The sequence below is a fragment of the Gordonia aichiensis genome (assembly GCF_039946255.1).
GTDB classification, from domain to species: Bacteria; Actinomycetota; Actinomycetes; order Mycobacteriales; family Mycobacteriaceae; genus Gordonia; species Gordonia aichiensis_A.
Map to the genome: position 1 here is coordinate 1 of NZ_JBCDWL010000005.1, position 227,501 is coordinate 227,501.

Genomic DNA, 227,501 nt, shown 5'->3' on the forward strand with positions numbered 1-227,501 from the left:
GGGCCGGCAAGCACTCTGTCCAAAATCTCCCACGCCACAAAACAAAAATAATGTGGCACAAGAAAATCCAAAACACACTATCGAGTTCTCAAAGAACACACACCCACCAGCACCAACCCAGCAACAAACAGGCCGAACTCCAGCAGACATCTGAAATTTTGTTGACCACCCCGTCTCCGAGGCGACCTTCCCAACCTACCAGGCCGGAACTTCCTCCGCAACTCGCAGCATCTCGAACCCTCCAAGAAGTTTTCAAGACCGCCACCAAGCGCAGGACCGCTACTCTACCCCGACCCGATCCGCAGGAGCAAACCCGCTGACCGGAAGGAATTTCGCTTGCCGGGGCTGCTCGCTCCGGCCCGAATTAAGTTACGCAGTCGGGCCCGTAAGAGCAAATCGGCAGGTCAGAGGCCCAGCAGCCGTCGAAACCTGTCCGTTCGGACAGTCGAGAGGTCCGGAAGGGCAGTTCCGGGCGGGCGAATCTGTTCATAGCGTCGATGCATGACCACCGTCGCCGAACTCCCCGCATCCGCCGTGCCGGTTCAGGCACTGGATCATCCGCCGGCCGGCTACACCGACCTCGGTCCCCTCACCGCGCTCACCGATTCCAGTTTCTGCGTTCGACTCGTTACCGACGCTGCGCTGGACGGAAGCTTCACCCGGACCGGAAGGCTTCGGTGGCGCAGAGCCGGCACCCGGCTGGAGTTGGTGAATCCGTTCACGACGGCGGACCTGAGCGACGAATCGCTGGTGACGCAGTTGTCCGCTCTCGTCGACGTCGGAGCGATCAGCGGCCGAGAGGAGTTCGAGGCGTGCTTCGTCGCGCTGGTCACCGGCACCGGTACGGACCGCGGCCAGGCGTGGCACGCCTTCTACGCGAACTCCGTGCGCGAGCTCCGCGCGGGCACCGCCGAGTTCAGCCCGGTGCACCAGCGGGCGCGGAGCCTGCTGACCGGCACTTCGGTGCTTGAAGTGGGCTGCTGTTTCGGGCTCTTCGCTCTTCAATGCGCCCAGGAGGGGTTCGCGGTGACCGCGACCGACATCTGTCCCGGCGCACTCGATCACCTCGACGACGCCTCCCGCAACCTCGGGCTTCCCGTCCGAACGGCACTCGGCGACGCCCGCACCCTTCCGTTCACCGATAACAGTTTCGACACAGTGACGCTCCTTCATCTGCTCGAGCACCTGGAGAGCGCCGACGTCGAACGCGCGATCTCCGAGGCGTGCCGCGTAGCGTCGGCCCGGGTGGTGATCGCGGTCCCCTACGAGCCCGAACCCAGTCCGCATTTCGGTCACCTCGAGTTGCTGCGTGAAGAGGACCTGGTCCGCTGGTCGCGTCTGACCGCCGGACATCGGACGACGATCTTCGCCGACCACGGCGGTTGGCTGGTCATCGACCTCGAGCAGGACTGACCGGCCTCGTCGTGATCATTCGGCACGCCGTGGCGACCCACTCCGGTCGCCCCCACTCATGCCGGTGATCGGGTCCGACCGTCGGCACAAGTGCCTTCCGGTCAGATCAGCCCGCGTTTGCTCGCGACATAGACCGCGTCGGTGCGCTTGCTGACTCCCAGCTTCCGAATGACGTTGCGGATGTGGAACTTGACGGTCGACTCCGAGATGAACAGGGCCTGTCCGATCTGAGCGTTCGATCGGCCGTCGGCCAGCAGCTTGAGCACATCGCGTTCGCGGTCGGTGAGGTCGGCGGCCGCATCGTGCTCGCCCGACACGGTCCGGAGCACGATCGTCGCACTGCGGGGGTCGAAGGCGCTGCCGCCGGTCGAGACGGTACGGATCGCACCGATGAGCTCGGTCGTGTCGACGTCTTTGACGACGTACCCTCGAGCGCCGGACCGCACCGCCCGCACCACCAGGTCATCGTCGAGAAAGGTGGTGAGGACCAGTGCGGCGACCTTGGGGTGGCGGCGGGTCATCTCCTTGATCAGGCGCAGACCCTCGTACTCGGTGCCCGCGGTCAGCTTCAGGTCGACGACGACGACGTCGGGCGCGGTGAGGGCGACCTCGGCGAGGGCTGCGTCGAAGGAGCCGGCCTCGCCGACCACCACGACCTCGTCATCGCGGTCGAGCAGCGAGCGCAAGCCTTCCCGCAGGAGCGCGTGGTCGTCGACCAGGAGCGTCCGGATCGGTCGCGCGGTCGACGCCGCCGGTGTGGATCCACGCTGAGTCATGAGTTCCCTCTCCCCGTCTCGGGCGACCCGCTGTCCGGATGCCCGCTCCCCCGCTGTCCGGTCTCCCGCTGTCCGGTTCCCTGCTGTCCGGTTCCCTGCTGTCCTGTTCCCTGCTGTCCTGTTCTGGGGCCGGTCGTCGGCAGCGTCGCGGCGATGCGCACCCCGCCCAGGCGCGAGCGCCGGATCCGGAAGGTCCCACCGAGTTCGGCGGCGCGCGACGCCATGTTCTGCAGGCCGCGGTGCCTGCCCGCGGTCGGATCGCCCGCCGCCGCCTCGCGCAACGTGGTCCGCAGGTGATCGGGATCGCCGGATCCGTCGTCGTCGACCCAGATGCGGACGCCGTCGTCGGCGTAGGCGAAGGTGACGACCACCTGCCCGGCATCGGCGTGCACGGCGGCGTTGAACAGGGATTCGCCCGCGATCCGGAGAACCGCGTGCTGGACCTCGCCGGGCAGCTCCCGGGGGCGGCCGCGGACGGTCACCGACGTGCGGGTGTGCGCGGGCATGTGAAGCGCGCACAGTTCGTCGAGCGTCTCGGCGATGCTCGGCGACGGCGTCCGCGCGTCGGCCAGCGTGTAGATGGCGTTGCGCAGCTGCGCCATGGCATCGCGAGAGAGGCGGACCGCCTTGTCGAGGTGATCGGCGCCGGCTTCACTGATGTGTCCGCGGCACAGCTCCATCTGCAGGCCGGCCGACAGCACCGATTGTCCGACCGAGTCGTGGAGCTCCCGCGCGATCCGGGCGCGCTCGCCGCCGAGCAGGGCGCTGCGCTGGGCCGCGGACAGCTCACGCTGCATCCGCACCAGCTCGACATTGCGCTCGGCGAGCTCCTCGGCACGACGGTTCGCCTCGGCGAACAGGGCGGCGTTGACCATCGCGACGGTCGCCTGACCGGCGAGGATGCGCAGCACCATGAGATCGGCCGGATCCACGTCCCGATCCGGCGGCGTCCACGCCGACAGCCCGCCGACCACCCTCCCGTCCAGTTCCACTGGGACGTGCAGGTGGTGTTCGGCGACGATCGGTCCGTGCAGCACGTCGCCCTCACCGCGCAGGACGTCGTTGAGCCGGTTGAGCACCGGATCGGGCAGGTCGGTGGGTTCGGTGGCCACGCCGACCCCTTCGAAGGCCATGATCCGACCGTCGCCGGAGGCGATGAGATGGCGCGGGGTCGTCTGGCCGAGTTGGCCGTCGGCGAGCGCGAACAGCACCCAGTCGGCCCCCAGGTGGTCGCGCACGGTCTCGACGACCGCGACCACCAGCGCCTCCGGGCCCGACGCGGTCTGCACCAGCGCCTTCGAGATCCCTTCGAGCGCCGTCATCACCCGACCGAGGCGGGCGGCGGTACCGAGGAACTGCGCGTAGTGGCTGCCCTTGACGGTGCGCAGCCCGACGAGGCTGGCCAGATCCGGTGCGGGTTCGGCCACGGCTACATCGCCTGCCGGTACAGGTCGCGGATGCCGGACTCCTCCGGCCGACGCGGGTTGGTGATCATGCACGAGTCGGCGAGCGCATGCGCGGTGAGCAGTTCCAGGTCGTCTGCGCGCACCCCCAGCGGCGAGAGCGTCTCGGGCATTCCGACGCGCGCGGCCAGCGACGCGATCGCATCGGCCAGCCGATCGGCGACGGTCCGCGGATCGCCCGAGGTGTCGAGACCGACCGCGCCGGCAAGCTGGACGAAGTCGTCGGCGCAGACGAAGGCGTTGTAGCGGATCACGTGGGGCAGCAGCACCGAGTTGATGGTCCCGTGCGGCGCGTCGCAGTAGCCGCCGACCGGGTGACTCATCGCGTGCGCGGCGCCGAGGATCGCATTGGTGAAGGCCATCCCGGCGCGCAGCGAGGCCATGGCCATCTCCTCCCCCGCCACCGCATCGCGCGGATCGTCGACGAGACGTTCGAGGTTGTTCCACACCCCGCTGAGCGATTCGAGCGCCAGCGAGTCTGTCAGTCGGCCGTGGGCCAGGGAGACGTAGGCCTCCACGCAGTGGGTGAGCGTGTCCATCCCGGCCTGCGCCGTGACCTCCGGGGGCGCCGTCGTCAGCAGCGTCGGGTCGATGACGGTCACGTTCGGCACGAGGGTGCGGCCCATGATGGTGATCTTGGTCCGTCGGTCGGGATCGTTGATGATGCAGAACTGCGAGACGTCCGCCCCGCTGCCCGCCGTCGTCGGGATGGCCACCAGCGGTGGCAGCGGCCGTTCGGCTCGATCGATGCCCTCGTACTCGAGGATCAGTCCGCCGTTGGCGGCGAGCACCGCCACCCCCTTGGCGGTGTCGATGACCGACCCGCCGCCCAGTGCGACGAGGCCGTCGGCCCCGTGCGCGCGGTAGGCGGCGAAGCCGGCCGACACCTCGCCCGCCCGCGGATTCGGCGTCACGTCGAGGTAGGTGGCGGGCGCCAATCCCTTCGCACGCAGGTCGCGCAGCAGTTGCGGATACCACGGTGTGTTCTCCAGGCGGCGATCGGAGACGACGAGGGGGCGCCGCACGCCGAGCCCCGAGACCATCACGGCCGCCTCGGGAAACGAGCCGGGGCCGAGGACGATCTCGGGGGTGTGGAACTTGACGACGTGTGCGGCCGTGGGACGCGCCGCGCCCCGGGCGATCATCGATCGATCACTCACCGATCGACCACCTCCTTCACTCGCCCGCGACGCTACCGGGATCACCTCAGCGCCGCACCGAGTTCGTCGCACCTGGCAAGCATCTCCGCCCCGTCCCTGGCGCTGACCACGCCGTCGCAGTACTCGGCGTAATCGCCTAGGGCACAACCTGTTTGGTCCCAGTAGCGGGACGGTTCGGGCGTCAGCCAGGCGACGCGGTGCGCCCGCCGAGCCACCTCTGCGAACAGGTCGACGCGGGGATCGAAGGCGTTGCTGCGGGCATCGCCCACCACCAGCACGTTGGTGCGCTTGGTGATCAGGTCGCCGAACCGGTCGAGCGTCGAGGCCCACATCTGGCCGTAGTCGCTGGTCGCGGCGAGGTCGAGTCCCTCGGTGGCCAGCACCGAGGCTAGCGCACCGTCGGCGTGCGAGGTGCGCAGCGCCGCGGTCACCAGGACCGGCTGGTCGACGAAGGCGATGACCTCGCAGCGGTCGCCGAAGCGATGCAGGGTCTGCGCGAGCCGGAGGATGAAGCCGGCGACCGGCCGCACCGAGATCGACACGTCGACCATCACCAGGGTCCGCGTCGGTCCGGGCACCGCGCGGCGACGCCACAGCTGCACCGGGACGCCGTCGGTGGCGACCGCCGCCCGCATGGTGCTGCGGATGTCGAGACGACCGGTGTCGGTGCGGCGCGGCACCCGGCGCGGGGCACCCCGCATCCGCTGCACCATCCGGTGGCAGGCGCGGTCGATGTCGGCCTGATCGCGGTGCACGGTGGCCGATCGGTCGGTGACCGCGTCGGGCTCGCCCGCGGGCGCGGCCTCGGCCAGCCGCTCCGACAGCGCGTCGACGAACCGGGCGAGTGCGCGCTCGAGGTCGGCACGCTGACTCTCGTCGAGGTCTTCGGCACCGTCGGCGCCGTAGGCGGAGCGACCGTCGGAGGCGTTCAACGCCGCCAGCAGCGCGGCGGCATCGGCCAGATGCAGCGAGGTGCCCTGCACCCGGGCGGTCGCCCCCACCAGCTCACCGACCTGCGCGGTGTCGGCGTGGTCGACCTCGACGGTGTACGTGACGCCGCCGGTGACCTTCGAGTCGTCGGTCCCGACCTCCAGTTGCTCGGCGCCCGAGGACACCGAGAAGTCGTCGTTCTCCCGATGGGCGCTCTGCGCGTGCCGCTCGCGCGCATCGGGATCGTCGACCATCAGGTCGCCGATCTCGAAGGAGTGCTCGTCGGCGCCGATCATGCGGCCGGCGCCGGTGAACTCGTCCTCCCAGTCGACGTCCAGGGGCAGTTCGCCGTAGAGCCCGCGCTTGGCCGGCGCGCCGACCTCGTCGGGCGTCTGGTCCGCACCCTCGAAGAAGACGGCGAAGGCCGCGTCGAATGCCTGCTGCTCATGGGTGTACTTGACGCTCACGCTGCGCAGGGCGGTCTTCAACAGGCCGAGATCCTCGGCCCCGACCAGCGCGAGGGTACGACGGATCTCGATCACCTCGGCGGGCGAGGCCGCGAGCCCGAAGGCCCGCAGCGCGCCGCCGAACTGGACGGCGAGGACGTCCAGCACCGGGTGCCTGCCACCGGCCCCGGGCGCGGTGAGTTCGGCTGTGCTCATCATGGCTGCAACCGTCAGTTCCGCGCGGCGCTCCGGGCCCGACCGGCACCGAACGCGCTCGCGGTCGGCGACCCGGTCGGCAGCGTGCCGTCGATCGAGACGCGGTCGCCCGCGGGCGCCGGCTCGGCCAGTGCTCGACGCACGTGGTCGAGGTCGGTGCCGAACTTGACCAGCATCGACAGCAGCGCCGAATCCGGTCCCAGGGTCGTGGCAGCCGAGTCGGCTCCGCCGAGGATCGACGCGGCGCGCGCGGCGTCGATCACCTCGGCGATCGACGGGCTCTTGCGCAGCGGCAGGTCCCGCAGGCGGCGTGCCAGTGCGACGACGTCGGCGATCACCGACTCCTCCACCTCCGGCGCGCGCACGGCGACGATCTTCTGTTCGCGTGCGGCGTCGGGGTAGGTCACCTGGAAGTGCAGGCAGCGACGCTTGAGCGCCGGTGACAGTTCGCGGGTGTCGTTGGAGGTCAGGATCACCCACGGCGCCGACCGGGCGGTGAAGGTGCCCAGTTCGGGCACCGTCACCTGCCGCTCGGCGAGGACTTCGAGCATCACCGCCTCCATCGCCTCATCGGTGCGGTCGATCTCGTCGACGAGCAGCACCGTCGGCGTCGGCGACAGGATCGCCGCCAGCAACGGACGCGACACCAGGAAGTCCTCGGTGTAGACGCCGACGTCGGTGCGCGCCAGCGCCGCCGAAGCCGCCGACAGGCTGTCGTGTGAGGACAGCTCGTCGCTGATCCGGTCCCGGAGCATCTGCACGTGCAGCAGCTGCCGTGCATAGTCCCATTCGTACAGTGCACGAGAGTCGTCGAGCCCCTCGTAGCACTGGAGCCTGATCAGCTCCCGCCCGGAAGCCGCGGCCAGCGCCTTGGCCAGCTCGGTCTTCCCGACGCCGGCCGGCCCCTCGAGGAGCAGGGGCCGGTCGAGCAGGGTCGCCAGATGGACGACGACGGCGAGATCCGGGTCGATGAGGTATCCCTGGCCGGACAGTGCGGCGGCGAGATCCTCAGCGGTATCGAACCCCGGCGGGGTGTCGATGTCGGATGCGGGCGGAAGGCTGTTCGGGTCACTCATGGTTCGTCCTGGGTCCGATGATCGAAGGATGCGGATTCGGGCGGCGCCGAGGCGGCGGCGCGCGGTCTGTTGCCGGTCGGCGAGTCAGTCGCCGGTCAGTACGAGCCGGTGAGGGCGTGCCGGACCATCGGCAGCATCGACTCGACCGTGCACTCGCGCGGGTTGCCCGGCGTGCACCAGTCACCCATCATGTGCTCGGCGATGGCGACGGCGGTCGCCTCCGAGGTGTCGACGCCGGCGCCGCGGTCGGCGTACTTGCCGGTGCCCATGCGGTTCTTCTCGTAGCTGGTGGTGGTCAGCGAGCCGAAGTTGTCGGGGATGCCGAGGTCCTTCGAGAGGCGGATGGCCTCTTCGACGGCGGCGTCGGCGGCCTGCACGGTGGTCATGCGGCTGGTGTCGACGCCCATGAGGCGGGCGATCTCGGCGAACCGCTCGTAGCGGGCGGGCAGGTTGTACTCCCACACGCGCGGCAGGGCGATCGCGTTGTTGAGGCCGTGGTGGCTGTCGTAGAAGGCGCTGAAGGCGTGCGAGAACGAGTGGATGAGACCGAGGCCGCCCGAGTTGAACGCCTGCGCCGCGATGTACTGGGCGTGCATCATGCCGGTGCGCGCCTCGAGGTTGTGCGGATCGTAGACTGCGGTCCGCAGGTGCTGCGCGGTGAGCTCGATCGAGTACTTCGCGTTGCCGAGCGACGGCGCGAAGTCCAGGCGCGAGACGTACGGCTCACTGGCGTGGGCCAGCACGTCGAAGCCGCAGTACGCGGTGAAGTGCTCGGGGCACGAGTAGTAGAGCAGCGGGTCGTCCATGGCGAGGTCGACCAGGCAGGTGTCGTCGAAGGCGACCCACTTGTGCGGGTTCTCCATGTCAGAGGTGTCGGTGATGACGTACGCCCACGAGGTCTCCGAGCCGGTGCCCGCGGTGGTCGAGACGGCGATGTGCTTCGGGTTCTCCTTGTTGGTGGCCTTGGAGAAGCCCTCGAACTCGTTGATGTTGCGGCCGTCGTGCGCGATCACCATGCGGGCACCCTTGGCGGCGTCGTGGCTGGAACCGCCGCCGACGGAGATGATGCCGTCGCACTTCTCGGACTGGTAGCGGGCCGCGGCGTCCATCGCGTTGTAGTCCTTGGGGTTCGACTCGACCTCGTCGAACAGGACCACGTCGACACCCTGGTACTTGATCTTGCCGATCAGCTCGTCGATGATGCCCGAGCCGCGCAGGCCGGTGGTCATCAGCAGGACGCGGGTCATGCCGAGTTCCTTGGCCTCGACACCGAGCATGTCGTGGGCACCGACGCCGAGCTTGGCCTTCGGGAACGGGTGGAACTCCTTGATGGGGAAATCCCAGATCTGGTTCATCTCGATTGCCATGGGGCTGCACTCCTTCGATGAGGGATTCGGCGGGCAGTGCCGAAACTGTCCCACTCAGCGTGTTCTCGATCACAGCCCGGCGACAAGGGGCCCTGACCCTGTGCGAGCGGGATGGGTCCGAGCGGCCGGTACCCCACCTGTCCGTTCGGACAGGTGGCACACCGAATTCCCCAGCGAAGACCGCTGATTCGGCTCCGCGCGCGAGGTTCGACCGATAACGTCAGTCCTCACCCGCGGGCCCCCGCGGGATCTCCCGTTCTGAGGAGTTCGAATGCCGACGCAGACCAGCACGCCATCGCAGTTCACCGCTTGGGCCACCGCCCCGTTGGACATCGCCGCCGCCGTGACGACCGGGTGGACCGGGTATCTCCGATCGGCCATGCGACGCGGTGCGGGGCCGGCGACGGTGCTCGCCGACACCGCCGCGTGGATGCAGGCCGTCGGCGGTCGGACCGCACCCGACTGGAGCACGCCGCATCGAGTCGCCCGCACCTGGCCGCAGGCCCGACTGCTCGACTTCTCCGTCGGCACCGACGCGGTGCCGACGTTGGTGCTGCCGCCGCAGGCCGGACACGCGTCATCGATCGTCGACTACTCCCCCGAGCAGTCGCAGATCCTGACCGCGCGCAGCGCCGGGCTGGACAGCCTGTACGCACTCGACTGGCTGCCCGCGACGGAGGCGACCGCCGACTCGACGATCGAGGACTACCTCGCGGTCCTCGACGACGCCGTCGCGCTGCTGGGCGGCCGGGTCAACCTGATCGGCGACTGCCAGGGCGGGTGGCTGGCCGCCATCTACGCGGCCCTGCGCCCCGACACGGTGCACTCGCTGTCGGTGGGCGGGGCGCCGATCGACTTCCACGCGGGCCGCTCGGCGATCCGCGAGTGGATGACCGTCACCGGCGCCGGCGACCCGATGCTGCCGTATCGGACCATGGTCTCCCTGGGCGGCGGACGCTACCGCGGCGCCAACCAGGTCCTCGGCTTCAAGATGCTCGAACCGGCCGGCGAGCTGACGCGGCTGACCGAGCTGTGGGCCAACATCGCCGATCCGGAGTACGTGGCCCGCTTCAACGAGTTCACCGACTGGTTCGAGTGGACCCAGGACATCGCCGGTCCGTTCTATCTGTGGATCATCGAGAACCTGTTCGTCGAGAACCGGCTGATCGCAGGCACGCTGACCGTGGGCGGCGAGCGGGTCGACCTGGGTCGGATCACCGCGCCGCTGCTGATCCTGGCGGGCACCCGCGACCACATCACTCCGCCCGAGCAGGCGTGGGCCCTGGATCACTACACGTCGACGCCGCCCGAGCAGGTGCGCCGAGAACTCGTCGATGCCGGCCACCTGGGATTGTTCATGGGTCACACCGCACTCGGCAAGCACTGGCTGCCGGGCCTGCGCGACGTCGCGCAGCTGCCTCGCTGAGCAACGGGGTGGGCGGCCTCACTGGGCCGTCCACCCCTGATCCATCGGCAGCGCCGCGCCGGTGAAGGCGCGGCCCGCCGGGGTCAGCAGGAACTCGACGGCCGCGGCGACCTCGGCCGGCTCGATCAACCGCTTCACGGCCTGCCGTTCCAGCATCACCTTCGCCACCACCTCGTCCGCCGACATGCCGTGCGTGCGGGCCTGATCGTCGATCTGCTTCTCCACCAGTGGTGTGCGGACGTAGGCCGGACAGAGGGCGGTCGCACAGATGCCGACGTCGGCCCCTTCCAGCGCGATGGTGCGGACCAGCCCCACCACACCGTGCTTGGCCGAGACGTATCCGGACTTGAACGGGCTCGCCGTCAGCGAGTGCGCGGACGCGATCACCACCAACCGGCCTCCGCCCGGCGCGGCCTCCAACGCCTCCCACGCGTACTTGGCGAGCAGGAACGGGCTGGTCAACAGGATCCCCAGGAGTCCGTCCCACGCATCCGGATCGAAGTCACGGATCGACTCCACATGTTGGAACCCAGCTCCGGCGACCACCGCGTCGATGCGGCCGAACCGTTCGAGTGCGGTGTCGACGGCCGCCCTGTTGCCCGCGCGGGTGGTCAGGTCGGCCGCGAGCGTCTCCCCGCCGGCCGCCTCGGGATGCAGGTCGACCGCCAGCACCCGATCGCCGCGCCGCCGCAGCCGCTCGGTGACCGCCAGGCCGATCCCGCTGCCCGCCCCGGTGACGATGACGCACCGGCCCTCGTCGGCCCGCTCTGACGACTCGACCCCGCCCGACGCCTCGGCCCCGCCCGTCATCTCGGTACTGCCCGTCATCTCGGTACTGCCCGTCATCTCGTTGGCACCTCCCACGTGTGATCCCGACCTCGTCCACCGTAGCGACGAGAACGCCGCCGACGACGAGGTTCGACAATCGCGGACCGGGCCGACAACGGCGGGATACGCTCGGGATGTGCACCGCGGCTCAGGCCCCGCGGCCTGTGCCTACCGGGTACAGGAGTGCGTCGAGCCACGCCTCGACACACCGCTGCACCCGGCAGACCCGCGGTGGACGACAAGGTCGATCATCAGGAGGGGTTCGTCATGAGCGTGTTGGATTCTGATACTGGGACGGCCGCCGTCATCGGCGACAAGTTGCGCGGGCGCGTGGCCTTCGTCACCGGCGGCACTCGAGGCATCGGCGCAGCGATCTGCACGAGTCTGGCCTCCCAGGGCGCGACGGTCGCGGCCGGGTACGGCGGCAACACCGAGCGCGCGAAGCAGTTCGCCGCCGACTTCGCCGAGCAGTTCGGTTCCGAGCCCAGTCTTCACCGCGGCAACGTCGCCTCGGCCGAGGACTGCAGGCGCACGCTCGCCGAGGTGGTCGGCACCCACGGCCGCGTCGACATCCTGGTGAACAACGCCGGCATCACCAGCGACCGAACGGTGGCGAAGATGACCGATGAGGACTGGTATCGCGTCCTCGCCGTCAACCTGTCGGGAGCCTTCTTCATGTCGCAGTCGGCGCTCGCCCACATGGTCGAGCAGGGCAACGGCCGCATCATCAACGTCTCGTCGGTGATCGGCGAGACGGGGAACATCGGCCAGGCGAACTACGCGGCGTCGAAGTCGGGACTGTTCGGGCTCACCAAGACCCTGGCCAAGGAAGCGGCGTACATGCTGGCCAAGGCCGGCCGGAACACCCCCGACGGCACCGGTCTCACCGTCAACACCGTGACACCGGGGTTCATCGCCACCGAGATGGTCGAATCGATCCCGGAGCGGGTGCTCGACTCGATCACCGCCCAGATCCCGCTGGGCCGACTGGGCGAGCCGTCGGAGATCGCCCGGGTGGTGCACTTCCTGGCCGCCGACGCGTCCGGCTACATCACCGGCCAGGTCTGGGGCGTCAACGGCGGCCTCGACATGTAGTCCGCCGTCGCGACAGACCCGGGTCGGGAACCGGCGCAGGACACTAGCCCGAGACACGCTCGATCTTGCCGCCGAGGGCGGTGAGCTGCTCCTCGAAACTGGGGTAACCGCGGTCGATGTGCTCCACATCGTGCACCTCGGTGACTCCGTCGGCGACCAGACCGGCGAGTACCAGGCCGACGCCAGCGCGGATGTCCGACGACCAGACCGGCGCGCTCGAGAGACGGTCCACCCCGCGGATCACCGCGTGGTGGCCGTCCGTGCGTGCGTCGGCGCCCAGGCGGACCATCTCCTCGACGAACCGGAAGCGCGCCTCGAAGACGTTCTCGGTGATCATCGACATGCCTTCGGACACCGTCGCCAAGCCGATCGCCATCGGCTGCATGTCGGTCGGGTACCCCGGGTACGGGAGGGTCGCGGTGTTCACCGCCACCGGCCGTCCCTCCTGGATCACCCGGAAACCGTCGTCGTACCGTTCCACCTGCGCCCCGGCGTCCTCCAGCTTCTTCAGCACCAGACGCAGGTGATCCGGCTCGACGCCCCGCACGCGGATGTCGCCGCGGGTCATCGCCGCCGCCACTCCCCAGGTGCCGGCCACGATGCGGTCACCGATCACGTGGTGCCGTGTCGGGGTCAGCGCTTCGACGCCGGTGACCGTCAGGGTCGGCGACCCGGCGCCCTCGATCAGGGCGCCCATCTGCGTCAGCATGTCGCACAGGTCGACGATCTCCGGCTCCCGAGCCGCGTTGTCGATGGTGGTGACGCCGTCCGCGAGGACCGCCGCCATGAGGATGTTCTCGGTGGCGCCGACCGAGGGGAACTCCAGCGCGACCGCGGCCCCGGTGAGCGCGTCGGCTTCGGCGACGACGCAGCCGTGCTCGATCGCGCTGCGCGCCCCGAGCGCCCGCAGACCGGCCTGGTGCATGTCGAGCGGACGCGAGCCGATCGCGTCGCCGCCGGGCAGCGCGACCACCGCCCGGTGCCTGCGCGCCATCAGCGGCCCGAGGACGCACACCGAGGCCCGGAACTGCTTCACCGCGTCGAAGTCGGCGCGGTACTCGGGTTCGGCCGGGACGTCGATCGTCACGACGTCGCCGACGATCTCCACCTCGGCTCCCAGTCCCCGCAGGACATCGGCCATCAGCGGCACGTCGGCGATTTCGGGCGCATTGGTCAAGACGGTGCGGCCCTGTGCCAGCAGGGCGGCGGCCATCAGCTTCAAGACGCTGTTCTTGGCGCCTCCGACGGTCACCTCTCCGACGAGACGAGCCCCACCGGTCACCAGATAGCGATCACTCACGCTCACAGCTTATCGTCGGACACCGACGTTGACCGACATGGCAAGGTTGGTAGGCATGGCAGTCCATCTCACCCGCATCTACACCCGAACCGGCGACGACGGCACCACCGGTCTGTCGGACTTCTCCCGCGTGCCCAAAACCGATGCCCGGGTCGTCGCGTACGCCGACTGTGACGAGGCCAATGCCGCGGTCGGCGCGGCGTTGACCCTCGGCGGCGACGTCCCCGACGACATCGCGCAGGTGCTGCGCACCGTCCAGAACGACCTGTTCGACGCCGGCGCCGACTTGTCGACGCCGGTGGTGGCCGACCCGAAGTACCCGCCGCTGCGCATCGAGCCGGAGTACATCGACGCCCTCGAGGCCTGGTGCGACGGATTCGGCGAGGAGCTCACTCCGCTCGACTCGTTCATCCTGCCCGGCGGGACCGCGCTGGCCGCACTGCTGCATCAGGCGCGCACGGTGGTCCGGCGGGCCGAGCGCGCCGCCTGGGCGGCGATCGACGCCGAACCCGACACCACGCACGTGCTGCCCGCGAAGTATCTGAACCGGTTGTCGGATCTGCTGTTCATCCTGGCGCGCGTGGCCAACGTCCGCGCCGGTCTCACCGACGTGAAATGGGTTCCCGGCGCCGGCCGTCCGCGCCCGCCGCAGCGTCACGACGCTCAGCGCCGCCCGTCCGCGACCGACTGAGCCGGCCGCGCCCGGCTCAGACTCCTGACCTCAGGCCGCCGGCCGACGTCGTGCGCGGCGCGGCCGGCGCGCCTCGATCCACGACTGGAAGGCCGTCGAGACCTCCGGGTTCATCGCCAGCTCGTAGTGCGCCCCGCTGCCGGATCGGCCCAGCGCCAATTCGACGATCCCGAAATCGGGATCCATGATCTCCAGTTCGGTCCCCAGCGGCGACCGCCGCCCGACGATCTCGATCCGCCGGCGCGACATCTTCACGGTCGGTCCCGGCCGCAGCGAACTCAGTCGGTAGTAGGCCAGGGCGTCGTCGCCGTAGTGCACCGATCCGTGCCGCCAGCCGTGATCGGCTTCCGCGGGCAGACGGCGCAGCAGCACCGGGGTGCCTGCGCGTCGTACTTCGACGACCCTGTACACCACGCCCGCGAGCACGAACAGGCCCGCGACGACGCAACCGATGATGATCCACAACCACAACGGCAACCCGATCAACCTCCTCTCAAGCAGGTATACACCACCGAAGGTGAGTCGATCCTGAGACCTGTGCCGAGTGATCGGCAACCGTACCGACGACGACAGCCGCCCTGCATCGCAGGACGGCTGTCGTCGTCGATATCCAGGGAAGCCCCGTCAGGGCCCCTATCGGAGGTCTCGGCACACCTCGGTCAGCTCACGGCCTCCACCGCACGGACCCGCGACTTGGCGCGCCAGTACTCCGCGGTGCCGGCCTCGGCCGACTCCAGCGTCGCACGCTCGGCGTTGACGTCGATCTCGTTCACGAACTGAGCGTGCTCGGCGAGCACCGTGATCGATTCGCCGGTGACCGACAGGAAACCGCCCTGAACCGCGAAGGCGGTGCGGTCGCCGCCGGCCTCGGTCACCACGACGCAGCCGCCGGGTGCGAGTTCGGCGAGCATCGGTGCGTGGCTGGCCAGGATGCCCAGCTCGCCGACCGTTGTCTGCGCCACGAGGAAGGTGGCCTCCCCCGAGTACAGCTCGGAATCGGGCGAGACGACCTCGAGTCGGAAAGTCTTGTCAGCCATGTGCAGCGACTACTTTCCGGCGATCTTCTTGGCTGCGGCCTCGACGTCGTCGAGTCCACCGCAGCTGTTGAAGGCCTGCTCGGGCAGGTGATCGAACTCGCCCTTGCAGACGCGATCGAAGGCCTCGATGGTGTCGGACAGCGGAACGACCGAACCCTTCTGGCCGGTGAACTTCTCGGCGACCAGGAAGTTCTGGCCGAGGAACTTCTGCAGGCGACGGGCGCGGTTGACCGTGACCTTGTCCTCTTCCGAGAGCTCGTCCATACCGAGGATCGCGATGATGTCCTGCAGTTCCTTGTACTTCTGCAGGATGCGCTTGACCTCGTTGGCGACGCGGAAGTGCTCGTCGCCCACGATCGACGCCTCGAGGATGCGCGAGGTCGAGGTCAGCGGATCCACGGCCGGGTAGATGCCCAGCTGCGAGATCGGGCGCGAGAGCTCGGTGGTGGCGTCCAGGTGGGCGAACGTGGTCGCCGGCGCCGGGTCGGTGTAGTCGTCGGCGGGGACGTAGATCGCCTGCAGCGAGGTGATCGAACGGCCCTTGGTCGAGGTGATGCGCTCCTGCAGCTCGCCCATCTCGTCCGCCAGCGTCGGCTGGTAACCCACGGCCGAAGGCATACGACCCAGCAGGGTCGAGACCTCGGAACCGGCCTGGGTGAAGCGGAAGATGTTGTCGATGAACAGCAGCACGTCCTGATGCTGAACGTCGCGGAAGTACTCGGCCATGGTGAGGGCCGAGAGAGCGACGCGCATACGCGTGCCCGGCGGCTCATCCATCTGACCGAACACCAACGCGGTGTCCTGGAGAACGCCCATCTCCTCCATCTCGAGGTGGAGGTCGGTGCCCTCACGGGTACGCTCACCGACGCCCGCGAACACCGAGGTGCCCGAGAACTCGCGAGCGATACGGGTGATCATCTCCTGGATGAGGACGGTCTTGCCGACACCGGCACCACCGAACAGACCGATCTTGCCGCCCTTGACGTACGGGGTCAGCAGGTCGATGACCTTGATGCCGGTCTCGAGGATCTCGGTCTTGCCCTCGAGCTGATCGAAGGCCGGCGGCTTGCGGTGGATGCCCCACTGCTCGCCGTCGCGACCGGTGCCCGGCGCGTCCAGGCAGTCGCCCAGAGCGTTGAAGACGTGACCCTTGACGACGTCGCCGACCGGCACCGAGATCGGCTTGCCGGTGTCGACGACGGCCGCGCCGCGGACCAGGCCGTCGGTGGGCTGCATCGAGACGGTGCGGACGACGTTGTCGCCGAGGTGCTGAGCGACCTCGAGCGTCAGGGTCTTCGCGACCGACGGGAGGGTGATCTCCGCGTGCAGGGCGTTGAACAGGGCGGGGATCGCGCCGCGCGGGAACTCGACGTCGACGACGGGGCCGATCACCCGGGCGACACGACCGGCGGTCGCCGAGGCGCCCCCCGCTGTCGTATCAGTGACTGCTGCAGTCATTGGTTACTTCACTTTCCTTCAGGTGTGTCTTGTGTCGCGATCAGTGCGCCAGCGCTTCGACGCCGCCGACGATCTCGCTGATTTCCTGGGTGATCTGCGCCTGTCGAGCCGCATTGGCCTGACGGGACAGGTTCTTCTCGAGCTCGGTCGCGTTGTCGGTGGCCGCCTTCATGGCGGTACGACGAGACGCGTGCTCCGACGCCGACGACTCCAGCAGGGCCGCGAAGATGCGCGACGCGACGTACTTGGGCAGCAGCGCGTCGAGCAGCTCCTTGGCCTCCGGCTCGAACTCCACCTCGGCCGAGACCACGGCGTTGTCGGAGTCCTCGAGGATGTCGTCCCCCATCTGCAGCTGCTCGACCTCGAACTCGACGTCGATCGGCGCCATCCGGCGGACCACCGGCTTCTGCGTGAGCATCGACACGAAGCGCGTGTAGACCACGTGCAGCTCGTCGACGCCCTCCACGTCGCCCGCGTGCCCGGTCGACGATCCGGCCGGCAGTTGCACGCGCTGACCCGAACCGGCGAGGAACGACTCCACCAGGTGGTGGACAGCGTCCGCGCTGTCGGAGAACTTCGGCTGCTGCGAGAAGCCCGACCAGCCCGAGGCGATGGGACGGTCACGGAAGGTGTAGTACCCGATGCCCTTGCGGCCCATCACGTACACCACCGGCTCTTTGCCCTCGCTGCGCAGGAGCGAGAGCAGTTCCTCGGTCTCCTTGAGCACGTTCGAGTTGTAGCCGCCGCACTGGCCGCTGTCGCTGGTCACCACCAGGACGGCGGCGCGGCGCGGGTTCTCCCGCTCGACCAGCAGCGGGCTGTCCAGCGACGTCGACGCGTTCGCCAGGGTCGTGACGACCCGGGTGATCTCCTGGGCGTAGGGGCGGGCGGCAGCCACCCGGCCCTGTGCCTTGGTGATCCGCGAGGTCGCGATCAGCTCCTGCGCCTTCGTGATCTTCTTAGTCGATTGGATCGACTTGATCCGTGAGCGCAGCTCCCGAATGGTCGCCATGCTACTTCTGCTTCTTCGTCACTCGGAGGGTCTCCGGCTCGACGTCCTCGGCGGCCAGCGGATCGGCGTCGACCTCGACCACGCGGCTGCCGTCGGCGGCGATGAAGCCGGCCTTGAAGTTGTTGGTCGCCTTGGCCAGCGCCGCCTTGTCGTCGTCGGTCAGCTTCTTGCCGCCGGCGATGTTGCTGTACACGCCCGAGGCGGTGTGGTGCAGATCGGCGAGCAGCTCGGCCTCGAAGCGACGGATGTCGGCGACGGGCACCGAGTCCATGAAGCCTTCACCGCACAGGTACAGGGAGACGATCTGGTCCTCGACCGCGGCCGGGCTGTACTGGTCCTGCTTGAGCAGCTCGACCCAGCGGGCACCGCGCTCGAGCTGTGCCTTCGATGCGGCGTCCAGATCGGAGGCGAAGGCCGAGAAGGCCTCCAGCTCGCGGAACTGCGCCAGCTCCAGACGCAGCGAACCCGAGACGTCCTTGAGGCCCTTGGTCTGCGCGGCGCCACCGACGCGCGAGACCGAGATGCCGACGTTGATCGCGGGGCGGACGCCCTTGTTGAACAGGTCGGACTCGAGGAAGACCTGGCCGTCGGTGATCGAGATGACGTTGGTCGGGATGAACGCCGAGACGTCGTTGGCCTTGGTCTCGATGATCGGCAGACCGGTCATCGAGCCGCCGCCCAGCTCGTCGGACAGCTTGGCGCAACGCTCCAGCAGACGCGAGTGCAGGTAGAAGACGTCACCCGGGTAGGCTTCGCGGCCCGGCGGGCGACGCAGCAGCAGCGAGATGGCGCGGTAGGCCTCAGCCTGCTTCGACAGGTCGTCGAACACGATGAGGACGTGCTTGCCCTGGTACATCCAGTGCTGGCCGAGGGCCGAGCCGGTGTAGGGGGCGAGCCACTTGAAGCCGGCCGAGTCGGACGCGGGAGCGGCGACGATGGTGGTGTACTCCATCGCGCCGGCCTCTTCGAGAGCCGCCTTGACGCCGGCGATCGTCGAGCCCTTCTGGCCGACGGCGACGTAGATGCAGCGGACCTGCTTCTCCGGGTCGCCGGTGGCCCAGTTGGCCTTCTGGTTGAGGATGGCGTCGATGCACAGGGCGGTCTTGCCGGTCTTGCGGTCACCGATGACCAGCTGACGCTGGCCGCGGCCGATCGCGGTCATGGCGTCGACGGCCTTGATGCCGGTGGCGAGCGACTCCTCGACCGGCTGGCGCTCGAGGACGGAGGCTGCCTGCAGTTCGAGGACGCGGTCGCCCTCGGACTCGATGGCGCCCAGTCCGTCGATCGGGGCACCGAGCGGGTCGATGACGCGGCCGAGGAACTTGTCGCCGACCGGGACCGACAGCACGTTGCCGGTGCGCTTGACTTCCTGGCCCTCTTCGATGTTCTCCGAGTCACCGAGGATGACGGCGCCGACCTCGTCCAGGTCGAGGTTCAGGGCCACGCCACGGATGCCGCCCGGGAACTCGAGCAGCTCGTTGGCCATTGCGCCCGGGAGGCCGCTGACGTGAGCGATGCCGTCGCCGGTGTCGGTGACAGTGCCGATCTCTTCGCGCGAGGCCTGGTTGCCCACGTCTTGGGTGTAACTTGCGATCGCGCTCCGAATTTCATCGGAGGAGATGGTCAACTCCGCCATGTTCCTGCTCTTCCTGGCTTTCTGGGTTCGGTCTAGGGAATCGTGTGTGATGCGGTGAGGCCGGCTTATCGGAGACCGCGACGCAGAGTCGCGATCTTGCCCGAGATGCTGCCGTCGATGCGCTCGTCGCCGACACGGACCACAACGCCGCCGAGAAGCTCGGGGTCGATGTCGACGTGCAGGGTGACGGGTGCCGCGTAGAGGTCGGTGAGCTGTGCGGCGAGACGGTTGCGCTGCTCGCTGGACAGTTCGCCGGCGCTGGTGACGTAGGCGACCTTGCGGCCGTTGCTGGCGGCGGCGAGCTGCGACAGCTCGTCGATCGCGTCACCGGGAAGCTCCTGCGAGGTCGCGACCGCGTTGACGGCCAGACTCTGCGTGATCGGCTCCACCTTGCCGTCGATCAGCTTGCGCAGGAGCGCGGTGCGATCGGCGGCGGTGCGGGTGCGGTCGGAGAGGGCCTGCTCCAGTGCGTTATCGCCCTTGATGACGCGGGCGAGCCGGAACAGCTCGTCCTCGACTGCGTCGGACTTGCCTTCGTCCTTGGCGGCCGTCAGCAGTGCCTCGCGGCCGAGCTGACGAATGCCTTCGACAAGATCGGCGTCGCTCGACCAGCTGCGAGCCGCCGTCGATGCGACGACGGTGCGAGTGGCGTCAGCGACCTTGCCTGCGAGGACCTTGTCGGCCACCGCAGCGCGGTTGGCGGAAGCGGTGCTCGAGTCGGCCAGAGCGATGCGCAGCGAACGATCGGCGCTGACGGCGTCAGCCACCGACAGCAGTTCCGTGCCGACGCTTGCGGCGTCGGTGTTCGACGCGGCGACTCCGCGAAGGATGGTTTCCAGCTCAACGCGGGCCCCGTCGAGGGCTTCACGGCTTGACGCTGCGTACATCTAGCTACATTCCTTGTCTAGGCGAGATCAGCTTGGGCGCGATCGCCTGGGTGTCGGCTTACCTCGGATGTGCCGGAGCGAGGGACGAAAGCTGCTTCCGCCCGCTCGCCGCCGAGCGCCATCCTCGCGTCCATCGGATTACTTGGCGGTCTCGTTCGACACGCCGTCCAGCTCGGCGAGGAACCGATCGACGGTTCCGGCCTGCTTGACGTCGTCCGACAGGGACGCACCGACCAGCTTCTCGGCCAGGTCGACCGACAGCTTGCCGAGGTCACCGCGCAGCTCGGAGACGACCTGCTGACGCTGCGCGTCGAGCTGGGCGTTGCCGTTGGCGATGATTCGGTCGCTCTCGGTGGTGGCCTGGGCCTTCATGTCCGAGACGATCTGCGCACCCTGGGTGCGCGCCTCGTCGCGGATCGCCGCAGCCTCTTCGCGAGCACCTGCCAGCTGCTCGCGGTAGGCCGCGAGCTGCTGTGCCGCCTCGGCCTGCGCGGCCTCGGCGCGGGCGATACCGCCCTCGATCGTGTCGTGACGCTCGTCGAGCACCTTGCGGTACTGCGGAATGACGAACTTCCAGAAGACGAAGAGGACGACAGCGAAGGCGACCAGCGACCAGGTGATGTCATACCACGCGGGAATGAGCGGGTTCTGCTTCTCTGCCGCGAGAAGAGTACTGGTGTTGATCATGTCGTGGTCTCTTATCAGAAGATGAAGCCGGCGACGATACCGATCAGCGCCAGAGCCTCAGAGAGTGCGATACCGAGGAACATGGTGGTCCGGATCTGACCGGCCAGCTCGGGCTGACGGGCGATGCCCTCGATGGCCTTGCCGGCCACGATGCCGACGCCGATGCCGGGGCCGATGGCTGCGAGGCCGTAGCCGATGGCGCCGAAGCCCGCACCCGTGATGGTCGAGTCTGCAGCGAGAGTCTGGGCGATGCTCATCTTGCGATTCCCTTTCGTGGTGGCTCCCCGCCCGGTCGGACGAGTGAGTCAGTCTGTGTCGGCCGGGCAGTGGACCCGACCGGAGTCTGGTTGATGATCAGTGCGAGTCGGCGTGGATCGACTGGTCGATGTAGACCGCGGTCAACAGCGCGAAGATGTAGGCCTGCAGGGCGATGACCAGCATCTCGAAGAAGGTGAAGCCGATGCCGGCGAGGATGCCGCCGATGCCGGCGAGGGTCCAGATGCCGCTCTGGTCGATGATGAAGTACTGCGTGGCGGCGAAGAACAGCGCCAGCATGATGTGACCGGACAGCATGTTGGCCATGAGTCGGACGGTCAGCGTGAACGGCCGCAGGATGAAGGTCGAGACGAACTCGATCGGCACCAGCAGGAAGTGGACCGGCAGCGGCACACCCGGGAGCACGATCGAGGACCTGATGAATCCGAAGAAGCCGTACTTCGCGATGCCCACCCAGCAGTAGGTGATGTAGGCGACGCCCGCCATCACCATCGGCATGCCGACGCGCGCATTCGAGGAGATGTTGAGGAACGGAACGATCGAGGTGAGGTTCAAGAAGATCGTCACGAAGAAGATCGAGGCGATGATCGGCAGGAACCGGCGACCGTTGTCCTTGCCGAGGATCTCTTCGGCGATGTTGATCCGAACCCAGTCGAGGAAGTTCTCGGCGATGTTCTGTGCGCCGGTCGGCACGATCTTGGGGCTGCGAAGCGCGATCGCGAAGCCGGCGGCGACGAGAACGGCGACGACGACGCGGATCAGCATCAGCCGGTCCATCCCCCACCAGGCGGGATCGTCGTTCGTCCCACCGAAGATCATCGGGGGGAAGAAGTCGTCCAAGCTCGGTTTGTGGAACTCGTCGGCAATGAGGGTGGCGGCGCTCAGCGTTCTCTCCCGTTCTCGGGCCCGCGCGAACTTTCGACCGGCGGGTTCCATCGTTCAGTCTGCGAGGTGCCGCACTGCATTGAACTGCACATGCTTCATCGACCCGCGGTGAGCAGACTAGCAAGTCAGAGGCGGCAGCGACCAATCAGGGGCGACATTTTCTTACGGTCGTCCCAGCCCGAACCGGTCTACTATCGACGGTAGTAGCTGGTCAGGGCAGCCTTGGTGAGACTGGTCACAGTTTCGGTTCGTCGGAGGACGCGGGGTCCACATAGGTCTGACGCGTGGTCAGCACGCCCCACAGCTCACTGCCCAGGACGGCCACGATGGCACCGATGAGCATGCTGACCAGCGCGCCCTTGTTGTAGAAGGTCATGTCCTTCAGCAGCGCCGTCACCGCGATCACGATGACCACTTTGATCAGGTAACCGCCCATCAATGCGCCCATGACCACCGTCGGCGGAGCCTTCGCGGTGAGCAGGATCGTGATGACCGTGATGAGGATGAAGCCGCCGCCGATCGCGGCGCCCACGAGGACTCCCCACAGGCCCGGCAGGCCCTTCCACGGCCACCAGATGAGCAGCCCGGCCACCAGCAGGAGCCCCAGTCCGGTGACCCCGTACTTCAGGCCCGCGCGCAGCGGCGCCGTCGGGTCGGTCGCCTCGTCGAGCGCGGCACGGTCGACGCCGTGGTCGGCTGGTTCGGGAAGTTGGTTCTCGTCATTGGTCGACACGAGAGAAGGTTAGCGAGCCGCCGCACTATCGGGCGAACCGACGGCGCAGTCGCGGCGCGAAGGTCGCCGCCAGCGCGATCAGCAGACCGCCGATGAACAGCGGCATCATCACCTGCGCGGGCAGCAGTGTGCCACCGGCCACCGAGAACGCCAGGACACCGACCCACAGGTAGATCAACAGCGCGACGCGCCGTTGCGAATGCCCGAGTTCGAGCAGCCGGTGATGCAGGTGCATCTTGTCGGGGGTGTAGAAGCCGACGCCGGCGCGCGTTCGCCGGATCACCGCCATGATCATGTCGAGCATCGGGATGAACATCACCGCGGCGACCAGGATCAGCGGGGACAGCAGGGTGAACATGTCGGCGGCACCGTAGGCGCTGCGGGCCACTCGGCCGGAGGCGCTGGTCGACGCCGCGGCCAGCATCAAACCGATGAGCATGGCGCCCGAGTCGCCCATGAAGATCCGCGCGGGCGAGAAGTTGTGCGGCAGGAAGCCCAGGCAGGCACCGGCGAGCGCGGCGGTGATCAGGGCGGGCGGGTAATAGCTGACGTCGCCGCCCTGGTCGTGCAGGAGGCCGAGCGAGAACAGGCAGATCGCCGAGGCGGCGATGAGCCCGAGACCGGCGGCCAGGCCGTCGAGGCCGTCGACGAAGTTGATCGCGTTGATCGTGGTCACGGTGATCGCGACCGTCAGGAGTCCCGCCTGCAGGGGGTCGAGCACCACCGTCCCGATGTCGGCGAACGGGACGTACAGCAGGTACCAGCTGACGCCCATGATGACCAGCACCCCGGCGGCGGTCAGCTGGCCGACGAACTTGGTGAGGGCGTCGAGCCCCCACCGGTCGTCGATGATCCCCACCAGCACGATCACCAGCCCGGCGGTGATCACCGCGATCATGTCGTGGGTGTACGAGAAGCCGCGGTTGAGCGCGGGCAGCTGGGCGGCCAGCCCGATCGCACAGACGATCCCGATGTACATGCCGACGCCGCCCAGTCGCGGGGTCGGGATGACGTGGACGTCGCGCTGCCGGGGCACGGCGACGGCCCCGAAGCGCACGGCCAGGATCCGGATGATCGAGGTCAGGAAGAAGGTGATGCCCGCTGCCGTGAGACCGACCAGGGCGAGCTCCCGCAACGGGACGCCCGCTCCCCCGCCGGAGGATTCCAGGGCCTGCACGGTGAATCGCCCCAGGGTCCCGGCCGTCGACGCCGGCATCGCTACCGCCCTTCCGGCGCGTGGCGCCGACGAACCGTCTGTTCGAGTTCGGCGACGGCGGCGGCGAGCTCGGCGTGACGGGTGGCGTCGTCGGTGCGCAGCGCGTCGAGCATCAGGTCGGCGACGGCGCCCATGTCGGTCGGGCGCAGACCGTCGTCGGCGAGCACCGCGGTGCCGAGCCGGATCGCCGACCCCTCCACGACGGGCCGCTCGTCGAACGGGGTGACGGCTTTGTCGACGATGATGTGGCAGGCGGCCAGTCGCTGTGCGGCTTCCCGTCCGGAGAGCCCGAGCGCACTGACCTCCACGACCGCGATGTGCGTGTCGGTGCCGCCGGAGACGATGCGCAGGCCGCGATCGGCGAGCGCGCTCGCGAGCGTCGCCGCGTTGTCGGCGACGGCCCGCGCGTACTCGCGGTACTCGGGGCGACCGCATTCGTCGAAGGCGACGGCCTTGGCGGCGATCGAGTGCATCGCGGGCGCGCCCTGCATGAACGGATAGACGGCGCGGGCCAGGGAGTCGGCGTGTTCGCCGCGCGCCAGGAGCAGTCCGCCCCGTGGCCCGCGCATCACCTTGTTGGTGGCGACGGTGACCACGTCGGCGAAGGGCACGGGCGACTCGAGCACCCCGCCCACCGCCAGCCCGGCCAGGTGGGCCGCGTCGACCCACAGGATGCAGTCGGCCTCGTCGGCGATCGTGCGGAGCGCCGCGAAGTCCCACGCCCGCGAGTAGGACGTGCCGCCGGCCACCAGGATCCGCGGCCGGTGCAGCAGGGCGAGGTCGCGGAGCCGGTCGTAGTCGATCTGTTCGGTGTCGCGGCGGACCTCGTAGTTCACCACCGAGAACCAGCGGCCGGACAGGTTGGCGCGCGAACCGTGGGACTGGTGTCCGCCGTGTTTGAGGCTCAGCGACAGGACTTGGTCGCCGGGCTGCGAGAACGCCGCGTAGACGGCGAAGTTGGCCAGCGCCCACGACAGCGGCTGCACGTTGACGTAGTCGGCGCCGAACAGGGTCCGGGCGCGGCTGACGGCGAGCTCCTCGATCTCGTCGACGACCTCCACGCCGCCGTGATAGCGGTGGCCCGGATACCCCTCGGCGTACTTGTCGGCCAGGATCGAGCCGACGGCGGCGCGCACCGCCGCAGACGAGCTCGACTCCGCGGCCAGCATCTGCAGGCTGCCCCGACGTCGTTCGGCTTCGCGCGCCAACAGGCTCGCGATCGCCGGATCTCCCGCGAGCGGATCGGCGCCGGAGCGAGTCGCCCCGGTCACCGGCGGCCCCGCAGCTCGTCGGGATCCATGTCGAGGACCTCGGCGAGGTCTTCGGCCGTGATCGCGCCCTCGCGCAGGATCTTCGGGGTGACGCCGGTCAGATCCACGATCGTCGAGGCGACCGCATGATCGGCGGGTCCCCCGTCGAGGTAGACCGCGACCTTGTCGTCGAGTTGGGCGAGCGCGTCGTGGGCCGTCGTGGCGGGCGGGTGCCCGGAGATGTTGGCGCTGGAGACCGCCATCGGCCCCACTTCGCGGAGCAGTTCGATCGCCACCGGATGCAGCGGCATCCGGATCATCACGCTGCCGGAGGTGTCGCCGAGATCCCAGGCGAGCGACGGGGCCTGTTCGACCACCAGGCTCAGCCCGCCCGGCCAGAAGGCCTGCACGAGTTCGCGTGCCTGCGGCGACATCGACCGGACCAGACCGTCGACGGTGTGCCACGAGCCGACCAGGACCGGCACCGGCATGTCGCGTCCGCGACCTTTGGCGGCGAGCAGTGAGGCGACCGCTTCGCTGTCGAAGGCGTCGCAGCCCAGACCATAGACGGTGTCGGTGGGGACGACGACCAGGCGGCCGGCGCGCGCGGCACCCACCGCAGCCCGGATTCCGGCTGCTCGCTCGTCGGGGTCACTGCAATCGAACACTGCGCTCACGCTGTCCATCCTTCCACGCCGTCATCGGGTTCCGGCGCCCGACGCTCGTCGCCTCGTCCGCCGGGGCGCACCGCGCTGACGAATCGGGGCCGACCTGCCAGGTCGTGGTGCGCCTGCACCTGCTCGAGGCCTCCGGCCCGCCGGAGTGCGTCGACCACCTGGTCGGAGGTGGTGTCGTCGTGCTCGATCGCGACGGCGCAGCCGGGCGGGGTGGCGGCGGCGAGGATCGGCGCCATCGCGGCGATCACGTCCATGCCGCTCGCCCCGGAGAAGACCGCCTCGGGCGGATCGTGCGCCACCTCGGGCGACACCGGCGACGCTGCGGGCACGTAGGGCGGGTTGCTCACCACGATCGACGCCGTCTGCAGCAGCGGGGCCATCGCGGCGCCGTCGGTCGCGTCGGCCAGGGCGATCCGGACCCGGCCGGTCAGATGCTGGGCCTCGACGTTGCGGCGGAGGTAGTCCGCGGCGACGGTCGAGCGTTCGACGGCCGTGACCGTCGCCGTCGGCGCGGCCGCGGCGATCGCGAGCGCGAGCGCGCCGCTGCCCGAGCACAGATCGACGACGTGCACCGGTCGCGGCGACCCCGGTGCGGCGATGCGGGCCAGGGCCCATTCGACCAGCAGCTCGGTCTCCGGCCGCGGGACGAAGACGCCGGGGCCGACGATGAGTTCCAGTCCGGCGAAGTGCGCGCGGGCGGTGATGTGCTGCAACGGGATCCGCTCAGCGCGCAGCGCGACGGCGTGCTCGATCCGGCGTCGCTGCGCGTCGGTGACCTCGTCGATCAGCAGCAGCCGCCCCGGCTCGACCCCGAGCTCGTGCACCACCAGTTCGGCGGCTTCGGCGGCGGCGGAGTCGATTCCGGCCGCCGACAGGGCGGCCGCCGCCTGCCGTCGGACCGTGTCGGCGCTGGGGTGTCGCGGTTCGCTCACTGCTGCAGGCGGGCCTGCTTGTCGGCCTCCACCAGCGCATCGAGGAGGGCGTCCATCTCGCCGCCGAGGACCATGTCGAGGTTGTTCGCCTTGTACCCGATCCGATGGTCGGTGATCCGGTTCTCCGGGAAGTTGTAGGTCCGAATCCGCTCGGACCGGTCGACGGTGCGGATCTGCGCATGGCGACCGGCGGCGGCCTCCGCCTCGGCGGCCTCGTCGGCGGCGGCCTTCAACCGTGCCGCGAGGACCTGCATGGCGCGCGCCTTGTTCTGCAGCTGCGACCGCTCGTTCTGGCAGGTGACGACGATGTTGGTCGGCAGGTGGGTGATACGGACGGCCGAGTCGGTGGTGTTGACGCCCTGCCCACCCTTGCCGGAGCTGCGGTAGACGTCGATGCGCAGGTCGGACTCGTCGATGTGAATCTCCTCCACCTCGTCCGGTTCCGGGTACACGAGCACGCCGGCGGCCGAGGTGTGGATGCGCCCCTGCGACTCGGTGACCGGCACGCGCTGGACGCGGTGCACGCCGCCCTCGAACTTGAACCGGGACCACACGCCGTCGCGGGTGCTCTCCCGGGACTTGATCGAGAGGGTCGCCTCCTTGTAGCCGCCGAGATCGGATTCGGTGACGCCGAGCACGGTCGCCTTCCAGCCGTGCCGCTCGCAGTACTTGAGGTACATCCGGACCAGGTCGGCGGCGAACAGCGCCGACTCCTCGCCGCCGGCCCCCGAACGCACCTCGAGGACCACGTCGTCGGAGTCGTGCGGATCGCGGGGCGCCAACAGGTCGGTGAGGGCCGCGTCGAGTTCGGCCACGGTCGCCTCCATGCCCGGGATCTCGTCGGCGAACGCCGCGTCGGCCTCGGCGAGTTCACGGGCGGCTGCCAGGTCGTCGCGGGCCGCGGTGAGCTTGGTGTAGGTGGTCATCACCGGCGCCAGTTCGGCGAACCGCTTGCCGACGCGGCGGGCGTTGGCTGGGTCGTCGTGCAGTGCCGGATCGGACAACTGCGCTTGGAGTCCGGCGTGCTCGGCGAGGATGTCGTCGATCGCGGACGGTTCCTGCGTACTCACCTGTGATGTCTCCTTTGCGGCCGCGGGGCGCGCAGCCGGTGGCGGGGTCGGGTTATCGCGAGTCTGGGTAAACGACAGGCGCCCGACCCGGGATCTGCGAGAGATCCCCGATCGGGCGCCCGAAGCACACTACTTGACGCGCTTGCCGTACCGCTTCTCGAAGCGGGCGACGCGGCCGCCGGTGTCGAGGATCTTCTGCTTGCCGGTGTAGAACGGGTGGCAGTTGGAGCAGACTTCCACGGTGATGTGCCCGCCCTTGGCGGTGCTGTGGGTGGTGAACTCGTTACCGCAACCGCAGTTGACGGTGGTCACCTGGTAGTCGGGATGGATTCCCTGCTTCATGTGATGTCCCTTCATCATGGTCGCCGGGTCACCGCTGAATTTTTCAGTGGTGTGAACCGGAACCGGACTGACCGGAGAATTATTCCACAGCAGCGCCCGCCGCGCCCAATCCCGGTGCTCCGACCGCCGGCGGCGCCGAGTGAATCCAGTCTCTTTTCGCGCGAGGGGTCTCCTGAACTGGCGGTTCGGCGGACTAACCTGTATGCGGGCGTGCGCGGACCCGCGGGCACCCGACAACGTCCGCCGGGACCCGATGCCCCCGGACTCAAAGACGACCGGTTCGACGACGACCGACTCGGATCGACCGACTCGAAGCCCCGAACTTGAAACAACAGTCTCGTAACAACAGTCTCGAAGCAACAGTGGGGAGCCACCCGAAGCCATGACGACCGCGAATCCGACACGTGAACGCTCTTCTGATCGCGCTTCCAAGCGGCCTCGCTGGTCCCGCCGAAACCCCTACCCCGCCACAGTGCTGCGCAACGACCTGCTGACCGCCCCCGAGAGCGAGAAGGAGGTGCGGCATCTGGTCCTCGACATCGAGGGCTCGGGCTTGGAGTATCAGCCGGGCGACGCCGTCAACGTCACGCCCGCGAACGAACCGGCCCTGGTCGCGGCCATCGTCGACCGGCTGGGCGTGCCCGGCGACACGGTGATCGCCGATCGCAAGGGCGAGCGCACGCTCACCAACGCCCTGACCCACGGTTTCGAGATCACGTCGATCTCGCCGTATCTGCTCGATCATCTCGCGACGGCTCGCGGGATCTCCGCGGTGGCCGAGCTGCTGGCCGGCGACCGCGCCGCACTCGATGCGTGGGGACGCGGCCGCGACGTCTTGGACCTGCTGAATCTGGATCCCACGTGGTTCCCGACCCCGGAGGCCTTCCTCGCCGAGCTGCGTCCGCTGGCGGCCCGCACGTACTCGATCTCGTCGGCGCCGTCGGTGCACGGCGGCACCCTGCATCTGACGCCTGCGACGGTCCGGCATCCGGCGACCGAGGTGTGGGGCGACGGCCGCGATCGCGGGGGCGCCGCGTCGACCTACCTCGCCGACCGCGTCGTCCCCGGCGACACCGTCGGCATCTTCATCACGCCCAACAAGTCGTTCCGTCTGCCCGAGCCCGACACCGACATCATCATGGTCGGCCCCGGCACCGGCATCGCGCCCTTCCGCTCGTTCGTCCACGAGCGCAGCCACGACGACGGCCACGGCCGCAACTGGCTCTTCCACGGGGCACGCCGGCGCGACCAGGACTTCCTGTATCGGGACGAGATGTGGGCCATGGAGGCCGACGGGAACCTGCGCCTGGACGTCGCGTTCTCACGCGAGCAGGACGAAAAGGTCTACGTCTCACACCTGATGGGCGGCCGCGGACAGGAACTGTACAGCTGGATCCGCGACGGCGCCGTCGTCTACGTCTGCGGCGACGCCACTCGGATGGCCCACGACGTGGAGGAGGCGCTGACCGCGATCATCCGCGATTACGGCGACTTCGACGAGGTGGGCGCCCGCGCGGAGGTCGAGCGGTTGCGCACCAGCGGTCAGTACCGCCGCGACGTCTACTGACCAGCGGGCTCGCCCCTGGCGCGCCCTGACTCGCTGACTTCCTGACATGCGGCGACGCCGCCGATCCGGACCCGGAGCGGGTCGGGATCGGCGGCGTCGCAGTCTGTCGGCCGGCAGTCTGTCGACCGGCCCGACCAGTCAGTCGTCGGCCATGACGCCGGGAGCGTTCTTGCTCACCTGCATCAGGAACTCCACGTTGCTGCGGGTCTTCTTCAACTGCGCCACCAGCAGGTCGATGGCGGCCTGCGAGTCGAGACCGGCGAGCAGCCTGCGCAGCTTGTGAACGATCGCGAACTCATCGGGCGAGAGCAGCAGCTCGTCCTTGCGGGTGCTCGACAGGTTGACGTCGACCGCAGGGAAGACGCGCCGCTCGGAGATCTTGCGGTCGAGCTTGAGCTCGGCGTTGCCGGTGCCCTTGAACTCCTCGAAGATCACCGTGTCGCCGGTGGATCCGGTCTCGACCAGCGCCGAGGCGATGATCGTCAGGGAGCCGCCGTTCTCGATGTTGCGAGCCGCGCCCAGGAACCGCTTCGGCGGGTACAGGGCCTGCGAGTCGACACCGCCGGACAGGATGCGCCCGGACGCCGGCGAGGCGTTGTTGTAGGCGCGACCGAGTCGGGTGATGGAGTCGAGGAGCACGACCACGTCCATCCCGCCCTCGACGAGACGCTTGGCGCGTTCGATGGCGAGTTCGGCGACGCTGGTGTGATCTGACGGCGGCCGGTCGAAGGTCGAGGCGATGACCTCGCCCTTCACCGAACGCTGCATGTCGGTGACCTCTTCGGGACGCTCGTCCACCAGGACCACCATCAGGTGGCATTCGGGGTTGTTGGTGCTGATCGCGTTGGCGATGTGCTGCAGGATCGTCGTCTTGCCCGCCTTCGGCGGCGAGACGATGAGCGCTCGCTGCCCCTTGCCGATCGGCATGATGAGATCGATCACGCGGGTCGACAATCGCTCCGGAGTGGTCTCCAGGCGCAGCCGCTGGTTCGGGTACAGCGGCGTCAGCTTGGCGAACTCGGGCCGGTTGCGAGCCGCTTCGACGTCGCCGCCGTTGACGGTGTCGAGGCGGACCAGCGGATTGAACTTCTGGCGCTGGTTGCCCTGGTTCTCGCCTTCGCGCGGGACCTTGACGGCGCCGGTGATCGCGTCGCCGCGGCGCAGTCCGTTGCGGCGGACCATGTTCATCGAGACGTAGACGTCGTTGGGACCGGCGAGGTAGCCGGAGGTGCGGACGAACGCGTAGTTGTCCAGCACGTCCAGGATGCCGGCGACCGGCGCCAGGACATCGCCCTCGTTGACCTGCGTGTCGCCTGCGTTGCCGCCGCCGTCGCGGTCACGTCCGCGCCGACGCTCGCGGAACCGGCGACCGCGGCGCCTGCCGCCCTCACCGTCGTCGTCGCCGTGCTGGTTGTCCCGGTTCTGGCCGCCCTGGTTGTCCCGGTTCTGCTGGCCCTGGTTGTCCCGGCCCTGGTTGTCCCGGCCCTGGTTGTCCCGGCCCTGGTTGTCCCGGTTCTGGTTGTCCCGGTTCTGCTGGCCCTGGTTGTCCCGGTTCTGGCCCCGATTACCGTCCCCGCGATTGCCGTCGCCCCGGTTGCGGTTGCGGTTGCGGTTGTTACGGCCGCCCTCGCCGTCGCTCGCCTGGTCACCGCGCGACTGGTCTGACTTGTCGTCTCGACCCTGGTCTGCCTGCTTGTTCTCGGTCTGCCTGCCTGCCGCGGAGGTGCTCTCGGCCTGCTTCGCGGCTGCCTGCTTCGGCTCGGTCTGCTTCGACTCTGCCTGCTTGGGCTCGGCCTGCTTGGGCTCGGCCTGCTTCGCTTCGGCGGGCGCGCCGGCCCGCTCGGTCTGGGCGGCCGGCGCCTGCTTCACCGGGGCGGCCTTGGCCGCCTGCGCCTTCTCGGCACCCGACGCCTTCGCCGCGCCCGCGGCCTTCGCCGGGGCCTGCCCGCCCTGCTGATGAGCACGGATCACGTCGATCAGGTCGCCCTTGCGCATACCCGACGTACCCTTGATACCGAGTTCGCCCGCCAGTGCACGCAATTCCGGCAGCAACATCGCCGACAGCCCGGTACGGGCCCGCTTCGGTGCCTGTACATCCGTTTCGGTCACGGAAATCCTTTCGTTCCCCGACTTCAGATGCCGGGGCCCCCTCCCAGAGAAATGGGCCGGGAGGACAAAAATTTGTTGGTTCGCCGGACGATCAAGTGGAGATCAGACACGCCCTGAATCCCGACGGAGCACATCAAGCGTACCACCGGGTAGCCGGGTCGCTAGGAAACGACCTCGACCCCGTCTGCCACGTCGACCGGAATCATGGTGAATCCCAGCTCCGCGGCGAGGTCGGCCTCGGGCGCACCGAGCGACTGCACACCGAGCACCAGGACGGACGGTCCAGCACCCGACACGGTAGCGGCGTGTCCCCGATCGCGCAATGCGGCGACCAGCCGTGTCGTCTCCGGCAGCGCCTCGGCCCGGTAATCCTGGTGCAGGCGATCCTGGGTGGCGTCCATCAGGCAATCCGGACTGGTGGTCAGGGCGACGACGCCGAGCGCCGCGCGACTCACGTTGAACACCGCATCGGCGCGCGGCACCGCATCGGGAAGCAAACCGCGAGTGGCCTCCGTGGACGACTCGATCTGCGGCACGAACACCGTCGCGACCACCGACCGGTGCAGCTCCAGCTTGCGTGCGAAGAACCGTCCCCGCTCCCCCGACCAGGTGACGACGGCCGAACCGAGCACCGATGCCGCCGCGTTGTCCGGATGGCCCTCGAACTCGCTGGAGAGCTGCACCAGCTCCTCGTCGGTCAGTCCGGGACGACGTCCGTCGGCCGCGACCAGCGCCGAGGCGGCCGCCAGTCCCCCGACGACGGCGGCCGCCGACGACCCCAGCCCACGCGAATGCGGAATCACGTTCCGGCACTCGAGGTGGAAACCGGGCACCGCGACGCCCGCGTGCTCCAGCCCGCGGGCCACCGCGCGCGCCACCAGGTGTCGCTCGTCGAGCGGCACCCGGCCCGCGGCCTCGCCGGTCACCGCGACGCTGACACCGGTACCGGTGATCGTGACCGCGAGCTCGTCGAAGATCGACAGCGCCAGACCGAGGCAGTCGAACCCCGGACCCAGGTTCGCGCTCGAACCCGGAACCCGCACCCGTACCGAAAGTCCTTCGGCGAGCACGTGTTCGGCTTTAGCGGAGCCGATCATCGCGCGTGTGGTCATCGCCGCTTCCACGTCTTCAGTTCACACCCAGTGCGGTCGCGACCGCCACCGGATCGACGGCGATCGCATCGACCTGCGGCATGCCGAGCAGTGCGGTGTCGGGATCCTTCAGGCCGTTGCCGGTGACCGTGCACACGACGGTCTCGCCGGCCTTCACCCATCCCTCTTCGCGGGCCGCGAGCAGACCGGCGACGCTCGCGGCGGACGCCGGCTCGACGAAGACGCCCTCGCGGCCCGCGACCAGCTTGTACGCCTCGAGGATCTTCTCGTCGGTCGCGGCGCGGAACATGCCGCCCGACTCGTCCTTGGCGGCCACCGCCTGATTCCAGCTGGCCGGCGAGCCGATCCGGATCGCGGTCGCGATCGTCTCGGGGTCGCTGACGGGTGCGCCGTTGACCAGCGGGGCCGCACCGGCCGCCTGCACGCCCAGCATGCGCGGCAGCGCGTCGATGATGCCGTCCGCGTGGTACTCGCGGTAGCCCTTCCAGTACGCGGTGATGTTGCCCGCGTTGCCGACCGGCAGCGCGTGCACGTCGGGCGCGCGACCCAGCACGTCGACGATCTCGAACGACGCGGTCTTCTGACCCTCGATCCGCGCGGGGTTCACCGAGTTGACGAGCTCGATCTCGGGATAGTCGGAGGTCACCTTGCGCGCCAGTTCCAGGCAGTCGTCGAAGTTGCCCTGCACCTGGATCACCTTGGCGCCGTGCATGACCGCCTGGGCGAGCTTGCCCATCGCGATCTTGCCCTCGGGGATCAGCACCGCGCAGGTGATCCCGGCCCGGGTCGCGTACGCGGCCGCCGACGCCGACGTGTTGCCGGTCGAGGCGCACAGCACGGCCTTCTTGCCGTGGTTGACGGCGTTGGTGACGGCCATCGTCATGCCGCGGTCCTTGAACGAGCCGGTCGGGTTCAGGCCCTCGACCTTGAGGTACACCTCGCAGCCGGTGAGCTCGGACAGGACCGGAGCCGACACGAGAGGCGTCGCGCCCTCCAGCAGGGTGACGATCTTCCAGTCGTCGCGAACCGGCATGCGGTCGCGGTAGGCCTCGATCAGGCCGGGCCATCCGCGGTGAACGGGCTGATACGGGGTCTTAGTCATCGGTTCCCTCCAGACGGAGCACGCTGGACACCTTGAGTACGGAGTCCATCTTTTCAAGTGCAGCAACAGTTTCCGACTGTGCGCGGTCGGAAGCGCGATGGGTGACGACGATCAGGCGCGCATTGTCGCCCGCACCCTCCTGACGGACGGCGGCGATGCTGACGTCGCGCTTGGAGAACTCACCGGCCACCTGCTGCAGCACTCCGGCACGGTCGGCGACCTTCATCGACACGTAGTAGCGAGTCGGCACCTCGTCGATCGACGCCACCGGCAGGGACGCGTACGTCGACTCCAGCGGCCCGCGCCCGTGGTAGACGCGGTTGCGGGCGGCCATCACCAGGTCGCCCATCACGGCCGAGGCGGTCGGCGCGCCGCCGGCGCCCTGCCCGTAGAACATCAGGCGGCCGGCGTTCTCGGCCTCCACCGCGACCGCGTTGAAGGCGCCGCTCACCGTCGCCAGCGGATGCTCCAGCGGCACCAGCGCAGGGTAGACGCGGGCGGAGATCTTCTCCCCCCCGTCGGTCTGGATCCGTTCGCAGATGGCCAGCAGCTTGACCGTGCAGTCGAACTTCTTGGCCGCCTCGATGTCCTTGGCGGTGATCTTGGTGATGCCCTCGCGGTACACGTCCGCGGCGGTGACACGCGAGTGGAAGGCGATCGACGCGAGGATCGCCGCCTTCGATGCGGCGTCGTAGCCTTCCACGTCGGCGGTCGGATCGGCCTCGGCGTAGCCCAGGCGGCCCGCCTCGGCCAGGACCTTGGCGTAACCCGCACCGGTCTCGGCCATCTCCGACAGGATGAAGTTGGTGGTGCCGTTGACGATTCCGGCGACGCGGTTCACCGAGTCACCGGCCAGCGACTGGGTCAGCGGCCGGATCACCGGGATCGCGCCCGCGACGGCCGCCTCGAAGTAGAGGTCAACGCGGCTGGCCTCGGCGGCGCTCGCCAGTTCACCCGAGTGCTCGGCGATCAGCGCCTTGTTCGCCGTGACCACCGACTTACCCGATTCGAGCGCCGACTTGATCAGCGCCCGAGCCGGATCGATGCCGCCGATCAGCTCGACGACCATGTCGACGTCGTCGCGCGCCACCAGCGCCTGCGGATCGTCGGTCAGCAGCGACGGATCGACGCCGTCGCGCACCCGCGCGGTGTCGCGGACGGCGACCCCGCGCAGGACCAGCGGTGCGCCGACACGCGCCTGCAGGTCCGCCGCCTTCTCGAGGAGAATCCGAACCACTTCGGTGCCGACGTTGCCCATGCCAAGCACGGCGACGCCGATCGGACGGGACGATTCGCTCATTCGGGATCCACCTCCAGGTTCAAAAAGTCTGCCACCGTCTCCCGCCTCAGCATGAGTCGAGAACGGCCGTCGTCGACTGTCGCGACCGCCGCGCGCGGCACCATGTTGTACCGGCTCGACATCGAGTAGCAATAGGCTCCGGTGGCGCCGACCATGAGCAGATCGCCCGGGGCCAGGTCCGCCGGCAGCCAGCAGTCGCGGATAACGATATCGCCGCTCTCACAGTGCTTGCCCACCACCCGGCAAACCACAGCCTCGGCGGTCGACACGCGCGAGGCCAGACGCACGTCGTACTCGGCGTCGTACAGGACGGTCCGGATGTTGTCGCTCATGCCGCCGTCGACCGAGACGTAGCGGCGCACGGTGCTGCCGTCGAGCGCCACGTCCTTCACGGTGCCGACCCGGTACAGGGTCACCCCGGCGGGTCCGGCGATGCCGCGGCCGGGTTCGACGGCGATCGTCGGCATCGGCAGATCGAGCGCCGCCGACTCCCGTCGAACGATCTCGGCGAGGGCCTCGGCGAGGACGCTCACCGGCGGCGGGTCGTCGCTCTCCAGGTACGAGATCCCCAGGCCGCCACCGAGATCGAGCACCTCGATCTGCTTGGTCTTGTCGACGCCGAACTCGGCGACGATGTCGGCGAGCAGGCCGATCACCCGTCGGGCGGCGAGCTCGAAGCCGTCGATCTCGAAGATCTGCGATCCGATGTGGCTGTGCAGACCCACCAGCCGCAGGTGCTCGGTCGCGAAGACCGCGCGCACCGCGTCGAGGGCGACGCCGCCGGCGAGGGCGAAGCCGAACTTCTGGTCCTCGTGCGCGGTGGAGATGAACTCGTGGGTGTGCGCCTCCACTCCGGGCGTGACCCGGACCAGGACGTCGGCGACCACGCCGCGCTCCCCGGCCAGCCGGTCCAGACGCTCGATCTCGATCATCGAGTCGAGCACGATGTCGCCGACACCCGCGTCCAGCGCGGCCGCCAGCTCCGCCTCGGACTTGTTGTTGCCGTGCAGCGCGATGCGCTCGGCCGGGAATCCCGCGTGCAGGGCGATCGCCAGTTCACCGCCCGAACAGACGTCGAGCGAGAGCCCCTCGGACTCGATCCACTTGGCGACCTGCGACGACAGGAAGGCCTTCGACGCATAGTGCACGCGCCCGTACGGCCCGAATGCGTTCCGCATGTCCGCACACCGAGACCGGAAATCACCCTCGTCGTACACGAACAGCGGGGTGTCGTAACGGTCAGCCAACTCGTCGACGGGCACGCCGCCGATCGTCACCACGCCGGCGTCGTTCCGGGTGGTGCCGCGGGGATAGACGTTCGCCGGAATCCGCGAGAGCTCCTCGGGCCGGTTGGGCCGCTCCGCCAGATGCGGGGCGGCGAGGATCTCGGCGTGCCGAGGACCTGCGGGATGGGCCATCACATACGCTCCTGTGTCACGTCTTCTTCAGTCACTTCCGGTCGAGTGGTTCCTGGTCGGGCCATGTGCGTTCGAGTCTGCCGGTCCCCGGTCAAATCTTCTTGCGGTCACATCTTCTCGGGTGCGCTCACACCGACCAGGTCCAGTCCGTTCGCGAGCACCTGGCGGGTCGCCTCGCACAGCGCCAGCCGCGCGGTGTGCACGTCGCCGGCCTCCTCGTCGCCCTGCGGCAGGACGCGGCAGCGCGCGTAGAAGCGGTGGTACGCCCCGGCCAGCGACTCGAGGTAGCGGGACACCCGGTGCGGCTCGCGCAGGGTCGCCGCGGTCGCCACCACCTCGGAGAAGTCGCCGATGGTGCGGATCAGGTCGCCCTCGGCCGGGTCGTCGAGCAGGTCCAGGTGCTCGGTCGAGAGCACCAGTCCGAGTTCCTTCGCGTGACGGGCCAGCGCCGACAGCCGCGCGTGCGCGTACTGGACGTAGTAGACCGGGTTGTCGGACGACTGCTTGCGCAGCAGATCGAGATCGATGTCGATGTTGACGTCGATCGACGAACGGATCAGCGCGTAGCGCGCGGCGTCGACGCCCACCGCCTCGACGAGGTCGTCGAGGGTGATGACGGTGCCCGCCCGCTTGGACATCCGCACCGGCTTGCCGTCCTTGACCAGATTCACCATCTGCCCGATGAGCACCTCCACCGCGCTCGGGTCGTAGCCGAGCGCCGCGGCGGCGGCCTTCAGGCGCACGACGTATCCGTGATGGTCGGCGCCGAGCATGTAGATCAGATGGTTCGCCCCGCGCTGATGCTTGTCGCGCAGATAGGCGATGTCGCCGGCGATGTACGCGTGGTTGCCGTCGCTCTTGATGACGACGCGGTCCTTGTCGTCGCCGTAGTTCGTCGACCGCAGCCACCACGCGCCGTCGGACTCGTAGAGGTTGCCGCTCCCCTTCAACTCCGCGATCGCCTCGTCGACCAGACCGCGGTCGAACATCGAGTTCTCGTGGGTGTAGACGTCGAAGTCGGTGCCGAACTCGTGCAGCGTCCGCTTGATGTGCGCGAACATCAACTCGACGCCCTCGGCGCGGAAGACCTCGCGCGCCTGGTCGACCGGCAGGTCCAGCACGCCGGGCGACTGCGCGACGACGGTGTCGGCGATCTCGACGATGTAGTCGCCCGCGTAACCGTTCTCGGGCGTCGGCTCCTTCTTGGCGGCCGCCATCAACGAGTCGGCGAACCGGTTGATCTGCTCGCCGTGGTCGTTGAAGTAGTACTCGCGCGTCACCTGCGCACCGCGGGCGGCCAGCACCCGACCCAGCGCGTCGCCGACCGCAGCCCAGCGGGTTCCGCCGAGGTGGATCGGGCCCGTCGGATTCGCCGACACGAACTCCAGGTTCACGTGCAGCGCCGACAGCTCGTCGCCGCGGCCGTACGCGGCGCGTTCGGCCAGGACGGTCGCGACCGTCTGGTTCTGGGCGGCCGCCGCCAGTCGCAGGTTCACGAACCCGGGGCCGGCGATCTCCGCCGAATCGATGCCCGCGTCGGCGGCGAACTCGGCCGCCAACCAGGTGGCCAGCTCCCGCGGATTCACCCCGGCGCGCTTGCCCAGCTGGAGGGCGATGTTCGTGGCGTAATCACCGTGCTCGGGGCTGCGCGGACGCTCCACGACCACCGAGTCGGGAATCAACGAGACGTCGAGGTCGTGGGCTTGAAAGACCTTCAGCGTCGCAGCGCGAAGCAGGGCAGCGAGTTCGGTGGGAGTCACAGGTACCCATTCTATTGTCCCGAGCGCCCGCATAAACAATCGGCCCGAGCCCGGTCCGGGGACGCCTTCGACCCCCGAACGAACTCTTGTCGAGTCAGTGGTCTCCACGCCCCGGAACTCGACACGACTTCGGGTGAGTGGCAGCGGGCTTCGCCCCTCAGGGCAGATTCAGCTGCCAGGAGACGCCGAAGCGGTCATTGACCCAGGCGAAGGCCTGCGAGAAGCCGTAATCGGCCAGGGGCATCAGCACCCCGCCGCCCTCGGCCAGGATCTGCACCAGCCGCTCCAACTCCGCGCGGTCGTCGACGTCGACGAACAACGAGCTCGACGGCGTGAAGTCGAAGGCGTGCGCCACCGAACTGTCGCTGACCAGGACGGCCTGTCCCGCCAGGTCCAATTCGGCCAGCATGATGCCGTGGGCGGCCTCCGGGTGCGGCTGCGACGAGACGAGGCGCCCCTGCGGGAACGCGGTCAGGTAAAGCTCGATCGCGTCGGCCGCGACAGCACCCTGGAACATCAGGAAAGGACGGATCTGTGTCATGGAACGAGCGTAACGACCCGATCGGGTCGGGGCGCTGCGGTCACGGGCATCTCCCGGTCACGGGCATCCGCGCCGTCGGCGGTACGCCTGGTGCCACCCGACGAGCCGGCGTTCAGCACCCGAGCAGGTCGGCCAACTCGTCGATGCCGCGCACGTGGAAGGAGTCGAGCGGGTTGCGCTCGGCCGCTTTCGGCTCCGGTCCCCATTCGCGGGGCCGCTCGACGTACGCCGTCCGCAGCCCGTGCGACCGTGCCGCCGCCAGATCCGTCGCGTGCGTGGCGACCATCAGGACCTCGTCGGGCCGCACGCCCGTCAGTTCAGCGACCCCCAGATACACCTGCGCGGCCGGCTTGTAGTGGCGCCACCGGTCCGCACCGCCGACGAAGTCCCACGGAAAGCCCGCGTGCGCGGCCATCTCGGTCAGCAGCGCGACGTCGCCGTTGCTCAGGGCGCCGATCGTGAAACCCGTCCGAAGCCGCGTCAAACCGGGCACCGAATCCGGCCATCCCGGAAGGATGTGCCAGGAATGCACGGCGGCCGTGAGCTGCTCCGCGGTCGCGACGACGCCGTGGTGCTCGCTCAGCACGTCTACGAGCGATTCTCGGTGCAGGTCGTCGAGCAGCGTCCACGGACGCCGGCCCGCCTCCACGTCGGCCAGCGCGGGCGCGTACCGCCGACGCCACTCGCGCGCCACCGCCGACCCGTCGAGGTCGGGAAAGAGCTCCGCCAGGGTCTGCGACACCCCCGAGTGCCAGTCCGCCACGGTGCCGAACGTGTCGAACGCGATGACCCGGATCCCGGCCCCGGCACTCATGATCGCGAGTACTCCGAGGCCGCGCGCACCAGCTCCGCCGACGGCGTCACCCCGGTGTAGAGGGCGAACTGCGCCGCCGCCTGACCGGCGATCACCGCATCGCCGCTGATCACCGGCTTGCCCGCGGCTCGCAGGCGACGAACGAATGCCGTGTCCGGCGGCATGGCGACCACATCGCACCCGGCGACCGCCGCGTCGACCGTCGCGGCCGGGAAGGGCATCTGCGCCGAGTCGCCCATCCCCACGGGCGTGGCGTTCACCAGCACGTCGAAGCGGTCGTCCGCGGACACCGACTCGACGTGCGCGAAGCCGTATCGGGCGGCCAGCGCCGGCCCGGTCCGACGATTCCGGCCGACGACGGTCACATCGGAGAAGCCGGCGTCGCGCAGGGCCGCGACCACCGCCTTGGCCATCCCGCCGCTGCCCGCGACCGCCACCGTCCCGGCACGGTCGAAGCCGGACTCGACCAGCAGGTCGAAGACGGCCTGGTAGTCGGTGTTGTACGCCCGCAGAACGCCGTCGTCGTTGACGATCGTGTTCACCGAGTCGATGGCCGCCGCCGAGTCCTCCATCACGTCGACCAGGTCGATCACCGCCTCCTTGTACGGCATCGACACCGCGGCGCCGCGAATCGGCAGACCACGGATCCCGGCGACGGCCGCGGCGATGTCGGCGGGCGCGAAGGCCTTGTAGACGAAGTTCAGGCCGAGCGCGTTGTACAGGTAGTTGTGAAAGCGGGTGCCGATGTTCGACGGTCGTGCCGCCAACGACACGCACAGCACGGTGTCGCGATCGAGGGTCCGAGCGTGCGGAGCAGTCATGCCCGCCAGGGTAGACGGCCCGACCGCCGCCGGGGCGCCCACATCAGCGGCCGCGGACCGCCGACACCGCCGCCACCGCACCGGTCACCGCGCCCGCCGACGCCATCGCCCAGGTGAAGCCCTCGGCGCCGCCCAGGCGGGCGACCGCGTCGAACACCGCGATGCCGACGGCGCTGCCGAATGCGAAGCCCACCTCCTGCAGGGCTCCGGCGTGTGAGAGCCGATCCTCGGGCGTCAGGTCGAACAGCGTCGAGACGGCGACCGACCCGACCACGCCGAAGCCGATGCCGATCAGCACCAGGCCCGGAGCCGACGCGCTCCCCAGCGCGACCCACAGCAGGCCGGCCGCCTCCAGCGCGAGCGCGGATGCGACCGCGACACGACGGGACACCAGTCGCACCGTCAGCGGCGCGACGATGCCGCCCGCGATCGTCGCGAGCGCCTGCGGCAGCAACGTCAAGCCCGCGTCGATCGGTGTGCCGCCGGACTCCTGAACGTGAATGCTGACCAGATAGATGGCCGCGCCCATCGCCGCGGCCGCCGTCAGGACCTGCCAGAACGCCAATGCGAACCCGGCCCGACCGAACAGCCCGACGTCGATCAGCGGATCGGCCGAACGGCGCTGTTTCGCGGCGAAGAGACCGAGCAGGAGGACGCCCAGCAGCGCCAACCCCAACCCCGCGACCGGCGCCGCGACAGCGTGCGAGATGCCGTACACGGTGACCGCCAGTCCGGCCGCGGACAGGCCGACGCTCGCCAGATCCCAGCGCGGCGGGGTCACCGCCCTGGTGTTCGGGACCAGCCACAGGGTCAACACGCTGCCCGCCAGGGCGATCGGCGCACACATCAGGAAGATCGACTCCCAGCCGAAGGCCTGGGTCAGCGCGCCGCCGACCACCGGTCCGACCGCCGTCGCAGCGCCGAACGTGGCCACCCACAGGCCGTTCGCAACCGTCCGTTCGTGTCCGCTGTAGACCTCGGCGATCGTCGAGACGACGTTCGCGATGACGAGTGCGCCCACCATGCCCGACAGGGCGCGTCCGCCGATGACCACCGCGGGCGAACTCGCCGCCGCGATGAGCACGTTGATCACCCCGAAGCCGGCCATGCCGGCCACGAGCATCGTGCGCCTGCCGAACCGGTCGCCGAGTCGTGCGGCGACGACGATCGATGCCGCCAGCGCCAGCGGATAGGCGTCGACCACCCAGGCGCGCGCGGCGCCCGCCAGACCCAGATCGGCGGCGATCGTCGGCAGCGCGGTGTTGACCATGCTGACGGCCAGCGAACCGGCGAGGATCCCGACCAGCAGCGGCAGCATCACCACCCATCGGCCCAGGCCGGCGGGTCGATCGACGATCTCGTCGGTGCGGCATTGCGTCATGCCCGCGATGATCCTCGCCGACGACGATTCGGCGCAAACCGAACACGGTCGCCGTCGCCGGCCCGAGATGAATCGTGTTCCGCGCGAAACCCAGATCATATCATGAATTGAATCTGACAACGCGCGAGTTTGACATCGCGCCGGAATCTCTTCATCGTGAATGGGTATCGCCGATTATCCGCGTGCACAATTCGCTGGATCTTGAGTCGGCGATCGATTGCATTTGCGACGCACCCCGAAGGGGAATTTCTCGGTTTTGAAAGGTTGAATATTGAGCAGCTCAGCACGAATCGCAGTCATCGGCGCGGGTCCGAGCGGCATGGCCGCCCTGCGCGCTTTCGACTCCGCCGAGCGCGGAGGTGCCGACATCCCGGAGATCGTCTGCTTCGAGAAGCAGGACGACTGGGGCGGCCAGTGGAACTACACCTGGCGCACGGGAACTGATGGCTACGGCGAGCCGGTGCATTCGAGCATGTACCGGAATCTGTGGTCCAACGGACCGAAGGAAGCACTCGAGTTCGCGGAGTACACATTCGACGAACATTTCGGTCGGCCCATTTCCTCCTACCCTCCGCGTGAAGTCCTGTGGGATTACATCAACGGCCGCGCAGAGAAGTCCGATGTCAAGAAGAAGGTCCATTTCGCGCACGTCGTTCGTCGAGTCGAATTCGACGAACAAAGTGAGCAGTTCACGCTGACCGTCGACGACCTGCGCAACAAGAAGACCCTGGTTCAGACATTCGACGAAGTGATCGTGTCGACCGGCCACTTCTCGTTCCCGAATGTGCCGGACGTCGAGGGAATCGACACGTTCCCGGGTGAGGTGATTCACGCCCACGAGTTCCGCGGTGCCGAACGATTCGCCGGCCAGCGACTGCTCATCATCGGCGGCTCGTACTCGGCCGAGGACATCGGCATCCAGTCCCACAAGATGGGCGCCCGGCAGGTCACCATGAGCTACCGCTCGCAGCCGCAGGGCTTCGCGTGGCCGCAGGGTGTCGAGGAGAAGCCCCAGGTCAGTCGCATCGACGGCACCATCGCGACGTTCGTCGACGGCACCGCGCGCGAGTTCGACGCGGTGATCCTGTGCACCGGGTACCTGCATCACTACCCGTTCCTGCCGCAGGAGATGCGCCTCGATTCGCCGAACAACCTGTACCCGCAGGGCCTGTACCGCGGCGTCACCTGGCAGGGCAATCCGAAGCTCCACTACCTCGGTGCGCAGGACCAGTGGTTCACGTTCAACATGTTCGACGCCCAGGCGTGGTTCGTGCGCGATGTGATCCTGGGCCGCATCAGTCTGCCGGACGAGGCCGAGCGCGCCGCCGACATCGCCGAGTGGTCGGACCGTTACGCGAAGGTCGACGACGACGCGGCCGCCGTCCAGTTCCAGGCCGACTACATTCGGGACCTGATCGAGCAGACCGACTACCCGATGTTCGACCTGGACGAGGTCGTCGCGATCTTCCTCGCCTGGAAGAAGGACAAGAAGCACAACATCCTCACCTACCGGGACCAGGTCTATCGGTCGGTGATGACGGGCACCCAGTCGCTGGTGCACCACACCCCGTGGATCGCCGAGCTCGACGATTCACGCGAGCGCTACCTCCAGGGGCAGCCGCGTGCGGAGCAGGCACGGAACGGTTCGCGCCGCGAGCGACTCGTCTAGCTTCGACCCACCGACAGAGCTGCGTCGGGTCGGCACCGCTGCGGTGCCGGCCCGACGCAGCTCTGTTCCGATCCGACGGCGCGGTGCGACACGGATAATCGACCCATGACCGACATGCCCACCGACGGACGGGCCGACAGCGATCGATTCGAGCTCTTCACCGACCGGGAGCGACTCGACTACGACGCGATCATCGACTTCCTGGCGAACCAGGCGTATTGGGGTCGATGGCGCAGCACCACCGACATCCGCGATGCGATCGCCGGATCGTGGCGGGTCGTCGGCGGCGTCGACCGCACCACCGGTGCATTCGTCGCCTTCGCCCGCGCCATCTCCGACGGCGTCACCGTCGCCTACCTGTCCGACGTCTTCGTCGTTCCCGCCGCCCGCGGCCACGGTCTCGGGAAGCGGCTGGTCGAGGAGATGATCGAGAACGGCCCCGGCGCCCACTTCCGGTGGCTCCTGCACACCGACGACGCGCACGGACTGTACAAGCAGTTCGGTTTCGTCGAACCCGACGAGACCGTGTTGGAGCGACGACGTATCCGGCCGATCCCGCCGCGCCCCTGAAGCGCCCTGGACGGCGGCTCGCACGCCCTCGGGACTCAGCACGGCGGCTCGGACGCCCTCATGCCCCTGGACGGCGGCTCGGCCATCTTCAGGCCCCTGGACGGCCGCTCGGACATCTTCAGGCCCCTGGACGGCCGCTCGACCGCCGCCCCAGGCTCATCGAGTAGCCCGCGAACGAAGTGAGCGAGCGTATCGAGATGCCCACCGACCCCAGGTCTCGATACGCCCTCGGCCAGCGCCTCGGCCTACTCGACCACCCTAAAAAGCGGCACCACGAACACCGCCGCAGGCCCCTGGACGGCCGCTCGACCGCCGCCTCAGGCTCATCGAGTAGCCCGCGAACGAAGAGAGCGAGCGTATCGAGATGCCCACCGACCCCCAGGCCTCGATACGCCCTCGGCTAGCGCCTCGGCCTACTCGACCACCCTAAAAAGCGACACCACGAACACCCCAACCACCCTGCAAGACGAGGCACTCCACACCCCGCAGCAGCCTCCCCCTCAGGCTCATCGAGTAGCCCGCGAACGAAGAGAGCGAGCGCATCGAGATACCCACCGCCCCCAGGCCTCGATACACGCTCGGCTAGCGCCTCGGCCTACTCGACCACCCTAAAAAGCGACACCACGGATACCGCCCCAGGCTCATCGAGTAGCCCGCGAACGAAGTGAGCGAGCGTATCGAGATGCCACCGCGAAACGACGGAACCCGCGCACAAGGCGCGGGTTCCGTCGTTCAAGCTGGTGCCCCCCGCAGGATTCGAACCTGCGACCTTCTGCTCCGGAGGCAGACGCTCTATCCCCTGAGCTAGGGGGGCTCATCGGGCGAGAGCAACATTAGCGCACCCCGCCGTCAGATCCCAACACGGGGGTCGACTTATGCCCTCAGACGCCGATCAACTTGGCAACGGCCACTTCTCGATACCGGTCGGGTGTGCAGGTCAGGACGATGATCTGGGCGTCGCCGCCGGAGGTTCCGAGAACCTGAGCCATGGCCGACAGCCGCGTCGGGTCGGTGTAGCCGAGCGCATCGTCCAGGATCAACGGCACCCCGTCGGCGGTGTCCACGAGAGTGGCGCACGCCAGCCGCGCCAGCAGCCCCAGTTGCTCTTTCGCTCCGCCGGAGAGCGCGTCCACGTCGACGGTCACGCCGTCGAGCGTGCGGGTGGTGATCACGAAGTCGTCGTCGATGTGGAAGGTGACGCCGTCGCCGAAGACCGGCGCCGCGAGTTCCTCGAGGCGCCGCGTGAACGGATCGACGTAGCGAGCTCGGCTCTCGTTCCGTTGGCGCTGCAGCGTCTCGTACAGCGCCCGGGCGCCCGCCGCCCGCCGCGAGACCCGCTTCAGTTGAGCCTGGGCCGCTTCGTCGTCGGCCTCGGCTTCCGACAGTTCGTCGAGGCGACCGTCGCTGCGGCAGATGTCCAGCATCGTCGACAGCTCGGCCTGCAGCCTCCTAGCGTCCGACAACTGCTTCCGCAGCCGCCCCTGGGCCGCGTCGACGTCGGCGACCCTGGTGCGCAGACCCGCCAGATCGAGCTCGTGGAGGCGTCGGCGCACCGCCGTCAGTGCGGCCGTGGCCGCCTCCAGTTCGCCGGCCGCCGCGGCTGACCGGTCGGCGAGGGCGTCATCGGAGGCCTCCGCGACGGCTCGCGCCAGTTCGGCGTCGACGGCGGAGGTCTCCTCGGCGAGCCTGGCGCCGGACTCCGTGAGCGTCTGTGCGCGAACACGAGCGCGGCCGGCGTCGGCCGCCAGAGCGTCGCGGCGGCGCTCGGCGGCGCTCACCGCCTCGGCGAGGGTCCGCTCGTCGGCACGCAGTTGCACCGGGTCACCGGTCTCGGCGGCCGATTCGGTCTCGGGAAGTCGCGCGAGGATGTCGAGTCGCTGCCGATCGAGATCCTCCGGGCGCGAGCCGGCCAGCTCCCGAGCGATCCCCCGTTCGAGTTCTGCGGTACGCCGCTGTGCCTCGGCTCGGCGCCCGGCGACCGCCGCCACGTCGGTGACGGCCGCGACTCCGCAGCGGCGCAAGAGCTCGGCCTCGCGGGCCCGCAACGAGTCCAGTTCGGCCGCCATCGCGGCCGAGTCGGCGCCAGGCCTGATCTCCACGCGCACCGTTCCCGGCACGTCGATCACAGTGTTCGTGGCGGTCGTCAACTCGATCCCGTCGGCCAACTCCTCGCCGTCCACGAGCACAGCCGTATCGCCCAGTCGCGTCACCGCGACGGTGCCGGCCACCGCCTCGAGGCGGGCGGTCGCGGCCGTGATGTCGCGGTCGAGCCGGGCGGCGAGGGCGACGTCGTCGGGCGTGACGGTGATCGCCTCGACTTCCTTCCGCACCGCGTCGAGTTCGGCGCCCAGGCGGGCGACCTCGTCGAGCGCGCTCTCGAGCCTGACGAGCCGAGCGCGGTCGGCCGCGACGACGGCCGCAGTCTCCGCGACGCTGAGCTGCCGGCGCACCGCGGCAAGGCTTGCGGCCGCGGCCGCCACCTCGTCGGCGACCTCGGCGGCCTGGGCGTCGGCGGCGTCGGCCAGCGCAGTGGCCTGCTCGGCGGCGGCCGTGTTCTCGTCGACGGTCGCGCGCAGTTTCGCGAGCCGCTCCCGGAGTGCGACCCGACTGTCGCACGCCTCGGCCGCCACCTGATGCGCCAGCTGCTTGGCCTGGGCCGTCGCGCAGGCCGCGGCCTCCTGCTCCCCCACCGCTTCGGCCTCGGCGAGTGCCGCCGCCGCCTGAGCGAATTCGACATTCCCGGTCTGCTCGTCGGCGACCAGCTGCCGAACCCGCTCGACGACGCGAGGCAACCGGTCGGCGGCATCCTGGGCCGTGGCGAGGAAGGCCTGTCGCTGCGCGACCTTCGCGGCGGCGTCGTCGGCCGTCGCGACCGCCTGAGCCAGTTCCCCGGTCGGGCGACCCTGCGCGAGCGTGAAGTACTTCTTGTACTCGGCGGTCACCGCGGCCACCAGTGCGAGCGTCTGCGGCGACTCCCCGCCACCGGCCTCGGCCTGCCCCGCCGCGCGATCGAGCGCCTGCGACAGCGCCGAACTGTTCGCCAGATCACCCAGAGCCGGGTCGGCGGACTGCAGCAGCCGCAGGGCTTCGAACAGGGAGCGATCCAGAGACTCGGCGAGGATCTGATCGACCCGCTCGTGCGCCTCTCGCCCGGCGAACTGCTCGCGGAGCGGTTCGACGATCGTCAGCGTGGTCTCCGGCTGCCTGTTGAAGCGCTTGAAGTATTCGAATCGCCAAGGGCCGCAAGAGATGTCGGCCCACACCTCGGTGCCGACATCGCGCCCGGCGGGCTGCACCGCCCGCACACTCCTCGCCTTGCTGCTGGACTGGGCGGTCAGGAGGAGGTCGAAGGCCTCCATCATCGACGACTTCCCTGCTTCGTTGTCGCCCTCGATGACGGTGACGCCCGCCTCGGCGAACTCGATCTCGCGGGAGGCGACCCCGCGGAAGTTCTCGACCCGGAGTCGGTGCAGTCTCATCGGTGTCCTCCCGCCAGTCGGTACAGCAGTCCCAGCGCCGCGCGGGCGGCCTCGGCATCGTCTCCTTCGCCACCGGCCCGTTCGGCCAGCTCGGCCGCCGCAATCGCCGCATACCCCTGCAGGTCGAGGCCGCTGACATCGGACGGGTCGGAGACGACGGCCAGATCGTGGTGTCGTTCCCAGATCCTCAGCGCGGCGAAGCGGTCGCCGAACTGATCGAGGAGGTCGCTCAAAGTCACCTCGTCGGCGACGCTGACGGTCCCGGTCAGCGCCAGCTTCACCACCGTTCGGGCCTTGTCGTTGATCGCCGAGAGGCGCGTGCGGAGCCGGGCGATGTCGTCGGCTCCGTTCATGTCCTCGCGCACCGTGTGGAAGGCCCACTGCCCGATGCGATGCGGCACGACGTCGACGGTCGGCGCGGCCCCGCGAGCGAGGGTGACTTCGAGGACGTGGCCGGGGGCCGACTCGACGTGGTCGAAGTCCGTGACCTCCGGCGCTCCCGAGTACCAGATGCGCCCGGTGTCGCCCACCGAAGTCAGCGAATGGCGATCACCGAGTGCAACGTAGTCGACCAATCCCGCCGCGACGGCGACATCGAGGGTGGCGCCGCCGATCATGGCGGGGTCGTCGTTGGGGCTCAGCGAGTCGACACCCCCGTGCCCGACCACGATCCGGATGTCCTCGGACGCGGCCAGGCCGGCGACCTGCTCGTTGACGAGGTCGGCGAGCGGCCGCTTGGTGGTCCACGGCGCCGCGACCAGGCTGACGCCGTCACGAACGCGGACCACCCCCGCCGTGTCCAGGACCACGACATTGTCGGGGCACGCCGCCGTGAAGTCACGCGATCGGTACACGCTCGTCGCATCGAGCGGGTCGTGATTGCCGGGCAGCAGGTAGACCGGCACCGGGTAGTCGCCCAGGGCGTCGAGGGTGCGCCGGATGATCCTCGTCGAGACCCGCGGATCGTCAAAGACGTCGCCGCAGACGACGACGAACTCGGCGCCGGTCTCACGCGCCAGCGTGCCGATGCGGGCCACCGCGTCCTCGCGCGCCGCGTTGTAGGTGTGCTGAGCTTCGCCGGCGAGGAAGTGACGCGTCATCCCCAACTGCCAGTCGGCCGTGTGCAGGAAGGTGACACGACGTGCCGCGGCGGCATCGCTCCTGAAGTCGACGCCGTCATCGCCCGCGGCCGGAGCGGCGGCGAACAGTGCGAGCGGTTCCAGTTCGAAGAGCGGTTCGGTCACACATGCATTGCTGTCGAGCGCCGAATCGTCGTAGGCCGGTCGCGTCACGCCGCCTCCTCCTGTCGTCTCCGGTCGTTGGCACGGGCGGAAGCACTCCTCCACCCGTTCGGAGACGATGGTACGAGGGGCCTACGACATTTCCGGCGTCCGCCGTCCCGCGCGTGCCACCGGATCGGTCCGCGACCCGCCGGTTCGCACCAGAAGCAGCGTCGCCCCCGCGCCCACCAGCAACATCGCCGCGCCGAGATAGATCGAGTCGCCCATCGCCCGGGCGAATCCCTCCCGCAGCGGTGCCGGCAGCTGCGTCACCGTGCCGGTATGACTCTGCGTGTCGACACCGGGCAGTTCTGCGGCCAGGCGAGACATCATCAGCGCACCGATCCCCGCGGCGCCGATCACCGACCCGATGACCCGGGTCGTGTTGTAGACGCCGGCGCCCGCGCCGGCCTGATGCCAGGGCAGATCACGGGTGGCGGTCGCCGCCAGCGGCGCCCACACCGCGGCGCTGGCGACGCCCATCAGCAGTGTCGGAGCGAGCAGTTGCCAGACGGGAGTCTCCGGCCGGAAGATCGCACCCGCCCAGAACGAGGCGACCGCGTAGCCGAACAGACCGAGCGAGACCACATTGCGCGGGTGCACTCGATCGAGGATCCGCCCCACGATGGGTGCGAGGACTCCGGTGAGCACCGCCATCGGCACCATCACCAGTGCCGACCGCAACGGCGACATCCCTCCGACGAGCTGCAGGAAGAACATGATCGGGATCATCGAACCGGAGACGGCGAAACCCATGGTCGCGATGCCGACGTTGGACACGCTGAAGTTGCGGTCGCGGAACAGGCTGAGCGGGACCAGCGGCTCCACCCGGCCCTTGCCCTCCCAGACGATGAACGCGATCATCACGGCGGCGCCCGCGCCGATCAGCGCCCAGATCCAGCCGGCCCAGTCGTACGACTGCCCCTCTTGAATCCCGAAGACCAGGGCGAACAGGCCGACGGCCGACAGCGCGACGCCCACCCAGTCGAACTTGTGGTCGTGTGTCTCGACGTCCGGGACGAACATCGCCGCCAGGGCGAGTCCGGCCAGGCCCACCGGCAGGTTGACGAAGAAGATCCACTCCCAGCCGAACGAGTCGGTCAGGACGCCGCCGAGGAGCGGGCCGACCAGCGTCGCGACGCCGGCGACGGTCCCCCACACGCCCATCGCGGCACCGCGCCGCTCCGGCGGGAAGATCCTGGTGATCAGCGCCATAGTCTGCGGGGTGATCATCGCCGCACCCAGGCCCTGGACGGCGCGTGCGGCGATGAGCTCGCCGATGCTGCCGGAGAGGCCGCACCAGACGCTCGCCGCGGTGAAGACCAGCAGCCCGGCCTGATAGACGGTCTTGGGTCCGATCTTGTCGCCCAGCCGGCCGGCGATCAGGAGCGGAACGGCGTAGGTGAGCAGGTACGCGCTGGTGACCCAGACGATCCCGTTCACGTCCGCGTTCAGCGCCGACATGATCTGCGGCTGTGCCACGGCGACGATCGACATGTCGACGAGGATCATGAAGAAGCCGACGCACAGGGCCATCAGGGCCGCCCAGGGGCGGTCGGTGACCGATCGAAAGGTACCGCTCTGCGGAGTCGAGGTCACCCGAGTCCCCTTTCCTGATTCTTGAATGCCAGCGACAGTAACACCGGCCGCCGCGGCCGCGGCGACCGGTTTTCGCTGACGCGAGGCCCGGACACGGTCGCTGCGGTGGGTGTTGCTGTGTTGGGTGATACAGCAACCGGCGGTCGCGGAATAATCCCGCTGCCCGAGAAACTTGTACGAAGGCGGTCCGCGTGCGCGGACACCGGACCACCGACGCCCACCGTCGGCGCGGCGCCATGTCGGTGCCCGCACCTAAGGTGGAAGCATCGCCCGACACCGCACCTCGCGTCGCGACGGCGACGCGACAGGAGGGAGAACCGCCATGCGCAGATCGAAGGCCGCGCCGCGACCGGAGGCCCCATTCCCGTCTGCCCCAGTCCCGTCTGCTGCAGTCCCGTCTGCTGCAGTCCCGTCTGCCTCGAGTCCCGATGCCACCGCGGACGCCGGCGCGGGGCGCGGAACGCTGCTCGTCCTCAGCACGCTCATCGACCGGGCCCAACGTCTTCAGCAGCCCGCCGTCGCCAAGTACGTGCGACGCCTGCGCGGCAAGTACCCGGATGAGGGCCCGGAACAGATCATCCGGCGACTGGAGAAGCAGTACCTGACGACGGTGACCGCGTCCGGCGGCGCGGTCGGTGCCGCCGCGGCGATCCCCGGTGTCGGCACCGTGACCGCGCTCAGCGCGCTCACCGCCGAGACCGTCGCCTTCGTCGAGGCCTCGGCGCTGCTCGCACTGGCGATCGCCGAGGTCCACGGGATCGCGCCGACCGACCAGGAACGCCGCAAGACGCTGGTCCTGGCGGTCGCGCTCGGCGAGGAGGGGACGGCGCTGGTCGGCAAGGCCGTCGGCGCCAAGGGCACCGATGCCATCGCCAGGCTCGGTGTCCCCGGACTTCCCGGCGTCAACCTCGCCACCGTCAACCGGACGCTCGGCAACAGGTTCGTCCGGAAGTTCGCCCTCGGCAAGGCGCCGGTGGTGATGGGCAAACTGGTGCCGGGCGGTATCGGCGCGGTGATCGGCGGAGTCGGCAACCGGGCTCTGGGCACTCGGGTGATCCGCAACGCCCGCGGCGCCTTCGGCCCGCCCCCGCACTTCTGGGACATCGACGGCGAGGTCGTCCGGGCTCCCCGCGTCATCGAGGCGGGTTGACCGAGCGGGCCGACGTCGTCGACCACCCCGACAGCGCAGGCACCGGATGGATCCGCAGGCTCGTCGGCGAATGCCTGCGTCGGCGGCGCCTGGCGATCGCGATGATCGCGGTCACCCTCGGTGCCGTCGCCGTCGATCTGGTGGCCCCGCTGGTGACGAAGGCCGCCATCGACTCCGCAACCGGTCAGGCGGCCGTCGCCTTCGGGTTGCCGGTCCTGATCGGCGCCCTGCTGGTCGGCGCCGTCCTCCGGTACGGCTGCCAGTTCGGCCGCCGGATGACCGCCGGTCGGATGTCGATCACCGTCCAGGACGATTTGCGGCGCAAACTGCTGGACACCCTTCATCACGTCGACGGCCCCTCCCGCGACTCCATTCGCACCGGGCAGGTGGTGTCGAGGTCGATCTCCGATCTCCAGGTCGTCCAATCGCTGCTGGCGATGGCCCCACTCTCGCTCGGCGGCGCGGTGCAGGTGGTGCTGTCGCTGGGAGTGATGGCCTGGCTCTCGCCACTGCTGACCCTGGTCGCGGTCGCGGTGGTCCCACTGGTCGCCGCCATCGTGTACCGCAGTCGCAAGCGTCTCTTCGCGGCGACGTGGGCGGCGCAGCAGGCCGCCGCCGACGTCGCCGGCCATGTCGAGGAGACGGTCACGGGCGTCCGCGTCGTGAAGGGCTTCGGCCAGGAGCACCGGGCCACCGACGAACTGGCCGACCTGGGTGAGCGGCTGTACCGGTTCAAGCTCCGCGCCGCGCACCTCAGCGCGCGCTTCACGCCGACCATGTCGGCGATCCCGCAACTGGGCATGGTCGCGGTCATCGGTCTCGGCGGGTATCTGGTGTACCTCGGCGACATCACCGCGGGAACCTTCCTCGCCTTCTCCACGTATCTGGCCACCATGACCGGGCTCGCGCGGGTGCTGACGAATCTGATCGTCAACGCCCAGCTGGCCGCCTCCGCGGTGACCCGCGTCTACGACGTCATCGACCATCCGCACGACGCGGCGTTCGCCCGGACCGAGACCGCCCCGAGCGGTCCCCTGGGGCTGCGCTTCACCGACGTCGCGGTCGCCTTCGACGACCGTCCGGTGCTGCGCGACCTCGACCTGGAGGTCCGGCCCGGCGAGTGCGTCGCCGTGGTCGGCGGACCGGGTTCGGGCAAGTCGACGCTGGCCGAACTGCTCACCGGCGCGTACCGTCCCGACGCCGGGCACGTCGCGCTGGTGGGAGCCGACGGCGTCGCCGTCGACGTCACCGACCTCGCCCCCGACGAGCTGTACCGATCCGTCGCGATCGCCTTCGACGAGCCCTTCCTCTACTCGGCGACCATCGCCGACAACATCGCCCTCGCCGCCGCCGACTCACCGCACCCGGACCCGGCGATGGTGGCGGCCGCCCGGGCCGCGGCGGCCGACTTCGCCGAGGACCTGCCCGACGGCTATGACACCGAGGTCGGCGAACGAGGACTGACCCTCTCGGGCGGGCAACGGCAGCGAGTCGCGCTCGCGCGCGCCCTGTATCAGCGCACCCCGGTCCTGGTCCTCGACGACGCCACCTCCGCCGTCGACGCCGCGACCGAGGCGCGGATCTTCGCTCATCTGCGCTCCCTGGGGACGACCATGCTCGTCCTGGCGCACCGGCAGTCCACGCTCTCGATCGCCGACCGGGTCGCCGTTCTGGAGGGCGGAGCCGTCACCGACACCGGCACGGTCGCCGAACTGTCGGCGCGCTCGGATCGCTTCCGGCGGCTGATGTCGCCGACCGACACCGCCGAGCAGCGGGCCGCGGCGCGATCGGCGGTCGCGCAGCAGCAGCGGATCGACGTCGCCGACCTCTGGCCGGGCGGCGCCGCGGCACCCGCACCGAAGGTCGCCGGACCGAGGGTCGCCGCCTCCGTTCCGGTCGGCCCGGGCGGCCGGGGCCGCGGCAGCGCACTCGGGGCGATGCCCGCCACCGACGAGATCCGCGCTGCGGTCGACGCCCTGCCCCCGGCGACCGAGGGACCGCAGACCGACGTGCGGGCCGCACGCGCCGAACGCACCACGTTCAGCCTTCGGCAGATCCTGTGGCCGGTGCGCTGGCTGCTGGCGGTCGTGGTGGCCACGATCGCCGCCGACACGCTCATCGGGCTGGCGTTCCCGACGCTGGCCCGGACGGTGCTCGACGCGGGCGCCCACGCCGATGCGGCGGTGATCGCGCTGGCGACGGCCGCCGGCGTCGGCCTGGTGGGCGCGGCCTGGGCGGCCGGTGCGGTGAACGTGGTCGCCGCGGCGCGCGCGGGTGAGCGCGTCCTGTACGCCCTGCGCATCCGCAGCTACGCGCATCTGCAGCGGCTGGGCCTGGACTATTACGAACGGGAGTTGTCGGGCCGGATCATGACCCGGATGACCACCGATGTCGACGCCCTGTCGGGCTTCGTGCAGAACGGGCTGTCGTCGGCGGCCATCGCGGTGCTCACCCTGTTCGGGGTGTCGGCGGCGCTGCTGGCGACCGATTGGGAGCTGGGTCTGGTCATCGCCCCGGTGTTCCCGATCCTCCTCGGCGCGACGATCGTCTTCCGGCGATTCTCGTCGCGGGCGTACACCCGCACCCGCGAACTGGTCTCGGCGGTCAACGCCGACTTCCAGGAGAACATCGCCGGCCTCGCGACCACTCGCGTGTACCGGCACATCCCGACCGCGCAGGCCGAGTTCGGTCGGCGCAGCGACGCGTGGGTGGCGGCGCGAATGGACTCCCAGCGGGCCGTCTCGATCTACTTCCCGTTCATCACGTTCTGCTCCGAGGCGGCCACCGCGGTGGTCCTCGGGGTCGGCGCACAGCAGGTGATCGCCGGCACGCTCTCCCCCGGAACGTTGATCGCCTTCGTCCTGTACCTGGCGATGCTGTTCGGGCCGGTGCAACAGCTGACCTCGGTGTTCGACGCCTACCAGCAGGCGGCCGTCGGCCTGCGACGGATCCGTGACCTGCTGGCGACCCCGAGCTCGCTGGTCGACGCGCCGCAGGCCGACGCGGTCGGTGGATCGGCCGACGACCGGTCGGCGCGGTTCGAGGGCGATGTGCGACTGGACGGCGTCGACTTCCGCTACGCAGGCGCCGATCGTGACGCTCTCACCGCCGTCGATCTGCACCTGGCCCCGGGCACCTCGCTCGCCCTGGTCGGCACCACCGGGGCGGGCAAGTCGACGATCGTCAAGCTCCTCGCACGCTTCTACGATCCGACGGCCGGCGCGGTCCGCATGGACGGCACCGATCTGCGCCGGCTCGACCTTCATCGGTATCGCAGTCGGCTGGGCGTGGTGCCGCAGGAGGCGCACCTGTTCGCGGGCACTGTCGCGGACAACATCGCCTACGGTCGCCCCGACGCGTCCCGCGCGCAGATCGCCGCCGCCGCGCGCCGGGTCGGTGCGGCGGCGATGATCGCCGCCCTCCCCGGCGGCATGGAGTTCCCGATCGCCGAACGGGGGCGCGGGCTCTCGTCCGGACAGCGTCAGCTGATCGCCCTGGCCCGCGCCGAGCTGGTGGAGCCCGATCTGATCCTGCTCGACGAGGCCACCGCCACCCTCGACCAGGAGACCGAGGCACAGGTGCTGGTGGCGGGCGAGGCCCTGGCGCAACGCCGGACCACCGTGATCGTCGCCCACCGGCTCGCGACCGCGGCCCGTGCCGACCGGATCGCGGTGATCGACGCCGGGCGCGTCGTGGAGGTCGGCTCGCACTCGGCCCTGCTCGCCGGCGACGGCGCCTACCGCCGACTGTGGGCGGCCGGGGTGTCGCCCGACGAGCGTTCGGCCGACGAGCCACGAAGCGCGAGCGATCTCGATCGCGTGCCGACCGCGCCGAGCTACTGATCAGTCACTTCAGAACGGCCACGCAAGTCCGTCATTTCGGGCACGGTCGGACCCACTGATCGCGTGAGATTGACCACTAATCGCACGCCTGGCAGGTCGGTGTGGCACACCTGGCCCGACCCGCGAGCCGTCCGCGTACCATCGATTGATGGCAGGCCGGCCCGGTCCACAAGACCAGACTGCCCGCCCGCCACGCGATCGAAGTACACCTGGGTGAATTGAGGCGAGACAGCGCTGTGAGCAGTTCGATTTCCGAATCAGACTTCGGACAGAACGAATGGCTGGTGGAGGAGATGTACCAGCGATTCCAGACCAACCCCGAATCAGTCGATCCGAGCTGGCACGAGCTTCTCAAGAACTACCGTCCCGGTTCGACTGCCCCCACTGCCGACCGCAACGGATCGGCCCCGACCACGCCGGCAGCCGCACCCGCGCCCGCCGCACCCGCAGCGCCCGCCGCCCGGGTGGCGCCGAAGCAGCCGGTGACGCTCGACACCGAGCCGACGAAGGCCGCTCCCGCGCCGACGCGCGCCCCCGCTCCGGCGCGTGAGGCCGCAGCGACGAAGGCCGCCTCGGGCACCAGCATGACCGCCTCGGCCGCCAAGCCGGCCGCCGACGCAGGCACCGACACCAACCAGCTCCTGCGTGGACCGTCGGCGGCGATCGTCCGCAACATGTCGGCCTCCCTCGAGGTGCCGACCGCGACCAGCGTCCGCGCGGTCCCCGCCAAGCTGATGATCGACAACCGCATCGTCATCAACAACCACCTGGCACGCACCCGCGGTGGCAAGACCAGCTTCACCCACATCCTCGGGTACGCGATCGTTCAGGCGATCAAGTCGTTCCCGAACATGAACCGCCACTTCGCCGAGATCGACGGCAAGCCGAACGTGGTGACGCCCGCGCACACCAACCTCGGCCTGGCCATCGACCTGCCGGGCAAGAACGGCAGTCGCACGCTCGTCGTCGCCGCGATCAAGGGCTGCGAGACGATGAACTTCTCCGAGTTCGTCGCCGCATACGAGGACATCGTCCGCCGCGCCCGCGAGGGCAAGCTCGGCGCCGAGGACTTCGCCGGCGTGACGATCTCGCTGACCAACCCGGGCACCATCGGCACCGTCCACTCGGTGCCGCGACTGATGAAGTCGCAGGGCGCGATCATCGGTGCGGGAGCCATGGAGTACCCGGCCGAGTTCCAGGGCGCCAGCGACGAGCAGATCGCCGAGATGGGCGTCGGCAAGCTCATGACGCTGACCTCCACCTACGACCACCGGATCATTCAGGGCGCCGAGTCGGGCGACTTCCTGCGCAAGGTGCATCACCTGCTGCTCGACGACGACTTCTGGGACGAGTTGTTCACCTCGCTGCAGATCCCGTACGAGCCGGTCCGCTGGCGTCGCGACATCCCGGCCGGCCTGGTCGACAAGAACACCCGCGTCCTGGAGATCATCGCCGCCTACCGCAGCCGCGGCCACCTGATGGCCGACACCGATCCGCTGATGATGGACTCGGCCGCCCGCGTCTCGCATCCCGATCTGGATGTGCTGACCTACGGCCTCACCCTGTGGGACCTGGATCGCTCGTTCAAGGTCGGCGGCTTCCACGGCCAGCGCGACATGAAGCTGCGCGACGTGCTGTCGATCCTGCGGGACGCCTACTGCCGCCACATCGGCGTCGAGTACACGCACATCCTCGACCCCGAGCAGCAGCGCTGGCTGCAGGATCGCGTCGAGATCAAGCACGCGAAGCCGCCGGTGGCCGAGCAGAAGTACATCCTGAGCAAGCTCAACGCCGCCGAGGCCTTCGAGACCTTCCTGCAGACCAAGTACGTCGGCCAGAAGCGGTTCTCGCTCGAGGGCGCCGAGTCGGTCATCCCGATGATGGACGCGGTCCTGGATCAGAGCGCCGAGCACGGCCTGGACGAGGTCGTCATCGGCATGCCGCACCGCGGTCGGCTCAACGTGCTCGCCAACATCGTCGGCAAGCCGTACTCGAAGATCTTCACCGAGTTCGAGGGCAACCTCGGCCCGGCCGAGGCGCACGGCTCCGGCGACGTCAAGTACCACCTGGGCGCCGAAGGCAAGTACTACCAGATGTTCGGCGACAACGAGATCACCGTCTCGCTGACCGCCAACCCCAGCCACCTCGAGGCCGTCGACCCGGTTCTGGAGGGCATCGTCCGCGCCAAGCAGGACAACATGAGCGAGGAGCACCCGTTCGCGGTGCTGCCGCTGATGCTGCACGGCGACGCCGCCTTCGCCGGCCAGGGCGTGGTGGCCGAGGTGCTCAACATGTCGATGCTCAACGGTTACCGCACCGGCGGCACCGTGCACATCGTCGTCAACAACCAGGTCGGCTTCACCACGGCGCCGGAGTACTCGCGCTCGACGCAGTACTGCACCGACATCGCCAAGATGATCGGCGCACCGATCTTCCACGTGAACGGCGACGACCCGGAGGCCTGCGTGTGGGCCGCCAAGCTCGCCGTCGACTACCGCGAGGCGTTCAACCGCGACGTGGTCATCGACCTGGTCTGCTACCGCCGCCGCGGTCACAACGAGGGCGACGACCCGTCGATGACCCAGCCGGCGATGTACGACGTGATCGACAACCTGCGCAGCGTCCGCAAGAGCTACACCGAAGCCCTGATCGGCCGCGGCGACATCTCGACCAAGGAGGCCGAGGACGCCCTGCGCGACTACCAGGGTCAGCTGGAGCGGGTGTTCGTCGAGGTCAAGGAGCTCGAGCGCTACACCCCCGAGGCATCCCCGTCGGTGGAGGGCGATCAGACCCTGCGCACCAAGCTGGTGACCGCCGTCGCGCAGGAGAAGCTCGCTCAGATCGGCGACGCCTTCGGTCTGCTGCCGGAGGGCTTCACCCCGCACCCGCGCGTCAAGCCGGTGATCAAGCGTCGCCACGAGATGCCGATCAAGGGCGACGTGGACTGGGCCTTCGCGGAACTGCTGGCCTTCGGCACCCTGGTGCAGGAGGGCCGCACGGTCCGGCTGTCGGGCCAGGACTCGCGCCGCGGCACGTTCACGCAGCGCCACTCGGTACTCATCGACCGGGAGAACGGCTCGGAGTACACGCCGCTGAACCACCTGCCCGACGCACCGGGCCGCTTCCTGGTGTACGACTCGCCGCTGAGCGAGTACGGCGTGCTGGGCTTCGAGTACGGCTACGCCGTCGCGAACCCCCACGCGCTGGTGATGTGGGAGGCCCAGTTCGGCGACTTCGTCAACGGCGCCCAGTCGATCATCGACGAGTTCATCAGCTCGGGCGAGGCCAAGTGGGGCCAGCGCAGCGACGTCGTGCTGCTGCTGCCGCACGGCCACGAGGGCCAGGGCCCCGACCACACCTCGGGCCGCATCGAGCGGTTCCTGCAGCTGTGCGCCGAGGGCTCGATGACCGTCGCGCTGCCGTCGACGCCGGCGAGCTACTTCCATCTGCTGCGCCGTCACGTCCACGACGGCATCAGCCGCCCGCTGGTGGTCTTCACCCCGAAGTCGATGCTGCGCAACAAGGCCGCGGTCTCGCCGGTCGAGGAGTTCACCGAGGGCAAGTTCCTGTCGGTGATCGACGACCCGCAGTTCGCCGCGGGCGCCGATCGCAGCAAGGTGCAGCGGGTGCTCCTGGTCAGCGGCAAGCTCTACTACGAGCTCGCCGCGCGCAAGGAGAAGGACGGCCGCGACGACATCGCGCTCGTCCGCGTCGAGCAGCTGTACCCGGTCCCCTACCGCCGACTGGCCCGCACCCTGGAGCAGTACCCGAACGCGAAGGACTTCGTGTGGGTGCAGGAGGAGCCCGCCAACCAGGGACCGTGGCCCTTCCTCGGCCTGTGGCTGCCGGAGATGCTGCCCGCGCTGCTCAGCGGCCTGCGTCGCATCTCGCGTCGCGCCATGTCGGCGCCGTCGTCGGGCTCGAGCAAGGTCCACGCCGTCGAACAGCAGGAGATCATCGACGAGGCGTTCAGCTGATCGTCGCCTGAGCTCGACCTGATCCGAGCATCGCGGAGGCCGCCCCACCGTTCACCGGTGGGGCGGCCTTCGTCGTTCCGCGATCGCTCTGGCAACGGCAGTCGAGACGTTCGGCGATACCGGACCTGCGCGCATCTTCCGCCGATACTTGATCAGCCCGTCGAACTCGCCGACGAATCTGTCGTCGACGCCGAAATCGCAGAAGGCCCGCCGCCCCGACGCGAGCAGGTAGGGCGCGAGATCCACGCGGTCGTCCCCGTACCGGTCTTTCGGCCACATGCGCCCAGTACACGCGACGCTCGGCGCGAGCGCATCTGCGCTGTCCACAGCCGAGTGGCTCAGGACCATCTGAGATGCTCGAGGGCACTCGAGATGCTCCGGAGCGTCTCAAGCGTCGCTGGGCGTCTCGACCATCGCGGCGAGGGCGCGTCGGACCGACGGGTCAGCCGGCGACCACCGTGCCGACGACCCCGGCGAGCAGCGGCAGGGCGGCGACGACGATCTGCACGAGCTGCTCGCGGGTGACGACCGGATCGTCGAGCCAGCGCACCAACGACTCCTCGACGAAGGCGATCCACCCCGCGACCGCCAGCTCGATCGCCGGGGAGCGTTCGATGCCGATCGCCGGCGCGTGCTGCAGGATGCGCTCGGTCATCACCGCGCGGGTCCGATCCGCGACGCCGCGAATCGCCTCGTCGGCGCTCGCCGAGCCGCGGATCACACCGACGAAGCCGCGACCGTTGTCGGCCACGTAGTCGACGTAGGCGGTGACCGAGGCCTGCAGCATCGCGATGGGGTCGGCGATCGTCTCCTGCGGCTCGGTGCGCACCAGCATCTCCTGCGCCTGTTCGGAGATCACGCACAGGTGGAAGTCGGCTTTGGACTCGAAGTAGTGGAAGATCAGCCCCTTCGACACCCCCGCCGCCTCCGCGACCGCTTCCATCGTGACCAGTTCCAGCGGCCGATCGCGGGCCATTTCGACACCCAGCTCGATGAGCTGTCGACGGCGCGCTTCGGGGCTCATGCGGGTGCGAGGGGAGGTCATAGGGCAACCCTAAGCCCTTATTGACTTGGATTCAATTACCTATTGACTCACAGTCAACACGGCTTTATCGTAGTGACCATGACAACGCATGATGTAGAGATCGCGATCATCGGAGCGGGCTTCTCCGGGCTCGGCGCAGCTATCAAGCTCACCCAGGAAGGAGTGGACGACTTCGTCCTCCTCGACCGCGGCGCCGACTTCGGCGGCACCTGGCGCGACAACGTGTATCCGGGCGCCGCATGCGATGTGCCCTCGCACCTGTACTCGTACTCGTTCGCCCTGAACCCCGAGTGGACGCGGTCGTACTCGCATCAGCCGGAGATCCACCGCTACATCAACGACGTCGCCGACGAGCATCGCATCGGCGACAAGACCCTGTTCGGATCCAACGTGACCCACGCCCAGTGGGACGAGGACCTCGGCCGCTGGAAGATCGACTACGAGCGCGACGGGCAGCAGCACTCGCTCACCGCGCGCAGCCTCGTCGGCGGCGTCGGACCGCTGTGCGAGCCCAACCTGCCCGACATCGCCGGCATCGGCGACTTCGAGGGCAAGATCGTCCATTCGGCGCGCTGGGACAACGACTACGACTTCGCGGGCAAGCGGGTCGCCGTGATCGGCACCGGTGCCTCCGCCATCCAGATCGTTCCGCAGCTCGGCAAGATCGTCGGACACATGGACGTCTACCAGCGCACCGCACCGTGGATCATCCCCCGCAACGAACGGCCCTACCTCGGCGCCGAGAACTGGGCCTTCAAGCACGTGCCCGGTCTGCAGGCGGCCATCCGCGGCGGCATCTACTCGTTCAACGAGGTCGTCGCGGCAGGCATGACCTACGCGCCGAAGGCGCTCAAGCCGGTCGAGTTGATCTCACGGGCCAACATCTACCGCGGCATCCGCGATCGGAAGCTCCGCGCGGCCGTCACCCCGAAGTTCGCCGTCGGCTGCAAGCGCATCCTCAAGTCCAACGAGTGGTACCCGACCCTCGACCAGGGCAACGTCGAGCTGGTGACCGACGGCATCGATCACATCACCTCGACGGGCATCGTCACCGCCGACGGCACCGCGCGCGACGTCGACGTGATCGTGGTCGCCACCGGCTTCCACGTCACCGACTCCCCGGTCTTCGAGACCATCGTCGGCGCCGCCGGTGAGAGCCTGGCGCAGGTCTGGGGGCGCGAGGGCATGTCGGCTTACAAGGGCTCGTTCGTCCACGGGTTCCCGAACCTGATGCTGTTGATCGGCCCGGCCACCGGCCTCGGCCACACCTCGATGGTCTACATGATCGAGTCGCAGCTCAACTACCTGGTCGACTACGTCCGCAAGACCCGTGCCGCCGGCATCGTCCGCGTCGACGTCCGCAAGGACGCGCAGGACCGCTTCAACAAGGGCATCCAGCACAGCCTGCGCAACAGCGTGTGGGTGACCGGCGGCTGCGCGTCCTGGTACAAGGACGAGAACGGCGACATCACCGTCCTGTGGCCGGGGTTCACCTTCAACTTCCGCAAGGCCACCCGCACGTTCGACCTGGACGCCTATCAGACCCTGACGGCGAGCCGGCAGGCCGCTGCGCAGCCAGAGCACACCGACATCACCGAGACCGCGCCGACCGCCGTCGACGCCTGACCCGAACCACCAGGAGACAATCATGAAGGACTTCACCAACAAGGTCATCGTCATCACCGGCGCAGGCTCGGGCATGGGCCGCGACCTCGCGGTCAAACTCGGCAAGCGCGGCGCCCGGATCGCCATCTCCGACGTGAACCCCGACGGGCTGGCCGAGACCGAACGCCTGGTCGCCGCCACCGGCGCGCAGGTCCACAGCCAGTTGCTCAACGTCGCCGAGCGCGAAGCGGTCCTGGCCTACGCCGACACCGTCGCCGAGCACTTCGGCACCGTGAACGCCGTCTTCAACAACGCAGGCATCGCCCACCACGGCGAAGTCGAGACGATGGAGTTCAAGGACATCGAGCGGGTCATGGACATCGACTACTGGGGCGTGGTCAACGGAACCAAGGCCTTCCTGCCGTATCTGATCGCCTCCGGCGACGGCCACGTAGTGAACACCTCGTCGCTGTTCGGTCTGCTCGCCGAGCCGGGCCAGGCGGCCTACAACTCGGCGAAGTTCGCCGTGCGCGGCTTCACCGAGGCGCTCAACCAGGAGATGATCATCGCCGGCTACCCGGTGAAGGTGACCTGTGTGCATCCGGGCGGCATCAAGACCGCGATCGCCCGCAACGCGACCACCTCCGGTGACCACGACCAGGCCAAGACCGCCGAGCTGTTCGACAAGTACCTGGCCAACACCAGCTCGGAGAAGGCCGCCGACATCATCATCCGCGCCGTCGAACGCGACCGCGCGCGCGTCCTCGTCGGCGCCGACGCCAAGGTCCTCGACCTGTGCGTCCGCCTGGTCGCCTCCGGCTACCAGGGCATCGGCGCACGGATCACCGGCTGGGCGCTCAAGCGCACCAAGTAGCCCCGGCCAGGGAATCATCAGACCCGGGAAATCAGACCGGGGAGGCCGCCGCGACACCGGGTCGCGGCGGCCTCCTCGCGTCGATCACGCCCCGTGAGTTCCGAGCCACCCGCCGGCGACCGTCGCCGGATCAGCGCCGCCGTCGACCCGGGCCGCGAGCTCGGCGAGGTCGGCGGTCGTCAACTCGCCGGCCACCCGGCTCAGCGCCTTCATCTGCGGCTTGCCGACCACCGCGCTCCGATAGACCGGCACCAGTTCCTGGGCGATCGGGCCCGACGCCGCCGACCGCAGCGACAACAGGTCGTCGTGCCCGGTCAGCGCGGTCGCGGACTCCAACCCGGTCAGCGCCCCGACCGCCCGTCCGTCGCGGACCGCGTCGATCACCTGGGCGGGAGTCCGGTCGGCGAGGATCGGCCCGATACGACAGCGATCGAAGGCCTGCCGGTCCGAGCTGCTGAGCTCCCCGGTCGTGACCAGCGGCAGGCCCGGCGGCAGCTTCGCGCAGTCGGCCAGGTCGGTCACCCCCGCCGATGCGGCGAGCGACTGAGCGAGCACCAACTGCCTGCGGTCGCTGACCGCTGCGGGGTCGCCGATCGTCACCCCCTGCGGGAGGGCGCGGCTGACTGCGGCCGCGACCTCCTCGCCGCCGACCTCCTCGCGTTCGGGGGTGAGCTCGGTGAGCAGGTCTCCGGTGAAGGCCGGAAACAGATCCAGTTCACCCTGCGCGGCATCGTCGAGCAGTCGCTTCTCCCCCGCCTTGCGCGCGACGACGTCGATCGGCAATCCGGTGCGCGCCAGCGCCTGACCGTAGATCTGTGCGGCGACCCGCATCGCCGAGGTGTCGTCGCTGCCGACCCGGAGCGGGACCGGAGCGTCGGAGCCGCAGGCGCTCAGCAGCGCCAGAACCGTGACCGCCACCGCTGCGGCGGCGGATCTGCGGACGAATCGTCGAGTAGCCATTGCAGCCCGATGGTAGTCGAGCACGACCTCGGCGATCGGGTCAGGCGGTGGCCGCGAAGCCGATCACCGAGGTCGCGATCAGCTGGACGGCGATCGCCGCGAGGAGCAGACCGGCGATCTTGGCCAGCAGCGTGATGCCGCCGACCTTCAGCACGCGGATCAGCGCCGACGAATAGAACAGCGCCAACGCGACGACGATGTGCGCGGTGGCGATCGCGGCCGCGATGGCCACGTAGGCGTCGACGTCGCCGTGCCCCTGGCTCACCGCCACGATCACCGCGGCGATCGCACCCGGCCCGGCCAGCAGCGGGGTGCCGAGCGGGACGAGCGCGACGTTGACGTCGTCGTCGGCGGGTTTCGCCGCGCCCGCGCCGGTACCGGTCAGCAACTGGAGCGCGACCAGCAGGAGCAGGAGTCCGCCCGCCCCCTGCAGCGCGGGGATGCCGATGTGCAGGTAGGCCAGGATCGCCCGGCCGCCGATCGCGAACGAGCTGATCACCAGCAACGACACCAGCGTCGCCTGCAGAGCCGCCTTCCGGCGGTACTCGGGTGGCCGGCGACCCACCAGGGACAGGAATACCGGGACCTGCCCGGGCGGGTCCATGATCACGATCAGGGTGATCGCCGTCGCGGTGTACACGGAGACGTCGAATGGCACGGACCGAGTGTAGAGCGCTTCGGCTGGCTAGAGTCGAGGTGTGCCGTCCATGCCGAGAATGCTGCAGCCCGGCAACCACGGGCAGCCCAGGATCCCGTCGGTCCCCACGCCGCCGGTGCCGGTCGCGCGAGCGATCGTCGACTGCGCCGTCTACGTGGACGGGGTGCGGCAGGCGACGCCCACCGACTTCCGCGCGGCGCTGGCCGTCGTCCGCGACTCCGGTCGCGGCTTCGTCTGGCTCGGGCTGCACCAGCCCGACGAGCGTCAGATGAACGACGTCGCCGAGGCCTTCGGCCTGCACCCGTTGATCGTCGAGGACGCCGTGCACGCGCATCAGCGACCCAAGCTGGAGCAGTACGACGACACCCTGTTCCTGGTGCTGCGCACCGTCAAGTACATCGACCACGACGACGACGAGGTCGCCAACGACGTCGTCGAGACCGGCGAGATCATGGTGCTCGCCGCCGATGATTTCGTCATCACCGTTCGGCACGGCGACCACACCCATCTGGCCGGGGTGCGCAGACGCCTGGAGGCCCGACCCGAGCAGCTGCGGATGGGGCCGTCCGCGGTGGTGCACGCGGTCGCCGACCACGTCGTCGACTCATATGTCGACGTGGTGACGGCCATGGAGTCCGACGTCGACGACCTCGAGGAACGGATCTTCGCGGCGTCGTCGCGCGATCTGGACATCGACGTGGTCTACCTGTTCAAACGCGAGGTGCTGGAGCTGCGCCGGGCCGTGCACCCGCTGGCGATGCCGCTCTCGCTCCTGTCCGGAACCCGGTCGGGGACGATCGATCCGGGACCGCTCGCCGCTCAGACCAAGGAGATCAGGCGGCACTTCCGCGATGTCGCCGACCATTTGACGACCGTCAACGAGATGGTCGGCGAGTACGACGAGCGGCTGACCGCGCTGCTCAACGCCGCCGCGACCAAGGTCGGCATCCAGATGAACACCGACATGCGCAAGATCTCCGCGTGGGCGGCGATCGCCGCCGTGCCCACCGCAGCGGCCGGAATCTACGGCATGAACTTCGACTTCATGCCCGAACTGCACCTGCGGTACAGCTACCCGATCCTGCTCGCGGCCCTGTTGACGGTCTGCTTCACGCTGTGGCGCGTGTTCCACCGGCACCGCTGGCTCTGACCGACCCCGCGGCCGGCCGGGTCAGTGCGGCGCGACCGCCGCGCGCACGGGGTCGGTGACATCGGTGCCGGCCTCGTCCCACGCCTCCCGGAGTGCGGCGGCGCCCTTGAGCCGGACCCAGGCCGCCTCGTTCGCCGTGATCGGCACCGCCCGCAGGAAGGTGACCGGGTCAGCCGGCTCAGGCAGCGGCAGTTCGGGGACGACCGCGTCGGCGGTCAGCAGGAAGGCCGAGCAGATCGCCCCGGCCCACAGCGGCTCCTGCAGGTCCACGAGCGAATCCGCACCGAGGATCAGGCCCTCGACCGCCGGTGCGGCGGCCAGCATGGCCAGCGACTTGTGCAGTCCCGCCAGCGGCGCCTTGGCCCGCATCCGGACGATCGCCTCGGCCCGCGGGCCGCGCATCGGATCGGGCGCGAGGTCGGCCGGATCGTGCATCGGGTGGCGCGAACAGCCGACGGTCGCGAAGGTCACCTCGTCGCCGTCGACGAACCGCAGCACGTCGATCGGTTCGACGCCCAGGAAGGTCACCGAGGCGCGCTGCGGCTCGCCGCCGAGCACCGCGGTGACATGCGCGGCGACCTTGTCGCTGACAGAACTCACCCGACCAGTCAAGCACAGTCGACGACCGCCGTTCGACCCCGACCCGGCCGGTCCGGCTAGCGCAGGGTCACGCCCGTCGCGGTGTCGAAGACGTGCAGGTGACTCGGATCCAAGCCGAGACGCACCTGACCGCCGCGCACCGCTCGCGAGGCCGGCGAGAGCCGAGCGACCTTCTGGCCGCCCTGTGTCGTCGACCCGAGATCCTCGGCGAGCGCATTGAGCACGCCCTGCGACTGACCCGGCGTGTCGAGCCGGAAGTAGGCGAACTTGTCCGACCCCATCGACTCGACGACGTCGAGGGTGACGTCGAACGCGGTGCCGCCGCCCGGATGGCCCGGGGGCAGCAGTGCCACGTCCTCCAGATGCTCCGGACGGATCCCCAGCAGCACCTCGCCGTTGCTCCCGGCCTGCCGCGCCCGCTCGACGACCTGCGGCTGGTCGGGCAGGGCGATCGGACCCACGACGGAGTCGACGCCGTTCGGCGTCAGTCGGCCCGGGATGAAGTTCATCGCCGGCGACCCGATGAAGCCGGCCACGAACAGGTTGGCCGGGTGATCGTAGAGCTCCTGCGGGGCCCCGACCTGCTGGACGTAGCCCGCCCGCATCACGACGACGCGGTCGCCGAGGGTCATCGCCTCGGTCTGATCGTGCGTCACGTACACGGTGGTCGTGCCGAGCCGCTTCTGCAGGGACGCGATCTCGGTGCGCATCTGGACGCGCAGCTTGGCGTCGAGGTTCGACAGCGGCTCGTCCATCAGGAAGGCGTTCGGCGTCCGGACGATGGCCCGCCCCATCGCCACGCGCTGACGCTGACCGCCCGACAGGTTCGCGGGCTTGCGGTCCAGGTGCTCGGTCAGGTCGAGCATCGCCGCGGCCTCGTTCACCCGGCGATCGATCTCGGCCTTGTCGACCTTCGCCAGCGACAGCGGGAAGGCGATGTTCTGCCGGACCGACATGTGCGGGTACAGCGCGTAGCTCTGGAACACCATCGCGATGTCCCGGTCCTTGGGCGCCACCTCGTTCATCCGCTGTCCGCCGATGCGCAGTTCGCCCTCGGTGATGTCCTCCAGGCCCGCGATCATGTTCAGCGTGGTCGACTTGCCGCAGCCGGAGGGGCCGACCAGGATGATGAACTCGCCCTCGGCGATCTTCAGGTTCACTCCGTGCACGGCCGTCGAGCCGTCCGGGTACTGCTTGGTGACGTTGTCCAGAACGATGTCGGCCATGGGTTATCCCTTCACCGCGCCGGACGTCAGCCCGGCCACGATACGACGTTGGAAGAAGAGCACGAAGATGATGATCGGAATCGTGATGACGACGGCCGCCGCGGCGATCGCGCCCGTCGGCTCCTCGAACTGACTGCTGCCGGTGAACTGCGAGATCGCCACCGGGGCGGTGATCGCGTTCTCCGTCGACGTCAACGACAGCGCCAGCAGCAGGTCGTTCCACGCGAAGATGAACACCAGGATCGCGGCGGTCACCACCCCGGGCGCGGCCAGCGGCACGATCACGCGGCGGAAGGCCTGGGCCGGCGTCGCCCCGTCCATCTGGGCGGCCTTCTCCAGATCCCACGGGATCTCGCGGAAGAACGCCGACAGGGTGTAGATCGCCAGCGGCAGCGCGAAGGCGATGTACGGCAGGATCAGGCCCAGCCAGGTGTCGAACAGGCCGAGCCTGCGCTCGATGTTGAACAGCGGGGTGACGAGCGAGATCTGCGGGAACATCGCGATCAGCAGGGCGGCGCCGATCAACAGCTTCTTCCCGCGGAACTCCAACCGTGCGATCGCGTATGCGGCCATCGTGCCAAGCACCACCGCGATCAGGGTGGTGATGAGGCCGACGCCGATCGAGTTGATCAGCGCGGAGGTGAACTCGCTGGTGCGGAAGATGCCCTTGTAGTTGTCGAACGTCCACTGCTTCGGAATGAAGCTGCCGTCGGTGACGCTGCCCGTCGGCTTGAACGACAGGCTGATGATCCACCAGAGCGGAATGATCGCGTAGAGCACCACCAGGACATTGGCGACGGTCCAGCCGACCTTGCGGCGAAGGTGCGCATCCATCAGTGGTTACCTCCCCTCGTCGTCGGAACCGGGGGCGGCGGTGCCGAACCCCTTGATGAACACGAAGGCGATGATCGCGACGCACAGGAAGATCAGAATGCTGATCGCCGAACCGACGCCCAAGTTGAAGGCCTTGAACAGATTGTCGTAGCCGAGCATCGACACCGAACCGGTGCCGTTGGAGCCGGCCGTGAGCACGTAGATGTTGTCGAAGATCCGGAAGGCGTCGAGCGTACGGAACAGCAGCGCCACCAGGATCGCCGGCTTCATCAGCGGCACGATGATCCGGAACAGTCGCGTCCACGGCCCGGCGCCGTCGAGCTGCGCGGCCTTGAGCAGCTCATCCGGCACCAGGGCGAGCCCCGCCAGCAGCAGCAGGGCCATGAACGGCGTGGTCTTCCAGACCTCGGCCAGGATGATGATGAACAGCGACGGCCACTGCTGGGTCAGCGGCGCCGAGCCGTCCGGCAGCAGGTTCGCCAGATAGCCGGTGCCCGGCGTCCACGCGTAGTACCAGGAGAACGCCGCCGCGACGGTGACGATGCCGTACGGGATCAGCACCACCGTGCGGACGGTCCCGCGGCCGAACAGCGTCCGGTGCATCACCAGCGCGATGGCCATGCCGAGCACCAGCTCGATCAGCACCGAGACGACGGTGATGAACACCGTCACTCCGAGCGCCGACCACCAGTACCCGTCGCCGAGCACCGTCGTGTAGTTCGAGAGGCCGACGAACTCCTGCTCGTCGGGCGCGGTCAGCGTCGCCTTGTTCAGGGACAGCCAGAACGCGTAGACGATCGGATAGCCGGTGACGAGGGCCATCACCAGTGCGGCCGGGGCCACCAGCCAGTAGGCGAGCCGACGCTCCGACGATCGACGCGCCGTCGCCTTCCGCACCGGCGGTTTCGCAGGCACCGGGGCCGGACCGGTGTCCAAGATCTCCGACATGGAACCTCCATTCATTCCGGGTCCGGTCGCCCCCGCCGAGACCGCTGCCGAGGTCGCCGCCGCGCCGACGGGCGCCGGGACGGGCGGCCGAGACACGGGCTGTTGGGTCGCGGGTTGTTGGGACATCGGGGGTTGGGTCACGGCCGGCTGGGTCACGGGCGGCTGGGACACCGGTTGCTGGGACACCGGCGGCCCGGCGGGGGGCGGCCCGGTCGGGGCGCCCGGCGGGGCCACCCACACGTCGGAGTGGACTGCGGGGATCCCGTCCGCGGACGGGTTCGGGCCGGTCGACGTCACCGGATCGCCGTCGGCGTCGCCGGGATGAGCGTGCCTGCCCTGCGTCCCGGGCGCGGGCTCGTCGTGCGGCGGTTCGCCGCGCTGATCGTCGGTCACGGGATGATCCCCTCACCGTCGATCGCCCGCTGCACCTGATCGGCGAGCTTGTCGACCATCGCCTCCGGATCCCAGCTGCCCACCGGGGCGAGCGTCGCGGTCACCAGCGTCGAGATCGCCTGGTACTGCGGCGACGCCGGCCGCGGCGCCGCGGCCCCCGCCTTCAGCTGCGCCCGGATGTCGTCGCCCATCGGGTACGCCAGCTTGAAGTCCTTGTCGTCGTAGAGGGAGGCGATGGTCGGCGGCGTGCCGCCGGAGATCGCGTAGACCTTCTGCGCCTGCTCACTGGTCATGCACTTGGCGGCCTCGAAGGCGAGGTCGGGCTGGCGCGACGTCGAGGCGACGGCCACATTCAATCCGCCGAGCGTCGAGCGGGCGGGTCGGTCCGGGTAGACGCCCGGATAGCGGGCGAAGTCGAAGTGGCTGCGCATCTTCTTGTTGATCGGCGCCAACTGCGCGTCGGTCGGCGGATTGGCCTCGTCGGTCAGCATCGACGCATACGGCGCCAGGGTGTCCTTGAGGAAGGCGACGTCGCCGGTGGCGCCGTTGGTGCGAGCCGACGCCCACACGAAGGGCCAGTTGATCTCGAACGCGGCCTTGCCGGTCTCCATGCCCAGGCGCGCGGTGCCCTCGTCGGACTGCGTGACCGACGGATCGTGGCCGGGTGCGGTCGCCACCGCCTTCATCACCTGCAGCGCCTTGACGGTGGCCGCGCGATGCTCGGGGGTGTCGTTCAAGGTCACCTTGGAGGCGTCGTCGGGGTCGAGCACCGAGCCGCCGGCGCTGGCGAGCAGCGAGTTGAACCAGACCATCAGGCCCTCGTACTGCTTGGCCTGCACCATGATCCAGCTCGGGCCGCCGGCCGCGGAGATCGCGGCGGTGTCCGAGAGCATCTCGTCCCAGGTGGTCGGGGCCTTGCGGCTGCCGAGCGACTGCTTCATCAGATCCGGACGGAACCACAGCAACTGGGTGTTGGTCCAGATCGGGAGGGCGTACATGCGCTTGCGCGCATCGTCGGGGCGCTGCCACATCGCGGTGGCGACCGGTCCGCCGAGGTTGGTCGCCTCCACTTCGGCGGCCATCGCGTCCGGCACCGGCACCAGCCAGCCGGCGTTGGCGAACTCCGCAGTCCAGACCACGTCCATGCCCATCAGGTCGAGGGTGTGATCGTTGCCCGCCAGTCGTCGAGCCAACTGGAGCCGCTGGTCATCGGCCGACTTCGGTAGGACGTTGGCCTGCAGCCGGTAGCGGCCGCCCGACTCCTCGGTGCAGGTCTTGGCGAACTGCTTGATGTAGTCGAAACCGTCGGTGGGCGCGTAGATGTTCAGCACGCCCTGCTCGTACCCGGTCGAACAGGCGGCGAGCATCGGTGCCGCGACCGCCGCCGCCATCGCCACCCCGGCGAGCCTTCTGGTCAGCGATCGTCTTGCACGACCGGGCGATACGACCGCGTCTGCCCGCGGCGTGGAGTTACCCTTGCTCATCTCGCTGCCAGCCTCCTGGTTGTCGGCCCTGCCCTGAAAATCAGCTGTGAAAACTGATGCGGGACTTAGGCTATCCCACAGCTGGTGACTCAGCGCACACCTGTGCCGAAAACGTGTTGCGAAGTCTGCGGCGAACCGTGCGGGACCGATCGACACCGGCCTGCCCGGCCGGAGGGCTGCGGCGCAGCGTTGGGGACGCCGCTGCGGGATGTTAGAGCGCGAGGCGGGCCAGCATGTCGCGCGCCTGCTCGGCGGTGCGCGGATCGCACAGCACGTCGTAGCGGCCGGCCACCAACTGCATGGTCGAGGTGAAGTCACGCTGACCGCGCGTGGCGGCGTACGGGATCGCCGCGCTGATCAGACCGAACACCATGCCCGCCACGACGCCGAACAGGATCGGGGTCCACGACGTGCCGACCACCAGCGACACCAGGGCGCCGAAGAACAGGCCGAGCCAGGCGCCCGAGCCGATGCCGCCCGCGATGACCTTGCCCCAGGTGAGCCGGCCGAGGACCTTCTCCACCTGCATCAGGTCGACGCCGACGATGGTCAGATTGTCGACCTGGAACTCGTTGTCGGACAGATAGTCCACGGCGCGCTGCGCCTGGGCGTAGGTGTCGTAGGACCCCACCGGCCACCCCTTGGGCGGCGTCGGCAATCCCCGCATCGGTCGCATTGGGTTCGTCACTTCTGCTCCTGGGCTCTGCTCACTTTAGGCTTGACGCATGACGCCCGCCCTCAAGGTCTTTGTGGCCAGACTAGTCGGCCTCGTCGTTCTCGGCCCCGACGGAGAGTCGATCGGCCGAGTCCGCGACGTCGTCATCTCCATGCACATGCCCGGCAAGCAGCCGCGCGCCCTCGGCCTGGCCGTGGAGTTGACCACCCGGCGACGCATCTTCGTCCCGATGCTGCGGGTCACCCGCATCGAACCCGACGCCGTCACGCTGACCACCGGCCACGTCAACCTGCGGCGCCTGCGGGTGCGTCCCAACGAGGCGCTGGCCGTCGGTCAGGTCCTCGACACCCGGGTCCGGACCGACGACCCCGACTACCCGGAACTGCACGGCGTCGACCTCATCGTCGTCGACCTGGCGATCGAACAGAACCGGACCCGCGACTGGATGATCAGCCGGGTCGCCCTGCGCACGACCCGCAAGGGACTGCGCCGCCGCGGCGAGACCATCGTCGTGCAGTGGCGGCACGTGCTCGGCTTGTCGCTGCTCGAGCTGTCGCGGCCCGGCCAGGGCGTGGAGACCGCGCTGGCGCAGTTCGAGGACATGCGCGCTCCCGACGTCGCGAACGCCCTGCGCGAACTGCCGGAGAAGCGGCGCGACGAGATCGCCGCGGCGCTGCACAACGAGCGGCTGGCCGACGTCCTGCAGGAGATGCCGACCGACGACCAGACCGCGATCCTGGGCGGGCTCGATCCCGAGCGCGCCGCCGACGTCCTCGAGGAGATGGATCCCGACGACGTCGCCGACCTGATGGGAGAGCTCCCGCAGGCCGAGGCCGAGGCCTTCCTGTCCCGAATGGATCCGGAGGATTCCGAGTCGGTGCGCCGCCTGCTGCTGCACTCCCCCGACACCGCGGGCGGCGTGATGACGCCCGAGCCGCTGATCGTCACCGCGAACGCGACCGTCTCCGAGGCCCTCGCACGCGTGCGCGACCCCGACATCAACTCGGCGTCGGCGAGCATGGTCTTCGTGGTCCGACCGCCGACCAACACGCCGACCGGCAAATTCCTCGGCGCCGTGCACACGCAGGCCCTGCTGCGCGAACCGCCGGCCAACCTGGTGGGCGGAATCCTCGACGCGGAGATGCCACGCCTGCGGCCCGACGACTCCCTGGAGAAGATGACCCGCTTCTTCGCCACCTACAATCTCGTCTGCGCGCCGGTGATCGACGAGACCGACCATCTCCTCGGCGCCGTGGTGGTCGACGACCTGCTCGATGCACTTCTCCCCCGCGACTGGCGTGAGAACGACCCGGAAGGCACCGTGTGATGAGCCCTGCCGGACGCCACCTCGACACCCCGAGCCCCCGCCGCACCCGGTTCGCCTTCAACCTCGACTCCGACCTCGTCGGCCTGTACAGCGAACGGATCGCCCGATTCCTGGGAACCGGCCGCTATCTGATGATCCAGACGGTGATCGTCGTGGTCTGGATCCTGCTCAACATCGGGCTGTTCGCCTTCGAGTGGGACCCGTACCCGTTCATCCTGCTCAACCTCGCGTTCTCGACCCAGGCCGCCTACGCGGCCCCGCTGATCCTGTTGGCGCAGAACCGGCAGGAGAACCGAGACCGCGTCTCCCTGGAGGAGGACCGCGCCCGCGCCGCACAGACGAAGGACGACACCGAGTTCCTGGCACGCGAGCTGGCCGCCGTCCGGCTGGCCGTCGGCGACACCGTCACCCGCGACTATCTGCGGCGCGAACTGGAGGACCTGGTCGACGAACTCGCCGCACGCCTGGCCGCACCGGCAGCCGACCGTGATGATGAGCAGCCTCCGGCATGAGCAGCGGCCTCTCGGCATGTATGCTGGCTCACAGTCACCGGGGGGATGATCTCAGATTCCCCGCGATTTCGATGTGAACGACACGCGAGTGAAGTAGAGAAGGATGATGGGGATCTCTTTCTGGCGGAACCACCCGAACCGGGTTCACGTGCCTCGTCGCAGTCTTGCCGTCGGGACCACCGCCTTCGCTCTCGGCGCGCTCGTCCTGAGCGGCACCGTGTCGAGCGCGACCGCCGATCCCCGCCCGCGCGGCACCGCGCACACCGCCGTCGACCTCGCCGGAGACCAGCTCTCGGGCGATCAGGCGGCGGCCCTCGTGCGGTCCATCGCCGGCACCGTGCCCTCCGCCCCGACCCGCCTGGTCGGCTTCGCGCCGCCGGCCGCACCCGCGATCGACGGCGACGGCGCCGCCCAGTTCCGCCTCGCCGCGAACCTGCCGCCGGGACCGCTCGGCATCCCCGGCGTCGTGTTGAAGGCCTACAAGCTCGCGGCGACGCGCGTCGCCGCCGAGACCCCGCAGTGCCGTTTGCCCTGGTTCCTCCTGGCAGGCATCGGCAGAATCGAGTCCGGCCACGCCGGCAACGGAAACGTCGACGCCTTCGGCAACTCCCGCACCCCGATCCGCGGCCCGGTTCTCGACGGCACCCTCGCCGGCAACGCGGTCATCCGCGACACCGACGGCGGCAAGCTCGACGGCGACCCGACCCACGACCGCGCCATGGGACCGATGCAGTTCATCCCCAGCACGTGGGCCGCGTGGGGTGCGGACGGCAACGGCGACGGGAAAGCCGATCCCGACAACATCTTCGACGCCACCTACTCGGCCGGACGCTACCTGTGCGCGGGCGTCGCCGACATCATGGCCGGCCAGAACAAGGTCAACGCCGTGCTTCGCTACAACCATTCGATGGCGTACGTGAACAACGTTCTCGGCTGGGCCGGCGCCTACGCCGCAGGCGTGATGCCCACGACGCCGATCCCGGAGATGTCCGCCGCGCCCGCGGACAAGGACGCCAAGGATCAGGCGAAGAAGGACCGGGACAAGAAGAACGGGGACAAGCAGGACCGGGACAAGACCGGCTCGTCCCCGGCGCCCGGCACCTCGACGCCGCCGAGCAAGACCTCACCGGCCCGGCCGCCGCAGAACTGCCTCGGCATCATCTGCCTGCCGCCCGGCATCGGTCCGGCCCCGCTGCCGGCACCGAAGCCGAAGCCGTCCCCGCAGGCCACGACACCGCCCCGGTCCACCGCCCGCTGAGCCGATCGGCCTGATCCGTCTCGACAGGGATATGGTTGAGTCGTGAGCACTCTCGCCAGTCCCAACGAATCAGCAGTCCGCTCGGCGTTGAGCAAGGTCATGGACCCCGAGATCGGGAAACCGATCACCGAGCTCGGCATGGTCAAATCGGTGACCGTCGCCGACGACGGCAGCGTCGACGTCGGCGTCTACCTGACCACCGCCGGATGCCCGATGCGCACCAAGATCTCCGACAGCGTTGAGACCGCGGTCGCCGATGTTCCCGGTGTCGGCACCGTCCGGGTGGAACTCGACGTCATGGACGATGAACAGCGCACCGCACTGCGCAAGAAGCTGCGCGGCGACCGTGCCGAACCGGAGATCCCGTTCGCCAAGCCCGGCAACCTCACCCGGGTGTATGCGATCGCGTCCGGCAAGGGCGGAGTCGGCAAGTCGAGCGTCACGGTGAATCTGGCGACCGCGCTCGCCGACCGCGGACTGTCGGTGGGTGTGCTCGACGCCGACATCTACGGCCACAGCATTCCTCGCATGCTCGGCAGCGACGCCAAACCGACCCAGGTCGAGTCGATGATCATGCCGCCGCAGAGCCACGGGGTCAAGTTCATCTCGATCGGCCAGTTCACCGACGGGAACACGCCGGTCACGTGGCGCGGGCCGATGCTGCACCGCGCACTTCAGCAGTTCCTCGCCGACGTCTACTGGGGCGACCTCGACGTGCTCCTGCTCGACCTGCCGCCCGGCACCGGCGACGTCGCGATCTCGATCGCCCAGCTGATCCCGGGCGCGGAGATCCTGGTGGTGACGACCCCGCAGCAGGCGGCCGCCGAGGTCGCCGAACGCGCGGGCGCGATCGCCCTGCAGACCCGCCAGAAGATCCTCGGCGTGGTCGAGAACATGTCGTGGATGGAACTGCCCGACGGTTCGCGCATCGAGCCCTTCGGCTCCGGCGGCGGCCAGACGGTGGCCGATCGGCTGACGCGCGCGGTCGGTGCGACCGTCGAACTCCTCGGCCAGGTCCCGCTCGAGCAGGAGCTGCGCGAGGGCGGCGACGCCGGCACCCCGGTCGTGCTCTCGGCCCCCGAGTCCGCCTCCGGTTCGGCGCTGCGAGCGATCGCCGACAAGCTGGCGGTGCGCCGCCGCGGCCTGGCGGGCATGAGCCTGGGCATCGACACCACTCGCCACTGAGCCGCTCGACACCGAACGAGCCGGCCCCGAACGGATCCGCGACCCTCGACGGCAGGCGCCCTCGCAGGGTCGCGGATCCGTCTGCGGGGGTGCCGACGACCGACGGGTGAAGTGAAGACCGGCGGATGAAGGCCGGGGCGTGAAGGCTAGGTGGCTTCCCAGTCGGTGACGTCGTGGCGGCGCGGCGAGGATGGCGACTCGCCGGACGCCTGAGCCGATCCCGGGACGGCCGGCCCCGACGACGGCGTCTCGCGGCGCGGCTGCACCCGGCTGATGTCGAGCGTCTCCCGAACCGACTTGCCCATGTCGTCGACGGTCGACGAGTCGCCGTCGAAGAGATGCTTGGTGACGATGCTCTTCGGGCTCATCTGACGCAGCTCGTTCAGCTGCGTCAAGGGCTCGCGGAGTTGATCGAACTCGGGCCCCAGCTCGTCGCGGAGCTGTGAGCTGGCGCCGGTCGCATAGTCGCGGACCTTCTTCAGCGATCCCATCGCCCACGAGACCGCGCCGGGAAGGCGTTCGGGTCCCAGGATGATCAACGCGGCGACCAACAGGATGAGCAGTTCGCCCCAGCCGATGCTGCTGAACATGGTCTCTCGCCGTCCTCTGCCGAGCCGTAGGTCAGCTAGTCGCTGACCGGGGTGATGCGCCCGTCGAAGTAGCGCCCGTCGCGCCAGTAGGTGAACTCGACGTCGCCTCCGATCTTCGACGTCCGCACGGCCACCGTCAACTCGTCGGCGCCCTCGATCGGGCGCCCGTTGAACTTGGTGATCACGTCGCCCTCGCGCAGTCCGGCCGACGCCGCCGGGCTGCCGGCCGCGACGTCCTTGATCTGAGCGCCGAAGATCCGATCATTGCGGACGGTGGCGGCCGTGATGCCGACCGCCGGATGGGTCACCTTGCCGTCCTTGATGAGGGTGTTGGCGATCGGGATCACTTCGTTGATCGGGATCGCGAAACCGAGGCCGATCGAGCCGCCCGCCGTCATCGCCCCGGCGGTGTTGACACCGATCACCTGGGCGTCGTCGTTGAGGAGCGGACCACCGGAGTTGCCGGGATTGATCGCCGCGTCGGTCTGGATCGCGTTGATCACCGCGTCGGTGTCCGAATCGGCGTCCGGGCGCAGCGGCACCGGACGGTCGACGGCGGAGATGATCCCGCTGGTGACCGTCTTGTCGAGGCCGAGCGGCGAACCGAAGGCGATCACCTCCTGCCCCACCTGCAGGTCGTCGGAGTTGCCGAGGTCGGCGACCGTCAACCCGGTGACGTCGTCGACCTTGATGACGGCCAGATCGGTCTTGACGTCACGCCCCACCAGTCGCGCGGGCACCCGCTGTCGGTCGGCGAAGACCACCTCGAGCTTGGCCTTGGAGTCGTTCGCCGCCTTGGAGATCACATGGTTGTTGGTGACGATGTATCCGGCCTTGTCGACCACGAATCCCGAGCCGGAGCCGCCGTCGACGGCGGTGCGCACCTCGATCGTGACGACGGACTTCTGCGCCGCCTTCGCCACGCGCTCGACGTTCGTGTTCGGTCGGCCCGAGTCGGGGCTGCCGCCTTCGAGCCTGACGGTGTCGGCGTGCAGCGGGGTGACGACTTCGGCGGTCCACCGACCGACGAGTCCGCCGAACAGTCCGATGAACAGAGCCAGCACACCCAGCGTCGCCAGCGCCCACCAGTGCACCCGGCCGCCGAACAGCAGTTCGCGAATGCCCAGGCGGGGACCCGGATCGACGGCCTGCACCGATTCCTCGGGCCCGACGGCGGGCGACGACATCGAGGCGAAGCTGCCCGGATCGCGCCAGGGATCGGGTTCGGCCTCGGGTTCAGCGTCCGGCTGCGCGTAGGGATCGCGCTGCAGCGTGTCGGTGACACCGGCCGGACGGGCGAAGGCCTCGGCGAGCACCGGATCCGGCGCGGCGACCGTCGGCTGCGGTCGTCCGGCGGGTGCGACGTCGGGCGCGAAGGAGCCTTCGACGCCGGGCGGCCTGCCGAAGGTGGCGGCCTGGTCCGGTCGGTTCGGCTCCGGCGGCGCGGCGGCGGCCGACCGCACGTCGGACGTGGTGGAACTGTCGGTCACGAGTCAGCGGCCCCACCGGTTGGTTCGACGGTCGCTGCGCAGGTCGATCTCCTGCGTCGGAATCCGACTCAACTGCGCACGCAGGGAGTCGGGCACGCTCAGTTCGGTCTGGCAGGCCTGCAGCATGGTCCGGGCCCGAGCCTGCGCGGTCACCTCGCGTGCGCAGTCGTGACAGAGCGCCAGGTGCGTATCGGCACGCGCAGCGGCCTGGATGGTCAGCTCGTTGTCGACGTAGGCCACGACGGCCTCCGGATTCAGGTGCTCGGTCGAGGCGAAGGCCGACGGGCGACGAGGATTCCACGCGGCGAAACCGGGATCGGGCGAGATCGGCGCCGGAGCGGCACGACGACCCCCGCGCGAACGGCCTGTCTGTCCGAGACCCACCGGCGTCACCCCTCTCATGGCGTCATTGCGGCTCACTTTATCCGACTGCCCAGGGTAGCCGAAGACGCCGTGGCGGGTCGGCCGCCTCACTCCGCGGCCGCGACCGAGCGGCTGTCGGTGTAGCCGCGCGCGGCCAGGAACTGGCGGATGCCCTGCCTGCCGCGATGGATCCGGCTGCGGACGGTCCCCATCTTCACCCCGAGGGTGGCGCCGACCTCCTCGTAGGAGAGGCCTTCGATGTCACAGAGCACGACGGCGGCGCGGAACTCCGGAGCCAACGAGTCGAGGGCCGCCTGCAGGTCGGGATCGAGGTTGGCGTCGGCGAAGGCCTGCTGCGGGTCGGGGGTGCTGGTGGGGATGCGCTCGTACTCGCCTTCGAGGGCCTCCATGCGGATCTTGCTGCGCCGCCGCACCATGTCCAGGAACAGGTTCGTGGTGATGCGGTGCAGCCAACCCTCGAAGGTGCCCGGCTTGTAGTTGGTCAGCGACCGGAAGACTCGGATGAAGGTCTCCTGGGTCAGGTCCTCGGCGTCGTGCTGGTTGCCGGAGAGCCGGTAGGCCAGGCGGTACACGCGGTCGGCGTGTTCGGCGACCAGTTCGTCCCACGACGGCATCAGGTGTCGATCGCCGGTGGCGTCGAATCCGGCGGTCCCGCGGAAGGCTCCGGCGGAGCCGTCGGGGTGGTTTGCGCCTGCGTCAGGGACGGTCATCGTGAGAATGCCAGTTCCTTTCTTCGCCGCCGCGAGGTGTGGGCGGTCACTGCCCGTACAACGACATCGGAGCGATCGGTATTCCGAACCATTGCGCTCTACCCTGTCCCATTCGAATGAGGGTCGGCTATAACTGGCCTGAGTGTTAGCTAAGGATGGGTCGGGACGAATCGGCGAGCCCGCAAGCCGCAGGTCAGCGACGTGTGGCACCCTCGTTGTCATGACTGACACAGCGGCCACCCCGCGAGCGGAGATCCTCAGCGCCTATGCGGAGAGCGCGATCGTCGAAGACGACGCGCTCGTCGCCGCTCGGCTGCGCGCCGAGGAACTCGGTGCACCGACCATCTCGCCCGCGACCGGCGCACTCCTGTCACTGCTGGCACGGGTGGCCGCGTCCAAGCACGTCGTCGAGATCGGGACCGGGGTCGGGATCAGCGGCCTGTGGCTGCTGGCGGGCATGCCCGAGACCGGGGTGCTGACCACCATCGATCCCGAACCCGAGCATCATCGCGCGGCGCGCGAGACCTTCGCCGACGCGCACATCGCGCCCGGCCGCACCCGACTGATCAACGGCGCGCCGAGCGATGTGCTGACGCGGCTCGCCGACGACACCTACGACCTGGTCTTCGTCGACGGCGCGCCGCTGAGCTATCCGGTGTTCGTCACCGAGGCGATCCGGATCGTTCGGCCGGGCGGCCTCGTGGTGGTCAACAACGCCTCCGCGGACGGCACGATCGCCGACCGCGACGCCACCGACCCGCGCACGCTGGCCGTCCGGGAGGCGGCGTCGGTGATCGCCGAGGACGACCGCCTGCTGCCCGCCGTCATCCCGGTCGGCACCGGCCTGCTCGCCGCCGCGAAGGCCTGATCGGCGGCCGAGCCCGACTCAGACGTCGGTGGAGAAGCGGATGCCGCTGTCGGGGATCTGCACCCCGGGCCACACGCGGGCCCCGCGCAGCAGTTCGCAGCGGGCGCCCACCTGCGCGCCGTCGCCGATGACGGTGTCGCGCACCAGGGCGTTGGCGCCGACGGTCGCATCGAAACCGACGATGCTCCGTTCGACCACCGCGCCGGCCTCCACGGCGGCGCCGTCGAAGACCACCGCGCCGTCGAGTCGGGCGCCGGCGCCGATCCGGGCGCCGCGGCCCACCACGGTCCCCCCGATCAGGACCGCGTCGCGCGCCACGTCGGCGCCGTCCAGGACCAGCGACTCACCGCAGGACTTGGTCAGGGCGGGCGACGGCGCGATGCCGCGCACCAGGTCGGCCGAGCCGCGGACGAAGTCCTCCGGGGTGCCCATGTCGCGCCAGTAGGCGTCGTCGACGTGCGCGTGGATGTGCCGCCCCTGCGCCAGCAGCGACGGGAACACCTCCCGTTCCACCGATACCGGACGACCCGCCGGGATCTCGCCGATCACCTCGCGGTTGAAGACATAGGTGCCCGCGTTGATCTGGTTGGTCGGCGGGTCCTGCGTCTTCTCCAGGAAGGCGGTGACCCGGCCGTTCGCGTCGGTGGGGACGCACCCGAAGGCGCGGGGGTCGCCCACCCGGACCAGGTGCAGGGTCACCTCGGCGGCCGATTCGCGGTGCGTCGCGAGGACGTCGCGGATGTCGGTGCCGCCCAAGACGTCGCCGTTGAAGACGAGCACCGTGTCGGCCGTCAGTCGGTCGTAGACGTTGCGGATGCCCCCGCCGGTGCCGAGCGGTTCGCTCTCGGTGACGTACGTCAGGTCGAGGCCGAGGGCGGAGCCGTCGCCGTAGTGGTCGGCGAAGACGTGCGCCTGATACGACGTGCCGAGCACCACCTCGGTGATCCCCGCCTCCCGGATCCGCGAGAGGAGGTGGGTCAGAAACGGGGTCCCGGCGGTCGGCAGCATCGGCTTGGGCGCCGACAGGGTCAACGGTCGCAGTCGGGTGCCTTTGCCGCCGACCAGGACCAACGCCTGAACAGATGGGGTCACGGAGATTCCTTCCTCGTCCACACTCGGGTGGTTGGTCAGCTCATGCCTGCGCGTCGGCGTTCGCGCACGGCCGCGGCGACGGCGATCTTCGATCGCGCCGCCAGCCCGACGCGCAGGGCCAGTCGGATCGGCGCCCGCAACAGGCCGGGATTCCGGTCGGCGGTGAAGCGATAGGCGCTGGCGTGGTGCGCGGGGATCATCAACTCCGGATGCTTGCTCACCGAGTGACTCTTGGCGTGCATGACGCGGGCCGCGGGCACGAAGACGTTCAGCCAGCCGGCGCGTCCCAGCCGGTCGCCCAGGTCGACGTCCTCCATGAACATGAAGTAGCGGGAGTCGAATCCGCCGATGTTGTCGAACGCCGCGCGGCGCAGCAGCAGGCACGATCCCGACAGCCAGCCGACCGGCCGTTCGACGGGGTCGGCGTCGTCGTTGCGGTAGGCGGCGGTCCACGGGTTCGACTTCCACACCGCGCCCAGCACGGCGTGCCCGGCGCCGGAGACCAGATCGGGCACCCGGCGCGCCGACGGGTAGACCGATCCGTCCGGCTCGGTGATCAGCGGTCCGAGGCTCGCCGCGCGCGGCCATCGCCGCGCGGCGTCGAGCATCTCGTCGATCGACCCGGGCGAGAACTCGACGTCCGGGTTCGCCACCAGCACGAACTCCACGTCGGGATCGATCTCGGCGACCCCGCGATTGACCGCGCCGCCGTAGCCGATGTTGCCTCCGGTGCGGACGAGCGTGACGTTCGGGTCATCGGCCGCCGCCTGCTCCGGGGCGCCGTCGGTGGACCCGTTGTCGGCGATCACCACGCGCGGCGTCTGGGTCGACGCGACGGGCAGAGTGCGCAGGAAGTTGTGCAGATACTCTCCCGAGGAATAGGTCACGGTCACGACGGCGAAGCTGGCAGTCACCGGCCCAGACTAACGGAGCAGATCGGCCGCACCCTACCGGGCGGTCACCGCGTCGTGCAGTGCCTCACGCCAGTCCCGCAGCGGCGTGAGGCCCGCGGCGGCCCAACTCGCCGACGACAGCACCGAGTATCGGGGGCGCGGCGCGGGTCGGGGGAACTCCGCCGTCGTGCACGGCTCGACCCGCTCGGGGCGGGCACCGACCTCGGCGAAGACCGCCGCCGCCAGATCGCGCCAGGTCGCGCTGCCTGCGTTGACCGCGTGCAGGACGGCGCCGCCGGACAGGCCCGGTTCGCCGCGCCGATCGGCCAGTTCCCACAGGCCGCGGGCCAGATCGACCGCGTACGTCGGTGAGCCGATCTGATCGTCGACCACGCGCACGGTGTCCCGTTCGCGCTCCAGGCGCAGCATGGTGGACACGAAGTCGCCGCCGCCGTCACCGCTGAACACCCACGCGGTGCGGACCACGATCGCCGTCGGATCGGCGCGGCGGACCGCACGCTCCCCCGCCAGCTTGCTGGCGCCGTACACGGTGGCGGGCTCGCCGTCCACGTCGGCGGGCTCGAACGGTCGCGGGCTACCGTCCTCGCCCGTCACCGGTCGAGCGAAGACGTAGTCGGTGGACAGGTGGATCAGTCGGGCGCCGGCCGCCGCGGTGACCGCCGCGAGGTTGCCGGGGCCGTCGGCGTTGACCGCGTACGCCGCCGCCGCGTCATCCTGCGCCGCATCGACCTGCGTGTGCGCCGCGGCGTTGACGACGACGTCTCCGGCTCTCAGGTCCGCCAGGGCGCGCCGGACCGAGCCCGGATCGCGCACATCGATGTCTGCCGAGGTCAGCGGCCTGACCGGCCGACCGGACGCCGTCGCCTGGAGCGCCGTCCCCACTTGTCCGCGGGCGCCGATGAGGAAGCACTGCTCGGTGTTCATGGCTACCGATCCTGACGCATCGACCCCCGCCCCGCCTTACGAACCGGCCCGCCCCGTGCGGCAGATCACCGACACCGTCCCCGGCGCCGCCTCCCCGAGATGCCCGGCCCGGATCAGTATTCTTGCGAAGGAACGGCGCCCGGAACCGGTCGGCCGCCTACCGAGGACCGAAGGGACAGCTCAGCACGTGGAGTCACGACGCGAGGACCCTCGCCGACCCGAGGGCACGGACACCGCACCGGCCCCCGGCGCCGGGGCGACCCGCCGCCGCCCCGCGCCGACCCGAACCGGTTCCGCGGCACGCTCTCGCCGGACGTCCGAGGAGATCCACACCGCGCGGCGCGTCAAGCGCGACGACGACCCCCGCCCGGGCCTGCCGCCGGGCAGCCTCCGCGCGGCGATCCGGCTCTGGGCCACCCGGCCCGTCGCCGGCATCGCTCCCAAGAACATCGGCCGCGCGCTGGTGGCCCTGGTCACCGTGCTGGTCCTCGTGGTCACCGGGCTGGGCTGGGCCAAGGTGCGGAGTCTGAACAGTTCGGTCACCCTGCTCGGCGGCCTGGGACTGGGCGGCGGCGACGACGGCGCGATCGACATCCTGCTCGTCGGCACCGATTCGCGCGTCGACGCCAAGGGCAACCCCATGTCCGCGGAGGAACTGCGTTGGTTGCGCGTCGGCGGCGACGTCAGCACCAGCACCGACACCATCGTTCTGGTCCGCATCCCGACCGACGGCTCCAAGGCCACCGCGATCTCGATTCCCCGCGACTCCTACGTCGACGTCCCGGGCATCGGCATGAGCAAGATCAACGCCGCCTACGGCGCCACGAAGGAGGGCGTGCGGGTCCGCGAGGTCGAGAACGGCACCAGTGAGGCGAAGGCCGAGGCCGACGGGACCAAAGCCGGACGCAAAGCGCTCATCGACAGCGTCGCCGAACTCACCGGCATCACCGTCGACCACTACGCGGAGGTCGGTCTGCTGGGCTTCGCCCTGCTCACCGACGCAGTCGGCGGAGTCGACGTCTGCCTGAAGAAGGCCGTCGACGAGCCCTTCTCGGGTGCGAAGTTCCACGCCGGCGTCCAGACCCTGAGCGGCCCCCAGGCGTTGAGCTTCGTCCGCCAGCGACACGAGCTCCCCCGCGGCGACCTCGACCGGATCACCCGTCAGCAGGTGTACATGGCCTCGCTCGCGCAGAAGATCCTGTCGACGCAGACGCTGACGAACACCGGGAAGATGCAGGAGTTGCAGAACGCGATCTCGCGGTCGGTCGTCATCGACGACGGCTGGGACATCCTCACCTTCGCCGAGAATCTGAAGGACCTGACCGGAGGAAACGTCCGGTTCACCACGATTCCGATCCAGGACGATCAGGCGTGGAGCGACGACGGGACGCAGAGCGTGCTGAGGGTCGACCCCCAGGCCGTCCACGAGTTCGTCAACCGCCAGCTCGGTCGCAGTTCGCCGACCAAGTCGAGCAACCCGCGCACCGACTACACGGTCGACGTGGTCAACGCCGGAACGGTCGAAGGCCTCGCCGGGAACGTGATGCGGTTGCTCGTGGACCGCGGCTACCAGAAGGGCGCGACGTCGAGCAAGCCGATGAACGAGTTCGATTCGCTCGTCTTCGCCGACTCCACCGACAACGCCGGCGCCAAGCAGCTGGTGCGCGACCTGAACGCGGGCAGGATCGAGATCCGCCAGGACTCCTCGCTCCCCGAGGACAAGCTGCGGCTGGTGCTCACGAACACCTACAACTCTGGTCTGGGCGCCGTCGCCAACACCGGCGCGGAGTCCGAGTCGACGACCGCCTCCACGCCGACCGGCTCGTCGAAGCCCCCGTCGCCGGTCATCAAGGCCGATTCGGCCGGTCCGGTGTGCGTGAACTAGGGTCCGAGCCGGGCCATGGAGTCTCCTTTCCAGCCCAGAGAGGGTTCGCGATGAGCCATGACACGGTGACCGGTGCGATTCTCGCCGCTGCTGCCGACCGTGCCCGACCGATGCTCACCTACTACAACGAGGGCACCGGCGAGCGGACCGAGCTGTCGGGGGCGACCCTCGGGAACTGGGCGGCCAAGCTCGGCAACTACCTGCGCGATGAGCTCGGCCTGCTGCCGGGCGACCGGATCCGCGTCGACCTGCCCGAGCACTGGCAGACGGCCGCGGTGTTCCTCGGCGCCTGGTGGGCGGGGGTCGCGGTCGACCTCACCGACACCGCCGACGACCGGGCCGTCTTCACTTCGCTGCCGAACCTGGCTGCGCACGACGCCGACGAGGTCGTCGTCGTGCCCCTGGACCCGTTCGCGATGGGTACCCGAGATCTGCCGATCGGCGTGAACGACTTCGGCGAATCGGTGCGAGCGCACGGCGATCAGTTCTCCGCTGCCGGGGCGGGCGACGACGCGGTCGACGCGATCACCGTCCGCGAGGTCCTCGCCGCGGGAGATCAGCAGTTGACGCCCGCCGACCGGCTGCTGACCACCCGCCCGTGGCGCACGCCGGCCGATGTCGTCGCGAACTTCGCGGCGCCGCTGCTCGCGGGATCCTCGCTCGTGTTCGTCAGCGGCGAGGTCGACGACGCGCGGCTGGATGCGATCGCGGTCACCGAGAAGGCGACCGTCGTCCGTCGGTGACCGGGCCCGTCACCGAACCAGACCCGTCACCGATGCCGTCCCGTCACGGCACGGGGTCGGCCGCCCGAATCAGCGGTGCAGCGCCCACAGCGCCCGCGCGGCGATCAACTGGTGCACGCGCGGCGTCGGATGGAAGTCGTCGGCCCACACGTAGGCGAGGTCGGCGAACGGCGCCACCAGCGTCGAGCCCGTGCAGAAGACCGAGCTGGCGCTCGGTTCGGTGTTGCGGCACACCGGGTCCGTGGTGTTGATGAAGCCGTACTGCAGCGGCCGGTCGATGATCTCCTTGAGATTCGAGGTCAGATCCAGGTAGACCACCGATCGCATCCCGCGAATGCCCGCGGTCAGGGTGCGGGTGAACTCCTTCGCCCACGTGCTGATCAGGGTGGTCGGCTGCCGGCACGCGCGCATCTTCCGGGGTGTGAGGGCCGCCCGGCCGGCCGGGGTCAGGGTGAAGTCCGCGGCACCGGCGAGCAGGATGGTCGCGCCGCCGTTGGCCCGGATCCGCCGCACCTGCGCCGCCAGATCGGTCGCCGCCTGCCGGACCGCGCGGTCGGCGACCGCGCGTGTCGTCCCGCCCTTGCCCAGCCCGTTGTTGTCGGTGCCGAGGCAGAGATCCGCGAACTGCGCGTACAGGTCGTTGGTGCCGCCGTCGACGATCACCAGTTGCCGCGACCGGAATCGCTTGTGCACCGACAGATAGCGGGTGATCTGATCGCGCACCGGGGCCACCGTGAACGGGCCGCCGATGCCGCTCTGGGACGGTTGGAGCGCCACCCGCGCCCCGCCCTCGGCGTAACCGTTGCCGCCGATCACCCGGGCCGTCCCCTTCCCGGCCGATGCGATGCCGGAGGCCTCGGCGTCCAGGGTGAGCGCCCGATTCGGGCGGACCGTCAGCCCGTACGCCGCGGCCACGTCCTGGACCCAGACGTTGCCCGGGTTCACCGTGAAGCGACCCGGATTGGCCGGATCGCCCGTCGCCGGCGCATACGTGCCGACGTCGCTGAAGCTGTCTCCGAAGACCGTCACCGAGGTCGGCGGTGCCGATATCGCCGGTCCGGCCGCGGCCTCGCCGCCGGGGAGCAGCGAGGCGACCATCGCGACGCTCACGCCCGCCACCGCCGCACACAGTCCAGCACGCTTCATCTCGGTTCCGCCTTCTGCCGCGTGTCCGTCGATCGGACCCCTGCGTGGCGACACTACCGCCGACGCCCCGACCCCGGCCGGGTTTTCGACAGCCGTGCGGCCGCGGATCGTCGCCGAGCCCGGTCATCGCCGAGCCTGGTCATCGCCCGAACCCGGTCACGGTCCGGGGATGTCGGCGCGGACGGCGACGACGGCCGCCTGCACCCGAGACTGCACCCCGAGCTTCGACAGGATCCGCGACACATGCGTCTTGACCGTCGCCTCGCCGATGACCAGCCTGCGGGCGATCTGCGCATTCGACAGGCCCGCGCCCACCCCGCCGAGCACCTGCCGCTCGCGGTCGGTGAGGTCGGCGAGGTCGGGCCCGGCGGCGACCGGCCGCGATCTCATCGCCTGCACGACGATGCGCGTGACCGCGGGATCGAGGACCGCGTCGCCGTCGGCGACCCGCCGGACTCCGGCGACGAGTTCGCTGCCCGACGCCGACTTCAGCAGGAACCCGCTCGCGCCGGCCGCGAGCGCGCCCAGCACGTACTCGTCGATGTCGAAGGTGGTCAGCACCAGGACTCGCGCGTCGGTCTCGAGCAGCACCTGCGCCGTCGCCGCCAGGCCGTCGACCTCGGGCATCCGCACATCCATCACGACGACGTCGGGTCGCAGGCGTCGCGCCGCAGCGACCGCCTCGGCACCGGTCGCCGCCTCACCGACGACGATGTCGCCCGCGGCCTCGAGCACCATCCGCAGGCCCTCGCGAACGGCGCCGTGATCGTCGGCCAGGAGCACCCGCGCCCTGGTCACCGGGCCTCCCGCGGCACTCGGGCCCGAACCACCCAGCGATCCCCCTCGGGACCGACCGTCGCGCTGCCGCCGACGCTCTCGGCTCGGATCTTCATGTTGTGCACTCCTCGTCCCGACACCCAGGGCCCCGCTCCCGGCAGGTTCCCGGGCCCGACCGTCGATTCCGGACCGACCCGGTTGGTGATCGTCACCTCGGCGAATCGGTCGTCGACGGCCAACTCGACCGTCACCTTCTCGCCCGGCGCGTGCCGGGTCGCATTCGTCAGCGCCTCGCCCGCGATCCGCGTCAGCACGGTCTCGGCCCGCAGCGGCCAGCGGTCCGGCTCCCCGCGGACCACGACCTGCGAGCCCACCGCGCGGGCCGCCGCCAGCAGCGGGGCCAGCGACGACCAGCGGACGGTGACGGCCTCGTCGCCGTCGGCGGCGAGCACGTCGATCATCTCCCGGAGTTCGGCCAGCGCCGCCAGGCTGTTGGCGCGGATCGAGGCGACCGCGGGCTGCGGGTCGTCGGCATCGCGCGCGACCTCGGCGAGGATCGCGATCGCCGACACGTGCCCGGCGACGGTGTCGTGCAGTTCGCGTGACACGCGCCGCCGCTCGTCGACCAGCGCGATCGTCCGTTCGGCCTGCGCCGCGGCGCGTTCCGCGGTCGCCGCGCGCACCGTGGCGTTGACCGACTGCGCATACCCCAGCGGCGAGATCAGGAAGGCCACGCCCAGCAGACCGACCAGGACGCCGGTGCGCGGATCCACCGCGAGCGCGACAACCGCCGCCGCGACGACGGTGACCAGTCCGCACCCGACCGCCACGACCCGTCGCAATCGGGGCGCACCGACCGTCACGGTCACGAAGACGATGTCGGTCAACGAGATCCAGAGCGGCAGCGAGACACCCGACGGCAGATCGAGGACGACGAGCACCACCGCCACCGCCAGGGCAGCGGCCGGACGGCGCGGCGCGACGATCTGCGCGACGAAGCCGACGGCCAGAATCGCCGCCTTGACCGGGGTCGAGTGACCGCCGAGTTCTGGGATCAACGTGAAGGCGCCGCTCGCCCACAGCAACACGCCGACGACGAGCGTGCCGAGCGCTGACACGGTCGTCGATGAGAACCCGGCAGTGGAGAACCGGGAGAGGGAGAACCGGGCAGTGGAGAACCGGGCAGTGGAGAACCGGGACAGGGAGAACCGGGAGGTGAACGTCATCGCCACCACTACAGCACACCCGACACCGCGACGGGTCCGCCGAAAGTCGGACGCCGAACGACCGGTCGTCGGATGTGCCGCAGCCGGGTCGGCGCCGATGCTGGGGGCATGAACGATTCGGTCTCCCCCATTCTTATCGCCATCGCCGGCTGCGAGGTCGGCTTCTGGGTGCTCGTCGGCGGTGGACTCGCCCTCCGTTATCTTGCCCGTCTGGGGCGCACCTCCAACGCGGTCCTCACCGCAGTGCCCGTCCTCGATCTCGCTCTCCTCGCGGTGGTCGCGATCGACCTGCATCGCGGCGGGCAGGTGTCCTTCGCCCACCGTCTGGCGCCCGTCTACCTCGGCGTCACCGTCGTCTTCGGCCCGCGCCTGATCCGCTGGGCCGACGCGCGGTTCGCCCACCGCTTCGCGGGCGGCCCCGCCCCGCACCGGGTCCCCCGGCGCGGCCCGGAGCGTGCCCGGCATGAGTGGGCGGAGTTCGGGCGATGGGTCCTCGCCGCGGCGATCGCGGCGGCACTCACCGCCGCGCTGGGCTACGTCGTCGCCGACGCCGCTCAGCGATCGGCGTTGTTCGGTACCTTCTCGACCCTCGGCGTGATCACCGCGATCTGGTTGCTCACCGGCCCCGTCTGGTGTCTGGGTCCGACGAGTCGGAGGACACCGCTGCCCTGACCGCGACCCGCTACGACTGCCAGACCGGATCGCGTTTGCCCAAGAACGCCGAGATCCCCTCCTGTGCGTCGCAGGTGACCGCATTGGTGGCCATCACCTCGGTCATCGCCTCGTAGGCCGCCGGTTCGGTGCGGTCGATCTGGTCGTAGAACGCGCGCTTGCCGATCGCCAGCGTGTCGCCGCTGAACGATCCGATGCGGGCGGCGAGTTCGGCGACGGTCTCCTCCAGCCGGTCGGCGGGCACGGCTTCGTTGATCAGCCCCCAGTCGACGGCGGTCGCCGCGTCGATCATGTCACCGGTCAACAGCATTCGCATCGCCCGCTTGCGTCCCACGGCCCGGCTGAGCGCGACCATCGGCGTCGAGCAGAACAACCCGATCCGCACCCCGGGGGTGGAGAAGCGCGCGGTGTCGGCGGCGACCGCCAGGTCGCAGGTGGCGACCAGTTGGCAGCCGGCCGCGAGCGCCATGCCCTGCACCTGCGCGATGACCGGTTGGCGCACCTCGTGGACGGCGGTCATCAGCTCGGTGCAGGCGGCGAAGATCTCGCGCTCGTCGGCCACGGTGCGCTCGACCATCTCCGACAGATCGTGCCCGGCGGAGAACGCCGGGCCGTCGGCCTTGATCACGATCACCCGCACCGCGGGGTCGTCGGCGAAGGCGCGCAGCGCGGCGGTGGCCGCGCGCATGGTGGCCAGCGACAACGGGTTTCGACGGTCGGCATCGTCGAGGGCGAGGACGCCGACACCGTCGGCGATGGACGTGGAGACAGCAGCTCGGGAAGACATGGGGCCATTGTCGGTCATGCCGCGCCGACGCGTCTGCGGTCCGCGCCAACCGGTCCGAGTCGAGCGGCCTGAGTCTCGCGGTACGGGTCTCGCGGTACGGGTCTCGCGCTACTTCGCCAGCGCCGCCAGAACGCGGTCGGCGTGCACGGCCATGTTCACCTCGGAGGCGATGACGTCGGCGATCCGCCCGTCGACGCCGATCGCGAAGGTCACCCGCTTGGTGGGCATGCCGATCGTCGACAGCAACGATCCGCGGCGCACTCCGAACGCTCGCGCCACCGCGCCGTCGACGTCGGCGAGCAGCGGATAGTCGAAGGCGTGCTTGTCGGTCCAGTCCTTCTGCTTGGCGACGTCGTCGCGGCTGACGCCGACACGCTGCACGCCCGCGGCCGCGAACTCGGCGGCCAGATCCCGGAAGTGGCACGCTTCCTTGGTGCAGCCCGGGGTGAACGCCGCCGGATAGAAGAACAACGCCACCGGGCCGTCGGCCAGCAGCGCGGTCAGGCGGCGCGGGACTCCGTCCTGGTCGGGAAGGGTGAAGTCCGGGGCCTGGTCGCCGATCTGCATACGCGCACCCTACTCGCACCGATCAGGGTGCGCCCGCCGCCGGACCCCTACTTTCGAGGGACACCGGATCATCCCCCCGCCGGATGCGCGTTTCGCACCGTCCGGGCAGAATCGGTCACCATGATCACCGTCGAGCACCTCAGCAAGAGATACGGCGAGTACACCGCCGTGGACGACGTGACGTTCGCGTGCAAGCCCGGTCGCGTGACCGGCTTCCTCGGACCGAACGGCGCAGGAAAGTCCACCACGATGCGCATCATCGCGGGCTTGACGCCCGCGACCTCCGGCTCGGCGACCATCGCCGGCGTCGCCTACCGCGACATCCCCAACCCGGCCACCCAGGTCGGTGTCCTGCTCGACGCCTCGGCGCAGCACGCAGGCCGGACCGGCGCGGAGATCCTGCGCCTGTCGGCCCTGACGATGGGACTGCCGCGCACGCGCGTCGACGAAGTGCTGGCCATGGTGAGCCTGACTCCCGAGGAAGCGGGGCGCCGCGTCCGCAACTACTCGCTGGGCATGCGGCAGCGGCTCGGCATCGCCAACGCGCTGCTGGGAGACCCGCAGATCCTGATGCTCGACGAGCCGGCCAACGGACTCGATCCGGCCGGCATCCACTGGATGCGCGGGCTCCTGCGCGACTACGCCGACCGCGGCGGCACCGTCCTGCTCTCGAGCCACCTGCTGCACGAGATCGAGATCATCGCCGACGATCTCATCGTGATCGGGCAGGGCCGGATCGTCGCGCAAGGCACCAAGGAACAGCTGCTGGCGGGCAGCGGCACTCGCGTCAAGGCGGTCGACGACGCTGCGCTCGGCCAGGCGCTGTCCACCGCCGGGATCGCCGCGCACGTCGCCGCGGGCGGCGGTTTCCACGTCGAGGCGACACCCGAGATCGTGGGTCGCGTCGCACTCGATCACCGCATCCACCTCGTCGAGCTACGTCCGGGCGACAACACCGGACTGGAAGCGATGTTCCTGCAGCTCACCCAGCAGACGCAGCGTGAGCAGCCCGTCACCCAGGGGGCCTTCTGATGACCACCGCCTTCGCCGCCGTCGACCGTGCGGCGCAACCGATCCCGCTCACCCGTCTGGTGCGCGTGGAACTGCGCAAACTGATCGACACCCGCGCCGGCTTCTGGCTGATCGCCGTCATGGGACTGATCACCGTCGTCGTCGCCGGAGTCCAGCTGGCCGTCGGCGGCAACGACCCGGCCGGACTGTCGTACGGCAACTTCTTCGGGACGATGAACATCCCGACGGGGATCATCCTGCCGATCATGGCGATCCTGCTCGTGACCTCGGAGTGGAGCCAGCGCAATGCGCTGACCACCTTCACGATGGAGCCGCGCCGCGAGCGCATCGTGGTGGCGAAGCTGCTCGCGTCGCTGGTCGCCGCGATCGCCGCGGTGGTCTTCTCCCTCATCGTCGGCGCGGTGGCCAATGTGATCGCCGGGGTCGTCGTCGGCGACGGTGCGGGCGCCTGGGATCTGACCGCATCGGGCCTCGGTTACGCCTTCGTGCTGCAGGTCTGCGGACTGCTGCTCGGCTTCGGGTTCGCCGCGCTGTTCCTGAGCACGCCGGCCGCGATCGTCGCGTACTTCGTGCTGCCGACGATCATCTCGCTGGTGTCGAACCTGGTGCCGTGGATCAAGGAGCATCTCGCCGACTGGATCGACACCGGCCGGGTGAGCGAGCCCTTCCTGTCGAGCGGCGGCGTCAGCGGCGCGCAGTGGGCCCACTTCCTGGTGGCCTACGGCCTGTGGATCGGCGTCCCGATGGCGCTGGGCGTCTGGCGGATCCTGCGGTCGGAAGTCAAGTGATCGGCTCGCCCGCGACCGGGCGGTAGTGTCCTGTTGCTCGTCGGCTGACGCGGTCGACTCGACGGCGCCGCGTCAGCCTCGCACGACCTCCCGATGCCCGGCGTCGATCCGCCTGGTCCATCCGCGCTCGTCGAGGAGTTCCAGCAGCGGGATCGCGATCCGGCGGGTGGTGCCGAGCACCTGCCGTGCCTGCGAGGTGGTGAAGGGCTGCGGCAGCCCGGCCAGGGCGCGCATCGCCAGCGCGGGCGCCGTCGGCCCCAGCACCACGCCGTCGGCGACGCGCAGGAGTCGCCCGGCCCGTTGCGCGGCGGCCAGCTCCCGGACCCCCAGGCCGAGGGCGCCGAGGTCGTCGGCCTCCGGGGCGGCGAAGGGCTGCTCGCGCAGCCGCCGTTCCACCTCCGCGACTGCGTGCTCGGCGGGCCCGAGGTCGCCGCGGTGTTCGGGCAGGAAGAGCAGGCCCCGTTCGGCGTGCACCCCGGCACCGGCCACGACCGTCGCCAGCAGGGCGCGATCGGGGAGTTCGAGAACGTCGACCGCCGCCCCGTACGACAGTCCCGCCGCCAACGGGTCCCGCTGGTGCAGATCGCTCACCGCGCCCCGGAGCCGCAGCTGCCAGGCCTGCAGTTGCTCGTGCGCGACCCACCAGTCACCCACTTCGTCGACGCCGCCGGGGACCTCGGCGATCGGGTAGCCCGACGCGGCGAGCCGCTCGCGGCGAACGGCGCCGGCGCGTTCCACCTCCCCTGCGGCCGAGCCACCCTCGGCGCGTGAGGCGAGCTCGTCGGCCCGGCGCACCGCGTCGCCGCGACGGCTCAGGGCCGGCGGCGTCGCATCGAGCACCACCGCACCCGCGACGATTCGGTGCGCGCCGGGATCGCGCAGGACGAGGCGATCACCGCGCCTGAGCGGCAGCTCGCGCGCGAGTCGCAACCTCAGGTGCTCCTCGCCGAGGGGACGCACCCGCGCCGGGACCGCCGCCGTTCCCACGTGGACGGTCACCCACTCGCCGACGTCCGAGGTCGTGCCCGCTACGCACCGGACGTCGACGACCGCCGTCGGCCCGACGCCGCCGGTCGACAGCACGTCGCCGCGGTGGATCCGGTCGTGGCTCACCCCGCGCAGATTGACCGCCACCCGGCTGACCGGGCCCGCCGCCGCCACGGTGCGGCCGTGACACTGCAGACCGCGGACGATGACCGCCTCGGATCCGTTGCGGCCGAACAACTCCACCCCGTCGCCCACGGTCAGTGAACCGGCGGCCAGGGTGCCGGTGACCACCGTGCCCGCGCCGGTGATCGTGAACGCGCGGTCGATCCACAGGCGGACGCCGTCGGCCGGGGCGGTCGGTGCCGGGGCGTCGCCGAGCACCTCGTCGAGGGCCACGCGCAATTCGTCCATGCCGGTCCCCGCGACCGCCGAGACCGCCACGACCGGTGCGCCGCCGAGACCGGTGCCGGCGAACTCGCGGCGGATCCGTTCGATCACCTCCGCCACCCGCTCGTCGGTCGCGCGGTCGCAGCGGGTCACGACGATCAGTCCGCGGTCGATCCCGAAGGCCGCCACCGCATCCCGATGGTCGGCCGACTGCTCCCGCCAGCCCTCGTCGGCGGCGACGACGAAGCACACCGCGGGCGCCGGACCGAGTCCGGCGAGCATGTTGGCACCGAAGCGTTCGTGCCCGGGGACGTCGACGAAGCCCACCTCGCGGCCGGACGGCAGCGAGGTCCACACGAAGCCGAGATCGATGGTGAGCCCGCGTCGGCGTTCATCGGCCCACCGATCCGGCTCCATCCCGGTCAGCGCCTTCACCAGCGTCGACTTGCCGTGATCGACGTGCCCCGCGGTCGCGACGACGAACACCGCTCAGCCCCGGGCCAGCGCGGCACGCACCGCGTCGATCAAACGCGGGTCGTCGGCTTCGGGAACACACCGCAGGTCGATGAGGGCCGCGCCGTCGTGGACGCGCGCCAGGACCGCGGGCGAGCCGGTGCGCAGGGGCAGCGCGACCGCCTCCGGCAAGCGCACCGCATAGCCGGGCAGCGGGACGCCCGGCGCCCCGCCGCCGCCCACCCGGCCGTCGTGCGCGACGACCACCCCGCCGACCGCCGTCGCCAGCGCCTCCGCCCGCGCGCGCAGCCGGTCGGCGTCGGCGTGCAGGTAGCCGGTGACCGGCGACGGCGGGCCCGCGACCGTCGCTTCGAGCGCGGCGAGCGCCAACTTGTCGATCCGCACCGCGCGCGCGAGCGGATGTCGGGCCAGGCGTTCGACGATGTCGGACCGCCCCAGCACCACCCCCGCCTGCGGACCCCCGAGGAGCTTGTCGCCGCTCGCCGTGACTACATCGGCGCCCGCACGCAGGGCGGTCGTCGCGTCGGGTTCGTCGGGCAGCAGCGGGTCGGGAGCCAACAGACCGCTGCCGAGGTCGGCGATGAGCGGTACCCCGTGCTCGCGCGCGGCCGCCGCCAAGTCGCCGACCGCGACGTCCGCGGCGAATCCGCTGACGCGGAAGTTGCTGGGATGCACCTTCAGCAGACAGCCCGTGTCGGGCCCGATCGCGTCCACGTAGTCGCGCAGATGGGTGCGGTTGGTGGTGCCGACCTCGCGCAGCCGCGCCCCGGTCGATTCGATGAGATCGGTGAGGCGGAAGCCCGCGCCGATCTCGATCAGCTCCCCGCGCGAGACGATCACCTCGCGGCCGGCGGCCAGCGCGGTGGTCGCCAGCACCAGGGCCGCGGCGCCGTTGTTGACCAGCAGCGCGTCCTGCGCCTGCGGGCACGCGGCGAGCAGCGCCGCCCGCGCCCCGCGGCCCCGCCTGCTGCGCAGACCGGTCCGCAGGTCCATCTCGACGTCCACATAGCCCGCGGCGTCGGCCACCGCGGCCGCGGCCGCGGCGCCGAGAGGCGCTCGACCCAGGTTGGTGTGGACGATGACGCCCGTCGCATTGAGCACCGGAGTCTGCGTCGACGGTGCCGTCGCCGCCAGGTCGGCCGCGAGCGTCGCCGCGACGTCTGCGGGCGCGAGCTCCCCGCGACGCGCCCGATCCTGGACGGCGCGGATGCGCTCACGGACCGCGGCGCCGGACAGGCGGGTGCGCGCGTCCACCACTGCGGGCAGCGCCAGCAGCGAGTCCGTCCGGGGAATCGCCCGCCGGGGATCCTCGTTCACCTGCCGGCTCCTTCCCCGGGATAGCTGACGCAGAGTTGGCGGAGACGGACGGGAATCGAACCCGCCAGACCGAGATGCTCGGCCTCACCGGTTTTGAAGACCGGGGGGCCCACCAGGAACCCAGACGCCTCCGCCAACCAACATAGCGAACCGGTGTGACGGTCTACCCTCGACTCCGTGACCGACGACACGCTGACCCCCCAGACGATCCGTCTCACCGACTACGCCCACGGCGGCGGTTGCGCCTGCAAGATCCCGGCCGGGGAACTGGAGGACGCCGTCGCCGGGCTCATCGGCCCCGCCTCCCCCGACGTTCTCGTCGGACTGGAAGACGGCGACGACGCCGCCGCCGTCCGCGTCGCCGACGGTCTGGCCGTGCTCTCGACCGCGGACTTCTTCACGCCCGTGGTCGACTCCGCCTACGACTGGGGTGCCATCGCCGCAGCGAACGCGTTGTCGGACGTCTATGCGATGGGCGGGCGCCCGGTGGTGGCGATCAACCTGGTCGGCTGGCCGCGCGGCGTGCTCCCGATGGAGCTGATGACCGAGGTCCTGCGCGGCGGACTCGACGTCGGCGCCCGCGCCGGCTGTCCGGTGATCGGCGGTCACACCATCGACGACCCCGAACCCAAGTACGGGATGGCCGTCACCGGTGTCGCCGACCCGGATCGCCTGCTGCGCAACGACGCGGCGGCGGCGGGACTGCCGATCACGCTCACCAAACCGATCGGCGTCGGGCTGCTGAACAACCGGCACAAGCGGACCGGCGAGGTGTTCGAGCAGGCCATCGCCTCGATGACGACCCTCAACCGCGACGCCGCGGACGCCGCCCTCACCGCGGGGGCGCGCGCGGCCACCGACGTGACCGGGTTCGGTCTGCTCGGTCACCTGTACAAGATGTGCCGCGCGTCCGGCGTCGGCGCCGTCGTCGACGCCTCGGCCGTCCCGGTGCTCGACGGTGTTCGCGAGGCGCTGCGCGACGGCTTCGTCTCCGGTGGCACGCATCGCAATCTCGACTGGGTGCGCCCCCATCTGGAGGTCGGGCCGGGGGTCACCGACGACGATCTGCTGCTGTTGGCCGACGCCCAGACCTCCGGTGGTCTGCTGGTGGTCGGCGAAGTGCCCGGCTACCCGGTGATCGGTCACACGGTGGTCGGCGGCACGCGCCTCACGATCCGGTGATGGAGTCGCCGGTGATGCCGGCCGCGCGCCGCGCCGCCAGTCGACGCTTCTGCGGTTCGATGGTGTAACGCGGATCGTGCGCGGACTCGATGCCCGCGTGGAACACGCCGAATCGGGTGCACGCAGACGCCGCGACCAGCGCCGCCCCGGACAGCGCCGCCAGCGCCCGCCGCCACCGGCCCGGGCGCCCGCCCGCCACCAGCGCGCCGACGCCGCCCGCGACGGCGAGGGCCTCGGCGGTCCGCATCAGCGTCCCGGGGGTCCCCTCGTGCAGCGGCTCGGCCGCCACCGGGTCCATCCGGCGTTCCATCAACCGGGTGGCGACGACGTCGCCGACGACACCGAGCACCGCCAGATCACGGGCCGGACCGGCCTGTCCCGCCGGCGTCGTGATGAGCGCGGCACCCCCGGCGGCCAGGCTCGCCGAGCTGACGAAGACGAACGGCAGGTCGCGGTGCATGGCATTCCAGGTGGGCATCGCCGTGTCGCCGAGGAGCACGGCGGTGTAGGCGGCCAGCGGCGCACCGAGCAGACCCGCACCGAGGCCCGCCGGCGACTCCAGGGCCCGCAGGATCGGCCGCAGCGAGCCCAGCGGCAGCCGGTCGCCGAGCAGCCGGTCGACTTCGCCCGCGGCGGCGACCCCGATCAGCCCGCTGTATCCCATCAGGATCCAGGACCCGACGCTCATCGGCGAGGTCACCTTGAACGTCCGCATCATGTGCAGGAATCGTTCGGGCCGACCGAGGTCGGCCACCAGTGCCAAGGCACCGGCGCCTGCGGCGGCGAGCCCGGTCAGCCTCGTGCTGCGCCGCAGCGCCGGGTGGCCGGTCAGTTGGGCGCCTGCCGCCAGCAGACCCGAGCCGCCCGCCACTCCGCCGAGCACCAGATAGACGGCCACCGGCGTCTCCCACGGCGGCGCCTTCACCACCGGATGTCCGTAGTAGCCGCGCGAGTCGAGGTGCTCGATCTGCGCGTCCGGCACCATGATGTCGTCGGCGCGGCGGCCCTTGCGACGACCGCCCCTCCCCCGACCTCGGCGTTCGGGACGCGGCGGGCGGAACTGACCGAAGTCCGAACTGGTCACCGGCGCCCTCCTCGACGGCCGGCCAGCGATCTCACGAACGACACCGCCGTCGCGGCGGCCATCGCCGCGACGGCCACCCCCGCGCGCCGATACATGCTCGGCAGATCGGCGGTGCAGACCCGCGGGTCGGGCGGCAGACCGTACACCTCGGGTTCGTCGAGCAGCAGGAACACCGAGCCGGTGCCGCCGACGCCGTCGTCCGGATTGGCACCGTACAGGCGGGCCTCGGTCATCCCCTCGGCGTGCAGCTGGGTCACTCGCTCGTGCGCCTTGGCGACCATGTCGTCGCGGGTGCCGAACGAGATCGACTCGGTCGGGCAGGTCTGCGCGCAGGCCGGCGTCTGGTCGTCGCGCAGTCGGTCGTAGCAGAGAGTGCACTTCTGGGCGAGACCGTGATTGGGGACCTCCGGCTGCTCCCCCTTGCGCTCACCCACGCGAGTGGTGGGCGCGACGGTGCCGTCGCCGCGCCGCTCCACCACCCCGAACGGGCACCCGGCGACGCAGGTGCCGCACCCGTTGCAGATGTCGGCCTGGACCACGACGGTCCCGAACTCGGTGCGCATCATCGCGCCGGTCGGACACACGTCCAGGCAGCCTGCGTGCGTGCAGTGCTTGCACACGTCCGAGGACATCAGCCACCGGAACTCCGGGGTGTCGGGCGGAGTGAGCTCCTGCCGGGCCTGATCCGACGGCGCCGGCTCGGTCGCGGCACCCGCACCGGGCATCGACGGCATGCCCAGCGAGACGAGCTCGGCGCCGGATCTGCGGGCCTGCTCGATCCGGTCGGCGTCCTGCTCGATGAACGCGACGTGCCGCCAGGTGCTGGCGCCGAGGGAGACCGAGTTGTCGTACGACATCCCGGTGAACTCCAGGTCGCCGTCGCGCGGGTTGCGGTTCCACTCCTTGCACGCCACCTCGCAGGCCTTGCAGCCGATGCACACGGAAGTGTCGGTGAAGAAGCCGCGCCGCTCCTCGTGGAGGTGCCAGTGCGCGTCGGCGCTCGGATCGCTGGGACCGCTGAACTGACCCATCACTTCTCCTCTCGCCGGGTGATCCGGGTGGTGTCGGTGTCGACGGTGACCCCGGCGCGACGCCGATAGTCGCGGACCAGTTCGTCGGCGGCGGCGCCCCGCGGCCGTCGCCCGGCGATCAACGCGCACGAGCCGACCTTCGACTCCTGAATGAAGACGTTGGGGTCCATCGTGACACCGACCAGGTCGTTGGCGGCGTCGCCGGAGACGACCGCGTCGCTGCCCGCACCCCAGTGATACGGCAGGCCGACCTGATGGACGGTGCGGCCGTTGATCTGCAGGGGCCGCATCCGATCGGTCACCAGCACCCTGGTCTCGATGACCGCGCGCGGCGAGATGATGGTCGCCCACCCCTCGTTCGCCAGACCGCACTCGGCGGCCAGTTCCGGGGACACCTCGCAGAACATCTCCGGCTGGAGCTCGGCCAGGTACGGCGACCAGCGGCTCATGCCGCCCGCGGTGTGATGCTCGGTGAGCCGGTACGTGGTGAAGACGTACGGGTAGACGTCGTCGCCGGGATCTCCGGCGCTCGGCGCATCGAGATTGTCCTCGCGCGGCAGCATGACTCGCGCCGGTGCCTGCTGCTGGGAGTACAGCGCGTTCGCGACCGGCGACTCCTGCGACTCGTAGTGGGTGGGCAGCGGACCGTCGACGAGCCCGTCAGGTGCGAAGAGCCAACCCTTGCCGTCGGCCTGCATGATGAACGCGTCATCGCCGCCGATCGCGTCGGCACCGACCGCGCCCGGCTCGGGCACTGCGCCCGGTGCTCGATCGATCGGGAAGTCGGGCACGTCCGAGCCGGTCCAGCGACCGGCCTCGGCGTCCCACCACACGTACTTCTTGCGTTCGCTCCACGGCTTGCCCTGCGGATCGGCAGAGGCCCGGTTGTACAGGATCCGGCGGTCCGACGGCCACACCCAGCCCCATTCGGCCTGGGTGACGCCGCCCCCGCCGTGCGGGATGCGGCGGGCGGCCTGGTTGACACCGCCCGCGTAGACGCCGGTGTAGATCCAGCAGCCGGCGATGGTCGAACCGTCGGACCGCAGTTGGGTGTACGAGTCGAGCGGCTGTCCGGCCTGCGGCCCGCTCACATAGCGGCCGTTGATCTCGGCGAGGACCGCCTCGGGGTCGACGTCGCCGTCCGCATCCAACGGATACTCCCAGGTCAGGTCCTGCAAGGGCCGGTCGCGGGGGTCGTCGGAGTCGGCCACGCGCTGCCGGATCCGCTGCCCGAGGTCGTAGTAGAAGTCCAGTTCGCTCTGCGCCTGACCGGGCGGCGCCACCGCCTGGTGGCGCCACTGCAGCATGCGCTGGGTCTGGGTGAACGAGCCGGCCTTCTCCACGTGCGTGGCGGCGGGCAGGAAGAAGACCTCGGTCGCGATGTCGGTGGTGACGAGTTCACCCGAGTCGATCTCCGGTCCCTCCTTCCACCAGGTGGCGGTCTCGATCATGTTCAGGTCGCGGACGACCAGCCACTTCAGCTTCGACATCGCCATGCGCTGCTGGCGGCTGTTGGCCGAGCCGACCGCCGGGTTCTGGCCGACGACGAAGTAGCCGTCGACATTGCCTTCGAGCATCTCCACGGTGGTCTGGTAGGTGCCCGCCGGTCCGGTCAGGCGCGGCAGATAGTCGTAGCACCAGTCGTTCTCGGCGGTCGCGACGTCGCCCCACCAGGCCTTGAGCAGGCTGACGGTGTAGTCCTCCGCGTACTGCCAGAAGCCCTTGCCCGACGCCGGGCGCACCCGGTCGAGATACTGCGCGAAGGTGTCCTCCTTGCCAGCCGAGGGCATCGGCAGGTAGCCGGGCAGCAGGTCGAACAGGGTCGGGATGTCGGTGGAGCCCTGGATGCTGGCGTGGCCGCGCAACGCCATGATGCCGCCGCCCGGCCGCCCCACGTTGCCGAGCAGCAGCTGCAGGATCGCGGCCGTCCGGATCACCTGGGCGCCCATCGTGTGCTGCGTCCAGCCGGTGGCGTAGCCGAAGCAGCCGGTCCGTTCGGGTCCGGAGTTGTCGGTCAGCGCGGCCGCGAGGTACGCGAAGTCGGCGGCGTCGATGCCGCACATCTGCTCCACCATCTCCGGCGTGTACCGCGCGTAGTGGCGCTTGAGGATCTGGAACACCGTCCGCGGGTCCTGCAGGGTCTCGTCGGTCCCGCCGTCGTATCGCCAGGTGCGCCGATCGTACGTCCCGGTGTCCTCGTCGAACCCGGAGAACAGGCCGTCGAGGTCGTCGGTGTCCTGGAAGTCGGCGGCGACGAGGGTGGCGGCGTTGGTGTACGCGACCACGTACTCGCGGAAGTACTTCTCAGTGGTGAGCACATGGTTGATCAGCCCGCCGAGCAGCACGATGTCCGAGCCGGCCCGGATGGCGATGTGCTTGTCGGCCACCGCGGAGGTACGCGTGAACCGCGGATCCACATGGATGACGCGGGCACCGCGGGACTTCGCCTCAGCGACCCATTGGAAGCCGACGGGATGGGCTTCGGCCATGTTGCCGCCCATGAGCACGATGCAGTCGGCGTTGGCCATGTCCTGCAAGAACTGGGTGGCGCCGCCGCGTCCGAACGAGGCTCCCAGACCGGGAACCGTGGCGGAGTGTCATATCCGGGCCTGGTTCTCGATCTGGATCGCCCCCGCCGCGGTGAAGAGCTTCTTGATCAGGTAGTTCTCTTCGTTGTCGAGGGTCGCGCCGCCCAGATGGGCGATGCCCATCGTCCGGCGCAGGGGGCGGCCGTGGTCGTCGACGTCCTGCCAGTGGGCCCGTCGCGCCTGCACGAAGCGGTCCGCGATCATGTCGATCGCGGTGTCTCGGTCGAGGTCCTGCCACTCGGTCGCGTACGGCGCACGGTAACGGACGGTGGTCTGACGCAGCGGATTGTTGACCAGCTGCTCGCTGGAGGCGCCCTTGGGGCACAGCCGCCCGCGCGAGATCGGCGAGTCCGGGTCGCCTTCGATCTGGGTGACACGCCCGTCTGCCACGAACACCTTCTGTCCGCAGCCGACCGCGCAGAACGGGCACACCGACGACACGACGCGATCGGCCGTCGTCGTCCGCGCCGTCATCGCCTTGGTCTGCGCCGATTCCACCGCCGGGCCGCGACCGAGTCGGTCGCCGGTGCGCAGCTGACGCACCACGGGCCACTCGAGCGGACTGAACCGGGACATGGCTCCCACCCTATCCCCGATGCCGCGCGCTCCGCGCCGATTAGGCTCCGGTCGGCCGTATCCGCGTACTTCGGCGACGTCCGCGGGCGCCCGACACGAGCGGATGTCGTCGAAGCACGCGGATGCGTCACCTGCCTCGGGCGCCGGCGAATCGCCCGCGCCCGAGCGGACTTCGTCGTACAGTCCGAGGTGGACTCACCAACGGACGCACGCGGCTCGCCCCGCGTCGATCGGGAGGTACAGCAGATCCCATGCCCGTCTATCAGTTCCACTGCGCCGACTGCGGCTGTTTCGAGGCCGCGTACCCGATGTCCGACGTCCCCGACGCGGCAGCGTGCGCGTGCGGCGTCGCCGCCCGCCGGCGGATGAGTTCGCCGGCTCTCGCCCGCCGCGGCGCCGCGATGGCCGCGCTCGACGCCACCGCGTCGACCGCGCACGCACCGGCCGTCGTCGACCGGATTCCGCCCGGTCGCAGGCGACCTGCGCCGGTCTCGACCGATCCGCGTCACGCCCGACTTCCCCGCCCCTGACGGCCGGGTCCGGCCGACCAGGACGTCTTCCAGCGAAAGGAACCGCCCGATGCCCGAGGTCGTCTTTCCCCTCGACTCCACGAAGAAGTTCACCGACCAGGAGATCCTCGGTCACAACCGGTGGCACTACGCGATTCCGCCTGCCGTGCAAGTCAAGCCCGGCGACACGTTCCGTGTTCACTGCCGGGAATGGTTCGACGGTGCGATCGTCAACGACGACTCCGCCGAGGACATCCTGAACGCCCCGCTCAAGACCGTGCACACCCTGTCCGGCCCGTTCGGCGTCGAGGGTGCGCAGCCCGGCGACCTGCTGATCGTCGACATCGTCGACGTCGGCCCGCTGCCGCAGGAGGACTCCGGACCGTTGGCCGGGCAGGGCTGGGGATACACGGGCATCTTCGCCAAGCAGAACGGCGGCAGCTTCCTCACCGATCAGTTCCCCGACGCTTACAAGGCCGTGTGGGACTTCCACGGACACACCGCGACCTCCCGCCACATCCCGCACGTGAGCTTCACCGGGATGATCCATCCGGGGCTGATGGGGACCGCGCCGTCGAAGGAACTGCTCGGCAAGTGGAACGCCCGCGAGGCGGCGCTCATCGCCACCGATCCGGACCGAGTGCCGCCGCTGGCGCTGCCGCCCGAGCCCGAGCACGCGATCCTCGGATCGCTGACCGGGGAGGCCTTCGCCGCCGCAGCCGCCGAAGCCGCGCGCACCGCGCCGCCGCGCGAGAACGGCGGCAATCAGGACATCAAGAACCTCACCCGCGGAACCCGCGTGTTCTATCCGGTGTTCGTCGACGGCGCCAACCTGTCGGTGGGCGATCTCCACTTCAGCCAGGGCGACGGCGAGATCACCTTCTGCGGCGGCATCGAGATGGGCGGCTTCATCGACCTGCACGTCGACCTGATCAAGGGCGGCATGGAGACCTACGGAGTCACCGAGAACGCGATCTTCCTCCCCGGTGGCGACGTCGGCCCACGCTACGAGCAGTTCGTCGCCTTCTCCGGAACGTCGGTGACCCTGGACGGCGAGCAGCGATACCTGGATTCGCAGCTCGCCTACCAGCGCGCCTGCCTGCACGCCATCGAGTACCTGTCAAAGTTCGGGTACAGCCCCGAGCAGGCATACCTGCTGCTCGGCGCCGCGCCTGTGGAGGGACGGTTCTCCGGCGTCGTCGACATCCCGAACTCGTGCGCCACCGTCTACATTCCGACGTCGATCTTCGACTTCGACGTCACCCCTGGAAAGGGCGGGCCGGTACAGATCGATCCGGGCATCGGGGCGCCGCACGCCGCGCCGTAAGGAGCGGTCAGGCCGCGGTCGTGTCCCCGGCCCGGTGCGGGACCCCGGTCGCCCGGGGTCCCGACCTCGGTAGTCTCGATCCATGAGCTTCACCGGTTTCCCCGAGGCCGCGCTCGACTTCTACGACGACCTCGAGATCGACAACAGCAAGGTGTTCTGGGAAGCGCACCGCGACGTCTACCGGGATTCGGTGGCCGCCCCGATGGCAGCGCTCACCGACGAGTTGGCCGAGGAGTTCGGCGACGCCAAAGTCTTCCGGCCGTACCGCGATGTGCGCTTCGCCAAAGACAAGACGCCATACAAGACCCATCAGGGTGCGTTCGTCGCCATGGGACCGGCGACGGGCTACTACGTGGAGGTCGCTGCACCGGGCGTCAAAGTCGCGGCCGGCTTCTATCACGCGGATGCGGAGGCTCTCGCGCTGATCCGTCGGGCGATCGACGACGATCTGCACGGCAGCGAGTTGGAACGCATCGTGGCGACGCTGGTCCGCAAGGGTTGGGAGGTCGGTGGCGACCGTGTGAAGACCGCACCTCGCGGCTGGAGCACCGACCACCCGCGAATCGACCTGCTCCGGCATCGGTCTCTCACGGTCAGCCGAGACTACGGCTTCGACGAGATCATTCACACCCCCGAGTTGGCCGACCAGATCCGTCGGCATTGGCGTGAGGCGCGTCCTCTCGTCGATTGGGTCGTCCGCCGCACGGCGTGACGACGGAACGGGCTCAGACCGAACGCGTCGGCTCGGGTGCGACCGGATAGTGGCTGCGCACCGCGAGGCGGTTCCAGGTGTTCATGACGATCGCGATCCAACTGACGGCCGACACCTGTTCCGCGTTCAGTGCGCCGGTGTCCCAGCGCTGCTGGTCGGGCACCGGCAGCCCGGTGACGTCTTCTGCAAGGGCCAGTGCGGCACGTTCGGCGTCGGTGAAGTACTGAGACTCCCACCACGCGGCGATCACTGCGAGCCGGTCGGCACTCTCCCCCTTCGACATCGCCTCGCGCGAATGCATGCGCAGGCAGAACGCGCACCCGTTGAGCTGAGAGACCCGGATCTTGACCAGGTCCACCAACAGCGGATCGAGACCGGCTCCGGCGGCTGCCGCCTCTGCGGAGTTGTTGAGCTCGATCACCTGCTGGTACATGCTGGGATGCTGCTTGCTCAGGTTGACGACGTCCATCGGCCGATCCTTTCGACAGAGGTTGCACGCGTCTCGTGTACTTCTCACTCCCAGCCTACGACCGGGGTACGACCTCTCCCACTGATCGGACGCTTCCGGCTGCCTCAAGCCGTCGCGGCATCGACAATGGATCCGAAGTCACCTGTTCACGCAGTGCCGCGTACGGCGCTGAGAAGGGAAGCACACCGATGGAGTTGAAGGGCAAGATCGTCGTCGTAACCGGAGGTGCCGCTGGGATCGGCGGTGCCATCTCGCGAGTTCTCGCTCGGCGCGGAGCCAAGGTCGTCGCGGTCGACATCGACGCTGACGCCGGCGCCGCGCTGGAAGCCGAGTTCGGTGGCGATGTCGTCTTCATCCGCGGCGACGTGGGGCTGCAGGAGACCGCCGACCTCGCGATCGCCACCGCCGTCGAGCGCTTCGGCGGACTGACCGGCGTGGTCAACAACGCGCACGCATCCCGGCAGGCACCGTTCCTCGACATCACACAGGACATGTGGGATCTGTCGTTCTCGACCGGATTCATCGCCACCCGCAACTTCATGCTCGCCGCCCACCCCCATCTGAAGGATGCGGGCGGGTCGATCGTGAACTTCGGTTCCGGTGCCGCCCTCGTGGGTCAGCCGACGCAGGGATCGTATGCGGCGGCGAAGGAGGCCATCCGCGGCCTGTCGCGGGTGGTCGCGAACGAGTGGGCTCGCGACGACATCCGCGTCAACATCGTGTGTCCGATGGCGATGACCGCGGGAGTCGAGGCGTGGAGCAAGTCCGCACCGGAACTCTACGAGTCGTCGCTGAAGAAGGTCCCGCTCGGTCGATTCGGCGACCCCGAGACGGATGTCGCACCCATCGTGGCGTTCCTCATCTCCGATGACTCCAAATACATGACGGGTCAGACCCTCATGGCCGACGGCGGCGCGAACAAGCTGTACTGAGGTCGCGGGGAGCTCCCGATTACGGCCGATTCACCGTTCCCCGCGCAGCCCAGGCTGTCGCGGTAACGGTGAACGGTCCTTCGCCGAACAGGTCTCGGGCAGCGGAGCGAACGCGGTCGCGGTCCGCTGCGTCCAACCGGGCGCAATACGCACCGGCGGGGCCGATACCGAAGGTGTAAGGCTCCCACCACTCTTCAAAGCTCGGATGGAGGACGCCGACGGTCACGTCGATCTCCTCGATATCGTCCAGTCCCGCCTGGGCGAAGAGTGTGGACAGGGATCCTCGATGGGCGCCCGGCGCGAACGCCGGATCGACGGCGTCGGCGTCGAGCTGGCGCACCGCCTCCCAGAACGGCGCGACTGCACCCGATTCTGCATCCCAGATGCACGCGGCGACTCGTCCACCGGAGCGAGTCACACGGGCCATCGACTTGATGCCCGCCACGGGGTCGGGCATGAAGTGGACGACGAGTTGAGCCAGCGCCGCATCGAACTCGCCGGTGGCGAAGGGCATCGCTTCGGCGGTGCCCTCACGAACATCGACGTCTGCGAATCGCCTGCGAAGCGCGGCCGCGAAGGGCGGTGACGGGTCGATTGCGGCGACCTCGGCGCCGATTGTGAGCAAGTGAGCGGTCAGCGCTCCCGGCCCGCTGCCGACATCGACCACGCGGTCCCCCGCATGTATTCCGGCAAATGCCGCGAAGGGGCCGGAGAGGGGTTCGGAGTATCGCCCCATGAAGCGCGAATAGGCATCCGCCGAGGCTGCGAAGCTCATCTACGAATGATATTGCGTTCTACGCGGCAGCGGTAGGTGCGGCGGTCATCGTGCGGCGGGCGTTGGAGCGGATCGGTTCCCGCGAAACCACCGGACGCGACGTGTCGGCCGGTGGCCGGAACCAGGGATGCCGGTCGTGGCCGATGAACACCTCCCACCCCGTGTGATGGACGACGGTGTGGTGCATCCGGCACAGGAGCACACAGTTGTCGACCGACGTCTCACCACCATCCGACCAGGGCACGCAGTGATGCGCATCGGTCCACGACACCGGCCGCCCGCACCCGGGGAACGCACACCCCCGATCACGCGCCTCGAGCGCCTTACGCAAAGCCACCGTCACCAGACGGTGCTCGCGGCCCACATCCAACGGCGCCGACTCCCCATCGAGCACCACCCGCCGCATCGCCGCCTCACACACCACCAACCCCACCGTGGCCGGCGAGACCGGCCCGGCGAACCCGAGAGAAGCCACCGACGACGCGCCCGCAGACGGACTCGGCGCGGGCCCAGCGGCCTGGGTTCGGGCGGTCTCGGTGCGGGTGGTCTCGGTGTGGGTGGGGACGATCAGCGTCACGTGCGGCAACACCCCGCCCGAGGCGGTCGGTCGGTCACGGCCGGTCAGGTAGCCGCGCACGATCTGCCCGAACGCCTCAGCCCGCCGCTGAGTCACCGTCCGCGGATCCCGCGACCCATCCGGCAGCGGCACCGGCCGACACAGCGGATCGAGTGCCTGGTGCAACTCCTCCCCAGACAGGGCATCCAGGTCGAGCGTCGCGGTGGTGCGGCCATCAGCGCCGGTGGTCAAGGTCATCTCGTTCAGGTCGGGCCGCTCGGCCACCGGCACCACCTCCGGATCGGTGGGATCGGAGGCGGGCGCCCATTCGAGGGCCAACTCGCGGGCGCGAGTATCGACGTCAGCCGGCGTCACCTGCACCGCCAACCGGCGCGCCAAATCCTGCCGAGACTGGTCGTCGAGCGGGACCCGCCTGCTCACGAACGCGACCCCACGCCCGACCGCATCACCATGCTCAAGCGAAACACCACCGGTGCGCGCCTGCCGCGACACCTCGGGAAGGGAGGCCGCGGCCGCGCCGACCCGAGCCAATCGGTAGGCGACGGCCGGTGGGTGCCCGAGTTCGCGCAGCAGATCGCTCGCGCGTTTGACGCGTTTGCGGGCCGGGATCCCGGCCCGCTCAGCCGCCTCGGTCGCGGTAGCGAGCGTCGTGGTGCACAGGTTGAGCAGCCTGGTCACCTCGACCAACACCGCCAGAATCAGCCGATCATCGGCGCCCGTCGGCGACGGGGACGCGAACACGCGGGCCAATTCCCCACCCGGCGATGCGGTTCCCGGCGGATCGAGTGCATCGCTGAGCAAGTCAGCGAGTTCGGTGACAGCATCAACCACGGTCCTGGTCATCGTCATGGTCATGACTCCCCCTCTCCACAACCCGGTCACCAACAGTTTCGGGATCGCCGAACACTGTTGGTGACGGTCGTGATTCCGGTCTTGAACTCCCCGCAGAAGACTGTGCCGGTCACCGACCGCCGTCCTGCGAGGCGAAATACGGTTGAACGACAAAGCAGTTGGAAATACAGATGCGCTGTGCGTGGTCCGTCACCCGAATGTCAGACCGCCGCCTCCGCGGGAGGGCACCTCGCCCCGGGGTCTCGATACGTCCTCGGCTAGCGCCTCGGACTACTCGACCACCCTAAAGAGGAGGCCACCTTGGGAAGCGACCACCCGCACGAGAGCCCCCAGAGAGGGACCCCGGCGGCGCACTCTTGGGGCAACCAACCCGAGGAAGCTCCCAGAGCCGGCGGCGGTCTGACACTTTGCCGCCGCGTACCCACCCTTGCGCCCTCAGCAGTGCCGTGGGCGTAGTTGGTGTCGCCATGCACGCGACGCGCTATCAAATTCTCAAAGAACGAGAAGCAACCCCTGAGGGCCACTCCAATCGATCATGTGTTCTATGATACACCTCACATTCAACTAGGACAAGGGGTCGCCGCGACCTATAGCCAGCAAAGAGGCGCGGGGGGCGATCCTGATCGCCCCCCGCGCCTCTATTCGTCGTCTTGCGCTGCCTGCTACGGACTGCGTCCGCCCTCCCGCAACGCGGCGATCCTCGACCGGTACTCGGCCTCGTCGATCTCGCCAGAGGCGAGGCGTCGGTCGAGAATCGCTCGCGGATCGTCGTCGAGGCGCCGTCGCGGGGTCAGTCGCACAATCGCCCAGACCACGACTCCGATCACCACCAGCCAGAACAGCACCATGGAGGTCATCATCGCCCATCCGGCATCACCGCCGTACCATCCCATCATCGCTGGGCCTCCTTTCCCCGCACTGCCAGCGTGGCACAGGGACTCCGCACGCTGACCAGGGTTTTCGATGAAGGTTCGATGAAGTGTCCAGCGTCGGGTCAGACGGGTTCGCGCATCACCCCGAAGCGTCGTACCGCCGGGGCGACTCGCACACGTCCATCACGCGATCGCCGGTCCTGCTGAACCCGACGACGGTGTCGGCCCACGAGCAGTCCGGGCCGAGGAGCTCGAAATCGTCGGCGCATGTGCGTGAGCCTGCCGATTTCCGACTGACGCCGCGCTACCGTGGACGCATGTCGCGTCCACGCGTGTTGCAGATCGGCATGGATCCTGCCGTGATCGACTTCTCGCCGTGGCCCGGTCAGAGCGCCGACCGGCTCCAGGCCCGGATCGATGCTGCCGCCGCGGACCTGAGCGACGCCGGCTTCGACGTCACCGTCTGCCTACTGCCCGACGACCCGGATGCCGCCGAAAACAACGTGCGCCTGTTGCTCGCGGGTAAGGCGTTCGACGTCGTCGAGATCGGTTCCGGGCTCCGCACCTCCCACGACTACACGCCCGTGTTCGAACGGGCGCTCAACACGGTGGTGGCGCTGTTGCCCGGCACCCCGCTGTGCTTCAACGATTCGCCCGAGACCACGCTCGAAGCGGTGAACCGGGTGCACGGTCGACGCTGGGCGTCGAACCCGCGTCCGCCGCTCGCCTGACGGACCGGGCATACCCGACTGCGGACGCCCCGCCATGCCCCTCGGCGGAGTCAGTCGATCGCCGCCTGGATCTCCCGGATCGTCGAGCCGAGGATTCCGCGGGCCAGGAGTCCGGGTCCGAGCGGCCCCGAACTGTCTTTCCCGAGCGGCGGCAGCAGCCGGAGCGCCTCCTTCTCCGCATCGGTCAATTGCGCGATCTGCCAGGCGATCTCGTCGCAGACGCAGACGGGACGATCCGGGTTGGCAAGCGACACCGCTTTCACGGCATACGCTGCCGTCCCCAACGCGTGCGCGCCCATGTGCGCGACTGCCGAGGCCTGTGCGACGGCCCTCGCCGCGGCGGCACCGGCCGGGGTGGTCGCGGACTTGGCGGCCCGCACCGCGATCATCCGCTTTCCGATCTCGGTGGCGGCGTCGCTCTCCCCCGCCCCGTACGCCCGGGCACGGGCCAGTGCATCGCGCACTTGCCCGACTGCCTCGTCGTCGGCGTCGAACAGCGTCACCACTCGCTGCGCGCACGCCGCCGACCATCGTGCGAGCGTGCGTCGGTCGGCGTCGCTGAGCGCCTGAATCGAGACCACCCGAGGATCGTCCCACACACCTACGACAGAGCCGGCGAGTCGCCGCGGTCGAAGCGCGTGGGACATTGACACCGTGAGACGATGACCCCATGCCGATGCCGTCGCCGCTGCCCGTCCGAAACGGCGTCGGCGCGACCCGGCTGCGAGTGCCCGAGGCCGGACCGTGGACCACGATCGCCGACTATCTCATCACCCGCTTCGATCACATCGGGGCCGATGAGCTGTACCGGCGAATCGACGCGGGCACCATCGTCGGCGCCGACGGCACCCGACTCGACCGGAACACACCCCTCGGGAACCACCTCTTCATCTGGTACTACCGGGAACTGGCGCACGAGGAGCCGCTGCCGGTCCAGGAGGAGATCCTGCACGTCGACGACGACCTCGTCGTCATCGACAAGCCGCACTTCCTCCCGACCACACCGGGCGGGCGCTTCCTGCGCGAATCGGCGCTGGTCCGACTGCGCATCCGGCTCGACAACCCCGATCTGACGCCGATTCACCGACTCGATCGCGCGACGGCCGGACTGGTGATGTTCTCCGCTCGCCCCGCCACCCGCGGCGCCTTCCAGTCGTTGTTCGAGAAGCGCCGCGTCACCAAGGTCTACGAAGCCGTCTCGGCTGCGCCCGCCGAGTGGAACCCGCAGGAGCCCGCACTCGCCGGCCGACCGCTGCCCCTCGTCTATCGCACCCACATCCAGGCCCACCGCGGCCGTCTGCGGGTCGACGTCGACGACTCCCGCGAGCCGAACTCCGAGACGTCGATCGAACTCCGCGCCGCCGGCCTGAGCCCTGCCGGACGCCGGGTGCTGCACACGACACTGACCCCGCACACCGGCCGCATGCACCAGCTGCGTGTGCACCTGGCCGCGCTCGGCGCAGGCATCCTCGGTGACACCTGGTACCCGGACCTGCTGCCCGAGCGGCCCGACGACCACACGCTGCCGCTGCAACTGCTCGCGCGTGAACTGCAGTTCACCGACCCGCTGTCGGAGGCGCCGCGCCGCTTTCGGACGCGTCGCACCCTCAGCGAGGCACCGGTCGGCGACATCTGACGCGCGAGGATCACCAGCGATTGTGCACATGCTCGGCGAACCCGACGAGCTCGTCGAACTCGATGACCTCGCTGCCGGTGTCGTAGCGCCCCGACCACGTCCCGAAGCACTGGTCGGTGGCCCCGGACAGCAGCCCCAGGTCCGTCCGCGTCCGCTTGTCGTGGAAGGGAACCAGCTCGGCGTCCAGGCCGCCGCCGCAGACCCGCCACGGAGCGAGGAAGTCGTCGACGGAGTACGTCCAGGTCAGCTCATCCCCGATCTTGTGCAGGCGACCGTCGACCACGACGGCGTTCTCGGTCATCCCGGTCCCGGCCGTCCACTTGCCGCCGACCTGCAGCCCGACGACCCGCCCGCGCGAGGTCCCGGATCCGGCACCCCAGTTCCAGGTGATGTCGTACGGCCAGCGACCGCGCCCGTGGTCGAGCACCGCCCAGCTCCGACCGGCGGCGACCGGGTGCTCGACGCCGTCGACGGTCACCGATCCCGAGGCGGGCAGGGCGACGTCTTTGACCGTGTACTGGAAGCGGGTGTCGCTCCACGGCACCACGACCGCCAGGCATTCGTGACCTGCCGGCCGAGCGACGACGATGTCGAGGCGGGCATCGGGGATCTCGGCACGCAATCTGGTGCCGCCGTCGTCGGACGTCTCGATGTCGATGGCGAGTTCCTTGGCGCGAGCGCTGACCGGACCTGCGCCGAACGATCCGGGCAGTTCCACCCCGCGCGGGGGCACGACGGTGGTCGCCCGGCCGGTCTCGATTCGGGTGGCGCGGTCGAAGATCCAGACCTCATGCACGGCCGCGTAGTCGATCGAGGACACGGTGATCCCCACGATGTGCGTGGGCGTGATGACGTTCCAGTACTCCCATCTCTTGTTGCGTCCGCGTCCGCGCAGGCCGCGACCGATTCCGGCGGTGTCGACCAGCGGTGACCGGGCGAAACCGACCGCCGATCGGTTCAGCTTGCCGGTCGGCCCCGTCAGCGAGACCGGCTCGAGGAGTTCGGGTTCGCGGGATGTCGGTGTCGGTCCCCCGCCGCTGCCTGCCCTGTTCGCCATGCCGGTCAGCCTACGGTCGGACCGCCCGAATCCGGCACGTTCTGTGTTCGCCACCGACCGGCGTTGGCCATCGGGTGGGCGCTGCGACGACAATGAACAGCCATGGACGATCTTCTCGTGCCGCCGGGGCCGGGCGCCCCGCACGGCCTGCGCGTACCCGGATCGGAGTTGATCGAACTGTTCTCCCGATCCTCCGGCCCGGGCGGGCAGGGAGTGAACACCACCGACTCCCGCGTGCAGCTCGGCCTCGACCTCGCGACGACGACGGCGCTGACCGACGCCCAGCGCCACCGCGTCCTCCAGGTGCTCGCGGCACGGCTCGACGGAAGCGTCTTGACGGTGACGGCATCGGCGGAACGCGCCCAGCTCCGCAATCGCGCTGCAGCGCGACGACGACTCGCCGACCTGCTGCGCGAGGCCCTGGCCCCGCCTGTTCCCCGGCGACCCACACGTCCGACGAGGGGCTCCCAGCGTCGTCGGCTCGACGCCAAGACCAGGCGCGGCGTCGTCAAGCAGAACCGCCGACGACCGACCGCTGACTAGTGTCGGGTTCGGCGTCCCGGGATGAGACGAGCAGAGTTGAGGATGAACGCCGTCTCGCTGCCGACGTGGATGAGGGCGGCCCAGATCGGAGGGAGCAGCCCGGCCGCAGCCAGCCCCATGCCGATGAGGTCGACGAGAATCGTGCCGACGAAGTTGAACATCACGATCCGCCGAGCGCTGCGGGCGACGTGCAGCGTGTGTGCCAGATCGTTCAGGTCGGAGCTGATGAGCACGACGTCGGAGGCTTCTCGGGCGATGTCGGTGCCCGATCCCATCGCGATGCCGACCTGGGCGCGTGCGAGTGCCGGAGCGTCGTTGACACCGTCGCCGACCATCGCGAGGCGCCGCCCGGCCGCACGCTCGGCGTCGATCGCGGCGAGCTTCTCGTCGGGCAGCAGTCCGGCCCGCACTTCGTCGATGCCGACCTCGGCCGCGACGGCCCGCGCGGTGACATCCTGGTCGCCGGTGATCATCATCGTCCGCAGGCCCGCGCAGTGCACCACGGCGACGGCGCTTCGTGCGCTCTCCCGGATCGCATCCGCGAGGAGCACGGTTCCGGCATACGAGCCGCCGACGCTGACATGGACCGCGGTCGCCGTTCCCTGATCCGCCTGCAGTTCGGGCGCGTCGGGGACGAGTGCACGGTTGCCTGCGGCGACCGCCTTGCCCGCGACCGTTGCGGTGACGCCTCGTCCGGGCAGGTAGGCGAAGTCCTCACAGGGCGTCGCCGGCAGACCCCGATCGCGGGCGTGGGCGACGATCGCCCGGCCGAGGGGATGCTCGGAGTACGCCTCCGCCGCGGCGACGAGCGCCAGCAGGGCGTCCGGATCGAGATCACCCGCGGTCGTCACATCGACCACGGCCGGCTCGCCGGTCGTCAGGGTGCCGGTCTTGTCGAACACCACCGTGTCCACCGTGGAGAGGACCTCCAGGTGAGTGCCGTCTTTGACGAACGCACCGGAGCGGGCGACCCGTGCGATGGCGGCGAGCACCGCGAGCGGGGTGCCGGCCGCGACGCCGCACGCACCAGCGACGACCACGACCGAGATCGTCGCGGTGAGGTCCCGCGTCACGAGGTAGGTGAGCGCCGCACCGATGAGCGCGAGATAGACGAGCCAGGCCGCCAGTCGGTCGGCCAGCCGCTGCACCGGCGGCTCGGAAGCCTGTGCTTGCTGCACGGCGGCGATGATCCGGCCGTACGAGGAGTCGGCGCCGACCCGTTCGGCGCGGACCTCGACCGCCCCGATCTGGTTGATCGATCCCGCGAAGACCTCGTCGCCCACCGCGATGTCGACCGGCAGCGGCTCCCCGGTGATGCGGGACTGATCGGCGGTCGACCGGCCGGCGACGACCGTGCCGTCGACCGGGATCCGCCCGCCCGGCCCGACCACGATCACCTCGCCTTCGACCACGTCAGACAGCGCCACGGTCGCCACCTCACCGCCGCGTCGCACCTGGACGGACTCGGGCAGGAACGACATGAGGTCGGTCAGCGCGTCGCGGCCGCGGTCCATCGAGAGGTCTTCGAGGATCTCGGCGGCGAGAACGAATGCGGTGATGATCAGCGAGGTCGTCCACTGGCCGATCGCCGCGGCTGCAGCGATCGCGATGAGCATCGACAGTTCCATGCTCATCCGCCGGTGGCGGAGGTCCTCGAAGGCCTCGCGGCCGATCGGCCAGCAGCCCACGACGATGCCGACCACCGCCAACAACGGGACTTGGGGCCACGGCCAGGTCAGGCCCAGGCCCACCGCGGCGGCGCAGGCGGCCACGAACGCCGTGCGGGCCAGGTCGATCCTGTCGATGCGCGCCCACCATGCGCCTGGCCCGGCGGATGAGACCAGATCACGATCGTGCTGGTCGGAATGAGTCCGAGTGATCGTCATAGGACTGCTCTTTCCACGCATGGCGGTCACGCACGGTTCCGCGCGACTCGAGAACCTGATCATACATGAAGAGATGTTCATGTATAGTCGCGCTGAGTACGGTGAGAGCCATGGGACACGAGGTGCGGGGTGAGGTGCGTCCAGCCGAGTTGGACGCGGCGACCGCGAAGACGGTCGCCGAAACCCTGCAGGCACTGACTGCGCCCAGCCGGCTGCTGATCCTCGGTCGACTCCGCCACGGCCCGGCCTCGGTGGGCGAGCTCGTCGATGCGACCGGCATGACGCAGTCAGCGGTCTCCCACCAGTTGCGGCTGCTGCGTCACCTCGGACTCGTCGAGGGCGACCGTCAGGGCCGCAGCATCACCTACAGCCTCTACGACAACCACGTCGCCGAGCTGCTCGACCAGGCGGTCTACCACACCGAGCACCTGCGACTGAGCCAACGAGACGCTCCCGCCTGAGCGGACGGTCTCCGACCCCGGCCATCAAGGCGTCGACGCCGAGCTCACCGCCCCAGTAAGGTGGTCGTGATGAAGACCAGTCAGGCCTCACTCGGCCGCTCCCGGAACGGCAAACTGGTCGTTCCCTGATTCGCGCACCTCCCTGCGTGGGTGACCTCGAAAACACCCACGAGACCACAGGGAGAACCATGACAGCACACTTCAATCACACGATCATCGCGTCCGTCGACCCGGCGGAGATGGCACAGTTCTATCGCGACCTGCTCGAAGCGACCGACGCCCCGGCCTGGGGACCGTTCGTCAACGTCCAGATCGGCGACGGCGTACTCCTTCAGTTCGCGACCCCGCCGACGAGCTTTCCACCGCAGCACTACGCCTACCTGGTCGACGATGCTCACTTCGATCGTGCATATGCGCGGATCAGAGCAAGCGAACGAGACCACTGGGCCGATCCCCAGCGTTCGCGCGCCGACGAGATCAACCACGAGCACGGCGGCCGAGGGGTATACCTCCTCGATCCCTCGGGGCACCACCTCGAGCTGATCACCCGACCCTATCTGTGACCCCTGACAGGAGTGCCCCGGTCTCCAGCACGGAGACCGGGGCGGTCGCCGCGTCGATGCTCGCACGTTGAATCGGAGTTCCGGCTGCGAGCTTGTTCTGGGTGATCCCGAAGCCCTCGATGAAGTCCTCCATCAGGATCTCTCAGGCCCACGTGTCGGTGCTCGGTGACAACGCGGTCCGCCTGCCAACCTTGCCGCTTGAAGCATGCACTTCTCGGCCTTCACCGCCAGCGTGCCAGGTGATCATCGGCGGAACGTTCAAGCCGGAGCAGGGCTCACGGCGTCCGCAAGGGGATGATCGAATCAACCTGGTCGGCCACACGGTCCTCAGCCAGGTCCAGGTCGTAGCGCGTCTGGAGATTGAGCCAAAACTGCGCGGAAGTCCCGAAGTACTTCCCGAGCCGCAGCCCCGTGTCCGCCGTGATCGCGCGCTTGCCGTGGGTGAAGCAGTTGCTCGACCAAGACTGGTACTTCGAGGAGCTCAGCGCACGCAACCGCGACCAGCAGAGCGCACTGTGGACCGCCGTCATACCCTATCCCCCGCGCTGATCCTGCGACGCGCCCAACGACCGGGAACACTCAGTCGTCGATGGATACCCGCGGTATCAGAATGGGAGAATCGCGTCATGAACATCGACCGCGTCGTCCCCAATCTTTCGGTCACGGACCTCCGCCGCTCCGTCGACGAGCACGTAGCGGCCCTCGGGCTCAAGGTGGTGATGGACCACGGCTGGATCGTCACACTGGCCGATGCGGAGGGGCATCAGTTGAGCTTGCTCACCGCGGATGCGACGGCCCCGGAGAACCCCGGCGTCTCCGTCTTCGTCGATGACGTCCAGGCCGCATACGAGCGCGTTGCGGCAGCGGGTTTGGAGATCGTTCACCCTCTCACAGCCGAGGAGTGGGGCGTCACCCGGTTCTTCTACCGCGACGCGTCCGGCAATGTGATCAACGTCGGCACGCATTCTCAGTGAGCTGCGCCCGTCACACGTTGAACCGGAACTCCACCGAATTCGGCACGTAGGACCATCTGCGTCAGGGCCGGTAGACGTCGCGCCTGTTACCCGCCACGACGACCATGACAAGGAGTTCGTCATCGTGGATCTCGTAGATGACTCGCCAGTTCCCCGTGCGAACGCGCCAGGCGTCACGGCCAGTGAGCTTCTTCGACGCCGGCGGCCGAGGCTCGTCAGCCAGCAGGGCAAGTACGGCGCTGATTCGCTCCTGACCGTCACGCGGGAGCTTGCCGATCTGACGCCGCGCGGCGGACGCGATTCGAACCGTATAGGTCACAGACCGAGCTCGCGACGGAGCTCATCGAGCGTGACGCTCTCTCCGCCTTCGGCCTTCGCCGCGTCATAGGCCGCAATGTCCTCGAGTTCCTCGGCCGCTTCCATCAGCCGATCGAGGGTGTCCGCATCCACGATCGCGCCCACCCGCCGATTGTGACGAGTGAGGTATACAGGCTCGCTGTGCGCCCGGTCGATGAGCCGACCGAGCTGATCGCGTGCCTTGGTTGCGGTGATCTCCATAGCTCAAGAATACCCTAAAATGTACATTCTCGTGAGGTCGGAGACATCACATCTGCCATCACGCTTCTTCGTGCACGGCTTCTGGTCGACCCAGGGAGCCAGCGCGCGCTCACACGTTAAACCGCGACTCCACCACGTCGCCGCACGTAGGGCCATTTGGCGTAGACGGTCAGTTCCGCAGGTCACCCCTCGAGTTCGATGACCGCAGCGCTTCGGCAAGCGGCGGGAGATGAGTCTCCACGACATCGCGGACGATGTCCACGTCGACTCCGAAGTACTGGTGGACGAGAATATTGCGGAAGCCCCGGATCTGCGGCCAAGGAATCTCAGGGTGCGCACCGGTGATCTCCTCGGGAAGATGCTGCACCGCTTCGCCGACGATCTGCAGGTTGCGTTCGATCGCGTCCTCTGCCATCTCCACAATGTCCGCGTCCCTATCCAGAGCAGCAACATAGCGCCGGCACCGCTCGATGGCCTCCAGAGCATCAGCGATGCGCTGAGTAGGGTTGCGACTCACAATGCGACCGCGTCGGCGAGCACTGAGGCCGATACCGGCCGCTTGAGCAGTTGGACGGGAAACACGTCGATGTCGTCGCGGCCGAACAGTGCTCTGGTCTCCTCCATCAGTCCGGAGGCCCGCATCAGGAGATTCCCGTCGGCGGGGTCCATCTCGACAAGGATGTCGATGTCCGACCCCGGACACGCGGTGCCACGCGCAACGGATCCGAACAACTTTGGGTTGGTCGCGCCGTACCGATCGAGGAGCACCTGGAATTTGTCACGACGTGCGTCAATGAGCTCGCGCAGGGCGAGCGTCTCAGGCGTCATGATGGTCTCAGGCATGCTCTCAGGATACCGGCCACGGCACGTCTTCGACATCGGCGGCTACACGTTGAAGCGGAACTCCACCACGTCGCCGTCGACCATCACGTACTCCTTGCCCTCCATGCGCACCTTGCCCGCAGCCTTGGCCGCGTTCATCGAACCGTGCTCGTCGAGGTCGGTGAAGGAGACGATCTCGGCCTTGATGAAGCCCTTCTCGAAGTCTGTGTGGATGACGCCGGCCGCCTTGGGTGCGGTGTCGCCGCGGCGGATGGTCCAGGCGCGGGCCTCCTTGGGGCCTGCGGTCAGGTAGGTCTGCAGGCCGAGGGTGTGGAAGCCGGCGCGGGCCAGCTGGCGCAGGCCGGGCTCGTCCTGGCCGATCGAGTCGAGCAGTTCCTGGGCGTCCTCCTCCTCGAGTTCGAGGAGTTCACTCTCCACCTTGGCGTCGAGGAAGACGCAGTCGGCGGGAGCGACGGCGTCGCGCAGTTCCTGCTTGCGCGCGTCGTCGGTGAGGACCGACTCGTCGGCGTTGAAGACGTAGAGGAAGGGCTTGGCGGTCAGCAGGTGCAGTTCGCGCACCGATGCGAGATCGAAGGAGTCCTTGGCCGAGAACAGCGTCTTGCCGTCGCTCAGGATCGCCTCGGCACCCTTGGCGGCGTTGAGGACCTCGACCTGGTCCTTGTTCTTCTTCGCCTCCTTCTCCAGACGCGGAATCGCCTTCTCCAGGGTCTGGATGTCGGCGAGGATCAGCTCGGTCTCGATCACCTCGATGTCGGCGCGGGGGTCGACGCGACCGTCGACGTGCACGACGTCGTCGTCGGCGAAGACGCGGACCACCTGGCAGATGGCGTCGGCCTCGCGGATGTTCGCGAGGAACTGGTTGCCCATCCCCTCGCCCACGGACGCGCCCTTGACGATGCCCGCGATGTCGACGAACGAGACCACGGCAGGCAGGATACGTTCGCTGCCGAAGATCTCGGCGAGACGATCGAGCCTCGCGTCGGGCAGTTCGACGACGCCGACGTTCGGCTCGATCGTCGCGAACGGGTAGTTCGCGGCGAGCACGTCGTTACGGGTCAAGGCGTTGAAGAGCGTCGACTTTCCGACGTTGGGCAGACCGACGATTCCAAGGGTAAGACTCACGGGTGGTCAGTCTATCTGCGAAGCCGCAGCAGACCTACCCGACCCGCGCCGACGACGCTTCCGGTCGCGTTCGGCCTCCCGCGCCGCCTCGTCCTCGGCTTCGATCTCCTCGCCCGCCGCGATCCCGATCTGCTCGAGGATGTACCGCAGCGCGACGGCCAGGCAGGACGCCGCCGGGACGGCGAGGAAGGCACCGGTGATGCCGAACATGGTGCCGCCGAGGGTGACCGACAGCAGCACGATGACCGCGTGGAGGTTCATCGACTTGGCCTGCAGCCACGGCTGCAGCACGTTGCCCTCCAACTGCTGCACCACCAGGATGATGCCGAGGACGATGAGCGCGGTGGTCAGGCCGTTCGAGACGAGGGCGATCAGCACCGCAAGGGCGCCGGCGACGAAGGCACCGACGATCGGGATGAAGCCGCCCAGGAACGTGATCACGATCAGGACTCCGGCGAGGGGGACGTCGAGCACGATCAGCCCGATGCCGATGAGTGAGGCGTCGACGAAGCTGACCAGCGCCTGGGTCCGGATGAAGCCGCCCAGGGTGTCCCACATCCGGCGCAGGATCTCGTTGACGTGGACCGCGCCACCCTCGCCCATCGTCCGGCTGAGCCACGGCAGGAACTTGGGCCCGTCCTTGACGAAGAAGAACACCAGGACGACAGTGGTGAACAAGGTGATCAGCGCCGAGGTGGCCACCCCGACACCGCTGAACACGCCGCTGGCGATGGTGCTCGCGCTCTTCTGCAGCTTCGTGGTGATCTCGGTGACCAACGAGCTGATCTGCTCGTCGCCGATGTTGAGCGGCGGCCCCTGAATCCAGTCCTGGACCTTGCGGACGCCGTCGACCGCCCGATCGGCCAACTGCGGCGCCTGGTCGACCACCGACGGCACGATGAGACCGATCACCCCGCCGATCACGGCGACCGCGGCGAGGAGCACGACGATCGTCGCCGCCGCCGCAGGCACACCGCGCGCTCGCAGCCAGCGCACCGGCGGCCACAGCACGGTCGCCACCACGATGCCGAGGAGCACCGGAAGCAGGATCACCCACAGCTTGCCCAGCACCAGCATCAGCACGTAGAGGAACAGGATCACCAACAACATCTGCAGGCAGATGACCGACGTCGACCGCAGGCCGGTCCGGAAGACGCGCCCCCGAGTCGGGTAGGGCCGACCCGTCAGCGGGTGCCGGAACCGTGCACCGCCCGCCTCAGCCGACGACGCATCCGCGGACGCCGACTCCTCGTCGGCGGGATCCTCGACAGCGGGGTTCTCGACAGCGGAGTTCTCGGTGCCGGGCGACGTTTCGTCTGTTTCCTCACTCACGCGCCAATCTTCACACATGGTTCGGACATCCGCCGCGATGCCACGCGCACCGACGACGACGCGTCTCACCTGGGGATGAGCGAGGGAACCGATCCGCGGCGGTGCGCGTCCAATTCAATGAGCGCCGATACGCGGGGACGCGGGTACGCACTCATCGCGATCGACCGACTTCCAGGGGGACCACATGACCGATCACAACGCACCGACGCTCGGCTGGGCGACCACGACCACCGCGGACGGCCCGTTCACCGCGCTGTTCGACGACGACTTCGTCGTCTACGCCTCCGGATGGACCGACTCGCCGGAGTACCTCGACGATCTGATCGCTCCCGGGCTGCGCGACGGCGGCCTCGCCGAACGGCCCGGCGGACCCGTCCTCGAAGCGGTGACCGCCTTCTACGACGGCGACTTCACGCCGTCCGCGCGGGTCCGGGTCCGGCAGGAGGCCGGGCCGTTCATCGAAGCGTCGTGGGAGGCGCTGCGGCGGGTCCCGGCCGGGCGCACCGTGACCTACGGCGTGCTCGCCGAGCACGCCGGCCGACCGGCAGCGGTCCGGGCCGCCGCACAGTGCTGCGTCCGCAATGCCGCGGCCCTGTTCGTGCCGTGCCACCGTGTGCTGCGCTGGAACGGCGGTCTCGGCGGCTACCGCTACGGCGTCGATCTCAAGGCCTCCCTCCTGCAACGGGAGGCGGCGAGCGCGGTCGGCGCCGAACGACCGAACGACTCGACTCGGGTCGCCGACGGACTCGACGGCACCGACGACGCCGTGAGATCCATATCACCGCGCTGAGAGTTTTCAGCTAACTCACGGTTTCGGATCCATGAGTTCGGCGCGGCACCCGGTACCGTTTAGATGTGTTGTCACGATTGCTTGCCGGCCCCGCCGTGCCCGCCGACGAGCGGTCAGTCCTGCCGACCGTCCGGGGTGTGCCCTGGTGGGGAGCCGTCCTGATCGCCGTCGGAGTCACCACCGTCGGCGCCCTGATCGACGCCGACGCACCGTCCCCGCTGGGGCGCGCCTTCAAGGTCTGCTACCTCCTCGGATGCCTGCTCGCGGCGCTGCTGGTACGCCAGCGCGCACTGTTCACCGCTGCCGCCCAGCCGCCACTGGTCGCCTTCGTGGTCGGCGTGGTGACGCTGTACACGGTGAACTCCAGCAGCGCGCAGGGCATGCGCGCCGTCGTGCTGAAGGTGGTCCTCCCCATCGCGACCAGCTTCCCCTGGATTCTGCTCGCCTTCCTGATGACCCTGGGTGTCGTCCTCGCCCGGTGGTTCACCGCCCGCCCGAGCGGCCAGGCGCTCTTCGGGAAGAAGGCGCGGACGCAGTCGAGCGCCGCCCGGACACGGAATGCCAAGACCGGGGACGCGAAGACCGGAGAAGCGAAGACCGGGGGCGGCAAGAACGCGGAACGCAAGAAGACCGCCGCGGCGGCGCCCCGGACTGGGGCGCGGTCCGGCTCGGGGCGCCAGGCGGCAACTCGCTCGGCCACTGCGGCGGCGACCGACGGAACCCGATCCGCGACGCGGCCGGCGCGGGCGCAGTCCCGCACCAAGGCTGCCGACAGCGCAGCCGAACGGCCGGCCCGTCCGCGCCCGACCCGGCAAGCCGGCGCCGATCAGCCGCGGACTCGGCAGGCTCCGACCGGCCAGAGCACCACCCATCAGAGCGCAGCCGGCCAGAGCACCAACCGTCAGAACACGGGTGGTCAGAACACGTCCCGCCAGGCGTCGGACCCGGTGCGGCGCCCCGCCCGGCCCCGCACCCAGACCCCGCACGATCAGCCGGTCCAGTCGGCCCGGCCCACCGCCCCGGCGGCCCGCCAGGCACAACCGCGACCGGCCGGCCCGCCGGCGAGCACCGCCGCCGCAGCTCCGCGTCGGCGTGCGACCCCGCAGACCATTCCCGCCCGCGACACCGGGGCCCGGCCGCGGCGAACCGCGGGCCAGGTCCGCGACAAGGGCGCGATCGAAGACCTCACGGCCGGCGCCGACGAACGCTGAGCCGGTCTCAGCGTTCCCCGAAGCTGGTCCCGTCCAGCCAGTCGCCCAGGTCGCGGGCGGCGGCGTCAACGGCCGACGGCCAGTCGAAGGCACCGTCGTCCGCGTTGTCGCTGACGACCTTGACCAGCCGGAGCGGGAGGCCGAAGGCCTCACACACCTGCGCAATCGCCGCACCCTCCATGTCGACCAGATCGGCACGCTCGGCGAGCCGGGCGCGTCGTCGCCCGTCGCTGACGAAGGTGTCGCCGGTGGCCAACACGCTGCCGTCCCCGTCGGGGATCTCCCACTCGTCGCTGATCGGGTATCCCATCGCGGTCAGCTCGGCCGCACTGATGTCGTGCTCCACCACACGCGAGGGCGTGTAAAGACCGGCGTGGCCGTCGTGCAGGGCGCCCGCGGTGCCGATGTTGATCACGCGCCTGTACTCGCCGCCCGCCAGCCGCCTGGTGACGGCGACGGCGGCGCGAACCTTGCCGATGCCGGTGACGAGCAGATCCGTGCCCGGCGGCACGTGCGCGGCCTCCGCGTGCGTCGCGGAGACGACCAGCACGCGGGCACTCGCGGCCCTCATTCGGCGTGCCGCGACGCTGCCGACCCGGAACGGTCGGCGGCACCGTCGTCGCCGATCGCACTGATCCGGGACAGATGGTCGAAGCGGTTGTTCGCCACCCGCATCACCACCTCGTACGGGAAGGCGAACTTGCGCGCCCACCAGTAGCCGAACCGGATGTCGAACGAGGTGTAGACGAGGAACTTGTTCCCGGTGATGCCTCGCAGGATCGCCGACGCGGCCTTCTCCGGAGTCACCGCGACCTTGTGGAATCCGGCGATCTGCTTCTGGACCGTCGCATTGCCGCGGTCGATGCCGACGATGTCGACGGTGTCGACCAGCGGGGTGTCGACGCCGCCCGGACACACCAGGCTGACGCCGATGCCGTGACGGCGCAGATCGAAACGCAGGACCTCGGAGACGCCGCGGATCCCGAACTTTCCGGCGCTGTAGGCCGCATGCCACGGCAGCGCCAGCAGCCCCGCCGCCGAGGACACGTTGACCAGCTGTCCCCCGTCGCCGCGCCGGACCATCTGCGGAACGAAACACTCGATGATGTGGATCGGCCCCATCAGATTGACGTCGACCATCTTCTTCCAGTGCCGGTGCTCGAGGTTCTCCACCGTCCCCCACGCCGACACGCCCGCGATGTTCATCACGACGTCCATCACCCCGACCTCGGCGTCGACGCCGCGCGCGAAGGCCGCGACCCACTCGTAGTCGGAGACGTCACCGGCGCGGTGATAGAGGACGGTGCCGTGCTCGTCCAGGATCTGCGCGACGACCTCGTCGAGAGCCGCGGACTGCAGATCGGTGAGCACCAGCTCGCCGCCCGCTCGCGCGGCCGCCAGCGCGGTGGCCCGACCGATGCCGCTGGCCGCTCCGGTGATCAGGACTTTGCGACCGCGCAGCGACGGCACCGGCACGGGGACGTGGAACAGCTCCCGAATGGTCTGCAGGCGCGGAAGGTTCAGCGATGTGGTGAGACCCATGCCACAAGCCTAAAGCACGGCGCCGACACGCCTCAGATGGGCAGCTTGCCGCCGAACACCGCGTACACCACGGACAGGATCGCCTTCAGGACGTCGGCGGACACGTCCTGACCGTCGGTCATCAGGATGCGCTGGGCCTCCTGGGGGCTCTTGGCCTTGGCGAGCTTGCCGATCAGCGGACCGATCGCCTCGACGCCCTTCACATCGGACAGGTCGGTGCCCGCGGAGGGCTCCGCCGGCGCCGGGGCGCCGGGCTGTGCACCCGGGTCGGGGGCCGGCGCCGTCGGGTTGGCCGCGGCGGCCTTGCCGCCCAGGTAGCCGGTGATGCCCTCGGTGATGGCGACGGCGTACTTGGTCGCGCCCTGCGGGGACGACAGGACCGCTGCCTCGGCCGGGTCGGACAGGTTGCCCATCTCGACGAACGCCGCCGGCACCCGCGTGAGGTTGACCGCCGCGATGTCCGGCCGGGTCACCACCCCGTCGACGGCGCCGAGGTAGTTGGCCGGAGCGAATCCAGCCTTCTTCATCGCGTCGCGGATGGTGTTCGACGCCTTGCGTCCCTCGCCGCCCTGCACGCCGTCGACCGTCTTGTCGGGGATCGGGAGGGTCGGCACGATCATGTGGAAGCCGGTCTTGGCCGTATCCGCACCGGTGCTCGTGGAGTCCGCGTGGATGCTGACCGCGAGATCGGCGCCGGAGTTGCTCGCCGCCGCGGCGCGTTCGTCGACGCAGCCGCCCCACCCGGTGTCGTCGTTGCGGCTCATCACCACGCGGGCGCCCTTGCTCTCCAGCGCGGCCTTGACCAGCTGTGCCACATCCCAGTTGATGGTGTGCTCGGCCTTCCCGGTGACGGCCGTCGCGCCGGTGGTCTGGCAGTCCTTCTTCCCGCCGCGCCCGTCATCGACCTGCTTGGCCAGATCGTGGCCGGCCGCCGACCCCTGATGACCGGGATCGAGGAAGACCGTCTTGCCGGTCAGGGCGCCCGAGCGCGGTGCGGCCTGGCTCGGCGCGACGGTGATCAGCGCGCCGACGAGGGCGGCGGAGGTCAACACCGAGGAGGCGAGCAGGGTGCGACGACGGATACGAGCAGCAGCCATGGGCGGGGTGGGTGCGGTCGCCGGAACGGCAACGCACCGCTCTCCTTCCGAGTTCAAACATCACCAGTCACAGAAGAACACTTCAGTAACAGTGAAGCAGCGGTTGAGGGTGCGCGGCAAACTCGACTCCGACATCGACGCGAATCGTTAGGTTGCTGTGATCGACGCACCCTCCCCGACGCTCCATCGCCTGCGGCGACCGCACGGGCACGGCGAGTCCGGCCTCACTCGACCAGATGGCGCGTCAGGTGCAGAATGCCGGTCGGGTCGTCCGCCTCCGCAGGGATCAGCGTCTGCTCCAGTGCGTCGCGGGCCGCCGCCGGATCGAGGCCGGCACCGATCACCACCAGGGACGTTCCGGGCGTGCGCCCGCGCCACGAACCGGCGTCGACGCTGACGAATCCGCCGACCGCCTGCACCGTGTAGGCGACGCCGCGGTGGTCCGGGTGATCGATCAGCACCGTGCCCTTGATCCGGTAGGCCCCGGCGGGTGGCCGCTCGAGGAACCGCGCCAGTCGTCGCGGGTTCACCGGCCGGTCCGTTTCCAGCGAGGCCGAGTCGAAGCCGTCGTGCAGGTGGTCTCCATGTCGATGATCCGCGTGCCCGTCCGGGCCGTGCTCGTCGTGCTCGTCGGCGAACAGCAGTTCGTCGAACGACAGCTGCCGCGGACCGTCGTCTCCGACGATCCGCTCGACGGGGTCGAAGAACAACGCCGGGTCGACGGCGGCGTGCCGGACCGGCACCAGCGGGGCCGTCTCGTTGGCCGCACGCACCGCGTCGAGCACGCGGGCGGCGTCCGACTCGTCGGCGCACAGGTCGATCTTGTTGCACACCACCAGATCCGCAATGCTCAGGTGGTCGACGATCTGCGGATGCGCGGCCGCCGTCGGCACGTAGTTCGCCGCGTCGACGAGGTAGACCAGGCCACCGTAGGCGAGCCGCGCACTGCGCGCGGCCAGCACCATCCGCACCAGCGCACGCGGTTCGGCGATCCCACTGGCCTCGATGAGAACGGCGTCGAGCCCGTTCGCAGGGGCCGCCATCGTCGCCAGGGTCTCGGCGAGGTCCCCGGCATCGGTCGTGCAGCACATGCAGCCGTTGCTCAGGTTCATCGTTCCGCCCGACTGCCCCGACACGAGCAGCGCGTCGATGTTGACGGCGCCGAAGTCGTTGACCAGGACACCGATTCGACGTCCGCCCGCATGTCGCAGGACGTGGTTGAGCAGGGTCGTCTTACCCGCTCCGAGGAAGCCGGCCAGCACGACCACCGGCAGGGGCGGCCGCGTCATGCCCGATTCACGTCCGAACCGACATGTGCCCCAAGACAATTCCGACAGACCACCGCGAGATCGCGACCGTCTCTGTCGGGATGGTTGACGACATCACTGGTGGCCGCACCGCACTCGACGCATTCACCGATCACCGCTGCGTCCGAAGTGAAGTCGACCTTCATTCGGCTGTCGAAGACATACAGCGATCCCTCCCACAGACCGCGATCACCATAAGCTTCGCCATACCTGACGATTCCGCCGTCGAGTTGATACACCTCATCGAATCCCCGGGCCGTCATGAGCGCACTGAGAACCTCGCACCGCACACCCCCGGTGCAATAGGTGACGATGGGGCGGCCTTTCAGATGATCGAGTGCGCCGCTATCGATCAGCGGGATGAAGTCGCGGGTGGTCTCGACATCGGGAACGACGGCGCCGCGAAATCGTCCGATCTGCGCCTCGATCTTGTTGCGTCCATCGAGAAAGACCACTTCGTCGCCGCGGTCGTCAATCAACTCGTGCAGTTGCTCAGGTGCCAGCCGCCGCCCGCCGCCGACGACTCCGTCGGTGTCGACGCGGAGTTCATCGGGGGCGCCGAAGGTGACGATCTCCGGTCGCGTTCTGACACTCAACCGCGGAAAGTCGTCACCGGTTCCGTCCGACCACTTGATGTCGGCGTCGGCGAAGGCGCGATAGCTGCGGGTGGCCCGCACATACCGTTTCACGTCCCGAATGTCGCCACCCACTGTTGCATTGATCCCATGGGGTGACACGATGATCCTGCCGCGCAATCCCGCGGACTCGCAGACGCTCTGCTGCCACAGGCGGATCGCCTCCGGATCCGGCAGCGGAGTGAAGACATAGAACAACACGATCTTGGGAGTCGCCACAGTGCAAGGGTACGGACTCAACACGCGCTCGGCCGCCACCGCCCTCTGCGCCGTCGCCACGATGGCACTGACCGCGTGTTCGCTGATCAACACGGACACCACACCCAGCAAGATCGTGATCCCCGGCACCGACGCGCCGAGCACCCAGTCGCCCGTGTCCTCCCTGTCGGCGACCTCCGCCTCGCGCACCCTGGGCACCCGGACCGCAGCAGCCTCGCCGTGGAGTTACGAGCGCGTCATCAAGGCCGCACCCCGGACCAGCAATTCGGAGTTTCAAACGGGTGCGACCTCGCCCGACGGCAGGCGCGCCGAGGTCTCCGGTTACCATTTCTCCACGCCCGATCGAGGGGTCCGCTGCTCGACCGGAAACAACGGCGCCGACGCGCTCGCCTGCGTCAGCGATTCGATCAGTGGGACCCGACGCCCGGCCGACGTCCCCGACGGGTGTGATTGGAACAGGCACTACGCAATACTCGATGCGAACGGAGCAGAGGCCGGCGCCTGCGCGAATAGCTATCCGGTGTTGTTCCGATCACGCGTACTGCCCTCGGGAACGACATTCAACGTCGATCGCTTCGCCTGTTTGACCGTCGGCGACGATCTGTATTGCATCGAGTCCGGATCCGGTGCCGGATTCGCGATCACGGCCGACCGATTCAGCACCTTTAGAGCCGATGAACGGGCCCCTGATTCCCTCTTGACACCCGATTCGCACTCTCCCTCCGAATCGTCGGCGTCGGACCATTCCACACAGGTGGTTCCAACCCGTTGAATACGTGTACTCTGAGCGCAGAATCATTTCGGTGGTCGGCGTGCAATTCCGATTCGCGCGACTTCACTTCAGTCTCTCCCCGTGAAAGGTCCCCCATGGCCAAGAAGACCGTCATCCAGATCGTCGACGATATCGACGGCGCCGAACTCGACGAGTACGAGACCGTCCAGTGGAGCCTCGACGGCAAGAGCTATGAGTTCGACACCTCGCCCGAGCACGCCGAGGAGTTCCGCAACCACGTCGCCACCTACGTCGCCATCTCACGCCCTGTCGGCGGCCGTTCCACCGGCGCTCGCCGCAGCACCGCACCCGCGGGCCGTGCGGCCACCAACACCCGGGTGATCCGGAAGTGGGCTTCGGACAACGGCTACTCCGTCAGTGACCGCGGGCGCATCCCGGCCGACATCATCGCCGCCTACGAAGCAGCCAACTGAGACCTGCGATCTCTCGCACACAGCGCCCCGGATTCGTCCGGGGCGCTGCGCATTGTCGGATTCCGTTTTCCTCGCCGCGGTTTTAATTTCGGGTCGACGCGCGCACCCCATTACGCTTTCCTCTCATGACTGTCCTCTCCTTGGCCCGCCGACGTTGGCTGCCCCTGTTGCTCGTCGCCTTCCTCGCGGCGCTGCTGGCATCCTGCTCGAGCGGGTCGTCCGACAGCGGTGACGCCGGGCTCTGCTCCCCGCCCGGCGTCGACAGCGCCTCGGCGGCGCCGACGAATCTGGCCAGCTCCGCACAGGCCCCGGACCGTTTCACCACCGCCACGACCGTGCCGCTCGATCAGATCGACACCTCCAAGCTGAATCTGATCAAGCCCGGCACGCTGGTCGTCGGAACGCTGTCGGATGCGCCGCCGAGCATCTGCGTCAACTCGCATCAGCAGTACACCGGCATGGACAACGAGATGTTGAAGGCGATCGCCGCCAAGCTCGGGCTGAAGGTCGAGTTCATCGGCACCGAGTTCTCCAGCCTGCTGGCGCAGGTGGCGAGCCACCGCTTCGACGTCGGCTCGTCGTCGATCACCACCACCGACGAGCGCCGTCAGACGGTCGCCTTCACCAACGGCTACGACTTCGGCTACTTCGCCCTCGTGGGTCCGGCGGGCGGCCCGGTCCGCACCTTCGGCGATCTGAATCCGAGCACCCGGATCGGCGTCGTGCAGGGCACCGTCCAGGACGACTACGTGACGAACATCCTGAAGCTGAATCCGGTCAAGTACCCGGACTACGCGACCGCCTACGCGAACCTCAAGTCGGGGCAGATCGACGCCTGGGTGGCGCCGAGTCAGCAGGCCGAGGGCACCGTGAAGGCCTCCGACGGCATCAAGATCCTGGAGAACACCTTCAGCATCAACAACTTCACCGCGTGGGCCGTCGCGAAGGGCGACCAGCCGCTGGTCGACGCACTCAACAGCGGGCTCGACGCCATCATCGCCGACGGCACCTGGGCGCGCCTGTACAGCGACTGGGCGCCGCGCCCGCTGCCGGCCGGCTGGAAGCCCGGTTCGAAGGCCGCGCCGATGCCGCACCTGCCCGACTTCGCGGCGATCGCCGCCGCCAACGCCGACAAGCCGAAGCAGGACGCGGCCGACGCCGCCCCCAAGAGCACCTGGCAGCAGTTGCGGGAGACCTTCTTCAACGGTGAACAGTTCCGCAACGCCCTGCCCGAACTGTTCAAGACCGGTCTGCCGAACACGCTGAAGATCGCCCTCGTCTCCGGCATCCTCGGCACCATCGGCGGCATGGTGCTGGCGGTCGCGGGCATGTCGCGCTCGCGGTGGCTGCGGTGGCCCGCGCGGGTGTACACCGACATCTTCCGCGGGCTGCCCGCTGTCGTGGTGATCCTGATGGTGGGGCTGGGCTTCGGTCCGATCGTCAAGAACCTCACCGGCGGCAATCCGTTCTGGCTCGGCTCGGTGGCCCTGGCACTGCTGGCGGCGGCCTACATCGGCGAGATCTTCCGCTCCGGCATCCAGAGCATCGAGTCGGGGCAGATGGAGGCGGCCCGTGCCCTGGGCTTCTCGTACCGTCGGTCGATGTCGCTGGTCATCGTGCCGCAGGGTGTGCGCCGCGTCCTGCCCGCGCTGGTGAACCAGTTCATCGTCCTGATCAAGGACTCGTCGCTGATCTACTTCCTCGGGTTGACCCTCCTGCAGCGGGATCTGTTCGCCGTCGGCAAGGACTTCAACGCCAACAGCGGCAACCTCACTCCGCTGGTGGCCGCGGGCCTGCTGTACCTGCTGATGACGGTGCCGTTGACGCACCTGGTCAACTACATCGACCGCCGACTGCGCACCGGAAAGGCGTGAGCACCGTGACCAAGTCCACTCCCCTCTTCGATCGGGGTGCCGCGGTCTCCCTGACCGGCACCGACCTGCACCTGTCGTTCGGCGACAATCACGTCCTGCGCGGCGTCGACATCCACGTCGACGCGGGATCCACCACGACCGTCATCGGTCCGTCCGGGTCGGGCAAGTCCACCCTGCTGCGCGTCCTGAACCGGCTGCACGAGCCCGATCAGGGCGACATCCTGATCGACGGTGTCAGCGTCCTGAAGGACGATCCCGACGGCCTGCGCCGCCGGATCGGCATGGTCTTCCAGCAGTTCAACCTGTTCCCGCACAAGACGGTCGCGCAGAACATCGAGCTCGGCCCGCGCAAGCTGCTCGGTCTCGGCAAGGACGAGGCGCGGGCGCTCGCGCTGTCGCAGTTGGAGGCGGTGGGCCTGGCGCACAAGGCCGACGTACGGCCCGAGACGCTCTCGGGCGGACAGCAGCAGCGGGTCGCGATCGCGCGGGCCCTGGCGATGCACCCGCAGATCATGTTCTTCGACGAGGCCACCAGTGCGCTCGACCCGGAGCTGGTCAAGGGTGTGCTCGCGCTGATGACGGAGCTGTCGAACGACGGCATGACGATGATCGTGGTGACGCACGAGATGGGCTATGCGCGCGACGTGTCCGACAACGTGGTCTTCATGGACGAGGGCGTCGTCGTCGAATCCGGCCGGCCCGAGCAGATCTTCACCGACGCGCACAGCGACCGGCTCAAGGCCTTCCTGTCACAGGTCCTCTAGCCTGGCGGCGGGCCGGGCCCTGGTCAGGCCCAGCCGCGGCAACGCGATGCGCAGAATGTCGGACGCGGGAGCGTGAACGCATTGAGCGGCGGTGGAGCCCGTGGGGTCGAGATAGGCGCGGACCAGCCGAGCGCCGGCTGCATAGCCTGCCCCGGTGGGCAGGCCGACGGGCTCGGCACCGAACAACCGTGCGCTGGAATCGCCCAGCACCCAGGCGGCGAAGTCTGCCATTCCGGTGACCCCCAGACCGCCGGCGACCTTCGCCAGGACTCGGTCGTCGGAGCGGACTCCGTCGCGCACGAAGTGGGTGTAGCCGGCCTCGCCGTACAACTCTGATGCGAAGACGTCGGCGAGCCCTTCGGCCACCACGTGCTCGCCGACGGTCACCGTCTGCGGGTCCCACACGATCCCGCCGGGTGAGTAGCGCACGTTGTGGTGCAGTTCATGGACCGCGATCGCCTCGAGGCGATCGAGGACGCGCACGGTAGGCCAGACGGTGATGGCGATGTAGCCGCTGATGCCGCCGAATCCCGACATCCCCTGCACCTCGTCGACGAAGTGCCGGCTGGTCGGATCCCCGAGCACGAGCAGCACGTTCAGGTCGGGGATCCGCACCCCCGGATCGGCGGAGGCCAACGCTGCCATGCCCTGCTCAAGCGCATTCTCGACGCGGGCCCACGCATCTGCTGCGACGAGGGCCTCCAGGCCCTCGCTCACCCGCTCGATCGCGGAGTCCGAGCGGAAGCCGAAGTTCTGCCGGTGCACGGCGGCCATATCCACGCCGCCGGGGATGAAGTGGTACATCCCCGCCATGGGATGCCACAGGTCACGGATGAGATCGTCCCGCTCCTGCGCGTCCGCCGTCAGGACGCGGTGCATACCCGACGCGCTGTCGATCATTGAAATGGTCATGACAGGCGACCGTAAACACTGCCGTTACGACAGGGTCAAGACTCTCCTCGATCAACGTCCCCGGTCCGGTCCGCCAGTCCGGCGGCGGCGAGGAACTCGGGTGAGGCGTAGAAGGGCGCCAACCGTCGTCGCAGAGCGTCCTCGACGAGGCCGTCGGCGTCGAGGCGGGTGATCACCGGCGGGCCGAAGCGCATGGCCTCTTCGACGAGGTCGGCGCGTCCGACGCCGAGCTCGTCGAGCAGTTCGGACAGGGCGGTGTCGCCGTAGGTGTCGAAGACCTCGTCCACGCCCTCGTCGAGGATCGCCTGCAGGTACGCGCTCTCCCGGAAGGTCCGCCAGAACTCGAACACGAGCACGACGGCGTCTTCGATGTCGGAGTCGGCGATCAGTTCGCCGACATCGCGCACGCGGCGGTCGGCGCCGGCCAGCCACACCTCCTGCGCGGCGTCGAGCAGCAGACGGTCGGCCTGCGCCCGATTGGCGGCCAGGACGCGGCGCGTGCCGGTCCGCGCGAGGCGCTCCACGAACGACTCGACAGCGACGCCGACGCGGCCGGGGAGCCGGGAGACGTCGACGGTCCGCGCCAGGGCCTCCACGCACGCGTCCTCTGCCGCGGGGCTGTCGAGGATGCGCTGCAACAGCCGGTGCGAGAGCCCGAGGTCTGCGACACCCGCGGCCAGTTCGTCGTAGCGTCTGCGGTCCAGGACGTCGGCGAGACGAGTGTCGTCGGCGCCGGAGTAGGCGGCCACCCGCGCGGCGACCGCGCCGACCAGGCCGGGGATGGCGCCGTCGACCGGGAAGGCGACCGCATACTTGTGCGCGACCGCCTTGACCAGGTCGCGCGACACGGCCTCCTCCAGCGGAAGGTGGTCGGCGACATCGAGGAAGGCGGTGATCTCCGACTCGACCAGGGCCGCGAACCGCGCGGGGTCGGTCAGCTGCTGCCGAAAGTAGACCACCTGCGCGTCGAGCAGACGGGCCGCGAGGCCGTCGACGGCCGGTTCGGGAGTATCCGAGGGCATGTCGTTCATGCTACGAAACCGGTCCCGAGCCGGCGGTGCCGCCGATGACGGTGATCTCGTGTCGCCGGCGCGTCCGCACACCGTACTCCCCGGTGCGCCGCCGCACCACGATCGTCACCACGGTGATGACCAGCACTATCGCGGTCGCGAACCAGGCCGCGGCCGTCGCGCCGACCAGCCGGTGCATCGCTGCGCCCACGAGTCCGCCGGCGGCCAGGGCCAGCCACAGCGAGAGGTTCCGCAGCCACAGCCAGCGGGGTCCGCCGGTGCACGCCTCCACGAACTGCTGGCCGGCTTTGACCAGCGTGCCCGTCATGTAGGTCAGACCGATGCTGACCTCCCCGTTGTGCAGGAACACCGCGTTCATGGCGCCCATCGCCACCGGCAGCCCGAGGGCGACCGCCGTGACCGGGTCGGCGACCACGGCCACCGCCGACGTCAGCGCCAGCAGTGCGGTGGTCGTGACCAGCACGGTGCTCCGACCGTCGCCGAAGCGGGCCGCGACGGCCCCCACGACGACACCGAGGACGAACATGCCGATCAGTCCCGCGACCAGACCCGCACCGCCGAAATGCCAGGTGCCGACCCGGGTGGCGAGGTCGGTGGTGTTCCCGCTCATGAACGACACGAAGTGGCCGCGCAACTCGATGAAGCCGACGGCGTCGAGATAGCCGGCGACCCCCGAGAGCACCACCGCCAGGCCGACCTCCCGCCGACGGGCCGACCTCACGGAGCCGCCAGCAACTGCTTCAACACCGTGACGACGCCGTCTTCGCTGTTGCGCGGCGCGCGATAGCGGGCGCGCTCGAGCACGGCCGGATGGGCGTCGGCCATGGCGAACGACCAATGGGCGGTGTCGAGCATCTCCAAGTCGTTTAGGTAGTCGCCGAAGACGACGGTGTTGCGCGGGCCGAGGCCGGCCAGGTCCTGCAGCGCGCTGACCCCGGTCGCCTTATGGGTGCCGGGTGCGGTGATGTCGATCCAATGCCTACCCGACACCGCCATCTGATGGTCGTCGACCAACGGTGCGAGCACCAGTGCGGCGTCGGCCTCGGCATCGCCGAAGTCGTAGATCGCGAGTTTGACGACGCCGTCGCAGATGTCGAGCTGGTCGGGCACGAGATCGAGTCGAGCGCAGTACTTGCGGGCTTGGGTGAGGAAGGCGGCGTCGTCGGATTCGACGAAGGCGCCGTCGGTCCGATGCACGATGAGCCGGAGATCGCGGCCGTGCTCGGGGGCGGCTCGGACCGCCTCGACCACGCGCGCCACCAGTGCCGGGTCGACGTTCGACGAGGTCAGCAGCCGACCTTCGTGCATCACCATGCTGCCGTTCTCGGCCACGTACGACAAGGTCCCGGGATGGCGCGCGAAGAGCTCCTCGAGCGTGTAGTACTGGCGTCCGCTGGCCGGCACGAAGGCGATGCCCCGGTCGGACATCTCGTCGAGCACCGGCCAGAACGTCTCCGGCACCCGGCCCGCGGGGTCGAGCAGGGTGCCGTCCATGTCGGCGACGACCATTCGGATGTCGGCGGATGAGAGACCCTCGATCATGCCCCGAGTGTAGTGTCGCGCCGAGGAAGCGGTTCCGCGGTGAGCTCTCCCCCGCCGGGTGATCACCGAGTGGGCGCCCGAATGGTCGAGAGTGCAGACGGTCGAGAGCGCGGACGGCCGAGAGCGCGCGGTGTTCAGGTGGTGATCGGGATGGGCGATGAGCCGGTGACGGTGTGGACGATCGGTCATTCGAATCGTTCCGCCGACGACTTCCTCGCCCTGTTGACCGAGAACTCGATCGACGCCGTCGTCGACGTGCGCAAGTTGCCCGGATCGACCAAGCACCCCCAGTTCAACGCCGACGCCCTCGCTCACTCCTTGGCGACACAGCACATCTCGTTCTCCTGGGCGGCCGGGCTGGCCGGTCGCCGCCCGGTATCGCGCGACGTCGCATTCGAGGTCAACGCCTGGTGGGACAACCGGAGCTTCCACAACTACGCCGACCACGCCCTGTCCGACGACTTCGGCGCCGCCCTGACCCGGCTGCGAGATGAGGCCCGGCGTCACCGGACCGCGATCATGTGCGCCGAGGCCGTCTGGTGGCGCTGCCATCGGCGGATCATCGCCGACCACCTCCTGGCCCGGGGCGAGCGGGTCGTCCACATCCTCGGCGCCGGACACACCGCCGAGGCGACCCTCAGCGCGGGGGCCGTCGTCCGCGACGGGGCGGTGTCGTACCCGCGAGCCGAGTGACGGTCGAGCAGATTCCGGCGCAGACGCCCCCGACCGAGGACGCCTACCGCTGGTCGAGCAGGTAGCGGGCCGTGTATCGGACGGCGTCGTCGGGGTCGTTCCTCAGGTCCGACAGTGCGTCCGTCGCCGCGGCGCCGGGCAGCTCGCCGAGGGCCTGCGCCACCCGACTCCGCACCGGCGGCCGGGCGCCGGACAGTTCGGCGACCAGGCGGCCGGTAACGGCGGCGGTGCGGTCCGGGTCGTCGGCGAGCACGGCGAGCGACTCGGCGGCTGCCACGTCTGCGACGCCGTCGACGATGAGCGCCACCAGGACATCCACGACAGCGTCATCGTCCATTCCCGCCGCCACGGCGGCCGTCGCCACATCCCGGCGGACCAGCGGGTCCGGGTCGTCGAGCGCGGCCAGGAGCGCGGCGCGGTAGGAGTGGTCGGCGGCGACCGCCGGCGGGACCTCGACGAGCAGGCCGGCCGCCGTTCGACGCCGCTCGGCATCGGGGCCGACCAGATCCTCGACCACGGCGGTAACGGCACCGCCGCGCCGGGCCAACGCCCACCGCAGGGCGCCGGCGACATTAGGGTCGGTCTCCCGGTGCAGGGCCTCGACGAGCGCGTCGGAGACATCACCGACGGTCGCCGGATCGAGGGCCGCGAGCTGTCGTCGGCCGGCGCTCGGGGATGTCAGCCCGGACAGCAGCTCCAGCACCGACAGCACCTGCTCCCAGTCGTCGGGGCCCGCGTCGTCGAGTCGCCGCAGCCTCGTCAGCAGTGCCTGCTCGCGGGCGATCCGCTCCCGGGTGCGAGCGATCAGTGCGGTCAGCAGCGCCGCGGGCGAGGCGGCGGGCTGCTCGAGCGCCTGACCGATCTCGCGCAACGACAGTCCGAGCGTGCGCAGCGTCTCCACCTGGAACAGTCGCGCGAGGTCGGTCTCGGAGTACTCGCGGTAGCCTGCCGAGCTGCGGTCGCCGGGGCGGACGAGGCCCAGTTCGTCGTAGTGCCGCAGCATTCGGGCGCTCACCCCGGAGCGCCGGGACAGCTCACCGATCCGCACTCGGCACCTCCCTCGGTCGGCCCCACCCTATCGGCGGTCGCCTCGGCGGCGACCGGTTCTCGGTCAATCGAAGCGGCCTGTCGCGACCACTCGCCGCGCCTGTTCGAGGTGGGCGGCGAACCCGGATTCGGGGTCGGCGATGAGCTCCTCGGTGGCCAGGGCGTGAGCGCGGACCTCCGGGTCCGGAGACGAGGCGGCATCGCGAACGATCGCCCCCGCGGCCGCGTCGAGTTCGACGAACGCCCGACTCAGGCTCCGCTGCACGTCGATCCCGCCCCGTCCCAGTTGGGTGGCGAGCGTGCGCGCGAGTCGGTGCCGAGCCTCGTCCGGGACCACGACCACGGCGGCCCGCCACGCGCTGCGGACGACGTCGTCGTCCTCGTCGGTCAGCAGGGCGACGGTGATCGCCGGCCATGCCGCGGGATCGGCGATCTTCGACAGGGTGTGCAGCGCCTGACTGCGGGCCTGCGCGATCGGCGACTCGAGTTCGTCGATCAACGCGGGCACCGCATCGGACGCAGGCAGGCGGGTGAGCGCCCAGGTCAGCATGTCGCGGACGTAGAAGTCCGGTTCGGTGCGGGTGCGGGCGATCAGGTCGCCGAGCAGCGCGGCGTCGGCAGCCGTACCCGCGGCGAGCGCCGCTCGCAAGCGGACCGAGGCGTCCGGGTGTGCCAGCGCCGCTCGGAGCTCGGCGTCGGATCCCGCAGTCGGCGGACCGGGCGACGGCGTCTCGCCGATCTGCCTGGTCCCGCCGTACTGCTGGGTCCCGCCGTGTCGTGTCCCGCGGTGTTGCGAGTTCATCGTGAACCACCTCCGGTCACGAGTGAAGACCTTCTCACCGTGGCAGGGTCAACCCCCGCCGCCGAGAGTCACACGTCGCGGTCTCAGAAGTCGCCGAAGTCTCCGAACCCGCCGAAGTCCCCGCCGCCGAAATCTCCGCCGCCGAAGTCACCGCCGCCGAAATCTCCGCCGCCGAAGTCACCGCCGCCGAAGTCACCGCCGCCGTAATCACCGCCACTGTCGCCGACGTCGCCGTAGTCGCCGCCGTCACCACCGAAGTCGCCGCCGGCCATGTCGGCGTCGGCCACGCCCTGCGGGACTCCGGACATGCCGGAGAACAGCGAGCTGAACAGGAGCGCCGAACCGATGCCCCAGGCGCCGCCGATGAGGGCGGGCTTCCACCAGGGTTCGGAGTACCAGCCGGCGGGCACCGCACGTCCGGCGACCCGGCCGCCCGGGTAGTAGTTGGGGGTGGCCTTGGTCGGGGTCGGCGAGGCTTCGACGGTGCGGCCGTCGAAGTCGACCGTCCGCGCCTCGGTGACGGCGCCGGCATCGCGCTGGCCGGTCAGCTCGGGGATGGGCGGGCCGGGATCGAATCCGAGCGCGGTACGGGCCGCGCGGATGTAGTAAAGGCCTTCCACCGCAGTCTGTTTGGCGAGTTGCGCCTGTCCCGGGGTGGCTGCCTGCTCGATCTGCGAGCCGGCCGCGGTGAAGCGCTCCCCCGCGTCGGCCAGCGCTTGGCGGGCAGCGGGATCGTCGCCCGGGTCGAGCGCGTACACCTGTCCGCCGAGTCGTTCGATGGCTTGTCGGGCGTCGGCCTTCGCATCGTCGAGACGGGCCTGGGTGGCCTGCGCGCCGCTGGTACGGCTGCGGAGCATCGCGAAGACGCCGAATGCGAGCAGGGCGATGAGGAGAATGAGAAGCATGTCTGGCACCTCCTCCAGGGTACGGAAAACGCCGCACCGATGGTGTGCCCCGGCCCACACTGTTCGGTGAATGTGGATTAGCGTAGCCTGACCTCATGCTGCGAGTTCGAGACGTCACCCGGGTCTTCCCGGCGGACCCCGCCCCCGTTCACGCCTTGCGCGGGGTCGACCTCGACGTCGCAGCGGGCAGCTTCACCGCCATCCTCGGCGAGTCCGGCTGCGGCAAGACCACGCTCTTGCGAATCCTCGCCGGTTTCGACCGGCCCGACGGCGGCCGGGTCGAGATCGACGGCTCCCTGGTGGCCGGAGACGGCCGGTTCGTGCGGCCGGAACGACGGCGCGTCGGGATCGTCGCACAGGAGGGTGCGCTCTTCCCCCACCTGACGGTGGCCGCGAACATCGCCTACGGGCTCCCCGGCGGGCTGCGGTCACGGTTCGGTCCGGCTCATCGCGAGAACCGGGCGCGCCGCGTCACCGAGATGCTCCGACTCGTCGGCATGGCCGGCTACGGCGACCGCCGACCCGATGAGCTCTCCGGCGGGCAGCAGCAGCGGGTCGCGTTGGCCCGCGCCCTCGCACCCGCTCCGGCGGTCCTGCTCCTCGACGAACCGTTCTCCGCCCTCGACGCGTCGTTGCGTGTGGAACTGCGCGAAGAGGTGCGCGACCTGCTGCGCCGCATCGATGCGACCGCGGTGCTGGTCACCCACGATCAGAGCGAGGCCCTGTCGTTGGCCGACCAGGTGGCGATGATGCGCGACGGCCGCGTCATCCAGGCCGCCGCCCCGGCCGACCTGTACGCCTGCCCCGTCGACCCGCCGGCCGCCGCCTTCCTCGGCGAATCCGTCGAGATCCCCTGCACCGCGACCGCCGACGGAGAGGGCACGGTCACCGTCGACTCGGTGCTCGGCCGCCTCCGCGTCGCCCGTTCCACCGTCTTCGACGACCGGCTGATCCTGCGTCCCGAGCACCTCGAGCTCGGCGATCACGGTGCCGAGGCCATCGTCACGTCGGTCAGCTTCTTCGGGCACGACGGCCTGGCGCGGCTGGCCCTGCCCGACGGCACGCCGCTGCTGGTGCGAACGGCGGGCACCGCACTGCCCGCCCCGGGAAGCACCGTGCACGTGCATGTGACCGACGCGTTGACGATCAAGGCCCCGACGCCCGTCTGACCGACGTCCCGAACCCCGCGGGAGCCGCGCATCCGCTCGCTCCCTTCCCGCAAGCGGGGCGGACCCGCCCGCCCCGTCCCTACGAGAATCCAGAATGAGGTCTCATGTCTGCTACCCCGAAACGTCGCGCTTGGCGCCTGCTGGCGGTCACCACCGCGGCGGCGACGGCACTGACGCTCGCCGCATGCTCGTCGAACGACGCCGGCGACAGTAAAGATGCGAAGGCCTCGATCACCCTGTACTCGGGTCAACACGAGAAGCTCGCGAAGGCGCTCGCGGCCGACTTCGAGAAGTCGACCGGCATCCACGTCGACGTCCGGGCCGGCAAGGACTCGGAGATGACCGGACAGATCGTCGAGGAGGGCGACCGGTCGAAGGCCGACGTCGTCATCACCGAGGAGCCCGGTCCGATGGCCGGACTGGACGCCAAGGGCCTGCTGGCACCGGTCGACAAGGCCGTCCTGAGCGTGCCCGATCAGCGGTTCGTGCCCTCGACCGGGAACTGGCTGCCGATGGCCGTCCGCGCCCGCGTCATGTACTACGCGCCGTCCAAGATCAGCGAGGCGCAGCTGCCGCCGTCGATCCTCGATCTGACCAAGCCCGAGTGGAAGGGCAAGTTCGCCTACGCCCCCTCCGGCGCGTTCAAGTCGACCACGGCCTACCTGATCAACACGATCGGCAAGGACCGCACCCTCGAGTGGCTCAAGGGCATCAAGGAGAACGGCGTCAACGAGCAGTCGAACGGTAAGGTCCGCGACAGCGTCGAGGCCGGCCAGCACGAGTTCGGGCTGTCGAACCACTACTACTGGTACATCATGGCCAAGGACAAGGGCGGCCAGGACAAGGTCTCCTCGCGCGTCCACTACCTGAACAACGACGACGCCGGCGCGCTGATGCTCGCCTCGGGCGCCGCGGTGCTGAAGTCGAGCTCGCACCAGAAGGAGGCCGGGGAGTTCGTCAAGTGGCTGTCGGCCGCCGACGGCGGACAGCAGGTGGTCGCGCAGCAGAGCCCGCAGTTCCCGGCGACCCCCGGCGTCACCAGCAGCTACGGCCTGCCCGACCTCAAGTCGCTGACCTTCCCCAAGTTCGATCAGGCCTCGCTGAAGAACACCGATGAGGCCAACGAGCTGCTGAAGCAGAGCGGCATCGTCTGACGGTGACCTCCAGCAGTTCCACCGGTTCCGGTTCGAGCGCCGTCTCGGCGCTGGAACCGGAACCGTCGTCGGTCCGCCCGTCCCGACCCGAGCGCACCCGCCGCGACCGGCCACCGCTGGGGTTGGTGATCCCCGGCATCCTGATCGCCGTCGCCGCCCTGTCGCCCGCGGCCTACCTGTTGCTGCGCGCCGGGTTCAGCTTCTCGCTGCTGCGGACCGAGATCGCCAGCCCGACCACGGTGCCGCTGCTGTGGAACACCGTGCAGCTGCTCGTGCTCGTCTGCCTGTGCACGTCGGTGCTCGGGGTGACGCTCGCCGTCCTGGTGGCCCGCACCACGTTGCCGATGCCGCGACTGTGGACGGTGCTGCTGACACTGCCGCTGGGTGTGCCGACCTTCGTCGGCTCGTACGCGTGGGTGGCGTTCACCTATCGGCACTTCCCCTCCTCGAAGCTGATCTTCGGGCTCGGCGGCGCCACCGCCATCCTGACGCTCACGCTGTTCCCCTACGTCTTCCTGCCCGTGTTGACCGCCCTGCGCCGTCTCGATCCCGCGCAGGAGGAGGCCGCGCGCGCCCTCGGCCGCGGACCGGCCGCGGCCTTCTGCCGGATCACCCTGCCGCAGCTGCGCCCGGCGATCTCGACGGGCCTGCTGATCATCGGGCTGCATCTGCTCGCCGAGTACGGCGCCGTGCAGATGCTCAACTATCAGACCCTGACCACCGCGATCGTGCAGCGCGCCACCGTTCTCGGCATGCCCGAGTCGGCGCGGGCGCTGGCCGTCGTCCTGGCCGGCGGCGCCATCCTCCTGCTCCTGCTCGACCGGCTGCTGCGCGGCCGTCGACGCCCGGTCCGCACCGGCATCGGCACCCCGCGCCCGCCGATGCGCTGGCGACTCGGCGCCACGACCCCGATCTGGCTCCTGCTGTGCCTGGCCGTGGTGCTCGCGGCGCTGGCGATCCCGCTGTGGGTCACCGTCAGCGGCATCGTCGACCACCTGACCGGCGGCGGCGACGCCATCGACTGGGCGCAACTGTGGAGCTCGGCCGCCAACACCGGGCGGTGGGCGCTGGCGGCGGCCGCGGTCGCGACCGCCTGCGCGCTGCCCGTGTCGCTGCTGGCGGTGCGACATCCGGGCCGGATGTCGTCGCTGATCGAGCGGTCGACGTGGGTCGCCCACGCACTGCCCGGCGTCATCATGGCGTTGTCGCTGGTGTACGTCTCGGTCCAATGGTTCTACCCGCTGTATCAGACGTCGACGCTGCTGGTCATCGGCTACGTCGTGATGTTCCTGCCGTTGGCCGTCGGCTCGCAGCAGGTCGGAATCGCGCAGGCCTCGCCGCAGCTCGACGAGATGTCCCGATCGCTGGGCAAGGGGGCGATCGAGACCTTCTCCCGGATCACCATGCCGATCGCACTGCCCGCGGTCGGCACCGGCGCGTTGCTCGTCGGCTTGGACGCCGGCAAGGAACTCACCACCACGCTGCTGCTGCGCCCGACCGGCGAACACTCGCTGGCGACCGCCTTGTGGGCGACGACCGACGGCGAGGTCCTCGACTTCACCGCCGCCAGCCCGTACGGTCTGGCGCTGTTGGTGATCGGCGCGATCCCGGCGATCCTGCTGGCGCGGTCGACGGTCCGCGGTTGAGACACGCCCGCTGAGCACGGAGATCTTCAGTTCGGGTTGAATCGTGTCAACCGGGCATCCATGGTGGAGGTCATGGCCGAACGCCCCGAAGACCCCGACAGCGCCGAGTCCGACGGCACCGATTCCCCCAGCCTCGACTCGCCCAGTCTCGACTCGCCCAGTCTCGACTCCCCCAGTCTCGACTCGCCGGGTCTCGACTCCCCGGGTCTCGATTCTTCCGTCGTCGAGCGCAACGGCGCACGTTCCGACGGCGCGCCGACCGTCCTCGTCGACCCGTTCACCGGGAAGACGACCCCCATCGCGTCCGGGGTCGCGCCGGTGCCCGACCACTGGCACGTCGCCGAGGACGACACCGACGACGAGATCACCGAGAAGCTCCGCAGGCAGGGGGTGCGCCTCGGGCGCGGCAACGTGGCACCCGCGGTCTTCTGGCCCGCGCTGTCGGTGATCGTCGCCGTCAGCGCCGTCGCCGTCGTCTTCCCCGATGGCACCGGGCGGTTCTTCAGCGCCATGCAGGACTGGATCGTCACCAATCTGGGCTGGTATTACATGCTGATCATCGCGTGCTTCGTGGTGTTCACCATCGCCCTGTGCTTCTCGCGGTTGGGCCGGATCCGGCTCGGCAGCGACGACGAGGCGCCCGAGTTCGGGATGGTCAGCTGGTTCTGCATGCTGTTCGCGGCGGGCATGGGCATCGGGCTGGTGTTCTACGGCGTCGGCGAGCCGCTGACCTACGCGACCGTCTCGCCCAAGCCGGGCTGGGAGGGGTCCGAGCAGGAGATCGCCGGCAAGGCGATGGCGCAGACCTTCATCCACTGGGGGCTGCACCCGTGGGCGATCTACGCGGTCATCGGTTTGGCGTTGGCGTACGCGATCCATCGGCGCGGGCGCCCGGTGTCGATCCGCTGGGGCCTGGAACCGCTGCTGGGCGACCGAGTCAAGGGCTGGGCGGGCGACGTGATCGACGTGCTGGCGATCTTCGGCACCGTCTTCGGCGTCGCCACGTCGCTGGGGCTGGGCGTCCAGCAGATCTCGGCGGGGATGGAGTCGATCGGGGTGGTCGACTCGGTCGACACGACCACGCTCGTGGTGCTGATCGTCGTCATCACGTTCTTGGCGACCCTGTCGGTGGTGAGCGGGCTCGGCACCGGCATCAAGTGGCTCTCGAACATCAACCTGTCGCTGGCCGGACTGCTGATGATCAGCATGCTCCTGATCGGGCCGACGCTGTTCCTGCTGCAGAACCTGGTCCAGTCGCTCGGGGTGTACTTCGCCAACCTGTTCAACATGACCCTGGACGTCGGAGCCTTCCAGGGCGAGGAGGCGCAGGGCTGGCTGGGTGACTGGACGATCTTCTACTGGGGATGGTGGATCGCGTGGGCGCCCTTCGTCGGTGTCTTCATCGCTCGGATCTCGCGCGGTCGGACGGTCCGCGAGTTCATCGCCGGCTGCCTGATCGTGCCGACGCTGGTGGGTTTCGTGTGGTTCTCGGTGCTCGGCGGCACCGGGCTGTACCGCCAGTTCTTCGGTGAAGGCGATCTCGTCGAGAACGGGACGGTCTCGGCCGAGAGCTCGCTGTTCCACGTCTTGTCGGCGATGCCCCTCGGGACGGTCTTCTCGATCATCGGGATCGTGCTCGTCGCCATCTTCTTCATCACCTCCTCGGACTCCGGTTCGCTGGTGGTCGACATGCTCGCCTCGGGCGGGCACCCGAATCCGCCGGTGTGGTCGCGGGTGCTGTGGTCGGCGATCGAGGGCGTCGTCGCGATCGCACTGTTGCTGGCGGGCGGGCTCAAGTCGCTTCAGTCGGCCGCCTTGGCGACCGCGCTGCCGTTCAGCATCGTGCTCGCCCTGATGTGCGTGGCGACGCTGCGCGGTTTGAAGTTCGAGAGCGACAAGATGTTTCACGCCGAACGCACGCAACGGCTGGCCGCGGCGACCACGCACATCACCGGGGAGGTCTTCGACACCATCCCGGACGAGCCGTCGGTGCGCGACTACGTCGACGACCGCATCGACTACCGGATCTCGCGGAGCCGGGGCTGGCAGGATCGAGGCGGGGTCAGGGTGCGGGAGCATCCGAAGCGCCCGCAGTGACCGGCGGCTCCGGCTGTGCCCGGATCCATTCCAGCTTCGCGGGATTCCGCACGGCGTAGACGGCCGTCACCGCGCCGTCCACCACCTCGACGCAGGTGACGTTGTCGACGTCGCCGTCGAGGGTCACGACCACGGCAGGCATCCCGTTGACGACCGTCATCCGGAAGCCGACCTCCCCCAGCGTGGCGCCCTTGGCGAGCAGGCCGATCACCATGCGCGCCACGCGGTCGGCCCCCTCGACGGGACGCCGTGCCGCAGGTGCCACCCCGCCGCCGTCGCCCAGATACACCACTCCCGGGGCGAGGACCTCCATGAGCTCCTGCACCTTCCCGGTGACCGCTGCGGTGAGGAAGCGCTCGACCACGGCCTGGGCGTCGGTCGGGCCGGCGACGGCGGCCGGGCGCCGGGCGCGGACGTGTGCGCGGGCACGATGGGCGATCTGCCGAACCGCGGGCTGCGACTTGTCGACCGCGTCGGCGATCTCGGGGTACTCGAAGTCGAAGACCTCGCGCAGGACGAAGACGGCGCGCTCATCGGGGGTCAACGATTCCAGGACCAGCAGCATCGCCGTCGTGACCGCCTCGCCGGTCAGCACGTGGTCGAGCCCGGTCTCGCGATCGGCGGCTTCCAGCGGCTCGGGCAGCCACGGTCCCACGTAGGTCTCGCGGCGGCGGTCGGCGGCGCGCGCAGCGTTGAGCGCCTGGCGGGTCACGATTCGGGCGAGGTAGGCGCGCGGATGCCGCACTCGCTCGCGGTCGCACTGCTGCCAGCGCACCCAGCTCTCCGAGAGGACGTCCTCCGCGTCGGCCACCGACCCGAGGATCTCGTATGCGATCGAGAAGAGGAGCGGTCGGTGCGCGGTGAACTCGGCGGTGCCGTCCCCGAGCTGTTCCTCCCCTGTCGTCTCGTCCCCTGTCCTCTCGTCCCCTGTCCTCTCGTCCCCTGTCCTCTCGTCCCCTGTCCTCTCGTCCCCTGTCCTCTCGTCACCGTCGGCGCGGCGCCTGCCGCCGGTCATGACGGCGCCGGGAGGGACACGGACAGCGAGCGGCGGACGGCGAGCACCGTGCTTCGACACACCTGCTCCTTCACCAGCGCCGCAGACCGACCGGCGAGCCCCCGGCCGCCCAGCCACTGACGCGCCGGCTCGTCATCTCGATGCACTCGCTGGACCACGCCGTCGCGGCGCCCCAGCGACAGGCATTGCGCGGTGAACCCCATGCCGAACGGTGCCGCCGTCCGGCCCCGCGACTCGCGGGCGATCGCGTCGGCGGCGTAGGCGCCCTGCGGGATCGCCGCCTGACAGCTCATCCGTGCACCGGCGACCGCCGCGCCGTCGCCCGCGGCCCACACACGGCGGTCGGTGACGCTGCGCAGGTGCGAGTCCACCAGCACTCGGCCGTCGCCGTCGACCGCCAGCCCGCTGTCCGCTGCGAGGGCGCTGACCTGCCGCGCCACGGCCCACAGCGTGAGATCGGCGGTGGCTGCGCCCCAGTGTCCGCGGCGCAGTTCCACCCCCATCGTCTGCAGCGCCGTCCGCACCCGCTCGCGCGCGGATTCGCCCAGCGACTCGGCGATCTCGTCGTCTGCGGTCAGCCGGACGCGGACGTCGGGCCGCGCGGTCGCGACCTCCGCAGCGGTCTCGACCCCGGTCAGTCCGCCGCCGACCACCTCCACCAGCGCGCCGGGACGCAGCTGCGCGAGCTGTGTCGCCGCGCCGCGCGCCGATTCGACGTCACCGACCGCGACCGCGCCTTCGGGCGCGACCACCGATCCGCCCGCCGCGTACACGAGGGCGTCGAATCCGAGTTCCCCGCCGTCGCTCAACGACAGCGCGCCGTCGCCGATCTCGGTGGCCGCCGCGATGCGCAGCGCCACGCGGTCGTCGATCATCGCGCGCAGCGACCGAGTCGCCGGGCCGGTCCCGGCGATGAGTTGATGCAGGCGGATCCGTTCCACGAAGTCCGGACGCGGGTTCACCATCACGATGTCCGCCTTCGGCACCCGTCTGGCCAGTCGGTTGGCGGCGATTGCCCCCGCATACCCCGCTCCGACGATTACGACTCTCATGTCGGCCTCCCACACGTTCGTTCCTTCGATCAGACGCTCATATGACACCGCAGGCAACCATTCCGTGACACCGCCGCCCGAGCGGCCCCGACCGACGACGGCTCAGGACTCCCTAAGCGGCGGCCGCCGATCATGAAGCGGACCGGAGAACGAGACGCACCGAACGAACGGGAGACCATGCACGCTGCGACCACCACTACCGAGCCCGGACTCGTCACCGCCCGCATGGCGATGAGCAAGGTCCCCGAAGTCACCGTCTACTTCTGGATCATCAAGATCCTCGCGACCACCGTCGGCGAAACCGCAGCCGACTACCTGAACATGGACCTCGGCTTCGGCCTGCGCGGAACCACGGCGGTCACCGTCGCCCTGTTGGGCGCGACCTTCGTCGCGCAGTTCCGGGTGCGCCGCTACATTCCGGCGCTGTACTGGTGGACCGTGCTCCTGGTCAGCGTCACCGGCACACTGATCACCGACAATCTGACCGATGCCTTGGGCGTCCCGCTGCCCGTGTCGACCGCGTGCTTCGCGGCGGCGCTGGTCGTGGTGTTCCTGGCGTGGCGTCTCACCGAGGGCACGCTGTCGATCCATTCGGTCCGAACCCGCCGGCGCGAGGCCTTCTACTGGCTGGCCGTGCTGGTGACGTTCGCGCTCGGGACCGCGGCCGGCGACTTGATCGCCGAGAAGCTGGCGCTCGGCTACTGGCTGTCGCTGGTCCTGTTCGCCGCCGTCATCGCCCTCATCACCGCGCTGCACCTGGGCTTGCGGGCGGGCGCCGTCGCCGCGTTCTGGGCCGCGTACATCATCACCCGGCCGCTGGGCGCCTCCCTGGGCGATCTGCTGACCCAGCCCGGCGACGCCGGCGGGTTCGGCCTCGACGGAACCGTCGTCAACCTGGCCTTCCTCGGTGTGATCGTGCTCCTCGTCGGGTACCTGTCGTGGTCGCGTGTCGATCAGATCGACGAGGTGGCGGCGCCGGAGACCGCGTCCGTCACGAGGTGACGACACGGGCCGCGCGCCGACTACCGCTGGACCGCGGAACCGTCCGACGACCAGCGTTTGCGCAGGTCATGCTTGAGGATCTTGCCGGTGGCCGTGCGGGGCAGGACGTCGACGAAGTGAACCGAGCGCGGACTCTTGAAGTGTGCGATCTGCTCACGCGCCCACGCGATGAGCTCGGCTTCGGTCGCGGCCGCGCCCGGCTTCAGCGCGATCACCGCGGTCACCGCCTCGCCCCACTTCTCGTCGGGGATGCCGATCACCGCCACCTCGCCGACCGCCGGATGGCGATGCATCACCTGCTCCACCTCGGAGGCGTAGACGTTCTCGCCGCCGCTGACGATCATGTCCTTCTTGCGGTCGACGATCCGGTAGTAGCCGTCCTCGTCGCAGGTAGCGAGATCGCCGGTGTAGAACCAGCCGTCGCGCAGCGCCTCGGCGCTCGCCTCGGGCCTGTTCCAGTACCCGACGAAGACATTGGGTCCGCGCACCAGCATCTCGCCGACCGTTCCCGCGGGCACCTCGGCGCCGGCGTCGTCGGCCACCATCAGGTCCACGTGCAGCACCGGCTTCCCGACCGATCCGGCGTGAGTGACCGTGTCCTCGATGTCGAGCACGCAGGCGATCGGCGCGGTCTCGGTGAGGCCGAAGCCCTCGGCGAAGCGGATGCCGCGACTCACCAGACTCTCGATCAGGACGACCGGGCACGGCGCACCGCCGCTGAGGCCGTACCGCAGTGAGCTCAGATCCGCGGGAGTCGCGGCCAGCGCGGCGTCGACGGCTGCCCACATCGCCGGGACGCAGAAGACGACGCTTACGCGGAACCGGTCGACCGCCGCCAGCCAGGTGTCGGGGGCGAAGGACTCCAGAACCACGGTCGTGCCGCCGATGTACAGCAGCGGCAGCGTGAAGATGCCCAGGGCCCCGATGTGGAACAGCGGCGCGCCGGCGAGACTGATGTCGAGCGGCCCGATTCCCTCGATCGCCGTCGCATTGTTGATCGCATTCCACAGGTGATTGCGGTGCGTCAGCATCGCGCCCTTCGGAAAGCCGGTGGTGCCCGAGGTGTACATGAGCATCGCCAGATCGTCCACGTCGACGTCGACCTCGACGCGCTCGGAGCGGCCGCTCGCCACCAGCTCCTCGTAGGCGCCGCCCCGCCCCGACGCGCGCTGCTGCGCCGACGGGATCTCGATGACCTCGACGACATCGGTGCCGTCGACGGCGATCCGCACGGCGTCGGCGGTCTGCGGTGAGGCGAAGACGATGCGCGCACCGGAGTCGGTGAGGATGTACGCGATCTCCGGGGGCTGCAGTCGACAGTTGATCGGAACCGCGACCGCGCCGAGTTTGGCGACCGCCAGGATCACCTCGAGCATCTGCGGGCTGTTCAACGTCACCAGCGCCACCCGGTCGCCCTTGCCGATGCCGCGACCGCGCAGCGCATCGGCCAGCCCATTGGTGCGCAGGTCGAGGTCGGCGAAGGTCAGTTCGGCGCCCGTCTCCGCGTCGATCAGGGCGACCCGGCGCGGGTGTCGCGCGCGATGGATCGACGGCCAGTTCCCGATGCCGTCATCGGTTCTCCCGGGATCGCTGATGCCGGGATCGGTGGTGCGGGAGTTCGTGCCGGTCTGCATGTCGGTTCGGCCGTCCATCGGCGGTGTCCCATCTGTGGGGTCGGTGGGGTCTGGGTCCGCGGCGCCGGGAGACGGCGACGGGGATCGGCCTATTCGAAACGTTCCATCCGCTGCGGGTCGTACAGGCGGAAGCCGAGGGCGCGCATCAGGTCGATCACCTCGTTGAGGTGCTGCGGCGCCACGCTGTATCCGGTGTAGACGACCGCGTGCGTGTCGATGAAGACGTCGAAGACCGGACCGTCGGCGGACGTTCCACCCGGCGGATACAGCATGGTCCCCGATCGCGACCAGTCGGCCAGGCCGGCCATCGCCCGCTCTACAGCGGCGGCGTCGACGGGCCGGACCCCGTCGACGGGCTCGCCCTTGTTGAGCCGGATGTAGGTGTCGGCGCAGTCCGCAGCGTCTGCGCCCGACCAGAACGCCAACGTGTAGCTCATGGGGCCGATTCTGCATGAATCGTCGGGGCCGGTCAGCAGTATCGACCAACCGCCCGGACGTATCCTGGCCCCATGCTGTTCGCCTTCTCCATCGCGCCCGGAACCACCGACGATCCCGACGGTTCGGTCAGTGCCGCCGTCGCCGAAGCCGTGCGGGTGGTCCGCGCCTCCGGCCTGCCCAACGAGACCACGTCGATGTTCACCACGATCGAAGGCGAATGGGACGAGTGCATGGCGGTGGTGAAGGCGGCGTGCGAGGCGGTCGCCGCCACCAGTCCGCGCGTGAGTCTGGTCTTGAAGGCCGACATGCGCGAAGGATTCTCCGGACAGCTCACGCACAAGGTCGAGCGCGTCGAGGAGCGGCTGCGCGGCGACGCGCCGTCGTGAGCGAGACGTCGGGTGCCACCGGTTCGGCAGCCGCGCCGTCGGCCGGCGAGATCCTCGCCTTCGAGACCGCCGTCCGCGACCTCGTGGGACTGGCCCTGCGCAGTGTGGAGCGCGTCGACATCTCGCTGCCGCAGTTCCGGCTGCTGCTGAGCCTGCGGGAATCGGGCCCGTCCAGTTCCTCCGACTGCGCTCGCGCGCTCGGCGTCGTCGGATCCACGATCACCCGTCTCGCCGACCGACTGCACTCCTCCGGTCATCTGGTGCGGGGTGCGGACCCGGACAACCGCAGCATCGTCGTGCTGACCCTCACCGACGCCGGCCGCCGAGTCGTCGACGAGGTCACAGCTCATCGTCGCAGCGAGTTGCATCGCCTCCTCGAACACCTCGACCCGGCCCTGCGGGCGTCTTGTTCGGAGGCCCTGCATCACCTCCACGAGGTGCTCGCAACCGAGCCGACGGACGGCGCCCGGCACCATCACGTGCCGATGTGATCGGCCCACCGACCGCATCGCCGCGAACCTCCTCAATTTGACTGAATCAAGTCTTGCTCTGTGCAAGACTTGCGCTATGCAGTGCTTTTCAGCGCATTGCGACGACTCCGTAGCCGCCGTTACGACGGTCATCGGCCGACAGTCCCAACGATTGGAGAAGTCATGAGCACCACCGAAACGATCCGCGGCCCCCAGAAGCTCGGCCCGCTGACCCCGCTGGTCGGAGTCTGGGAGGGCGACGTCGGTGTCGACCTCTCCTACCACAACAACGACGACGAGACGAGCAAGACCTCCTATTTCGAGCGCGCCGCCTTCAAGCCGATCCCGGTTCAGGAGAACGGTCAGCAGACCCTGTGGGGGATGAACTACTCCATGACCGCCTGGCGGCACGGCGAGGAGGGGATGGACCCGTTCCACGACGAGGTCGGCTTCCTGCTGTGGGACAAGGCCAACGGTCAGATCATGCGAACCGTCGTCTTCGGTCGCGGCATCGCGATCCAGGCGGGCAGCGACGCCGGCCCGCACGACACCGTCCTGCACTTCGACGCGAAGCCGGGCGACCCGTCGTACGGCATCCTGCAGAACAAGTACCTGATGGAGCGCGCCGAGATCAAGGACTTCACCAGCACGTTCACCATCATCGACGACGACACGTTCAGCTACACCTCGGATCTGCTGTTGAAGCTGGCCGCGACGGGCACCGAGATGCACCACACCGACGAGAACACCCTGCGCCGCGTCAAGCGCTTCCACCCGGGCTCCGAGTTCAACTGAGCCACGGACGCCGCGACGGCCGACGACCCACTGCGGGTGCGTCGGCCGTCACCGTTCGGACCGCCCTCGTCGATCGGTCCTCACGACCCGACCGATCTCGGCGCGGCGGCGGGATTCACAGTTCTCGGACGAGGCCGCCGTCCACCTGCCAGCGACGGTCGACGTTCACGTTCGCGAGCATCCGCCGATCGTGGGTGACCAGCAGGAGAGCCCCGTCGTAGGCGGCCAGCGCCGACTCGAGCTGCTCGATGGCGGGCAGGTCGAGATGGTTGGTCGGCTCGTCGAGCACCAGCACGTTCACCCCGCGCGCCTGCAGCAGCGCCAGCGCCGCCCGGGTCCGTTCGCCGGGTGACAGGTCGGCGCACCGGCGGCCCACGTGGTCGGCTCGCAGACCGAACTTCGCCAGCAGCGTGCGGACCTCTTCGGTGGTGAACTCCGGAACCAGTTCCTCGAATCGGTCGGCGAGCAGTTCGGGGCCGCCGAACAGGCCGCGGGCTTGATCGATCTCGCCGATCGCGACGTTGGCGCCGAGTGCGGCGGTCCCCTCCTCGGGCTCGATCCGGCCGAGGAGCAGCCCCAGCAGCGTCGACTTGCCCGCACCGTTCGGGCCGGTGATCCCGATCCGCTCCCCCGCGTTCACCTGCAACGACACCGGTCCCAGGGTGAACTCTCCCTGCCGCACGACGGCCGCGTTGAGCGTCGCGACCACCGAACTCGACCGCGGGGCCGCGCCGATGGTGAACTCCAGGGCCCATTCCTTGCGCGGCTCGACGACCTCTTCGAGGCGAGCGATGCGGCTCTCCATCTGCCGGACCTTCTGCGCCTGCTTCTCACTCGACTCGCTCGCGGCGCGTCGCCGGATCTTGTCGTTGTCGGGGTTCTTCTTCATCGCGTTCCGCACGCCCTGGCTCGACCACTCGCGCTGCACGCGGGCGCGGGCGACGAGGTCGGCCTTCTTCTCGGCGTACTCCTCGTACTCCTCGCGCCGGTGCCTGCGCGCCACCTCCCGTTCCTCGAGGTAGCTCTCGTACCCTCCCCCGTACACGGTGTTGGTGTGCTGTGCCAGATCGAGTTCGAGGACACGGGTCACACTGCGCGCCAAGAACTCTCGATCGTGGCTCACGAGAACGACGCCGCCGCGCATGCCGCGCACCACCTCTTCCAGGCGAGCCAGCCCCTCGAGGTCGAGGTCGTTGGTCGGCTCGTCGAGCAGCACGACGTCGAATCGCGAGCACAGCAGTGCCGCCAGCCCGACCCGAGCAGCCTGTCCGCCCGACAGTCCGGTCATCAGCAGCTCCTCGGGAGCGACCGGCCCGGTGTTCAGGCCGAGGTCGGCCAGCACGGCGGGCAGCCGCTCGTCGAGATCGGCGGCGCCGGTCGCGAGCCAGTGGTCGAGGGCGACGGCATAGGCGTCGGCGCCCGCATCGGCGTCGTCAGCGAGCGCGTCGGCGGCCGCGTCCATCGCGGCGGTCGCCGCCGCGCACCCGGTGCGCCGGGCCACGTACTGACCGACGGTCTCCCCCGGGTTCCGGTCGTGCTCCTGCGGCAGCCAGCCGACGAAGGCGTCAGCCGGTGAGCGGGTGACGGTTCCCGCCAGGGGTGCGAGGTCGCCGGCCAGCACCCGCAGGAGCGTCGACTTGCCCGCTCCGTTGGCGCCGACCACGCCGATCACGTCGCCCGGCGCGACCGTGAGGTCGAGGTCGTCGAACAGGACTCGGTGCGCGTAGCCGCCGGAGACGCCCTTGGCGACGAGGGTTGCGGTCATGACTACATGGTCGCACCCGCCTCTGACACGACGACGTCCCGCCCGGATCTGGTCCGGACGGGACGCGGTCGCCCACCTCTCGGGCGAGCGGGCTCAGCTGTAGTCGTAGAAGCCGCGGCCGGTCTTGCGACCCAGGCGGCCGGCGTCGACCATGCGGCGCAGGAGCGCCGGCGGCGCGAAGTGCGGTTCGGCGAACTCGGCGTAGAGCGACTCGGCGGCCGCCAGGGCGATGTCGAGGCCGACGGTGTCGAGCAGGGTCAGCGGACCCATCGGGTAGCCGCAGCCGCCCTTCATGGCGGCGTCGATGTCCTCGGCGCTGGCGTAGCCGGAGTCGAACATGCGGATGGCCTGGCACAGGTACGGGATCAGCAGCGCGTTGACGATGAAGCCCGACCGGTCACCCGCCTGGACGGTGGTCTTGCCCAGGGTGTTCTTGGCGAAGTCGGTGACGGCGGCCGCGGTCTCGGGTGCGGTGGTGAGCGCGGAGATGATCTCCACCAGCGGCATCACCGGCACCGGGTTGAAGAAGTGCACGCCCACGACCCGCTCCGGGTGCTTGGTGGCGGCGGCGATCTTGATGATCGGGATCGACGAGGTGTTGGTCGCCAGGATGGCCTCGGGCGACACGACGGCGTCGAGCTTGGCGAAGATGTCGTGCTTGATGGCCTCGACCTCGGGGGCGGCCTCGATGACCAGTTCGCGGTCGGCGAAGGCGTTCACATCCAGGGTCACGGTGACGCGGGCGATCGCCGCGTCGGCGTCCTCCTGGGAGATCTTCCCCTTGGCGATGCCGCGGCTGATCGACTTGGTGATCCGCGCGGTCGCCGCGTCGGCGAACTCCTGCTTGGTCTCCAGCACCAGCACGTCGCTGCCCGCCTTGGCACACACTTCGGCGATTCCCGCACCCATGGTGCCGCCGCCGATCACGCCGATAAGCTTCACATTCGCTCCAAACGCTAGGCCGCCGCGCGCGACGACCGGATGTACAGTCTCCGACGGCAAGCGTAATAGTCGGGCTCGGAGCCGCAACCCGGTGGTCGGACGGCGACGGCGCTATCAGCCCTTCGTCGGTCTCGTCCGGGCGGCCAGCCCTTCGACGACTCGCGCGACCAGGGCCGCCCGCCGTGCGGCCGACCGGGCCTTCAGCAGCGGAAGAATCACCGCGTACCGCGCCGACCTGTTCAACGACTCGAACGCCGCCGCGGCAGCGGGCTCGGCCGACAGTGCCGCGAGCAGGTCGGCCGGAGTCTGAGCGCTTGCCTGCGACTCGTACGCGGCCGACCACCGGCCGTCGGCTTTCGCCTGCTCGGCCGCTGCGATCCCAGCCGGGCGGACACGTCCGGCGGACACGAGCGCCTCGAACTTGTCGACGTTGATCTTCGACCACGAACTCGTCGGCCGACGGGGCGAGTAGCGCTGCAGGTAGCTCTCACCGTCGCGGGAGCGCCGCTGCCCGTCGATCCACCCGAAGCACAGGGCCCCGTCGAGCGCTTCGCCGATCGAGATGCCGCCGACCGTCGACCCGCTCTTGGCGATCTGCAACCATGCATCGGGTGCGGTCGCATGGTTGCGCTCCAGCCATCCCTCCCACTGCGCACCGTCGTCGAACGCAAGGATCCGATCGGGGGTCGTCATCGCACGATCGTAGAAGAACTGTCGGACATTCGGGCTAATCCCCGGATCGGGCGATCGATCGCGCTCGTCGGCAGCGCGGCCCTTCCTATAGTCGTCGATACAACGGGGCGATCGCCGTGCCCTTTCGACCAGCGGATCGTTCCGCACCGACCGGAGGGCTGGTAGCACCATGACGACTCATCCCCTGCTGCGAAGCATCGGCATCGCGGCGGTCGCGTTCGGGCTCGGCGGTGTCGCCACGGCGTGCGGCACCGACGGCACACCCGAGAAGACGCCGACGTCGGTGGCGATCGTGACCGTCACCGAGACGATGACCCACACCCCGCCCCCGACCTCGACCGACATCGTGGAGACGGCGACACCCGTCGAGGTCGACGTCGTCGCCCCGACGTCGGCCGAGCCGCCCGCGACATCGACCGCCCTGCCCGCGCCGGCGGCCCCGCGGGACGGCGCGACGCCGTCGCAGCGCAATGCGATCGCCAAAGCCCGCGACTACCTCTCCCTCTCCGCCTTCTCCCGCCAGGGGCTGATCGAGCAACTGGCGTTCGAGGGGTTCAGCAACGACGACGCCGTCTTCGCCGTCGACTATCTCTCGCCGGACTGGACCGACCAGGCCCGCAAGAAGGCCGCCGAATACATGAGCATGAGCGCCTTCTCCGAGCAGGGCCTCACCGAGCAACTCGTCTTCGAGGGCTTCACGCAGGAGCAAGCCGCGGCGGGTGCGGCGAGCCAGTTCTGACGCGCTGTCGTGCCGCAGTACCGACTCGGTCCGCACAGTCCCCGTTCCCGCTGCTGCCCCGTTCCCGCTGCTGCCCCGTTCCCGATACTTTGGTCGTCGCGGCGGGGTTCGTCCTGCTCAACGCGATCTCCGCGCTCACGTAGTCGCTCATCAGGTGCCCCAGACTCATCAGGTGGCGCAGAGCAAGGAGCCCTTCCGCGCCGTCGGACGGGCGCCGGCCGCACGGTGAGCACGCCGACGCCGATCGCGAAGGCCGTGGCCGGCGGCAGGACACCTTCCAGGACACACCTGGGGCGGTCCAAGCAAGAAGAAACCCGCTCTGACACAGGTCAGAGCGGGTTTATCATGGTGGAGCTAAGGGGACTCGAACCCCTGACCCCCACACTGCCAGTGTGGTGCGCTACCAGCTGCGCCATAGCCCCGTATCAAGTTGCGCGCCCCTCTCGGGGTGCGGTGATAAAACTACCCCACCCGTCGATGAGCAACCAAATCCGCTGGTCATCGCCCTCACCGACCACCAGCGACCACCGAAGTCGACCGCCCGTCCTCGGCCGACGGGACGACATCGGTTTGGGACACATGCCCGGTGATCTGCGCCATCACCGCGCGGCATGCCGAGAGACCTTCCTAAGGTGCACATAACCGGCAAACGTGAGGAATAACACATGTCACTTGGTCCGACGAACTATCAGGTGATCATCGTCGGCGCCGGCTTCGCCGGCGTCGCCGCCGCGAAACGTCTCGGCAAGAACAAGATCTCGACGCTGTTGATCGACCGCGACAACTATCAGCAGTTCCAACCTCTGCTCTATCAGGTCGCCACGGCGCAGCTGCCGGCCAGTGATGTCGCCGAGCCCCTGCGCTCCACCTTCCGCAGGCACCCGAGCGTTCATGTCATGACGGCGGAGGTCACCGCCGTCGACAGCGGTGAACGCACCGTCACCCTCGCCGACGGATCGGTTCATCAGGGGCAGATCGTCGTCGTCGCAGCCGGTGCGGCAGTCAACTTCTTCGGAACGCCGGGCGCGGCCGAGTACACCCACCCGCTGTACTCGATCCACGATGCGACCCGGCTCGCCGCCGACCTCATCGCCGAACTCGACGACCTCGACGCCCGCGCGAACGACGGCGCCGACCCGGAGCCGCTCAACATCGTGATCGTCGGCGGCGGCCCGACCGGCGTCGAAACGGCGGGCGCGATCGCGGAGGCGATCAGCACCGTGGTGCCGCACTACTTCTCCAGCGAAGTGCAGAAGCATTGCGCGGTGCATCTGGTCGACCGCGGCCCGACCGTGCTCGGCCCCTTCTCGGCCAAATCGCAGACCTATGCGCGGGAGCGACTCGAGGCTCTCGGCGTGCACCTGCATCTGGGCATCGGGGTCAAGGAGGTCGCCGCCGATTCGGTGACGTTGTCGGACGATTCGACACTGCCGACGCGGATCGTCGTCTGGGCCGGCGGGCTGCAGGCCGAACCGGTGGTGGGCACCGCGGGCGCGGCGACGGGCCGCGGCGGCCGGATCGACGTCGACGCCGACCTGACGGTCCCCGGCGTCGACGGCCTGTATGCGCTCGGCGACGCCGCCAACATCCCCGACGGACACGACGGAACGCTGCCGCAACTCGGGTCGGTCGCCCTGCAGTCCGGCCATTGGGCCGCGGCCAACATCATGGCCGACCTCGCAGGCGAACCGCGCCGCGCCTTCGAATACACCGACCGCGGTTTCATGGCGATGATCGGGCGAATGGCCGCCGTCGCCGAGATCGGCCCCGACCGCAAGCAGATTCAGGGGCCGGCGGCGTTCGCCGGGTGGCTCGCCGTGCACGCGGCCCTGCTGCCCAGCATGCGCTCGCGCTTCGACGCGGTGCGCAACTGGTCGCGCGACTACCTGACCGACAGTCGGTCCGAGACGGTCCTCGAGGCCGTCGAGCAACCGCCCACCTCCTGACCCGGACGCCGCCCGAGCTCGCACGACCACCACATCTTTCAACGCTCGACACCCCACAGGAAGGCTCAACCCATGACCGACATCAAGAACGTCACCATCCTCGGAAGCGGCGTGCTGGGATCCCAGATCGCCTATCAGAGCGCCTATTCCGGATTCCACGTCGCCGTCTACGACATCAGCGACGAGATCCTCGAGAAGGCGAAGTCCCGCTTCACCGATCTCGCCAAGACCTATCTCGCCGAGGTGCCCGGCGCCGATCAGGGCAAGGTCGACGCGGCGCTGTCGCGGCTGTCGTACCACTCCGACCTCGCCGCGGCCGCCGCCGACACCGACATCGTCATCGAGGCCGTCCCCGAGGTCCTGAAGATCAAGGAGGAGACCTTCGGCAAGCTCAACGGCGTCGCCCCGGCACACACCATCTTCTGCACCAACTCCTCCACCCTGCTGCCCAGCGACATCGCCCCCGCGAGCGGGCGCCCCGACCGTTTCCTGGCGATGCACTTCGCCAACCGGGTGTGGCAGTTCAACACGGCCGAGATCATGGGCACCCCGCAGACGAGCAAGACCGTCTTCGACACCGTCGTCGAATTCGCCGGCGAGATCGGGATGGTCGCGATCCCGATGCACAAGGAGAAGGCCGGCTACGTCTTGAACTCGCTGCTGGTCCCGTTCCTGTCGGCGGCCGCCCAACTCGCCGAGGGCGACTACGCCGATCCCAAGAGCGTCGACGACGTGTGGCGGATCGCCACCGGCGCACCGATGGGGCCGTTCCAGATCTACGACATCATCGGCCTCAACACGCCGTACAACATCATGATGAGCGGCGACGCCGAGCAGCGAAAGCTCGGGACCTGGCTCAAGACCGAGTACATCGACAAGGGCCGCCTCGGCATGGCGAGCGGTCACGGCTTCTACGACTACCAGTAACCGACCACGTCAGTACGAGGGGAAATCAATGCACTACAGCGCAGGAAACTACGAAGCATTCGCCCGGCCGCGCAAGCCCGCGGGCGTCGACGACAAGACCGCGTGGTTCGTCGGCGCCGGTCTGGCGTCGATGGCCGGAGCCGCCTTCCTGATCCGTGACGGTCAGATGGCCGGCGACAAGATCACCATCTTCGAAGAACTCGACCTGCCTGGCGGCGCGCTCGACGGCATCAAGGAGCCGAAGAAGGGGTTCGTCATCCGCGGCGGCCGCGAGATGGAGAACCACTTCGAATGCCTGTGGGATCTGTACCGCAGCATCCCGTCGATCGAGATCGACGGCGCCAGCGTCCTCGACGAGTTCTTCTGGCTCAACCGCGACGACCCCAACTTCTCGATGATGCGCGTCACCGAGGACCAGGGCGAGGACGCGCACACCGACTTCAAGTTCAAGCTGCCCGACAAGGCGCAGAAGGACCTGGTCCGCATCTTCCTCGCCACCCGCGCCGAGATGGAGAACAAGCGCATCGACGAGGTCACCAGCGAGGAGTTCCTCGGCAGCAACTTCTGGCTGTACTGGCGCACCATGTTCGCGTTCGAGAACTGGCACAGCGCACTGGAGTTCAAGCTCTACCTGCACCGGTTCATCCATCACATCAAGGGCATGCCGGACCTGTCGACACTCAAGTTCACCAAGTACAACCAGTACGAGTCGCTGGTCCTCCCGCTGTACCGTTGGCTCCTCGACCAGGGCGTCACCTTCCAGTTCTCCACCGTCGTCACCGACGTCGACTTCGCCATCGAGGACGGTCGCAAACAGGCCACCGCCATCCACTGGACGCGCGGCGACGAGAACTCGGTCACCGAACTGAGCGAGAACGACCTGGTGTTCATGACGATCGGCTCGCTGACCGAGAACTCCGACGAGGGCGATCACGCCACCCCGGCGAAGCTGAACCGCGGCCCGGCCCCGGCGTGGGACCTGTGGCGCACCGTCGCGAAGAAGGATCCGGCGTTCGGGCGCCCGGACGTCTTCGCCGGCGACATCGACGCGACCAAGTGGGAGTCGTGCACCGTCACCACACTCGACCACCGGATCCCCGAATACATCCAGAAGATCTGCAAGCGCGATCCGTTCAGCGGCAAGGTCGTCACCGGCGGCATCGTCACCGCCCGCGACTCCAGTTGGCTGATGAGCTGGACGGTCAACCGACAGCCGCACTTCAAGCAGCAGCCCGCCGACCAGATCGTCGTGTGGGTGTACGCGCTGTTCTCCGACGTCGAGGGCGACTACGTGAAGAAGTCGATCGCCGAGTGCACCGGCGAGGAGATCACCCGCGAATGGCTCTACCACCTCGGTGTGCCCACCGATGAGATCGACGAGCTCGCGGCCACCGCGGCCAAGGCGGTGCCGTGCATGATGCCGTACGTGACGGCCTTCTTCATGCCGCGTCAGGCCGGCGATCGGCCCGACGTGGTACCGGAGGGTTCGGTGAACTTCGCCTTCATCGGTCAGTTCTCCGAAAGCCCCAGTCGCGATTGCATCTTCACCACCGAGTACTCGGTGCGCACCCCGATGGAGGCGGTCTACACCCTGCTCGACATCGAACGCGGGGTGCCGGAGGTCTACGGCTCCACCTACGACGTCCGCGAACTCCTCAACGCCACCGCGCGGCTGCGCGACGGCGCCGAAGTGCAGCTCCCCGGACCGCACTTCCTGCGCGAGAAGCTGTACGGCAAGTTCACCGACAACGAGGTCGGCAAGCTGATCGCCGACTACAAGTTGATCGCCGAACCGTAGGATTCGGGCGGACTCGGGCCACAGCCCGGTGGTTCAGGCTCGCTTGATCGTCAAGGTGCTCATGGAGGCCAACGATCCGGTGACCTGAACCACCGGCCCGCCGGGTCGGGCGGGAGTGCCCGCCTTGTCCTTCAGCGTCGACCACTTGGTCTTGTCGAGCGTGTCGTAGCGGATCTCGTGGTCGGGGCCGAGCCGCAGCCGCACCGTCGACGCATTGACCTGCAGTTGAAGTTCGACGAGCGGGGCGGTGAACGTCGCAGAGCGGTAGTCGAGGTCGAAGGTGCCCATCTCGCCGGACAGCACCATCCGAGCCGGGACGGTCCACGCCCCTTTGCGACGTTGGGTGTCCCAGTCGGCCGTGACCGATTCGGGTGGCGAGTAGGCCGCCGGCGCCGATGGGCCGCCGGGTGCGGCCGCCGGCGTAGCGGGGAACAGCAGGCTCCCGTTCGGCAGGTCGGCGACGACCTGCCGCAGCGCCCCGCGCGTCCGCGCCTGGTAGACCAGACCGGATCGTTCCTCGAACTCGACGATGTCGAGGTAGCCCTGCGAGAAGGCGTCGTTGATCAGGCCGATCGCGCGCTCCCGCTCCGGGTTGCCAACACGGACCTCGTCGTCTGAGCTCTCCATAGTCACGTCCGCCACCTTACGAGAACAAGTCGGTCAATCGGCCCACCGCCATCTCGATACGCTCGCTCACTCCGTTCGCGGGCTACTCGATCACCCTGGGGACGGCCCACCCACCCCCAGGCTGGTCGAGTAGGACGAGGCGCCAGCCGAGGACGTATCGAGACCCCGCACGCATCTCGATACGCTCGCTCACTCCGTTCCCGGGCTACTCGATCACCCTGAGGACGGCCCGCCCGTCGTGCCGGTCGGCAGGCTGCGATGCCTGCCCCCAGGCTGGTCGAGTAGGACGAGGCGCCAGCCGAGGACGTATCGAGACCCCGCACGACGATCTCGATACACTCGCTCACTCCGTTCCCGGGCTACTCGATCACCCTGAGGAGCAGCCCACCCGTCGTGCCGGTCGGCAGGCTGCGATGCCTGCCCCCCAGGCTGGTCGAGTAGGACGAGGCGCTAGCCGAGGACGTATCGAGACCCGCGCATCCCGACACACTCACTCACCACTCGATGAGCACGCCGCCACCGTCAAGGGGTCGCCGATGTGCTCGCGAACATCTTGTCGAGCCAGCCGGTGCCGTCCAGGATTCCGGACACCTGCTGGCCGGCCAGCAGGACCGTCGGCGTGGCGACCTGGCCTCGGGTGGAATTGCTCAGCTGCCCCTTCGACGCGTCGGCCATGGTCCGCGCCTCGTCGACCAACTGGCCCGACGCGATGCAGGCGCGGGTCTTCTCGCCGGCGCCGTCGCTCGCGGCGAGATCGGCGATCTGCTGGTTCGTCAGGTCCTCGCCCGACTTCTCGAACAGCTGCGAATGCAGCTTCCAGAACACCTCGCGGTCGTCGTTGCGCGCCACGCACAGCGCCGCCCCGGCCCCGCGGGAGGAGTAGTCGCCCGACTTGGAGTTCTGATCGAGGAAGTTCAGCATGTGGTAACGCACCCGGATCCGACCGTCGATCACGTGCTGGCGGATGGCCGCGCCCGACTGCTCCTCGAAGGTGCGGCAGTGCTCACAGCTGAAGTCCTCGAAGACGTCGATCGTCTTGGGCGCCGTCCGATCGCCGACTATGAACGAGGCGTTCTCGGCGAGCACCTTGTCGTCGACCGGCGGATACGTCTTGTTGTTCATCCACAGGAAGCCGCCGATGACCAGCGCCGCGACCACGAGCACACCGATCCCGATGTACAGGTACGACGACGCACCGGCCGCCCGCGGCTGATAGTCGGGGTTCTCGCGCAGTCTCTTGCCGTTGCCGGAGTTCGTTGCCACGATGTCGACTGTAGCGAGGCCTGCCGCCCAGCTCAGCCGAGCACCGAGTCGACCAACTCCTGTGCCTGAGCCTGCACCTGGGCCAGGTGCTCGGGCCCGTGGAACGATTCGGCGTAGATCTTGTAGACGTCCTCGGTGCCCGACGGACGCGCGGCGAACCAGGCGTTGTCGGTGGTGACCTTCAGTCCGCCGATGGCGGCGCCGTTGCCGGGCGCCTCGGTGAGGATCGCCGTGATCGGCTCGCCGGCGAGCTGCGAGGCGCTGACCTGATCGGCCGACAGCGCGGCCAGTCGCGCCTTCTGCCGCCGGTCGGCGGGGGCGTCGATCCGCGCGTACGCGCTGCGCCCATACTGGTCGGCGAGCTCGGCGTACCGCTCCGACGGGCTCTTCCCGGTGACGGCCAGGATCTCCGACGCCAGCAGGTTCATGATGATCCCGTCCTTGTCGGTCGACCACGGCCGATGGTCGAAGGTGAGGAACGAGGCGCCGGCGCTCTCCTCGCCGCCGAAGGCGACGCTGCCGTCGAGCAGTCCGTCGACGAAGTACTTGAACCCGACCGGGACCTCGACGAGGCGCCGGCCCATCCCCGCGACGACGCGGTCGATCAGCGACGACGACACGAGCGTCTTGCCGACCGCGGCCTCGGGCCCCCAGTCCTCGCGATGGGTGAACAGGTAGTCGATGGCGACGGCGAGGTAGTGGTTCGGGTTCATCAGTCCGGCGTCGGAGGTGACGATGCCGTGGCGGTCGGCGTCGGCGTCGTTGCCGGTGGCGATGTCGTACTGCTCGCGCGCGGCGATCAACGACGCCATCGCGTCTGGCGAGGAGCAGTCCATCCGGATCTTGCCGTCGGTGTCGAGGGTCATGAACCCGAACGCCGGATCGGTGTTCGGGTTGACCACCGTCATCGAGCCGAGTCCGTAGAAGTCCTTGATCTCGCCCCAGTAGGCGACAGACGCGCCGCCGAGCGGGTCGGCGCCGATGTGGACGTCGGCGGCACGGATGGCGTCGAGGTTCACCACCTCGCCGAGCGCGGTGACGTACTCGCCCAGGAACGGATAGTCGATCACCAGCTCCGAGGAGCGGGCGCGGTCGAACGGGATGCGCTGGACGTCGCGCAGTCGGTTCTCGAGGAGTTCGTTGGCGCGGGCGGCGATGGTCGCGGTGATGTCGGTGTCGGCGGGTCCGCCGCTGGGCGGGTTGTACTTGAAACCACCGTCGGCGGGCGGATTGTGCGACGGGGTGACGACGATCCCGTCGGCGCGCACCCCCGCGTTCTCGGCGTTGAACCGCAGAATGGCCCGGGAGATCGCCGGGGTGGGCGTGAACTGGTCCTCCTCGGCGGTGAAGACGGTGACGCCGTTGCCGACCAGCACCTCCAGCGCCGACCGCCACGCCGGGATCGACAGCGCATGGGTGTCGAAGCCGATGAACACCGGACCTTCGATGCCTGCGCGTTCGCGGTACTCGACGATCGCCTGGGTCATCGCGAGCACGTGCGCCTCGTTGAAGGCACCGGCCAGGCTCGACCCCCGATGCCCCGACGTTCCGAAGGCGACCCGCTGATCGGGGTCGGCGGGGTCGGGCGCGATGTCGTAGTAGGCGCGTTCGACGGCCGCCACGTCGATCAGATCGTCTGCGGTCGCGGGTGTGCCGGCTCTCGGATGTGCCATGTCTTCAGATTCTGCCAGGCCGGAGTCCGGACCACTGACACACCGAGACGACCGCGGCGTCGTTGAGGGAGTCATCAAGGCCGGGCGCCTTCTGCGCATGTGCATCACCAACGTCGGTCGACTATCCGTCACTTGATCGAATATCCGCAGTTCGACCAAAAAGATGAACTTCGTTCCCATGTCACACTTCGCGTCCGACCACAGGCGAATCAGCTGCTAGCTTTCCTTCTCATGAATTCAATTGCACGATCTCGGATCGCTACCGGCAATACCTGCGCTGTAGTCGCACTCACAGCAGCAGCCACACTGGGTGGATCAGGATTGACTGCAGGCGAAGCCGCCGCAGCGCAAGTCGTCAAGGGCGAAGTATCCTGCATCAACAGTTCAGTCACCGGCGTGTGGATCAATGCAGAAAAGAGTAAGTCAGGGTGGGCCACCTGGAAGATGCCGATCGTGTTGGGAGGAATCTCCAAAGCCGATTACAGCTATAGCCTGAACAAGGGCGGCCGTTTCCAGGTGCATGTCGGCTGCGGCGGAAGCTCCAAGAAATGGAAGGTCAACGCAAAATCCGGCTGGGTGTCGGGAACCAATAACAGGTTCCGTTGCAACGACATATCGCCCGCGCTTCAAGCAGCAGGCGTTGCCGTCTTCAAGAAGAACCTGGCGCAGGGAATTCCCTACAAGACCTGCAAGAAGCTCTGAGTCAGTCACAATCCGGACCGGACCTCGTCGTACACCACAGGCTCCGCACAGCGACCGACACCCTGCAGGCATTGATCGTTTACGCTGGCTTCGACGCCGACAGTTCGGCGGCGATGGGAGAGCGAATGCTGTTGCAGTTGGCCAATACCCTGCTGAGCCCGGTCCGTGCGGCCGTTCCCGCCCCGGAGCTGGCGGTGCTGGTTCTGCCCGGCGGCACCGACTTCAGCTACCGACGATTCTCGGCCGTGCAGGGTTCGGCGCTGCGCATGTACCCGTTCACCGCCTCGATCCAGACCCGGTTCGGCACCCGCGTGCGCGTGCGGCAGGCCCGCTATCGGGTGTACGGGTGGAACGGCGACCAGGCCAGCCCCATGCCGCACGCGCGCGCCGCGCTCGCACGGCTCGCCGACGACCATCCGGGCGTCCCCATCGCCGTCATCGGCCATTCGATGGGCGGCCGGATCGCGGCGCAACTCGGCGACGACCCCCGCGTCACCGACATCCTCGCCCTGGCCCCGTGGTGGCAGTTCGCCGACTGGCGGCAGATCCGCGACGGAGTCCGCGTCCGCGCGGTCCACGGCGAGGCCGACACCGTCACCCGCGCACCGCGAACCGCCAAGGGCATCACCGAGTTGACCGAGCGCGGGTTCGACGCGCGGTACCTCTCGGTGCCCGACGGCCGCCACGCAATGCTCGACCACATCGGGCTGTGGCAGGGCTGCGCCCTCGACTTCGTCGCCGAAGCGCTCGACGCCCGATCCTCGTGATGGCGACGACGGCCCCGGCGTCCGCCGCTCCCCCGCTCCTGGCCGCCGCCGGGCTCGCCCGCGCCTTCGGTCGTCACCGCGCCGTCGAGCACGCCGACCTGTCGCTGCGGGCCGGTACGATCACCGGGCTGGTCGGCCCCAACGGGGCGGGCAAGACCACGCTGCTGCTGATGCTCGCCGGTCTGCTGCAACCCGACCGCGGCACCATCGTCTGCGACGGCGTCGCCGCCGACCATCGGCGACTGCGCGGCGAGGTCGGCTGGATGCCCGACACCTTCGGCACGTGGGAGTCGCTCACCCCGCGCGAGATCCTGGTCGCCTTCGCCCGGCTGTACGGCATCGCGCGATCCGACGCCGACGCCCGCGCCCGCGACCTGCTGGCGCAGGTTCATCTGGCGGAGTTCACCGACCACCCGGCGTCGGGCCTCTCGCGGGGGCAGAAGCAGCGGCTCGGCCTGGCGCGGGCGCTGGTCAATCGGCCGCGGATCCTGCTGCTCGACGAACCCGCGTCGGGGATGGATCCGCGGTCGCGGATCGAGTTGCGGGTCCTGCTCCGTTCGCTGGCCGACGCCGGCGCCGCGATCGTGGTGTCGTCGCACATCCTGGCCGAGCTCGACGAGATGGCCGACGCCGTGGTGATGATGACGGCGGGCAGCACGCGGATCCCGCCGCCGGCGCGCGGCTCCTCGTGGCGCATCCGGCTGGCCGGGCAGGCTCCCGACCGGGCCGCCACCGTCGAACTCGCCGACGACGCCGCGGCCGCGACGTATCTGGCCGGGTTGGTCGCGGCCGGGCATCCGATCGCCGAGTTCAGCCGGCTCAGCACCGGGTTGGAGCAGATGTACCTCGATCTCGATCCGGAACGGACCTGAGATGCACGGACTGGAGAGGCACGGGGAGCCGGTCCATGCGCCCGCACCGGGGCGCCCGGTGCCGACCTTCGCGGCCGCGGTGACCACGATCGCCGGCCTGGAGATCCGCCAGCGAATCCGCTCCACCCGCTGGAAGCGGACGCTCGCCGCCCTGTTCGTGCTGGTCAGCGCGCTCGTCCTCGGTTCGCTGTGGCTCGCCGTCATCGCGGGCGCCACCTACGCCGAATGGTCGCGCTACCTGTACGAACTGTCCCTCGGACTGGTCCTGTTCCTTGGCCTCGCAGCCGCCCCGACGATGTCGGCGACGTCGATCAACGGCGACCGCCGCGACGCCACCCTCGCGCCGGTCCAGGCCACCCCGATCTCCTCGATGGAGTTGACCGTCGGCAAATGGCTGGGCTCGTGGGCCGCGGCACTGACGCTGATCGCCGTCGCCGCCCCCTACCTGGTGTGGGGCACCTTCACCGGTGCGGTCTCGGTGCTCGCGGCGCTCGGCGGCGTCGTCGTGACCGCGCTGCTGCTGGTATGTTACTGCGCTCTCGGTCTCGGCTTCTCGGCCCTCACCGCGCGTCCGGCGGCGTCGGCGATGCTGACCCAGGCGACGGTCCTGCTGCTGCTCATCGGCCTGCCGATCGGCTTCGGCATGACTCTCCCGCTTCTGACCTCCCAGCACGCGCTGCCGCAGGCCCGATACACCTGGACCGACAGCGGGCGCACCTGCGCCGACGTCGTCGCGCCCACGTCGTCGCTGCACACCGAACGCACGTGGTGGCTGCTGGCGCCGAACCCGCTGTTGATCGTCACCGACAACGTCGCGGCGGGCGTCGACCGCGAGCCCGACGAGACCGGCCCGGGCCCGTCGGTCCTGCTGTCGCTGGCGCAGTCGGGCGCGCGCTCGGGGCCGTTCCCGGGCGGCTCCGCCTGCGCGGACACCTGGCGGTCCCGTCAACTGGCCGAGCAGGCGCATGCGGCCCGCTACATCGGGCACACCTGGTATCTGGGGTTGCTCGTCAACCTGGCGATCGGCGGGCTCGGCCTCGCGATCGCGAGCCGCCGCCTCCGTGTGCCCGCTCGGCGCCTGCCCAAGGGAGTGCGGGTGGCGTAGCGTCGGATTGGAGACGGCGAAAGGTGCGAAACATGGCGATCTCCATCGGCCGCGTGTACGACGACCCCGACGACCACCGCATCCTCGTCGACCGGCTGTGGCCGCGCGGCATCCGCAAGGACGATCCGCGGGTGGGTCGCTGGCTCAAAGAGGTCGCCCCGTCCACCGACCTGCGCAAGTGGTATCACGCCCATCCCGACGAGTACGACGCCTTCACCGAGCGGTACCGTGCCGAACTCGCCGAACCCGGCCCGCAGGCCGACGCCTTCGCCGAACTGATGGACCTGGCGCGGGCCGGCGACGTCGAGCTCGCCACCGCGATGAAGGATCCGGCTCGCAGCGAGGTGCCCACGCTGGTCGCGATCCTCGCCGACCACGGCATCACGTGACCGTGCGCCGACGTCACGGACTCAGTTGGCGCGGCGGATTCAGTTGGTGCGGCGGGCTCAGTTGGTGAGCATGCCGCCGTCGACGGGCAGCGTGACTCCCGACAGGTAGCTGCTGGCGTCGGAGGCGAGGAAGATCAGCGCGGCATCGAGTTCGCCCGGGTTGCCCAGCCGCCCGAACAGGGTCCGCGGCACCACGTATCGATCCAGCACGCCCTCGGCGAACTGACCCGTCATCTCCGATTCGAAGTAGCCGGGCGCGAGCGCATTGACGCGGATCCCCTTGCGCGGCGTCCACTGCTGGGCGAGGTCGCGGGTGAGCCCGACGACCGCCGACTTGCTGGCCGAGTAGGCCGCCTGCGGCATCAGCACCGAGGTGTAGGCGAGGACGCTGGCGAGGTTGACGATGGCGCTGCCCGGCTGCATCACGCGCGCACACGCCTGCGCCATCCAGTACGAGCCGTTGACGTTGACGTCCATGACGCGGCGGAACTGATCCGGGCTCTCCCGCAGCGCCGGGGTCGACTCGGCCACGCCGGCGTTGTTCACCAAGACGTCCAGCCGCCCGAACTCGGCCATCGTGGCCGCCACCGCGTCGGTGCACTGCTCCGGGTCGACGACGTCGGTGGTGACGACCAGTGCGCGCCGCCCCATCGACTCGATCGCCTCGCGCGTCTCCTGCAGCCGATCGGTCCGGCGTGCCGCCAGGACCACGTCGGCGCCGACGTCCGCGAGTGCTCTGGCGAAGCCGACGCCGAGCCCGCTCGAGGCGCCGGTGACGAGTGCGACCTTCCCGTCCAGTCGGAACGAGTCGAGGATGGTGCACATGGTGCTCCTTCTGATGCGACCGGGCGATCCGGTCGGTGCTGGGGGCGGTCGGGGGTCAGGACTGCGTGTGCCGCGCCAGGACGATGAGGTCGTGCAGGGTGCCGTCGCCGTCGCGGATGTGTTGACGCAGCCGAGCCTCACCGGTGAAGCCGAGGTCGATGAACATCTCCACCACCGGGTCCTGGTCGTCGGACAGTTCGATGATGAGCTTGCGCAGCCCGTCGGCGAAGCCCGCGCGTACCGCCTCCTGCGCGAGCGCGCGCCCGACACCCGTCCGGCGTGCTCCGGGATCGACCACCAGCCGCAGCTCACCGACGTGATCGGACCATCCCGAGAGCCGATTGAGGATGGCCCAGCCGACGACGCGGTCGTCGTCGACGGCGACCCAGCGGAAGTCGGCGTCCGAGCCCAGCCGGTCGATCGGCACCCAGTCGCGCGGATCGTCGCGGGTGGAGGTGATGTCCCGTTCCGAGAGCCGCGAGAACATCTCGGAGAGCCGTCCGGCGTCGGCGGCGGTGACGTTACGGATTTCCATGTGTCCTCCTCGGTGTGCCGGGGTCGGTGCCGGCTCGATCGACGACGCTCGGCGGCGTCACACCCAGCATGACGGCACACGCTTGATGCACTTTCACCGCATCGGGTTCCTCGCCGGTGATCAGGTTCGCATACACGAACGTCTCGGTGATGCGGACCAGGATCAACGCCAGGTCGCCGACCGGCAACGACGGCGTCAGCCGCCCGGCGTCGACCTCGGTCTGGATGAGGCCGCAGATCTTCTCGACGATCCGCGGCTGGACGCCGCCGGCCCGAGTGGTCATCACGCGCAGGGCGCGCTCCGGTTCCCGCTGGAGGAAGGCGTGGAAGTACGTCGCCTGGTTCGCGGCTGCGGCGAACCCGCCCATCATGGCGGCGATCCTCTCCGGTCCGGTCCCGGCCGCTCGCCGGTTCGCGGCGTCGATCGTGGGTTCGGTCACCGACCAGATGACCTCTCCGAGGAGTCCGTCGCGCCCACCCCATCGGCGGTAGAGTGTGGTGCGGTTCACTCCCACAGCGTCCGCCAGCTCACCCACTTCGATGCGCCCGCTTGCGATGAAGACCTCACGCGCGGCATGGAGAACGGACTCCGGATCGATCACGATCGGCCCCTTCCCACGTCAACCCACGGCATCATTTCAAACAAATGATGCAGAGGTCGGCGTAATGGGGGAAACTGGCGTGTGCAAAGGTGAACTTGCCCACGTTTGAGAAATCTCGGCGGCACCACGCGTGCGACGACGTAGAGGAGACCTGATCCATGATTCAGACGACTATGCAGCACGGAGACCTGTTGATCTCCGGATTGGTCGAGTACAGCCGCCGAGTGTTCCCCGAGGCGAAGGTCGTGACCTGGACCGGTGAGGGCGCCCGCGAGCTGTCCTTCGCCGAGGTCGGCGATCAGGGCGCGCAGCTGGCGAACGCCCTGACCAAGCTCGGCGTCGAGGCCGGCGACCGGGTCGCCACGTTCATGTGGAACAACAACGAGCACCAGGCCCTCTACGCGGGTGTGCCGTCCATGGGCGCCGTGCTGCACACGCTGAACCTGCGGCTCTCGCCCGAGCAGGCCGTCTTCATCATCAACCACGCGGACGACAAGGTCATCTTCGTCGACGCCTCGGTGGCGCCGATGCTCTCGGCCTACCTGGCGGGCACGCCGAACGTGCAGCACGTGGTCGTCACCAACGGTCCGGCCGAGGCCGTCACCGCACCCGACCACATCACCGTTCACACCTACGACGACCTGATCGCCGGCGAGCCGACCACCTACGACTGGCCCGCGCTCGACGAGAACACCGCCGCCGTCATGTGCTACACCTCCGGCACCACCGGCGACCCCAAGGGCGTCGTCTACTCGCACCGCAGCATCTACCTGCACTCGCTGCTGGGCACCTCGACCACCGGCCTGGGCCTGTCGAACCGCGACTCGGTGCTGGCGATCGTCCCCATGTTCCACGTGATGTCGTGGGGTCTGCCCTACGCCGCCATGATGGCCGGCGCCACCATGGTGATGCCCGACCGCTTCCTGCAGCCCGAACCGCTGCTGGCGATGATGGCGGAGCTGCGGCCGACCCTGGCCGCCGCCGTCCCCACCATCTGGCAGGGCGTGTCGGCGCTGCTCGACGCCAAGCCCCAGGACATCACGCACCTGCGCGAGGTCGTCGTCGGCGGCGCCGCGGTGCCGCCGTCGATGATCAAGAAGTTCGACGGCTACGGCGTGCCGATCGTCCACGCCTGGGGCATGACCGAGACCTCCCCGCTGGGCACCATCGCCCGCCCGCCGGCCGGTGTCGACGACGAGGAGAAGGCCTTCGCCTACCGCGTCACCCAGGGCCGTTTCCCGGCTCCGGTGGCCGCCCGCATCATCGGCGACAACGGCGAGGAGATGCCGTGGGACGGCGTCGCCCACGGTGAGCTCGAGGTGGCCGGCCCGTGGATCACCGGCGCGTACTTCCAGCCCGAGGCCAATGTCACCGATCCGTCGAAGTTCGACGACGGCTGGCTGCGCACCGGCGATGTCGCGACCATCACCCCCGACGGGTACATGACGATCGTCGACCGCGCCAAGGACATGATCAAGACCGGCGGCGAGTGGATCTCGTCGGTCGAGCTGGAGAACGTGATCGCCTCCAACCCGGCGATCGTCGAAGCCACCGTGATCGGTGTTCCCGACGCCAAGTGGGACGAGCGGCCGTTCGTCCTCGCCGTGGTCCGCAGCGAGGACGACGCCGACGTCGAAGCGCATCGCAAGTTCCTGGAGGAGCGCATCCCGCGCTGGCAGGTGCCCGAGCGGTGGTCGTTCGTCACCGAGGTGCCGAAGACCTCGGTCGGCAAGTTCGACAAGAAGCGGGTGCGTCAGCACTATGCGGACGGCGACTACACCGTCATCGGCGACCCGCAGGGCTGAGTCATCGAGCGGGCAGGGCCCGGTCGTCCACCGTGACGGCCGGGCCCTGTCCGTTCGGCCCCGACCGGCTGCGCCGTCACTGCCGCCGGGCGCTGCAGTTGCGGGCCGAACCGGGCGCCTGCGGCACGAATTCCGATCAAGTCGACGAACGCCCCGAAAGCCGCCGGACCCGGGTGCGACGGCGGCGGCAGGCCGCTCCCCCCTTGAGGAGCGAACGCCGCCGACCTGCGGTTATGGCTCCGTCCGGCACTCCATCGGGCGACCCGCAGCATCACGTCCCCGGCACGCGCTGACGCCGGATGACGGGCCTTGCGCCGTATCCGGCGCGCACTCCGAGCCGCATCCGCCGCCCGGTCGCCGCTCCGGCTGCTCACGCTCGGCGGACCGCGTACGGTAGACCGGTAAGCACCTGATCAGCTTGAGAGAGGCGAGATTTCTGTGGATGCAGCATTGTGGACGGCGATCACCGACAACCCGCACCTGTTCGAAGTTCTGGCGGCGGTCTTCTCCGGAGTCAAGTAGTCCCGCAAGCTGAAACGCCCCGCCCGATCATCTCGGGCGGGGCGTTTCAGTCTTCTGCAGCACTGTCTGCGGTCTGAAGCCGGTAGTCGTCGGTGGCCAACGCGGCGACCGCCGACCGCCGCCACTCGCCGCGCTCTGCCGCAGCGTCGCCCAACGTCCTGGTTCCGAGGGCGGCCACACCGTGCACGGCCACCGCGTACGCCCAGTCGCGCGGCGTGTTCAGATCCTGCACCGGATACCGTTCGGCGACGGTCGTCAGATAGATGTCCCCGGCCCGCGTCCGCCCGAACCGGGTCCGCAGCACTCCCGCCGCGGCGAGCGTTCCGACGATCAGGACCGCGGGCACGATCGCGTCGGTGCCGCCGCCGTCGACGAGGATCGCGATCGCCGCGATCGTCAGGACCACCACCGTCACCGCCAATGGGGCCAGCGCGAGTCGTCGGTCACGGCGGCTCGCCAGCAGACCGCGCCCGATCAGATAGTCGGTCATGCCGTCCAGGTGCGGACCGGTCGCGGTGCGAACGGCCTCGACCGTCGGACTGTTGAGGACTCGGGCGCGCTGTGCGACGTGCGCGGTGTACGCGTCGCCGTGAACCGCGTCCGCCGACCGGTGCCCGTGTTCGTCCACGGACTCATCGAGCCACAGCAGTGCAACGGCCGCCGCGCACCGGTGACCGTAGAGACAGCCGACCTCGGTGGGCGTGAGTTCGCGGCCCTCCCGTATCCGGTCCTTACGCCAGAGCAGATACTGCCGCCACAAGAACGTCGCCGCCACGATGAGGAGTACCCCGAGGTAGAGACGATTGAGAAATTCTGGGTTCCCGACCAAGCCCATCGCCCTACCCTGCCACAGTGGACGCGGCAATGACAGGGTTCGCCGACAAGCAGCCTGCGCCGCGAGATTCACCGTCGCCGGACCGCCGTGCACTGCAGGCGGTTGCGTGCCCTACCGCGTGCCATTCAAAACCCGGATCTTGCACCCGCGAGCGAGCCCGAACACGAGAAGACCCCCGGTCGGTCACGACCGCGGGTCTTCTCACTCGGTGGAGCCGCCGGGAATTGAACCCGGGTCCTCCGTCACTTCAGTGGGGCTTCTCCGTGTGCAGTCCGCTCTGTCTCTACTCGAATCTCCCGGTCTCACGAACAAGCCGGGATGACGATCCCAGTCGCTGTTTGATGTCCCGCCTTCGTCCGCGACCGACGACGACGGTGAGTTCCCTTGCTGATGCCGGCTCCGAACCTGGGAACGAAGGCCCGGGCCGACAGACTAGCCTCGGTGCTTAGGCAGCGAGGGCGTAGTCGCGCTGATTGGTATCGGCGCTTAATTGGTTGCTGCGACGCTTACGGTGGTCTCTAGCCTGCACCGACACGCTTCCCCCACCTCGATGCACGTAGTCGAAACCGATCGGCCCCGAGGTGGTGCCCGCCAAAATCTGCCGGACACCTAATACTAACCAACGCAGCCGACAGTTTCATCCCGATATCGGTCGCGGGTTCACCGCACCGCTACCCGATGCGGAGCAGAGCCGTGTCGCGGGCGGGGACGGCGATCGTCAGAACACCGTCGGCGGCGCGGATCCGATGTCCGGTCCACACGTCCCGGGCAGGCACCAGATCATCGCCGGCGAGCCCGAGATCGGCCACTCGCACCGCCAGGTCACGCGTCGCGGGAGTCGAATTCGTGAGCGAGACCAGCAGTCCCTGCTCGCCGATCGCGCGCGAGTACGTACCGGGATCGTCGAGCACCTGGGCACCGGGTGCCTCGCGTCGATCGCGGGCGATCTCGACGACCTCACGATGGTTGAGCACGTCCAGCGTCGCCGGCGGCAGCGCCCCGATGTCCGAGGCGACGATCAACGGCTGCGCCAGCATCACCCGGCGGGTCAGGTCGGTGCGGACCTTCGCGTCCGAGGCGGCGGCGACGTCGACGGCGGCCGACCGTTCGGCGGCGTCGGGGAAGTCCAACGTCAGCCCTCGCTCGGCGAGGTAGCCGGACAGGGCCGCATCGTCGGTGTAGGCGCGTCGCCCCGCTCCCGCGCAGTCGACGAAGACGGTGTGGAAGCCGGTCTCACGCAGACCGGTCCGGACCAGCGCGTCGGCCTGTTCGCGGATGGCAGCGCCGTCTGCCCGACAAGACGCCGCGGGCACCATCGCGCCGACCGCGGGCGGCGGCCCGTGCGGTGCGGGCGGCCGGGCACAACCGGCGACCGTCGCGAACACGGCGACGACGACCGCGACCCACGCGAGGCTCGAGCGCCCCCGCAGCCCGATCACATCCCCTTGACGCGCCGACCGAGAGTGCGCTCCACCTCGCGCTTGGCCGTGCGTTCGGCGATGTCACGCCGCTTGTCGTGTGCCTGCTTGCCCTTGGCCAGCGCCAACTCCACCTTGGCGTAGCCGTCGGAGAAGTACATCGACAGCGGCACCAGGGTCAGGTTGCCGTCGCGCAACTTGCCGATCAGGCCGTCGATCTGCCTGCGGTGCATCAGCAGCTTGCGCTTGCGGCGCGGCGGATGATTCGTCCAGGTGCCGCTGCCGTACTCGGCGATGTGCACGGCGTTGAGCCAGACCTCGCCGTCGTCGATGGTCGCGAAGGCGTCGACCAGCGAGGCCTTGCCGTCGCGCAAGGCCTTCACCTCGGTCCCCTGCAAGACCATGCCGGCCTCGAAGGTCTCGAGGATCGTGTAGTTGTGCCGGGCCTTGCGGTTCGTGGCAATCACCGACTTACCCTTCTCCCTGGGCACGGCGGACCTCCAAATCAGACGTTGTAGTGACTTCGAACGGCGAGCGGTGCTCGGTTCATTCCCGGGCGTCCACGCGGTTCATTCCCGGACGTACACGCGCAGCGTGCCGTAGGCGGTGACGCCGGCCAGGACTATCCCCGCGCCGAGCAGCCACGGCGAGACGAACCACACGTCCGACGACGTGATGCGCGCCAGGATGTTCACACCGTAGAGGTCTTCGAGCGCCTTGTCGAAGAAGAATATCTTCGCCAGGAACAGTCCGCCGATCGCCAGCAGCGCGCCGACCACTGCGGCGATCACCGCTTCGAGCAGGAAGGGCAGTTGGGTGTACCAGCGGGTGGCGCCGACCAGCCGCATGATCGAGACCTCGGTGCGTCTCGTGTAGGCGGCGATCTGGACGGTGTTGACGATCAGCAGTATCGCCGCCACCGCGAGGACCGCGGCTATCGCGAACGCCGCGTTGCGCGCGCCGTCGAGCACACTGAAGATCCGTTTCACCAGCTCACGCTGGTCGAGCACCCCGTCGACGCCCTCGGCCCTGGAGTACTTGTCCAGCACGGTCCCGAATCGTTCGGGATCGGCCATCCGAACTCGGAGCGCCCCCTGGTAGGCCTCCTTGCGGATGAAGTCGGCCAGTTCCGGGGAGTCCTTCTCCCACGACGCCTTCGCGGTCTGGAAGGCCTGTTCCTGGCTGATGAAGGTCACCGACGCCACACCCGGCTCGGACTCCAACTCGGTGCGCAGCGTGGTGCACGGCGCCTCCAGGCAGTTCGGGTCCTTGGCCGTGACCGCGTCGTTGATGAAGAACTGCATCTCGACCCGGTCGAGGAAGATCTTCTGACTCTTGTCGGCCATCTGGATGACCAGCAGTCCGCCGCCGAGCATCCCCAGGGTGATCGCAGTGGTCAGCACCATGGCGACGGTCATGGTGATGTTGCGGCGCAGGCCGTTGAGGACCTCGCCGGTGATGAAGTTCAAACGCATGTGTTGACCTGTTCTCGGCTCGTCGATTGTCCGGGCGTCTCAGCCGATGCCGTACACACCGTGTTCGTCGTTGCGGACGAGCCTGCCGTTGTCGAATTCGAGGACGCGTCGGCGCATGGCGTCGACGATATGCCTGTCGTGCGTGGCCATGACGACGGTGGTGCCGCCACGGTTGACCCGATCGAGGACTTCCACGATCTCCTCGCTGGTCTCCGGGTCGAGGTTGCCGGTCGGCTCGTCGGCCAGCAGCAGCGCCGGCCGGTTGACGATGGCGCGGGCGATGGCCACCCGCTGCATCTCGCCGCCCGACAACTCGTGCGGCATCCGGTCGGCCTTGCCTTCCAGGCCGACGTACTCGAGCGTCTCGGGCACCGCCTCGCGGATCGTCGAGGCCGGTTTGCCGATGACCTCCAACGCGAACGCCACGTTGTCGGCGACGTTCTTCTGCTGCAGCAGTCGGAAGTCCTGGAAGACGCAGCCGATCGACTGCCGCAGCTTCGGCACCTCACGGTTGCGCAGCTTGTTCACGTGCATGTCGCCGACGTAGACCTCGCCCGACGTCGGCCTGTCCTCCTTGAGCAGCAGCCGGAAGAACGTCGACTTGCCCGATCCCGACGGACCGATGAGGAAGGCGAACTCCCCCTTCTCGACCTCGACGGACAGATCGTCCAGGGCGGGCCGAGAGGACGCCGCGTACTGCATCGTCACATTGGTCAGCTTGATCACGGTAGCCAAGTGTACTGACGGACACCGAATGCTACGGCGTCGTACTGGTCTCGGGTGCGGTGGTCGCGGCGGTGGTGTCGGCCGGCTCCTGCGGAACCGCGCCCTGTGGCCGCCCCGGCGTGGTCCGCGACGGCGTCGCCGTTCCGTCCGCACCGCGCGAGGACGACTCCGGCACCTGATCGGCCGTGCTCTCGGGTTCGACGCTCGTCGATGTCGAGGTGGGCGGCGGCGTGGTGTGCGTCGGCTCCGGCACCGTGGTCGTCCGCGGCTCGTCCCGCGTCACCTGCGGGGTCGGCGACGGCGTCGGCGAGTAGTGCTCCGAGCTGAAGCCGTAGAAGGCCAGCAGCGACAACCAGACGACGACGAGGACGACCGTCGTCGTGCGCACCCGGGTGCGGTAGACGTGTCTCATCCGGTGAGCCAGCCGGGTGAACGCCGACTCGGTAGCGGGTGGCTGCTGGATCGGCGTCGGACCGGTCGGGGTCCGGTCCACCGGCGTCTGGTCGGCAGGCGTCTGGTCCGAGCCGCTCATCGCTCCCCCCGCTCCGCGTCGTCTGCGGGCTGCTCGGCGCGGGCCGACGTCGGGTTGGCGATGTTCTGAACGAAGATCCCGTGCCGGGCCAGGCCGTAGATGATGTCGCCGCGCAGCGCACGACCGATCGCGAACTGCTGTCCGGGCAGGGTCCGCGCGACCATCCGCACCGTGGCCGAATCCAGCTCCAGGTTCGTGATGCCCAACGGGGTCGGCGCATCGAGCAGCAGACGGTTCCACTGCTCGCTCTCGTAGAACTCCTGCCCCACCTCGCGCAGTGCGGCGTTGACCTCGTTGATGTCGGTGTCGATCGGCACCGGAACGTCGACGACCGCGCGCGCCCAGTCCTTCGACAGGTTCGTCGCCTTGATCATCTGCCCGTTGGGAACGATGATCAGCTCGCCGTCGGTGTTGCGGAGCCGGGTCACCCGCAGAGTCACGTCCTCGACGGTCCCTTCCGCCGACAGACCGCCGGTGACCGCGAGATTGACCACGTCACCGTAGCCGTACTGGTGTTCGGCGATGATGAAGAAGCCGGCCAGCAGATCCTGCACGACGCGCTGCGCACCGAAGCCCAGTGCCGCACCGACCACCGCGCTCAATCCGACGAGGCTGCTGCGCGGGATCCAGGTGCCGAGGATGTGCAGGGTCACCGCCACGACGGTGAGCGCGACCAGCGTCCAGGTGACCACCTCCACCAGCGCGCGCCGGTGCTTCATGTCCTCGGACTGGACGATGTCGTCGCTGGATTCGAACTGCCGCAGGATCCGTTTGCCGTAGCGATCGGCCGACCAGCGGAAGAATCGCACGATCAGCATTCCGCCGATGATCCACAGCAGGATGCCGACGAAGTCGACGGCGAGCCAACGCTCCCAGGCGTGCAGCCAGGAGGGCAGACCGATCTCGTCGACCAGGTACGTGACCGACGCCGTCGGGGCACGCTGCACCGACAGCGAGGGCATCGGCAGCGGAGAAGTCAAGGACGGTGCGGAGACGATGCGATCACTCGTCCTCGTCCATCCGCCAGCGGATGCCCGCCTCGATGAACTGGTCGAGGTCGCCGTCGAGCACCGCGGACGGGTTGTTGCTCTCGACGTTGGTGCGCAGGTCCTTCACCATCTGGTACGGGTGCAGCACGTACGAGCGCATCTGATTTCCCCAGCTGGCGCCGGTGTCGCTCTTGAGCGCGTCCATCTGGGCGCGCTCTTCCTGTCGCTTGCGTTCGAGCAGCTTGGCCTGCAGCACGCGCATCGCCGAGACCTTGTTCTGCAGCTGGCTCTTCTCGTTCTGACAGGTGACGACGATGCCGGTCGGGATGTGCGTCAGCCGGACCGCGGAGTCGGTCGTGTTCACCGACTGTCCGCCCGGACCCGAGGAGCGGTAGACGTCGACCTTGACGTCGTTCTCGTCGATGTCGATGTGGTCGGTGGTCTCCACCACCGGCAGGATCTCGACTTCGGCGAACGAGGTCTGGCGACGGCCCTGGTTGTCGAAGGGGCTGATCCGCACCAGTCGGTGCGTGCCCTGCTCGACCGAGAGGGTGCCGTACATGTAGGGCGCCTTGACCGCGAAGGTCGCCGACTTCAGGCCGGCCTCCTCCGCGTACGAGGTGTCGTACACCTCGACCGAATGGCCGTGGTGCTCGGCCCAGCGGATGTACATGCGCATGAGCATCTGGGCCCAGTCGGCGGCGTCGACGCCACCGGCGCCCGCCCGGATGTTGACGAGCGCATCGCGCGAATCGTATTCGCCCGCGAGCATCGTCTTGACTTCCATCGCCTCGATGTCCCGGCGCAGCTCGTCGCGCTCGGTGTCCGCATCGGCGGTGGCCGACGCCGCGGCCTCGCCCTCCTCGGCCTCGGCGAGCTCGTACAGGATCGGCAGATCGTCCAGCCGGGAGCGCAACTCGGTGACGCGCCGGAACTCCGCCTGCGCGTGGGACAGTTCCGAAGTCACCTGCTGAGCGTGGTCCTGGTCGTTCCACAGGTCGGGATCGGAGGCCTGCATCTCGAGTTCGTCGATACGACGACGGAGCTCTTCGAGGTCCATCACCTTCTCAACGGTGGTGAGGGTGGCGTCGAGCGAATCGAGATCGGCGGAGACATCAGGGTGCACGAGAGACCAGGTTACCCTCTGACCCACCGCCCCGACCCCTCCCGGCCGTCGGAGCGATCCGGGCTCGATGCCGCATTCACCCGCCGAGCGAACCGAACCGCCAGGTGGAGTCGACCTTGCCGGGTCGATAGATCACCGGGAAGTCGGAACCGACGCCGGGTGTCACCTCGTCGGGCCCCAACACGCGCGTGCCGTACACCTCGGTCGGGGCGATCTCGGGCCCGATGATGGTGCCGGTCACCGTGCAGTAGCGATGCCCGTTCTTGTCCGGCGGATTCGCCCGCCCGAGCCCGGTCACGGTGAACGTTCCCTGCTGGAAACCGGACGCCGCGTCGGCGCCGCCGAAGAGCCCGCGGCCGCGACGCTGCATCAGCAGCGCAGCGATCGTCGTCGCGACCAGCAGAATGAACACCACGGTGATCCACACAGGCATGATTCGTACCCTACCGCCGGTTCGGCGGGGTCGGCGCCGCCCCCGCGGCGTGCGATGCCCGCTGCTAGCCTCGGGTTCCGTGGCCATGACCTCCGCCGCCGATCGCGGCCCAGACCTGCAGCTCGCCCGCGCTCTCGCCGACGCGGCCGACGAACTGACCGTCGCCCGGTTCGGCGCCCTCGACCTGCGGGTGGACGCCAAGCCCGACCTGACGCCCGTCTCCGACGCCGATCTGGCATGCGAGCGCCTGCTGCGTGAACGAATCGCCCGCGATCGTCCCGCCGACGCCGTGCTCGGCGAGGAGTTCGGCGGCGACGCGGTGCGCTCGGGCAGGCAGTGGGTGATCGACCCGATCGACGGCACCAAGAACTTCGTGCGCGGCGTGCCCGTGTGGGCCACCCTGATCGCCCTCCTGGAGGACGGGGTCCCGGTGGTCGGCGTCGTCAGCGCCCCCGCACTGGGTCGCCGGTGGTGGGCGGCGGAGTCGATGGGCGCCTTCGCCTCGCACGACGGCGGCCGAGCCCGCCGACTGTCGGTGTCGGCGGTCGACGACCTGGGCTCGGCGTCGCTGGCGTTCTCCAGTCTGTCCGGGTGGGCCGACCGCGGCATCCGCGACCGGTTCATCGCGCTGACCGACGAGGTGTGGCGGGTGCGCGGCTACGGCGACTTCTTCAACTACGCCCTGGTCGCCGAGGGGGCGGTCGACATCGCCGCCGAACCCGAGGTCTCACTGTGGGACCTGGCGGCGCTGGACATCCTGGTCCGCGAGGCCGGCGGAACGTTCACCGCCCTCGACGGAACCGCGGGCCCCGACGGCGGCAGCGCGGTCGCGACCAACGGACGGCTGCACGAGCGAGTCCTCGACGCACTCGCGACGAAGGCGGCAGATCCGATCTGATCGGGCGGGCATCGGAGTAGCGTCCGGTCCATGACCAACGAAGTGAAGATGATCGTCCTGTCCACCGACGATCTCGACGAGTCGATCGAGTTCTACAGCGGCACGCTGGGCATGGCCCTGAAGTTCCGCGACGGCACGCATTTCGCAGCACTCGACGGCGGCGGCATCACCGTCGCGCTGGCCACGGCGGTCGACCATCCCATCCACGGCCAGGTGGTCGTGGGCATCAAGACCGACGACGTCGACGCGGCGGCCAAGGCGGTGGAGGCCAGCGGCGGCGGCATCGTCACGCAGGCCTACAACGACGCCCACGAACGACGGGCGGTGGTCTACGACAATAAGGGCAACGGCCTGGTCTTCTACAGCACCCTGCCGAAGTAGTCCCCGCCTCGGCAGACCCTGCCGAGGCGGCCTTTCAAACGGGCCGCCCGGGCCCGTCACAGATCCGTCGGCACGCCCTCGTCAAGCACGCGGAAGTCGGTGCCGGCGGGCTTCATCTCGTCGATCCGGGTGTTGTGGATCTCTCGCCCCGCGGCCGACGACACGCCCTGGTGGATCGGGAAGGCCAACCGCGGCGCCACGGCGCGCAGGTAGTCGACGGGCTCGCTGATCTTGAGCCACGGCGCGGCGGCCGGCAGCGCCAGCACGTCGATGCGCTCGAACGGGATGTACAGGCTGTCGCCGGGGTGCATGAAGGCGCCCACTCGCGTCGCGGTGTCGACGACGTACGAGATGTTGTCGACCACCGGCAGCTCCGGGTGGATCACCGCGTGCCTGCCGCCGGTGCCGCGCACGGTCACCGTCCCGATCGCGATCCGCTCCCCCGGCCCCATCACCGACCACCGGCCCGCATCGCCGCGGTCGGCCAGTTGCGCGGCCGTCTCGGGGTCGGCGTAGCGAGCCGCCGCCGGATTCGCCTCGATCAGTGCGGGCAGACGCGCCGTGTCCGCATGATCGGGGTGCTGATGGGTGATGAGCACCGCGTCCAGTCCGGTGAGGGATTCGAATCCGGAGGCGAGGGTTCCGGGGTCGAACAGCAGCCGGGTGCCGTCGATGTCGAGCAGTACGCAGGAGTGACCGAAGTGTGTGACGCGCATGACGCCCAACTTAGTTCAGGCAGCCGCGTGACAACGTTCTTACCGCGGAGTAAGGTTCTACCTACTACGGAGTAAGAAGATGTCGTCCGCGCAGCGGAGACACACTCTGCCCGTCCATCCCGTACACGTCGAGAACCTGGTGAGGAAATGACCACGAACACCGAGCCCCGCGACACCTCGTCCGTCGGAGCGCAGCAGCACAAGCGCAGCGCGATCGGTACCGCCATGCGGGTACTGACCACCATCACCGGCTCCGAGCTCGCCGAGAAGTACAAGCTGCGCGAGCCGATCAACCGCGTCGCCTACGAGGCCACCAAGACCGGATTCAAGACCCTCGGTGCGGCCAACCGCGCGTTCACCCAGGTCGCGAGCGGCGGTGAGCCGCAGCGGCCGGCCACCCCGTCGAAGGGCTTCTTCAACCTGAACCCGGACGACGAGCAGGCGATGATCGCCGACACCGTCCGCGAATTCTCCACCGAGATCCTCCGTCCGGCCGCCTACGACGCCGACAACGCCGCCGCCGCACCGACCGACATCGTCGAACGCTCGGCCGAGCTCGGCATCACGATGATCAACGTGCCCGAGGCCTTCGACGGCGCCGCCACCGATCGCGGCGTCGTCACCAACGCCCTGGTCGCCGAGGCGATGGCCTACGGCGACATGGGCCTGGCGCTGCCGCTGCTGGCTCCCAGCGGTGTGGCCACCACCCTCACCAACTTCGGCAGCGACGGCCAGCAGCGCACCTACCTGCCCGACTTCGCCGGCGAGAACGTCCCGACCTCGGCCGTCGTGATCGCCGAGCCGCGGCCGCTGTTCGACGCCTTCGACCTGCAGACCAAGGCCCACCGCGCACCGAGCGGCTACCGCATCTCCGGAGTCAAGTCGTTCGTTCCCGCCGCGGGCAGCGCCGAACTGTTCATCGTCGGAGCCCAGCTCGACGGTCGTCCCGCCCTGTTCATCGTCGAGTCCGACACCGCGGGTCTGTCGGTGGAGGCCGACCCCGGCATGGGTCTGCGCGCCGCAGGCATGGGCCGCCTGATCCTGACCGACGTCGCCGTCCCGGAGTCGGCGCTGCTGGGCGAGGCCCCCGGCGACGAGGCCTTCGCCGCTTACCGCGACGTGGTCCGCCTGTCGCGCCTGGGCTGGTCGGCGCTCGCAGCGGGCACCGGCAAGGCGATGCTCGACTACGTGATCCCCTACGTCAACGAGCGCGAGGCCTTCGGCGAGCCGATCTCGAACCGCCAGGCGGTGGCCTTCATGGTCGCCAACATGGCCACCGAGCTCGACGGTCTGCGCCTGGTGACGCTGCGCGGCGCCTCGCGCGCCGAACAGGGTCTCTCGTTCGCCCGCGAGGCCGCCCTGGCCCGCAAGCTCACCATCGACAAGGGCCTGCAGATCGGCCTGGACGGCGTGCAGCTGCTCGGCGGCCACGGCTTCACCAAGGAGCACCCGGTGGAGCGCTGGTACCGCGATCTGCGCGGTGCGGGCATCGGCGAAGGCATCGTCGTCCTCTGACGGGCGCGACGAGTTTCAGGAGAGTCTCATGGCAATCAATCTCGAACTGCCCCGCAAACTGCACACCACGATCGATCAGGCGCGCGACGCCGCCCTGGAGATATTCCGGCCGATCTCCCGCAAGTACGACCTCGCCGAGCACACCTACCCGGTCGAGCTCGACACCCTGGCCAGCCTCTACAACGGTCTGGCCGCGGCGGGCCAGGCCGGCGCAGGCGCCTCCGGTGGTCGCGGCGACGCCAACAAGGAGCGGCCCGAGGGCTACAACGCCAACGGCGGCAACATGCAGTCGGTGCTCAACTCGATGTGGGCCTCGTACGGCGACGTCGGCCTGATGCTGTCGATCCCGTACCAGGGCCTGGGCAACGCCGCGATCGCCGCGGTCGCCACCGACGAGCAGATCGCGAGCTTCGGCGGCGAGGTGTGGGCGTCGATGGCGATCACCGAGCCCAGCTTCGGCTCCGACTCGGCCGCAGTCACCACCACCGCGATCCGCGACGGCGACGAGTACGTCCTCAACGGCGAGAAGATCTTCGTCACCGCCGGCTCGCGAGCCACCCACATCGTCGTGTGGGCGTCGGTCGACCGCAGCCTCGGCCGCGCGGCGATCAAGAGCTTCGTGGTGCCGCGCGAGCACCCGGGCGTCACCATCGCCCGACTCGAGCACAAGCTCGGCATCCGCGCCTCCGACACCGCGGTCATCCGCTTCGAGGACTGCCGGATCCCCGCCGCCAACCTGCTCGGTTCGCCGGAGGTCGACGTCAAGAAGGGCTTCGGCGGCGTCATGCAGACCTTCGACAACACGCGGCCGATGGTGGCCGCGATGGCCGTCGGCGTCACCCGCGCGGCGCTCGAGGAACTGCGCAAGCTGCTCGAAGAGGCCGGTCTGGAGATCGACTACGACCGCCCGGCCGCCGACCAGCCCGCCGCGGTCGCCGAGTTCATCCGGATGGAGTCGGACTTCGAGGCGTCGTACCTGCTGACCCTGCGTGCAGCGTGGATGGCCGACAACAAGATGCCCAACTCGCTCGAGGCCTCGATGTCGAAGGCCAAGGCGGGCCGCACCGGCACCGACGTGACCAACAAGTCCGTGGAGCTGGCCTCGACCTACGGCTACTCCGAGCGGACCCTGCTCGAGAAGTGGGCGCGCGACTCGAAGATCCTCGACATCTTCGAAGGTACCCAGCAGATTCAGCAGCTGATCATCGCGCGCCGCGTGCTCGGGAAGTCCAGCTCTGAACTGAAGTAGCGCGGCTCGATCGCTCGCCGTTCTCGGTCAGGGGCGGGGCGTTCGTTCTCGGCGGCCCTCGGCGCCCGCCCCCCTGGGGGCTCGGGTCCGCGGAGGCTCCGAACGAACACCCCGCCCCGACCTGTTCCGGCTCGGCTTCGGTCCGGTTCCTACAATCTGCCCATGAGTTCTTCCACGCATCCGGCGGTGGCGGCGGCGCGGGTGAGCGGCGTGGTCTGGTTGGGGCTGTTCGCGCTCGGCATCGGATTCGGCGTGCTGTGCCGGACCACCGGACTGGACTGGTGGGTGGCGCCGACGATGTCGACGGTCATCTTCGCCGGTTCGGTCGAGTTCATTCTCGCCGGAATGTTCGCGGTGGCCACCCCGCTGGCCGCCGTCGCCGTGACCACCCTGCTCGTCAACTCCCGGCACGTGTTCTACGGATTGTCGTTCCCGCTGCAGCGCGTCGAGGGTCGGCTCGGCAAGTTCTACAGCGTCTACGCCCTGTGCGACGAGGCCTACGCGCTGTGCACCTCCCCAGACGCGGCCGACTGGTCGTCGTCGCAGATCCGCTGGACCCAGTTCGGTCTGCAGTTCTCGTGGGCGGGCGGAGCACTCGTCGGCTCCGTCGCCGGTCCAGCCGTCCTCGGCGGGCTCTCCGGACTCGGATTCGTGCTCACGGCCCTGTTCATCGCGCTCTCGATCGACGCCGTCGACGCCAATCGGGACGTCGGGACGGTGGTCCTGGCGATCGGCTCCGGAGTCGTCGCCCACCTGGTGGCGCCGGGAGCCATGCTGATCGTCGCGATGATCCTGTTCACCGTCACCGTCCTGATCAGGTATCTGGTCTCCGGACGCGGACGCCTCGGTCCCGAGACGCAGGTGCCGACCGATGCCTGAGACCCCGTACCTGCTCGCGGCGATCGCCACGGCCGCCGCGATCACCTTCGCCCTGCGGGCGCTCCCGTTCGGGCTGCCGGCGCGCATCGCGCGGGCGCCGATGACGGTGTACCTGCGCGAGGCGCTGCCGGTCGGCGCCGTACTGATCCTGGCCGTCTACTGCGTCGTCGGCATCGACCTGTCCGACCCTCAGTCGTCCTTCGCTCAGCTCACCGGTGCCGCAGCCACCGTCGGCATTCATCTGTGGCGACGAAACCTGCTGCTGTCGCTGCTCGTCGGCACCGCCGTCGCAGTCATCCTCAGCTCGGTGAGCCTCTGATCGGGTTCATCGCCTCCGAGGTCGTGTCGCCGACCCCGGAGGCGATACCGGGCAATCGGCCCTTCTGAGGCCGATTGCGCACAACGGGCTCCTGACGCATCGGCGCACTTTACGCTGACCCCATGACTGCTGCCCCCGCGACCGCGTCGGCTCGAATCGTCCGGGCGGCCGGCGCCGCGGCGGCGATCGCCTTGGGCGCCGCGCTGATCGTCCGCCCGTTCGCGAGCGTCGGGTGGACCGCGCTCGCCCTCGCCGCCGCCCTGATCGCCGCCGGTGTGACCGACCTCGCCGATCGGGCGAACCGGGAGAGCCTGCCGCGCCTCACGGCGGCGACGGCGGCGATCGTCGTCGGCGTCGTCCTGCTGCTCTGGCGCGGCCTGTCGGTCTTGGGGATCGCCGTGGCCGCCGCCGTCGGCCTGACCGCCTGGGGACTGGGCCGATGGGCACGCGCGCTGGCCCGCGGCCCGGCGTGGTGGGCCGACGCCCTCATCGGCACCGCCGCGATCGCGACCGCGGCCCTGGCCGTGTCGTGGCCGGGCGTGAGCATCTTCCTCGTCGTGCAGGCCATCGGGCTGGGGCTGGTCTGGCGCGGCCTCGGAGCGCTGATCGGTGCGATCCGAGGCCGCCCCGGCCCCGCAGCCGGCGAGCACCGGACGCACGCGGTGCTGCGGACCGTCGGCGGCGTCGTCGCCCTGGCGGTCACGGTCCCCCTGGTGGTCGCGACGATCGTCGTCCGCGGCGACGCACCCGAACCCGGAGCGTTCTACCGGGCCGAGCTCGCCGCCGACACCCGCCCGGGCACCCTGCTCAAGTCCGAGCCGACCACCGCGGGTGTGCCGGTCGGCGCACGCGGCTGGCGGATCCTGTACTCGACGATGCGCGAGGACCGGCCCGCCCTGGCCAGCGGCCTGGTCCTGGCCCCGACCGCGGCGACCGGACCGCGCCCGGTGATCGCCTGGGCGCACGGGACCACCGGGATCGCCGAGAACTGCGCACCGTCGATGACGGCTCAGCCCTTCGCCAACGTCCCCGGCCTGAGCCAGGCCCTCGACAACGGCTGGATCGTCGTCGCCGCCGACTACCTCGGGATGGGAACGCCCGGGCCCTCGCCGTACGTGATCGGTGAGGGCGAGGGCCGGTCGGTCCTCGACTCGGTGCGCGCAGCACGACAGCTCACCGGGCCGACGCTGTCGGACCGGACCGTCGTCTGGGGGCACTCGCAGGGCGGTCACGCCGCGTTGTGGACCGAGTTGCTCGCGCCGACGTACGCCCCGGACGCCGGGGTGATCGCGACTGCGGCGCTGGCCCCCGCATCCGACCTGAGCGCACTCGCGACCAGTCTGGAGAGCATGGCCGGCGGCTCGCTCCTCGCGTCGTACGTCATCGACAGCTACGCGCGGAACTACCCCGATGTGCGCTACGACGACTATCTGAAGGTCCAGGCGCAGCTGCCCGTCCGCGGGATGGCCGCCCGCTGCCTGACCTCGCCGACGATGCCCGCCTCGCTGGCGGCAGCACTGTTCCTCGGCACCGACTTCTACTCCGCCGATCCGACCACCGGTGCGCTGGGCGCGCGACTGCGTCAGAACACTCCCGGCGCGCGGCTGCCGTACCCGACGTTCATCGCGCAGGGGCTGTCCGACGAGGTGATCGCCCCCGCCTCGCAGAACGCTTTCACCCAGGCGCAATGCACTGTCGGCAGCGATCTGGAGTACCGGACCTACCCGGGTCTGGGACACATGGGCGTGGTGGCCGACGGCTCCCCCTCGGCCGCCGACCTCGTGACATGGACGCAGGCACGGTTCGCCGGGGCGCCGCCGACCCCGAACTGCGCGGGACGGTAGCGGTCCCCCGCAGTCCGGGTCGCTCGCAGCTCGACTCGGTCAGCGCCCGAGCTGCTCCACCAGGGCCTCGAGCACGGCCATGTCCTCGATCGTGGACGGAACCGTGTACTCTTCGCCGTCGACGATCTGGCGCATCGTCTTGCGCAGGATCTTGCCCGAACGGGTCTTCGGCAGTGCCTGCACCACGGTGACGTCGCGGAAGGTGGCGACCGCACCGATCTCGTCGCGCACCATCTGCACCAGTTCGGCCCGCAACTGCTCGTCGCCGATGTCGGCGCCGGCCTTGAGGACCACGTAGCCGCTGGGCCGCTGCCCCTTGAGGTCGTCGTGAATGCCGACGACCGCGCATTCGGCGACGGCCGGATGCGCGGCGACCACGGCCTCGATGCTGCCCGTGGAGAGCCGATGACCCGCGACGTTGATGACGTCGTCGGACCGCCCGAGCACGAAGACGTAGCCGTCGTCGTCGATGTAGCCGGAGTCGCCGGTCAGGTAGTAACCGGGGAAGGCGTTCAGGTACGACGCGCGGAACCGCTCCTCGTCGCCCCACAGGCCGGCCAGGGTGCCGGGCGGCATCGGCAGCTTCACCACGATGTTGCCCTCGGCGCCGGCGGCGACCCGCCTGCCCTCGGCGTCGACCACCTGGACGTCGTAGCCGGGTACGGCGACCGTGGCGGTGCCCGGCTTGAGCGGCATCGGCTCGAGGCCGCGCAGGTTGGCGACGATCGCCCAGCCGGTCTCGGTCTGCCACCAGTGGTCGACCACCGGGACGCCGAGCTTCTCACTCGCCCACGCGAAGGTGTCGGGGTCCAGTCGCTCGCCGGCGGCGAACAGGGTCCGGAAGCTCGACATGTCGTACCGGGCCAGTTCGGTCGCTTCGGGATCGGCCTTGCGGATCGCGCGGATGGCGGTCGGCGCGGTGAACAGGGCGGCGACGCCGTGCTCGGCGATCACCCGCCAGAAGGCGCCCGCGTCGGGGGTCCCGACCGGTTTGCCCTCGTACATGACGGTGGTCGCGCCGAGCAGCAGCGGACCGTAGACGATGTAGGAGTGTCCGACCACCCAGCCCACGTCGGAGGCGGTCCACCAGACGTCGTCGGGCGAGACATCGTAGACGTAGCGCATCGACCACATCAGAGCGACGGCGTGCCCGCCGTTGTCGCGGACCACGCCCTTGGGTTTACCGGTGGTCCCCGAGGTGTAGAGGATGTAGAGGGGATCGGTGGCGGCGACCTCGACGGCGGCGGCGGGCTGCGCGAGAGCCGCCTGCTCCTCCCAGTCGAGCCAGCCGAATTCGGCGGCGGTACCGGGCACCTGCGGGCGGTCCTTGACGATCACCGTCCGCGGCGCCGACGCCGACAACGCCAGCGCCTCCCGAACCATCGGCAGGTACTCCACCGTCCGGCCCGGCTCCAGACCGCCGGACGCGGTGACGAGCGCGACCGGCTGCGCGTCGTCGATGCGTGTGGCCAGCTCCGGCGCTGCGAAGCCGCCGAAGACCACCGAGTGCACGGCGCCCAGCCGCGCGCACGCGAGCATCGCGATGGCCGCTTCCGGAATCATCGGCATGTAGACGACGACGCGGTCGCCCTTGCCCACGCCGTTCGCGGCGAGCACCCCGGCGAAGCGGGCGACCTCGTCGAGCAGTTCGGCGTAGGTGTAGGTCCGCTTCTCGCCGACCATCGCCGAGTCCCAGATCAGCGCCGCGCGGTCGCCGCGGCCGGCGGCCACGTGACGGTCCAGCGCATTGGCGGAGGTGTTGAGGGAGGCGTCGGGGAACCAGCGGTAGATCGGCGGTGCGGAGTCGTCGAGAGCACGGGTCGGCGGGCTGATCCAGTCGATCGCCGAGGCCGCGTCGAGCCAGAATCCGTCGGGGTCGTCGATGCTGCGGGCGAACGCGTCTGCGTAGGGAGACATGTCGGTAACGGTAGTGAATCAACCGGTGACCGAGGTCACCTTTCGGTTGTGCGACGCCTCACATTTGCCGACTCGTACATCACGGAACCATAACGACGGCAATCGTCCCGTGACCTGCCGATTCGACCCGAATTACACGCTTGCAATTGCACGCACTCGGCGCCTGCGGCCACCTTTGGCTGCGTGACCTTTGCTTTTGCACCCCGTAGTGTCGCTTCAGTCCACGAACGCGGCCAATTCTCCGTCCGGCCGCGCCAAAGGAGGAACACTCGTATGAGCCTTACCAAGCTCGCCACTCGCGCCGCCATCGTCGGCGCGCTCTCCATCGCCCCGCTGAGCCTGGCCGCGGGCGTCGCCTCGGCCGACACCGGCCACAACTGGGACGCCGTCGCACAGTGCGAGAGCGGCGGCGACTGGTCGATCAACACCGGTAACGGCTACTACGGCGGCCTGCAGTTCTCGCAGTCCACCTGGGAGGCCAACGGCGGCACCGGCATCGCCTCGCAGGCCTCGCGCGAGGAGCAGATCCGCGTCGCCGAGAACGTCCTGGTGACCCAGGGCCCCGGCGCCTGGCCCGTGTGCGGTGCCTACCTGTAGTCGCGCCTGACGCGGCACCGAGCCCGACCTCCCCGCGGAGGTCGGGCTCTGCGCGTCTTCCGGCCTCCACCGGTCCACGGTTCTGCGGCCTGCGCGCCCCCGAGTCGTCATAGGCTCGGGGAAAGCGACCCCAGGAGGCACCCACATGTCGACCCTCTCGTTCACCAGTCTCGGAGCGGCCGGCACCGTCACCGGATCCAAGCATCTGCTCGAACGCGACGGTCGGATGATCCTCGTCGACTGCGGACTCTTCCAGGGCATCAAGAACCTCCGAGAGGCCAACTGGCGTCCGCTGCCGGTCGACGCCGCCGCCGTCGACGCGGTGGTGATCACCCACGCTCACCTCGACCACACCGGCTATCTGCCCCGACTGATCAGCGAGGGCTTCCGCGGTCCGATCTTCTCCACCTCGGCGACCCGCGACGTCGCCGACATCATCCTCCGCGATTCCGCCCACCTGCAGGAGCGCGAGGCCGAGTTGGCGAACCGGCACAAGTCCAGTCGGCACTCCCCCGCCCGGCCACTGTACGACGTCGGCGACGTCGAGCAGACGATGTCGCAGTTCCACACCCGACCGCTCGGAAAGACCTTCTCGCCGACCCGCGGCGTCCGTGCGGTCTTCCGCGACGCCGGCCACATCCTGGGTGCGGCGACCGTCGAGATCGAATGGGGTGGGATCACCGTCGCCTTCAGCGGTGACCTCGGCCGGTACGACGACCCGCTCATGTACGACCCCGAACCCGTCCCGAGCGCCGACTACCTGATCTGCGAATCGACCTACGGCGACCGGCTGCGCGACGACGCCGACCCGGCGGGCGAGCTACAGCGGATCGTGACGCAGACCGTGGCGCGCGGCGGCACCGTCGTGATCCCGGCGTTCGCGGTCGGGCGCACACAGATGATCCTGTATCACCTGTGGACGCTGCGGTGCGCCGGGACCCTGCCCGACGTGCCGATCTACGTCGACAGCCCGATGGCGATCAACGCCGGAGAACTGCTTCGCACCCATCCTCGGGCGCATCGGCTCGATGCGGAGAGGACCGACGACATGTTCGCGATCGCCGAGTACGTCCGCGATGCGGAGGACTCCAAGGCCATCTCGGCCGACCGCAAGCCGAAGATCGTGCTGTCGGCCAGCGGAATGGCCACCGGCGGCCGGGTCCTGCATCACCTGGCGGCCTTCGCGCCCGGCTCCCAGAACACCGTCGTGCTCGTCGGCTATCAGGCGGTCGGCACCCGCGGTCGCTCGCTCGCCGACGGCGCCCGCTACCTCAAGCTCTACGGCGAATGGATTCCGGTCAATGCCCGCATCGAGGATCTGCACATGATGTCGGCGCACGCGGACGCCGACGAGTTGCTCCGCTGGATGGGCGGATTCACCGCGCCGCCGCGCCGCACCTTCCTGGTGCACGGTGAACCCAACGCCGCCGAGTCGCTGCGGCACCGGCTCGATCACGACCTCGGCTGGCAGGCGGTCATCCCGAAGCAGAACCAGACCTTCGACCTCACCTGAGCGGCGTCTCAGCGCCGCCGGTCCGCGGCCTCTTCAGTCCCGTGCCGTCAGCCCCACGTGCCCGCCTGTTCGGCGATGAACCCGGCGATGATCACGGCGCTGCCGCCGACCTCACCGATGATCAATCCGACCATCGACACGGTCAGCGCCGGCGAGGCCGGGTGGAACTGGTTGGTGGTGTCCCGCAGCAGTCCGTGCAGGCAGTACGAGGCGATCGCCCCGACGAAGAAGACGAGCACCACCACCAGCGCGACGACGTTGACGGCCGTCGACCACGCACTGAACTGGACGAACAGCGCCAGCAGGGCGGTCGCGAAGGAGTACATCAGCGCCGCGCGGTGCGCGATGTCGACGTACACGTGCGCCTGACCGTTGTCGCTGCGCGCGATCTGCGCGTACTTCCACACCCCCAGCAACAGCGCCCACAGGAAGATGACGCCCGCGGCGATGAGTGCGATCTGCGCGGCCAGAGTCAGAACCATGCCTCAACTCTCCCAGATCGGCGCAATCCGCTCACGACGGGTGCTCCGTCGCCGTTGCTATCGTGCAGGCATGTCCGATCGTCCTTCGCCGTGGCAGTCTCGTCTGGTTCCGATCCTGGCAGCGCTGGTCGGCCTCGTCGCAATCGTCTTCGTGGTCGTGCAGGCCGGAGACCGCAACGACGCACCCCGGGCCGCAGACGAAGGCGCATCGGCGTCCGCGCCGGTCCGGTCGAAGTGGGAGAACCGCGACCCGGACGATCCGATGAGCTTCGGGCCGGTGGACGCGCCGGTCGGATTGGTGGTGTTCACCGACTATCAATGCCCGTACTGCGCGCAGTGGACACACGACACCCTGCCCAAGCTTCGGCCCTACGCGGAGTCCGGCAAGCTCCGCATCGAGTTCCGGGACATGAACATCTTCGGCGACGAGTCCGAGCAGGCAGCGCGCGCGGCGTACGCGGCCGCCCTGCAGGGCCGACTGGCCGATTACCAGGCAGCGCTCTTCGCCGACGGCCGACCCCGACCGAAGAGTGCGCTGACCGACGACGCGCTGATCGACCTTGCCGGCGAGCTCCGGCTCGACGTGCCGCGGTTCCGCACCGACTACGCCTCGCGCACGGTGCTGTCGGCGGTCCGGAACAGGGCCAGCGACGGATTCACCGCGGGCACCTACTCCACTCCGGCATTCCTGCTCGGCGGCCAACCGATCCTCGGTGCCCAGCCGACGCAGCTCTTCCTCGACAAGTTGCAGAGCGCACTCGACGCCTCCGGCAACTGATCGAGAACGGTTCCCTCACCGACCGAACAGGATCACCGATGCCCGGGGCGACTGGCTGATCGGTCACCACCAGAGCACCCTGTGCGGTAGCCGCCGGCACGGGTGTCCGTCAGCGCGGGCGCGGCCGCCGCATCAGCACGCTCTCCAGCGGCGACCGAGTCGCCACCCACTCACCGGCGTCGGCGTTCACCCAGGTCGCCAGTTCGACGGCCGACCGGAGGTCGGTCCGCAGGTCGCGACGATGGATCGGTTCATGGTGCGCAGCTCGATTTCGCACATAGGTGAGCCGCGACAGGTGCGCTTCCACACCGCGGCGGCGCTCGCGCAGGTCGCGGTAGCCGAGTGGGAACGCCTTGTTCAGGGCCGGCACCCACAGCGAGGTGAGGTAGCGCTGCGCGACGAGGTATCGCCAGAATCCGAGGGTCAGCTCGGCGACCACCTGATCATGGAAGCCGGCGCAGACACCGCGGCGCTCGACTGCGATCAGCGCACGGTCGAGGTCTGCGGCACCGCGGGTCTCCACGGGCAAGATCTCGAACCAGGAGTCCTCCCCACGGCGGCGCGCCCACGCGAGCAGCTGGACGTCGATCGCATTCCGCACGACGACCTCGACCATGGCGACGGTCGCCATCACCGAGGCCGAGGCCCGGATGTTCCAGTCGTACAGGCGCAAAGCGGCCGACAGGTCGCCGCCGGTGGCACTGAGATACGACCGCAGTCGTTCCCGAGTCAGCAGTCGGCTCAAGCTATCCGGTTCGATCGTCGTTGACATCGCCCCGTACCCCCGTATCGTTGACTGATGTAGACCCCGGAACGATCCCTGGCGCCACGCCACATCGCCGGGGTTTCGTCCTTCCCTCCCGAGGTCTGCGTACCGCCACGCTAGCCCGCCCCTCCGACATTTCCAGCGTCCCGAACGAGTCTCGATACGCCCTCGGCTAGCGCCTCGGCCTACTCGACAACCCTGAAACTCCGCCCGCATCCTCCCCGGCTGCTCGCGCCCCACGCCCCTCCCCAGGCCGGTCGAGTAGCCCGCGAACGAAGAGAGCGACCCCAGGCTGGTCGAGTAGCCCGCGAACGAAGTGAGCGAGCGTATCGAGACCCCCACCGCCGAACCAACCGAGCCCCGCGCCCCTCCCAGGCTGGTCGAGTAGCCCGCGAACGAAGTGAGCGAGCGTATCGAGACCTCGGAGCCCTGCCCGAAAAGCACTGAAGCCGACGCCCGGCCGGGCGTCGGCTTCAGTCCTCTTCATGCGTCAGCCGCGAAGCAGCGCACGGCTCATGACCACGCGCTGAATCTGGTTGGTGCCCTCGTAGATCTGGGTGATCTTGGCATCGCGCATCATGCGCTCGACCGGGAAGTCCGTGGTGTAACCGGCCCCGCCGAACAGCTGGACGGCGTCGGTGGTGACCTCCATCGCGACGTCGGAGGCCAGGCACTTGGACGCCGAGCTGATGAACCCGAGGTTGCCCTCGCCGCGCTCGGCGCGAGCCGCGGCGGTGTACACCATCAGTCGCGCGGCCTCGACCTTCATCGCCATGTCGGCGATCATGAACTCGACGCCCTGGAACTGGCTGATGGTCTTGCCGAACTGCTTGCGGTCCTTGACGTACTCGATCGCCGCATCGAGGGCGCCCTGCGCCACGCCGACGGCCTGCGCGCCGATCGTCGGGCGGGTGTGGTCGAGGGTCGCCAGCGCGGTCTTGAAGCCGGTGCCCTCGTCGCCGATGATGCGATCTTCGGGGATGGTGCAGTTCTCGAAGTACAGTTCGGCCGTCGGGCTGCCCTTGATGCCGAGCTTGTGTTCCAGCGGGCCGACGGTGAAGCCGGGGTCGTCCTTGTGGACCATGAAGGCGGAGATGCCGTTGGCGCCCTTCTCCGGGTCGGTCACGGCCATGACGGTGTACCACGCCGACTTGCCGCCGTTGGTGATCCAGCACTTGGAGCCGTTGAGGACCCAGGTGTCGCCGTCGCGGCGGGCGCGGGTCTTCATCGACGCCGCGTCCGAGCCGGCCTCGCGTTCGGACAGCGCGTAGGAGGCCATCGCCTCGCCGGAGGCGATGGACGGCAGCACCTTGGCCTTCAGCTCGTCCGAGCCGGACAGGATCAGTCCCATGGTGCCGAGCTTGTTGACGGCGGGGATGAGCGAAGCCGAGACGTCGACGCGCGCCACTTCCTCGATGACGATGCAGGCGGCGACGGAGTCGGCGCCCTGACCGTCGAACTGCTCCGGCACGTGGACGGCGTTGAAGCCGTTCGCGACGAGTGCGGCGCGTGCCTCTTCAGGGAAGCGCGCGTTCTCGTCGACGTCCTTCGCGTGCGGTGCGATCTCCTTCTCGGCCAGCGCACGGATGGCCTCGCGCAGTGCCTGGTGCTCCTCCGGAAGCTGGAAGAGGTCGAAATCGGGGTTCCCGAACTTGCCCATCATCACTCCTTAGCTGACACGCAGCTCTCGTGACACTCGGCAGCCGCACCTGCCGCGACTGTCACTCAGTGTCATCTGATTGTTGAATACCAGTTCATCACGACACTCAGTGCCGCGTCAATCGGTCGCGGACCGCGTCCGCCACCTCGTCCGGGCTCGTTCCCGCCGGAAAACTCACCACCGCGACCTCGGTCGGCACGCGGGGTCCGTCGCCGACGAACTCCCCGACCACCCGGTGCAACGCCGACAGTTCCTGGTGCAGAACGCCACCGGTCGCGTCCTCGTCGCCACGGACCATCGACCGCAGCAGGTAGTTGTGGGCCCCGGTGACCGCGGCGGCGAAGGCCACAATCCGCACCCGCGGCACCTGCGGCACCCGCTCGCGCAGGTAGTCCTCGAAGACGCGCTGGTAGCGATAGGTGGTGACCAGCTCGCGATCCCTCAGCGCAGGCACCTCCGCGACCACCCGATACCGGCGGACCGCGAGATCGCGCATCGTCGCGAAATGCGCGAAGACCAGTTCGGCGGCCTCGCACACCGCCCACCACGGATCGACGCCCGGACCGCGTTCGGCGTCGAGGTGGCGGCTGACCTGATCGAGCAACGACTCGTGATCGGCGAAGATCAGATCCTCTTTCGACCGAAACTGCCGGAAGAGGGTGCGACGCGACACCCCGGCCGCCGCCGCGACCTCCTCGACGGGCGTCGCCTCGTAGCCCTGCTCAGAGAACAGGCGAATCGACTCGGCGACCACATGCATCCGAAAGTCCGCAGGATCGGTGTGCACCTGATCGGTCGTCGCCATGAGGCCAGTATTCCGCAGAGCGCCGCCGCTCGCCCGCGCCCCCTCGCCGGGACCGCCCCGATGGGGCAAGCTGGAACCCATGAAGGTTCCGCACATCGTCGCCCGCGCCAACAAGTACGTCACGAATCCGATTCAAGGACTGTGGGCGGGGCGGATCGCGCCGTGGGCCGTCGTCGAGCACGTCGGCCGCAGATCGAACCGGGACTACCGGACGCCGGTCCTCGCCTTCGTCGAAGACGATCGCGTCAGCATCGCCCTCAACTACGGCGCCGACGCGGACTGGGTGCGCAACGTCGTCGCCGCGGGCCAGTTCACCCTGCACCGCTCCGGTAAGGCGCTCCGAATCGCGGGGGTGCGGGTGCTGCCCGCCGACTCCCCCGACGTGGTCCGATCGGCGCGCATCCCGGCGATGCTCGCGGAATCGGTGCTCTACGGCCGCGTCGTGAGCGAGCGATGACCCCTGCGGAGACGCTCGCCGACTTCGAGCGCGCGGAGTTCACCGACAACGGCATCACCCACCACTACTTCCGCCGCGGGAGCGGCCCGGCCGTGATCGTGATCCCGGAGATCCCCGGTCTGACGCCGAAGGTCGCCGACTTCGCCAGGCGGGTCAGCGACGCCGGCGCGACGGTGCTGGTGCCGTCGCTGTTCGGCGTCGACGGCGCCGACCCCGTTCCGGCAGGTCTCACCGACCTCCCGCGCGTGGGCGGCCTGATGGTCCGGTCACTCGGCAAGGTGTGTGTCAGCAGAGAGTTCACCGTCTTCGCCACCGGCCAGTCGTCGCCGGTGGTGACCTGGCTGCGCGCGCTGGCGCGCCACGCGCACGCCGAGTGCGGCGGCCCAGGCGTCGGCGCGATCGGAATGTGTGTCAGCGGCGGGTTCGCCCTCGCGATGGCCGTCGATGAGACGATGATCGCGCCGGTGCTCTCGCAGCCGTCACTGCCGCTGGGCATCACTCCCGGACGCCGCCATAACATCGACATCTCGCCGAGCGAGCTCACCACCGTAAAGGCCCGCTGTGCCAAGGGGCTGCAGGTGATGGGCGCCCGCTTCGAAGGCGACCGCCTGGTGCCGAGCAGCCGGTTCCAGTTCTTGCGCGAGCAGCTCGGCGACGCGTTCATCGGCGTCGACCTGCCCGCCGAGTCCGCCAATCCCGCCGCCCTGATCCCACCGCACTCGGTGGTCACCGAGCACCTGATCGACGAGCCCGGCCAACCGACCCGCGACACCCTCGACGAGATCATCGACTTCTTCCGCCGCAAGCTGGAACTGCGGTGACGCGCACCCGCGCCGACCGCCGAGTGCTCGACGATCCGTTCACCGCGGCCCTGACCGGACCGCAGGAACGGTTTGCGCGGCGGCGAGGCCGGATCGTCGCCTTCGACCCCGCGGTGTCGGTGTTCTACGGGCACCCCCGCGAGATGAGCGCCGCCGACTGGGCCGACATGGCCGCCCTCGCCGGGCCCGGTCGCACCGTCGGCCTGCGCGACTGCCGGTCCCCGCGCCCCGCGTCGTGGGAACTCCTCGAGACGGTCCGCCTGGTGCAGTACACGGGTGAGGACGTGATCGGCGGCGCCGACCGTGCGCCGGCCGATCCGGCCCCCGCGGTGCTGGGCGTCGACGACGTCGCCGAGATGACCGCGCTGGTCGAGCTCACCCGGCCGGGACCGTTCCTGTCACGGACCATCGAGCTGGGCACCTACCTGGGGGTGCGCGAGCGCGGGCAGCTGCTGGCGATGGCCGGGCAGCGACTTCGCCTGCCCGGCTGGGTGGAGATCAGCGCCGTCTGCACGCATCCGGACGCCCGCGGCCGGGGCCTGGCCCGGAACCTGCTGACCGCGGTGACGCAGTTGATCGTCGACGGCGGCGACACGCCGTTCCTGCACACCACGGCCGACAACCCGGCGCGCCGGCTGTACGAGTCGATGGGATTCGTCCTGCACAGCGACGTGAGCCTGGAGATCGTCCGGGTTCCGAAGGGAGAGTAGATGTTCAGTTTCGACGACCTCGTCGTACCGATCGCCGGCGCACCGATGGCCGGCGGCACCTCGACCGTCGCGTTGACCGCGGCCGTCTCCGCTGTCGGCGGGCTCGGCTTCTACGGCGGCGCGTACCTCACCGCCGACGCGTTGCGCGAGACGATCCGACAGATCCGCGGCCGCACCGACGCCCCGTTCGGCGTCAATCTGTTCGTCCCCGAGGAGATCCCGTTCGACGAGGCGGCGTTCCGCGCGTACCGGGAGCGGCTGGCCCCGCTCTCCGCGCGACTCGGCGCCGATCTGCCCGAGACCGTGCCGTACACCGACGACCATTTCGAGGCGAAGGTCCAGGTCCTGGTCGACGAGCGGGTCCCGGTCGCCTCCTTCACCTTCGGCTGCCCCGACACCGCCGTCGTCACCCGCCTGCGGGAGGCCGGAGTCTGTGTGGCGGGCACCGTCACCTGCGTCGAGGAGGCCGTCATCGCCCGCGACGCCGGCGTCGACGCGCTGTGCGCGCAGGGCGTGTCGGCGGGCGGGCACCGGGCGACCTATCGGATCCTGGGTGAGGATCCGCAGATCGACACCGCCGACCTCGTGCCCGCGGTGGTCGAAGCCACCGGACTGCCGACCGTCGCGGCCGGCGGCGTCCGGTCCCGCGACGACGTGCGCGCGCTGCTGGCAGCCGGCGCGGTCGCCGTGCAGGTCGGCACCCTGCTTCTGCGCTGCCCGGAGGCGGGCACCAAACCCGCGCACCGCGAAGCGCTCGCCGATCCCCGGTTCACCGAGACTGCGACGACCCGCGCCTATTCCGGCCGACTGGCGCGCGGCCTGGTCAACGACTTCATCGCCACCTACACCGAGGCGGCACCGCCCGTGTACCCACAGATCAACACGTTGACCGGTGGCATCCGCCGAGCCGGGTCGGCCGACGCCGACGTCATCAATCTGTGGGCCGGAACCGGCTTCCGCGCCGCCCAGGCGATCCCCGCCGCAGACGTCGTCGCCGGACTCGCGCCGTAGGGCGCGGCCCGGGGTCTCGATACGCTCGCTCACTCCGTTCGCGGGCTACTCGACCACCCTGATGGGCAACTACAAACGCAGCCCACGTCGAGATCCCCCCAGGGTTGTCGAGTAAGCGGAGGAGCGAAGCGGAGGAGCGCATCGAGACGATGCCCCCGCAACAAACCTGCGCACAACACCCGACCCCCGGGTCTCGATACGCTCGCTCACTCCGTTCACGGGCTACTCGACCACCCTGATGGACAGCCGCGAGCCAGGCGAAATGCAACCGGTGTCGAGATCTCCCAGGGTTGTCGAGTAAGCGGAGGAGCGAAGCGGAGGAGCGCATCGAGACGATGCCCCCGCAACAAACCTGCGCACAACACCCGACCCCGGGGTCTCGATACGCTCGCTCACTCCGTTCACGGGCTACTCGACCACCCTGATGGACAGCCGCGAGCCAGGCGAAATGCAACCGGTGTCGAGATCTCCCAGGGTTGTCGAGTAAGCGGAGGAGCGCATCGAGACGATGCCCCCGCAACAATCCTGCGCACAACACCCGACCCCCGGGTCTCGATACGCTCGCTCACTCCGTTCACGGGCTACTCGACCACCCCTGATGGACCGCAGCGGGCCACTCGACAACCTATCGGCCGCGGCCGACTCGTGGACGGTCAGTCCTCGAACAGGCTCCGGCGGAGCTTCTCGTCCTTCTCCAGCACCATCGTCTCCAGACCCGCCTGGAACTCCGCCATCGCCTGCTGCAGGCCGGGGTCGGAGGCGCCGAGGATCCGCGCGGCCAGCAGGCCTGCGTTTCGGGCACCGCCGATCGAGACCGTCGCGACCGGAACGCCCGCGGGCATCTGCACGATCGACAGCAGCGAATCCATCCCATCGAGGTACTTCAGCGGCACCGGCACGCCGATGACCGGCAGCGGCGTCGCCGACGCCACCATCCCCGGCAGATGCGCGGCACCGCCGGCACCGGCGATGATCACCGAGATGCCGCGGCCGGCGGCCTCGGCCGCGTAGTCGAGCATCCGCTGCGGCGTCCGGTGCGCCGAGACGACACCGACCTCGAAGGGGATGCCGAACTCGGCGAGCGCTTCGGCGGCGGCCTTCATGGTCGGCCAGTCGGAGTCGCTGCCCATGATCAGGCCGACACGCGGGCGGGGCGGGGTGGACGGTGCGGTCATCGTCGTTCTCCGTTCGGTTTCAGAAATTCGGGTGGACGGTTCACCGCGGTGCGTGCGGATCCCAGCCGTCGGTCCAGACTGCGTGGCTCATCCAGTGGGCCGCGCGCTCGGCGCGCTCGCGGACGTCGGCGAGCGACTCGCCGGGTCGGCCGACGATGTTGACGTGCCCGATCTTGCGGTCGGGCCGCTCCCCCTTGCCGTACATGTGGACCTTCGCCTCGGGCATCCGGGCGAACAGGTGGTGCAACCGCTCGTCCATCGCCATCTCCGGCGCCTGCTCGGCGCCGAGCACGTTCGCCATCACCACGACGTCGGACCGCGCGGACGTGTCACCGAGCGGATAGTCGAGGACGGCGCGCAGATGCTGCTCGAACTGCGAGGTCACGGCCCCGTCCATCGTCCAGTGCCCGCTGTTGTGCGGGCGCATCGCGAGTTCGTTGACGATCAGCGCACCGTCGACGGTCTCGAACAGCTCCATCGCCATCGCACCGACGACGCCGAGCTCGTCGGCCAGACGCAGCGACATCTGCTGCGCCTGCTCGGCGACCTCGTCGCTCAGACCGGGCGCCGGCGCCAACACCACCGCGCACTGGCCGTTGCGCTGGATCGTCTCGACCACCGGCCAGGCCGCACCCTGCCCGTAGGGCGAGCGTGCGATCATCGCCGACAGCTCGCGCGCCATCGCGACCTTCTCCTCGGCCATCAGAACGGTGTCGCCGCCGGACTGCGCGTCGAACACCGCGAGCGCCTCGTCACGGGAGTCGGTGAGCCACACGCCTCGACCGTCGTAGCCGCCGCGGACGGCTTTGATCACCACCTGCCAGCCGTGCGCCTCGCCGAAGGCGATCAGCGCGTCGCGGGCGGCGGCGACGTCGCCGGACAGATCCGCGAAGTCCGGAACCGGCAGGCCCAGTCCAGCGAGCTTGGTACGCATCGCCAGCTTGTCCTGCGCGAAGTGCAGCGCCGCCGACGGCGGGCGAACCGCGACCCCTTCTGCTTCCAGCGCCTGCAGGTGCGCCAGCGGCACGCCCTCGTGGTCGAAGGTCAGCGCGACCGCGCCTTCGGCCGCCTCACGCAAGGCGTCGAGATCGTTGTGAGACCCGAGGACGATGTCGGCGCTCACTTGGGCGGCCGGCTCGTCGGCACTGCCTGCGAGGACTCGCAGGCACTGGCCGAGCGCGATGGCCGCCTGGTGGGTCATGCGCGCGAGCTGACCACCACCGATCATGGTGACGGTCGGCATGCTGGTAGTGCGGCGTTCGGGGCGTTCAGTCACCCGTCAATGGTGTCATGCCGTCGATCCGCCGCGCGCATCGCCGCCAGCCGATGCTCGACCGACGCGTCGGATTCCGTACACTCGAACCTTGTGCCGAGTATTGACGGGGTAGTGAACAGCCTGCCCGAACCCGTACGGCGGCTGGTGCTGAAGCACAGCGAATTGATCAAGTTCGCGATCGTCGGCGGAACCACGTTCGTGGTCGACACCGGCGTCTACTTCCTGCTCGTCTTCACCGTCCTGGAGCCCAAGCCGGTCGTCGCGAGGGTCATCTCCGGCGTCGTGGCCGTGATCTTGAGCTACGTCCTCAACCGCGAGTGGGCGTTCAAGAACCGCGGCGGCCGCGAACGCCATCACGAGGCGGCACTGTTCTTCGTGATCAGCGGCATCGGCGTCCTGCTCGCTGCCGCGCCCCTGTGGCTCGGCAACAACGTCTTCAACATGCGCGAGAACATCTCCGGTGTCGAACTCGTGGTGGTCGACTTCATCCTCGGCTTCATCATCGGCAACCTGCTCGGGATGGGCTTCCGCTTCTGGGCGCTGCGCCGCTTCGCCTTCCCCGACGAGCAGCCCCGCGGCGGCCAGGGCGGGTCCACCGACGTCAATCCCACCGCTGACGAGCTCAGCGATGAGGAACTCGGACACGCCTGACGTCGTCGGAGTCCACGGCGTCGGGCTCGTTCGACTCGCCGGCCGCGGCCACCGGATACATCGGCGCGACCACCGAGAACACCGCGGGTCGCCGCGAGACCAACTCCAGCCGCCCGCCGTCGGCCTCCACCAGGGCCCGGGCCAGCGACAGGCCGAATCCGCTGCGGCTGTCGCCGGACACGCCCCGCCGGAAGATGTCGGGCACCAGCACGTCGGGCACGCCGCCGCCCTGGTCGGCGACGGTGATTCGCACCATCTCGGTCGCCGACAGGGCACCGATGCGCACCACGCACTCGCCGTCCCCGTGGACGAGCGCGTTGTCCACGAGCACGCTCAGCGCTTCCCGAAGACGTCCGGGACGCCCGTAGGTCGTCAGGGCCTGCCCGGTCGCCTCCATCCGCAGGGTCCGACCGGTCGCGGCGAAGGCGGGGGCCAGGTCGCGGATCAGCGTCGCGGCCACCGACTCGACGTCGATCGCCACCCGGGCCTTCGAGTCCGCACGCGAGGCCGCGACCAACTCGTCGAGCTCGTCGGCGAGTCGCTCCACCTGTTCCACCCCGGCCTCGGCCTCGGCGACCACCGCCGGATCGTCGTGCAGGGTCAGTTCGTCGAGCCGCAGGTGGATGGCCGTCAACCGGCTCCGAAGCTGGTGGGAGACGTCGCCGACGATCTCTCCCTCCCGCTCCAGCCGCAGGGCGATCTCCTCGTTCGCCTCGGCCAGCGCCGTCGACACACGGTCCAGTTCGTCGATGCCGTAGGTCGGCCAGTCGGAGGAGAAGTCGCCACGGGCCATCGCCCCGGCCCGCTGTGCGACGTCGGTGAGCGGTTCGGACAGGCGCCGGGCCGTCACCACCGCGACCACCGCGCCGCCGATGACGGCCACCACCACCGCCACCAGCAGGGTCAGCACCGCCAACAGCTGGGTCGGCCGCACGTCCTCCTCGGGGACCGCGAGGGTCAGGTCGGCGTTCGGTCCGAGGTTCACCGATTCGGCGACGCCCTGACCGTGGAAGGTGAGGCCGATCCGCCGGCTCCCGTTCCGGAAACCGTCGGCAGCCCGCGAGTCCGGCACCCGATAGGTCAGGGTCAGGCGACCGTTCGGCGGCAGCAGCAGCCGGAACTGTTCCAGATCCAGGTCGGCGGGCGCGACCGCGCGCCCGGCCGCCTCTTCGGCGAGCACGTGTTCGCTCATCCGCTTGAGCCGCTGCGACAGGTCCTGGTGGGCGGTGGTGGCGAACCAGTCCCAGGTGATGATCGTCATCGGCACACCGAACATCACGCCCATGGCGACCAGGGACGCGATCATCATCTTCAAGATGCGACGTCGCATGAGCGCATCCTACGGGGGTGACTACGGGTCGAACCGGAAGCCGACGCCGCGCACGGTGACGATGTGCTTGCGCTCGCGCCGATGGTCGTCGCCGATCTTCCGCCTGATCCACGAGATGTGCATGTCGAGGGTCTTGGACGAACGCAGGTCGGTCGACCCCCACACGGCGGTCATGATCTCGTCGCGCGAGAGGACCTCCCCCGACCGCTCCATCAGGAAGCGGAGCAGATCGAACTCCCGGTTGGCCAGGGTGAGGTCCTCGCCGTCGACGACGACACGCCGGGCGCGCGGATCGAGCTGGATGTCGCCGCAGTCGAGGACCTCGGCGTCGTCTGCGGCCGACACACTGCGCCGCATCAGTGCTCGCACGCGCGCGAGGAGTTCGGCGAGCCGGAAGGGTTTGCCGACGTAGTCGTCCGCGCCCGCGTCGAGGCCGACGACGAAGTCTACCTCGTCGGTACGGGCCGTCAGCATCAGCACGGGCAGCTGCGGCAGTTCACCGCGGACCCGACGGCACACTTCCAGGCCGTCCATCCCGGGCAGCCCGAGATCGAGGATCAGCAGGTCGTACTCCCCCGACAGCGCCTTCTCCAAGGCTTCCGGCCCGGTCGCGGCGATGTCGCAGGAGTTACCCTCGCGGCTCAACGCGCGTGCCAGGGGCTCGGCGATCGCCGCATCGTCCTCGGCGAGGAGTACGGCATGTGCAGCAGTCATCGGCGAGCCTCCCACCGCGGATCGTAGGTGTCGGGGGTGTCGTCGCGTCGATAGCCGAACGCGTCGTCGCCGTCGTCGTCGAGCAGTTCCTGATACAGCTGCGCATGCACCGCCTCGACCTGCGGGATGTCGTGGAACGACAGCGGCTCGTCGGATGCCGATTCGATCACCAGGGTGCCGGTTCGCAGGATTCGGTCGACGAGCCCGTGCCGGAACTCGACGGTGTTGATGCGGCGGATGGGGATGTCGATGCCGGACCGGGTCAGGATCCCGTTGCGGTAGATGACCCGGCGGTCGGTGACCACGAAGTGCGTCGTCTTCCACGAGAGCAGCGGGCGCACGAGGAACCAGCCGGTGGCGACGGCCCACACCACGACGATGACGATCGTGGTCCAGAACTCCGCCGCATCGGACAGCTGCGATGCTCGCGTGTATCCGATGGCGATCCCGGCCAGCCCGGTCGACAGCCAGAACATCAGCACCGGCAGCACGAGACTCTTCCAATGCGGATGCCGATGGATGACGACGACTTCGCCGGGCGCCAGGTTGTCGCGTGGGTAACCCATGACGTTTCACCTTAGTGCCGGATGCTTAGGGGGTGCTGATATCGGCGCTACACTTGGGGCCCAGCAAGCGGTCTCGAGGCGGCAGACCGGGGTCCGGCCCGACGCTTCGACGGCCACCGGAGAGGCGGGGAGCCTCCGACACCGGCAGCGACCACAGGTGAGGACCATGACCTACAACGATCCGCGTGACCCGTACCGCGACGAACAGCCGCCGCAGACCCGGGCGTACAGCCGACCGGGCGACTATCACGAGTACGGCGATTCCCAGTACCGCGATTCCCAGTATCCGGACTATCCGTACCCCCCGTCTCAGTACCCGCAGTCCCAGAACCCGGAGAGCCTGTACCCGCAGTCCAAATATCCGCAATCCCCGTACCCGCAGTCCCAGTACCCCGAATCCCACGGCTCCGAGTCCCCATACGATCCTCGGTACGGGGGCGACAGCGGCTACCAGCAGGCGCCGGCGGCGGCACCGCGCAAGGCGCCGCGCCGCGGCCCGGATGTGGATCCGCTGATGTTCTGCGGCGGCGTCCTGATGACCGGTGTGGTGACCGGTCTGGCCGCGTGGCTGGCCGCGTGGATCATTCGCGCGATCACCGAGAAGGTCAACGCCTCGGGACAGCTGGGCGTGTGGAATCCGCTCGCGCAGGACGAGGTGTGGTTCGCGCTCACCGGGTTCGTCGTCGCGATCGTCGGCGGAGCGCTCTGGTACCTGCTTCAGGTGGCCACTCCGACGCCCGACCAGTTCTACAGCTGGGTGGTGGGACTGCTGGTCGCGGCGGCGGTGATCCTGCCGCTGTTCCTGTCGCAGGAGATCTCGTCCGGCATCGGCACCGCGGTCATGCACTTCATCATCGGCATGCCGGTCCTGACGCTGATTCCGACCATGGGTCGGGCCAGCCGCCGCAAGAAGTAGTCGGGTCGCAGACGTCATCGCCGTGTCCCGGCCCGGTCGGGGTCGGGCGACGTCGCCCGCGTCGGGGACGAGTCGAACATTCTGTTGCGACGGCGGGTCGGACAGATGTCACCGCTGAGGGCGCACATCCTCCAGGGGAGGGATGTGCGCCCTCAGCGGTGAACTCGATCCGAGACAACGACCCCACCTCGTTCCCCAGCCCCAGGTCTGCAGCCCCAGCCCGGGTAGCGGGCCCCTCCCGCGCGCGGTCAGCCTTGTGCCGGGCGCAGGTGCGTCACGTCGCCCGCCGATGCGGTGATCGGCCCGTCGGGACCGTCGACGATGATCCGTCCCTCGTCGTCGATGTCGACCGCCTCTCCGATCACCTCGACCTCGCCCGGCAGGATCAGCCGGACGCGCGATCCCAGGGTGGCGCTGACCCGGCGATAGCCTTGCGCGAGTGCGGCGATGTCGTCCGGCCAGCCCGCCAGTCGCTCCGACAGCGCCCGCAGGTAGGAGGCGGCGAGGTCCGTACGATCGACCGGGCCGCCGACCAGGTCGCTGATCGACGCCGCCGTGTCGGGCGCGGCCCCGGCGGGCAGATCGAGGTTCAGGCCGGTGCCGATGATCGCCACCCCTCCCTCACTGCCGGGGAGCAGGCGGAACTCCGACAGGATGCCCGAGAGCTTGCCGCCGCCGGGCGCCAGGACGTCGTTGGGCCACTTCAGGGTCGGTGCGGCGCCGCCGAGCCGGGTCACCGCATCGTGGACCGCGAGGCCGGTCAGCAACGACAACCAGCCCAGGTGCCTGACGGCGTCGCCGTCGACCGCGACGGCGACCGAGATCGCCAGTTGCCCCGGCGGGGTCTCCCAGACCCGCGCGTGCCTGCCTCGGCCCGAGGTCTGCCGACCCGCGATCAGCACCGCGCCGTCGACGCCGGCCCCCGCGTCGTCGACCCTGGCGATGAGGTCCGCGTTGGTCGATCCGGTCTCGGCCACCACCTCGATGCGCGTCCAGCGCGTGCCGGCGAGCTGAGCAGTGAGCGAGTCGGGGTCCGGCACATCGATTCTCATGAACGTGCAGTTTACCGGCGGCGCGAGGTGAACGTCCTCACAGAAGCGTGGATCCCGTGATCTCGAATGTGAGGATATTCTCACATTCGCGGCGCGCTTGACCGAGCGCCCGCTCGGGACGTTAGCATCGTTGTCCATGACGACTGCTTCACGCGATGAGGGCGCTGCTCCCGACATCCACACGACGGCGGGCAAGCTCGCCGATCTGCGCAACCGGCTCGCCGACGCCGAGTTCCCCGTCGGCGAAGCCGCCGCGGAGAAGGCGCACGCGAAGGGCAAGCTCACCGCCCGCGAGCGGATCACCCATCTGCTCGACGAGGGTTCGTTCGTCGAGCTGGACGCCCTGGCTCGTCACCGCTCCACCAACTTCGGCCTGGCCGACCGCCGCCCGCTCGGCGACGGCGTCGTGACCGGCTACGGCACCGTCGACGGCCGCGAGGTCTGCGTCTTCAGCCAGGACGCCGCGGTCTTCGGCGGCAGCCTCGGCGAGGTCTACGGCGAGAAGATCGTCAAGGTCATGGACCTCGCGCTCAAGACCGGTCGTCCGCTGATCGGCATCAACGAGGGTGCGGGTGCTCGCATTCAGGAGGGCGTCGTCTCGCTGGCCCTCTACGGCGAGATCTTCGGCCGCAACGTCCGCGCCTCCGGCGTCATCCCCCAGATCTCGCTGATCATGGGCCCCAACGCAGGCGGCCACGTGTACTCCCCCGCCTTGACCGACTTCGTGGTGATGGTCGACAAGACCAGCCAGATGTTCGTCACCGGCCCGGACGTCATCAAGACGGTCACCGGTGAGGACGTCACCCAGGAGGATCTGGGCGGCGCGTCGACCCACATGACCAAGTCGGGTGTGGCGCATTACGTCGCTCCCGATGAGGAGGACGCGCTCGACTACGTGAAGGAACTGCTCGGGTACCTGCCGAGCAACTGCCGTGCCGACGCACCGCGTCTGCCGGTCCCCGAGCGCGTCGGGTCGATCGAGGACAACCTCACCGACGAGGACCTCGCGCTCGACACCATCATCCCGGACTCGCCCAACCAGCCGTACGACATGCACGAGGTCATCCGCAACCTCCTCGACGACGACGAGTTCCTCGAGGTCCAGGCCGAGCGCGCGATGAACATCGTCGTCGGCTTCGGCCGCATCGACGGCCGCAGCGTCGGCATCGTCGCCAACCAGCCGACCCAGTTCGCCGGCTGCCTGGACATCGACGCCTCCGAGAAGGCCGCGCGCTTCGTGCGCACCTGCGACGCCTTCAACGTTCCGATCGTCACCCTGGTCGACGTCCCCGGCTTCCTGCCGGGCACCGAGCAGGAGTACAACGGCATCATCCGCCGCGGCGCCAAGCTCCTGTACGCCTACGGTGAGGCCACCGTCGGCAAGGTCACCGTCATCACCCGCAAGGCCTACGGCGGCGCGTACGACGTCATGGGCTCCAAGCACATGGGCGCCGACGTCAACCTCGCCTGGCCCACGGCCCAGATCGCCGTCATGGGCGCCTCCGGCGCCGTCGGCTTCGTCTACCGCAGTCGGCTCAAGGAAGCCGAGGCGAACGGCGAGGACGTCGACGCCCTGCGCCTGGAACTGCAGCAGGAGTACGAGGACACCCTGGTGAACCCGTACGTGGCGGCCGAGCGCGGCTACGTGGACGCGGTGATCCCGCCGAGCCACACCCGCGGCCAGATCGCGAACGCCCTGAAGCTGCTGGAGCGCAAGCTGGTGCAGGTGCCGCCGAAGAAGCACGGCAACATCCCGCTGTAAGCACCACACCTCCACCAGAAAGGCGACTCCCGCATGAGTGCAGACGTCACCTCGGCAGCAGGCGACGAGCAGCCCGCCCGCCCGTTCCTGACCGTCGTCAGCGGCAATCCCACCGACGAGGACGTGGCGGTGCTGGTCAGCGTGCTCGCGGCCGCCGGGGGCGAGCACGCCCCCGAACCCGGGCCGCGCAACGACTGGGGCCGCCCGGTCGACATGTTCCGGCAGACCTGGGGTCAGCCGGGCAGCTTCACCAACCGCGGCGGTTGGTGAACACCGCTTCGCGCTCCGCCTCGACTCCGACGACCGTCGTCCTCGGCTCGGCCTCGCCGGCACGCCTGCGCGTGCTGCGCGGGGCCGGGCTGGCGCCGACGGTCGTCGTGTCTGCGGTGGACGAGGACGCACTGCTCGAGGACCTCGCGGGCGCACCGTTCCCGCAGATCGTCACCAGGCTGGCCGAGGCCAAGGCCGACGCGGTGGTCGCGGCGATCCTCGACGACGCCGTCGACGGTGTGCAGGCGAGCGCCGACATCGTCGTTCTGGCCTGCGATTCGATGCTGCTGCACGACGGTGAGCTGTCGGGCAAGCCGCACACCCACGAGGCCGCCGTTGCCCGGTGGCGCCGCGTGCGCGGCACCACGGGCCATCTGATCACCGGACACTGCGTGCGCAGGCTCGCCGGTGGGCGGCCTGTCGCGACGGCCGCGCACAGCGAGTCGACGGCGATCTTCTTCGCCGACGCCTCCGACGAGTTGATCGACCGCTACGTGGCCACGGGTGAGCCGCTCGAGGTGGCCGGCGGCTTCACCCTCGACGGCATCGGCGGCTGGTTGATCGACGGCATCGACGGCGATCCGTCGTCGGTGCTCGGCATCAGCCTGCCGCTGGTCCGCCGGCTGCTCACCGAGGTCGGCGTCGACGTGGCCGACCTGTGGGTGGCCATCCCCTGATATCGCACCCGTTTCGGTTTGCGCCCCTTGTCGCGACAGGGAGCGGAGACCGAATGGGGTGCGATATCAGCTCGTCAGGACCGTCGGCCAGTATCGCTTCAGGCAGTCGCCCGGCTGTCCCTGCCGCTTCAGGTTGTCGCTGAAGCCCTTCCACAGGGCGTTGGCGCGGGCGAACGAGGTGCCGTGGCCCAGGCCGGGTTCGGCGTCGCCGATGCTGACGATCAGCGCCGCCGCCTGCAGCATCGCGGTGAACGACAGATCCTTGCGCTCGAACACCGTGGCCGCCCAATTCCCCGCGAAGCAGTCCGCGATCAGCTCCCGATCGTCGCCGACCGGGCCGTCGGAGCGACTCAAGCCGTACACGTCGGTGAGCCGGTGGACCACGTTGTGCCCGTACTCGTGCGCGATGATCGTCGCCGCGGTGAAGTCGCCGAGCATGATCCCCGACGAGCCCATCAACTTGCCGTTCCAGATGTCGGCGAAGGTCTGCACCGGCAGGATCACCGACCCCAGCCGCGACGCACCGCTGCCGTCCGGCTGCGTGTCGAGCGGACAGAAGAACGCGTTGGGGAAGTCGGCCGGGATCCCGCTCGCGAGCTCACCCGAGTCGAGGCACTCGCTGCGGAACGGGGCTCCCGGTTCGATGAGCACTCGGCCCGCCGACGACTCCTCGATGTTGAGCCGGACGAACCAGTCCTGCCAGACCGTGTCGAGGTCGTCGAGCACCGCGGTCAGATAGGCGGGCACCGCCGTCGACGCGTTCGACGTCGTCACCCCCGAGGCCGCCAGCCGCTTCGAGACGAACACCGGCAGTTCCGGGCAGGCGGTCGTCGAACACCGCTCGGCGGGTTTCGCCGTCGCACGCTGCGGCGTGCCGTCCACGCTGCACGCGACCGCGAAGACGGCCGTGGCCAACGCCAGAACCGGCATCAGAACTCGCCCGCACCGGCGCGCCGCTCTCCCACTCGACATGCACCGAACGCTAACACCCGCCCCCGACATCGGACAGCGCATGTCATTCGCGGCATCGACGACAGAGCGGAATCGCGGCGGACTCCCGGCCGGTCCGCTGAAACACCGTCCGACGACGTCCGTATGCTGGAGTGGGCGGCTGACCCGGTCGCGTCCGACATCTTGCAGAGGCGGGAGACCTTCAGTGGCTGTGGAATTCGATCCGAATCCGGCATTCGCCAAGTTTGCACATCCGGAACGCTTGGTGACGACCGAGTGGCTCTCGGCTCACCTGGGCTCGCCCGGGCTGAAGATCATCGAGTCCGACGAAGACGTCCTCCTGTACGACATCGGCCACATCCCGACCGCCCAGAAGGTCGACTGGCACCTGCATCTCAACGATCCGGTCACCCGCGACTACATCAACGGTGAACAGTTCGCGAAGTTGATGAGCGAGAAGGGCATCGACCGCGACGACACCGTCGTCATCTACGGCGACAAGAGCAACTGGTGGGCCGCCTACGCCCTGTGGGTGTTCACCCTGTTCGGCCACGAGGACGTGCGCCTGCTCGACGGCGGCCGCGACGCCTGGATGGACGAGCAGCGCGAGACCTCCTTCGAGGTGCCCGTCTACCCGGCCACCGATTACCCCGTCGTCGAGCGCGACGACTCGAAGATCCGCGCCTACGCCGACGCCGTGCTGGCCGAACTGGGCACCACCCCGCTGGTCGACGTCCGCTCACCGCAGGAGTACACCGGCGAGCGCACCCACATGCCCGACTACCCGCAGGAGGGCGCGCTGCGGGGCGGCCACATCCCCACCGCGGTCTCCATCCCGTGGTCGAAGGCGGCCGCGCCCGACAGCCGCTTCCGCACCCTGCCGGAGCTGACCGAGGTGTACGCCGGTCTGGACCCGAAGACCCCGACCATCGCGTACTGCCGGATCGGCGAGCGCTCCAGCCACACGTGGTTCGTGCTGACCTACCTGCTGGGCTTCGAGAACGTCCGCAACTACGACGGCTCGTGGACCGAGTGGGGCAACCGGGTCCGCGTGCCGATCGTCACCGGCGAGGAGCCGGGCTCGGTCGACGCCGACTGAGCCGCAGGACCCACGCATGACACTGCCGTCCTCCCTCGCCGAGATCGTCGCCGACTTCGCCGAGCTGGCCGACCCGGACAAGATCACCCTGCTGCTGGAGTTCGCCGGCGATCTCCCCGACCTGCCCGAGCATCTCGAGGTCGAGGCGATGGAGCCGGTCCCGGAGTGCCAGTCGCCGATCTTCCTGTCCGTCGACGCCTCGGACCCCTCCGCGGTGCGCCTGTACTTCAGCGCACCGCCGGAGGCGCCGACCACCCGCGGGTTCGCCTCGATCCTGCACGAGGGGCTCGACGGCGCCTCCGCCGCCGAGATCACCGGCGTCCCGAACGACTTCTTCCACGACCTGGGCTTGGCTTCGATCATCAGTCCGCTGCGGCTCAACGGCATGGCCGGCATGCTGACGCGGATCAAGCGTCAGGTCAAGGAACAGACTTCAGACTGAGACTTGCTTCCCCGCAATGGATTTCCTTCAGATTCTCGACGCTCCCATTCAGCCGGGCGGGCTCGTCGAATGGATTCCGGCTGTGCCCGGCGGTCTCGGCAACTGGCAGCGCGACAGTCGGCAGACCTCCCATAACCACGAAGCGCACCTGCGTTCGGCGTTCGAGTATCGCGCGCTGACCCACCGTGAGGGCGGGCGCGAGTCGTGGCTGGGTCTGGCGATCGAGTTCGCCGAGCCGATGTCGGTGCCGTCGGTCCGGACGGCGATCGTGGCCTACATCAACCGTCACGAGGTCCTGCGCACCCACGTGGTGCTCAAAGCCGACCGCGACGGCCGCTACCGCACCGAGCGCTACAGCACGCCGCCGGACACCGTCCGGGTCAAGATGGCCCGCATCGGCTGGTACACCGAGACGCCCCTGCTGCTGGAACAGATCGCCGGTTCCTTCGACCGCGCGACCGCACCGCTGCACTGGCCGGCCTACCGTTTCGCCACGGTCGCCCGCCCGGACAGCTTCACCCTGCTGATGGCTGCCGACCACTCGCTGGTGGACGGCTACTCGCTGGTGAGCGCACATCACGAGTTGACCGAGCTGTACCGCGCCGCCCGCGAGCGACGACTGCCCCAACTCGAGCCGACGGGCAGCTACCCCGACTTCAGCGACGTGCAGCGACGAGCGGCCGACGAAGCGGACGCCTCTCACCCGGCGGTCCGCACCTGGGCGAACTTCCTCGCCCGGTACGGCGGCACGATGCCGCTCAATCCGCTGCTGACCCCGTCCTCGGCCGATGCCGACCCGCCGACCGCGCCGGTGCCCGCACCGGTCGACCACCGGCCCGCGGGCGGCACCGCCGAGGCCGCACCCCCGCAGCCCTATCAGCCGTCTCGGACGGTGCTGCTGCTCGACGAACCCGCGGCCCGCCGATACGAGGACTTCTGCGCGGCGGCGGGCGCCTCGCTGGTCGGCGGTCTGCTCGGCGCCCTGGCCGTCGCCTTCCGGCGGGTCAGCGGTGCCGACGACTTCGCGATCGTGATGCCCCGGCACACCCGCACCGACCGCTCGTGGCTGCATTCGCTCGGCTGGTTCGTCGGCCTGGCCCCGCTGGTCGTCGACGTGTCCGACGACCCGTCGCTGGCCGAGGCCGGTCGGCGAAGCACGACCGCATTGACCGATTCGCGGCACGGCGGCAAGCTCCCGTTCCTCCGTGTGGCCGATCTCATTGGATTGACCGGGACCCCGCATTTCGTCGTCTCGTACATGGACACCCGCACCACCCCGAAAGCCGATGTCGGCGATGCGGGCGCGGCGCGCGTGCTCCGCAGCCATTCCTACTCTGACGACGAGGTTTACGTCTGGGTGAACCGGACGCCGGGGGGAGTTCGGATGCACGCGCGGTATCCGGCGTCGCACACCGGGATCGTCTCGCGGTTCCTGGACTGCTTCGCCGACCTACTCGCGCGTACGGCGAGCGACGGGTAGACCAATTCCAGACGTGCACGACAGGCCCGTCACCGAACAATCGCTCGGTGCGATATTCTAAGTCGCGGAAATCACGTTGCCCGCCGAATGCGAGCCATGTGTACGACGCCACGAGCGGGAGTTTCCCGCGCGAGACGCAGCCCGTCGACCCCGGATGGCGAACGCCGTCCCCGACAACGGCCCGCCGCCCGGCGGTGCTACAGGAGTGCCAGTGACCAGTTCCGCTGAAGTCAGCCAGACGACCATCAAGAAGGTCCTCATCGCCAACCGCGGCGAGATCGCCGTCCGCGTGATCCGCGCCGCGAAGGACGCCGGGATCGCCAGCGTCGCGGTGTACGCCGAGCCGGACGCCGAGGCACAGTTCGTCCGGCTCGCCGACGAGGCGTTCGCGCTGGGCGGTCAGACCTCAGCCGAGTCGTACCTCGTCTTCGACAAGATTCTGGACGCCGCTGCACGCTCGGGCGCCGACGCCATCCACCCGGGCTACGGCTTCCTCTCCGAGAACGGCGACTTCGCGCAGGCCGTTCTGGACGCGGGCCTGACCTGGATCGGTCCGTCGCCCGAGTCGATCCGCCACCTCGGCGACAAGGTCACCGCCCGGCACATCGCCGAGCGTGCGAAGGCACCGATGGCCGCCGGCACCAAGGACCCGGTGTCCGGCGCCGACGAGGTCGTCGCCTTCGCCAAGGAGCACGGGGTTCCCGTCGCGATCAAGGCCGCCTTCGGCGGCGGCGGTCGCGGCATGAAGGTCGCCCACACCATCGAAGAGATCCCGGAGCTGTTCGAGTCGGCCACCCGCGAGGCGGTCGCCGCCTTCGGTCGCGGCGAGTGCTTCGTCGAGCAGTACCTCAACAAGGCCCGCCACGTCGAGGCCCAGGTCATCGCCGATCAGCACGGCAACGTGGTCGTCGTCGGCACCCGCGACTGCTCGCTGCAGCGTCGCTTCCAGAAGCTCGTCGAAGAGGCCCCGGCCCCCTTCCTGACGCCCGCCCAGCACGAGATGATCCACTCGTCGGCCAAGGCCATCTGCCGCGAGGCCGGCTACTACGGCGCCGGCACGGTCGAGTACCTGGTCCAGGGCGAGACGGTGTCGTTCCTCGAGGTCAACACCCGACTGCAGGTCGAGCACCCGGTCACCGAGGAGACCGCGGGCATCGACCTCGTCCGTCAGCAGTTCCGCATCGCCGAGGGCAAGGAGCTCTCGATCACCGAGGATCCCGAGCCGCGCGGCCACTCGTTCGAGTTCCGCATCAACGGCGAGGACGCCGGGCGCGGCTTCATGCCCGCCCCGGGTCCGATCACCACTTACCGCGAGCCCACCGGCCCCGGCGTCCGCGTCGACTCCGGCGTCCGCGAGGGCGATGTGATCGGCGGTCAGTTCGACTCGATGCTCGCCAAGCTCATCGTCACCGGTGAGGACCGCCAGCAGGCGCTGGAGCGGTCGCGCCGCGCCCTGGCCGAGTTCGAGGTCGGCGGTCTGGCCACCGTCATCCCGTTCCACCGCCACATCGTCAGCAATCCGGCGTTCATCGGCGACGAGAACGGCTTCGAGGTCTACACCAAGTGGATCGAGAACGACTGGGACAACGTCATCGAGCCCTTCACCGGCGGTGAGCCGCTCGACGACGAGGACACGACGCCGCGCCAGCAGGTCGTCGTCGAGGTCGGCGGCCGTCGCGTCGAGGTCTCGCTGCCCGGCGACCTGAACCTGGGCGGGGGCGGCAGCAACGGCGCCGTCCAGCGCAAGCCGAAGGCACGCACCCGCAAGAAGGGCGGCGCGGCAGCCGCGTCGGGCGACGCCGTCGCAGCACCGATGCAGGGCACCGTCGTCAAGGTCGCCGTCGCCGAGGGCGACACCGTCGCCGCCGGCGACCTGGTCCTCGTCCTGGAGGCCATGAAGATGGAGAACCCGGTCACCGCTCACAAGGACGGTGTGGTCACCGGACTCGCCGCAGAGGCGGGCGCCGCCGTCACCCAGGGCACCGTCCTGCTGGAGATCAAGTAGTACCGCTAGATCTCCGCGCACCGATGTCAACCCGTGCCGTGTTCCGTGTCCGAAGCCGAGACGGAACACGGCACGCGCTTTTCCAGCGCACAGACGCCGCCCGATCACGACAGATCCGGCGAAACGAGCAGCCGCAGGAGGCCCGGTAGAAATGCAGCCCGTCGAGGTGAATGCCGGCGCCTGGTATCTGCGCGCTCTGCGTCACGACGAACGACTCTCCGACGTCCCGGCACTGACCCTGCTGGGCGTGGACGACCCCGCCGACTACGTCCGACGAGCCCACGAGGGCTGGACCGACGAGACCGGCTACCTCTGGGCCGTCTGCATACCGACCACGGGCGAACTGGTCGCCGTGATCGGCGTGACTGTCCGCGGACCCGCAGGCGGCGACCTGCGCGGACTCGCCCGCGACGGCTACGCCGAGGCGCTCGAGCAGGCCTGCGCCCCCGTCAGCCGACTGGCCGCGGATCTGCTCCGACTCGATCCGACCCCGCTGACAGTCGGCCTCCCCTGACCCCACACGCGTCAGGTCTCCGCGACCCCGGACCCACCTGATTCCAGCCGCACCACCCCAGCCGCACAATCCCCCCAGCCGCACCACCCCAGCCGCATCTCACACAAGGAGCTCCCCCGTTGTTCAAACGCATCGCGATCGTCAACCGAGGCGAGGCGGGCATGCGCCTCATCAATGCAGTCCGAGACCTCAACGCCGAGACGGGACAGTCGATCGAGGTCGTCGCCCTGCACACCGACGTCGATGAGAACGCGACGTACGTGCGCGAGGCCGACATCGCATTCGATCTGGGTCCGGCGTCGGCCCGCCCCTACCTGGACCTGAAGGTGCTCGAGAACGCCCTGCGCAGCACCGGCGCCGACGCCGCCTGGGTCGGATGGGGCTTCGTCGCCGAGGACCCCGCCTTCGCCGATCTGTGCGACGAGATCGGCGTCACCTTCGTCGGCCCGTCCGGTGACGCGATGCGCAAGCTCGGTGACAAGATCGGCGCCAAGCTGATCGCCGAGGAGGTCGGGGTGCCGGTCGCCCCGTGGAGCCGCGGGCCGGTCAACGACGTGGAGGAGGCCAAAGCGGCCGCCGAGTACATCGGGTATCCGCTGATGCTGAAGGCGACCGCAGGCGGCGGCGGGCGCGGCATCCGCAAGGTCACCGACGAGTCCGAGCTCGTGGACGCCTACCAGCGCACCCGAGAGGAGGCCGAGCGGGCCTTCGGCAGCGGCGTGGTCTTCCTCGAGCGCCTGGTGACCGGTGCCCGGCACGTCGAAGTGCAGGTCATCGCCGACGGTCAGGGCACCGCGTGGGCGCTGGGCGTGCGCGACTGCTCGGTGCAGCGGCGCAACCAGAAGGTCATCGAGGAGTCCTCCTCACCGGTCCTGAGCCAGGATCAGGCCGACGAGGTCAAGGCCTCGGCCGAACGCCTCGCCCTGGCGGTCGGCTACCGCGGTGCGGCGACCGTCGAGTTCCTGTACCACCCAGGTGAGCAGCTGTTCGCCTTCCTCGAGGTCAACACCCGCCTGCAGGTGGAGCACCCGATCACCGAGCTCACCAACAGCTTCGACCTGGTCCGCGCGCAGCTGCACGTCGCCGCGGGCGGTCGGCTGGAGGGACCGCGGCCGATCGAGCGCGGTCACGCCATCGAGGCCCGGCTCAACGCCGAGGACCCCGACCGCGACTTCGCGCCGGCACCCGGCCGGATCGCCTGCCTGGACTTCCCGAACGGACCCGGCATCCGTGTCGACACCGGTGTCAGCGAAGGCGACACCATCCCCGCCGACTTCGACTCCATGATCGCCAAGATCATCGCCTACGGCCGCGACCGCGACGAGGCGCTCGGTCGGCTGCGCCGCGCGATGTCGCGCACCGGCGTCATCATCGAGGGCGGCGCCACCAACAAGAGCTTCGTGCTCGAGCTGCTGCGCCAGCCCGAGGTCATCGACGGCTCGGCCGACACCGGGTGGATCGACCGGGTGCGCGACGAGGGCCGGCTGGTCTCCCAGCAGCACTCCACCGTGGCGCTCGCCGTGGCCGCCATCGACGCCTACGAGGAGGACGAGCAGGCCGAGCTCGAGCGGCTGCTGGTGACCGCGGCCGGCGGCCGCCCGCAGGTGCAGCACGAGAGCGCCCGACCCGTCGACTTCAAGCTCCGGGGCGCGGCCTACCGCGTGCGCGTGGCCCGGACCGGCGCACACCACTTCCGCATCCGGGTCGAGGCCGGCGACCAGTTCCAGGCCTTCGACGTCGAACTGCAACGCTACGACGAGCATGCGGGCAGCCTCACCGTGAACGGCGTCCGCTACCGCCTGCTCACCGACGTCCACGGACCGATCCACCTGGTCGACGTCGACGGCGTCACCCACCGGGTGAGCCGCGACGAGGGCGGCGTCGTCCGCTCGCCGGCTCCGGCGCTGGTCATCGCCACCCCGCTCGAGGTGGGCGGCGAGGTCGAGGCCGGCGATCCGGTGCTGGTGCTCGAGAGCATGAAGATGGAGACGGTCCTGCGGGCGCCCTTCAAGGCCCGACTCACCGAATGCCTGGTGTCGGTCGGCGGCCAAGTGGAGACCGGCGCTCCCCTGCTGCGCCTGGAGCCGCTGAGCGACGAGGCCGACGAGGACACCGGATCGGCCGACGACGCGGTGCTCGACCTTCCCGACCCCACCGAGCCGGCCGATGCCGGCGCGGGCCTGGCGCGCGGCGCACAGGATCTGCGCGGACTGCTGCGCGGGTTCGACGTCGACCCCGACGACACCGGGCGTCCGCTCGCCGACTACCTCGCGGCGCGAGCCGACGCGCTCGCCTCGGGTCGGCGCACGCTCGCCAGCGAGATCGACCTCGTCACGGTCTTCGCCGACATCGCGGCCCTCACCGAGCGGCGCCCCGCCGACGACGCGGCGGAGGAGGACGCCCACGTCCACAGTGCCCGCGAGCACTTCCACACCTACCTGCAGAGCCTGGACGTCGACGTCGCCGCCGTCCCGCAGCGCTTCCAGACCAAGCTGGCCGCGGCCCTGTCGCACTACGGGATCACCGAGCTCGATCGGACGCCCGACGTCGAGAACGCGGTGTTCCGGATCTTCCTGGCACTGGCTCGCGCCTCGGCGACCGCGCCCGTCGTCGTCGCCCTGCTGCGCCAGTGGCTCACCGACCCCGCACCCGAGGACGACCAGCGCGAGGCGGCCGGCGTCGCCGTGGAACACCTGATCGCGGTGTCGCAGGCCCGGTACCCCGCCATCGCCGACCTGGCTCGCGGCGTGCTCTACAACTGGTTCGGCCAGCCGCGGCTGCGTCGCAATCGCGAGGCCATCTACAGCCTCGTCCGGTCGCACCTGACCTACCTGGACGCGAATCCGGACGCCGCCGACCGCGCCGACCGGATCACCGACATGGTCCGCAGCACCGCACCGCTGGTGACTGTCCTCAGCGAACGGCTCAACGACGACTCGCTCGACGACGCCGTGATGCTCGAGGTCCTCACCCGCCGCTACTACGGCAACAAGGGGCTGACGGCGGTGCGCTCGTCGCGCAACGGGGGCTGCACCTTCGTCGTCGCCGAACGCGACGGCGCCTCGCTGGTGTCGGTCGCGTCGAGCTTCGAGAACCTCGACACGGCGCTGGACGGGCTCTCGGAGCTGGCCGAGACGTCTGCGTCGATCGACGCCGACATCTACGTCCGGTGGGAGAATCAGCCCCACGACAGCGACGGCCTGGTCGCCGCGCTGTACGACGTCCTGTCGGCGCACGTGCTGCCCGATCGCATCCACCGCGTCACCGCGACCATCGCCGGCCGCGGAGCCGACACCATGCACCACCACGTGACGTTCCGGCCGTCGGCGACCGGATTCACCGAGGACCGGCTGATCCGGGGACTGCACCCGTACATCGCGCGACGCATGCAGATGGAACGGCTGCGCAAGTTCGATCTGACGCGGCTGCAGTCGTCCGACGACGACGAGGTCTACCTGTTCCGTTGCGTCGCGAAGGCCAACCCGGCCGACGATCGGCTCATCGCCTTCGCCCAGGTCCGGGACCTGACCGCCGTCGAAGAGGACGGCAGGCTGCTGACCCTGCCGACCGCGGAGATCGCCCTCGGCACCTGCGTCGACGCGATCCGCCGCGCACAGTCGGGCCGCCCGACGCGCAGCCGGTTCACCACCAACCGGATCGTCATGTACATCTGGCCGCCGATGGAGGTGTCGCCGAGCGCGGTGAAGCGGATCGTGGAGCACACGATCGAGACCAACTCGGTCGCCGGCGCCGGCTTGGAGGAGATCACGCTGATCGGACGGTTGCGTGACCGGACGACCCGCGAGCTGTCGAAGGTCGAGATCCGGATCACCTTCGGTCCCACCGGCGAGTCGGTGGTGGAGTTGGGCGAGCCGTCCGACGAGCCGGTGGAGCCGATCGACGAGTACCGCCAGAAGGTCCTGAAGGCGGCCTCGCGCGGCACCGTGTACCCGTACGACCTGGCCGGAACGCTCGGCGAGTTCACCGAGTACGACCTCGACGGCGACGCACTGGCACCGGTCGAGCGGCCCAAGGGGCAGAACTCGGCGGGCATCGTCGTCGGCGTCGCCACCACCGAGACCGTCAAGCATCCGGAGGGCGTCACCCGCGTGGTGCTGCTCGGCGATCCGACGAAGTCGCTCGGTGCGCTGGCCGAGCCGGAGTGCGCCCGGGTGATCGCCGCCCTCGACCTGGCCGAGCAGATGCAGGTGCCGCTCGAGTGGTACGCGCTCTCCTCCGGCGCACGCATCTCGATGACTTCGGGCACCGAGAACATGGACTGGGTGGCCGCCGCGCTCAAGCGGATCGTCGAGTTCACCCAGGCCGGCGGCGAGATCAACGTGGTCGTCGCCGGGATCAACGTCGGCGCCCAGCCCTACTGGAACGCCGAGGCGACGATGCTGATGCACACCAAGGGCATCCTGGTCATGACGCCCGATTCGGCGATGGTGCTGACCGGCAAGCAGTCGCTCGACTTCTCCGGCGGCGTCTCGGCCGAAGACAACTTCGGCATCGGCGGCTACGACCGCGTGGCCGGCCCCAACGGCCAGGCACAGTACTGGGCGCCCAACCTGCCCGCGGCGCGGGACGTGCTGATGGCCCACTACGACCACACCTACGTGGTGCCGGGCGAGGCCGGTCCGCGACCGGCGACGTCGACCGACCCGGTGGACCGTGACGTCACCGAGTTCCCGCACAGCATCCCCGACAGCGAGTTCACCACCGTCGGCGACATCTTCTCGGCGACCGCGAACCCGGACCGGAAGAAGCCCTTCGACATCCGCACCGTGATGCGGGCGCTGTCGGACCAGGACCTGCCGGTGCTGGAACGCTGGGCGGGCATGGCCGACGCCGACACCGTCGTGGTGCAGGACGCGCACCTGGGCGGCGCGCCGGTGTGCCTGATCGGCATCGAGTCCAAGCCGGTCGCCCGACGCGGTTTCACCCCGACCGACGGCCCCGACACCTTCACCGCCGGCACGCTGTTCCCGCAGTCGTCGAAGAAGGCGGCCCGCGCGATCAACGCCGCGAGCGGAAACCGTCCGCTCGTCGTGCTGGCGAACCTGTCGGGCTTCGACGGCTCGCCGGAGTCGATGCGCAAGGTGCAGCTCGAGTACGGCGCCGAGATCGGCCGGGCGATCGTCAACTTCGACGGCCCGATCGTGTTCTGCGTGATCTCCCGGTACCACGGCGGCGCCTTCGTCGTGTTCTCCAAGGCGCTCAACCCGAACATGACCGTCCTGGCGGTCGAGGGATCGTTCGCCTCGGTGCTCGGCGGAGCGCCCGCCGCCGCGGTCGTCTTCGCCGGCGAGGTCAGCGCCCAGACGGCCAACGACCCGCGGATCAAGGAGCTCGAGGCGCGGATCGCCGACGCCTCCGGCACCGACCGCGCCACACTGGGGGCCGAGCTCGATCAGCTGCGCACCTCGGTGCGGGCGGAGAAGATCTCCGAGATGGCCGCGGAGTTCGACGGCGTCCACGACATCGCGCGCGCCGTCCGCGTGGGTTCGGTGGACGAAGTGATCAGCGCCGCGGCGCTGCGACCGCGGATCATCTCCGCGATCAGCGGCCGGTAGCCGCCTGACGGTCGAGCCGGGGCCTGCGACTGCGGGCCCCGGCTCTGTCGTCGCCGCACCCGGTGCCGGCGCCGCCCGGGCGCCCAGTCCGGTGACTGCCGGCCGGCCCGGTCGCTGCCGGCTACGCCCCGGTCTCGTCGGCCGGGGCCGGTTGTCCGGCGCCCGCGGTCGGTGCCCCGCGCCGATCCGCCGGCCGGGACACGAACAGCCGGTAGGCGACCGTCAGTGCGACCAGCCACACCGTCCCGGTCAGGAAGGCGATGCGGGTGTCGGCGTCGACGACGAGGATCACCGCGACGAAGCCGAGGAAGCCGATGGCGAGCAACTGGCCGTACGGCCAGAACGGGACGCCGAACTCCAGCGTCCGCTGCTCGGCCGACGACATCGCGCGGCGCGCCCGATACTGCGAGAGCAGGATCATCAGCCACACGAAGATCGTCGCGAAGGTCGCGATCGACGCGACGAGCAGGAACACACGGTCGGGCATCAACCAGTTCAGGACCACCGCGAGAAGCAGCGCCCCCACCATGACGACGACGGTGAACCAGGGCACGCCGTTACGGGTGACCACCTTCATCGCCGCGGGCGCCTGCCCCCGCTGAGCCAGCCCGTACATCATCCGTCCGGCGCCGAAGATGTCGCTGTTGATCGCCGACAGGGCCGCGGTGATCACCACGACGTTGAGGACGGCCGCGGCCGGCCCCACCCCGAGCGCCTCGAAGATCTGGACGAACGGGCTGCGGTCGCCACTGATCTGACTCCACGGGGTGATCGCCATGATGACGGCGAGCGTGCAGACGTAGAACAGCAGGATCCGGACCGGGACGGTGTTGACGGCCTTCGGGATGGTGCGGCTCGGGTCGGCGGCCTCACCCGCGGTGATGCCGATGATCTCGGTGCCGCCGAAGGCGAACATCACGACTGCGAAGCTCGACAGGAAGCCTGCGATCCCGTTGGGCATGAAGCCGCCGTCGGACCACAGGTTCGTCGCCCCCTGCGCCGGGTCGTGAACCCCGAAGCCGAAGATCAGGATCGCGACGCCGCCGACGATCATCGCGACGATGGCGACGATCTTGACCAGGGTGAACCAGAACTCCAGTTCGCCGAAGACGGTGACGCTGAGCAGGTTGACGGCGCCGATGAACAGCACCACCGCCAGCACCCACGTCCACCGCGGCACGTCGGGGAACCAGAAGCCCATGTAGACGCCGAACGCGGTCACGTCGGCCAGGCAGACGACGATCATCTCGAAGATGAACGTCCAGCCGGTCAGGAAGCCGGCCAGCGGCCCGATGTGCTCGCCGGCGAACTCCCCGAAGGAACCGGCGACCGGGTTGCGGACCACCAGCTCGCCGAGTGCCCGCAGCACCAGGTAGATGACTGCGCCGCCGATCAGATACGCCAGCAGGACCGACGGTCCGGCGGCGCGAATGGCTTCGGCGGAGCCGTAGAACAGACCCGTCCCGATGGCCGATCCGAGTGCGATGAAGCGGATGTGCCGGGCGTTGAGTCCGCGGGTCAAGGTGTCGGCGGTGCGGCTCAAGCGCGATTCCTTCTTGGTGAGACGAGCGTGGTGAAACGAGCCGGGACGGGCCGGCCGGCGGGTCGGAGCAGGAGTCAGAGCACGGAGTCGGCGGGGTTGCCCAGATCGGTGCAGTCCACGAGCAGCACGTCGTCGCGATGCTCGATCAGGTAGCGGACGGCCGACAGACCGGCGCCCATGTCGGCGATCACCTCGCGGATGCGGTCGGCGCCGAGGTAGATCGGCTGCGCGGCGCGACCGGCGAACGCGGCTCGGCAGATCGTTCCCGGGTGATCGCCTGCGGCGTCGATGACCCGCGAGACCGCGATCGGTCCGGAGTCGGGGCTGTCGAGCGTCTGCAGCACCACCCCGGTGAGGGCGGGATGGTCGTCGACGAAGGTGAGCGCGGCCGTGGAGCACGCGTCGAGGCTGGTGTACCACTCGGGCAGATACAAGGTGGTGGACGTGGTGTCGGGGGCGGGCACGATCCGCGCGCCCAATGCGACGAACACCTGTCCGCAGCCGCCCGCACCCAGACTTGACACGGCGGCCATCAGGCGCTGGATTCCGGGAACATCCTCATCACCTGCGGGGACGCGCTCGTCGCCGCGTGCGACGAGGACGATTCCAGCGACCGATCCAGCCGATGAGCCTGAATTAAAATCACTGCCGGATTCCATGATGCTCAATCTTACCCGCCCGATTACCATCGAGATCGCAACTGGTTCGCCCGACCGAGATCACCAAGGAGCCCCTGCTTCTCGTCCTCGGGCGTCGACGCGAGAGCACCGCCGAGGCGGTGTCCGCCGCCAAGAGGGAATCCGGTGAGACACCGGAGCTGACCCGCAGCGGTATGTCGGAACGACCGCCGTCAGACGCACTGGGACCGGCCCGCCGAGGCGGCCACCTCCCGGGAAGCGACGGCCAGTAGATGCGGGGCTCCTGTGTGAGCGCGCGCGCCGACGAGCCCGAAGACCTGCCCGTTGTATCGGGTGCACCCGCGCCCGATGGTTGTCCGCCTCGAGGGACGGGCGACTGACGAACCGACCTCCGTACCGGTGCGCGCGGCCTCGCCGAGGCGCACCGTGGAGGACGCGCCCGATCGGCGCGGCACACGACGAGGGCCGATTCGCAGCCGCCCTGCATGGCGACAGCTGTCCACTACTCATGCAGGAGAGAAGAACAGTCATGTCTGACGACAGGGCACACAGCACTGACACCGCCCGCGCCTTCACGGCCACCGTTCCGGGCGTCGCCCGCATCGGCGCGGGCCGCGAACTCAAGCGCGCCGTCGAAGGCTACTGGGCCGGCCGGATCGACGCCCACGCCCTCGACCAGGTCGCGACCGGCATCAAGCGCGACAGCTGGAATCAGCTGGTCCAGGCCGGTTTCGACGCCGTCCCGGTGAACACGTTCTCGTACTACGACCAGGTCCTCGACACCGCGGTGATGCTCGGCGCGCTCCCGCCGCGCACAGCTTCGGTCGCCGACCCGCTCGACCGCTACTTCGCCGCCGCCCGCGGCACCGCGGACATCGCCCCGCTGGAGATGACCAAGTGGTTCGACACCAACTACCACTACCTGGTCCCGGAGATCGGCCCCGACACCGTCTTCGCCCTCGATGCGACCAAGGTGCTCGACGAGATCGGTCAGGCCCGGGCCCAGGGCGTTCCGGCACGGCCGGTGGTGATCGGCCCGATCACCTTCCTCGCACTGTCGAAGGCCGTCGACGGCGCAGCCGAACCGCTCTCGCGGATCGACGACCTGCTCCCCCTGTACGTCGATCTGCTCGGCCGCCTCACGCAGGCCGGCGCCGAATGGGTGCAGATCGACGAGCCGACGCTGGTCACCGATCAGGCCTCCGACCTGGCTGCGCTGGCTGAGCGCGTCTACACCGCCTTGTCGGCGGCGCCCGCACGCCCGCGGATCCTGGTGCAGACCTACTTCGGCGACGCCGCCGACCGGCTCGGTGCGCTGGCGCGGACCGATGTGGAGGCCGTCGGCGTCGACCTGGTGGCCGGCTCTGCGGATTCGGTGCGGGCGGCGGGCCTGACCGGCAAGCACGTCGTCGCCGGTGTGGTGGACGGTCGCAACATCTGGCGGACCGACCTGGATCGGGCACTCGAGACGCTGCGGTCGCTGGCGCCGCACGTGGGTTCGCTCGCCGTGTCGACGTCGTGCTCGACCCTGCACGTGCCGTACACCGTGCGCGGCGAATCGGAGCTCGATGCCGCGCTGGCGAGCTGGCTCGCCTTCGCCGAGGAGAAGTTCGCCGAGGTGGCGGCACTGTCGCGCGCGCTGATCCACGGCCGCGACGATCAGGCCGGCCAGTTCGACGCGGCCCGCGCCGCGCTCGCCACGCGAGCCACCGATCCGCGGCTGCACGTCAGCGCGGTGCGGGACCGGCTTGCCGGGCTGTCGCCCGCCGACTGGACGCGCACGCCCGCCGACGTCCGTCGGCAGGCACAGGATGCGGCTTTGAACCTGCCGGTCCTGCCGACGACCACCATCGGCTCCTACCCCCAGACCGTCGAGATCCGCAAGGCTCGATCGGCGCTGCGCAACGGCACGCTCGACGCCGAAGGATACCGCTGCCGCATGGAGCGGGAGATCGCCGAGGTGATCGCGCTGCAGGAGAAGGTCGGGCTGGACGTGCTGGTGCACGGCGAACCCGAGCGCAACGACATGGTGCAGTATTTCGCCGAGCAACTCGACGGGTTCTTCGCCACCGCCAACGGCTGGGTCCAGTCGTACGGCTCACGCTGTGTGCGGCCGCCGGTCCTGTTCGGCGACGTCTCGCGTCGCGCGCCGATGACCGTCGGCTGGATCACGTACGCGCAGTCGCTGACCAACCGCCCGGTGAAGGGCATGCTGACCGGTCCGGTCACCATCCTGGCGTGGTCGTTCGTCCGCGACGATCAGCCGATCGCCGACACCGCGAACCAGGTGGGGCTGGCAATTCGCGACGAGACGGTCGATCTGGAGCGGGCCGGGGTGCCGATCATCCAGGTCGACGAGCCCGCGCTGCGTGAGCTGCTGCCCCTTCGCGACACCGACCGCGCTGCCTACCTGGACTGGGCCGTTCGATCGTTCCGGCTGGCGACCGGCGGCATCGCCGATCAGACACAGATCCACACCCACCTGTGCTACTCGGAGTTCGGCGAGGTGATCGGCGCGATCGCCGGCCTGGATGCCGACGTCACCTCCATCGAGGCGGCCCGCTCGCACATGGAGGTGCTCGACGATCTCAACTCCGCGGGCTTCGCCGCGCAGGTGGGACCGGGTGTCTACGACATCCACTCGCCGCGGATCCCGAGCGCCGACGAGATCACCGAGTCGCTGAGGGAGGCCTTGGGCGCGGTGCCCGCCGACCGGCTGTGGGTGAACCCGGACTGCGGTCTCAAGACGCGTCGCACCGATGAAGTGACCGCGGCCTTGAAGCACATGGTCGCTGCCGCACACCGGGCCCGCGCCGAGGTCGCACAGCCCGTCGGCTGACGAGCGCAAAGCCCGCCCCGACCAGGCCTGTCGGGTGAGTGAAGGGACGGACAGGCGCAGCGCATCGAGACCACCCGCCGGTCTCGATGCGCTTGCTCGCTCCGCTCCCAGGCTTACTCGACCACCCTAGAAACGAGACGACCCGCAGGTCTCGAACCGCTTACTCGACCACCCTAGAAACCAGGATTGTCGAGTAAGCGAAGGAACGAACAGGCGCAGCGCATCGAGACCACCCGCCGGTCTCGATGCGCTTGCTCGCTCCGCTCCCAGGCTTACTCGACCACCCTAGAAACGAGACGACCCGCAGGTCTCGAACCGCTTACTCGACCACCCTAGAAACCAGGATTGTCGAGTAAGCGAAGGAACGAACAGGCGCAGCGCATCGAGACCATCCGCCGGTCTCGATGCGCTTGCTCGACCACCCTAGAAACCAGGGTTGTCGAGTAAGCGAAGGAACGAAGTGACGAAGCGCATCGAGACGATCTGCAGGTCTCGATGAACTTAAACGCCGAATCCGGCAATTCGACCATCGGCAGTCATCGGAAGCGGTACCAATGGGTGAGGATGCAGCGACGCCTCCGGGCACCGCTGCGGAAGACTAGCGGATCGGAGTCGCCCGGATGATCAGATGGCTGTCAGTTCTCGGAGTATGGGTCGTCGGAGGCCTGACGCTGCTGCTGGTGTTCCTGGTCTCGCCCTGGTGGCTGTTCCTCACCGTGCCGATCGCGCTGGTGGCGGCCGTCGGCACGTACGACCTGTTCCAGCGCAAGCACAGCATT

Annotated in this window: 212 protein-coding genes, 3 tRNA genes, 1 other RNA gene, 1 pseudogene and 1 riboswitch (1 of these 218 running past the window's edge); of the genes and pseudogenes, 86 read left to right on the forward strand and 131 right to left on the reverse strand. The window is 69.4% G+C overall.

Annotated elements, in window-relative coordinates:
- The first annotated feature begins 501 nt into the window (after window positions 1-501).
- Window positions 502-1,413: a mycofactocin oligosaccharide methyltransferase MftM gene (mftM, locus tag AAFO60_RS07575; RefSeq protein ID WP_347955566.1), complete on the forward strand. Its 912-nt coding sequence runs from the start codon at window positions 502-504 to the stop codon at window positions 1,411-1,413.
- 101 nt (window positions 1,414-1,514) lie between these two features.
- On the opposite strand, the gene AAFO60_RS07580 is transcribed toward mftM, so the two are convergent.
- The 6 genes from AAFO60_RS07580 to mdo form a co-directional block, all read right to left on the reverse strand.
- A complete protein-coding gene (locus tag AAFO60_RS07580; protein WP_347955567.1) occupies window positions 1,515-2,189 on the reverse strand; it encodes a MadR family response regulator transcription factor in 675 nt (224 codons plus the stop codon).
- Window positions 2,186-3,616 carry a MadS family sensor histidine kinase gene (locus tag AAFO60_RS07585; protein WP_347955568.1) on the reverse strand — a complete coding sequence of 477 codons (1,431 nt, stop codon included), beginning with the start codon at window positions 3,614-3,616 and terminating at the stop codon, window positions 2,186-2,188. The genes AAFO60_RS07580 and AAFO60_RS07585 overlap by 4 nt, the downstream gene beginning before the upstream one ends.
- Before the next feature lie 2 nt (window positions 3,617-3,618).
- The gene (locus AAFO60_RS07590) at window positions 3,619-4,797 is read right to left on the reverse strand and encodes an iron-containing alcohol dehydrogenase (RefSeq protein WP_347955783.1); all 1,179 of its coding nucleotides are present in this window, start codon (window positions 4,795-4,797) and stop codon (window positions 3,619-3,621) included.
- 56 nt (window positions 4,798-4,853) lie between these two features.
- Window positions 4,854-6,407 carry a MadC family VWA domain-containing protein gene (gene madC / locus AAFO60_RS07595; RefSeq protein ID WP_347955569.1) on the reverse strand — a complete coding sequence of 518 codons (1,554 nt, stop codon included), beginning with the start codon at window positions 6,405-6,407 and terminating at the stop codon, window positions 4,854-4,856.
- 11 nt (window positions 6,408-6,418) lie between these two features.
- On the reverse strand, window positions 6,419-7,480 hold the full coding sequence (locus AAFO60_RS07600) for a MadB family AAA-type ATPase (RefSeq protein ID WP_347955570.1): 1,062 nt from the start codon (window positions 7,478-7,480) through the stop codon (window positions 6,419-6,421).
- Between the two features lie 95 nt (window positions 7,481-7,575).
- On the reverse strand, window positions 7,576-8,847 hold the full coding sequence (gene mdo / locus AAFO60_RS07605) for an NDMA-dependent methanol dehydrogenase (RefSeq protein ID WP_347955571.1): 1,272 nt from the start codon (window positions 8,845-8,847) through the stop codon (window positions 7,576-7,578).
- A gap of 271 nt (window positions 8,848-9,118) precedes the next feature.
- Here mdo and AAFO60_RS07610 point away from each other — a divergent pair, with 271 nt between their 5' ends.
- The gene (locus tag AAFO60_RS07610) at window positions 9,119-10,273 is read left to right on the forward strand and encodes an alpha/beta fold hydrolase (protein ID WP_347955572.1); all 1,155 of its coding nucleotides are present in this window, start codon (window positions 9,119-9,121) and stop codon (window positions 10,271-10,273) included.
- An 18-nt stretch (window positions 10,274-10,291) separates the two neighbouring features.
- Here AAFO60_RS07610 and AAFO60_RS07615 read toward each other — a convergent pair whose 3' ends face one another.
- Window positions 10,292-11,119: an SDR family oxidoreductase gene (locus tag AAFO60_RS07615; protein ID WP_347955573.1), complete on the reverse strand. Its 828-nt coding sequence runs from the start codon at window positions 11,117-11,119 to the stop codon at window positions 10,292-10,294.
- Window positions 11,120-11,368: 249 nt separating this feature from the next.
- Here AAFO60_RS07615 and AAFO60_RS07620 point away from each other — a divergent pair, with 249 nt between their 5' ends.
- Window positions 11,369-12,196, forward strand: coding sequence for a 3-oxoacyl-ACP reductase family protein (locus AAFO60_RS07620; RefSeq protein WP_347955574.1), 828 nt, complete (start codon window positions 11,369-11,371; stop codon window positions 12,194-12,196).
- A gap of 43 nt (window positions 12,197-12,239) precedes the next feature.
- Here the strand turns inward: AAFO60_RS07620 and murA are convergent, their stop codons facing one another.
- Complete coding sequence (gene murA / locus AAFO60_RS07625; RefSeq protein WP_347955575.1) at window positions 12,240-13,496, reverse strand: UDP-N-acetylglucosamine 1-carboxyvinyltransferase; 1,257 nt, start codon at window positions 13,494-13,496, stop codon at window positions 12,240-12,242.
- Window positions 13,497-13,551: 55 nt separating this feature from the next.
- On the opposite strand from murA, the gene AAFO60_RS07630 reads away from it, so the two are divergent.
- Entirely contained in the window at window positions 13,552-14,187 is a 636-nt protein-coding gene (locus AAFO60_RS07630; protein WP_347955576.1) for a cob(I)yrinic acid a,c-diamide adenosyltransferase, read from the forward strand.
- Window positions 14,188-14,217: 30 nt separating this feature from the next.
- Here AAFO60_RS07630 and AAFO60_RS07635 read toward each other — a convergent pair whose 3' ends face one another.
- The 16 genes from AAFO60_RS07635 to rpmE form a co-directional block, all read right to left on the reverse strand.
- Entirely contained in the window at window positions 14,218-14,664 is a 447-nt protein-coding gene (locus AAFO60_RS07635; RefSeq protein ID WP_347955577.1) for a DUF2550 domain-containing protein, read from the reverse strand.
- Window positions 14,665-14,846: 182 nt separating this feature from the next.
- Window positions 14,847-15,224 carry a F0F1 ATP synthase subunit epsilon gene (locus tag AAFO60_RS07640; RefSeq protein ID WP_347955578.1) on the reverse strand — a complete coding sequence of 126 codons (378 nt, stop codon included), beginning with the start codon at window positions 15,222-15,224 and terminating at the stop codon, window positions 14,847-14,849.
- 9 nt (window positions 15,225-15,233) lie between these two features.
- Entirely contained in the window at window positions 15,234-16,682 is a 1,449-nt protein-coding gene (atpD, locus tag AAFO60_RS07645; protein ID WP_347955579.1) for a F0F1 ATP synthase subunit beta, read from the reverse strand.
- Window positions 16,683-16,722: 40 nt separating this feature from the next.
- Window positions 16,723-17,694 (reverse strand): F0F1 ATP synthase subunit gamma, encoded by a 972-nt coding sequence (locus AAFO60_RS07650; protein ID WP_347955580.1) that lies wholly within the window; start codon window positions 17,692-17,694, stop codon window positions 16,723-16,725.
- A 1-nt stretch (window position 17,695) separates the two neighbouring features.
- The gene (gene atpA, locus AAFO60_RS07655; protein ID WP_347955582.1) at window positions 17,696-19,330 is read right to left on the reverse strand and encodes a F0F1 ATP synthase subunit alpha; all 1,635 of its coding nucleotides are present in this window, start codon (window positions 19,328-19,330) and stop codon (window positions 17,696-17,698) included.
- Window positions 19,331-19,395: 65 nt separating this feature from the next.
- A complete protein-coding gene (locus AAFO60_RS07660) occupies window positions 19,396-20,217 on the reverse strand; it encodes a F0F1 ATP synthase subunit delta (RefSeq protein WP_347955583.1) in 822 nt (273 codons plus the stop codon).
- A 138-nt stretch (window positions 20,218-20,355) separates the two neighbouring features.
- Window positions 20,356-20,904 carry a F0F1 ATP synthase subunit B gene (locus tag AAFO60_RS07665; RefSeq protein ID WP_347955584.1) on the reverse strand — a complete coding sequence of 183 codons (549 nt, stop codon included), beginning with the start codon at window positions 20,902-20,904 and terminating at the stop codon, window positions 20,356-20,358.
- A 14-nt stretch (window positions 20,905-20,918) separates the two neighbouring features.
- Window positions 20,919-21,161 (reverse strand): ATP synthase F0 subunit C, encoded by a 243-nt coding sequence (locus AAFO60_RS07670; protein ID WP_347955585.1) that lies wholly within the window; start codon window positions 21,159-21,161, stop codon window positions 20,919-20,921.
- A 97-nt stretch (window positions 21,162-21,258) separates the two neighbouring features.
- On the reverse strand, window positions 21,259-22,116 hold the full coding sequence (atpB, locus tag AAFO60_RS07675; protein ID WP_347955586.1) for a F0F1 ATP synthase subunit A: 858 nt from the start codon (window positions 22,114-22,116) through the stop codon (window positions 21,259-21,261).
- 184 nt (window positions 22,117-22,300) lie between these two features.
- Window positions 22,301-22,798, reverse strand: a complete 498-nt coding sequence (locus tag AAFO60_RS07680; protein WP_347955587.1) for a hypothetical protein — start codon at window positions 22,796-22,798, stop codon at window positions 22,301-22,303.
- Window positions 22,799-22,823: 25 nt separating this feature from the next.
- Entirely contained in the window at window positions 22,824-24,014 is a 1,191-nt protein-coding gene (locus tag AAFO60_RS07685; protein ID WP_347955588.1) for a glycosyltransferase family 4 protein, read from the reverse strand.
- Window positions 24,015-24,016: 2 nt separating this feature from the next.
- Window positions 24,017-25,285, reverse strand: coding sequence for a serine hydroxymethyltransferase (glyA, locus tag AAFO60_RS07690; protein WP_347955589.1), 1,269 nt, complete (start codon window positions 25,283-25,285; stop codon window positions 24,017-24,019).
- Entirely contained in the window at window positions 25,282-25,941 is a 660-nt protein-coding gene (locus AAFO60_RS07695; protein ID WP_347955590.1) for an L-threonylcarbamoyladenylate synthase, read from the reverse strand. The genes glyA and AAFO60_RS07695 overlap by 4 nt, the downstream gene beginning before the upstream one ends.
- Window positions 25,938-26,873 (reverse strand): N5-glutamine methyltransferase family protein, encoded by a 936-nt coding sequence (locus AAFO60_RS07700; RefSeq protein ID WP_347955591.1) that lies wholly within the window; start codon window positions 26,871-26,873, stop codon window positions 25,938-25,940. The genes AAFO60_RS07695 and AAFO60_RS07700 overlap by 4 nt, the downstream gene beginning before the upstream one ends.
- Window positions 26,870-27,943 carry a peptide chain release factor 1 gene (gene prfA / locus AAFO60_RS07705; protein WP_347955592.1) on the reverse strand — a complete coding sequence of 358 codons (1,074 nt, stop codon included), beginning with the start codon at window positions 27,941-27,943 and terminating at the stop codon, window positions 26,870-26,872. Before prfA ends, AAFO60_RS07700 begins: the two co-directional genes overlap by 4 nt.
- 129 nt (window positions 27,944-28,072) lie before the next feature.
- Window positions 28,073-28,285, reverse strand: a complete 213-nt coding sequence (gene rpmE / locus AAFO60_RS07710; RefSeq protein WP_347955593.1) for a 50S ribosomal protein L31 — start codon at window positions 28,283-28,285, stop codon at window positions 28,073-28,075.
- Between the two features lie 382 nt (window positions 28,286-28,667).
- On the opposite strand from rpmE, the gene AAFO60_RS07715 reads away from it, so the two are divergent.
- Entirely contained in the window at window positions 28,668-29,852 is a 1,185-nt protein-coding gene (locus tag AAFO60_RS07715; RefSeq protein WP_347955594.1) for a diflavin oxidoreductase, read from the forward strand.
- A 138-nt stretch (window positions 29,853-29,990) separates the two neighbouring features.
- Here AAFO60_RS07715 and rho read toward each other — a convergent pair whose 3' ends face one another.
- The 10 genes from rho to AAFO60_RS07765 form a co-directional block, all read right to left on the reverse strand.
- Complete coding sequence (gene rho / locus AAFO60_RS07720; RefSeq protein WP_347955784.1) at window positions 29,991-31,907, reverse strand: transcription termination factor Rho; 1,917 nt, start codon at window positions 31,905-31,907, stop codon at window positions 29,991-29,993.
- A gap of 215 nt (window positions 31,908-32,122) precedes the next feature.
- Window positions 32,123-33,073, reverse strand: coding sequence for a homoserine kinase (thrB, locus tag AAFO60_RS07725; protein ID WP_347955595.1), 951 nt, complete (start codon window positions 33,071-33,073; stop codon window positions 32,123-32,125).
- A gap of 16 nt (window positions 33,074-33,089) precedes the next feature.
- On the reverse strand, window positions 33,090-34,175 hold the full coding sequence (gene thrC, locus AAFO60_RS07730; protein ID WP_347955596.1) for a threonine synthase: 1,086 nt from the start codon (window positions 34,173-34,175) through the stop codon (window positions 33,090-33,092).
- Entirely contained in the window at window positions 34,168-35,475 is a 1,308-nt protein-coding gene (locus AAFO60_RS07735) for a homoserine dehydrogenase (protein ID WP_347955597.1), read from the reverse strand. Before AAFO60_RS07735 ends, thrC begins: the two co-directional genes overlap by 8 nt.
- Entirely contained in the window at window positions 35,472-36,896 is a 1,425-nt protein-coding gene (lysA, locus tag AAFO60_RS07740; RefSeq protein WP_347955598.1) for a diaminopimelate decarboxylase, read from the reverse strand. The genes AAFO60_RS07735 and lysA overlap by 4 nt, the downstream gene beginning before the upstream one ends.
- A 104-nt stretch (window positions 36,897-37,000) precedes the next feature.
- The gene (gene argS / locus AAFO60_RS07745; RefSeq protein ID WP_347955599.1) at window positions 37,001-38,653 is read right to left on the reverse strand and encodes an arginine--tRNA ligase; all 1,653 of its coding nucleotides are present in this window, start codon (window positions 38,651-38,653) and stop codon (window positions 37,001-37,003) included.
- 157 nt (window positions 38,654-38,810) lie between these two features.
- Window positions 38,811-39,194 carry a VOC family protein gene (locus tag AAFO60_RS07750; RefSeq protein WP_347955600.1) on the reverse strand — a complete coding sequence of 128 codons (384 nt, stop codon included), beginning with the start codon at window positions 39,192-39,194 and terminating at the stop codon, window positions 38,811-38,813.
- Between the two features lie 112 nt (window positions 39,195-39,306).
- Window positions 39,307-40,008, reverse strand: coding sequence for a haloacid dehalogenase type II (locus tag AAFO60_RS07755; RefSeq protein ID WP_347955601.1), 702 nt, complete (start codon window positions 40,006-40,008; stop codon window positions 39,307-39,309).
- On the reverse strand, window positions 40,005-40,829 hold the full coding sequence (locus AAFO60_RS07760; RefSeq protein WP_347955602.1) for a shikimate 5-dehydrogenase: 825 nt from the start codon (window positions 40,827-40,829) through the stop codon (window positions 40,005-40,007). Before AAFO60_RS07760 ends, AAFO60_RS07755 begins: the two co-directional genes overlap by 4 nt.
- 43 nt (window positions 40,830-40,872) lie before the next feature.
- The gene (locus AAFO60_RS07765; protein ID WP_347955603.1) at window positions 40,873-42,210 is read right to left on the reverse strand and encodes an MFS transporter; all 1,338 of its coding nucleotides are present in this window, start codon (window positions 42,208-42,210) and stop codon (window positions 40,873-40,875) included.
- Between the two features lie 268 nt (window positions 42,211-42,478).
- On the opposite strand from AAFO60_RS07765, the gene AAFO60_RS07770 reads away from it, so the two are divergent.
- On the forward strand, window positions 42,479-43,879 hold the full coding sequence (locus tag AAFO60_RS07770; RefSeq protein ID WP_424308362.1) for an NAD(P)-binding domain-containing protein: 1,401 nt from the start codon (window positions 42,479-42,481) through the stop codon (window positions 43,877-43,879).
- Window positions 43,880-43,984: 105 nt separating this feature from the next.
- On the forward strand, window positions 43,985-44,449 hold the full coding sequence (locus AAFO60_RS07775; protein WP_347955605.1) for a GNAT family N-acetyltransferase: 465 nt from the start codon (window positions 43,985-43,987) through the stop codon (window positions 44,447-44,449).
- 738 nt (window positions 44,450-45,187) lie between these two features.
- On the opposite strand, the gene AAFO60_RS07780 is transcribed toward AAFO60_RS07775, so the two are convergent.
- The 4 genes from AAFO60_RS07780 to AAFO60_RS07795 form a co-directional block, all read right to left on the reverse strand.
- Window positions 45,188-45,263, reverse strand: a tRNA-Arg gene (locus AAFO60_RS07780).
- 67 nt (window positions 45,264-45,330) lie between these two features.
- Window positions 45,331-47,928: an AAA family ATPase gene (locus AAFO60_RS07785; protein ID WP_347955606.1), complete on the reverse strand. Its 2,598-nt coding sequence runs from the start codon at window positions 47,926-47,928 to the stop codon at window positions 45,331-45,333.
- Complete coding sequence (locus tag AAFO60_RS07790) at window positions 47,925-49,220, reverse strand: metallophosphoesterase family protein (protein ID WP_347955607.1); 1,296 nt, start codon at window positions 49,218-49,220, stop codon at window positions 47,925-47,927. Before AAFO60_RS07790 ends, AAFO60_RS07785 begins: the two co-directional genes overlap by 4 nt.
- Window positions 49,221-49,301: 81 nt before the next feature.
- Complete coding sequence (locus AAFO60_RS07795; protein WP_347955785.1) at window positions 49,302-50,744, reverse strand: DHA2 family efflux MFS transporter permease subunit; 1,443 nt, start codon at window positions 50,742-50,744, stop codon at window positions 49,302-49,304.
- Between the two features lie 385 nt (window positions 50,745-51,129).
- On the opposite strand from AAFO60_RS07795, the gene AAFO60_RS07800 reads away from it, so the two are divergent.
- From AAFO60_RS07800 to AAFO60_RS07810, 3 genes are all read left to right on the forward strand, one after another.
- Complete coding sequence (locus tag AAFO60_RS07800; protein WP_347955608.1) at window positions 51,130-51,957, forward strand: hypothetical protein; 828 nt, start codon at window positions 51,130-51,132, stop codon at window positions 51,955-51,957.
- On the forward strand, window positions 51,954-55,799 hold the full coding sequence (locus AAFO60_RS07805) for an ABC transporter ATP-binding protein (protein WP_347955609.1): 3,846 nt from the start codon (window positions 51,954-51,956) through the stop codon (window positions 55,797-55,799). Before AAFO60_RS07800 ends, AAFO60_RS07805 begins: the two co-directional genes overlap by 4 nt.
- A 236-nt stretch (window positions 55,800-56,035) precedes the next feature.
- Entirely contained in the window at window positions 56,036-59,776 is a 3,741-nt protein-coding gene (locus AAFO60_RS07810; RefSeq protein ID WP_347955610.1) for a multifunctional oxoglutarate decarboxylase/oxoglutarate dehydrogenase thiamine pyrophosphate-binding subunit/dihydrolipoyllysine-residue succinyltransferase subunit, read from the forward strand.
- A 51-nt stretch (window positions 59,777-59,827) separates the two neighbouring features.
- On the opposite strand, the gene AAFO60_RS07815 is transcribed toward AAFO60_RS07810, so the two are convergent.
- Window positions 59,828-60,022 (reverse strand): hypothetical protein, encoded by a 195-nt coding sequence (locus AAFO60_RS07815; RefSeq protein WP_347955611.1) that lies wholly within the window; start codon window positions 60,020-60,022, stop codon window positions 59,828-59,830.
- 196 nt (window positions 60,023-60,218) lie between these two features.
- Entirely contained in the window at window positions 60,219-60,821 is a 603-nt protein-coding gene (locus AAFO60_RS07820) for a TetR/AcrR family transcriptional regulator (RefSeq protein WP_347955612.1), read from the reverse strand.
- A gap of 78 nt (window positions 60,822-60,899) precedes the next feature.
- On the opposite strand from AAFO60_RS07820, the gene AAFO60_RS07825 reads away from it, so the two are divergent.
- Together AAFO60_RS07825 and AAFO60_RS07830 are read left to right on the forward strand one after the other, a co-directional pair.
- Window positions 60,900-62,447, forward strand: a complete 1,548-nt coding sequence (locus AAFO60_RS07825) for a flavin-containing monooxygenase (RefSeq protein WP_347955613.1) — start codon at window positions 60,900-60,902, stop codon at window positions 62,445-62,447.
- 22 nt (window positions 62,448-62,469) lie between these two features.
- A complete protein-coding gene (locus tag AAFO60_RS07830; RefSeq protein ID WP_347955614.1) occupies window positions 62,470-63,300 on the forward strand; it encodes an SDR family NAD(P)-dependent oxidoreductase in 831 nt (276 codons plus the stop codon).
- A gap of 84 nt (window positions 63,301-63,384) precedes the next feature.
- Here AAFO60_RS07830 and AAFO60_RS07835 read toward each other — a convergent pair whose 3' ends face one another.
- On the reverse strand, window positions 63,385-64,260 hold the full coding sequence (locus AAFO60_RS07835; protein WP_347955615.1) for a glycine betaine ABC transporter substrate-binding protein: 876 nt from the start codon (window positions 64,258-64,260) through the stop codon (window positions 63,385-63,387).
- 40 nt (window positions 64,261-64,300) lie between these two features.
- A complete protein-coding gene (locus AAFO60_RS07840; RefSeq protein WP_347955616.1) occupies window positions 64,301-64,918 on the reverse strand; it encodes a MarC family protein in 618 nt (205 codons plus the stop codon).
- 58 nt (window positions 64,919-64,976) lie between these two features.
- Between AAFO60_RS07840 and AAFO60_RS07845 the strand changes: the two genes are divergently transcribed.
- The gene (locus AAFO60_RS07845) at window positions 64,977-66,068 is read left to right on the forward strand and encodes a magnesium and cobalt transport protein CorA (protein ID WP_347955786.1); all 1,092 of its coding nucleotides are present in this window, start codon (window positions 64,977-64,979) and stop codon (window positions 66,066-66,068) included.
- Between the two features lie 21 nt (window positions 66,069-66,089).
- Here the strand turns inward: AAFO60_RS07845 and AAFO60_RS07850 are convergent, their stop codons facing one another.
- The 6 genes from AAFO60_RS07850 to AAFO60_RS07875 all read right to left on the reverse strand — a co-directional run bounded on the left by AAFO60_RS07850 (window position 66,090) and on the right by AAFO60_RS07875 (window position 72,241).
- Window positions 66,090-66,668, reverse strand: coding sequence for a suppressor of fused domain protein (locus AAFO60_RS07850; RefSeq protein WP_347955617.1), 579 nt, complete (start codon window positions 66,666-66,668; stop codon window positions 66,090-66,092).
- Window positions 66,669-66,724: 56 nt separating this feature from the next.
- Window positions 66,725-67,894, reverse strand: coding sequence for an ABC transporter ATP-binding protein (locus AAFO60_RS07855; RefSeq protein WP_347955618.1), 1,170 nt, complete (start codon window positions 67,892-67,894; stop codon window positions 66,725-66,727).
- Window positions 67,895-67,897: 3 nt separating this feature from the next.
- Window positions 67,898-68,728 (reverse strand): carbohydrate ABC transporter permease, encoded by an 831-nt coding sequence (locus AAFO60_RS07860; protein WP_347955619.1) that lies wholly within the window; start codon window positions 68,726-68,728, stop codon window positions 67,898-67,900.
- A gap of 6 nt (window positions 68,729-68,734) precedes the next feature.
- Window positions 68,735-70,069: a carbohydrate ABC transporter permease gene (locus tag AAFO60_RS07865; protein WP_347955620.1), complete on the reverse strand. Its 1,335-nt coding sequence runs from the start codon at window positions 70,067-70,069 to the stop codon at window positions 68,735-68,737.
- Window positions 70,066-71,553, reverse strand: coding sequence for an extracellular solute-binding protein (locus tag AAFO60_RS07870; RefSeq protein WP_432211700.1), 1,488 nt, complete (start codon window positions 71,551-71,553; stop codon window positions 70,066-70,068). Before AAFO60_RS07870 ends, AAFO60_RS07865 begins: the two co-directional genes overlap by 4 nt.
- Before the next feature lie 211 nt (window positions 71,554-71,764).
- Window positions 71,765-72,241 (reverse strand): general stress protein, encoded by a 477-nt coding sequence (locus AAFO60_RS07875; protein ID WP_347955621.1) that lies wholly within the window; start codon window positions 72,239-72,241, stop codon window positions 71,765-71,767.
- Window positions 72,242-72,278: 37 nt separating this feature from the next.
- Between AAFO60_RS07875 and AAFO60_RS07880 the strand changes: the two genes are divergently transcribed.
- The 4 genes from AAFO60_RS07880 to AAFO60_RS07895 all read left to right on the forward strand — a co-directional run bounded on the left by AAFO60_RS07880 (window position 72,279) and on the right by AAFO60_RS07895 (window position 76,511).
- Window positions 72,279-73,556, forward strand: coding sequence for a magnesium transporter MgtE N-terminal domain-containing protein (locus tag AAFO60_RS07880; RefSeq protein ID WP_347955622.1), 1,278 nt, complete (start codon window positions 72,279-72,281; stop codon window positions 73,554-73,556).
- Complete coding sequence (locus AAFO60_RS07885; protein ID WP_347955623.1) at window positions 73,556-74,068, forward strand: DUF1003 domain-containing protein; 513 nt, start codon at window positions 73,556-73,558, stop codon at window positions 74,066-74,068. The genes AAFO60_RS07880 and AAFO60_RS07885 overlap by 1 nt, the downstream gene beginning before the upstream one ends.
- A 106-nt stretch (window positions 74,069-74,174) precedes the next feature.
- Complete coding sequence (locus AAFO60_RS07890) at window positions 74,175-75,326, forward strand: lytic transglycosylase domain-containing protein (RefSeq protein ID WP_347955788.1); 1,152 nt, start codon at window positions 74,175-74,177, stop codon at window positions 75,324-75,326.
- Window positions 75,327-75,368: 42 nt separating this feature from the next.
- A complete protein-coding gene (locus AAFO60_RS07895) occupies window positions 75,369-76,511 on the forward strand; it encodes an Mrp/NBP35 family ATP-binding protein (RefSeq protein WP_347955624.1) in 1,143 nt (380 codons plus the stop codon).
- A 146-nt stretch (window positions 76,512-76,657) separates the two neighbouring features.
- Here AAFO60_RS07895 and tatB read toward each other — a convergent pair whose 3' ends face one another.
- From tatB to sigE, 4 genes are all read right to left on the reverse strand, one after another.
- On the reverse strand, window positions 76,658-77,101 hold the full coding sequence (gene tatB, locus AAFO60_RS07900) for a Sec-independent protein translocase protein TatB (RefSeq protein WP_347955625.1): 444 nt from the start codon (window positions 77,099-77,101) through the stop codon (window positions 76,658-76,660).
- A 35-nt stretch (window positions 77,102-77,136) separates the two neighbouring features.
- Window positions 77,137-78,591, reverse strand: a complete 1,455-nt coding sequence (locus tag AAFO60_RS07905; RefSeq protein WP_424326952.1) for a trypsin-like peptidase domain-containing protein — start codon at window positions 78,589-78,591, stop codon at window positions 77,137-77,139.
- Between the two features lie 3 nt (window positions 78,592-78,594).
- Window positions 78,595-78,993: a zf-HC2 domain-containing protein gene (locus AAFO60_RS07910; RefSeq protein ID WP_347955626.1), complete on the reverse strand. Its 399-nt coding sequence runs from the start codon at window positions 78,991-78,993 to the stop codon at window positions 78,595-78,597.
- 68 nt (window positions 78,994-79,061) lie between these two features.
- Window positions 79,062-79,685: an RNA polymerase sigma factor SigE gene (gene sigE / locus AAFO60_RS07915; protein ID WP_347955627.1), complete on the reverse strand. Its 624-nt coding sequence runs from the start codon at window positions 79,683-79,685 to the stop codon at window positions 79,062-79,064.
- Window positions 79,686-79,905: 220 nt separating this feature from the next.
- On the opposite strand from sigE, the gene AAFO60_RS07920 reads away from it, so the two are divergent.
- Window positions 79,906-80,553: an O-methyltransferase gene (locus tag AAFO60_RS07920; protein ID WP_347955628.1), complete on the forward strand. Its 648-nt coding sequence runs from the start codon at window positions 79,906-79,908 to the stop codon at window positions 80,551-80,553.
- An 18-nt stretch (window positions 80,554-80,571) separates the two neighbouring features.
- Here AAFO60_RS07920 and AAFO60_RS07925 read toward each other — a convergent pair whose 3' ends face one another.
- Genes AAFO60_RS07925 through rfbD form a run of 3 tightly spaced genes read right to left on the reverse strand, consistent with a single transcriptional unit; the run spans window position 80,572 to window position 83,483 of the window.
- Window positions 80,572-81,645, reverse strand: coding sequence for an NDP-sugar synthase (locus tag AAFO60_RS07925; protein ID WP_347955629.1), 1,074 nt, complete (start codon window positions 81,643-81,645; stop codon window positions 80,572-80,574).
- A 35-nt stretch (window positions 81,646-81,680) separates the two neighbouring features.
- A complete protein-coding gene (locus tag AAFO60_RS07930; protein ID WP_347955630.1) occupies window positions 81,681-82,559 on the reverse strand; it encodes a glycosyltransferase family 2 protein in 879 nt (292 codons plus the stop codon).
- A 33-nt stretch (window positions 82,560-82,592) separates the two neighbouring features.
- Window positions 82,593-83,483 (reverse strand): dTDP-4-dehydrorhamnose reductase, encoded by an 891-nt coding sequence (rfbD, locus tag AAFO60_RS07935; protein WP_347955631.1) that lies wholly within the window; start codon window positions 83,481-83,483, stop codon window positions 82,593-82,595.
- Between the two features lie 187 nt (window positions 83,484-83,670).
- On the opposite strand from rfbD, the gene AAFO60_RS07940 reads away from it, so the two are divergent.
- A complete protein-coding gene (locus AAFO60_RS07940) occupies window positions 83,671-85,368 on the forward strand; it encodes an LCP family protein (protein ID WP_347955632.1) in 1,698 nt (565 codons plus the stop codon).
- 50 nt (window positions 85,369-85,418) lie between these two features.
- Window positions 85,419-86,111, forward strand: a complete 693-nt coding sequence (locus tag AAFO60_RS07945; protein WP_347955633.1) for a TIGR03089 family protein — start codon at window positions 85,419-85,421, stop codon at window positions 86,109-86,111.
- 69 nt (window positions 86,112-86,180) lie between these two features.
- Here the strand turns inward: AAFO60_RS07945 and AAFO60_RS07950 are convergent, their stop codons facing one another.
- From AAFO60_RS07950 to AAFO60_RS07960, 3 genes are all read right to left on the reverse strand, one after another.
- Entirely contained in the window at window positions 86,181-87,257 is a 1,077-nt protein-coding gene (locus AAFO60_RS07950; protein ID WP_347955634.1) for an SGNH/GDSL hydrolase family protein, read from the reverse strand.
- A gap of 156 nt (window positions 87,258-87,413) precedes the next feature.
- Window positions 87,414-88,055, reverse strand: coding sequence for a response regulator transcription factor (locus AAFO60_RS07955; RefSeq protein ID WP_347955635.1), 642 nt, complete (start codon window positions 88,053-88,055; stop codon window positions 87,414-87,416).
- Window positions 88,052-89,260 carry a sensor histidine kinase gene (locus tag AAFO60_RS07960; protein WP_347955636.1) on the reverse strand — a complete coding sequence of 403 codons (1,209 nt, stop codon included), beginning with the start codon at window positions 89,258-89,260 and terminating at the stop codon, window positions 88,052-88,054. Before AAFO60_RS07960 ends, AAFO60_RS07955 begins: the two co-directional genes overlap by 4 nt.
- Window positions 89,261-89,368: 108 nt before the next feature.
- Here AAFO60_RS07960 and AAFO60_RS07965 point away from each other — a divergent pair, with 108 nt between their 5' ends.
- Window positions 89,369-89,932 (forward strand): hypothetical protein, encoded by a 564-nt coding sequence (locus AAFO60_RS07965; protein ID WP_347955637.1) that lies wholly within the window; start codon window positions 89,369-89,371, stop codon window positions 89,930-89,932.
- Window positions 89,933-89,942: 10 nt separating this feature from the next.
- Here the strand turns inward: AAFO60_RS07965 and AAFO60_RS07970 are convergent, their stop codons facing one another.
- Together AAFO60_RS07970 and AAFO60_RS07975 are read right to left on the reverse strand one after the other, a co-directional pair.
- Window positions 89,943-90,737 carry an enoyl-CoA hydratase gene (locus tag AAFO60_RS07970; protein ID WP_347955638.1) on the reverse strand — a complete coding sequence of 265 codons (795 nt, stop codon included), beginning with the start codon at window positions 90,735-90,737 and terminating at the stop codon, window positions 89,943-89,945.
- A gap of 90 nt (window positions 90,738-90,827) precedes the next feature.
- Window positions 90,828-91,286, reverse strand: coding sequence for a peroxiredoxin (locus AAFO60_RS07975; protein WP_347955639.1), 459 nt, complete (start codon window positions 91,284-91,286; stop codon window positions 90,828-90,830).
- Between the two features lie 120 nt (window positions 91,287-91,406).
- On the opposite strand from AAFO60_RS07975, the gene AAFO60_RS07980 reads away from it, so the two are divergent.
- Entirely contained in the window at window positions 91,407-92,318 is a 912-nt protein-coding gene (locus AAFO60_RS07980) for an ABC transporter ATP-binding protein (RefSeq protein WP_347955640.1), read from the forward strand.
- On the forward strand, window positions 92,318-93,106 hold the full coding sequence (locus AAFO60_RS07985; RefSeq protein WP_347955641.1) for an ABC transporter permease: 789 nt from the start codon (window positions 92,318-92,320) through the stop codon (window positions 93,104-93,106). Before AAFO60_RS07980 ends, AAFO60_RS07985 begins: the two co-directional genes overlap by 1 nt.
- Before the next feature lie 72 nt (window positions 93,107-93,178).
- Here the strand turns inward: AAFO60_RS07985 and selB are convergent, their stop codons facing one another.
- The 3 genes from selB to AAFO60_RS08000 all read right to left on the reverse strand — a co-directional run bounded on the left by selB (window position 93,179) and on the right by AAFO60_RS08000 (window position 96,403).
- Complete coding sequence (selB, locus tag AAFO60_RS07990) at window positions 93,179-94,966, reverse strand: selenocysteine-specific translation elongation factor (protein WP_347955642.1); 1,788 nt, start codon at window positions 94,964-94,966, stop codon at window positions 93,179-93,181.
- Between the two features lie 3 nt (window positions 94,967-94,969).
- Complete coding sequence (gene selA, locus AAFO60_RS07995; protein WP_347955643.1) at window positions 94,970-96,271, reverse strand: L-seryl-tRNA(Sec) selenium transferase; 1,302 nt, start codon at window positions 96,269-96,271, stop codon at window positions 94,970-94,972.
- A 36-nt stretch (window positions 96,272-96,307) separates the two neighbouring features.
- Window positions 96,308-96,403: transfer RNA gene (locus tag AAFO60_RS08000), tRNA-Sec, on the reverse strand.
- 45 nt (window positions 96,404-96,448) lie between these two features.
- On the opposite strand from AAFO60_RS08000, the gene selD reads away from it, so the two are divergent.
- A complete protein-coding gene (gene selD, locus AAFO60_RS08005) occupies window positions 96,449-97,453 on the forward strand; it encodes a selenide, water dikinase SelD (RefSeq protein WP_347955644.1) in 1,005 nt (334 codons plus the stop codon).
- On the opposite strand, the gene nrfD is transcribed toward selD, so the two are convergent.
- Genes nrfD through fdnG form a run of 3 tightly spaced genes read right to left on the reverse strand, consistent with a single transcriptional unit; the run spans window position 97,440 to window position 102,732 of the window.
- Window positions 97,440-98,537 (reverse strand): NrfD/PsrC family molybdoenzyme membrane anchor subunit, encoded by a 1,098-nt coding sequence (gene nrfD / locus AAFO60_RS08010; RefSeq protein ID WP_347955645.1) that lies wholly within the window; start codon window positions 98,535-98,537, stop codon window positions 97,440-97,442. The two genes, selD and nrfD, sit on opposite strands and share 14 nt — an antisense overlap.
- Window positions 98,534-99,568: a 4Fe-4S dicluster domain-containing protein gene (locus tag AAFO60_RS08015; RefSeq protein WP_347955646.1), complete on the reverse strand. Its 1,035-nt coding sequence runs from the start codon at window positions 99,566-99,568 to the stop codon at window positions 98,534-98,536. The genes nrfD and AAFO60_RS08015 overlap by 4 nt, the downstream gene beginning before the upstream one ends.
- Complete coding sequence (gene fdnG, locus AAFO60_RS08020) at window positions 99,568-102,732, reverse strand: formate dehydrogenase-N subunit alpha (protein ID WP_347955647.1); 3,165 nt, start codon at window positions 102,730-102,732, stop codon at window positions 99,568-99,570. The genes AAFO60_RS08015 and fdnG overlap by 1 nt, the downstream gene beginning before the upstream one ends.
- A 251-nt stretch (window positions 102,733-102,983) precedes the next feature.
- Here fdnG and AAFO60_RS08025 point away from each other — a divergent pair, with 251 nt between their 5' ends.
- From AAFO60_RS08025 to AAFO60_RS08035, 3 genes are all read left to right on the forward strand, one after another.
- Window positions 102,984-103,262 carry an FmdB family zinc ribbon protein gene (locus AAFO60_RS08025; RefSeq protein ID WP_347955648.1) on the forward strand — a complete coding sequence of 93 codons (279 nt, stop codon included), beginning with the start codon at window positions 102,984-102,986 and terminating at the stop codon, window positions 103,260-103,262.
- 49 nt (window positions 103,263-103,311) lie between these two features.
- The gene (fmdA, locus tag AAFO60_RS08030; RefSeq protein WP_347955649.1) at window positions 103,312-104,568 is read left to right on the forward strand and encodes a formamidase; all 1,257 of its coding nucleotides are present in this window, start codon (window positions 103,312-103,314) and stop codon (window positions 104,566-104,568) included.
- A gap of 82 nt (window positions 104,569-104,650) precedes the next feature.
- Window positions 104,651-105,280 carry a DUF2461 domain-containing protein gene (locus tag AAFO60_RS08035; protein WP_347955650.1) on the forward strand — a complete coding sequence of 210 codons (630 nt, stop codon included), beginning with the start codon at window positions 104,651-104,653 and terminating at the stop codon, window positions 105,278-105,280.
- Between the two features lie 13 nt (window positions 105,281-105,293).
- Here AAFO60_RS08035 and AAFO60_RS08040 read toward each other — a convergent pair whose 3' ends face one another.
- Window positions 105,294-105,749 (reverse strand): carboxymuconolactone decarboxylase family protein, encoded by a 456-nt coding sequence (locus AAFO60_RS08040; RefSeq protein WP_347955651.1) that lies wholly within the window; start codon window positions 105,747-105,749, stop codon window positions 105,294-105,296.
- A 188-nt stretch (window positions 105,750-105,937) separates the two neighbouring features.
- On the opposite strand from AAFO60_RS08040, the gene AAFO60_RS08045 reads away from it, so the two are divergent.
- Window positions 105,938-106,681, forward strand: a complete 744-nt coding sequence (locus AAFO60_RS08045; protein WP_347955652.1) for an SDR family NAD(P)-dependent oxidoreductase — start codon at window positions 105,938-105,940, stop codon at window positions 106,679-106,681.
- A gap of 19 nt (window positions 106,682-106,700) precedes the next feature.
- Here AAFO60_RS08045 and AAFO60_RS08050 read toward each other — a convergent pair whose 3' ends face one another.
- From AAFO60_RS08050 to AAFO60_RS08060, 3 genes are all read right to left on the reverse strand, one after another.
- Window positions 106,701-107,456, reverse strand: a complete 756-nt coding sequence (locus tag AAFO60_RS08050) for a class I SAM-dependent methyltransferase (RefSeq protein ID WP_347955653.1) — start codon at window positions 107,454-107,456, stop codon at window positions 106,701-106,703.
- Between the two features lie 19 nt (window positions 107,457-107,475).
- Window positions 107,476-108,888, reverse strand: a complete 1,413-nt coding sequence (locus tag AAFO60_RS08055; RefSeq protein ID WP_347955654.1) for an HNH endonuclease signature motif containing protein — start codon at window positions 108,886-108,888, stop codon at window positions 107,476-107,478.
- A gap of 659 nt (window positions 108,889-109,547) precedes the next feature.
- Window positions 109,548-109,781 carry an SHOCT domain-containing protein gene (locus AAFO60_RS08060; protein WP_347955655.1) on the reverse strand — a complete coding sequence of 78 codons (234 nt, stop codon included), beginning with the start codon at window positions 109,779-109,781 and terminating at the stop codon, window positions 109,548-109,550.
- A 293-nt stretch (window positions 109,782-110,074) separates the two neighbouring features.
- Here AAFO60_RS08060 and AAFO60_RS08065 point away from each other — a divergent pair, with 293 nt between their 5' ends.
- Entirely contained in the window at window positions 110,075-110,488 is a 414-nt protein-coding gene (locus tag AAFO60_RS08065) for a hypothetical protein (protein WP_347955656.1), read from the forward strand.
- A gap of 50 nt (window positions 110,489-110,538) precedes the next feature.
- Here the strand turns inward: AAFO60_RS08065 and AAFO60_RS08070 are convergent, their stop codons facing one another.
- Window positions 110,539-111,069, reverse strand: coding sequence for a putative immunity protein (locus tag AAFO60_RS08070; RefSeq protein ID WP_347955657.1), 531 nt, complete (start codon window positions 111,067-111,069; stop codon window positions 110,539-110,541).
- 89 nt (window positions 111,070-111,158) lie between these two features.
- Here AAFO60_RS08070 and AAFO60_RS08075 point away from each other — a divergent pair, with 89 nt between their 5' ends.
- Window positions 111,159-112,124 carry a pseudouridine synthase gene (locus AAFO60_RS08075; protein WP_347955658.1) on the forward strand — a complete coding sequence of 322 codons (966 nt, stop codon included), beginning with the start codon at window positions 111,159-111,161 and terminating at the stop codon, window positions 112,122-112,124.
- Window positions 112,125-112,134: 10 nt separating this feature from the next.
- On the opposite strand, the gene AAFO60_RS08080 is transcribed toward AAFO60_RS08075, so the two are convergent.
- Complete coding sequence (locus tag AAFO60_RS08080) at window positions 112,135-113,181, reverse strand: DUF2804 domain-containing protein (protein ID WP_347955659.1); 1,047 nt, start codon at window positions 113,179-113,181, stop codon at window positions 112,135-112,137.
- A 102-nt stretch (window positions 113,182-113,283) separates the two neighbouring features.
- On the opposite strand from AAFO60_RS08080, the gene arfB reads away from it, so the two are divergent.
- A complete protein-coding gene (gene arfB, locus AAFO60_RS08085) occupies window positions 113,284-113,724 on the forward strand; it encodes an alternative ribosome rescue aminoacyl-tRNA hydrolase ArfB (RefSeq protein ID WP_347955660.1) in 441 nt (146 codons plus the stop codon).
- On the opposite strand, the gene AAFO60_RS08090 is transcribed toward arfB, so the two are convergent.
- Entirely contained in the window at window positions 113,721-115,610 is a 1,890-nt protein-coding gene (locus AAFO60_RS08090; RefSeq protein WP_347955661.1) for a heavy metal translocating P-type ATPase, read from the reverse strand. The genes arfB and AAFO60_RS08090 overlap by 4 nt on opposite strands.
- A gap of 110 nt (window positions 115,611-115,720) precedes the next feature.
- Between AAFO60_RS08090 and AAFO60_RS08095 the strand changes: the two genes are divergently transcribed.
- Both AAFO60_RS08095 and AAFO60_RS08100 read left to right on the forward strand, forming a co-directional pair.
- Window positions 115,721-116,071: an ArsR/SmtB family transcription factor gene (locus tag AAFO60_RS08095; RefSeq protein WP_347955662.1), complete on the forward strand. Its 351-nt coding sequence runs from the start codon at window positions 115,721-115,723 to the stop codon at window positions 116,069-116,071.
- A gap of 188 nt (window positions 116,072-116,259) precedes the next feature.
- Complete coding sequence (locus tag AAFO60_RS08100) at window positions 116,260-116,634, forward strand: VOC family protein (RefSeq protein ID WP_347955663.1); 375 nt, start codon at window positions 116,260-116,262, stop codon at window positions 116,632-116,634.
- A 275-nt stretch (window positions 116,635-116,909) separates the two neighbouring features.
- On the opposite strand, the gene AAFO60_RS08105 is transcribed toward AAFO60_RS08100, so the two are convergent.
- Complete coding sequence (locus AAFO60_RS08105) at window positions 116,910-117,164, reverse strand: HigA family addiction module antitoxin (protein ID WP_347955664.1); 255 nt, start codon at window positions 117,162-117,164, stop codon at window positions 116,910-116,912.
- A gap of 96 nt (window positions 117,165-117,260) precedes the next feature.
- Between AAFO60_RS08105 and AAFO60_RS08110 the strand changes: the two genes are divergently transcribed.
- Window positions 117,261-117,608 carry a VOC family protein gene (locus tag AAFO60_RS08110; RefSeq protein WP_347955665.1) on the forward strand — a complete coding sequence of 116 codons (348 nt, stop codon included), beginning with the start codon at window positions 117,261-117,263 and terminating at the stop codon, window positions 117,606-117,608.
- A gap of 61 nt (window positions 117,609-117,669) precedes the next feature.
- Here the strand turns inward: AAFO60_RS08110 and AAFO60_RS08115 are convergent, their stop codons facing one another.
- The 6 genes from AAFO60_RS08115 to AAFO60_RS08140 all read right to left on the reverse strand — a co-directional run bounded on the left by AAFO60_RS08115 (window position 117,670) and on the right by AAFO60_RS08140 (window position 121,481).
- A complete protein-coding gene (locus AAFO60_RS08115) occupies window positions 117,670-117,927 on the reverse strand; it encodes a type II toxin-antitoxin system RelE family toxin (RefSeq protein ID WP_347955666.1) in 258 nt (85 codons plus the stop codon).
- Window positions 117,924-118,166 (reverse strand): type II toxin-antitoxin system Phd/YefM family antitoxin, encoded by a 243-nt coding sequence (locus AAFO60_RS08120; RefSeq protein ID WP_347955668.1) that lies wholly within the window; start codon window positions 118,164-118,166, stop codon window positions 117,924-117,926. Before AAFO60_RS08120 ends, AAFO60_RS08115 begins: the two co-directional genes overlap by 4 nt.
- A 169-nt stretch (window positions 118,167-118,335) precedes the next feature.
- On the reverse strand, window positions 118,336-118,683 hold the full coding sequence (locus tag AAFO60_RS08125) for a HepT-like ribonuclease domain-containing protein (protein ID WP_347955669.1): 348 nt from the start codon (window positions 118,681-118,683) through the stop codon (window positions 118,336-118,338).
- Complete coding sequence (locus AAFO60_RS08130) at window positions 118,680-119,009, reverse strand: nucleotidyltransferase family protein (RefSeq protein WP_347955670.1); 330 nt, start codon at window positions 119,007-119,009, stop codon at window positions 118,680-118,682. Before AAFO60_RS08130 ends, AAFO60_RS08125 begins: the two co-directional genes overlap by 4 nt.
- Before the next feature lie 42 nt (window positions 119,010-119,051).
- Window positions 119,052-120,131 (reverse strand): redox-regulated ATPase YchF, encoded by a 1,080-nt coding sequence (gene ychF, locus AAFO60_RS08135; RefSeq protein ID WP_347955671.1) that lies wholly within the window; start codon window positions 120,129-120,131, stop codon window positions 119,052-119,054.
- Window positions 120,132-120,137: 6 nt separating this feature from the next.
- Entirely contained in the window at window positions 120,138-121,481 is a 1,344-nt protein-coding gene (locus AAFO60_RS08140) for an AI-2E family transporter (RefSeq protein WP_424308243.1), read from the reverse strand.
- 166 nt (window positions 121,482-121,647) lie between these two features.
- On the opposite strand from AAFO60_RS08140, the gene AAFO60_RS08145 reads away from it, so the two are divergent.
- Together AAFO60_RS08145 and AAFO60_RS08150 are read left to right on the forward strand one after the other, a co-directional pair.
- Entirely contained in the window at window positions 121,648-122,253 is a 606-nt protein-coding gene (locus AAFO60_RS08145; RefSeq protein ID WP_347955673.1) for a methylated-DNA--[protein]-cysteine S-methyltransferase, read from the forward strand.
- Between the two features lie 65 nt (window positions 122,254-122,318).
- Window positions 122,319-123,464 (forward strand): DUF6542 domain-containing protein, encoded by a 1,146-nt coding sequence (locus tag AAFO60_RS08150; protein WP_347955674.1) that lies wholly within the window; start codon window positions 122,319-122,321, stop codon window positions 123,462-123,464.
- A 7-nt stretch (window positions 123,465-123,471) separates the two neighbouring features.
- Here AAFO60_RS08150 and AAFO60_RS08155 read toward each other — a convergent pair whose 3' ends face one another.
- The 5 genes from AAFO60_RS08155 to AAFO60_RS08175 all read right to left on the reverse strand — a co-directional run bounded on the left by AAFO60_RS08155 (window position 123,472) and on the right by AAFO60_RS08175 (window position 128,264).
- Entirely contained in the window at window positions 123,472-124,035 is a 564-nt protein-coding gene (locus tag AAFO60_RS08155; RefSeq protein WP_347955675.1) for a nucleosidase, read from the reverse strand.
- The gene (locus AAFO60_RS08160) at window positions 124,032-125,006 is read right to left on the reverse strand and encodes an SDR family oxidoreductase (RefSeq protein WP_347955676.1); all 975 of its coding nucleotides are present in this window, start codon (window positions 125,004-125,006) and stop codon (window positions 124,032-124,034) included. The genes AAFO60_RS08155 and AAFO60_RS08160 overlap by 4 nt, the downstream gene beginning before the upstream one ends.
- Before the next feature lie 32 nt (window positions 125,007-125,038).
- Window positions 125,039-126,103: an N-acetylmuramoyl-L-alanine amidase gene (locus AAFO60_RS08165; protein ID WP_347955677.1), complete on the reverse strand. Its 1,065-nt coding sequence runs from the start codon at window positions 126,101-126,103 to the stop codon at window positions 125,039-125,041.
- Between the two features lie 224 nt (window positions 126,104-126,327).
- Complete coding sequence (locus AAFO60_RS08170; RefSeq protein ID WP_347955678.1) at window positions 126,328-127,392, reverse strand: CobW family GTP-binding protein; 1,065 nt, start codon at window positions 127,390-127,392, stop codon at window positions 126,328-126,330.
- Window positions 127,389-128,264: a rhodanese-related sulfurtransferase gene (locus tag AAFO60_RS08175; RefSeq protein WP_347955679.1), complete on the reverse strand. Its 876-nt coding sequence runs from the start codon at window positions 128,262-128,264 to the stop codon at window positions 127,389-127,391. The genes AAFO60_RS08170 and AAFO60_RS08175 overlap by 4 nt, the downstream gene beginning before the upstream one ends.
- 61 nt (window positions 128,265-128,325) lie before the next feature.
- Here AAFO60_RS08175 and AAFO60_RS08180 point away from each other — a divergent pair, with 61 nt between their 5' ends.
- The 4 genes from AAFO60_RS08180 (at window position 128,326) to AAFO60_RS08195 (ending at window position 132,108) form a co-directional block, all read left to right on the forward strand.
- Complete coding sequence (locus AAFO60_RS08180; RefSeq protein ID WP_347955680.1) at window positions 128,326-129,036, forward strand: hypothetical protein; 711 nt, start codon at window positions 128,326-128,328, stop codon at window positions 129,034-129,036.
- A 95-nt stretch (window positions 129,037-129,131) separates the two neighbouring features.
- Window positions 129,132-129,470 carry a histone-like nucleoid-structuring protein Lsr2 gene (locus tag AAFO60_RS08185; RefSeq protein WP_347955681.1) on the forward strand — a complete coding sequence of 113 codons (339 nt, stop codon included), beginning with the start codon at window positions 129,132-129,134 and terminating at the stop codon, window positions 129,468-129,470.
- Between the two features lie 125 nt (window positions 129,471-129,595).
- Window positions 129,596-131,344, forward strand: coding sequence for an ABC transporter substrate-binding protein/permease (locus AAFO60_RS08190; RefSeq protein WP_347955682.1), 1,749 nt, complete (start codon window positions 129,596-129,598; stop codon window positions 131,342-131,344).
- Window positions 131,345-131,349: 5 nt separating this feature from the next.
- Window positions 131,350-132,108 (forward strand): amino acid ABC transporter ATP-binding protein, encoded by a 759-nt coding sequence (locus AAFO60_RS08195; protein ID WP_347955683.1) that lies wholly within the window; start codon window positions 131,350-131,352, stop codon window positions 132,106-132,108.
- Here the strand turns inward: AAFO60_RS08195 and AAFO60_RS08200 are convergent.
- The 4 genes from AAFO60_RS08200 to AAFO60_RS08215 are packed head-to-tail and all read right to left on the reverse strand — an operon-like array spanning window position 132,094 to window position 135,593.
- Window positions 132,094-133,020, reverse strand: coding sequence for a DUF2268 domain-containing protein (locus AAFO60_RS08200; RefSeq protein WP_347955684.1), 927 nt, complete (start codon window positions 133,018-133,020; stop codon window positions 132,094-132,096). The genes AAFO60_RS08195 and AAFO60_RS08200 overlap by 15 nt on opposite strands.
- Window positions 133,021-133,055: 35 nt before the next feature.
- Entirely contained in the window at window positions 133,056-134,042 is a 987-nt protein-coding gene (locus AAFO60_RS08205) for a hypothetical protein (RefSeq protein ID WP_347955685.1), read from the reverse strand.
- 10 nt (window positions 134,043-134,052) lie between these two features.
- The gene (locus AAFO60_RS08210) at window positions 134,053-134,772 is read right to left on the reverse strand and encodes a YoaK family protein (RefSeq protein ID WP_347955686.1); all 720 of its coding nucleotides are present in this window, start codon (window positions 134,770-134,772) and stop codon (window positions 134,053-134,055) included.
- Window positions 134,769-135,593, reverse strand: a complete 825-nt coding sequence (locus tag AAFO60_RS08215) for a Cof-type HAD-IIB family hydrolase (protein ID WP_347955688.1) — start codon at window positions 135,591-135,593, stop codon at window positions 134,769-134,771. Before AAFO60_RS08215 ends, AAFO60_RS08210 begins: the two co-directional genes overlap by 4 nt.
- A gap of 165 nt (window positions 135,594-135,758) precedes the next feature.
- On the opposite strand from AAFO60_RS08215, the gene AAFO60_RS08220 reads away from it, so the two are divergent.
- Entirely contained in the window at window positions 135,759-136,286 is a 528-nt protein-coding gene (locus AAFO60_RS08220) for a DUF488 domain-containing protein (protein ID WP_347955790.1), read from the forward strand.
- A gap of 43 nt (window positions 136,287-136,329) precedes the next feature.
- On the opposite strand, the gene AAFO60_RS08225 is transcribed toward AAFO60_RS08220, so the two are convergent.
- The 3 genes from AAFO60_RS08225 to AAFO60_RS08235 all read right to left on the reverse strand — a co-directional run bounded on the left by AAFO60_RS08225 (window position 136,330) and on the right by AAFO60_RS08235 (window position 139,049).
- Window positions 136,330-137,334: a MerR family transcriptional regulator gene (locus AAFO60_RS08225; protein WP_347955689.1), complete on the reverse strand. Its 1,005-nt coding sequence runs from the start codon at window positions 137,332-137,334 to the stop codon at window positions 136,330-136,332.
- A 63-nt stretch (window positions 137,335-137,397) separates the two neighbouring features.
- Window positions 137,398-138,135: a HEAT repeat domain-containing protein gene (locus AAFO60_RS08230; protein WP_347955690.1), complete on the reverse strand. Its 738-nt coding sequence runs from the start codon at window positions 138,133-138,135 to the stop codon at window positions 137,398-137,400.
- Between the two features lie 83 nt (window positions 138,136-138,218).
- Window positions 138,219-139,049 carry a DUF1542 domain-containing protein gene (locus AAFO60_RS08235; protein WP_347955691.1) on the reverse strand — a complete coding sequence of 277 codons (831 nt, stop codon included), beginning with the start codon at window positions 139,047-139,049 and terminating at the stop codon, window positions 138,219-138,221.
- 86 nt (window positions 139,050-139,135) lie between these two features.
- On the opposite strand from AAFO60_RS08235, the gene AAFO60_RS08240 reads away from it, so the two are divergent.
- From AAFO60_RS08240 to AAFO60_RS08255, 4 genes are all read left to right on the forward strand, one after another.
- Window positions 139,136-140,209 carry an ABC transporter ATP-binding protein gene (locus tag AAFO60_RS08240; RefSeq protein ID WP_347955692.1) on the forward strand — a complete coding sequence of 358 codons (1,074 nt, stop codon included), beginning with the start codon at window positions 139,136-139,138 and terminating at the stop codon, window positions 140,207-140,209.
- Between the two features lie 104 nt (window positions 140,210-140,313).
- On the forward strand, window positions 140,314-141,363 hold the full coding sequence (locus AAFO60_RS08245; RefSeq protein ID WP_347955693.1) for an extracellular solute-binding protein: 1,050 nt from the start codon (window positions 140,314-140,316) through the stop codon (window positions 141,361-141,363).
- Between the two features lie 2 nt (window positions 141,364-141,365).
- Entirely contained in the window at window positions 141,366-143,009 is a 1,644-nt protein-coding gene (locus AAFO60_RS08250; RefSeq protein WP_347955694.1) for an ABC transporter permease, read from the forward strand.
- 72 nt (window positions 143,010-143,081) lie between these two features.
- Window positions 143,082-145,106: a BCCT family transporter gene (locus tag AAFO60_RS08255; protein WP_347955695.1), complete on the forward strand. Its 2,025-nt coding sequence runs from the start codon at window positions 143,082-143,084 to the stop codon at window positions 145,104-145,106.
- Here AAFO60_RS08255 and AAFO60_RS08260 read toward each other — a convergent pair.
- Window positions 145,072-145,983, reverse strand: a pseudogene (locus AAFO60_RS08260) (RNA polymerase sigma-70 factor); the annotation flags it as partial. The gene AAFO60_RS08255 and the pseudogene AAFO60_RS08260 overlap by 35 nt on opposite strands.
- A gap of 134 nt (window positions 145,984-146,117) precedes the next feature.
- On the reverse strand, window positions 146,118-147,173 hold the full coding sequence (locus AAFO60_RS08265; RefSeq protein ID WP_347955696.1) for an FAD-dependent oxidoreductase: 1,056 nt from the start codon (window positions 147,171-147,173) through the stop codon (window positions 146,118-146,120).
- Between the two features lie 177 nt (window positions 147,174-147,350).
- Between AAFO60_RS08265 and AAFO60_RS08270 the strand changes: the two genes are divergently transcribed.
- The gene (locus tag AAFO60_RS08270) at window positions 147,351-148,175 is read left to right on the forward strand and encodes a COG4705 family protein (protein ID WP_347955697.1); all 825 of its coding nucleotides are present in this window, start codon (window positions 147,351-147,353) and stop codon (window positions 148,173-148,175) included.
- Window positions 148,176-148,195: 20 nt separating this feature from the next.
- Here the strand turns inward: AAFO60_RS08270 and AAFO60_RS08275 are convergent, their stop codons facing one another.
- Together AAFO60_RS08275 and AAFO60_RS08280 are read right to left on the reverse strand one after the other, a co-directional pair.
- Window positions 148,196-149,827: an acyl-CoA synthetase gene (locus AAFO60_RS08275; protein ID WP_347955698.1), complete on the reverse strand. Its 1,632-nt coding sequence runs from the start codon at window positions 149,825-149,827 to the stop codon at window positions 148,196-148,198.
- A gap of 71 nt (window positions 149,828-149,898) precedes the next feature.
- Window positions 149,899-150,246, reverse strand: coding sequence for a hypothetical protein (locus AAFO60_RS08280; RefSeq protein WP_347955699.1), 348 nt, complete (start codon window positions 150,244-150,246; stop codon window positions 149,899-149,901).
- A gap of 72 nt (window positions 150,247-150,318) precedes the next feature.
- Between AAFO60_RS08280 and AAFO60_RS08285 the strand changes: the two genes are divergently transcribed.
- The 3 genes from AAFO60_RS08285 (at window position 150,319) to AAFO60_RS08295 (ending at window position 151,898) form a co-directional block, all read left to right on the forward strand.
- Window positions 150,319-150,633, forward strand: coding sequence for a thiamine-binding protein (locus tag AAFO60_RS08285; protein ID WP_347955700.1), 315 nt, complete (start codon window positions 150,319-150,321; stop codon window positions 150,631-150,633).
- Entirely contained in the window at window positions 150,630-151,124 is a 495-nt protein-coding gene (locus tag AAFO60_RS08290) for a MarR family winged helix-turn-helix transcriptional regulator (protein WP_347955701.1), read from the forward strand. The genes AAFO60_RS08285 and AAFO60_RS08290 overlap by 4 nt, the downstream gene beginning before the upstream one ends.
- A gap of 162 nt (window positions 151,125-151,286) precedes the next feature.
- Window positions 151,287-151,898, forward strand: a complete 612-nt coding sequence (locus AAFO60_RS08295) for an FABP family protein (RefSeq protein WP_347955702.1) — start codon at window positions 151,287-151,289, stop codon at window positions 151,896-151,898.
- A gap of 115 nt (window positions 151,899-152,013) precedes the next feature.
- Here the strand turns inward: AAFO60_RS08295 and AAFO60_RS08300 are convergent, their stop codons facing one another.
- From AAFO60_RS08300 to AAFO60_RS08310, 3 genes are all read right to left on the reverse strand, one after another.
- On the reverse strand, window positions 152,014-153,663 hold the full coding sequence (locus AAFO60_RS08300) for an ABC-F family ATP-binding cassette domain-containing protein (RefSeq protein ID WP_347955703.1): 1,650 nt from the start codon (window positions 153,661-153,663) through the stop codon (window positions 152,014-152,016).
- A gap of 93 nt (window positions 153,664-153,756) precedes the next feature.
- Complete coding sequence (locus tag AAFO60_RS08305) at window positions 153,757-154,605, reverse strand: 3-hydroxybutyryl-CoA dehydrogenase (RefSeq protein WP_347955704.1); 849 nt, start codon at window positions 154,603-154,605, stop codon at window positions 153,757-153,759.
- A gap of 114 nt (window positions 154,606-154,719) precedes the next feature.
- Entirely contained in the window at window positions 154,720-155,298 is a 579-nt protein-coding gene (locus AAFO60_RS08310) for a YdeI/OmpD-associated family protein (RefSeq protein WP_347955705.1), read from the reverse strand.
- Between the two features lie 169 nt (window positions 155,299-155,467).
- Here AAFO60_RS08310 and AAFO60_RS08315 point away from each other — a divergent pair, with 169 nt between their 5' ends.
- Entirely contained in the window at window positions 155,468-156,037 is a 570-nt protein-coding gene (locus AAFO60_RS08315; protein ID WP_347955707.1) for an Ltp family lipoprotein, read from the forward strand.
- A 346-nt stretch (window positions 156,038-156,383) separates the two neighbouring features.
- Here the strand turns inward: AAFO60_RS08315 and AAFO60_RS08320 are convergent.
- Window positions 156,384-156,459 (reverse strand) — tRNA-Ala (locus AAFO60_RS08320).
- Window positions 156,460-156,702: 243 nt separating this feature from the next.
- Between AAFO60_RS08320 and AAFO60_RS08325 the strand changes: the two genes are divergently transcribed.
- The 3 genes from AAFO60_RS08325 (at window position 156,703) to AAFO60_RS08335 (ending at window position 160,708) form a co-directional block, all read left to right on the forward strand.
- On the forward strand, window positions 156,703-157,983 hold the full coding sequence (locus AAFO60_RS08325; protein WP_347955708.1) for an NAD(P)/FAD-dependent oxidoreductase: 1,281 nt from the start codon (window positions 156,703-156,705) through the stop codon (window positions 157,981-157,983).
- A 72-nt stretch (window positions 157,984-158,055) separates the two neighbouring features.
- Window positions 158,056-158,910: a 3-hydroxyacyl-CoA dehydrogenase gene (locus tag AAFO60_RS08330; RefSeq protein WP_347955709.1), complete on the forward strand. Its 855-nt coding sequence runs from the start codon at window positions 158,056-158,058 to the stop codon at window positions 158,908-158,910.
- A gap of 28 nt (window positions 158,911-158,938) precedes the next feature.
- The gene (locus AAFO60_RS08335; RefSeq protein ID WP_347955710.1) at window positions 158,939-160,708 is read left to right on the forward strand and encodes an oleate hydratase; all 1,770 of its coding nucleotides are present in this window, start codon (window positions 158,939-158,941) and stop codon (window positions 160,706-160,708) included.
- Window positions 160,709-160,741: 33 nt separating this feature from the next.
- Here the strand turns inward: AAFO60_RS08335 and AAFO60_RS08340 are convergent, their stop codons facing one another.
- From AAFO60_RS08340 to pgm, 3 genes are all read right to left on the reverse strand, one after another.
- Window positions 160,742-161,335 (reverse strand): DUF1707 SHOCT-like domain-containing protein, encoded by a 594-nt coding sequence (locus AAFO60_RS08340; RefSeq protein WP_347955791.1) that lies wholly within the window; start codon window positions 161,333-161,335, stop codon window positions 160,742-160,744.
- 522 nt (window positions 161,336-161,857) lie between these two features.
- Entirely contained in the window at window positions 161,858-162,598 is a 741-nt protein-coding gene (locus AAFO60_RS08345; RefSeq protein WP_347955711.1) for a DsbA family protein, read from the reverse strand.
- A gap of 32 nt (window positions 162,599-162,630) precedes the next feature.
- On the reverse strand, window positions 162,631-164,271 hold the full coding sequence (pgm, locus tag AAFO60_RS08350) for a phosphoglucomutase (alpha-D-glucose-1,6-bisphosphate-dependent) (RefSeq protein WP_347955712.1): 1,641 nt from the start codon (window positions 164,269-164,271) through the stop codon (window positions 162,631-162,633).
- A gap of 132 nt (window positions 164,272-164,403) precedes the next feature.
- Here pgm and AAFO60_RS08355 point away from each other — a divergent pair, with 132 nt between their 5' ends.
- The 5 genes from AAFO60_RS08355 to AAFO60_RS08375 all read left to right on the forward strand — a co-directional run bounded on the left by AAFO60_RS08355 (window position 164,404) and on the right by AAFO60_RS08375 (window position 168,106).
- Complete coding sequence (locus tag AAFO60_RS08355) at window positions 164,404-164,973, forward strand: hypothetical protein (RefSeq protein WP_347955713.1); 570 nt, start codon at window positions 164,404-164,406, stop codon at window positions 164,971-164,973.
- A gap of 125 nt (window positions 164,974-165,098) precedes the next feature.
- Window positions 165,099-165,740, forward strand: coding sequence for an alpha/beta hydrolase (locus tag AAFO60_RS08360; protein WP_347955792.1), 642 nt, complete (start codon window positions 165,099-165,101; stop codon window positions 165,738-165,740).
- Window positions 165,740-166,612 carry an ABC transporter ATP-binding protein gene (locus tag AAFO60_RS08365; protein ID WP_347955714.1) on the forward strand — a complete coding sequence of 291 codons (873 nt, stop codon included), beginning with the start codon at window positions 165,740-165,742 and terminating at the stop codon, window positions 166,610-166,612. Before AAFO60_RS08360 ends, AAFO60_RS08365 begins: the two co-directional genes overlap by 1 nt.
- A 1-nt stretch (window position 166,613) precedes the next feature.
- A complete protein-coding gene (locus tag AAFO60_RS08370; protein ID WP_347955715.1) occupies window positions 166,614-167,717 on the forward strand; it encodes an ABC transporter permease in 1,104 nt (367 codons plus the stop codon).
- Window positions 167,718-167,749: 32 nt separating this feature from the next.
- Window positions 167,750-168,106, forward strand: coding sequence for a DUF488 domain-containing protein (locus AAFO60_RS08375; protein WP_347955716.1), 357 nt, complete (start codon window positions 167,750-167,752; stop codon window positions 168,104-168,106).
- A 57-nt stretch (window positions 168,107-168,163) separates the two neighbouring features.
- Here the strand turns inward: AAFO60_RS08375 and AAFO60_RS08380 are convergent, their stop codons facing one another.
- From AAFO60_RS08380 to AAFO60_RS08390, 3 genes are read right to left on the reverse strand one after another with little or no spacing between them, the layout of a single operon-like run.
- Window positions 168,164-168,931: an SDR family NAD(P)-dependent oxidoreductase gene (locus AAFO60_RS08380; protein WP_347955717.1), complete on the reverse strand. Its 768-nt coding sequence runs from the start codon at window positions 168,929-168,931 to the stop codon at window positions 168,164-168,166.
- A gap of 55 nt (window positions 168,932-168,986) precedes the next feature.
- Window positions 168,987-169,466: a GNAT family N-acetyltransferase gene (locus AAFO60_RS08385; protein WP_347955718.1), complete on the reverse strand. Its 480-nt coding sequence runs from the start codon at window positions 169,464-169,466 to the stop codon at window positions 168,987-168,989.
- Window positions 169,453-170,067 (reverse strand): QsdR family transcriptional regulator, encoded by a 615-nt coding sequence (locus AAFO60_RS08390; protein ID WP_347955719.1) that lies wholly within the window; start codon window positions 170,065-170,067, stop codon window positions 169,453-169,455. The genes AAFO60_RS08385 and AAFO60_RS08390 overlap by 14 nt, the downstream gene beginning before the upstream one ends.
- A gap of 158 nt (window positions 170,068-170,225) precedes the next feature.
- Between AAFO60_RS08390 and AAFO60_RS08395 the strand changes: the two genes are divergently transcribed.
- Window positions 170,226-171,872: a long-chain fatty acid--CoA ligase gene (locus tag AAFO60_RS08395; RefSeq protein ID WP_347955720.1), complete on the forward strand. Its 1,647-nt coding sequence runs from the start codon at window positions 170,226-170,228 to the stop codon at window positions 171,870-171,872.
- A gap of 568 nt (window positions 171,873-172,440) precedes the next feature.
- Here the strand turns inward: AAFO60_RS08395 and AAFO60_RS08400 are convergent.
- From AAFO60_RS08400 to AAFO60_RS08445, 10 genes are all read right to left on the reverse strand, one after another.
- On the reverse strand, window positions 172,441-173,169 hold the full coding sequence (locus AAFO60_RS08400; RefSeq protein ID WP_347955721.1) for a hypothetical protein: 729 nt from the start codon (window positions 173,167-173,169) through the stop codon (window positions 172,441-172,443).
- Between the two features lie 266 nt (window positions 173,170-173,435).
- Window positions 173,436-173,807: a transfer-messenger RNA gene (gene ssrA, locus AAFO60_RS08405) on the reverse strand.
- A 93-nt stretch (window positions 173,808-173,900) separates the two neighbouring features.
- Window positions 173,901-174,668, reverse strand: a complete 768-nt coding sequence (locus AAFO60_RS08410; RefSeq protein ID WP_347955722.1) for a hypothetical protein — start codon at window positions 174,666-174,668, stop codon at window positions 173,901-173,903.
- Entirely contained in the window at window positions 174,665-175,138 is a 474-nt protein-coding gene (gene smpB, locus AAFO60_RS08415) for an SsrA-binding protein SmpB (protein ID WP_347955723.1), read from the reverse strand. The genes AAFO60_RS08410 and smpB overlap by 4 nt, the downstream gene beginning before the upstream one ends.
- 78 nt (window positions 175,139-175,216) lie before the next feature.
- The gene (ftsX, locus tag AAFO60_RS08420; protein ID WP_347955724.1) at window positions 175,217-176,122 is read right to left on the reverse strand and encodes a permease-like cell division protein FtsX; all 906 of its coding nucleotides are present in this window, start codon (window positions 176,120-176,122) and stop codon (window positions 175,217-175,219) included.
- Between the two features lie 39 nt (window positions 176,123-176,161).
- Window positions 176,162-176,848, reverse strand: coding sequence for a cell division ATP-binding protein FtsE (gene ftsE, locus AAFO60_RS08425; protein ID WP_347955725.1), 687 nt, complete (start codon window positions 176,846-176,848; stop codon window positions 176,162-176,164).
- A gap of 31 nt (window positions 176,849-176,879) precedes the next feature.
- Window positions 176,880-177,380, reverse strand: a complete 501-nt coding sequence (locus AAFO60_RS08430) for a hypothetical protein (RefSeq protein ID WP_347955726.1) — start codon at window positions 177,378-177,380, stop codon at window positions 176,880-176,882.
- Complete coding sequence (locus AAFO60_RS08435; protein ID WP_347955793.1) at window positions 177,377-178,342, reverse strand: mechanosensitive ion channel family protein; 966 nt, start codon at window positions 178,340-178,342, stop codon at window positions 177,377-177,379. The genes AAFO60_RS08430 and AAFO60_RS08435 overlap by 4 nt, the downstream gene beginning before the upstream one ends.
- A 40-nt stretch (window positions 178,343-178,382) precedes the next feature.
- Window positions 178,383-179,495, reverse strand: a complete 1,113-nt coding sequence (prfB, locus tag AAFO60_RS08440; protein ID WP_347955727.1) for a peptide chain release factor 2 — start codon at window positions 179,493-179,495, stop codon at window positions 178,383-178,385.
- A 76-nt stretch (window positions 179,496-179,571) separates the two neighbouring features.
- Window positions 179,572-179,928, reverse strand: a complete 357-nt coding sequence (locus tag AAFO60_RS08445) for a hypothetical protein (protein ID WP_347955728.1) — start codon at window positions 179,926-179,928, stop codon at window positions 179,572-179,574.
- An 85-nt stretch (window positions 179,929-180,013) separates the two neighbouring features.
- Here AAFO60_RS08445 and hisN point away from each other — a divergent pair, with 85 nt between their 5' ends.
- On the forward strand, window positions 180,014-180,826 hold the full coding sequence (hisN, locus tag AAFO60_RS08450) for a histidinol-phosphatase (protein ID WP_347955794.1): 813 nt from the start codon (window positions 180,014-180,016) through the stop codon (window positions 180,824-180,826).
- Between the two features lie 30 nt (window positions 180,827-180,856).
- Window positions 180,857-181,207, forward strand: coding sequence for a VOC family protein (locus AAFO60_RS08455; protein ID WP_347955729.1), 351 nt, complete (start codon window positions 180,857-180,859; stop codon window positions 181,205-181,207).
- Between the two features lie 56 nt (window positions 181,208-181,263).
- Here the strand turns inward: AAFO60_RS08455 and AAFO60_RS08460 are convergent, their stop codons facing one another.
- A complete protein-coding gene (locus AAFO60_RS08460) occupies window positions 181,264-181,923 on the reverse strand; it encodes an MBL fold metallo-hydrolase (RefSeq protein WP_347955730.1) in 660 nt (219 codons plus the stop codon).
- A 147-nt stretch (window positions 181,924-182,070) separates the two neighbouring features.
- Here AAFO60_RS08460 and AAFO60_RS08465 point away from each other — a divergent pair, with 147 nt between their 5' ends.
- From AAFO60_RS08465 to AAFO60_RS08485, 5 genes are all read left to right on the forward strand, one after another.
- Entirely contained in the window at window positions 182,071-183,438 is a 1,368-nt protein-coding gene (locus AAFO60_RS08465) for an acyl-CoA dehydrogenase family protein (protein WP_347955732.1), read from the forward strand.
- A 28-nt stretch (window positions 183,439-183,466) separates the two neighbouring features.
- Complete coding sequence (locus AAFO60_RS08470; RefSeq protein ID WP_347955733.1) at window positions 183,467-184,687, forward strand: acyl-CoA dehydrogenase family protein; 1,221 nt, start codon at window positions 183,467-183,469, stop codon at window positions 184,685-184,687.
- Between the two features lie 162 nt (window positions 184,688-184,849).
- Window positions 184,850-185,566 (forward strand): AzlC family ABC transporter permease, encoded by a 717-nt coding sequence (locus tag AAFO60_RS08475; RefSeq protein ID WP_347955734.1) that lies wholly within the window; start codon window positions 184,850-184,852, stop codon window positions 185,564-185,566.
- On the forward strand, window positions 185,559-185,885 hold the full coding sequence (locus tag AAFO60_RS08480) for a branched-chain amino acid transporter permease (protein ID WP_347955736.1): 327 nt from the start codon (window positions 185,559-185,561) through the stop codon (window positions 185,883-185,885). The genes AAFO60_RS08475 and AAFO60_RS08480 overlap by 8 nt, the downstream gene beginning before the upstream one ends.
- Before the next feature lie 122 nt (window positions 185,886-186,007).
- Window positions 186,008-187,729, forward strand: coding sequence for a lipase family protein (locus AAFO60_RS08485; protein WP_347955738.1), 1,722 nt, complete (start codon window positions 186,008-186,010; stop codon window positions 187,727-187,729).
- A 39-nt stretch (window positions 187,730-187,768) separates the two neighbouring features.
- Here AAFO60_RS08485 and AAFO60_RS08490 read toward each other — a convergent pair whose 3' ends face one another.
- Window positions 187,769-189,646 (reverse strand): propionyl-CoA synthetase, encoded by a 1,878-nt coding sequence (locus AAFO60_RS08490; protein ID WP_347955739.1) that lies wholly within the window; start codon window positions 189,644-189,646, stop codon window positions 187,769-187,771.
- A 273-nt stretch (window positions 189,647-189,919) separates the two neighbouring features.
- On the opposite strand from AAFO60_RS08490, the gene AAFO60_RS08495 reads away from it, so the two are divergent.
- Together AAFO60_RS08495 and AAFO60_RS08500 are read left to right on the forward strand one after the other, a co-directional pair.
- Window positions 189,920-190,243 carry a transglycosylase family protein gene (locus tag AAFO60_RS08495; protein ID WP_347955740.1) on the forward strand — a complete coding sequence of 108 codons (324 nt, stop codon included), beginning with the start codon at window positions 189,920-189,922 and terminating at the stop codon, window positions 190,241-190,243.
- Between the two features lie 145 nt (window positions 190,244-190,388).
- Window positions 190,389-191,756 carry an MBL fold metallo-hydrolase gene (locus tag AAFO60_RS08500; RefSeq protein WP_347955741.1) on the forward strand — a complete coding sequence of 456 codons (1,368 nt, stop codon included), beginning with the start codon at window positions 190,389-190,391 and terminating at the stop codon, window positions 191,754-191,756.
- 47 nt (window positions 191,757-191,803) lie between these two features.
- On the opposite strand, the gene AAFO60_RS08505 is transcribed toward AAFO60_RS08500, so the two are convergent.
- Window positions 191,804-192,238, reverse strand: a complete 435-nt coding sequence (locus tag AAFO60_RS08505) for a hypothetical protein (protein WP_347955742.1) — start codon at window positions 192,236-192,238, stop codon at window positions 191,804-191,806.
- 70 nt (window positions 192,239-192,308) lie between these two features.
- Here AAFO60_RS08505 and AAFO60_RS08510 point away from each other — a divergent pair, with 70 nt between their 5' ends.
- Window positions 192,309-193,016 carry a DsbA family protein gene (locus AAFO60_RS08510; protein WP_347955743.1) on the forward strand — a complete coding sequence of 236 codons (708 nt, stop codon included), beginning with the start codon at window positions 192,309-192,311 and terminating at the stop codon, window positions 193,014-193,016.
- A 109-nt stretch (window positions 193,017-193,125) separates the two neighbouring features.
- Here AAFO60_RS08510 and AAFO60_RS08515 read toward each other — a convergent pair whose 3' ends face one another.
- The 3 genes from AAFO60_RS08515 to AAFO60_RS08525 all read right to left on the reverse strand — a co-directional run bounded on the left by AAFO60_RS08515 (window position 193,126) and on the right by AAFO60_RS08525 (window position 196,247).
- Entirely contained in the window at window positions 193,126-193,761 is a 636-nt protein-coding gene (locus tag AAFO60_RS08515; RefSeq protein ID WP_347955744.1) for a hypothetical protein, read from the reverse strand.
- Between the two features lie 511 nt (window positions 193,762-194,272).
- A complete protein-coding gene (locus AAFO60_RS08520) occupies window positions 194,273-195,442 on the reverse strand; it encodes an acyl-CoA dehydrogenase (RefSeq protein WP_347955745.1) in 1,170 nt (389 codons plus the stop codon).
- A gap of 106 nt (window positions 195,443-195,548) precedes the next feature.
- Window positions 195,549-196,247 carry a TetR/AcrR family transcriptional regulator gene (locus AAFO60_RS08525; protein ID WP_347955746.1) on the reverse strand — a complete coding sequence of 233 codons (699 nt, stop codon included), beginning with the start codon at window positions 196,245-196,247 and terminating at the stop codon, window positions 195,549-195,551.
- Window positions 196,248-196,326: 79 nt separating this feature from the next.
- Between AAFO60_RS08525 and AAFO60_RS08530 the strand changes: the two genes are divergently transcribed.
- Genes AAFO60_RS08530 through AAFO60_RS08545 form a run of 4 tightly spaced genes read left to right on the forward strand, consistent with a single transcriptional unit; the run spans window position 196,327 to window position 199,246 of the window.
- Window positions 196,327-196,704: a nitroreductase family deazaflavin-dependent oxidoreductase gene (locus AAFO60_RS08530; RefSeq protein WP_347955747.1), complete on the forward strand. Its 378-nt coding sequence runs from the start codon at window positions 196,327-196,329 to the stop codon at window positions 196,702-196,704.
- Window positions 196,701-197,525 (forward strand): dienelactone hydrolase family protein, encoded by an 825-nt coding sequence (locus AAFO60_RS08535; RefSeq protein ID WP_347955748.1) that lies wholly within the window; start codon window positions 196,701-196,703, stop codon window positions 197,523-197,525. The genes AAFO60_RS08530 and AAFO60_RS08535 overlap by 4 nt, the downstream gene beginning before the upstream one ends.
- The gene (locus AAFO60_RS08540) at window positions 197,522-198,235 is read left to right on the forward strand and encodes a GNAT family N-acetyltransferase (protein ID WP_347955749.1); all 714 of its coding nucleotides are present in this window, start codon (window positions 197,522-197,524) and stop codon (window positions 198,233-198,235) included. Before AAFO60_RS08535 ends, AAFO60_RS08540 begins: the two co-directional genes overlap by 4 nt.
- Window positions 198,236-199,246: an NAD(P)H-dependent flavin oxidoreductase gene (locus AAFO60_RS08545; RefSeq protein WP_347955750.1), complete on the forward strand. Its 1,011-nt coding sequence runs from the start codon at window positions 198,236-198,238 to the stop codon at window positions 199,244-199,246.
- 653 nt (window positions 199,247-199,899) lie between these two features.
- Here AAFO60_RS08545 and purE read toward each other — a convergent pair.
- A complete protein-coding gene (gene purE, locus AAFO60_RS08550) occupies window positions 199,900-200,421 on the reverse strand; it encodes a 5-(carboxyamino)imidazole ribonucleotide mutase (RefSeq protein WP_347955752.1) in 522 nt (173 codons plus the stop codon).
- A gap of 40 nt (window positions 200,422-200,461) precedes the next feature.
- The gene (locus AAFO60_RS08555) at window positions 200,462-201,697 is read right to left on the reverse strand and encodes a 5-(carboxyamino)imidazole ribonucleotide synthase (RefSeq protein ID WP_347955753.1); all 1,236 of its coding nucleotides are present in this window, start codon (window positions 201,695-201,697) and stop codon (window positions 200,462-200,464) included.
- 90 nt (window positions 201,698-201,787) lie between these two features.
- On the opposite strand from AAFO60_RS08555, the gene AAFO60_RS08560 reads away from it, so the two are divergent.
- Complete coding sequence (locus tag AAFO60_RS08560; RefSeq protein WP_347955754.1) at window positions 201,788-202,348, forward strand: GtrA family protein; 561 nt, start codon at window positions 201,788-201,790, stop codon at window positions 202,346-202,348.
- Here AAFO60_RS08560 and AAFO60_RS08565 read toward each other — a convergent pair.
- The 3 genes from AAFO60_RS08565 to AAFO60_RS08575 are packed head-to-tail and all read right to left on the reverse strand — an operon-like array spanning window position 202,320 to window position 204,958.
- Window positions 202,320-203,678: a HAMP domain-containing sensor histidine kinase gene (locus AAFO60_RS08565; protein ID WP_347955755.1), complete on the reverse strand. Its 1,359-nt coding sequence runs from the start codon at window positions 203,676-203,678 to the stop codon at window positions 202,320-202,322. The two genes, AAFO60_RS08560 and AAFO60_RS08565, sit on opposite strands and share 29 nt — an antisense overlap.
- Before the next feature lie 21 nt (window positions 203,679-203,699).
- Window positions 203,700-204,392 carry a response regulator transcription factor gene (locus AAFO60_RS08570; RefSeq protein WP_347955756.1) on the reverse strand — a complete coding sequence of 231 codons (693 nt, stop codon included), beginning with the start codon at window positions 204,390-204,392 and terminating at the stop codon, window positions 203,700-203,702.
- Window positions 204,389-204,958 carry a PH domain-containing protein gene (locus tag AAFO60_RS08575; RefSeq protein ID WP_347955757.1) on the reverse strand — a complete coding sequence of 190 codons (570 nt, stop codon included), beginning with the start codon at window positions 204,956-204,958 and terminating at the stop codon, window positions 204,389-204,391. Before AAFO60_RS08575 ends, AAFO60_RS08570 begins: the two co-directional genes overlap by 4 nt.
- Before the next feature lie 166 nt (window positions 204,959-205,124).
- Here AAFO60_RS08575 and AAFO60_RS08580 point away from each other — a divergent pair, with 166 nt between their 5' ends.
- On the forward strand, window positions 205,125-205,874 hold the full coding sequence (locus AAFO60_RS08580; RefSeq protein WP_347955758.1) for a DUF6069 family protein: 750 nt from the start codon (window positions 205,125-205,127) through the stop codon (window positions 205,872-205,874).
- A gap of 248 nt (window positions 205,875-206,122) precedes the next feature.
- Here AAFO60_RS08580 and AAFO60_RS08585 read toward each other — a convergent pair whose 3' ends face one another.
- Window positions 206,123-206,926: a biotin--[acetyl-CoA-carboxylase] ligase gene (locus AAFO60_RS08585; protein WP_347955759.1), complete on the reverse strand. Its 804-nt coding sequence runs from the start codon at window positions 206,924-206,926 to the stop codon at window positions 206,123-206,125.
- A gap of 136 nt (window positions 206,927-207,062) precedes the next feature.
- Here AAFO60_RS08585 and AAFO60_RS08590 point away from each other — a divergent pair, with 136 nt between their 5' ends.
- The 3 genes from AAFO60_RS08590 to AAFO60_RS08600 are packed head-to-tail and all read left to right on the forward strand — an operon-like array spanning window position 207,063 to window position 209,635.
- On the forward strand, window positions 207,063-208,688 hold the full coding sequence (locus tag AAFO60_RS08590; protein WP_347955760.1) for an acyl-CoA carboxylase subunit beta: 1,626 nt from the start codon (window positions 207,063-207,065) through the stop codon (window positions 208,686-208,688).
- A 33-nt stretch (window positions 208,689-208,721) separates the two neighbouring features.
- Entirely contained in the window at window positions 208,722-208,958 is a 237-nt protein-coding gene (locus AAFO60_RS08595) for an acyl-CoA carboxylase subunit epsilon (protein ID WP_347955761.1), read from the forward strand.
- Window positions 208,955-209,635, forward strand: a complete 681-nt coding sequence (locus AAFO60_RS08600; protein ID WP_347955762.1) for a Maf family protein — start codon at window positions 208,955-208,957, stop codon at window positions 209,633-209,635. Before AAFO60_RS08595 ends, AAFO60_RS08600 begins: the two co-directional genes overlap by 4 nt.
- Before the next feature lie 66 nt (window positions 209,636-209,701).
- On the opposite strand, the gene AAFO60_RS08605 is transcribed toward AAFO60_RS08600, so the two are convergent.
- Window positions 209,702-210,607 carry a neutral zinc metallopeptidase gene (locus AAFO60_RS08605; RefSeq protein ID WP_347955763.1) on the reverse strand — a complete coding sequence of 302 codons (906 nt, stop codon included), beginning with the start codon at window positions 210,605-210,607 and terminating at the stop codon, window positions 209,702-209,704.
- A 184-nt stretch (window positions 210,608-210,791) separates the two neighbouring features.
- Between AAFO60_RS08605 and AAFO60_RS08610 the strand changes: the two genes are divergently transcribed.
- The 6 genes from AAFO60_RS08610 to AAFO60_RS08635 all read left to right on the forward strand — a co-directional run bounded on the left by AAFO60_RS08610 (window position 210,792) and on the right by AAFO60_RS08635 (window position 221,702).
- On the forward strand, window positions 210,792-211,685 hold the full coding sequence (locus AAFO60_RS08610; protein WP_347955764.1) for a sulfurtransferase: 894 nt from the start codon (window positions 210,792-210,794) through the stop codon (window positions 211,683-211,685).
- A 16-nt stretch (window positions 211,686-211,701) separates the two neighbouring features.
- Window positions 211,702-212,127 carry a SufE family protein gene (locus AAFO60_RS08615; protein ID WP_347955765.1) on the forward strand — a complete coding sequence of 142 codons (426 nt, stop codon included), beginning with the start codon at window positions 211,702-211,704 and terminating at the stop codon, window positions 212,125-212,127.
- Window positions 212,128-212,143: 16 nt separating this feature from the next.
- Entirely contained in the window at window positions 212,144-213,607 is a 1,464-nt protein-coding gene (locus tag AAFO60_RS08620) for a condensation domain-containing protein (RefSeq protein WP_347955766.1), read from the forward strand.
- Between the two features lie 205 nt (window positions 213,608-213,812).
- Window positions 213,813-215,612 carry an acetyl/propionyl/methylcrotonyl-CoA carboxylase subunit alpha gene (locus tag AAFO60_RS08625; protein WP_424311275.1) on the forward strand — a complete coding sequence of 600 codons (1,800 nt, stop codon included), beginning with the start codon at window positions 213,813-213,815 and terminating at the stop codon, window positions 215,610-215,612.
- 151 nt (window positions 215,613-215,763) lie between these two features.
- A complete protein-coding gene (locus AAFO60_RS08630; RefSeq protein ID WP_347955768.1) occupies window positions 215,764-216,126 on the forward strand; it encodes a hypothetical protein in 363 nt (120 codons plus the stop codon).
- Between the two features lie 119 nt (window positions 216,127-216,245).
- Complete coding sequence (locus AAFO60_RS08635) at window positions 216,246-221,702, forward strand: carboxyl transferase domain-containing protein (RefSeq protein ID WP_347955769.1); 5,457 nt, start codon at window positions 216,246-216,248, stop codon at window positions 221,700-221,702.
- Window positions 221,703-221,823: 121 nt separating this feature from the next.
- Here AAFO60_RS08635 and AAFO60_RS08640 read toward each other — a convergent pair whose 3' ends face one another.
- Window positions 221,824-223,245, reverse strand: a complete 1,422-nt coding sequence (locus AAFO60_RS08640; protein ID WP_347955770.1) for an amino acid permease — start codon at window positions 223,243-223,245, stop codon at window positions 221,824-221,826.
- Window positions 223,246-223,319: 74 nt separating this feature from the next.
- Window positions 223,320-223,904: a hypothetical protein gene (locus AAFO60_RS08645; RefSeq protein WP_347955771.1), complete on the reverse strand. Its 585-nt coding sequence runs from the start codon at window positions 223,902-223,904 to the stop codon at window positions 223,320-223,322.
- Window positions 223,905-223,976: 72 nt separating this feature from the next.
- A riboswitch (cobalamin riboswitch) is annotated at window positions 223,977-224,222 on the forward strand.
- A 190-nt stretch (window positions 224,223-224,412) separates the two neighbouring features.
- Between AAFO60_RS08645 and metE the strand changes: the two genes are divergently transcribed.
- Window positions 224,413-226,722 carry a 5-methyltetrahydropteroyltriglutamate--homocysteine S-methyltransferase gene (gene metE / locus AAFO60_RS08650; protein WP_347955772.1) on the forward strand — a complete coding sequence of 770 codons (2,310 nt, stop codon included), beginning with the start codon at window positions 224,413-224,415 and terminating at the stop codon, window positions 226,720-226,722.
- 620 nt (window positions 226,723-227,342) lie between these two features.
- Window positions 227,343-227,501: the beginning of an FMN-binding glutamate synthase family protein gene (locus AAFO60_RS08655; protein WP_347955773.1), read on the forward strand. Its footprint extends 1,500 nt past the window's final position; only the first 159 of its 1,659 coding nucleotides appear in the window; the start codon lies at window positions 227,343-227,345; its stop codon lies beyond the right edge, outside the window.

Excerpts from the sequence above, each read along its gene's own strand:
- AAFO60_RS08395 (WP_347955720.1), top strand. The coding sequence starts at position 170,226 with ATGATTCAGACGACTATGCAGCACGGAGACCTGTTGATCTCCGGATTG.
- AAFO60_RS08270 (WP_347955697.1), top strand. The coding sequence starts at position 147,351 with ATGCACGCTGCGACCACCACTACCGAGCCCGGACTCGTCACCGCCCGC.
- AAFO60_RS08605 (WP_347955763.1), bottom strand. The coding sequence starts at position 210,607 with ATGTCGAGTGGGAGAGCGGCGCGCCGGTGCGGGCGAGTTCTGATGCCG.
- mftM (WP_347955566.1), top strand. The coding sequence starts at position 502 with ATGACCACCGTCGCCGAACTCCCCGCATCCGCCGTGCCGGTTCAGGCA.
- AAFO60_RS07715 (WP_347955594.1), top strand. The coding sequence starts at position 28,668 with ATGACGACCGCGAATCCGACACGTGAACGCTCTTCTGATCGCGCTTCC.
- AAFO60_RS08035 (WP_347955650.1), top strand. The coding sequence starts at position 104,651 with ATGAGCTTCACCGGTTTCCCCGAGGCCGCGCTCGACTTCTACGACGAC.
- AAFO60_RS08160 (WP_347955676.1), bottom strand. The coding sequence starts at position 125,006 with ATGGGTCTCACCACATCGCTGAACCTTCCGCGCCTGCAGACCATTCGG.
- atpB (WP_347955586.1), bottom strand. The coding sequence starts at position 22,116 with ATGGAACCCGCCGGTCGAAAGTTCGCGCGGGCCCGAGAACGGGAGAGA.
- AAFO60_RS07760 (WP_347955602.1), bottom strand. The coding sequence starts at position 40,829 with ATGACTGCTCCGCACGCTCGGACCCTCGATCGCGACACCGTGCTGTGC.
- AAFO60_RS08525 (WP_347955746.1), bottom strand. The coding sequence starts at position 196,247 with ATGGCGACGACCGATCAGGTGCACACCGATCCTGCGGACTTTCGGATG.
- AAFO60_RS07640 (WP_347955578.1), bottom strand. The coding sequence starts at position 15,224 with ATGGCTGACAAGACTTTCCGACTCGAGGTCGTCTCGCCCGATTCCGAG.
- AAFO60_RS08545 (WP_347955750.1), top strand. The coding sequence starts at position 198,236 with ATGTTCAGTTTCGACGACCTCGTCGTACCGATCGCCGGCGCACCGATG.
- AAFO60_RS08285 (WP_347955700.1), top strand. The coding sequence starts at position 150,319 with ATGCTGTTCGCCTTCTCCATCGCGCCCGGAACCACCGACGATCCCGAC.
- AAFO60_RS08050 (WP_347955653.1), bottom strand. The coding sequence starts at position 107,456 with ATGAGCTTCGCAGCCTCGGCGGATGCCTATTCGCGCTTCATGGGGCGA.
- AAFO60_RS08520 (WP_347955745.1), bottom strand. The coding sequence starts at position 195,442 with ATGGGCAAGTTCGGGAACCCCGATTTCGACCTCTTCCAGCTTCCGGAG.
- AAFO60_RS08215 (WP_347955688.1), bottom strand. The coding sequence starts at position 135,593 with ATGATCGAGGGTCTCTCATCCGCCGACATCCGAATGGTCGTCGCCGAC.
- AAFO60_RS07960 (WP_347955636.1), bottom strand. The coding sequence starts at position 89,260 with ATGACGTTCACCTCCCGGTTCTCCCTGTCCCGGTTCTCCACTGCCCGG.
- AAFO60_RS08145 (WP_347955673.1), top strand. The coding sequence starts at position 121,648 with ATGACCGATCACAACGCACCGACGCTCGGCTGGGCGACCACGACCACC.
- AAFO60_RS08380 (WP_347955717.1), bottom strand. The coding sequence starts at position 168,931 with ATGTGCACCATCCTCGACTCGTTCCGACTGGACGGGAAGGTCGCACTC.
- AAFO60_RS08490 (WP_347955739.1), bottom strand. The coding sequence starts at position 189,646 with ATGTCTCCCTACGCAGACGCGTTCGCCCGCAGCATCGACGACCCCGAC.
- AAFO60_RS07755 (WP_347955601.1), bottom strand. The coding sequence starts at position 40,008 with ATGAGTGCCGGGGCCGGGATCCGGGTCATCGCGTTCGACACGTTCGGC.
- atpD (WP_347955579.1), bottom strand. The coding sequence starts at position 16,682 with ATGACTGCAGCAGTCACTGATACGACAGCGGGGGGCGCCTCGGCGACC.
- thrB (WP_347955595.1), bottom strand. The coding sequence starts at position 33,073 with ATGACCACACGCGCGATGATCGGCTCCGCTAAAGCCGAACACGTGCTC.
- AAFO60_RS08370 (WP_347955715.1), top strand. The coding sequence starts at position 166,614 with ATGCACGGACTGGAGAGGCACGGGGAGCCGGTCCATGCGCCCGCACCG.
- arfB (WP_347955660.1), top strand. The coding sequence starts at position 113,284 with ATGGACGATCTTCTCGTGCCGCCGGGGCCGGGCGCCCCGCACGGCCTG.
- AAFO60_RS08200 (WP_347955684.1), bottom strand. The coding sequence starts at position 133,020 with ATGACCATTTCAATGATCGACAGCGCGTCGGGTATGCACCGCGTCCTG.
- AAFO60_RS07580 (WP_347955567.1), bottom strand. The coding sequence starts at position 2,189 with ATGACTCAGCGTGGATCCACACCGGCGGCGTCGACCGCGCGACCGATC.
- AAFO60_RS07800 (WP_347955608.1), top strand. The coding sequence starts at position 51,130 with ATGCGCAGATCGAAGGCCGCGCCGCGACCGGAGGCCCCATTCCCGTCT.
- AAFO60_RS08265 (WP_347955696.1), bottom strand. The coding sequence starts at position 147,173 with ATGAGAGTCGTAATCGTCGGAGCGGGGTATGCGGGGGCAATCGCCGCC.
- AAFO60_RS08340 (WP_347955791.1), bottom strand. The coding sequence starts at position 161,335 with ATGGAGAGCTCAGACGACGAGGTCCGTGTTGGCAACCCGGAGCGGGAG.
- AAFO60_RS08315 (WP_347955707.1), top strand. The coding sequence starts at position 155,468 with ATGACGACTCATCCCCTGCTGCGAAGCATCGGCATCGCGGCGGTCGCG.
- AAFO60_RS07785 (WP_347955606.1), bottom strand. The coding sequence starts at position 47,928 with ATGAGACTGCACCGACTCCGGGTCGAGAACTTCCGCGGGGTCGCCTCC.
- AAFO60_RS07765 (WP_347955603.1), bottom strand. The coding sequence starts at position 42,210 with ATGACGCAATGCCGCACCGACGAGATCGTCGATCGACCCGCCGGCCTG.
- AAFO60_RS08295 (WP_347955702.1), top strand. The coding sequence starts at position 151,287 with ATGAGCACCACCGAAACGATCCGCGGCCCCCAGAAGCTCGGCCCGCTG.
- AAFO60_RS08445 (WP_347955728.1), bottom strand. The coding sequence starts at position 179,928 with ATGCCTGTGTGGATCACCGTGGTGTTCATTCTGCTGGTCGCGACGACG.
- AAFO60_RS07615 (WP_347955573.1), bottom strand. The coding sequence starts at position 11,119 with ATGACGGGCAGTACCGAGATGACGGGCAGTACCGAGATGACGGGCGGG.
- AAFO60_RS08570 (WP_347955756.1), bottom strand. The coding sequence starts at position 204,392 with ATGACTGCTGCACATGCCGTACTCCTCGCCGAGGACGATGCGGCGATC.
- AAFO60_RS08630 (WP_347955768.1), top strand. The coding sequence starts at position 215,764 with ATGCAGCCCGTCGAGGTGAATGCCGGCGCCTGGTATCTGCGCGCTCTG.
- AAFO60_RS08120 (WP_347955668.1), bottom strand. The coding sequence starts at position 118,166 with ATGGAGATCACCGCAACCAAGGCACGCGATCAGCTCGGTCGGCTCATC.
- ftsX (WP_347955724.1), bottom strand. The coding sequence starts at position 176,122 with ATGCGTTTGAACTTCATCACCGGCGAGGTCCTCAACGGCCTGCGCCGC.
- AAFO60_RS07660 (WP_347955583.1), bottom strand. The coding sequence starts at position 20,217 with ATGTACGCAGCGTCAAGCCGTGAAGCCCTCGACGGGGCCCGCGTTGAG.
- AAFO60_RS08245 (WP_347955693.1), top strand. The coding sequence starts at position 140,314 with ATGTCTGCTACCCCGAAACGTCGCGCTTGGCGCCTGCTGGCGGTCACC.
- AAFO60_RS08330 (WP_347955709.1), top strand. The coding sequence starts at position 158,056 with ATGACCGACATCAAGAACGTCACCATCCTCGGAAGCGGCGTGCTGGGA.
- AAFO60_RS08075 (WP_347955658.1), top strand. The coding sequence starts at position 111,159 with ATGCCGATGCCGTCGCCGCTGCCCGTCCGAAACGGCGTCGGCGCGACC.
- AAFO60_RS08140 (WP_424308243.1), bottom strand. The coding sequence starts at position 121,481 with ATGTGTGAAGATTGGCGCGTGAGTGAGGAAACAGACGAAACGTCGCCC.
- AAFO60_RS07650 (WP_347955580.1), bottom strand. The coding sequence starts at position 17,694 with ATGGCGACCATTCGGGAGCTGCGCTCACGGATCAAGTCGATCCAATCG.
- AAFO60_RS08580 (WP_347955758.1), top strand. The coding sequence starts at position 205,125 with ATGACCTACAACGATCCGCGTGACCCGTACCGCGACGAACAGCCGCCG.
- AAFO60_RS08365 (WP_347955714.1), top strand. The coding sequence starts at position 165,740 with ATGGCGACGACGGCCCCGGCGTCCGCCGCTCCCCCGCTCCTGGCCGCC.
- AAFO60_RS08100 (WP_347955663.1), top strand. The coding sequence starts at position 116,260 with ATGACAGCACACTTCAATCACACGATCATCGCGTCCGTCGACCCGGCG.
- purE (WP_347955752.1), bottom strand. The coding sequence starts at position 200,421 with ATGACCGCACCGTCCACCCCGCCCCGCCCGCGTGTCGGCCTGATCATG.
- AAFO60_RS07920 (WP_347955628.1), top strand. The coding sequence starts at position 79,906 with ATGACTGACACAGCGGCCACCCCGCGAGCGGAGATCCTCAGCGCCTAT.
- pgm (WP_347955712.1), bottom strand. The coding sequence starts at position 164,271 with ATGGCACATCCGAGAGCCGGCACACCCGCGACCGCAGACGATCTGATC.
- AAFO60_RS08065 (WP_347955656.1), top strand. The coding sequence starts at position 110,075 with ATGTCGCGTCCACGCGTGTTGCAGATCGGCATGGATCCTGCCGTGATC.
- atpA (WP_347955582.1), bottom strand. The coding sequence starts at position 19,330 with ATGGCGGAGTTGACCATCTCCTCCGATGAAATTCGGAGCGCGATCGCA.
- AAFO60_RS08275 (WP_347955698.1), bottom strand. The coding sequence starts at position 149,827 with ATGGACGGCCGAACCGACATGCAGACCGGCACGAACTCCCGCACCACC.
- AAFO60_RS08130 (WP_347955670.1), bottom strand. The coding sequence starts at position 119,009 with ATGCCTGAGACCATCATGACGCCTGAGACGCTCGCCCTGCGCGAGCTC.
- AAFO60_RS07685 (WP_347955588.1), bottom strand. The coding sequence starts at position 24,014 with ATGCCGGCGTCGACGGCCGGGACCCTGGGGCGATTCACCGTGCAGGCC.
- AAFO60_RS07775 (WP_347955605.1), top strand. The coding sequence starts at position 43,985 with ATGACCGACATGCCCACCGACGGACGGGCCGACAGCGATCGATTCGAG.
- AAFO60_RS08325 (WP_347955708.1), top strand. The coding sequence starts at position 156,703 with ATGTCACTTGGTCCGACGAACTATCAGGTGATCATCGTCGGCGCCGGC.
- AAFO60_RS08645 (WP_347955771.1), bottom strand. The coding sequence starts at position 223,904 with ATGGAATCCGGCAGTGATTTTAATTCAGGCTCATCGGCTGGATCGGTC.
- AAFO60_RS08240 (WP_347955692.1), top strand. The coding sequence starts at position 139,136 with ATGCTGCGAGTTCGAGACGTCACCCGGGTCTTCCCGGCGGACCCCGCC.
- AAFO60_RS07665 (WP_347955584.1), bottom strand. The coding sequence starts at position 20,904 with ATGATCAACACCAGTACTCTTCTCGCGGCAGAGAAGCAGAACCCGCTC.
- AAFO60_RS08155 (WP_347955675.1), bottom strand. The coding sequence starts at position 124,035 with ATGAGGGCCGCGAGTGCCCGCGTGCTGGTCGTCTCCGCGACGCACGCG.
- AAFO60_RS08360 (WP_347955792.1), top strand. The coding sequence starts at position 165,099 with ATGCTGTTGCAGTTGGCCAATACCCTGCTGAGCCCGGTCCGTGCGGCC.
- madC (WP_347955569.1), bottom strand. The coding sequence starts at position 6,407 with ATGATGAGCACAGCCGAACTCACCGCGCCCGGGGCCGGTGGCAGGCAC.
- AAFO60_RS08040 (WP_347955651.1), bottom strand. The coding sequence starts at position 105,749 with ATGGACGTCGTCAACCTGAGCAAGCAGCATCCCAGCATGTACCAGCAG.
- AAFO60_RS08590 (WP_347955760.1), top strand. The coding sequence starts at position 207,063 with ATGACGACTGCTTCACGCGATGAGGGCGCTGCTCCCGACATCCACACG.
- AAFO60_RS08165 (WP_347955677.1), bottom strand. The coding sequence starts at position 126,103 with ATGGCTGCTGCTCGTATCCGTCGTCGCACCCTGCTCGCCTCCTCGGTG.
- AAFO60_RS08170 (WP_347955678.1), bottom strand. The coding sequence starts at position 127,392 with ATGACGCGGCCGCCCCTGCCGGTGGTCGTGCTGGCCGGCTTCCTCGGA.
- AAFO60_RS08595 (WP_347955761.1), top strand. The coding sequence starts at position 208,722 with ATGAGTGCAGACGTCACCTCGGCAGCAGGCGACGAGCAGCCCGCCCGC.
- AAFO60_RS08090 (WP_347955661.1), bottom strand. The coding sequence starts at position 115,610 with ATGACGATCACTCGGACTCATTCCGACCAGCACGATCGTGATCTGGTC.
- AAFO60_RS08475 (WP_347955734.1), top strand. The coding sequence starts at position 184,850 with ATGAGTTCTTCCACGCATCCGGCGGTGGCGGCGGCGCGGGTGAGCGGC.
- AAFO60_RS08505 (WP_347955742.1), bottom strand. The coding sequence starts at position 192,238 with ATGGTTCTGACTCTGGCCGCGCAGATCGCACTCATCGCCGCGGGCGTC.
- AAFO60_RS08300 (WP_347955703.1), bottom strand. The coding sequence starts at position 153,663 with ATGACCGCAACCCTCGTCGCCAAGGGCGTCTCCGGCGGCTACGCGCAC.
- rpmE (WP_347955593.1), bottom strand. The coding sequence starts at position 28,285 with ATGAAGCAGGGAATCCATCCCGACTACCAGGTGACCACCGTCAACTGC.
- AAFO60_RS08335 (WP_347955710.1), top strand. The coding sequence starts at position 158,939 with ATGCACTACAGCGCAGGAAACTACGAAGCATTCGCCCGGCCGCGCAAG.
- rho (WP_347955784.1), bottom strand. The coding sequence starts at position 31,907 with ATGTTGCTGCCGGAATTGCGTGCACTGGCGGGCGAACTCGGTATCAAG.
- AAFO60_RS08465 (WP_347955732.1), top strand. The coding sequence starts at position 182,071 with ATGACCACGAACACCGAGCCCCGCGACACCTCGTCCGTCGGAGCGCAG.
- AAFO60_RS08280 (WP_347955699.1), bottom strand. The coding sequence starts at position 150,246 with ATGAGCTACACGTTGGCGTTCTGGTCGGGCGCAGACGCTGCGGACTGC.
- AAFO60_RS07950 (WP_347955634.1), bottom strand. The coding sequence starts at position 87,257 with ATGAAGCGTGCTGGACTGTGTGCGGCGGTGGCGGGCGTGAGCGTCGCG.
- AAFO60_RS08230 (WP_347955690.1), bottom strand. The coding sequence starts at position 138,135 with ATGAACTCGCAACACCGCGGGACACGACACGGCGGGACCCAGCAGTAC.
- AAFO60_RS07820 (WP_347955612.1), bottom strand. The coding sequence starts at position 60,821 with ATGACCTCCCCTCGCACCCGCATGAGCCCCGAAGCGCGCCGTCGACAG.
- AAFO60_RS07825 (WP_347955613.1), top strand. The coding sequence starts at position 60,900 with ATGACAACGCATGATGTAGAGATCGCGATCATCGGAGCGGGCTTCTCC.
- AAFO60_RS08080 (WP_347955659.1), bottom strand. The coding sequence starts at position 113,181 with ATGGCGAACAGGGCAGGCAGCGGCGGGGGACCGACACCGACATCCCGC.
- AAFO60_RS07975 (WP_347955639.1), bottom strand. The coding sequence starts at position 91,286 with ATGCAGATCGGCGACCAGGCCCCGGACTTCACCCTTCCCGACCAGGAC.
- AAFO60_RS07830 (WP_347955614.1), top strand. The coding sequence starts at position 62,470 with ATGAAGGACTTCACCAACAAGGTCATCGTCATCACCGGCGCAGGCTCG.
- mdo (WP_347955571.1), bottom strand. The coding sequence starts at position 8,847 with ATGGCAATCGAGATGAACCAGATCTGGGATTTCCCCATCAAGGAGTTC.
- AAFO60_RS08480 (WP_347955736.1), top strand. The coding sequence starts at position 185,559 with ATGCCTGAGACCCCGTACCTGCTCGCGGCGATCGCCACGGCCGCCGCG.
- AAFO60_RS08585 (WP_347955759.1), bottom strand. The coding sequence starts at position 206,926 with ATGAGAATCGATGTGCCGGACCCCGACTCGCTCACTGCTCAGCTCGCC.
- AAFO60_RS08530 (WP_347955747.1), top strand. The coding sequence starts at position 196,327 with ATGAAGGTTCCGCACATCGTCGCCCGCGCCAACAAGTACGTCACGAAT.
- AAFO60_RS08060 (WP_347955655.1), bottom strand. The coding sequence starts at position 109,781 with ATGATGGGATGGTACGGCGGTGATGCCGGATGGGCGATGATGACCTCC.
- AAFO60_RS07590 (WP_347955783.1), bottom strand. The coding sequence starts at position 4,797 with ATGATCGCCCGGGGCGCGGCGCGTCCCACGGCCGCACACGTCGTCAAG.
- AAFO60_RS07885 (WP_347955623.1), top strand. The coding sequence starts at position 73,556 with ATGAGCCCTGCCGGACGCCACCTCGACACCCCGAGCCCCCGCCGCACC.
- AAFO60_RS07890 (WP_347955788.1), top strand. The coding sequence starts at position 74,175 with ATGGGGATCTCTTTCTGGCGGAACCACCCGAACCGGGTTCACGTGCCT.
- AAFO60_RS08045 (WP_347955652.1), top strand. The coding sequence starts at position 105,938 with ATGGAGTTGAAGGGCAAGATCGTCGTCGTAACCGGAGGTGCCGCTGGG.
- AAFO60_RS07795 (WP_347955785.1), bottom strand. The coding sequence starts at position 50,744 with ATGGCCCTGTGCGTCGGCTTCTTCATGATCCTCGTCGACATGTCGATC.
- AAFO60_RS08470 (WP_347955733.1), top strand. The coding sequence starts at position 183,467 with ATGGCAATCAATCTCGAACTGCCCCGCAAACTGCACACCACGATCGAT.
- AAFO60_RS07860 (WP_347955619.1), bottom strand. The coding sequence starts at position 68,728 with ATGGATGCGCACCTTCGCCGCAAGGTCGGCTGGACCGTCGCCAATGTC.
- AAFO60_RS07630 (WP_347955576.1), top strand. The coding sequence starts at position 13,552 with ATGGCAGTCCATCTCACCCGCATCTACACCCGAACCGGCGACGACGGC.
- AAFO60_RS08620 (WP_347955766.1), top strand. The coding sequence starts at position 212,144 with ATGGATTTCCTTCAGATTCTCGACGCTCCCATTCAGCCGGGCGGGCTC.
- AAFO60_RS07610 (WP_347955572.1), top strand. The coding sequence starts at position 9,119 with ATGCCGACGCAGACCAGCACGCCATCGCAGTTCACCGCTTGGGCCACC.
- AAFO60_RS07880 (WP_347955622.1), top strand. The coding sequence starts at position 72,279 with ATGACGCCCGCCCTCAAGGTCTTTGTGGCCAGACTAGTCGGCCTCGTC.
- AAFO60_RS07910 (WP_347955626.1), bottom strand. The coding sequence starts at position 78,993 with ATGAGAGGGGTGACGCCGGTGGGTCTCGGACAGACAGGCCGTTCGCGC.
- thrC (WP_347955596.1), bottom strand. The coding sequence starts at position 34,175 with ATGACTAAGACCCCGTATCAGCCCGTTCACCGCGGATGGCCCGGCCTG.
- AAFO60_RS08205 (WP_347955685.1), bottom strand. The coding sequence starts at position 134,042 with ATGCCCTCGGATACTCCCGAACCGGCCGTCGACGGCCTCGCGGCCCGT.
- AAFO60_RS07855 (WP_347955618.1), bottom strand. The coding sequence starts at position 67,894 with ATGGCCGACATCGTTCTGGACAACGTCACCAAGCAGTACCCGGACGGC.
- AAFO60_RS08485 (WP_347955738.1), top strand. The coding sequence starts at position 186,008 with ATGACTGCTGCCCCCGCGACCGCGTCGGCTCGAATCGTCCGGGCGGCC.
- AAFO60_RS08535 (WP_347955748.1), top strand. The coding sequence starts at position 196,701 with ATGACCCCTGCGGAGACGCTCGCCGACTTCGAGCGCGCGGAGTTCACC.
- AAFO60_RS07965 (WP_347955637.1), top strand. The coding sequence starts at position 89,369 with ATGAACGATTCGGTCTCCCCCATTCTTATCGCCATCGCCGGCTGCGAG.
- AAFO60_RS08025 (WP_347955648.1), top strand. The coding sequence starts at position 102,984 with ATGCCCGTCTATCAGTTCCACTGCGCCGACTGCGGCTGTTTCGAGGCC.
- AAFO60_RS07835 (WP_347955615.1), bottom strand. The coding sequence starts at position 64,260 with ATGGCTACTCGACGATTCGTCCGCAGATCCGCCGCCGCAGCGGTGGCG.
- AAFO60_RS08015 (WP_347955646.1), bottom strand. The coding sequence starts at position 99,568 with ATGGGTCAGTTCAGCGGTCCCAGCGATCCGAGCGCCGACGCGCACTGG.
- AAFO60_RS08055 (WP_347955654.1), bottom strand. The coding sequence starts at position 108,888 with ATGACCATGACGATGACCAGGACCGTGGTTGATGCTGTCACCGAACTC.
- AAFO60_RS07600 (WP_347955570.1), bottom strand. The coding sequence starts at position 7,480 with ATGAGTGACCCGAACAGCCTTCCGCCCGCATCCGACATCGACACCCCG.
- AAFO60_RS08460 (WP_347955730.1), bottom strand. The coding sequence starts at position 181,923 with ATGCGCGTCACACACTTCGGTCACTCCTGCGTACTGCTCGACATCGAC.
- AAFO60_RS07970 (WP_347955638.1), bottom strand. The coding sequence starts at position 90,737 with ATGACCGACAATGGCCCCATGTCTTCCCGAGCTGCTGTCTCCACGTCC.
- AAFO60_RS07985 (WP_347955641.1), top strand. The coding sequence starts at position 92,318 with ATGACCACCGCCTTCGCCGCCGTCGACCGTGCGGCGCAACCGATCCCG.
- AAFO60_RS07980 (WP_347955640.1), top strand. The coding sequence starts at position 91,407 with ATGATCACCGTCGAGCACCTCAGCAAGAGATACGGCGAGTACACCGCC.
- AAFO60_RS08385 (WP_347955718.1), bottom strand. The coding sequence starts at position 169,466 with ATGGAAATCCGTAACGTCACCGCCGCCGACGCCGGACGGCTCTCCGAG.
- AAFO60_RS07670 (WP_347955585.1), bottom strand. The coding sequence starts at position 21,161 with ATGAGCATCGCCCAGACTCTCGCTGCAGACTCGACCATCACGGGTGCG.
- AAFO60_RS07735 (WP_347955597.1), bottom strand. The coding sequence starts at position 35,475 with ATGAGCGAATCGTCCCGTCCGATCGGCGTCGCCGTGCTTGGCATGGGC.
- AAFO60_RS07945 (WP_347955633.1), top strand. The coding sequence starts at position 85,419 with ATGAGCCATGACACGGTGACCGGTGCGATTCTCGCCGCTGCTGCCGAC.
- AAFO60_RS08575 (WP_347955757.1), bottom strand. The coding sequence starts at position 204,958 with ATGGGTTACCCACGCGACAACCTGGCGCCCGGCGAAGTCGTCGTCATC.
- sigE (WP_347955627.1), bottom strand. The coding sequence starts at position 79,685 with ATGACCGTCCCTGACGCAGGCGCAAACCACCCCGACGGCTCCGCCGGA.
- AAFO60_RS08435 (WP_347955793.1), bottom strand. The coding sequence starts at position 178,342 with ATGCCCTCGCTGTCGGTGCAGCGTGCCCCGACGGCGTCGGTCACGTAC.
- rfbD (WP_347955631.1), bottom strand. The coding sequence starts at position 83,483 with ATGAACACCGAGCAGTGCTTCCTCATCGGCGCCCGCGGACAAGTGGGG.
- AAFO60_RS07845 (WP_347955786.1), top strand. The coding sequence starts at position 64,977 with ATGCTGCAGCCCGGCAACCACGGGCAGCCCAGGATCCCGTCGGTCCCC.
- AAFO60_RS08180 (WP_347955680.1), top strand. The coding sequence starts at position 128,326 with ATGGCACTGACCGCGTGTTCGCTGATCAACACGGACACCACACCCAGC.
- AAFO60_RS08455 (WP_347955729.1), top strand. The coding sequence starts at position 180,857 with ATGACCAACGAAGTGAAGATGATCGTCCTGTCCACCGACGATCTCGAC.
- fmdA (WP_347955649.1), top strand. The coding sequence starts at position 103,312 with ATGCCCGAGGTCGTCTTTCCCCTCGACTCCACGAAGAAGTTCACCGAC.
- AAFO60_RS08510 (WP_347955743.1), top strand. The coding sequence starts at position 192,309 with ATGTCCGATCGTCCTTCGCCGTGGCAGTCTCGTCTGGTTCCGATCCTG.
- metE (WP_347955772.1), top strand. The coding sequence starts at position 224,413 with ATGTCTGACGACAGGGCACACAGCACTGACACCGCCCGCGCCTTCACG.
- hisN (WP_347955794.1), top strand. The coding sequence starts at position 180,014 with ATGACCTCCGCCGCCGATCGCGGCCCAGACCTGCAGCTCGCCCGCGCT.
- AAFO60_RS08495 (WP_347955740.1), top strand. The coding sequence starts at position 189,920 with ATGAGCCTTACCAAGCTCGCCACTCGCGCCGCCATCGTCGGCGCGCTC.
- AAFO60_RS08095 (WP_347955662.1), top strand. The coding sequence starts at position 115,721 with ATGGGACACGAGGTGCGGGGTGAGGTGCGTCCAGCCGAGTTGGACGCG.
- AAFO60_RS08185 (WP_347955681.1), top strand. The coding sequence starts at position 129,132 with ATGGCCAAGAAGACCGTCATCCAGATCGTCGACGATATCGACGGCGCC.
- AAFO60_RS08190 (WP_347955682.1), top strand. The coding sequence starts at position 129,596 with ATGACTGTCCTCTCCTTGGCCCGCCGACGTTGGCTGCCCCTGTTGCTC.
- AAFO60_RS07620 (WP_347955574.1), top strand. The coding sequence starts at position 11,369 with ATGAGCGTGTTGGATTCTGATACTGGGACGGCCGCCGTCATCGGCGAC.
- AAFO60_RS08110 (WP_347955665.1), top strand. The coding sequence starts at position 117,261 with ATGAACATCGACCGCGTCGTCCCCAATCTTTCGGTCACGGACCTCCGC.
- AAFO60_RS08105 (WP_347955664.1), bottom strand. The coding sequence starts at position 117,164 with ATGACGGCGGTCCACAGTGCGCTCTGCTGGTCGCGGTTGCGTGCGCTG.
- AAFO60_RS08310 (WP_347955705.1), bottom strand. The coding sequence starts at position 155,298 with ATGACGACCCCCGATCGGATCCTTGCGTTCGACGACGGTGCGCAGTGG.
- AAFO60_RS08255 (WP_347955695.1), top strand. The coding sequence starts at position 143,082 with ATGGCCGAACGCCCCGAAGACCCCGACAGCGCCGAGTCCGACGGCACC.
- AAFO60_RS08615 (WP_347955765.1), top strand. The coding sequence starts at position 211,702 with ATGACACTGCCGTCCTCCCTCGCCGAGATCGTCGCCGACTTCGCCGAG.
- AAFO60_RS08430 (WP_347955726.1), bottom strand. The coding sequence starts at position 177,380 with ATGAGCGGCTCGGACCAGACGCCTGCCGACCAGACGCCGGTGGACCGG.
- AAFO60_RS08565 (WP_347955755.1), bottom strand. The coding sequence starts at position 203,678 with ATGCGACGTCGCATCTTGAAGATGATGATCGCGTCCCTGGTCGCCATG.
- AAFO60_RS07750 (WP_347955600.1), bottom strand. The coding sequence starts at position 39,194 with ATGACACAGATCCGTCCTTTCCTGATGTTCCAGGGTGCTGTCGCGGCC.
- AAFO60_RS08500 (WP_347955741.1), top strand. The coding sequence starts at position 190,389 with ATGTCGACCCTCTCGTTCACCAGTCTCGGAGCGGCCGGCACCGTCACC.
- AAFO60_RS07870 (WP_432211700.1), bottom strand. The coding sequence starts at position 71,553 with ATGAGCAAGGGTAACTCCACGCCGCGGGCAGACGCGGTCGTATCGCCC.
- tatB (WP_347955625.1), bottom strand. The coding sequence starts at position 77,101 with ATGTTCAGCAGCATCGGCTGGGGCGAACTGCTCATCCTGTTGGTCGCC.
- AAFO60_RS08375 (WP_347955716.1), top strand. The coding sequence starts at position 167,750 with ATGGCGATCTCCATCGGCCGCGTGTACGACGACCCCGACGACCACCGC.